This is a genomic window from Alcaligenes sp. WGS1538, from assembly GCF_043187505.1.
Taxonomy (GTDB): domain Bacteria; phylum Pseudomonadota; class Gammaproteobacteria; order Burkholderiales; family Burkholderiaceae_B; genus Alcaligenes.
The window spans coordinates 2,477,339-2,700,422 of the sequence record NZ_CP171109.1 but is presented as its reverse complement, the minus strand read 5'-3'; the positions used below and the strand labels follow the sequence as shown (position 1 = coordinate 2,700,422).

Here is a 223,084-nt window from a genome sequence, read left to right as displayed (position 1 = left end):
GCCCGTGCTGCCGGTCTCGTCCCTGCTGGCCGCCGCCGCGCGTGCGCCCGGGCAGGCCGACACCGTGTACGTGGTGGCCCAGGATGCGCGCATGCAAGAGCTCTATGCCGGCGTGTTCGCCTGGAGCGAGCAAGAGGGCTGGCAGGTGCTGCAAAGCCCCGTGCTGCTGGATGTCGCGCAGTTCGTGGACTGGATGGAGCGCCTGCATGGCTCCTGGACCGCGGGCATGCCGCAGGCGCGCATCCAGGTGCTGGGCGATGCGGTCCGTCAGTTCCCCGCCTTGGCTCTGCAGGTGCGCGCCAGGGGCTGGCAGGTCGGCGAGCCTTGGCGCGCCGGCGCCCGCAGCGTGGCGCAGCTTGCGCTGCAGGATCTGGACAAGGGCCTGGGCGTGGCGCCGGAACTGGCCATGCCGCTGTATGTGCGCGACAAGGTTGCCTACACCATCACTGAACGGGAACAAGGACAGGGCGGCAACCCGGCGGCCCAGGACCAGCCCGTGTCCATCGAGACCATGCGCGCCGGCCACCTGGACGCTGTGCTGGAGATCGAACGCGGCGTCCAGAGCCACCCCTGGACAAAGGGCAATTTCGCCGACAGCCTGGCGGGCGCCGGCTATCATGCGCGCGTCGCCCACCAGCAGGGCCGTGTGCAGGGCTTTGCCGTCTGGCTGGCCGCGCCGGATGTCATGCAGTTGCTGCTGATCGGCGTGGATCCCCAGTTTCAGCGCCGCGGACTGGGACGCCAATTGCTGGAAGACGGCCTGGCCTGGACCCGCAGTCAGGGGCTGGACAGGGTGGTGCTCGAAGTGCGCGCCTCCAATGCGCAGGCCATTGCCTTTTATCGCGGCCAGGGCTTCCAGATGGATGGCGTGCGCAAGAATTATTATCCGGCCGACCATGGCCAGCGCGAAGACGCCGTGCTGATGAGCCTGGTCCTGGCCGACAAGGAGGCGGCATGAGCGCGTTCGAGCCTTTGTCGCTGCTGCAGCGGGCCTGGCTGCTGGAACTGGGACTGGATCGCGCGTTCCTGGCGCGCCTGCCGCAGGCCGGCGAAGCTGCGCCCGCGCCGGTCCCGCAGCAGGATGGCGCCCAGCCCGCCCCTCAAGGAGTTGCCGACGCCCCTGAGCAGGCCGAATCCGCCGTTGCGACGGCCCGCGTGACTGATTCCGCCCGTGCTGCGCGCGACCAGGCCCTTGCCTTGCTGCGCAAGCCGGGCCGTCAGCCCGCCGCGGCGCCGGCGCCCGAGGAAGCGGCCGCCGTCCAGCCCGCCGTGCTGATCCAGCCTGAGCAGACCGCCGATCTGCAGGCCTTGCAGGAGCAGATCGAAGCCTGTCAGGAATGCGGCCTGTATACCGGGCGCTCCCTGGCGGTGTTCGGCGCAGGCGTCTCGCCGCAACCGGACTGGATGATCATCGGCGAGGCGCCGGGCACCAGCGACGATCGCAGCGGCCAGCCTTTCGACGGCAAGGCGGGCGTGCTGCTGCAGGCCATGCTGGCCAGCGCGCTGCCGCAGGCGTCGGTGTACCTGGCGCACCTGGTCAAGTGCCGGCCCCTGGGCAATCGGCCGCCCACCCAGGAAGAAATGGCGGCCTGCCGGGCCTTTCTCGACGCCCAGATACGGCTGGTTCAGCCGCGTCGTCTGCTGGCGGTGGGAAATCTGGCGGCGGCGGCGCTCAGCGGCCGCAATGAAGATCTGGAAACCCTGCGCGGCCAGGTCCTGTCTTATACGGATGCGCTGGGGCGCCAGCTGCCGCTGGCGGTGACCTATCATCCCGCCTCGCTGCTGCTTCGCCCGCAGCACAAGGCCAATGCCTGGCGCGATCTGTTGCTGCTGCGCCGGATGCAGTCCGGCGACTGATCACCAGGCTCCGATCAATGCGAGGCCAGCGCCTGGCCGTGGCCTTCCTGGCCTATGCTGGCCTCCAGCTGCGGCTGCGCGCGCAGGTTGGCGTTCTTCCACATGATGAAGACCGTCATCAGGCAGGCCACCAGCACGCCGAACAGCACGATGATGTAGTTGATGGGCAGGCCCAGCCAGAGCAGCAGACTGTAGAAGGCCAGCATGAACAGGATGTTGAGCTGTTCGTTGAAGTTCTGCACGGCGATGGAATGGCCGGCCGACAGCAGGACGTGGCCGCGATGCTGCAGCAGCGCGTTCATGGGCACCACGAAGAATCCCGACAGCCCGCCTATGCTCATCAGCAAGGTGTAGACCGCCCATTTTTCGTACACGAAGGGCATCAGCAGCACGATCAGCCCCATCAGCACGCCGACCGGCAGGACCTGCAGCGACTTCTTCAAGGGGACGCGGGCCGCGAAGATGGCGCCGAACACGGTGCCCAGCGCGGCCACCCCCATCAGGATGGAAGCCTGGTCCAGGCGGTAGCCCAGGTGCTGGGCCCCCCATTCGATCACGATGAACTGCAAGGTGGCGCCGGCGCCCCAGAAGAGCGTGGTGACGGCCAGCGAGATCTGGCCCAGCTTGTCCCGCCACAGGATATGGACATAGTTGCGGAATTCCTTGAGCAGCTTGACCGGATGCTTCTGTTGCGGCGGGTAGTGGATATTGGTGCGGGGAATCAGCAGATTGCACAGCGCCGCCATCAGATAGACCAGCGAGATCAGCAGGATGGCCACTTCGGCGCGCGTCTGGGCCAGGGGAGCGATGAGCGGGTGCTCGGCCAGCACGGCGGCGACATGAGGACTGATGAGCACGCCGCCCAGCACGGTCCCGACGATGATGGACAGCACGGTCAGCCCTTCGATCCAGCTATTGCCCTTGACCAGCAGTTCGGGCTTGAGCATCTCCGTGACGATGCCGTACTTGGCCGGCGAGTAGGCGGCGGCGCCCACGCCCACCAGCGTATAGGAGGCAAAGACCAGGATGAGCTGCTGCGAGTCGGTCATGCCGAAATACTGGTGGCAGAACATCATCAGGCAGCCGATCAGCTTGACGGCATTGGTGGCGAACATGACGCGGCCCTTGGGGAAGGAATCCGCGAAGGCGCCGACGAAAGCGGCCAGAACCACGTAGGACAGCGCGAACCACCATTTCATCATGGGAGCCATCCAGGCAGGCCCCTGAAGGTCGGCGATCAGGGCAATGGCGGCGATCAGCAGGGCGTTGTCGGCGACTGACGACAAGGCCTGCGCGGCCATGACCAGATAGAATCCTTTATTCAAAATGCGTCTCGAATGCGTGTGTCCCCTCTGGCCAGGCGATGGCGACGATTGCGAGACACGGACCAAAGTCAGGAAAGGGTTGTTTGAAGATTGAATTCCACAAGAGTTTACCGCCTGATTGCCCAGGCTGACCAATAATTGCCGCTCAATTGTTTTTTGCCCTTCCTGGCTGCGCAGAGCAGGCGCTGCGGTATCATACGTGGCGCGATGCCGGGTCGTGCCGCCCGAGGCTCGCGCCTGTTCGAACCGGACCATATCTAGCTGATTCCTACCTGTGCGCTTAACCCAGATCAAACTCGCCGGCTTCAAGTCGTTCGTGGACCCGACCTCCATTCCCACACCCAGTCAGCTGGTGGGCGTGGTCGGGCCCAACGGCTGCGGCAAATCCAACATCATCGATGCGGTGCGCTGGGTGCTGGGCGAAAGCAAGGCGTCCGAACTGCGCGGCGAATCCATGCAGGACGTGATCTTCAACGGCTCGGGCCAGCGCAAGCCGGCGGGCCGCGCGTCCGTGGAGCTGGTGTTCGACAACTCCGAGGGCCGCGCCTCCGGCCAATGGAGCACCTACGCCGAAATTTCCGTGCGCCGCGTGCTGACGCGCGATGGCGCCAGCAGCTATTTCATCAACAACCAGGCGGTGCGCCGCCGCGACATCCACGACATCTTCCTGGGGACGGGCCTGGGCGCGCGCGGCTACGCCATCATCGGCCAGGGCATGATCAATCGCCTGATCGAGGCCAAGCCGGAAGAGCTGCGCGTCTTCCTGGAGGAGGCCGCGGGTGTATCGCGCTACAAGGAACGCCGCCGCGAGACAGAAAACCGGCTGAAGGACACGCGCGAGAACCTGCTGCGCGTCGAGGACATCCAGCGCGAACTGGAGACCCAGCTCGAGAAGCTGCAGGCCCAGGCCGAGGTGGCCCGCCAGTACCGCGACCTGCAGCAGGAAGGCGAGCTGAAGCAGAATCTGCTGTGGCTGGTGAAGGAATCCAATGCCCAGAGCGACCAGAAGTCGCGCTTTCTGGCCATCGAGCAGGCCCAGACCAGGCTGGAGGAGGCCATCGCCGGCCTGCGCCATACGGAATCGTCGCTGGAATCCCAGCGCCAGGCCCATCTGCAGGCGGGCGACGCCCTGCACGCCGCGCAGGCCCAGCTTTACGAGGCCGGCTCGCAGGTATCCAGCCTGGAGGCGGAGATCCGTCACGTGCTGGACTCGCGCAATCGCATGCAGCAGCGTCGTGAACAACTGGAGCAGCAGCAGCGCGACTGGCAGGAGCAGCAGGAGCATTGCCAGGAAGAGCTGGCCGTCAGCGAGGAGCAGCGCGAAGAAGCGGCGGTCCGGGTCGAGGAGTTGCAGATGCTGGCCGAAGAGGCCCAGGGCAGCCTGCCCGACCTGGAGCTGCGCGTGCGTGAAGAAGCCCGACGGCGCGACGAGATGCGCATGGCCCTGGCGCGCGTGGAGCAGAATCTGGCGCTGGCGGCCCAGTCGCAGCGCGACGCCGACCGGCAGATACAGGGCCTGGACGTCAGACACGAGCGCCTGACCCAGGAGCTGCGCCTGCTCAACGCGCCCGATCCGGACAATCTGGAGCGCCTGCAGGGCGAATTGAACATGCTGCAGACGCAGCTCGCCCAGGCCCAGGAACACATGCAGCAGCTGGAAGGCCAGTTGCCGCGGCTGGAGGCGGAGCGCAAGCAGGCGCAGCAGCAGGCCTTGCAGGGCGGGCAGGAGCTGGCCCGCCTGGAAGCGCGGCTGCTGGCCTTGAGCCGGCTGCAGGAAGATGTGGCGCGCAAGGGCACGCTGGAACCCTGGCTGGCCAAGCACGGGCTGGATGGCATGAAGCGCCTCTGGCAGAGCCTGGATGTGGAGAAAGGCTGGGAGACGGCGCTGGAGTCGGTGCTGCGCGAGCGCATGACGGCGCTGGAGCTGCGTCGCCTGGACATGTCGGCCGCTTTCGCTTCCGACGCGCCGCCGGCGCGGCTGGCGTTCTACCAGTTGCCGACGGCGGCTCCTCAGCCAGCCAGCGGCTTTGAATTGCCCTTGCTGGTTTCGGTGCTGCGCCTGCATCAACCGGAGCTGCGCACCTTGATGGACGCCTGGCTGCGGGACGTCTATGCCTGCCAGGACCTGAAGCAGGCGCTCAGCCTGCGGGAGCGGTTATCCGATCAGGCGCTGATCGTGGTGCGCGACGGACACGTGGTGGATCGCCACAGCATCCGCTTCTACGCACCCGATTCCGAACAGGCGGGCATGCTGGCGCGCCAGCAGGAGATCGCTCACCTGGAGCGCGAACTCAAGGCCTCGCAATTGATCGTGGACGAGCTGACGGGCGCCAGCGCCCGGGCCGAGGCCGCCTTGCAGCAGGTCAGCGCCGGCCTGGCGCCGGCCCGCGCGCGCGTGGGGGAGCTGACGCGCCGCATGCATGATGTGCAGCTGGAGCATTCCCGTCTGGCTCAGCAGGCCCAGCAGTCGGAGGAGCGCGCCGGACGCATCCGCGAAGAATTGGACGAGCTGCGCCTGCAGCGCGAAGAACTGCAGGCTGGCCGGGAGGAGGCCGAGGCGCGCTTCGAGGCCCTGGACGAGGAACTGGCCGAGCATCAGACGCGCTTTGCCGACGCCCAGATGGCGGGCGAGACGCTGGCCGAGCAGGCCGAGCGCGCCCGCAACGCCCTGCGCGAGCGCGAACGCGCCGTGCAGGACGCCCAGTTCGCCGAGCGCGCCCTGGTGCAGCGCATGGCCGAACTGCAACGCAATCTGACGCTGGCCCAGGAACAGGCGCAGCGCGCCATCGGCGAGCTGCAGGGCCTGCAGGGCGAGTTGCTGGAGCTGGACGCCTCCGCCGCCCAGGCGGGCTTGCAGGAAGCCCTGGAGCTGCGCGCCGAGCGCGAGGAGAACGTGCGGCTGGCCAAGATCAACCTGGACACGCTGGCGGCGCAACTGCGCGAGAATGAACAGGCCAGGGTCGAGATCGAAAAGAACCTGCAGCCTCTGCGCGAGCAGGTGACCGAGCTGCAACTGCAGGAGCAGGCTTCGCGCCTGGCCGTCGAACAGTTCGCCGAGCAGCTGGATGCGCGCCAGGTGAATCGCGCCCAGTTGTGGGCCTTGTTACAGGAAAAGACACCCGAATGGCAGCGCGTGGGCTGGCTGCAGTCCGAAGTCCAGCGCATTTCCCGCCAGATCGAGGCATTGGGTCCGGTGAATCTGGCGGCGCTCGAAGAGCTGACCACGGCGCAGGAACGCAAGACTTACCTGGACGCCCAGCACAAGGATTTGAGCGACGCCATCGAGACGCTGGAAGACGCGATCCGCAAGATCGATCGCGAGACGCGTCAGTTGCTGATGGAAACGTTCAACATTGTTAATCAACATTTCGGCGAGCTTTTTCCGCGTCTGTTCGGCGGCGGAGAGGCTAAACTGACCATGGTGGGCGAGGAAGTGCTCGAGGCTGGCGTTCAGGTCATGGCGCAGCCGCCGGGCAAGCGCAACAGCACCATCCATCTGTTGTCGGGCGGCGAAAAGGCGCTGACGGCGACGGCGCTGGTGTTTGCCTTCTTCAAGCTGAATCCGGCGCCGTTCTGCCTGCTGGACGAGGTGGATGCGCCGCTGGACGACGCCAATACGGAACGTTATGCCAATCTGGTGGCCAGCATGAGCGATCAGACGCAGTTTTTGTTCATTTCCCACAATAAAATTGCCATGCAGATGGCCAAGCAGCTGGTTGGGGTCACCATGCAGGAACAGGGCGTCTCCCGTATCGTGGCGGTGGATGTGGACGCCGCCATGCAGATGGCCGATGCTTGAAGCTGATTTTTTAACCGTTACAGCGTTGATACGACGGAACTGACAATGAGTGATTTGCAAATCGCACTGATTTTATTGGGCATTTTGCTCATCTTGCTCGTGGTGGTGTTCAATTGGTGGCAGGACCGCCGCATACGCCAGCAGATGCAGAGCCAATTTCCGGACGGCGATACGGATCCCTTGATGAGCCAGCTGTCCGAGGCCGAGCGGCGCGAACCCAGCATGGGACGCGGCGAGCCGGCGAGCGCCGACGGCGAGCACGACGCTGCCGAGGTGGACTGCACGACCGAGGCGGTCATCGACATCAGCTTCAGCCAGCCCGTGCAGGCGCAGGCGCTGGCCCAGGCCCTGCAGGGCGTGCAGCGCGTGGGCGGCAAGCCCGTGCGCTATTTCGCCGAATGCGAGGGCGGCGGGCATCGCGCCCGGCTGCGCGCCGGCGAATCCTATTCCAGCATGCAGCTGGCCGTGCTGCTGGCCAACCGCAGCGGACCTCTGTCCGCCATAGAATGGTCGCAATTGTGGACGGCGGCCCAGTCCCTGGCGCAGCAGTTCGACGCCTCGGTCGAAGGCCCCGAACAGAATGACGTGCTGCGTCGCGCTGCCGCGCTGGACAATGCCTGCGCCGACCTGGACGCGCTGGTCGGCATTTCGGTGCGCCTGCCCGGGCCGCTGCCGGCTTCCAAGGTGATCCAGGCGGTCAGGGATGCCGGCTTCCTGCCCTATGGCCAGCAACTGGCCTGGCTGGCCGATTCGGGGCAGCCCCGTTTTACCGCCATGTTCGACAGCGCCAACCCGAACGACATCCAGTCCGCCAGCGTCGAGCGCATCGACCTGCTGCTCGACCTGCCCAACAGTCCCGCCGACGACCACGCCTTCAGTCGCATGGCCACGGTGGCGCGCGATCTGGCCGGCCGCCTGGATGGCGTGGTGCTGGACGACCAGGGCCGTCCGCTGCCCGAAAGCGCGGACCAGAACATCGATGAGCAATTGAGCAATTTATACCGTCGCCTGGACGAGGCGGGCTTTACCGCCGGCCAGGAACGGACTGGCAGGGTTTTTTCGTGACATTGAAACGAGTACAGGAACTGCATCAGGAATTGGCCCAGCACAACTGGGCCTATTACGTTCAGGATGCGCCCACGATTTCGGACGCGCAGTATGACGCGCTGATGAACGAGCTGCTGGCCCTGGAGGCCGAGCATCCGGAATGGATCACGCCGGATTCGCCCACCCAGCGGGTGGGGGCGGCGCCGCTGGCTGGTTTTGCGTCCGTGCAGCACGCCGTTCCCATGCTGTCCCTGGGCAATGCCTTCGAGGACGAGGACGTGCTGGCTTTCGACAAGCGCGTGGCCGACACCCTGGTGGAGGCGGGCCTGGCAGGGCTGGACCGGCGCGTGGACTACGTCGCCGAGTACAAGTTCGACGGCCTGGCCATCAGCCTGCGCTACGAGCAAGGCCGGCTGGTGCAGGCCGCCACGCGCGGCGACGGCGCGACCGGCGAGGACGTGACCAGCAATATCCGCACCATCAAGTCCATCCCCCTGCGCCTGCGCGGCGCCGCCGCCGACCTGCCGGCCGTGCTGGAAGTGCGCGGCGAGGTGCTCATGAACCGCGCCGACTTCGAGCGCCTGAACGAAAGCCAGGCGCGCCGCGGCGAGAAGGTCTTCGTTAACCCCCGCAATGCGGCGGCCGGCAGCCTGAGGCAGCTGGATCCGCGCATCACGGCGCAGCGCCCGCTGCGCTTTTTTGCCTATGGCTGGGGCGAAATCAGCGGCGTGCCCATGGTGACGGTGGGGCAGGGCGGCCTGTTCGAGGAGCCGCTGCCCGACGCATTGCCGCGCGACACGCAGGCCGGCATGATGGACTGGCTGGAAAGCCTGGGCCTGCCCGTCAGCCGCGACCGGCGCGTCGTGCAGGGCGCGCAGGGCCTGCTGGATTTCTACGCCCGGACGCAGGAGCGGCGAGTGAGCCTGCCCTTCGAGATCGACGGGGTGGTGTACAAGGTAAACGCGCTGACGGCGCAGCGCGTGCTGGGCTATGTGGCCCGCGCGCCGCGCTTTGCCGTGGCGCACAAGTTTCCGGCCCAGGAAGAGATGACGCGCGTCGAACGCATCGAGTTCCAGGTCGGACGCACCGGCGTGGTGACGCCGGTGGCGCGCCTGAAGCCGGTCTTCGTCGGCGGCGTCACGGTCACCAACGCCACCTTGCACAACGAAGACGAGGTCCGCCGCAAGGACGTGCGCGAAGGCGACATGGTGACGGTGCGCCGCGCCGGCGACGTCATCCCCGAAGTGGTGGCGGTCGTGCTGCAACATCGGCCCGAAGGCAGCCTGCCTTTCGTCATGGCCAGCGCCTGCCCGGCCTGCGGATCGGCTCTGGAGCGGTTGGAAGGCGAGGCGGCCTGGCGCTGCACCGGCGGATTGATCTGTCCCGCCCAGCGCAAGCAGACGCTGATCCATGCTGCCAGCCGCAAGGCGCTGGATATCGAAGGGCTGGGCGAGAAGCTGGTGGACCAGCTGGTGGATACGGGCCTGGTCAAGACGCTGGCGGATGTGTTCAAGCTCAGGGTGGAGAACCTGGTGCTGCTGGAACGCATGGGGCGCAAGTCGGCGGAGAACCTGGTCGAAGCTATCGACAAGGTGCGCCAGCCGCCTTTGAATCGTTTTGTGTATGCGCTGGGGATACGGCACGTGGGCGAGACCACGGCGCGCGATCTGGCGCAGCATTTCGGCTCTCTGCAGGCGTTGGAGCAGGCCGACGAGGATTCCCTGCTGCAGGTCAATGACGTGGGGCCCGTGGTCGCGGCCTCGGTACGGCACTTCTTCCAGGAGCCGCACAACCGGCAGGTGCTGGACGCCTTGCTGGCGGCCGGGGTGACGCCCCGGCAGGCCCAGGCGCGCGCCAACAGCGGCGCCTTGCCCCTGGCAGGCAAGACTTTCGTGATCACGGGCACCTTGCCCAGCATGAGCCGGGACGAGGCGACGCGCCGCGTGCTGGAGGCCGGCGGCAAGGTCAGCGGTTCAGTGTCCAGGAAGACCGCTTTCGTGCTGGCGGGCGCCGAGGCGGGCTCCAAGCTGACCAAGGCCCAGGAGCTGGGCGTGACCGTGCTGGACGAAGAGCAGTTCCTGGCGATGCTGGCTTAGCGGCGGTTTGGCGCGCTGATTCTTACAGACTGGTCATAGACCCCAAAGTAGTTTTTTCGCTAACCGTTGGGGATCAAATGGAGTATTTAGGAAGCCGCCGCTCAGGCCTGGCCCCAGAACCGCCTCGGCTGACGGCTTGCAGGCGCTATGCGCCTGTACCCTTGCCAGTCACGCGGGCCGGGCGCGGCCTGAACTCACGTGGTGGTTCGTTCCGAACCACAAGCGTCGCGCTCGAACAGCAGGCCGCTTGCCTCCCGGCTCGCGTGACTGTCGGCGGCAAGCCGTCTGACCCGCCTCATCGATTCTGGGGCCAGGCCTGAACGGCTCAAAATGGCACCTATTTGAATCACCTGCCTTGGAGCGTCACCGTCAAGACGCATTGTTTTGATGATGGGTGGGGATGTACCGCGAAGATGCGTACTGAGCCGCTCGAAGGTATTCGAGCGGCGGCTTCATTCGCGCTTCATTCATCCTCCGGTAAATCCGTCCGAAGAACAAAAAACCGGCGCCTTGATGAGGGGCGCCGGTTCGATCGTGCCTTTCTGGCCCGGCGTTTAAAACCGGGCCTGGACGCCTTATTTGATGTCGGCGTCTTTCAGGATCTTCTGCTGGTACTCGGCCAGCTTGCGCTGGCGCAGCATTTCTTCCAACTGAGGCTTGACGTCGTTCAGGGCGGGGAAGGTCACGGGACGGGCGTCTTCCACCTGGATGATGTGCCAGCCGAACTGGGACTGCACGGGAGCGGCGGCCAGTTCGCCTTTCTTCAGCTTTTCAACGGCCTGGGCGAACTCGGGCACGTAGGTGGAGCTGGGCGCCCAGCCCAGGTCGCCGCCTTGCTGGCCGCTGCCGGTGTCGATGGAGTTCTTCTTGGCGGCGTCGGCGAAGCTGATCTTCTTGGACTTGATCTGGGCCAGCAGATCCTTGGCGGCCTTTTCATCCTTGACCAGGATGTGGCGCACCTTGTATTCCTGCTTGCCTTCTTCCATGCCCTTGATGGTGTTGTATTCCTTGCTGATGTCGGCTTCGGAGACGGGGTTCTTCTTCAGGTAGTCGGCCATCAGGGCGCGCACCAGGATGCCCTGGCGAGCCAGTTCGATTTCCTGCTGGACGTCGGCTTTCTTGTCCAGGCCGGCTTTTTCAGCGGCTTGCACGACAGCCATGCGGTTGACCATCTCCTGCTTGACCTGCTCGCGCAGTTCGGGCGAATCCTTTGCGCCTTGCTCGACCAGCAGGGCGACGAACTGGTCCATGTCTTTCTGGGTGATGGCCTTGCCATTGACTGTGGCAACCGTCTGGGCGTAGGCAGGCGCGGCCAGGGCGCAAGTCAGGGCGAGGGCGGCAAAACGTTTCATGTGCATCCTTAAGCTATGGTTTTGGCTTGGATAGCCAGTGCGTGAATCGGGTAAGGCATGAGATCGTGGACGCGATCATACACAAGTCTGTGCCTTGCCAGTGTTGAAATTCCATCAAATTGTTTCGAGGCGATAATCACGCGGAAGTGGCTGGCGCCTCCTTGCGCTCCGGCGTGGCCGGCGTGCAGGTGGGATTCGTTGATGATGTCGAGCTCGGCCGGCTCCAGCGTCTGGAGACGCTCGCGCAGCACCTGTTCGAGAGAGTCGGTCATGATTGCGTCAGGATTTGGGTGGATTGGATTTGTCGGAATGGTCTTCCAGATAGCGGCCCAGCCAGAGGGACTGGGCGATCACGAAGACCAGCATCATGCCCAGCAGCCCGAAGGCCTTGAAGTTCACCCATTGGGATTCGGTGAAATGTCCGGAAAAGGCCACGTACAGGTTGACGACGCCCGCGGCCGCAAAGAACAGCGACCAGGCCAGGTTCAGCTTGTCCCAGACGCCTTCGGGCAGGACCAGCTGGCCGCCCATGAGCTTTTGCATCAGGTTGCGGCGCATCAGGTAGCGCGCGCCCAGCAGGATCGCGGCGAAGATCCAGTACAGCACGGTGGGCTTCCAGCGTATGAATACGTCGTTATGGAAGATCAGGGTTGCGCCGCCGAACACCACGATGACGGCCAGGTTGATCCAGTGCGAGGTCTCGATGGCCTTGCCGGTCAGCTTGAGCCAGACTATCTGCAGCACCGAGGCGAGCATGGCCACGCCGGTGGCCATGTAGATGTCGGAGAAGCGAAAGACCAGGAAGAACAGGACCAGCGGGAACAGGTCGAACAGGAGCTTCTTCATGCTTCGGGTTCGAACTTCAGCGACAGGGAGTTGATGCAGTAGCGCAGACCGGTGGGCGGCGGGCCGTCCGGAAAGACGTGGCCCAGGTGGGAGTCGCACACATTGCACAGGACTTCGGTGCGGGTCATGCCGTGGCTGAAGTCGGCCTCCTCGCGGACATTGTCCGGATTCAGGGGCTCGAAGTAGCTGGGCCAGCCGCAGCCGGCGTCGAACTTGGTGTCCGAGGCGAACAGCGGCGTGCCGCAACCCACGCAGCGGTAGATGCCTGGCGTGGTGGTGTTCCAGTAGCGGCCGGTGAAGGCGCGTTCCGTGCCTTTTTCCCGGGTCACGATGAATTCTTCAGGACTGAGCAGGGCGCGCCATTCGGCCTCGGTTTTCCGTACTTTTTCCACGAGAGCTGCCTTTTGAAAAACGGGATGGACGCCTGCATGAGCACGTTCCAGCAGGCGCAACACCACATGTTAAACGAGAATTAGAGCTAATTTGCGTTCCAAGGTTCCGCGATGCGCCACGGCGGACCGGTTGGCCCTATGATAGCGGCGGTGTCTTACCCCGCTCGATTTGACCGCGGCGCATTTAGTGCAGTATTCAAATTTTTAATATTTAAGGTAAACACCAATACCTTGTTTCAGCACGACTTGATACGGTTCCGGTATGTGCTGATGATTATCTGTATTACGATTTTCCGGCCGCCGAAACGGCCAACAACAATGAACAGATCTGGGAGATAAGAATGAACTGCTTTCCAACCGTGCGCTTGACCACGCTGGCGGCCGCCTTGGCGCTGTGCGCGCCGCTGGCCGTATCCGCTCAGGTGAAAGTGGGCGTGACCATTGCCGCGACCGGGCCGGCCGCCTCGCTGGGCATTCCCGAGCGCAACACCGTCAGCCTGCTGCCTACCGAGGTCGGCGGCCAGAAAGTCGAATACATCGTGCTGGATGATGCGACCGACACCACAGCGGCCGTGCGCAACATGCGCAAGCTGATCACCGACGACAAGGTGGACGTGGTCATCGGCACCTCGGTCACGCCCGGCTCGCTGGCCATGGTGGACGTGGCCGGCGAAACCAAGACGCCCATGATCAGCGTGGCGGCCAACGCCAAGATCGTCGAGCCCGTGGAAGGCGCCCGCACCTGGGTGTTCAAGACGCCCCAGAACGACCAGCTGATGGCGGGCGCTCTGGCCGACGCCATGGTCAAGCAGAACGTCAAGACCCTGGGCTTCATCGGCTATAACGACGCCTATGGCGACGGCTGGCTGAACGTCATGACCGAAGCCGCCAAGGCCAAGGGCATCAATGTGGTCGCCGCCGAGCGCTACGGCCGCAACGACACCAGCGTCACGGGCCAGACCCTGAAGCTGCTGGGCGCCAAGCCCGACGCCGTGCTGATCGCCGGCTCGGGCACGCCCGTGGCCCTGCCGCAGCGCGAGCTCAAGGGCCGCGGCTATGCCGGCATCATCTACCAGACGCACGGCGCCGCCAACAGCGACGTGCTGCGCGTCTGCGGCAAGGATTGCAACGACATGATCCTGCCGGCCGGCCCGCTGCTGGTGGCCGAGCAACTGCCCGACAGCAACCCCGTCAAGAAGACGGCCATGGACTACAAGACCAAGTACGAGGCCAAGTTCGGGGAAGGTTCCATCAACACCTTCGGCGGCCACATGTGGGACGCCGGCCTGCTGGTGGCCGAGGCCATTCCCGGCGCGCTGAAGACCGGCGCCAAGCCCGGCACGCCCGAGTTCCGCGCCGCGCTGCGCGATTCCATCGAGCAGATCAAGGATCTGCCGGCCTCCCAGGGCGTGTTCACCATGTCCGACAAGGATCATGCCGGCCTGGACCAGCGCGCCCGCGTCATCGTGAAGGTGGTGGACGGCAAATGGACTTATCAGCCTGACCTGTAATCTCCCACAGGCGAAAACCGGCTTCCCAGCCGGTTTTTTCTGAAGGCGGGACCCGGCGCGGGCCGGGCCCGTTCCCGCGACTGGTTTGCGTTACAGTAAGCCCCTTGCCCATTTTTTGTTGTACAGGATGTTGTCCGACATGGATACCACCATCGCTTTAATCTTATTGCAGGATGGCATATTGAATGGCGCCATCTATGCTCTGCTCGGACTCGCCCTGGTCCTCGTCTTTCTCGTCACCCGGGTCATCTTCATCCCGCAAGGCGAATTCGTCACCTTCGGCGCCTTGACCCTGGCCTTCGTGGTGAACGGCCGCATGCCCGGCACGGTCATCCTGCTGCTGATCGCCGGCGCGCTGGTGTTCCTGCTGGAGCTGCTGGCCGCCTTGCGCAGCCGCAGCGCCGCCGGCCTGCCGCGCAAGTTTTTCGTCAATATCCTGATTCCCGTGGCGGTGTACTTCGCCGCGCCCCATATCGTGGCCGCCGACCTGCCGCTGTGGATGGACGTGCTGTTCTCGCTGGCCGTGGTCATCCCGCTGGGGCCCATGGTCTACCGCCTGGCCTACCAGCCCATTGCCGAAGCCAGCGTGCTGGTGCTGCTGATCACGTCGGTGGCCGTGCATTTCGCGCTGACCGGCCTGGGCCTGGTCTTCTTCGGACCTGAAGGCTGGCGCACGCCGCCCTTCATGCAGGGCGAGGTGTCCCTGGGCGCGGTCAGCTGGTCCGCCCAGACCTTCTTCGTGATGGGCGCCTGCGTGGCCCTGATCCTGGGGTTGTGGGCCTTCTTCGGCAAGACGCTGTACGGCCGCGCCTTGCGCGCCACCGCCGTCAACCGGCGCGGCGCGCGCCTGGTGGGCATCAGCACCAATATGTCCGGTTCGCTGACCTTCACCCTGGCCGCCGCCATCGGCGCCTTCTCGGGCATGCTGATCGCGCCGGTCACCACCATTTACTACGACACCGGCTTCCTGATCGGCCTGAAGGGCTTCGTGGCCGCCATCTTCGGCGGGCTGGTCAGCTACCCGGTCGCTTTGCTGGGCGCGCTGTTCATCGGCGTGCTGGAGGCTTTCTCGTCCTTCTGGGCCAGCGCCTATAAAGAGGTCATCGTATTCACCATGGTCATTCCGGTTTTGTTGTGGCGCTCCTTTGGTAGCAAGCACGTGGACGACGAGGAGTAAACACACATGAAACGCTTGCTGACGATATTGTTCATCACCGTCCTGTTCGTGCTGCCGCAGCTGGGCGCCACGCCCGAGTTCTGGATCACCCAGCTGAACTACATCGGCCTGACCAGCCTGGTCGTGCTGGGCCTGGTCCTGCTGACCGGCGTGGGCGGGCTGACCTCCTTCGGCCAGGCCGCCTTCGTGGGCCTGGGCGCCTACACCACCGCCTACCTGACGGCCCGCCTGGGCTGGTCGCCCTGGCTCAACCTGCTGATCGGCCTGGGCCTGACCATGCTGGTGTCCTACATCCTGGGCGCCATCACGCTGCGCCTGTCCGGCCACTTCCTGCCGCTGTGCACGCTGGCCTGGGGCCTGGCGCTGTACTACCTGTTCGGCAACCTGCAGTTCCTGGGCCAGTACGACGGCATCTCGGGCATTGCGCCGCTGGACATCTTCGGGCTGTCGCTGGCCTCGGGCAGGGACATCTATTACCTGATCTGGGTCGTGGCGCTGCTGGCCATGTGGGGCACGCGCAACCTGCTCGATTCGCGCCCGGGGCGCGCCATCCGCGCGCTCAAGCACGGCAGCGGCATGGCCGAATCCTTCGGCGTGAACATGGCGGCCTACAAGGTCATCATCTTCGTCTACGCCGCCTTGCTGGCCTGCCTGTCGGGCTGGCTGTACGCGCACTATCAGCGCGCCGTTTCCCCCAGCCCCTTCGGCCTGAACTACGGCATCGAATACCTGTTCATGGCCGTGCTGGGCGGCGCCGGCAGCGTCTGGGGCGCGGTGCTGGGTTCGGCCCTGGTGCTGACCCTCAAGGACCAGCTGCAGAACTGGCTGCCCAAGCTGCTCAGCACCGACATCAACTTCGAACTGATCGTGTTCGGCATCCTGATGGTGCTGATCCTGCAATATGCCCGCGACGGCATCTGGCCCATCCTGCAAAAGGGCTGGGAGCGCGTGTTCGGCGTGCAGACGCGCCGCCAGGCGCCGCCGCCGCAGGCGCAGGCCCTGCCGCAGCGCGCCCGTCCGCAGGCCGGTTCGCTGGTGCTGCAGGTGGACAAGATCCGCAAGGAATTCGGCGGCCTGGTGGCGGTCAACGACATCAGCTTCACCCTCGACGCCGGCCAGATCATGGGCCTGATCGGGCCGAACGGCGCAGGCAAGAGCACGACCTTCAACCTGATTACCGGCGTGCTGTCGGCCACCAGCGGCCAGGTCAGCTTCCTGGGCCAGCGCATCGACAAGTTGCCGGCGCGCGAGATCTCCCGCCTGGGCGTGGGCCGCACCTTCCAGCACGTGCAGTTGCTGCCGACCATGACAGTGCTGGAGAACGTGGCGCTGGGCGCGCACCTGCGCCGCAAGGTCGGCGTGGTGCCTGCCGTGCTGCATGCCGAACGCCGCAGCGAAGCCGAGCTGCTGCACGAGGCGGCAATCCAGCTGCAGCGCGTGGGTCTGGGAGATTACCTGTATGAACAGGCCGGCAACCTGGCCCTGGGCCAGCAGCGCATCCTGGAGATCGCCCGCGCCCTGGCCTCCGACCCCGTCCTGCTGCTGCTGGACGAGCCCGCCGCCGGCCTGCGCTACAAGGAAAAGCAGGAGCTGGCCAAGGTGCTGGATCAGCTTCGCCGCGAAGGCATGAGCATCCTGCTGGTCGAGCACGACATGGACTTCGTCATGAACCTGACGGACAAGCTGGTGGTCATGGATTTCGGCACCAAGCTGGCCGAAGGCCTGCCCAAGGAGATCCAGGAGAATCCCGCGGTGCTGGAGGCCTATCTGGGCGGCATCGACGACGATCTGGAACTGGACGAACCCGCAACAACCTCGCACGCAGGAGCATCCGCATGAGTCAGGCAACACCCCAGGATGTGATCCTGAAAGTCACCAATCTGGCCGCGCAATACGGCAAGGTCAGCGCCGTCATGGGCGCCAGCCTGGATGTGCGCGCCGGCAGCATCGTCACCGTGATCGGCGCCAACGGCGCCGGCAAGTCCACCCTGCTCAACGCCATGATGGGCGCGCTGCCCAGCGTGGGCCGCAGCACCGGATCGGTCCAGTACCAGGGCGAGGAGATCAGTCACTGGGAGGTGGAGCGGCGCGTGGCCGGCGGCATTTCGCTGGTGCCCGAGCGGCGCGAGCTGTTCGGCAGCATGACGGTGGAGGACAACCTGCTTCTGGGCGGCTTCCGGCTGTACCGGGCCCGGCAGGCCGGCTGGCGCGATACGCTGGAGCAGGTGTATGCCTTGTTTCCGCGTCTGAAGGAGCGCCGCGGCCAGCTGGCCGGCACCCTGTCCGGGGGCGAGCGCCAGATGCTGGCGGTGGGGCGCGCCCTGATGGCGCAGCCCAAGGTGCTGATGCTGGACGAGCCCAGCCTGGGCCTGGCGCCGCGCATCGTGCGCGAGATCTTCATGATCATCGCCCGCTTGCGCAGTACCGGCGTGGCCATCTTGCTGGTGGAGCAGAATGCGCGCGCCGCCCTGCAGGTGGCCGACTACGGCTATGTGCTGGAGACGGGCGACGTGGTGCTGGAAGGCCCCGCGCGCGAGCTGGCCGACAATCCGCGGGTGATCGAAAGCTACCTGGGACTGGGCAAGCGAGAGGCCGAGGCGGCGTAGGCGCCGCGTCCTTGAACGCAAGACGGGCCGCCCCATGGGGCGGCCCGTTCTGCATTCGGGCGTCTTAGAAGCGGTAGCCCACGCCTATGGTGGCGACCACGGGGTCCAGCTTGGCCTTGCCGATGGACTGGCCGTTCAGCTTCACGTCGGGGCGGATGCTGATGTAGCGCACGTCGGCGTTCAGGAACCAGTTCTTGTCCAGCTTGTAGTCCACGCCGAGCTGGGCGGCGAAGCCCCAGGTGTTCTTCAGTTTCAGGTCCGCGCCTTCCAGGGCGCCTTGGGACTTGGTGTCGAAGAACATGGTATAGTTCAGGCCCACGCCCACATAGGGCTGGAAGTCGCTGTCCGGCAGGAAGTGGTACTGCAGGCTGAGGGTGGGAGGCAGGTGCTTGGTGCTGCCGATGCGTCCCAGGTTGCTGTCGATGTTGTGCTTGAAGGGGAAGGCGCCCAGCAGCTCCACGCCGATGTTGCGGGTGGCCATGTAGGTCAGCGAGAAGCTGGGGCGCACATTGTTGCCCACGTCCAGCTTGACGGCGCCGTCCGCGACCGTGCCGTTGTTGGACTTGGGGCTGACCAGGGTGACGCCGCCTTTGACCAGGAAGTCGCCCGCTTCATGGGCCTGGCCGGCCGGCGTGTAGAGGACGGCGGCCGCGCCGACGGCGAGCAGGGACAGGTGCAGGGCTGGAAACAGGTGGCGGGTTTTCATGGGAACTCCGTAGGGTTGATTCAGACCTACAGAATGCCCGAGCGCCGGGGCGCTCGATTTGACCCAGAGCAACATCTTGATACAGGCGCCCGCCGAGACTTGTTCCAGATCAAACAAGTCCGATAATGCGCGTCCGCGCTGGCGTCCGTCTCACGCCTCGCGGCGACGCAGCCGCCAGGCCAGCTCGCCCACGATGCCGCGCCGGAATGCCATCACGCACAGGATGAAGATCAGGCCGATGACGATGGTGACGGATTCGCCCAGGGTGCGGAATCCGTTCCAGCCCGTCCATTGGGCGAGCAGCGCGCCCCATTCGCCGACCTTGTTTTCCAGCACGACCACGATGATGGCGCCGATCACGGGGCCGGCCAGGGTGCCCAGTCCGCCGATCAGCGTCATCAGGATGACCAGGCCCGACATCTGCCAGGTGGCGTCGGTCAGCGTGGCCGACACGAACACCAGCGACTTGGTGGCGCCCGCCAGTCCCGACAGGGCGGCCGACAGCACGAAGGCCAGCAGCTTGAAGCGATCCACGTCGTAGCCCAGCGAGATGGCGCGCGGCTCGTTCTCGCGTATGGCCTTGAGGACCTGGCCGAAGGGCGAGTGCACGCAGCGCCAGATCAGCAGGAAGCCGAAGGTGAAGATGCCCAGCACCAGGTAGTACAGGTTCAGGTCACGGGACAGGTCCCAGCCCAGGATGCTGCCGCGCGGAATGCCCTGCAGGCCGTCCTCGCCGCCCGTGAAGGGCGCCTGCAGGAAGAAGAAGAACAGCATCTGCGCCAGCGCCAGGGTGATCATGGCGAAGTAGATGCCGCTGCGCCGGATGGACAGCGCGCCCATCACCAGGCCCAGCGCGCCGGCGCAGGCCGTGCCGAAGAGCAGCCCGGCCGCCGTGGGCCAGCCCCAGACCGCCAGCGACTGGCCGGTGGCGTAGGCCGCCCCGCCCAGGAAGGCGGCGTGCCCGAAGGACAGCAGCCCCGTGTAGCCCAGCAGCAGGTTGAAGGCGCAGGCGAACAGCGCATAGCACATGACCTTCATGATGAAGATGGGATAGGCGCCCATGGCCGGCAGCAGCGCGACGATCAGGAGCAGAACGATGAAGACAGGGATCTCTCGTTTCATTTGACTTTCCCGAACAGGCCCGCCGGACGCAGCAGCAGGACGATGACCATGATGATGAACACGACGGTATTGGAGGCTTCGGGCCAGAACACCTTGGTGAGGCCTTCGATGACGCCCAGGCCCAGGCCGGTCAGGATGGAGCCCAGGATGGAGCCCATGCCGCCGATGACCACCACGGCGAAGACCACGATGATCAGGTTGCTGCCCATCAGGGGGGAGACCTGCAGGATGGGGGCGGCCAGTACGCCGGCAAAGCCCGCCAGGCCCACGCCGAAGGCGTAGGTGAGGGTGATCATCAAGGGCACGTTGACGCCGAAGGCCTCGACCAGCTTGGGATTCTCGGTGGCGGCCCTCAGCAGGGCGCCCAGCCGGGTCTTCTCTATCATGAACCAGGTCGCCAGGCACACCACGACGGAGGCCGCCACGACCCAGGCGCGATAGATGGGCAGGAACATGAAGCCCAGGTTGTAGCCGCCCTGCAGCAGCTTGGGCGTGGGGTAGGGCTGGCCGGACACGCCGTAGATGCTGCGGAACACGCCTTCGAGCAACAGCGTCAGGCCGAAGGTCAGCAGCAGGCCGTAGAGGTGGTCCAGCCGGTAGAGGTGGCGCAGGAACAGGCGTTCCAGGATGATGCCGAACAGGGCCACGCCCAGCGGCGCGAGCGCCAGCATGACCCAGTAGTTCAGGCCCAGGTATTGCATGCCCATCCAGGCCAGGAATGCGCCCAGCATGTACAGGGCGCCGTGGGCGAAGTTGATGATGTTGAGCAGGCCGAAGATGATGGCCAGCCCCAGGGACAGCACGGCGTAGAAGGAACCGTTCACCAGGCCCAGCAGCAGCTGGCCCAGCAGAGCCTGCAGGGGAATACCGAAAATATCCGTCATAGTATGCGCGACCCGTGCATGTAGTCAGTCCTCAGGCATGGGCCGGCCGCGGCAGCGGCCGGCCGGCGGGTTCTTATTTCTTCACCAGCGAGCAGGTGGATTCTTGCAGCGAGGCATAGACCTTGTCTCCCGGCAAGGTCTCGACCAACTTGTAGTAGTCCCAGGGCTGCTTGGATTCGCCGGGCTTTTTCACCTGCATCAGGTACATGTCGTGCACCATGCGGCCGTCCTCGCGCACGACGCCGTGGTCGGTGAACATGTCCTTGATGGGGTTGGACTTCATCCATTTCATGAGGGTGTCGGCATCGTCCGTGCCGGTTTCCTTGACGCCCTTCAGGTAGAAGGCGGCGCTGGAGTAATCGCCCGCCTGCAGGAAGGACGGCATGCGGTTCTGCTCCTTGAAGAAGCGCTGCGCCCATTCCCGAGAAGCGTCGCTCTGGTCCCAGTACCAGGCGGTGGTCAGGTACAGGTTCTGGGTGGCTTCCAGCCCCAGGGCGTGCACGTCGTTGATGAATACCAGCAGCCCGGCCAGATGCATGGTGGCGGTGATGCCGAATTCATTGGCGGCCTTGACCGAGTTGATGAAGTCGCCGCCGGCATTGGCCAGGCCCAGGATCTTGGCCCCGGAGGACTGCGCCTGCAATAGGAAGGAGGAGAAGTCCGAGGCGCCCAGAGGCACGCGCACCTGGCCCTTGACCTCGCCGCCGGCTTTCTTCACGACCTCGGCCGTGTCGCGTTCCAGCGAGTGGCCGAAGGCGTAGTCCGCCGTCAGGAAATACCAGCTCTTGCCGCCGTCCTTGACCACGGCGGCGCCCGTGCCGCGCGCCAGGGCGATGGTGTCGTAGGCATAGTGCACGGTGTAGGGCGTGCACTGGGAATTGGTCAGGTTGGAGGAGCCTGCGCCCACCGCGATGAAGGGCTTCTTCTTTTCCGCCGCCACCGCGGCCATGGCCAGCGAGGTGGCCGAATTGGTGCCGCCGATCAGCACGTCCAGCTTCTGGCTGTCGAACCATTCGCGGGCCCGGGCGGACGCGATGTCGGCCTTGTTCTGGTGGTCGGCCACCAGCAGCTCGATCTTCTTGCCGTTGATCTCGCCGCCCGCATCGGCGATGGCCATGCGGATGGCGTCGCCGCCGGCCTTGCCGTCGATGTCGGAATAGACTCCCGACATGTCCGTGATGAACCCGATGCGGATCACGTCATCGGAGATGGCCGCAACTGCCGGTTGGGCCAGTAGTAGTCCGGCCGTCGTCAGGGCGGCGCTGATCGTTGCAAGCTTCATGGGCTGTCTCCTCGTGGTGTTGAGTGGCGTGTCTGGCCTTGCCGGCGGGAAAGGGTCAGACCCCGAGCAAGGTGTTGAGTGTCTCGTGCTTGTGGGCGAGCTCGCTGGCCGCGAAGCTCTCGACCACCTGGCCGTGCTCCATGACGTAGAAATGGTCGGCCAGGGGAGCGGCGAAGTGGAAATTCTGCTCCACCATGACGATGGTGTAGCCTTTGGCCTTCAGGGTGGCGATCATGCGGGCCAGCGCCTGCACGATGACGGGAGCCAGGCCTTCGGAGATTTCATCGAGCAGCAGCAGGTTGGCGCCGGTGCGCAGGATGCGGGCCACGGCCAGCATCTGCTGCTCGCCCCCGGACAGGCGCGTGCCCGGAGAGTGGCGGCGCTCCTCCAGGTTGGGGAACATTTCGTAGATCTCGGCCAGCGACATGCCACCTCCCGGCGTGGAGCCGATGGCCGGCGGCAGCAGCAGGTTCTCCTCGCAGGTCAGACCGGCGAATATGCCGCGCTCTTCGGGGCAATAGCCCACGCCCAGGTGGGCCACCCGATAGGTGGGCAGATGGATGGATTCGGCTCCCTGGATGCGGATGGAGCCGCGGCGCGTGTCCGTCAGGCCGAGGATGGCGCGCAGCGTGCTGGTGCGGCCGGCGCCGTTGCGCCCCAGCAGCGTGACGACCTCGCCCTGCGCCACGCTCAGGTTGACTCCGTGCAGGATGTGGGACTCCCCGTACCAGGCATGCAGATCCTCGATTTCCAGGGCGGCCTTGCTCATGGATGCGCTCCTTGCAGTTCGGTTGCGGTGGTCCCCATATAGGCCTGCATGACGGCCGGATTGCGGGACACGTCCTCGTAGGGGCCTTCGGCCAGGACGGCGCCGCGCGCCAGTACCGTGATGCGGTCGGCAATGGAGGAGACCACGTTCATATTGTGTTCGACCATCAGGATGCTGCGCCCGGCGCTGACCTTGCGGATCAGCTCGGTGATCCGCTCCACGTCCTCGTGGCCCATGCCCTGGGTAGGCTCGTCCAGCAGCATCAGTTCGGGCTCCATGGCCAGCGTGGTGGCGATCTCCAGGGCGCGCTTGCGCCCATAGGGGAGGTTGACGGTCAGGTCCTGGGCGAAGCCGGCCAGGTCCACCTGCTCCAGCAGATCCATGGCGCGCTCGTTCAGGCCGTCCAGGCAGCGCTCGTTGCGCCAGAATTGAAAAGAGGCGCCGGTGCGGCGCTGCAGGCCGATGCGCACGTTCTCCAGCACGGTCAGCTGCGGAAACACCGCCGAGATCTGGAAAGAGCGGATGATGCCGCGCCGGGCGATCTGCGCCGGCCTCTCCCGGGTGATCTCGGTATCGTTGAAGTAGATCCGGCCGGAGGTGGGGGCGATGAACTTGGTGAGCAGGTTGAAGCAGGTCGTCTTGCCTGCTCCATTGGGACCGATCAGCGCGTGTATGTCCCCGCGCCTCACCTGTAGATTGACCTTGTCGACAGCCACGAAACCCAGGAATTCCTTCACCAGGTTCTCGGTGCGCAGAATGTACTCTGTCATCGCCTGCCAGCCCTTGTGCGGAGTTAACGTCGAGTTTCAGTATGGAAGCCCGCATGGGCGAAAACCATGCGGGTTTGTCATAGGATAGGGAAACTCCGGTGGCGGACGGGAAGGCGGCTCCCCGAAGGAGCCGCCGGCGGGATCCGATCTACTTGGCGACCGTCTTGGGCTTGAACTCGCACAGGTCGGCAATGCCGCATTGGGGGCATCTGGGCGTGCGGGCGACGCAGATGTAGCGGCCGTGCAGGATGAGCCAGTGGTGGGCGTCCAGCAGGAATTCCTTGGGAATGACGCGCTCCAGCTTCTTTTCCACTTCCAGCACATTCTTGCCGGGAGCGATGCCGGTGCGGTTGGCCACGCGGAAGATGTGCGTGTCCACGGCGATGGTGGGCAGGCCGAAGGCGGTGTTCAGCACCACGTTGGCCGTCTTGCGGCCCACGCCGGGCAGAGCCTCCAGCGCGGCCCGGTCGCAGGGCACCTGGCCCTGGTGCCGCTCCAGCAGGATCTGGCAGGTCTTGATGACGTTGGCGGCCTTGGTCTTGTACAGGCCTATGGTCTTGATGGCCTCGCGCAACCCGTCCTCGCCCATGGCCAGGATGCCCTGGGGCGTGCCGTGCTCCGGGAAGAAGCGGCGCGTGGCCAGGTTGACCGATTTGTCGGTGGCCTGGGCGGACAGGATGACGGCGATCAGCAGCTGGAAGGTGCTGTCGTATTCCAGCTCCGTGGTGGGCTTGGGATTGGCGGCCTGGAAGCGGCTGAAGATTTCGTGGCGTTTGGCGGCGTTCATGGCGTGATTCAGTTGCCGGCCTGGCCCGCGCGGCGGGCGCGGGCGCGGGCCAGGGCGGCGGCAATGGAAGCCTGGCGCTTGTCGGCCTGGTCGGCGTCGTTGGCCAGCACGGGCTTGTTGGCCAGCGTGCGCGCCGCCAGCTCCGAGCTCTCGGCGTGGCGGGCCAGCAGGCGCAGGCGACGCTGTTCGGTATCGCGCCTGGCCTGCTCGGCCTGCGATGGCGTCCAGTCATCGGTGGGCACCATGGTGATGCAATCCACCGGACAGGGCGGCAGGCACAGTTCGCAGCCCGTGCAGCGATCGGCCAGCACGGTGTGCATGAGCTTGTTGGCGCCGACGATGGCATCGACCGGGCAGGCCTGGATGCACAGCGTGCAGCCTATGCAGTGTTCCTCGATGATGACGGCGCGGCTCGGGCCGGCGAATTCCCCGCATTCCGGGTCCAGGGGCGATTCCTCTCGCCCCAGCAGGGCGGCCAGGGCGCGCACGCCTTCCTGGCCGCCGGGCGGGCAGCGGTTGATGGCCTCGCCCTCCAGGGCGATGGCCTGGGCGTAGGGCAGACAGGCGTCGTAGCCGCAGCGCGTGCACTGGGTTTGAGGAAGCAGGGCGTCGATGCGCCGTATCAGTGAGTCGGACATGAATGCAAAAACGGGGCCGACCGGCCCCGTGGAGATGCGCGGTGGGCGAAATCAGGCGTGCTGACGGATGAAATCCTTGATTTTAGGACAGATCAGCGTGCGCCAGCGACTTCCCGAGAAAATCCCGTAGTGGCCGCAACGCGGCGCCGTGAACTGCTGCTTGAGTTCCGGGGCGATGCCCGAGCACAAGCCCTGGGCGGCATGAGTCTGCCCCAGGCCGGAGATGTCGTCCAGTTCGCCTTCGATGGTAAAGAGCGCCACGCCCTGGATGTCCTGCGGGCGCACCTGTTCGCCGCGCACATGCCATTGCCCCTTGGGCAGCTGCTGCTCCTGGAACACCACGCGTATGGTGTCCAGGTAGAACTCGGCGGGCATGTCCAGCACGGCGTTGTATTCATCGTAGAAGCGGCGGTGCGCTTCGGCGTCGTCCTCGTCGCCCTTGATCAGGTGCTGGTAGAAGTCGTAGTGAGAATGCATGTGCCGATCCGGATTCATGGCGATGAAGCCGGCGTGCTGCAGAAATCCGGGGTAGACGCGCCGGCCCGCGCCGGGGTACTTGGACGGGACCCGGTGGATCAGGTTGTTCTCGAACCAGGCATAGGGCTTGGTGGTGGCCAGGCGGTTGACCTGGGTGGGCGACTGGCGTGTGTCGATGGGGCCGCCCATCATGATCAGGCTGCGCGGCATCTTGGGATCCTTGCGGCTGGCCATGAGCGACACGGCGGCCAGCACCGGCACGGTGGGCTGGCACACGGACATCACGTGCACGTCGGGTCCCAGGGCGCGGATGAATTCCTGGATGTACAGCACGTAGTCGTCCAGATGGAAGGGGCCGGCCGACTGGGGCACCATGCGCGCGTCCACCCAGTCGGTGACGTAGATCGAGTGCTCCGGCAGCAGGGCGCGCACGGTTTCGCGCAGCAAGGTGGCGTGGTGGCCCGACAGGGGCGCCACCAGCAGGATCTTGGGGTCCTGGTCGGCTTCGGGAAAGTCGCGGCTGAAATGGATCAGGTTGCAGAAGGGCTTGGCAATCTGCACGCGCTCGGTGACCGCGACCGTGCGCCCCTGGATTTCCGTCTGGCTCAGTCCCCAGGCTGGCTTTTCGTAGTCCTTGCCCAGGCGATGCACGAGCTCGTACGCCGCCGCCAGTTGCCGGGACACGGGGGTGTAGGCCAGCGGGCTGTAGGGATGGGAGAACAGCTGCGAGCTGGTGCCCGAGAAGGCTGCCAGCGGCGCCAGGAAGGAGCGCTGGAGTTCGTGCAGATCGTAGAGCATAGGTGGTTGCGCCTTGGTGTTGCCTGATTCCTTATGCAAATAAATGCATAAGCTTATTTGCTACTTGAAACAATACGGCTTTTGCCGCCGCTTTTGACTTGGGATTATCCCGTTGCTGCGTTGCAGCAATGTTTCTTGTATCAAAAGTGCGGCGGCCGACGCAAGCGCGGCAGGGAAGAAAGGCAGCCGCGGCGCCGGCGCTCAGAGGGCGCGGGCGCGGATCAGCGTTCCAGATACTGTAGTTTGTTTTCCACACCGTTCCAGTTGTCGGCGTCTTCCAGCGGTTTCTTGGAGCGGTTGATGCTGGTGAACACCGGGGAAAGCTCGGCGTTCAGCTCGATGAACTGGACCTGGTCCTGTGGAACGTCTTCCTCGGCGAAAATGGCGTTGGCCGGGCATTCGGGAATACAGACGGCGCAATCGATGCACTCGTCCGGATCAATCACCAGAAAATTCGGGCCTTCACGAAAACAGTCCACGGGGCACACATCCACGCAATCGGTGAATTTGCACTTGATACAGTTTTCGGTGACGACATGGGTCATTTCAGTAAAGCTCCTGCGGGATCGGTAAGGCTGTCGGACCAAGGGGGCGGGCTGTGGGCGGGCGCGAGTGCCGGGCGGGCGCACAGGGCGGGGCGACAGAAACTGGATTCAATCCATCAATTTTAACGAATATTCGGGTTCCTGCTTATTGAGTTGGCGCAAGTCCGCCGCGCCGGCCCTCCCTTGCGCCAGGTGCGCGAGGCGGGGCGGGCGTGCTATGGTTGCGCAAACGAAACCGGTATGCCCGCGATGATCATCACTTCTCTTCTCGATACGGACCTTTATAAATTTTCCATGATGCAGGTCGTGCTGCATCATTTCCCGGCGGCGCAGGTGGAGTACCGCTACAAATGCCGGACCCCCAACATCAACCTGAGCCAGTATCTGGACGAGATCCGCGCAGAGATCCACAGCCTGTGCCAGCTGCGCTTCTCGGACGAGGAGTTGGCCTATCTTGGCTCACTGCGCTTCATCAAGAGCGACTTCGTCGACTTCCTGGGACTGTTCCATCTGCCCGAGCGCTGCATCAGCGTGGAGGCGGGCGCCGCGCCCGGCGAGATCGAGATCCTGGTCAAGGGTCCCTGGCTGCACACCATCCTGTTCGAGATACCGGTGCTGGCCATCGTGAACGAAGTGTATTTCCGCAACGAACGCCCCAATCCTCCCTGGGAGGAGGGGCGCGAGCGGCTGCAGTCCAAGATGCGCCTGGTGGTGGACGATCCGGCTTTGGCCGATTTCCGGGTGGCCGACTACGGCACGCGCCGCCGCTTCTCCAAGAAGTGGCACGAGGAGGTGGTCACCACCATGATCCAGCAGATGCAGCCGCATTTCGCCGGCACCAGCAATGTCTGGCTGGCCATGAAGCATGGCGTCACCCCCCTGGGCACCATGGGTCATGAATACCTGCAGGCCTGCCAGGCCCTGGGGCCGCGTCTGCGCGATTCGCAGATCTTCGCGCTGGAGGTCTGGGCCAAGGAATACCGGGGCGACCTGGGCATCGCCCTGTCGGACGTCTACGGCATGGATGCCTTCCTGCGCGACTTCGACATGTACTTCTGCAAACTGTTCGACGGCGCGCGGCACGATTCGGGCGACCCCTTCATCTGGGGGGAACGACTGCTGGCTCATTACATCGCCAACCGGACCGATCCGCGCACCAAGACGCTGGTGTTCTCCGATGGGCTGACCATCCCCAAGGCCATCGAGCTGGCGCAGCGTTTTGCCGGCCGCTGCAAGGTGTCGTTCGGCATAGGCACCAACCTGACCAATGACCTGGGTCATGAACCGTTGCAGATCGTCATGAAGATGGTTCGTTGCAACGGCCAGCCCGTGGCCAAGGTCTCGGACGCGCCGGAAAAGACCATGTGCGACGATCCGGCCTACCTGGCGTATCTGCGTCAGGTCTTCCAGCTGCCGCCGGCTTGATCATTACAGGCAGAGCAGGGCGGCCAGGTGGGCACCGGCTTGCCGCGCCTCCTGCCTCTGTTCCGCGCTCAGGTGCTTGGGGGCGAGAATGGCCTCGGGCGTCTGCGCCTGGAAGTTGAAGATGCGGCCGGGCCAGGCCGCCTCCAGTCGCCAGCCCGTGCAGATGCGCTCCAGCTGGGTCAGGGCTCCGCGGCCGTCGCTGCCGGCGCTGATCAGGGCGCCGTAGGGCCGGCCGTTGAGCTGGTCGAGCACCGCATAGTAGAGCCGGTCGAAGAATTCCTTCATGGCCCCGCTCAGGCTGCCCAGGTTCTCGGGCGCGCAGAACAGATAGGCCTGGGCCTGCAGCAGGTCTTCGGTGCCAGTCTGTTCACAGCCCAGCAGGCGGACCTGGATGCGTTCGCGCTCCTGCAGTTCCTCCAGGACCTGGCGCGCGCCTTCACCGGCCTGCTCGGCCAGCTGGCGGGAGGCGCCGGTGCGCGAATGCCAGACGATCAGCAGGCGGCGATGCTCGGGCGAAGGCATAAGGCTCATATGCTAATACTCGCGGTGATAGACTACGACTTATAGTATAGAGAGCCGCCGCCGGAACGGCCGCCATACCGAAGTAAACGACATGAATCAGACAGTATCCCCCCCTCTTGCCGAATCGGCCTTCAGCCCGCAGTGGCTGGCGCAGGCCGGCGCCGGGCTGGACGAACCGGGGCGCGAGCTCCTGCAGCGCGCGGCCGAGTGGGCCGAGCCGGCTCTGCGCGAGCTGCCGGGCAGCACGGGCGAGCCGCTGGACCAGCATTGCGCGCAAGTGGCGGTGATCCTGGCCGGCCTGGGGGCCGACGCCCAGACGCGCGCCAGCGCCTTGCTGGCCGTCATGCCTGCGCCGGATCGGGACGTCAAGCAGGATCCCGTCCAGAAAGCCTTCGGCTCCGAAGTCATGACCCTGGTGCGCGGTTCGCGCGCCCTGTACCGGCTGGGTTCGCTGACCGGCCAGGCCAAGGAGCAGCCGGGCGCCGGGGACCAGAAGGAGATGAAGCGCAAGATGCTGCTGGCCATGGCCGCCGACCTGCGCATCGTGCTGATGCGGCTGGCCTCGCGCCTGCAGTCGCTGCGCTGGTTCCGCCAGTCCAAGGCGCCGTGCCCCAGTGCCTTCGCGCGCGAAACCCTGGAACTGTACACGCCGCTGGCCAATCGGCTGGGCATCTGGCAGGTCAAGTGGGAAATGGAAGACCTGGCCTTCCGTTTCCTGAATCCGGACATCTACAAGGACATCGCCCGCCAACTGGACGACAAGCGCATCGAACGCGAGACCCTGATCGCTCAGGTGCGTGACCAACTGCTGGCGGCGCTCAAGCGCGAGCACATCGACGCCGAAGTGTCGGGTCGGCCCAAGCATATCTACAGCATCTGGAACAAGATGCGCAACAAGCACCTGGACTTCGGCCAGTTGTTCGACCTGCGCGCTTTGCGGGTCATCGTCGAGGACGAGCGCAGCTGCTACAACACGCTGGCCGTCGTGCATTCGCTGTGGACGCCGGTGCCGGCCGAGTTCGACGACTACATCTCGCGTCCCAAGCCCAATGGCTACCGGTCCCTGCATACCGTGGTGGCCGACGCGCAGGGCCGCACTTTCGAGATCCAGATTCGCACCCGCGAAATGCACCAGTATGCGGAATTCGGGATGGCCGCGCACTGGCGCTACAAGGAAGCCGGCCCGCAGGGCGGGCAGGTGGCCGCCGATGGCGAGGACGACCGCAAGATCGCCTGGATGCGCCAGCTGCTGGCCTGGGACCGGGACGCGGGCGCCTCCAATGCGGCGCCGGCCGAGCCCGCCGCCGCGGCGCAGGCGCCGGCCGCCCCGCGTCCTTTGAAGGCGCAGGAAGAGGACCATATCTATGTGCTGACTCCGCAGGCGCGCGTGATCGAGCTGCCGGTGGGGGCCACGCCGGTGGACTTCGCCTACTACCTGCACACGGACCTGGGCCATCGCTGCCGGGGTGCGCGAGTGGACGGGCAGATGGTGCCCTTGTCCACGCGACTGGCCACGGGCCAGACGGTGGAGATCGTGGCCGCCAAGTCGGGCGGACCGTCGCGCGACTGGCTCAACACCCAGCTGGGTTTCCTGGCCAGCCCCCGTTCGCGCTCCAAGGTGCGGGCCTGGTTCAATGCCATCGAACTGCAGCAGCGCATCTCCCAGGGGCAGGCCATGGTCGAGAAAGAGCTGCAGCGCCTGGGCCGCACGGCCGTGAACCTGGAACAGATGGCCCAGCAACTGGGCTTTGCCCGGGCCGACGATCTGTACGTGGCGGTGGCCAAGGACGAATTCAGCCTGCGCCAGGTGGATGCGCTGTTCCGCGGCGCCTCCCAGGAAGAAGAGCCCGTGCGGCGAGTGTTCGACGCCGCCAACGACAGTGTGGCCAAGACGGGCAAGAGCGGGGTCCTGGTAGTGGGGGTGGATTCGCTCATGACCCAGCTGGCCCGTTGCTGCCGGCCCGCGCCGCCGGACCTGATCGCCGGCTTCGTGACCCGGGGGCGGGGCGTGTCCATCCACCGAGCCGATTGCAAGTCCTATTACGAGCTGAGCCTGCGCCATCCCGAGCGGGCCATCAGCGTGGACTGGGGCAATACCGGCGATTCCCTGTATCCCGTGGACCTGGCCATCGACGCCCAGGAGCATCCGAACCTGCTGCGCGATCTCTCCGAAGTCTTCGCGCGGCTGCGTCTGAACGTCACCGGCATCAACACCCACAGCCGCCGTTCGCTGACCCAGATGGTGTTCACCATCGAAGTGCGCGACGGCGAGCAGATCCAGAAGGCCTTGACCGCCCTGAACGAGCTGCCGGGCGTGAGCGCCCGCCGTTATTCGTCTTGAACTGGTAAAATCGTGGAATCCGAACGTCGCGGGCGCTGTGCCCGCGATTGTTCTTGTCAACCAAGAGAGCTAGCTTTGAAAACCTATACCTTGCCCGACCCGGATGGACATTTTGGTCAGTTTGGTGGTTCGTTTGTGGCCGAGACTCTCGTTCATGCCCTGGACGAGCTGAAGGCCGCCTACGAACGGTATCGGAACGATCCTGACTTTCTGCGTGAGTTCAACTACGAGCTCAAGCACTTCGTCGGTCGTCCCAGCCCTGTGTACCATGCCCGTCGATGGTCGGAGCAACTGGGCGGCGCTCAGATCTGGTTCAAGCGCGAAGACCTCAACCATACCGGCGCGCACAAGATCAACAACTGCATAGGCCAGATCCTGCTGGCCCGGCGCATGGGCAAGCCGCGCATCATCGCCGAGACCGGCGCCGGCCAGCACGGCGTGGCCACGGCCACGGTGGCGGCCCGCTACGGCCTGGAATGCGTGGTGTACATGGGCAGCGAAGACGTGCGCCGCCAGGCGTCCAACGTCTATCGCATGAAGCTGCTGGGCGCCACCGTCGTGCCGGTGGAGTCCGGCTCGCGCACCCTGAAGGACGCGCTGAACGAAGCCATGCGCGACTGGGTCACCAACATCGAGAACACGTTCTACATCATCGGCACCGTGGCCGGCCCGCATCCCTATCCCATGCTGGTGCGCGATTTCCAGTCCGTCATCGGCCAGGAATGCCTGGAGCAGATGCCGGCCGAGGCCGGGCGCCAGCCCGACTACGTGGTCGCCTCGGTGGGCGGCGGCTCCAATGCCATGGGCATCTTCTACCCCTACATCGAGCAGGACGGCGTCGCGCTGGTGGGCGTGGAGGCGGCCGGTCGCGGCCTGGACACGCTGGAGCATTCCGCCTCCCTGAACAAAGGGCAGGTGGGCGTGCTGCACGGCAACCGCACCTATGTGCTGCAGGACGAGAACGGTAACGTGATGCCCACGCATTCGGTGTCTGCCGGCCTGGACTACCCGGGCGTGGGGCCCGAGCACGCCTGGCTCAAGGACAGCGGCCGCGCCCAATACGCCACGATCACGGACCAGGAGGCCCTGCAGGCTTTCCACGACTGCTGCCGCATCGAAGGCATCCTGCCGGCCCTGGAGTCCTCGCACGCGCTGGCGCACGCCGCCCGCATGGCGCCTTCGCTGGGCAAGGACAAGATCATCCTGGTCAGCTTGTCCGGTCGCGGCGACAAGGACATGCACACGGTCGCCGAATACGGCGGCCTGACACTGTAATCAATCGGGAAGCCATTATGTCGAGTAACGTACGCCTGAAAGCGGCGTTTGAGCGTTTGAACGGGCGCTGCGCCCTTGTTCCGTATGTCACGGCCGGCGACCCCTCCGTGCCGTCCACCGTCGCCCTGATGCATGCCCTGCGCCAGGCCGGCGCGGACGTGATCGAGCTGGGCGTGCCGTTCTCCGACCCGACCGCCGACGGTCCGGTCATCCAGCGGGCCGCCGAGCGCGCCATCAGTCGCGGCGTGGGCCTGCGCAAGGTGCTGGACATCGTGCGCCAGTTCCGTCAGCTGGACGATGAAACGCCTGTGGTGCTGATGGGCTACGCCAATCCCATCGAGTGCATCGGTCAGGCCGAGTTCGCCCGGCTGGCCGGGCAGTCCGGCGTGGACGGCGTGCTGACGGTGGATTATCCGCCGGAGGAATCCCAGGAATTCACCGCGCTGCTCACCGAACAGGGCGTGGACACCATCTTCCTGCTTTCGCCCACGTCCACGGACGAGCGCATCGCCAAGGTGGCCGCCCTGGCCCAGGGTTATGTGTACTACGTATCGCTCAAGGGCGTGACCGGCTCGGGGCAGATCGACGTGGCTGATGTCGAGCATCACCTGCAGCGCATCCGCAAGCATGTCAAGATTCCGGTGGGCGTGGGCTTTGGCATCCGCGACGCCCAGAGCGCCAAGGCCATCTCGCGCAATGCGGATGCCGTGGTGATCGGCTCCAAGCTGATCGAGACCATGGAAGAGGCTGTGCAGGCTCATGCAGGCAAGGACCAGAAGGACGTGGACGCCGCCGCCATCGCGGCCGCGGGCCAGTGGCTGGGACGGATACGCCAGGCGCTGGATAATTAGCCCAAAAGCGCTTTTAGCGTTTAGAATCATGTGCCTGTTCCGCGTGAACAGGCGCTTTTTTTCAGAATAAGAGGGCAGCGGCCACGGGCCGGCTGACCGAACACAGGATCTCACAATGAGCTGGATCGAGAAAATACTGCCGCCACGAATCAACCGCAATCCCGAGAGCAGCCGTCGCGTGCCCGAAGGCCTGTGGGTGAAATGCCCATCGTGCGAGTCAGTACTCTACAAGGAAGATCTGCAGGCCACGCTGAATGTCTGCCCCAAGTGCAGCCATCACATGCGCATCGGCGCGCGCGCGCGCATCAAGGCGCTGCTCGATGCCGAAGGCCAGGTGGAGATCGGTGCCAACACCCGCCCCATGGACCCCTTGAAGTTCCGCGACTCTCGCAAGTACACCGAGCGCGTCGCGGAAGCCACCAAGCAGACCGGCGAGACCGAAGCCATGGTCGTGGTCAGCGGCACGATCCTGTCGGTGCCCGCCGTGGTGGCCTGCTTTGAATTCGAATACATGGGCGGCTCCATGGGATCGGTGGTGGGCGAGCGTTTCACGCGCGGCGTGCAGGCGGCCATCGCCAATCGCAGTCCCTTCGTGTGCGTGGCTGCCTCGGGCGGCGCGCGCATGCAGGAGAGCCTGTTCTCGCTGATGCAGATGGCCAAGACCACGGCCATCCTGGCCGAACTGGCCGAAGCCGGCCTGCCTTTCGTCAGCATCTTGACCGATCCGACCATGGGCGGCGTGTCCGCCAGCTTCGCCTTCATGGGTGATGTGGTCATTGCCGAGCCTAATGCCCTGATCGGTTTCGCCGGCCCGCGCGTGATCGAGCAGACCGTGCGCGAAAAGCTGCCCGAAGGCTTCCAGCGCGCCGAGTTCCTGCTGGAGAAGGGCGCCATCGACATGGTGGTGGACCGTCGCGAGATGCAGCGCGAGCTGGCCGAACTGCTGGCCCTGCTGACCCGCCAGCCCGCCGAGGCCGTCTCGCGTCAGTCCTGACCCCGTGCCTGGCCCGCAAGGGCGTGAAAGAGCGCCGCCTGTGTATCAGGCGGCGTTTTTTATTCTTGCGATTTTTCGTGCGCCCATGAAAAAACGCCGCCCCGAAGGGCGGCGTTTCTGTCTGGCGCTTAGTGCGTTTCGACTTGCTGCAACGGTTCGCTGCTTTCAGCCTGCACCACGCGCTTGCGCGGACGGCCCATGCGCACCGGAGCGGGCTGGTAGTCATCCTGCACCGCGGAACGGGAGGTTTCTACCAGTTCGATGCCGGCGGCTTCCAATACGGCGTTCAGCTCGGCGGGCTGAGCTGCGCCGGCAGTGCCGTTCACCTGGGGCTGGGCGGCAGCGGGAGCCGCTTCCTGCACCGTTTCCACGGCTTGCTCGGTCACTTCCTTGGCAGGGGAGGTCTTGGGCGCTTCCTGAGGCGCTTCTTCCTGGACAGGCTGCTCGGCTTGAGCCGTGGCTTCTTCCTGCGCTGGTTCTTCAGCGGCCGGGGCGACGGCGGGCTCGGAGACGACCTGTTCGGCAGCTTCCTGAACGGGCTCTTCGGCGGCTTCCTGGGCGAGCGCTTCAGGCTGGGCCGCAACAGGTTCCTGGGACTGGACGGGTTCGGCGGGCTGTTCCTGGACCGGTTCGGCAGGCACTGCCTCGGCGGAAACGGGTTCAGCTTCCGAAGCAGGAGCGGCCTGCTCGGGCTCGGCGGCAGGAGCGGGCTCCTGTTCGACGGGCGACTCCACGGCGACAGGAGCGGCCGCCACTGCTGGTTCCTGGGCGGCGGGAGCCGTCTCGTCACCGGAAGCGGCGCCTGCCTGGTCCTGGTCTTCCAGGGCGGCGGGGTTGAAGCCGGGGGTTTCGTGGGCCACGTAGGCGATGGCAGCGCCTTCTTCGGTGCTGTCTTCGTTTTCAGTCGCGGCGGCGGCGTCCGGGCTGCGGCGGCCGCGACGGCTGCGACGGCGGCGGCGCTTGCGTTCGGGATCCAGCGCGCCGGCATCCGCGGCTTCTTCGCTTTCGGTTTCGGCGGCTTCGCTTTCCTCGACGGCTTCGGCGCGGGCGTCAGCGGCCTGGCTGGCGGCGGCGATGCCGGCCACCGTGGCTGCCGTGGCGGCAGCAGCGGCGACGGCTGGAGCCGACGTCTGTTCCTGCTGTTCCTCGACGGCGAGGTCCTTGTTCAGCTCGGGCGTGTCCACGCTGCCTTCTTCACGGCGCTGGCGGCCCCGGCCGCGGCGATTGCGCGTGCCGCGGCTGCTGCCGGCGCCGCTTTCCTCGGCGGCAGCCGTTGCGGCAGGCGCGGCTGGAGGGCTCTGGCGGGTTTCCAGGACGGCTTCGGAGGCGGCCGATGCGGAACGGCGGCGGCCGCGTCCGCTGGCGGCCGCGTCAGCGGCGGGCTTGTCTTCCGCGGCGGATTCGGGACGGTTGCCTTGGCGGCGACCGCGCGTGCGTTCGCCCTGGCTGCGGCTGCCGCTGGACTGGCCGTTGCGGCCCTGGCGGCGCGCGGGAGCGGCCTTGGCGGTTTCCGTCTTGGCGGTTTCGGCGGCCGGCTCGGCAGGGCTGCCGGTCAGCCAGCCGATCAGGCGCTTGAGCAGACCGGGCGAACCGGCGGCCGGCGCGGGAGCGGCGGCGGCAGGGGCGGGCTTGCTGATCGGGGCGGGCTGGGCCGGGGTGATGCCCTTGACCAGGGCTTCGGGGCGCGGCTTGACCTCGTGGCTGCGGTGCGGCACCAGGCTGTCCTGCTGTTCGGGCTGCTGCACCAGCTCGTAACTGCTGCGCAGTTCGTCCAGGCGGGGGTCGTCGTGGCGCAGGCGCTCGATGACGTGGTGCGGCGTTTCCAGATTCTTGTTGGGAATCAGGACCAGGGCGATGTTCAGGCGCGACTCGATCTTGGTGATGTCGCTGCGCTTTTCGTTCAGCAGGAAGGTGGCCACGTCCACGGGCACCTGCGCATGCAGGGCCGCCGTGCCTTCCTTCATGGCTTCTTCCTGCAGCAGGCGCAGCACGTGCAGGGCGCTGGACTCGGCATCGCGGATGACGCCGGTGCCGGTGCAGCGCGGGCAGGTGACGTGCGAGCCTTCGTTCAGGGCGGGACGCAGGCGCTGGCGGGACAGTTCCATCAGGCCGAAACGCGAGATCTTGCCCATCTGCACGCGGGCGCGGTCAAAGTGCAAGGCATCGCGCAGGCGCTGTTCCACGGCGCGCTGATTCTTGCTGTCTTCCATGTCGATGAAGTCGATGACGATCAGGCCGCCCAGGTCGCGCAGACGCAGCTGGCGGGCCACTTCGTCGGCGGCTTCCAGGTTGGTGCGCAGGGCGGTTTCCTCGATGTCGGCGCCGCGGGTGGAGCGGGCCGAGTTCACGTCGATGGCCACCAGCGCCTCGGTGTGGTCGATGACCACGGCGCCGCCCGAAGGCAGCTGCACGGTGCGCGAATAGGCGGTCTCGATCTGGTGCTCGATCTGGAAGCGCGAGAACAGGGGGATGTCGTCGCGGTACATCTTGACCCGATGCAGATTGTCCGGCATGACCACGCTCATGAAGGCGGCGGCCTGCTCGTGGATTTCATCGGTATCGATCAGGATCTCGCCGATCTCGGGCGAGAAGTAGTCGCGGATTGCGCGGATGACCAGGCTGGATTCCAGGTAGATCAGGATGGGTGCGGAATTGTCGCGGGCGGCGCCGTCGATGGCGGTCCACAGCTGCAGCAGGTAGTTCAGGTCCCATTGCAGTTCTTCGACGCTGCGGCCGATGCCGGCCGTGCGCGCGATGATGCTCATGCCCTGGGGAATGTCCAGCTGGTCCATGGCTTCGCGCAGTTCCTGGCGGTCCTCGCCTTCGACGCGACGCGAAACCCCGCCCCCGCGGGGATTGTTGGGCATCAGCACCAGGTAGCGGCCGGCGAGCGAGATGAAGGTGGTCAGGGCGGCGCCCTTGTTGCCGCGTTCTTCCTTCTCGACCTGGATGATCAGCTCCTGGCCTTCGGTCAGGGCGTCCTGGATGCGGGCGGTGCGTACGTCCACGCCTTCCTTGAAGTAGCTGCGGGCCACTTCCTTGAAGGGCAGAAAGCCGTGACGGTCTTCGCCGTAGCTGACGAAGCAGGCTTCCAGGCCGGGCTCGATGCGGGTGATGACCCCTTTGTAGATATTGCCTTTGCGCTGTTCGCGCCCGGCTGTTTCGATGTCGAGGTCAATGAGTTTCTGACCGTCGACAATGGCGACGCGTAATTCTTCTTGATGCGTCGCATTGAACAACATGCGTTTCATGAGTGAGGATCTCCGTTGTCATGGCGCACCGTTTATCGGCGCACGACCTCGGGTCACTCGGTGTGTAGCGCAATTGCTGCAGCAGTACGGGGCAGGCGGGCGTATACGGCCTGCCGGCTTATAGTCTGGGAGGCACGAATCGCACGGAAGTGCGAAGTTCAGTCAGCAGGGGGGTCAGGTTCACGTGTGTGGTTGACGGATACAAAGTTGCTGGGAACGGCAGTCGCGTTGATGACGCGCCTGGTGCAAAAGAGCGGGACAATCTGTGCAGGAATTCAGCGCCGCACGCGGGAGGGAAGCATCTACTGGAAAGCGGGCGTATCGCGACTCGACTTTCTATATTTCGGGCTCACCCCGGCGACCTTGTGACCCGGAAGCTGGAACTCAAGGATACAATTATAAGACCTTGTCCATCCAACGGAGACGCACCCTTTGCATCTCTACGCCGGACCTAGTCTCAGCTCCCTTGGGCTGAAGCGATTATATGCCCCTTTTTGTTATGTGCAAACCTCACGATTCACAAAGACCATCCCCCCAGGTGCGGATGATACGCATCGACGAAAGCCGGGCGGGTCAGCGCATCGACAACTTCCTGCTGCGTGAGTGCAAGGGGGTGCCCAAAAGCCACATCTACAAAGCCATCCGCGGCGGCGAGGTGCGGGTCAACAAGGGCCGCATCAGCAGCGACTACCGCCTGGAGGACGGCGATCTGGTGCGCGTGCCGCCGCTGCGCCTGCCCGAGCGCGACGAGCCTCGCCGGGCGCCGCCCGCGGTGTTTCCGGTGGTCTTCGAGGACGAGCACCTGATGGTCATCGACAAGCCGGCCGGCGTGGCCGTGCACGGCGGCAGCGGCGTATCCTTCGGCGTCATCGAGCAACTGCGCGCCGCGCGCCCGCAGGAACGTTTCCTGGAGCTGGCGCACCGCCTGGACCGCGAGACCTCCGGCCTGCTGATCATCGCCAAGCGCCGCGCCGCGCTGGTCGGACTGCACGACATGTTCCGCGAGATCCGGGCGCGCAAGTTCTACCTGGCCCTGGTGCAGGGCGACTGGGTGAACGATCGCCAGCACATCCGCTTTCCGCTGCTGCGCTGGCTGACCGCCAACGGCGAGCGTCGGGTGCGGGTGGACGAGGCAGGCAAGCCGGCCCACACCATCATCACCCTGCAGCGCCGTTTCGGCCGATTCAGCCTGCTGCAGGCTGAATTGAAAACCGGGCGCACGCACCAGATCCGGGTGCATCTGGCCCATTCGGGGTTCCCCATCATCGGCGACGAGAAGTACGGCGATGACGCCCTGCGCGAGCAATTCGCCCGCCAGGGCTTCAAGCGCATGTTCCTGCATTCGGGACGCCTGGAGTTCGATCACCCCGTCACCGGGCAGCCGCTGGCGCTGGAGGCGCCGCTGCCGCCGGAGTGCCGGGCCGTTCTCGACATGCTGGAGAAGCAAGCATGAAGCGCTATGCCGCCGTTGTATTCGACTGGGACGGGACCGTCATGGACTCGACCTACTCCATCGCCAGTTCCATCCAGCAGGCCTGCGCCGACCTGGAGCTGCCCGTGCCTTCCATCCAGCAGGCCAGCTGGGTGATCGGGCTGTCGCTGGAAAGCGCGTTGTACCGGGCGGTGCCGGACCTGAGCGCCGAACAGATGCCGCAGTTCCTGGAGCGTTACCGCTTTCATTTCCTGCAGCGTGATCCGCACATCAAGCTGTTCGACGGCATCCTGCCGTTCCTGGGCGAGCTGCGCGGCCGCCGGGTGGCGCTGGGCGTGGCCACGGGCAAGAGCCGCCAGGGGCTGGACCGGGTGCTGCAGCAGGCCAGCCTCGGCGCTTTCTTCGACGCGACCCGCTGCGCCGACGAAACCCGCGGCAAGCCCGATCCCGAGATGCTGCACCAGCTGCTGGACGAACTGATGCTGGAGCCCTCGCAGGTGCTGATGGTGGGCGATACGGTGCACGACATCCACATGGCCGCCAATGCGGGCATGGACAGCGTGGCCGTCACCTACGGGGCCCATGATCCGCACACGCTGGCCCAGGCCCGGCCCACCGTCATGGTGGACAGCGTGGCGCAGATGCGCGACTGGGTTCTGCCGCGCATCACGAACAGGTTCTAGGCCTTTGCAGGAACTTTGCGCCCGGCGGCCGGTCTCATGCTGGCAACCCGACAGGAGATTTTCATGTTCAAGTCGCGCTCCGTGCCTGTGCGTCCTTCGGAAATCACGGATGAATCCGTCTGGCGCTCCCGCCGCCGCCTGCTGCTGCAGGCGCCCGGCGCCCTGGCGCTGGCCGCGGCCCTGCCGGGCAGGGCGCATGCCCTGGCTGCGGGCGAACCCCTGAATTTTTCCCGCTCGACGCGCTGGGCCGTCCAGGAGGAGCCCACTCGCGAGTCGGACATCACCTCCTATAACAATTACTATGAATTCGGCACCGGCAAGGAAGACCCTTCCCGCTACGCCGGCGCCCTGAAGACAGAACCTTGGACGCTGGTCGTCGACGGTCTGGTGGGCAAGCCCCTGAAGCTGGACATGGATCAGATCCTCAGGCTGGCGCCCCTGGAGGAGCGCGTCTATCGTCTGCGTTGCGTGGAGGCCTGGTCCATGGTGGTGCCCTGGGTGGGCTATTCCCTGTCTGAGCTGATCAAGCGCGCCGAACCTCTGGGCGACGCCCGCTTCGTGCGCTTCGAGACGGTGCGCGACGAGGCCGCCATGCCCGGGCTGCGTTCCAGCATCCTGGACTGGCCCTACGCCGAGGGGCTGCGCCTGGACGAGGCCATGCATCCTCTGACCTTATTGGCCACCGGCCTGTATGGCAAGTCCCTTCCCAAGCAGAACGGCGCGCCCGTGCGCCTGATCGTGCCCTGGAAATACGGCTTCAAGTCCGCCAAGTCCCTGGTGCGCATCACCCTGACCGATTCCATGCCGGTGTCCAGCTGGATGCAGGTCGCCCCGCACGAGTACGGCTTCTATGCCAACGTGAATCCGGCCGTGCCCCATCCTCGCTGGAGCCAGGCGACCGAGCGCGTCATCGGCTCGGGTTTCTTCGCCGCCAAGAAGCCCACCCTGCCGTTCAACGGCTACGCCGAGGATGTGGCCGGCCTGTATGCAGGCATGGACCTGAAGCGGAACTATTGATGGCAACCTGGAAGGCTGCGCAAGTCGACCGGTTCAAGCCGCTGGTATTCCTGCTGGGCCTGTATCCCTTGTTGCGCTGGGTCTGGCTGGGCTTCATGGGCGGCCTGACCGCCAATCCCCCGGAATTCCTGACGCGCTCCAGCGGCCTGTGGGCCTGGGTGTTCCTGCTCCTGACCCTGGCGGTCACGCCGTCGCGGCGTCTGCTGGGGCAGCCGGGCCTGGTGCGAGTGCGACGCATGCTGGGCCTGTTCGCTTTCTTCTATACCGCGCTGCATACTGTCGCCTGGGCCTGGTGGGACCGTTCCGGCGACTGGCTCTCCATGTGGCACGACATCCTCCAGCGCCCCTTCATCACGCTCGGGGCCGTGGCGGCCGTGCTGATGCTGGTGCTGGCTGCAACGTCCACCCATGGATGGCAGCGCCGGCTGGGCCGCCGCTGGTCCAGCCTGCATCGCAGCGTCTATGCCGCGGCCATCTTGTCGGTGGTGCATTTCTATCTGGTCAGGGCGGGCAAGAACGATGTGCTGGACGTCTTCGTATATGGCGCGGTGTTCCTGGGGCTGATGCTGCTGCGCAAATGGCCGGGCGCAGCCCGCCAGTCAGCCTAGCTTAAGAAGCGCCTGGTCCAGCGCCTGCGGCGCATCGCAGCTTCGTGGATGCGGTCCTGGCCCGCCGGACAGGCGCCGGCGTTCAGTTCAGGCTTTTCAGTATGGCCAGGGTCTGCGCGTCCAGCACGCCGTCAAAGCGCGAGGGCCGGTAGTGCATCTGGAAGGCGGCGATCACATTCTGCGTGGCTTTGTCGAAGACGCCCGTCTCCGGCGTCTCGTAGCCCGCCTTGCGCAGCAGGGCCTGCACCTCGGGGGCCTGCGGCAAGGGCAGGGCGGCGTACTGCGCCTGCAATTGGCGCGCCTGCGCTTCGTTGTACCAGCGGCCTATGCCGGCCTGGGCCAGTTCCTTCCAGGGAAACAAGGGGCCTGGATCCTGCTTGCGCTGCGGAGCCAGGTCGCTGTGGCCGATGATGTTGCGCGGGGCGACGCCGTGGCGCTGCGCCAGGTCCTGCAGCAGGACGGTCAGCGTCTTGATCTGCTCCGGCGTGTATGGCATCCAGCGGCCGTCGTCCAGGCGTCCCAGATTGACGATCTCGATGCCTATGGATCCGGTGTTCAAGTCCGTGAAGCCGTACCAGGAACCCAGTCCGGCGTGCCAGGCGCGCCGGTTCTCGTCGACCAGGCGGTAGACGGTGGGACGGCGCTCGTCGGTGATCAGGTAATGGGCGCTGACGTCACGCTGGGTCAGCACTTTCAGCGACGTCATGTTGTTCAGGGCCGTGTAATGCACGACCAGATAGCGCACGCGGCTGTTCTGGCCTTTGGCGCTGTAGCTGTCATCGATCTTCAGGGGGCCGCTGCCGCCGCAGGCGGCCAGCAGGGCGGCCAGCGACAGAATGCCGGCCCGGGCGCCGCGTCGCAGCAGGGAGGAAGTCAGGGTCATGATCTTTCCTTGAACAGGTTCTCAGCGGCCGGCCAGGAACAGGAATATGCAGGGAATCTTGTCCAGGTCCGGCGCCCGGCGCTCGCGCCATTGCTCGATGGTGGCGGTGCGCACCCATTCCTGGGAGGTCGTCAGCCCGCGCGCCACGCACAGGCGCGTGCCGGGCTTGAGCGTTTGCAGGAGCGTGGCGAACATGGCCGCATTGCGATAGGGGGTTTCGATCAGGATCTGGGTCTGCTTCAGCGACTGCGAGACGCTTTCCCATTGCTTGAGCTGCTTGGCCCGGGCGGCGCCGTCCACCGGCGCGTAGCCGTGGAAGGCGAACTGCTGTCCGTCCAGTCCGCTGGCCATCAGGCTCAGCAGGATGGACGAGGGGCCTACGTGGGGCCGCACGGCAATGCCCATGTCGTGCGCCATGGCAACGACGGTTGCGCCGGGGTCGGCGACGGCGGGACAGCCCGCTTCCGACACCAGGCCGATGTCCTGGCCCGCCAGGGCCGGCTTGAGCCAGTCGCGCAGTTCGCCGGGCTTGTTGCCGCGCTTGTCCAGGGTGTGGATGGTGATTTCCTGCAAGGGGGCGGCGGTGCCCACCAGCTTCAGGAAGGCGCGCGCCGTCTTGGCGTTTTCGGCAATGAAGACGGTCAGCTCGCGCGTCAGGGCCTGGACGTCGGCGGGCAGCCAGCCGCTGATCGGGCTCTCGCCCAGTCCGACGGGAATCAGGTGCAGGGAGGCGGCTTGGGGCATGGGGCGGGATTTCCTAGTCTGGGTTGGTCAGCAGGCCGGGCTGCAGGGGATTGAGGCCGAAATGGCGCAGCATGGAGCACAGCTCGATCAGGGGCAGGCCGATGATGGCGGTGGGGTCATCCGAGCGCATGCTCTGCATGAGGGCGATGCCCAGGCTTTCGGCCTTGGCGCTGCCGGCCGTGTCGTAGGGCCGCTCCACCGCCAGGTAGTGTTCGATTTCCGCGTCGGTCAGGGTGCGGAAGCGACAGTTCGTTATGATATCGCTGCACAGGAACTCATGCCCGTCGGTCACGCACAGGGCGCTGTGGAAATCCACGCTGCGACCGCTCAAGGAGCGCAGCTGCCGCAGGGCGCCGGCATGATCGCCGGGCTTGCCGATGGCGTCAGCGCCCTGGGTGGCGACCTGGTCGGAGCCGATCACGATGGCGCCCGGGTTCAGGCTGCTGATCCGGGCGGCTTTTTCGTGCGCCAGCCGCAGGCTCAGGTCGGCGGGATGCTCGCCCGGCTGCGGGGTTTCGTCGATGTCCGGCGACTGACAGGTGAAAGGCAGGCCCAAACGCGCTAACATGTCGCGGCGATAGACCGAGCTTGATGCAAGGATGATACGCATGGTGTGTTCTTGCTGTGCTTAGGTTTGACTGTCTTGCTTCAAGCACGGTATTATCTAATGTTTTCTTCGTTATTGAAATGGTTGGGCAAGAGGGCTTTGCGGGCGGTCAATTGATTGCCTTGGCCGGGTCTTTTGCCCGCATGGCAAAACACATGGCGAAACAATACATAGATACCCAAGCTTTGAGCCGCGGTCCCCAGAATCTGGCAGGCCAGGCCCTTGTTGCGGATCTGTCTCGCCTGGTGTCGGATCTGCCCGCGCAAGGCGACCTGTCGGTGGCCTGGAGCGTGGCGGGCCGGGCTGATTCGGCGGGACGGCGCTTCGTGCACGTCCAGGCCAAGGGCGGCGTCATGCTGGAATGCCAGCGCTGCATGAAGCCCTTCGAATGGCCCATCGATATTTCCAACGAAGTGGAAGTTGTGGCAACAGAAGCCGAGCTTGAGCTGGATGACGACGACGTCGAAGGCCCGGATCGCATTTTTTGCGAAGGCCGTCTGGATGCCCTGGGTCTGGTCGAGGACGAATTGATCCTCAGCGTGCCGTACGTGCCGCGCCACGATGTCTGCCCCGGCAGCCAGGCGGCGGATGCGGAACCGGCTCCTGAAGACGAGCCGGCGCCCAAGCGGGAATCTCCGTTTGCCGTGCTGGGTTCGCTCAAGAAGCCTTGATTGTTTGTTGCTAATTCGTTAATTTTTCGGGCTGGCCCCATTCGGGGCGGCCCATCTACAGGAGTCATCATGGCTGTTCAGCAGAATAAAAAGAGCCCGTCCCGGCGCAACATGCGTCGTTCGCACGACGCACTTACCGGTCCTTCGACGGCCATCGAGCCCACGACCGGCGAACTGCACCTGCGCCACCACATCAGCCCCAACGGCATCTACCGTGGCCGCAAAGTGCTGAAAACAAAGAACGACGAGTAATCAGTCTCTTTGTCTCTGCAAGCAACATAGGTTGCATGCTTGATGTCTAACAAAAAAATACGTATTGCCATCGACTGCATGGGCGGCGATGTCGGTTTGCCGGTCACCGTCCCTGCGGCTCTGCTTTTTGCGAAGCGGTTCCCGGATGTGCACTGCTTATTGGTGGGCGATACCCAGGCCATCGAGCAAACACTGCGAGCGCAAGGCAATGTCGATACCTCCTGGTACGACATTCTTCACGCTTCCGAAGTCGTCACCATGGCCGATTCGGTCGAGGTGGCCCTGCGCCGCAAAAAAGATTCTTCCATGCGTGTGGCCGCCCAGGCCGTCAAGGACGGGGTGGCTGACGCGTGCGTCTCCGCCGGCAACACCGGCGCCTGGATGGCGATCACCCGCTATGTGCTCAAGACGCTGGACGGCATAGACCGGCCGGCCATCGCCACGTCCATTCCCAACCAGAAGGGCGGCGCCACCACCATGCTGGACCTGGGCGCCAATGTCGACTGCACGGCCGAACACCTGCTGCAGTTCGCCATCATGGGCACGGCGCTGGCCAGCATCGTCGATGGCCACGAGCGTCCCACCGTGGGCCTGCTCAACATCGGCGAAGAAGTCATCAAGGGCAATGAAGTCGTCAAGCGGGCGGCGGAACTGCTGCGCTCCAGCGGCCTGAACTTCTACGGCAACGTCGAAGGCGACGACATCTGCAAGGGCACTGTCAATGTGGTGGTCTGCGACGGCTTCGTCGGCAACGTGGTGCTCAAGTCCATCGAAGGCCTGGCCAAGATGGTGGGCGGCATGCTGCGCGAGGAGTTCACGCGCGACACCCTGAGCAAGGCGTCCGCCCTGGTCGCCCGGCCCGTCTTGAACCGTTTCCGCGACAGGGTGGATAATCGTCGTCACAATGGCGCGGCGCTGCTCGGATTACGCGGTATCGTCATCAAGAGCCATGGCTCGGCCGACGCCTACTCTTTCGGGTATGCTTTGCAGCGGGCTCGCGGCGCGGTGCTCAATGGCCTGCTCGACGGCACCAGCCAGGCGGTGGAGCGTATCAGGCAAAGCCTGAATTCGCTCGATGCCCAGCCCGGCGAACCGGATCCACTCCACACTTCAGAGCCCTCATCCCATTGAACCGGGCTCGACTGGGAAGAAAACTATGACGATATTTGCCAAAATTATCGGTACGGGCGGCTATCTGCCACCTCGGGTCGTGTCCAACGATGACCTGGCCGCCGAACTGGCGCAAAAGAGCATCGAGACCTCCGACGAGTGGATTGTCGAGCGTACCGGCATACGGCAGCGTCATCTGGCCGACCCCGGCGTGCGCACCAGCCAGCTGGCCACGCACGCCGCCCGCCAGGCCCTGGAGGACGCAGGCGTCCAGGCCCAGGACCTGGACCTGATCGTCGTAGCCACCTCCACGCCCGACTACGTCTTTCCCAGCACCGCCTGCCTGGTGCAGGCCGAATTGGGCAACAAGGGCGCCGCCGCCTACGACGTGCAGGCGGTCTGCAGCGGCTTCGTGTACGCCCTGACCACGGCCGAGGCCATGATCCGCGCCGGTCGTGCGCGCCACGCCCTGGTCATCGGCGCCGAGGTCTTCTCGGGCATCCTGGACTGGAACGACCGCCGCACCTGCGTGCTGTTCGGCGACGGCGCCGGCGCCGTGGTGCTCAAGGCCAGCGAGGAGCCCGGCATACTGGCCGCGCAGCTCAATGCCGACGGCAGCCAGATGGGCATCCTGTGCGCCGCGGGCAATGTGTCCCATGGCCAGGTCGTGGGCGATCCTTTCCTGCGCATGGACGGCCAGGCCGTCTTCAAGCTGGCCGTCACATCGCTGGCGGCCTCTGCGCACCAGGTCTGCGAACAGGCCGGCGTGCAGCTCTCCGACATCAACTGGCTGGTGCCCCACCAGGCCAATATCCGCATCATCAATTTCCTGGGCCGCAAGCTGGGCATCCCGTCCGAGAAAGTCATCGTCACCGTGGACCAGCACGCCAACACCTCCGCCGCCAGCGTGCCTCTTGCGTTGAACGCGGCGCGTCGCGACGGCCGCATCCGCGCGGGCGACCTGGCCCTGCTGCAGGGCGTGGGCGGCGGCTTCACCTGGGGCTCGGTGCTGGTTCGCTGCTAAGCCTGCCGCGCCGCGCGTCCGTCCACTTCCTTCGAGTCTCTCTACCATGAAAATTGCGTTTGTCTTTCCCGGGCAAGGTTCGCAGTCCGTCGGCATGCTGGATGCCTGGGCTGAGTCTGGCGTCGTGCGCCAGGTCATCGAGCAGGCCAGCGCCGCACTGGGTCAGGACCTGGCTGCGCTGATGGCGCAAGGGCCGGCCGAAGACCTGAACCTGACCACCAACACGCAGCCCGTCATGCTGGCCAGCGCCGTCGCCATGTACCGCGCCTGGATCGGGGCGGGCGGGCAGGCTCCCGATCTGATGGCCGGGCACAGCCTGGGCGAATATTCCGCCCTGACCGCCGCCGGCGCGCTGACGCTGGAGCAGGCCGTGCCGCTGGTGCGGGTGCGCGCGGACGCCATGCAGGCCGCCGTGCCCGTGGGGCTGGGGACCATGGCCGCGGTGCTGGGGCTGGACGACGAGCAGGTGCGCGAGGTCTGCGCCCGCGCCGCCCAGGGCCAGGTGGTCGAAGCCGTCAACTACAATGCGCCCGCCCAGGTCGTGATCGCCGGCCACGTCGAGGCCGTGGAGCGCGCCTGCACGCTGGCCAAGGAAGCCGGCGCCAAGCGCGCGCTGGTCCTGCCCGTGTCCGCGCCGTTCCACTCCAGTCTGCTGGAGCCGGCCGCCGCCGTGCTGCAACAGGCCCTGGCCGGCATCGACCTGCAGGCGCCGTCCGTGCCCGTCATCAACAACGTGGACGTGCAGTCGCCGGCCGATCCGGCCGGAATCAAGGACGCGCTGGTGCGCCAGGCCTGGCATCCGGTGCGCTGGGTCGAGACCATCCAGGCCATGAAGGCCCAGGGCGTCACGCACGTGGTCGAATGCGGCCCCGGCAAGGTGCTCAGCGGCCTGGTCAAGCGCATCGACCGCGACCTGGTCGCCCTGTCCATCACCGACCCCGCCTCGCTGCAGGCGACCCTGGAATCCCTGAAGGTAGCGTAAATGCAAGATTTCAATCTCAGCGGCAAGACCGCCCTGGTCACCGGCGCCTCGCGCGGCATCGGCCAGGCCATTGCAATAGAATTGATGGCGCGCGGCGCCAAGGTCATCGGCACGGCCACCTCCGAATCCGGCGCGCAGGCCATCAGCGCCGCGCTGGACCAGAACGGCAGCCGCGGCGTGGTGCTGAACGTGGACGACGCCCAGGCCTGCGAGGCCCTGATCCAGGAGCTGAGCAAGGAAGACGGCGGCCCGCACATCCTGGTCAACAATGCCGGCATCACCCGCGACAACCTGGCCATGCGCATGAAGGACGAGGACTGGGACGCGGTCATCCAGACCAACCTGAGCGCCGTGTTCCGCCTGGCCCGCGCCGTGGTGCGCCCCATGATGAAGGCCCACTGGGGCCGCATCATCAGCATCACTTCCGTGGTGGGCGAGAGCGGCAATCCGGGCCAGGCCAACTACGCCGCCGCCAAGGCCGGCGTGGCCGGCATGAGCCGCGCGCTGGCGCGCGAGCTGGGCAGCCGCAACATCACGGTCAACTGCGTGGCGCCCGGTTTCATCGACACCGACATGACGCGCTCATTGACGCCTGAACAGTCGGCCGCCATCCTGTCCCAAATTCCCTTGGGCCGTCTGGGTTCGGCCGAAGATATCGCCAACGCGGTCGCCTTTCTGGCCGGTCCGCAGGCGCAATACATTACTGGCAGCACCATTCATGTGAATGGCGGCATGCACATGTAAGGGCTTGGCATCGCGCCCGGCTGAGGTAAAATTGCGGGATTATTTGGGGCCTATTGCTTGAGCCGGCGTTGCACGGGTAACGCTGGGCCTCATACAAGAACGCCGTTTTTTGTCATAGCCTACATCTTTTAGCAGTTTGGATTGGCTATAATTCGCGGGAATTTTTCCCCAACTTGGAGAATCTGCATGGAAAGCATCGAACAGCGCGTCAAGAAGATCGTCGCTGAACAACTTGGCGTCAACGAAGCCGAGATCAAAAACGAATCTTCTTTTCTCGACGACCTCGGTGCCGACTCGCTCGACATGGTCGAGCTCGTGATGGCGCTCGAAGACGAATTCGAAACCGAAATCCCAGACGAAGAAGCTGAGAAGATCACGACGGTCCAGCAAGCTGTGGACTACATCAATTCTCACAGCAAGCAGTAAGTTCAATCCAGGGTGTGGGCCTGCGTTCCTGCATGCCCCCGCTCCAAGGCGGTTTCCAGAGAATGGCTCGCGCCCTGCAGCTTTGGCTGGCAAGACGCAGTCATTCCCCTCGAACCGCTTTTTTTGTGTTTAGGAGTCATCCGTGAAGCGACGTGTCGTGATTACCGGTCTGGGCATTGTTTCCCCGGTCGGCAACGATATCCCCACCGCGTGGGATAACATCGTCAATGGACGTTCGGGCATCGGGCGTATCACCCGTTTCGATCCGTCGGCCCTGAGTGCCCAGATTGCGGGTGAGGTCAAGGATTTCGATATCACGCAGTACATCTCGGCCAAAGAAGCCAAGCAAATGGATACCTTCATCCATTATGGCGTGGCGGCCGGCATGCAGGCCTGGAAGGATTCCGGCCTGGAAATCACCGAAGCCAACGCCGAGCGCGTGGGCGTCATCGTCGGGTCCGGCATCGGCGGCTTGCCCCGCATCGAAGAGACCCAGAAAGATTATCTCGAGCGGGGCCCGCGTCGCATCTCCCCGTTCTTCGTTCCCGGCTCCCTGGTCAACCTGATCTCGGGCCATCTGTCCATCAACCTGGGCCTGAAAGGTCCCAGCTACGCCGTGGTCTCGGCCTGCACGACGGGCCTGCACTCCATCGGCGACGCAGCCCGCCTGATCGAATACGGCGATGCCGACATCATGATCGCCGGCGGCGCCGAATCCACCGTCTCGCCGCTGGGCATCGGCGGCTTTGCGGCGATGCGCGCGCTGTCCACCCGCAACGACGATCCCCAGACCGCCTCGCGTCCCTGGGACGTGGACCGCGACGGCTTCGTGCTGGGCGAGGGCGCCGGCGTGCTGGTGCTGGAAGAATACGAGCACGCCAAGAAGCGCGGCGCCCGCATCTATGGCGAGTTCTCCGGCTACGGCATGAGCTCGGATGCGCACCACATCACCTCGCCCGACCGCGACGGTCCGCGCCGCGGCGTGCTCAATGCGCTGCGCAACGGCGGCATCAACCCCGACCAGGTCGACTACGTGAACGCGCACGGCACGTCCACGCCGCTGGGCGACGTCAACGAATCCGAGGCCCTGAAGCTGGCGTTCGGCGACCACGCCCGCAAGCTGGTCATCAATTCGACCAAATCCATGACCGGCCACCTGCTGGGCGCGGCCGGCGGCATCGAGGCCGTGTTCACCACGCTGGCGGTGTACCATCAGGTCTCGCCGCCCACCATCAACATCTTCAACCAGGATCCGGCCTGCGACCTGGACTACTGCGCCAACCAGGCGCGCGAGATGAAGATCGACGTGGCGCTGTCCAATTCCTTCGGCTTTGGCGGCACCAACGGCTCCATGGTGGTCAGCCGTCTTCGCTAATACGGCCCACCCCGCTCGTCACGCCCAGTCCTGGCGAACCGGCGCTCCCGCTCCGGTCCGCAGGCTGGGCGTCGTTGCTTCTGTACTTGCCGCGGCCGGCGCCGCCTGGGTGCTGCATTCCTGGCGGCAGCCCTGGCCGATCTGCCTGGCACTGGGCGTGCTGCTGGCGATATTTCTCGGCCTTCGCGCACGGCGCGCGCTGGGGGATACCGCTATCCTAAGCCATAGGGCGGGGCTATACTGGTTGCAGCGCAACGGAGCCGGGTTCGAGCCCGTGCAGCTCAGGCAGGTCTGGCGCTCGCCATGGTGGCTCACACTCCAGCTGGCCGCCGGCGGTCCGGACGCGCTGCGCAGCCAGGTCACGGTGTGGCGCTTCGGCCAGCCTCCGCAGGCCTGGCGGGCCTTGCGCCTGTGTGCGAACAGGCTGCCACAGCAGGTCCGTGTTCAGAATAAGGATACTCAATGAGTGAACGCGATACCGATGCCGAACTGATTGCACGTGTTCAGCGTGGGGACAAGCGCGCCTTTGACTTGCTGGTGCTGAAATACCAGCGCAAGATCATGCGTCTGCTCAGCCGCATGATACGCGACCCGTCCGAGATCGAGGACGTGGCGCAGGAAACCTTCATCAAAGCCTATCGGGCGCTCCCCCAGTTCCGGGGCGAAAGCGCCTTTTATACCTGGCTGTACCGCATTGCAATCAACACCGCGCGCAACTGGCAGGCTTCGGCCGGACGCCGGCCCAGCGCGCTGCAGGCAATCGAAAATGAAGAAGGTGAAACTTTTGATCAAATCGACAACCTAACTGACATAAGCACGCCTGAGTCCGTGATGGTCAGCCGCCAGATTGCCGAAACCGTAAATAGTGCGATCCAGGCCCTGCCCGAAGAATTGCGGACTGCCATCGTGCTGCGTGAAATCGAAGGCATGAGCTACGAAGACATCGCTCAGACCATGGATTGCCCGATAGGAACGGTGCGCTCGCGCATCTTCCGGGCCCGCGACGCCATTGCCGCGCAATTGCGTCCCATACTTGATGGTGAAGATAGTGAACGACGGTGGTAAGGATTGATGATGCAAGCCCTGAAATCCCATTCCGATGAAGAACAGCTGAACGCCTGGGAAGCCTCCGTATCCTCCTGGGTGGACGGCGAGGCCGAGATGCGTCCCGAAGAACTGGATTCGCCCTACGGGCGCCAGGTCTGGGATACGTATCACCTGATCGGCGATGTCATGCGCACCGAGGCGCTGGCCATCCGCACGTCGGACCGCTTCTATGCGCGCCTGTCCAAGGCGATCGATGAAGAACCCACCATTCTTGCTCCGCATGCGCTCAAGAAGTCGTTGGCGCAGCGCTATGCCGTGCCCGGCCTGGCGGCGCTGGCCGCGGTGGCGGCGGCGGTCTGGATGGGCCTGCCTTACCTGGGCGTGACCGATGCTCCGCAAGGCGGCTCCCTGGTCGCCAGCGCCCAGGATGAACAGCTCTGGAACGACTATGCCGACCTGCACCGCGACTTCGTCGGGGCCGGTCCGGTGCGCCATGTGTCCTTTGAAAGCGGAGCGCTGGGCCAATGACGCTTGTTCCCTTGCCGTCGCGTACGACGGCGGCCCGCATGCGCAAGGGCCTTGCCGCCTCGCTGCTGGCCTTGCTGGCGGCCCCGGCGCTGGCCCAGGAGCAGCGTCCCGTCCAGCCTCTGGACCTGCCCTGGCTGCAGCAGGTGCACAAAGCCGCCCGCGACCTGGACTATTCCGGAGTCATCATCTATACCCAGGGCGAATCCAGCCAGTCCATGAAGCTGGTGCACGTGGTCGACGGCACCGGCGAGCGCGAACGGCTGGAGATACTGGACGGGCTCCCGCGCGAATACCTGCGCCAGAACGACGTCACCCAGTGCCTGATGCCCGAAAAGAAGATGGTGGTCATCGAGCGCCGCCAGAATGAACGCTTCCCCAGCTTTCTGGTGGGCGATGTCAGCCAGCTGCCCCAGCATTACGATATGCGCCGCCTGCCCGAAGCCGAACGCGTGGCCGGCCGCCCCTGCGACGTGGTCGAGCTGGTGCCCAAGGACGAGCAGCGCTACGGCTATCGCCTGTGCGCCGATACCGATCACCGCCTGCTGCTCAAGATGCAGACGCTGGACGCTCGCCAGGCCATCGTGGACCAGATCGCCTTCGCCTCGGTGGCGTTCGGCGACCAGGTCGCGCTGCAGGACCTGCGCACCAGCTGGAATCCCAGCCAATGGGAAGTCGTCGAACCCGAAGTGCGCAAGCTCGATTCCAGCCAGCAGGGCTGGCAGTTCGCCATGCCGCCCGGATTCACGATGCGCTCGGAAATGCTCCGGCCCATGCGCGCCGGCCGGCAGGTCACGCATCTGGTCATGGCCGACGGCCTGGCGGCCATTTCCGTGTTCCTGGAACGCGTCGGCACGCCCGAAGCCGAAGAGAACAGCCTGGGCGCCTATCATCGCGGCTCCATGAACATGTTCCGCGCACGCATCAATGATCACGTCGTGACGACCACGGGCGAAGTTCCCATGCAGACCTTGCGCTCGCTGGCCGAAAGTACGCAGTTCGTTTCCCCATCCCGGACACATTGACTATCGTCCACCAGGAGTTTTTCAATGGAAAAATCGAGTCATAAAATGCGTTTCAATGTCCTGTCGGCCCTGACCGCCGCGGCGCTGCTGGCTGCAGCCGCGCCTTTGACGGCCGTCCATGCCCAGGCGCAGAGCGCGCCGGTCGCCCAGGCCAGCATCGCCGGGCTGCCCGACTTCACCGATGTCGTGGCCAAGACCGAGGACGGGGTGGTGAACATCCGCACCACCGAGGCCGTGCCGGTGCGATCGCCAGCCATGGGCCCGGGTTCGGATCCCTACGAAATGTTCCGCTGGTTCTTCGGCCCGGACTTCGTGCCGCCCGGCATGGCGCCGCAACGCCCGCGCGGCGGCAACCAGCCGCAGCCCCAGGAGCGCACCGTGCCGCGCGGCGTAGGCTCGGGCTTCATCATTTCCAATGACGGCTACATACTCACCAACAACCATGTGGTCGCCGACTCCAACGGCATCTTCGTCACGCTCAGCAACGGCAAGGAGTATCCGGCCAAGATCATCGGCACCGACGAGCGCACCGACGTGGCCCTGATCAAGATCGAGGCCAAGGATCTCAAGCCGATGACCATAGGCGATTCCGCCAAGCTCAAGAAAGGGCAGTGGGTGCTGGCCATCGGCTCGCCCTTCGGCCTGGAGTCCACCGTGACTTCCGGCATCGTCAGCGCCATCAATCGCGATACGGGCGACTACCTGCCCTTCATCCAGACGGACGTGGCGGTGAATCCCGGCAACTCGGGCGGTCCGCTGATCAACCTGAACGGCGAAGTCGTGGGGGTCAATTCCCAGATCATCTCGCGCAGCGGCGGCTTCATGGGTATTTCCCTGGCCATTCCGATCGACGAGGCCATGCAGGTCGTCGAGCAGCTCAAGGCGCACGGCAAAGTGACGCGCGGGCGCATCGGCGTGCAGATCACGCCGGTGGCCGATGACGTGGCCAAGGCGCTGGGCCTGCCTGACAGCAAGGGCGCGCTGATCAGCAGCGTGGAAGAGGGCGGTCCGGCCGCCAAGGCCGGCATCCGCTCCGGCGATGTGATCCTGAAGTTCAACGGCCGCAAGATCGACCAGGTGGCCGATCTGCAGCGCTTCGTGGGCGGCACCAAGCCGGGCGAGAGCTCCACCGTCGAGATCTGGCGCAAAGGCAAGCAGCAAACCGTCAAGATGGAAGTGGCGGAAATGCCTTCCTCGTCTTCGGCGCCGAACAATGCGCCCGAAAAAGCGCCGACCACCAGCGCCGACGCCTTCGGCCTGAAAGTGACCGCGGTACCCGAGGCCGACCTCAAGCGCCTGGGGCTGGACAGCGCCGTGCAGGTAACCGAAGCCGGCGCTCCCGCCAGCGAGGCGGGGCTGCAGCCCGGCGACCTGATCCTGCGCGTGAACGACAAAGACGTGGGAACTCCCGAACAATACGCTAAACTGGTGGCCTCATTGGACAAATCCAAAGCGGCCGCCTTGCTGGTATTGCGTTCGGGCCAATCTCAATGGGTTCTAATCACGCCATCGAAATAAATCCTGCAAAACGGCTAAAATAGCCGTCAGTCAGAAGGGGGCGTCCTGGACGCCCCTTTTTCGTGGCGTTTTTCTGGCATCGAGCCACAACTTATTGTTTATCTTTAACGGTCTATGGATCACATCCGTAATTTCTCCATCATTGCCCACATCGATCACGGCAAATCCACCCTGGCTGATCGCCTGATCCAACGTTGTGGAGGCCTGGCCGACCGCGAAATGTCGACCCAGGTTCTGGATTCGATGGACATCGAGAAAGAGCGGGGCATCACCATCAAGGCCCAGACGGCGGCCCTGCAGTACAAGGCCCGGAACGGCAAGATCTACAACCTCAACCTGATCGACACCCCCGGCCACGTGGACTTTTCCTACGAGGTCAGCCGTTCGCTGTCGGCCTGCGAAGGCGCGCTGCTGGTGGTCGACGCCTCCCAGGGCGTGGAAGCCCAGACCGTGGCCAACTGCTACACCGCCATCGAGCAGGGCGTGGAAGTCATTCCCGTGCTCAACAAGATGGACCTGCCCCAGGCCGATCCGGACGCCGCCCGCCAGGAAGTCGAGGATGTGATCGGCATCGACGCCAGCGACGCCATCGCCGCCAGCGCCAAGACCGGCTTGGGCATCGACGACATCCTGGAGACCATCGTGGCGCGCGTGCCCGCCCCCGTGGGCAGCCCGGACGAGCCCTTGCAGGCGCTCATCATCGACTCCTGGTTCGATAACTACGTAGGCGTGGTGATGCTGGTGCGCATCGTCAACGGCGTGCTGCGCCCCAAGGACAAGGTGCTGCTGATGGCCACGCGGGCCACGCACCTGGTCGAGCACATCGGCGTGTTCACGCCCAAGTCCGAAAATCGCCAGCAGCTCTCGGCCGGCGAAGTGGGCTTTGTCATCGCCGGCATCAAGGAGCTGGAGCACGCCAAGGTGGGCGACACCATCACCCTGGCCGGCAAGCCGGCACAGGCCGCCTTGCCCGGGTTCAAGGAAGTCAAGCCGCAGGTGTTCGCGGGCCTGTATCCCGTGGAAAGCAGCGAATACGATCAATTGCGCGACTCCCTGGAAAAGCTCAAGCTGAACGATGCCTCGCTGATGTTCGAGCCGGAAGTCTCCCAGGCCCTGGGCTTTGGCTTTCGCTGCGGCTTCCTGGGACTGCTGCACATGGAGATCGTGCAGGAGCGCCTGGAGCGCGAATTCGACATGGACATCATCACCACCGCGCCGTCGGTGGTGTACGAGGTCGAGAAGCGCGACGGCGAAGTGCTGATGATCGAGAGCCCGTCCCGCATGCCGGAGGTGGCCCACATCGAGGATGTGCGCGAGCCCATTGTTGTGGTTTCGCTGCTAATGCCCCAGGAATACGTGGGCCCGGTCATGACGCTGTGTACAGCCAAGCGCGGTTTGCAGTTAAATATGACCTATCACGGGCGTCAAGTTAACCTGACCTACGAAATGCCGCTGGCCGAGATCGTGCTCGACTTCTTCGATCGCCTCAAGTCGGTGTCCCGCGGCTACGCCTCCATGGATTACGAGTTCAAGGAGTACCGCTCCGCCGATGTGGTCAAGGTCGATGTCCTGATCAACGGCGATCGCGTCGATGCCTTGTCCATGATCGTGCACCGCAGCAACGCCCGCTACCGCGGCCGCGAGGTCGTGGCCAAGATGCGCACCCTGATCCCTCGTCAGATGTTCGATATCGCCATCCAGGCGGCCATCGGCGCCGAAGTCATTGCCCGCGAGAATGTCAAGGCGCTGCGCAAGAACGTGCTGGCCAAGTGCTACGGCGGCGACATCTCGCGCAAGAAGAAGCTGCTCGAAAAACAGAAGGCCGGCAAGAAGCGCATGAAGCAGGTGGGCAACGTCGAGATCCCGCAGGAAGCCTTCCTGGCCATCCTGCAGGTCGAGGACAAGTGATCCTGGCGCACCGGGCCGGTGCGAGCCCGGCCCCGCGCGCAGGGCTGGATTAACTTCTTTAAAGGAAACCGATGAGCTGGGATTTCGCTCTGATTTTGTTCGTGCTGCTGGTGGTGACCGGCGTGATCTGGTTTCTGGACCGTTTCTCCCTGCGCCCGCGCCGGCTGGCCCGCGCCCAGGCGGCCATGGACGCCGTGCCCGTCACGGCCGGCATGGACCCGGAGGACAACCAGCGCCTGCGCCAGGAAGCCTACGACCGTGAAAACCGCATGCCCTGGTGGATCGAGTACGGCGTCAGCTTCTTTCCCGTGATCCTGTTCGTGTTCGTGCTGCGCTCCTTCATTTTCGAGCCCTTCCGCATTCCCTCGGGCTCCATGCTGCCCACGCTCAAGAGCGGCGACCTGATCCTGGTCAACAAGTTCGAGTACGGCATCCGCCTGCCGGTCACCGGCACCAAGGTGATCCCCATGGGCCAGCCCGAACGCGGCGACGTCATCGTGTTCCGCTATCCCGTGGACACCGATGTGGACTACATCAAGCGGGTGGTGGGCCTGCCGGGCGATCGCGTGGACTACCGCGACAAGGTGCTGTCCATCAATGGCGAGCCCGTGACCCAGGTGCGCAATGGCGACTACTACGAGCCGGACCGCACGGTCTACATCGGCCGCTACCTGGAGGAACTGGGCAAGACCCAGCACAACATCCTGCTCAACAAGACATTGCCGCAAGGCCTGATGCCCATCGTGGCTTTTCCGCATCGCGATTCCTGCGAATACTTCGTCGACGGCGTGTCCTGCGTGGTTCCGGAGGGCAATTACTTCGTGATGGGGGATAATCGCGACAACAGCCTGGACAGCCGTTACTGGGGCTTCGTGCCCGACGAGAACGTGGTCGGGCGCGCTTTCTTCATCTGGATGAATTTCCGCGAACCGGGGCGCATCGGCCGCTTCCACTAATGAAACGTTTATCTTTGCTTGAGGCCGCCATCGGCCACTCTTTCAAGGACATCGCGCTGCTGGAGCAGGCGCTGACGCATCGCAGTCACAGCGCCCGCCACAACGAGCGCCTGGAGTTCCTGGGCGACTCGGTGCTGAACTTCACCGTGGCGGCCCTGCTGTACCGCCGCTTCGAGCGCATCGACGAGGGCGACCTGTCCCGTCTGCGCGCCAATCTGGTCAAGCAGGCCGCGCTGGCGCAGATCGCCAACGAGCTGGACCTGTCCGAATACCTGCGCCTGGGGGAAGGGGAGCTCAAGAGCGGCGGCTTTCGCCGCCCGTCCATCCTGGCCGACGCCGTGGAGGCCATCTTCGGCGCGGTGTTCCTGGACGCCGGCTTCGCCCAGGCCGAAGCCGTCATCACCCGGCTGTACGAACCCATGCTGGTGGATGTGGACCCCAAGACCCTGGGCAAGGATCCCAAGACCTTGCTGCAGGAACTGTTGCAGGGCCGCAAGCTGGACCTGCCGGTGTACACCGTGGTGGCCACTCATGGCGCGGCCCACGACCAGATGTTCGACATTGAATGCACCATCGCCAAGCTGAACATCCACGTCCAGGCCAGCGGCAGCAGCCGCCGGGCGGCCGAGCAGGCCGCCGCCACCCAGGCCATCGCCTTGCTGCAGGCCCAGCTGCCGGCCAAGACCACGCGCGCTTCGCGTCATCGCCGCCCGTCCCAATTGGCTCTGCCTGTGGCGGTGTCCCAGGAGAATTCATGACAGACCAAGCTTTTCGCTGCGGGTTCGTCGCCATCGTCGGACGCCCCAATGTGGGCAAGTCCACCCTGGCCAACGCCCTGATCGGCAGCAAGATCTCCATCGTCTCGCGCAAGGCCCAGACGACCCGGCACCGCATCAACAGCGTGCTGACGCGCGAGCACGACCAGATCGTCTTCGTGGACACGCCCGGCTTCCAGACCCGGCATGGCGGGGCCATGAACCGCATGATGAACCGCGTCGTCAACCAGGCGCTGGCCGACGTGGACGTGGTCGTGCACGTGGTCGAGGCCGGCAAATGGTCGGCCGCCGACGCCGAGCTGCTGCCCATGCTGCCCAAGGGCGGCAAGACCATCCTGGTGGTCAACAAGGTGGACGCCTTGAAGAGCAAGAACGAGCTGCTGCCCTTCATCGCCCGCCTTTCACAGGAATTCGAGTACGGCGCGGTCATCCCCGTGAGCGCCGCCAAGCGCGTGCAGCTGGACCAGCTCCTGGACGAGATCGCCCAGCGCCTGCCCGAAGGCGAAGCCATGTTCGATGCCGAGACCATCACCGACCGTTCGGTGCGCTTCATCACTTCGGAGCTGCTGCGCGAGAAGATCTTCCGCCTGGTGGGCGACGAACTGCCTTACGGCTGCACGGTCGTCATCGAGCAATGGGAAGAGAACGACCATGGCGCGCGCATTTCCGCCTGCGTGGTGGTGGAGCGCGAGAGCCATCGCCCCATCCTGCTTGGCGCCGGCGGCATGCACATGAAGCGCATCGCCACCGAAGCCCGTCAGGACATCGCCAAGCTGATCGACAAGCCCGTCTACCTGGATGTGTACATCAAGGTGCGCAAGGGCTGGTCCGATCGCGAAGCGGCCTTGCGCGAACTGGGGTATGAATAGTCGCCGGCAGCGTTTTCAGGACGAGCCCGGCTACATACTGCACACCAGCGCCTGGCGCGAAACGTCCCTGATCTGCCAGGCCTTCACGCGCAACCACGGCCTTGTGCCGCTGGTCGCCAAGGGGGCCAAGCGACCGCATTCCGTCCTGCGGCCCGCCTTGTCGGTCTTCCAGCCCCTGCTGCTCAGCTGGACGGGCCAGAACGAGGTCAAGACCCTGACCCGGGCCGACTGCGCCGGCATCCGGCCCCTGAAGGGCAGGGCGCTGATGTCGGCCTGGTACATGAACGAGCTCCTGATCCGCCTGCTGCCGCGCGAGGATCCGCATCCGGTGCTGTACGATGCCTACGAGGCCGCCCTGGCTCATCTGGCGCAGCAGCCCCGGCCGCCGGTCGCCGGCGCCTTGCGGCGGTTCGAATGGGTGCTGCTGACCGAGACCGGCTACGGCTTCGAGGACGACATGCCTGATTTCGACGATCCCCTGCGCGAACCCGAACTGCGCATCCGCCTGCGCGAGCGGCTCAACAGCCTGTTGGGCCGCCCCTTGCACACGCGTACCGTGCTCATGCAATTGCAACGCTACTGATATGGCCGCCGCTTCTCCTTCCGTGCTGGTGCTCGATACCTGCGTGCTGATCTCCAACGTGCTGCGCCGCCTGTTGCTGGCCATGGCCGACGCCGGCACATTCCAGCCGGTCTGGAGTCCGGTCATCGGCGATGAGTGGCGCCGCAACGCGGCGCGCCTGTGGAAGGTCATGCCCTTGTCCATCGAGGAGCAGTGGGAGCAGCTGCAGCAGGCCTACCCGCAGGCCGACCTGGGCGATACGACGCCGTTCAAGGACGGACTGCGCCATTCGGACGCCAAGGACTGGCACGTGATCGCCACGGCGCGCGCCGCCCAGCAGCGTCATCCAGGACAGCCAGTGGGCATACTGACGCGCAACATCAAGGATTTCAACCGCTCCGAACTGCGCCGCCTGAGTTTGACGCTCTGGGAGCCGGACCAGTTCCTGTCGCTGTGCATGGAACGGCAGCCCGAACTGATGCGGCGCCTGCTGGAAGGATTGCCGGGGCTGATGGTCACGCCCGAGGCCCAGGCCCTGGACACCGCGACCTTGCTCAAGCGCGATCGCCTGTTCCGCCTGGGCCAGCTGCATCTCCAGATGCCGCCGGCAGGAGCGCAGCCATGAAACAGGGCGTATTGCTGTCCGTTTTCGCCTCGTCGCTGTTTGCGCTGCTGTATTTTTATGCGACGGTGCTGCAGCCGCTCAGCGGCGAGCAGATATTCGCCTGGCGCATCGTGCTGGGCCTGCCGGCCCTGGCCTTGGTCATCACCCGGGCGCGCCGCTGGCGGGAAGTGCGCTGGGTGCTGCGCCATTGGCCGGGCAACTGGCGCTACTTCGCCTTGCTGGGCCTGGCCGCGGCCCTGGTTGGCGTGCAACTGTGGATCTTCGTCTGGGCGCCGCTGCACCAGATGGCGCTGGACGTGTCGCTGGGCTATTTTCTGCTGCCCCTGATGATGGTGCTGGTGGGCCGCCTGTTCTACAAGGATACCCTGACGCGGCTGCAGTGGCTGGCGGTGGCCCTGGCGGCGGTCGGCGTGCTGCACGAGCTCTGGCGCGTGGGCAGCGTATCGTGGGCCACGGCCGTGGTCGTGCTCGGCTACCCGCCGTATTTCATGCTGCGCCGCCATCTGCGCCTGGGTTCGCTCGCCTCCCTGTGGTTCGACCTGAGCTTCCTGTTCCCGCCCGCCTGCTGGCTTCTGTTCGTGCAGGATGCCGGCATGTGGGGGGAATTCATCCAGCATGCGCGCCTGTTCTGGCAGGTGCCGGTGCTGGGGCTGATCAGTTCCGTGGCGCTGGTCAGCTATCTGTCGGCCAGCCGCAAGCTTCCGCTGGCGCTGTTCGGCATCCTGGGCTATGTGGAGCCGATATTGCTGTTCTGGGTGGCTTTCCTGCTGCTGGGCGAGCCCATGAGTCCCGACCAGTGGTGGACCTACATCCCCATCTGGATTGCAGTGCTGCTGGTCGCGCTGGAGGGCGGAATCCGCTGGTGGCGCACCGAGCGCGCCGCGGCGCGCGGATAGGCCCATTCCCCGGAAAGCAGACGCCCGCGCTGATGCGGCTGACAACGCGGGCGCCTTCACGTCGTTTCGGCAAGACGGGGCGGAACGGCGACGGCTGGCGCGCCGTCCTTCAGACGTTCAGTGCTGGCCTGCACATTGGCATTTCTCCTCAGCCAGGGCGATATGGCCGCGGGCGCGGCGCTCAACGGCGCCGGTACGTGCTTCCCGATCCTGGAGGCCAGGGTCGGGCTGCTGCAATTCGTTCAGAATCGGGCAGTCGGACCGGTGGTCGCCCGCGCAGGAGTCGATCAGCGCCTTCAACGATTGCGCCATCTGCCGCATGTTTCCTATGCGCCGGTTCAACTCGGCGATGTGCTGCTCGGCCAGGCGCTTGACGTCCGCGCTCTGGCGCGACTGGTCGTTCCACAGGTTCAAGAGGTTGCTGATCTCGGCCACCGAGAATCCAAGGTCGCGGGCGCGGCGAATGAAGTGCAGCCGGTGGATGTCGGCAGGGCCGTAGGTACGGTAGCCTGAGTCGGCCCGGCCGGCGGGGGGGATCAGGCCGATTTCCTCGTAGTAACGGATCATCTTGGCAGAGATTCCGGAAGCCTTGGACGCATCGCCGATGTTCATGAACTTTCTCCTTTCTCAGTGCGCAGCGGTGGATGTCGATGGCGCTGGGCGCGCTCTGTGGCTGCTTGCCATGGCTGCAATTCGACATGGCACAGCTTGAGGCTTGCCATGATAGGAAGGTCAAGCCCTGTCCCTGGCCGGCGGAACCCGGCTTCTCGCTTTCAGCGCCGGGATGCCTGGCGCCCGGCGGCCATGAGCCGGACGGCAGGCGCGCCCGGCCTGCCTGTGCAGCGGTGCGTCGTGTGATTATGCGACGAAGCAATTTTCAGCAGAAGGAAGGCTTGACCTTCCCGTCGTTGTAACGCTCAGCCTTGCCTCAAATTCCTGCAGAGACGCTTCGGAAGGGCCGAAGCCCTGCAGCATGTAAAGGGGCATGTTCATGCGTCAAAAATTCAGAATCGCTGTGGCGGCGGGCATCATCGCGGCCCTCGGGGGGACGGCGTTCGCTGCCCGCGACGCCGTCAAGGACGAAGGCAAGGCCGCGGCGCCCCCAAGGGAAGCGCCCGCAGGCGCGCCGGCGGCGCCGCAGGTGCCCGTGGCCGAGGTCATCACGCGTTCCATCGCGCCCGCCATCGAATTCACGGGCTTTCTTGCCGCTCCCAGGACCGTCGAACTGCGTTCACGAGCGGGCGGGGCCGTCGAGGCGGTCAGCGTCCCCGAAGGCGGGCTCGTGCGCAAGGGGCAGTTGCTGTTCCAGATCGACCCGCGTCCGTTCCAGGTCGCGCTGGACACCGCCACGGCAAACTTGCGCCAGGCCGAGGTGCTGGCCAGCCAGGCCCAGGCTGATCTCGACCGTGCCGAGCGGCTGGTGGCCACCGGCGCGGTCTCGCGCAAAGCCTATGACGATGCCGTCTCCGCGCGCAGGGCGCGGCAGGCGCAGGTGCAGTCGGCCCAGGCGGCTGTTGCTGCGGCACGGCTCGACCTCTCCTATGCACGCATTACCGCGCCGATCTCCGGACGCGTGGACCGGGTGCTGGTGACCGAGGGGAATCTGGTCAGCGGCGGCGCGGCAGGCGCTGCCACGCTGCTGACCACGATCGTGTCGATCGATCCCTTGCACGTCTATTTCGACATCGACGAGGCCACCTATCTTGCCGCCGTGAGAGGGGCCCGGCCTGATGCCAAGGCAAACGCGCCAGCGATGCCCGTCGAGGTAGGCCTGGCCACCGACGAGGGCTTTCCCTACAAGGGAGTACTCGACTTCGTGGGCAACAGGATCGATCGCAGCACGGGCACGATACGCGCGCGCGCCGTCGTGCCGAACCCCGATGGCCAACTGGCGCCGGGGCTGTTCGCCCGCGTCAGACTGTCCACCGGCGCCGCGCGCCAGACCATCCTCATCGACGACCAGGCCGTGGGCGCCGACCAGGGACGCAGCTATGTGCTGGTCGTCGGTCCGGACAGCCAGGCCCAGTACCGGCCGATAGAACCCGGCCCGGTGGTGGATGGCTTGCGCGTCGTTCATGGCGGCTTGCAGGCCGGCGAGAAGATCATCATCAAGGGCCTGGTCCGTCCCGGCATGACCGTCGCGCCCCGCATCGTACCCATGCAGCAGGCGGCGCCGGCGCTTGCGGGGCCGAGCGGCGAGGCCGGCGCGCAGGAGGCCGGCCGATGAACTTTCCCCGCTTTTTCATCAATCGGCCGATCTTCGCCATCGTGCTGTCGGTGCTGATGCTGATCGCCGGCGCGGTGGCTTTCCTCCAGCTGCCGCTGAGCGAGTATCCTTCGGTCACCCCGCCCACGGTACAGGTCACGGCAAGCTATCCGGGCGCCAACCCCCAGGTGATCGCCGATACGGTTGCCTCTCCCCTGGAGCAGGCGGTCAACGGCGTGGAGGGGATGCTCTACATGAACTCCCAGATGGCGACCGACGGCCGCATGGTGCTCACGATTTCGTTCAAGCAGGGAACGGATCCCGATATGGCGCAAATCCAGGTGCAGAACCGCGTCTCGCGCGCCTTGCCCCGGCTGCCTCAGGAAGTCCAGCGCATCGGGGTGGTCACGCAGAAAACCTCGCCCGACGTGCTCATGGTCGTGCACCTGGTCTCGCCGGGCAAACGCTATGACCCCCTCTATCTTTCGAATTTCGCCATCCGGCAGGTTCGCGATGAGCTCGCGCGTCTGCCCGGCGTGGGCGATGTCCTGGTCTGGGGGGCGGGGGAATATTCCATGCGGGTCTGGCTCGACCCGGCCAGGGTCGCCGCACGCGGGCTGACCGCGAGCGAAGTGGTCGCCGCCATCCGCGAGCAGAACGTCCAGGTCGCCGCCGGGTCGGTGGGGCAGCAGCCGGACGCCTCGGCCGCCTTCCAGGTCACCGTCAATACCCTCGGCCGCCTGACGAGCGAGGAGCAGTTCGGCGACATCATCGTGAAGACGGGCGCCGAGGGGCAAGTGACACGCCTGCGGGACGTCGCTCGCGTCTCGATGGGCGCGGACTCCTACGCCCTGCGCAGTCTGCTCAATGGCGAACCGGCGCTGGCGATGCAGATCATCCAGAGCCCCGGCGCCAATGCGCTCGATGTGTCCAGCGCCGTGCACGCCACGATGAAGAAACTGCAGCAGGACTTTCCGCAGGATATCGAGTACCGGATCGCCTACGACCCCACGGTCTTCGTGCGTGCATCGCTCGAGTCCGTTGCCATGACCCTGCTGGAAGCCACCTTGCTGGTGGTCATCGTCGTCGTGCTTTTCCTGCAAACCTGGCGCGCCTCGATCATACCGCTGGTCGCCGTGCCGATTTCGCTGGTCGGCACCTTTGCGCTCATGCACCTGTTCGGCTTTTCCTTGAACACGTTGTCGCTGTTCGGCCTGGTGCTGTCGATCGGCATCGTGGTGGACGACGCCATCGTGGTGGTCGAGAACGTGGAGCGCCACATCGCCCTGGGCCAGTCGCCCAAGGATGCGGCGCGCAAGGCCATGGATGAAGTTACAGGCCCCATCCTGGCCATCACTTCGGTGCTGGCGGCGGTCTTCATCCCTTCGGCGTTCCTGTCGGGCCTGCAGGGCGAATTCTATCGCCAGTTCGCGCTGACCATCGCCATTTCCACCATCCTGTCGGCCATCAATTCGCTCACCTTGTCGCCGGCGCTCGCGGCCGTGCTGCTCAAGCCGCACCACGCAGGGGACAGGCCCGACCGTCTGACGCGCGTCATCGACAGCGTGTTCGGCGTATTCTTCCGCCGCTTCAACCGCTTCTTCGACAAGGCTTCGGACGGCTATGTGGGAACGGTGCGCCGCGCGGTGCGCGGCAGCGCCATCGTGCTGCTGCTCTATGCCGGCTTCCTGGCCCTGACCTGGCTGGGATTCCACAAGACACCGGCCGGCTTCGTGCCCGCGCAGGACAAGTACTACCTGGTGGGCATCGCCCAGCTTCCGAGCGGCGCGTCCCTTGACCGCACCGAGGCGGTCGTCAAGGAGATGTCCAGGATTGCGCTGGCCGAGCCCGGCGTCGAGAGCGTGGTGGCCTTCCCCGGCCTGTCGGTCAATGGCCCGGTGAATGTGCCGAACTCCGCCTTGATGTTCGCCATGCTCAAGCCCTTTGGCGAGCGCAAGGATCCGTCCTTGTCGGCCAATGCCATTGCAGGCAGGCTGATGGGCAAGTTCAGCCAGATCCCGGATGGCTTCGTCGGCATCTTTCCGCCGCCGCCCGTGCCGGGCCTGGGGGCGATGGGCGGCTTCAAGCTTCAGATCGAGGACAGGGCGGAGCTGGGCGTCCAGGCCCTGGCGCAGGCGCAAGGCCAGATCATGGCCAAGGCCATGCAGGCGCCGGAGCTGGCGAACATGCTGGCGAGCTTTCAAACCAATGCGCCTCAGCTGCAGGTGGACATTGACCGGGTGAAGGCCAAGTCCCAGGGCGTATCGCTGACCGAGGTGTTCGACACTTTGCAGGTGAATCTGGGCTCGCTTTACGTCAACGATTTCAACCGGTTCGGCCGCACCTACCGGGTCATGGCCCAGGCCGATGCGCCCTATCGCATGCAAGCGCAAGACATTGGCCTGCTCAAGGTGCGTAATGCGGCAGGGGAGATGATTCCGCTCTCCGCCCTGGCGACGATCACGCGCAGCACCGGCCCGGACCGGGTGATGCACTACAACGGCTTCCCCTCGGCGGACATCAGCGGCGGCCCGGCTCCCGGCTATTCCTCGGGCCAGGCCACCGACGCCATCGAGAGAATCGTCCGCGAAACGCTTCCGGCCGGCATGGTGTACGAGTGGACGGACCTGACCTTCCAGGAGAAGCAGGCCGGCAACTCGGCGCTGTTCATTTTTCCGCTGGCGGTGCTGCTCGCCTTCCTGATACTGGCGGCCCAGTACAACAGCTGGTCGCTGCCATTCGCGGTGCTGCTGATCGCGCCCATGGCGCTGCTGTCCGCAATCGCGGGAGTCTGGATCTCAGGAGGCGACAACAACATCTTCACGCAGATCGGCTTCGTGGTGCTGGTCGGCTTGGCGGCCAAGAACGCCATCCTGATCGTGGAGTTCGCTCGCGCCAAGGAAGACGAAGGCGCCGACCCGCTGAGCGCCGTGCTCGAGGCGGCGCGCCTGCGCCTGCGTCCTATCCTGATGACTTCGCTGGCCTTCATCGCCGGTGTCGTTCCGCTGGTGCTGGCCACCGGCGCCGGCGCAGAAATGCGGCATGCGATGGGCATTGCGGTGTTCGCCGGCATGCTGGGCGTGACGCTGTTCGGCTTGCTGCTGACGCCCGTGTTCTACATGGTGGTGCGCCGTCTGGCTCTGCGTCGCGCGGCCCGTGGCTCCGTCACGGGGATGAACAATCAGAGTGCATGACAGCCGGGAGGACATATCGACATGAAAACATCTTTTGCACTGACCCGAAGAACCAGGATGCCGGCGCTGCTTGCCGTGACGGCCGTACTGGCCGGATGCTCCCTGACGCCGACGTATCAGCGCCCGGCAGCGCCTGTCGATCCGGCCTATCCATCCGGCGCGGCCTATGCTCAGACAGCGTCCGGGAGCCCCGGCGAGGCGAGCGCCGCCGACATAGGCTGGCGTGATTTCTTTCGCGATCCGCTGTTGCAGCAGCTGATCGCCATTTCCCTGGCCAACAACCGCGATCTGCGCAAGGCGGCGCTGAACGTCGAAGCCGCCCGGGCGCAGTATCGTATAAGGCGTGCCGACCTGCTGCCCCATCTTGGAGCGGGTGCGGATGGCGCTGCCCGGCGAGTGCCGGCAGACCTCGGCCCGGCCGCAGACGCCACGATAGACCGCAGCTACCAGGTTTCGGGCATTGCGTCCTGGGAGATTGATCTGTGGGGGCGCATCCGCAGCCTGGGCGAACAGGCCCTGGCGTCCTATCTGGCGCTCGATGAAACTCGTACGGCGGCCCAGTTGAGCCTGGTCGCCGAAGTGGCGAAGACCTATCTGACATTGCGGGCCGACCAGGAACTGCTGGGCCTGACTCTAGAAACACTGAACGCTCAACAACGCTCTTTCGATCTGACCGCGCAGCTGGTCGAAGCCGGCGGCGCCAGCCAGATCGATCTGCGCCGCGCCGAGATGTCGCTGCGCAGCGCGCAGGCAAACCTGGCGATGTATGTCCGGCTGGCTGCGCATGATCGCAATGCCCTGGTGCTGCTCCTGGGGCAGCCATTGACTCCGGACCTGTCCCGCCTGCTGGATGAGGCCGTGACGCTGCCCGACGGCCTGGTGCCCGCGGACTTGCCGGCCGGCATGCCGTCCGATCTGCTGGTACGCCGGCCTGATGTACGGGCTGCCGAATATCAGCTGCGCGGCGCCAATGCCAGCATCGGCGCCGCACGGGCGGCCTTCCTGCCCGCGATCAGCTTGACGGGGGCGGCCGGCACGGCCAGCGCGAGCCTGGACGGCTTGTTCGAGGCAGGTTCGCGCACATGGAGCTTCATGCCTCGGATCACGCTGCCGATCTTCAGCGGTGGTGCGCTGAAAGCCAAGCTGGACGCGGCGACCGTGCGCAAACGCATCCAGATCGCTGCCTATGAAAAAGCCATCCAGACGGCCTTCAGGGAGGTGGCGGATGGTCTGGCCGGCAAGCGCACGCTGGATGATCAGATCCGGTACGGGCGGCAATTGGCGGCCGCCAGCCAGGAAGCCTATGAGCTGGCCCGGCAGCGCTTCACGGCAGGCGAGGATGACAATCTGAGCCTGCTGGATGCGCAACGCACGCTCTATGGCGCGCAGCAGACTCTGGTGCGCACGCGCCTGGCGCGCGCAAGCAACCTGATCGATCTCTACAAGGCCCTGGGCGGAGGCTGGTCGGAGCAGACGGTGCAGCCCGCCGTTGCTGCCATGCGGATCCCCAGCGGGCCTGAGCAAGAAGCGGAAAGGATCTCGCCCGGCGCAATACAGGCAGCCAGCCGCCCTTGATTGCGCCGCCGTGGCCAGGCCCGCTTCCAGCGATGGACCGGCCTGCCGTTGCCGCGCGCTATTGCTATTGGCCGCGCAGCAGGCTGGCCTGGGTCACGGATACGCCGGCCGGCACGTCGTCGGTGATCCACACATTGCCCCCTATGGTGCAGCCCTTGCCCAGGGTGACGCGGCCGAGAATCGTCGCCCCGGCGTAGATCACCACGTCGTCCTCCACGATGGGGTGGCGCGGCTGGCCTTTGAGCAGAAAGCCTTTTTCGTCCTTGCTGAAGCGCTTGGCGCCCAGGGTGACGGCCTGGTAGATACGCACGCGCTTGCCGATGATGGCCGTCTCGCCGATGACCACGCCCGTGCCGTGGTCGATGAAACAGGCCTGATCGATGCGCGCGCCCGGGTGGATGTCGATGCCGGTCTGCCCGTGGGCCAGCTCGGCGATGATGCGGGCGATCAGCGGCAGGTCCAGGATGTGCAGCGCATGGGCGATGCGATGGTGGATCATGGCCAGCACGCCAGGATAGCACAGCAGCACTTCGTCCACGTTCTGCGCGGCGGGGTCGCCCTGGTAGGCGGCCACCACGTCCAGGTCCAGGGTGCGGCGCATGTCGGGCAGGGAGTCGGCAAAAGACTGGATGGCGGCCTGGGCGTGCCGCTCGATGGCTTCGCGGTCCATGTTCAGCCGCAACGCCAGGGCGGAGCGGCGCAGTTCGATGCGCGCCTGCTCGAGCAAGGCGTTCAGGGCCTGGCCGAGGGTGTAGCCCACGTAGTGGTCTTCGTGTTCGCGGCGCAGGTCGGGGCTGCCCAGGCGCATGGGGAACAGTACGCCCTTGAGCTGCTCGGTCACGCGGGTCAGGGCCTGCACGGAGGGGAATTCCTGTCCGTCGGGCTCCTTCAGGCGCTGCTGCGCATGCCGCCAGTCCTCGCGCGCGCCGCGCAGATTGTCCACGATGTGTTGGGTTTCGAATACGGCCACCTGCTATCTCCGGATCGGAAGTTTCTTACAGGTTTTACTATACCCTTGAGCTTCACCTGACACATGAAAAACCAGCCTGCGGATCGGGGCGCATGGTTGCGACTGGTCGCGAGACGGCCGGCGGCAAAAAAGAGTTCGGCATCGACCTGGCAAATTGGCTCCCGGAATTCCTCGAAGAACCAAAAAAAAGCCCCCTGGGAAGGGGGCTGAAATATCGAGAAGAAGAAAAACTCAGTCGCGGTCGCCGCCGAGGATGCCCAGCAGCATCAGCAGGTTGCTGAAGATGTTGTACACGTCCAGGTAGATGGCCAGCGTGGCCGAGACGTAGTTGGTTTCGCCGCCGTTGATGACGCGCTGCAGGTCCACCAGCAGGAATGCCGAGAAGATGCCGATGGCCATCACGGAAATGGTCAGCATCAGGGCGGGCAGTTGCAGGAAGATGTTGGCCAGGGCGGCGACCAGGATGATGACTGCGCCGATGAACAGGAACTTCTGCAGGTGCGTGAAGTCGCGCTTGGTGGTGCTGGCCACGGTTGCCATGGTGGCGAACACGGCCGCGGTGCCGCCGAAGGCCAGCATGATCAGTTGCGCGCCATTGCCCATGCCCAGCACGAAGCCCAGCAGGCGCGACAGCATGACGCCCATGAAGAAGGTGAAGGCCATCAGCAGGGCCACGCCCAGCGAGCTGTTCTTGTTGCGTTCGATCAGGAACATCAGGCCGAAGGCGCCGACCAGGAATACGATGGCGCTCAGGCCGGGGCTGGCGCCCATGACCCGGTTGATGCCGGAGGACAGGCCCAGCAGGGCGCCCAGCACGGTGGGCACCATGGACAGGGCCAGCAGCCAGTACGTGTTGCGCAGGACGCGATTGCGAGCAATCAGCGACTGTGCGCCCAGGGAGCCGTTGTGCTCAGGCAGGCTGGATTGACGAAATTCGCTCATGGTGATTCCTTAGAATACAGGTGGGATCAAGGGCAAAGAATAACTGACAAATACCTGAATAATCAAGAGAGTTGTCGTCGGCTTCAGTGGCGATCCAGCTTGTGGGCGTGCAGATCGCATCCCTGGGCCTGATACAGGCGCCAGCGTTCGCGCGCCTGCAGCCGATCGGATTCGCGGTCGGAAACGATTTCCAGCACGCGCTGGAACTGCTCGAATCCGGGCGGGCACTGCGCGTCCAGGTTGAGCAGCCAGGCCTGTTCGGCCGGGGGCACGGGCGCGGCCGAGGTCAGTACCACGGGGGTGTCCGGCGCCAGGGGATCATCCACGCCGACGTGGGGCACGAAGGCGGTGGATTCGAAGCCCCACAGCAGGCGGTCGAAGCGGGCGAGCTGGCGGGGGTCCGACAGATAGACCACCACCTGCCGGCCCGCCTGGTAATGCTTGTGCACGACCTCGCAGGCCATGCGCAAGCGGTCCGGCGCGCCGAAGGCGAAATCGACGCGGCTCATGCCTAGCGGCCCTGATTCAGCAGGTACTGGACCAGCAGCGGGACGGGACGGCCGGTGGCGCCTTTTTCCTTGCCGCTGCGCCAGGCGGTGCCGGCGATGTCCAGGTGGGCCCAGCGGTACGCCTTGGTGAAGCGCGCCAGGAAGCAGGCGGCCGTGACCGAGCCGGCGGGCGGGCCGCCGATATTGGCCATGTCGGCGAAGTTCGAGCGCAACTGTTCCTGGTAGGCGTCCTCCAGCGGCATGCGCCAGGCGGTGTCGCCCGCCTGCCGGCCGGCCTGCAGGAGCTGGTCGGCCAGTTCGTCGTCGGGCGAGTACAGGCCGCTGTTGACGTGGCCCAGGGCGATCACGCACGCGCCGGTCAGGGTGGCCATGTCGATGACGGCGGCGGGCTTGAAACGCTCCACGTAGGTCAGGGCGTCGCACAGCACCAGGCGGCCTTCGGCGTCGGTATTCAGGATCTCGATGGTCTGGCCGGACATGCTGGTGACCACGTCGCCGGGCTTGTTGGCGCGGCCGCTGGGCATGTTCTCGCAACTGGCCACCACGCCGATGACTTCACGGTCCAGGTTCAGTTCGGCCACGGCGCGCAGGGTGCCCAGCACGCTGGCGGCCCCGCCCATGTCGTACTTCATCTCGTCCATGTTGAGGGCCGGCTTGATGGAGATGCCGCCGGAGTCGAAGGTCAGGCCTTTGCCGACCAGGACGATGGGGCCGTCCTCGCCCGCCGGCTTGGCGTTGGGAGTGTGGCGCAGCACGATGAAGGCGGGCGGTTCGTCCGAGCCGCGCGCCACCGACAGGAAGGAGCCCATTTTCAGGGCTTCGATCTGCTTGCGCTCCAGCACCTCGACCTTCAGCGACTTGAATTCCTTGGCCAGTTGCTTGGCGGTCTGGGCCAGGTAGGTGGGCGTGCAGATATTGCCGGGCAGATCGGCCAGCAGTCGGGCCAGATTGACGCCGTTGCCCACCGCGTGGCCTTGCTCCAGGCCGGCCTTGGCTTCGCCGGCCTGCGTGCGGGCGGTCCAGAGCTGAAATTTCTTGAGCTTGGGGGCGGGCTCGGGCTTGCTGAGCGTGGCGGTGTAGCGGTACAGGGCGCGGGTCACGGCCAGGGCGGCGTCCTGCGCGCGGCTGCGCAGCGTCGTCCCCTTGCAGTCCACGCTGGCCAGGGCGGAAACGGCTTCGGACAGTTCGGCCTGGGCGCAATAGTCGGCCAGGCTCGCCTGGGCGTCGGAGTGCGTGGCGGCTTTATACTCGTCCTGGGCGCCCAAGCCGATTAAAATGACCCGTTCGGCCTTGACCCCGGGCAGGTTGCGCAGCACCAGGCGGGTCTTGGGCTTGCCTTTGAACTCGGCCTTGACGGCGGCGCTCACGGCGCCGTTGCTGGCGCGGTCTATCAATTCCGCGGCGGGGCTCAGGACGCCTTCGGCAAAGACGCCCACGCCCAGCGCGGCGGTCTTTATCTGGTGTAAGGAAGTGGATGTCTGTGTGCTAAATTCCATTGAACTACCTCCGGGTCTCAGTACTGATTCGACTTCGATTATCCCGCAAATTCTCACATGTCTCTATTCAAACGTTCTGCGGTCTCCGAAATCCTAAGCCATGGCGGCGTGGTCCTGTCCACCTTGCTGATCGTCTGGCTGAGCGTGCTGCTGGTGCGCTTGCTGGGCGAGGCGGCCAACGGCACCATAGGGCCGGACGTGGTGCTGGGCCTGGCCGCGTTTTCCAGCATCACGGCGCTGCCCATCATTCTGGCGGTTTCGCTGTTCATCGCGGTGCTCACCACCGTCACCCGCAGCTTTCGCGAATCGGAGATGGTGGTGTGGTTCGCCAGCGGCCTGTCGCTCAAGGACTGGGTCGTCCCGGTCCTGCGCTGCGCCGTGCCGGTGGCCGTCCTGATCGCCTTGCTCACGCTGGAGGCCTCCCCCTGGGCGTATCGGCAGATCGCGGAGTACCGCCAGCGTTTCGAGCAGCGTTCGGACCTGAGCAAGGTCACGGCCGGCCAGTTCATCGAGTCGGACGACGGCGCGCGGGTGTTCTATGCGGATTCCCCCCAGCAGGAGGGCGACGAGCTGGGCAACGTCATCGCCCGCGTCATCGATCCGGAATGGCTCAGCGTGGTGACGGCCGAGAGCGCGCGCCTGCAGGACGAGCCCAATGGCGATCGCTTCCTGGTGCTGACCCGAGGGCATCGCTACGACCTGAAGCCCGGCCAGCCCGAATTGCGCATGGTGGATTTCGAGAAGTACGGCATACGCCTGGAGAGCCGCGACAGCGGCAATACCGCCGAAACCATACGGGCGCGCGCCGAGCAGCAGATCAAGGCGCGTCAGACCAGCCTGCTGTTCGGCGACGGCAACGATGAAGCCCTGTCGCAGATCATGTGGCGCTTCGCGCTGCCGCTGGCGGCCCTGAACCTGGCCCTGCTGGCCATTCCCCTGGGGGCGGTCAATCCTCGCATGGGCCGCTCGGGCAACATCCTGATGGCGGGACTGGTGGGCCTGCTCTACATGAATCTGATCAACCTGTCGCGCGGCTGGATCGGGCACGGCCAGCTCAGCTTCGAGCTGGGACTGTGGCTGGTACATGCGCTGTTCCTGGGCGTGATGGTCTTCATGATGTGGCGCAAGCTGCGCGTCAAGGCGCCCAAGCCGCCGGCCGCAACGGCCTGAAGAACAGCAAGGGGCCTCGGGCCCCTTTTTTTTTTGTTCCGGACGCGCGTCAGGTCCGGGGACGGCCGTTCAGGCCCCGTCCAGCAGGGCCTGGCGTTCCTGTACGGCCTGTTTCAGGAAATGCCACAGGCTGGTCAGGCTGGGGTTGTGGCGTTGTTCTTCATGGCAGAACATCCAGAAGCGGCGCCGCAGCTCCACCTGCCCGGGCAGCACGCAGCGCAGCCGCGGATCGGTCTGCGCCAGAAAGCAGGGCAGCACGGCCAGCCCCTGCCCCTGGAGGGCCGCCTGGTATTGTGCGATCACGCTGGTGCTGCGAAAGCGGACCGGCGCCGAATGCACGATCTCGTCCAGGTAACGCAGACTGTCGCTGAAGAGCAGGTCATCCACATAGGCGATGAAGCGGTGGCGGGGCAGGTCCTGTATGTCCGCGATGGGCGGGCGGGTGTTCAGGTAGTCGACATGGGCGTACAGGCGCAGGCTGTAGTCGGCCAGGCGGGTGCACCAGTAGGGGCCGCGCTGGGGGCGTTCCAGCGCGATGGCCAGGTCGGCGTCCCGGCGCGACAGGCTGATGGGGCGGGGCACGGGCAGCAGCTCCAGCGTCAGGTCCGGATAGCGGGCCTGGAACTGGCTGAGCAGGGGTGTCAGCACATAGCTTCCGAATGCTTCCGTGCAGCCCAGGCGCAGGGTGCCGGACAAAGGCCTGGCCTTGCCCGCGACGGCGTCGCGCGCGGCCAGAAGCCGGCTCTCCACGGGCTCCAGGCGCTGCTGCAGGTTCAGGCCTTCGCCGGTCAGGCTGTAACCGCTGACGGTGGACTTGTGGAACAGCCGCACGCCCAGCTCCTGCTCCAGGGCCTGGACGCGGCGCGCCACGGTGCTGTGCTGCACGCCCAGTCGCTGTGCGGCCAGGCTGATGCGCTGGCAGCGGGCGACTTCCAGGAAATAGCGCAGATTATCCCAGTCCATGGCCCTGTGCCCTCGGGAAAGCGGCCTTGTGCATGAATGCCCAGCTCCTGTGCGTTTTTCATCATGGTAAACGGCGTCCGGGCCTTCTACACTCGATGAGAACCCTATAGAAAGGCTGCGCCGCTCCGGCGGCAAGGGCCTGAGTTCTTCACAGGAGACAGGAGATGACCGAAGCCGTTCGCGTACCTTTGCTGATCGATGGCCAACGCGTGCAATCGAGCAGCGCGCATTGGGAGGATGTGCTCGATCCCGCCACCCAGGAGGTGGTGGCGCGCGTGCCCTTTGCGACGCAAGCCGAACTGGAGATGGCCGTGGCCAGCGCCGCCAAGGCGTTCGAGAGCTGGCGGCATTCCAGTCAGGGCGCGCGCATGCGCGTCATGTTGAATCTGCAGCGCCTGGTGCGCGAGCGCAGCGCCGAACTGGCGCAGGCCATCTCGCGCGAGCACGGCAAGACCCTGCCTGATGCGGAAGGGGAGGTCGGGCGAGGGCTGGAAGTGATCGAGCACGCCTGCTCCATCGTGTCGCTGCAACTGGGCGAATATGCCGAGAATGCGGCCAGCGGCATCGACGTCTATACCCTGATGCAGCCGCTGGGCGTGTGCGCGGGCGTGACGGCGTTCAACTTCCCGGTGATGCTGCCTTGCTTCATGTTTCCGCTGGCGGTGGCCTGCGGCAATACCTTCGTGCTCAAGCCGTCCGAGCAGGATCCGACCTCCAGCCTGATGCTGGCGGAGCTGGCGCTGGAAGCGGGCTTGCCGCCCGGCGTGCTGAACGTGGTCCATGGGGGCGCGGACATCGCCAACGCCCTGGTGACGCATCCGGACGTCAAGGCGGTGTCTTTCATCGGCTCCACGGCCGTGGGCACCGAAATCCATCGCCGCGCGACCGAGGCGGGCAAGCGCTGCCAGGCCATGATGGGCGCCAAGAATCATTGCATCGTCATGCCGGATGCCGACCGAGACGTTGCCTTGAACCAGTTGCTGGGGGCGGCGTTCGGGGCGGCCGGCCAGCGTTGCATGGCGATCTCCGTAGCCGTCATGGTGGGCGCCGCGGGCGAATGGATCGATGAGCTGGCGCGGCGGGCGGCCGCCTTGAAGGTCAACGTGGGCACGGATCGCCAGGCGGACCTGGGCCCGCTGGTATCGCCGCGTGCGCGCCAGCGCGTGGAGTCGCTCATCGAGGCGGGCGTGCAGGAGGGCGCCGCCCTGTTGCTGGACGGCCGGGGCGTGCGGGTGGCCGGCTACGAGAAAGGCAATTTCGTGGGGCCGACCATCTTTCGGGACGTGCAGCCGCAGATGCGCATCTATCAGGAAGAGATCTTCGGCCCGGTACTGTGCGTGGTGCGGGTGGAGACGCTGGAAGAGGCGGTGCAGTTCATCAACCGCAACCCCAATGGCAACGGCGTGTCCATCTTCACTCAGGACGGCGGCCATGCCCGCTACTTCCAGAACATGATCGACGTGGGGCAGGTCGGCATCAATATTCCCATTCCCGTGCCGGTCGCCTGGTTCAGCTTCACAGGCTCGCGCGCCTCCAAGCTGGGCGACCTGGGGCCCAACGGCAAGCAGGCGGTGCACTTCTGGACGCAGACCAAGACAGTGACGGCGCGCTGGCAGGCGCATGCCAATACGGTCAATACCACGATAACCATGAAGTAAATTGTGGGCGTAAGCTTATAACTTAATATAATAAGTAGAGCCTGTCTTATTACATATAATAGCCTCGTACATGGGGCTATTATATGAATCTACAGCAATTCCGATTTGTGCGTGAAACCATACGGCGCAACTTCAACTTGACTGAAGCGGCCCGTTCGCTCTATACGTCCCAGCCAGGCGTTTCCAAGGCCATCATCGAGTTCGAAGACGAGCTTGGCATCAAGATCTTCGAGCGCCACGGCAAGCGCATCAAGGGCCTGACCCGTCCAGGCGAAGCCGTGGCCGAGGTCATCGACCGCATCATGCGTGAAGTGGACAATCTCAAGCGCGTCAGCGACGACTTCGCCCGCCGCGACGAAGGCGCGCTGGTCATCGCGTGCACCCACGCCCAGGCACGCTATCTCCTGCCCAAGGTCATCCCCGAGTTCCGTCGGCGCTTTCCCAAGGTGCACATGTCCCTGGCCGAAGGCAATCCGCCCGCGCTGGCCCAGATGGTGCTGCACGAACAGGCGGATGTCGCCATCGCCACGGAAAGCCTGGCGTTGACGCCCGGGCTGGTGGCCCTGCCCGTATATTCCTGGGAGCACACCGTCGTGGTGCGTCCCGATCATCCCTTGGCCGACCTGCCGTCCAACAAGCAGTTGTCCATCGAGACCCTCTCGCAGTATCCCATCGTGACGTACGATCACGCCTTTTCAGGGCGGCGCTCCATCGACGAGGCTTTCGCGGCCGAAGGCATCACGCCGGACATCGTGCTGGAGGCCATCGACGCCGACGTGATCAAGACCTACGTGGACGTGGGCCTGGGCATAGGCATCATTGCCGGCGTGGCCTTCGACCCGCGCCGCGACAAAGGACTGGTGGGTCTGTCCGCCGGGCATCTGTTCGGCACTCACCATACCCGGGTGGCCGTCAAGGCGGGCTCCTTTCTGCGCGACTACATCTTCGTGCTGCTGGAGATGTTGGCGCCGGCCCTGACTCGCGATGTGGTTCAGAATGCGCTTGACGAAAGCCAGTCCCTGGCGCCCTGACCCTATCCTGATTTCCCGCCGGGAGGCCGTTCGCGCCTCCCGCGCCGCCTGCCTGCCGGGCGCCTTTTCTTCTTACTGTTTTCCCAACGTCCTCCCTCGATGTCGCCGCTCGTGAAGGCGGCCTGAGCAGTCTGCATCCGAAATTGAAACAGACTATCAGTGCAATTGACTGTGATAATAGGAATGATTATCATTAACTAACTTTCACACCCCGATGGAGTTCCCATGTCGCAATTCGTCAGTGCAGTCGTGGTCGGCGCAGACCGCCTAGGCAACATCCCCGATCTGCTCAAGATCCATAACATCGCCATCAAGCACCATATCAGCGGGCGCGATCCCGCCCATCAGAAGAAGACCTTGCAGCTGCCCTCGGGCACCGAATTGCTGATCCTGCTGACGGATTTCCTGGGACACAATGTCATGAAGACATTTCGTTCCGCCGCTCAGAAGTCGGGCGTGCAGGTCGTCGCCTGCCGCCGTTCGGTCTGCAGCATGAAGCAGGCCCTGGCGCAGTGCGGTTATTGCGAATCCTGCCCGCTGAACAAATCCAAGACCCATTAGCCCTAAGCTGGCCGCACGCCTGGCGACGCGGCATGGCGGGCAGGGAATCTTCAGGCGCTGAAAAAGACAGGGCCGTTGCATGTCGTGCAACGGCCTTTATCATGATGGCGACTCTGGCGTGGAAGGGCGGACGGTAAAACAAGACAGCGCCCCGAAGGGCGCTGTTCGACAAGGCTGCAAGCCAGGACGGGTTATCGGGCGCTGCGCAGGCGCGTGCCGGTGTCGGGCTGCGCGGCCGCCAGGCGGCGGGCGCCGTTGTAGCGTTTTTTCCAGTAGGCGGTCTGCATGCTTTCCACGCGTACCACGGCGCCGGTGCGCGGAGCGTGAACGAATTTGTCTTCACCCAGATAGATGCCCACGTGGGAAAAGCGCGAGCCGCGGGTGTTGAAGAAGACCAGGTCGCCCTTGCGCAGTTCGTTGCGGTTGACCGATACGCCTTCCTTGGCGATATCCTTGGACTGGCGGGGCAGCTTCAGGCCCAGGGACTTTTCCGCAGCGTAGGAAACCAGGCCGCTGCAGTCGAAACCCGTGCTGGGGGCGTCGCCGCCGAAGCGGTATTTGACACCCAGAAAAGAGAGGGCGGTGGAGGCCATGCCGGGGGAGTGGGACTTGCCTGTGTGGCTGGAGTCGCGCGTCTCGCCGCGGTTCTGGCGTCGTTCGCTGCTGTAGGCGATATTGATGTCGTTGCGGGCGCGGTTGGCCAGGTAGGCGCCCAGGGGATCGGATTCGGTCTGGAGATCGTAGTTGGCGAAATAATCGTCGTCGAGCTGGGCGAACTGATCCTGTTTGCTGCTTTGCTGCGTGCCGGTGGTGGCGCAGCCGGTCAGAGTCAGCGCGGCTGCAATCAACAGGTATTTGACGCTACGATAACCGGATTGCAGAAGCGCAGGCGGAGTGAGGTAATGTGGCGGCATGACCGAGGCTTTTTTAGGGACTTGGTGGGTAGCAGCACAACCTTGATGCCTATTTTTGCTGAATTTGGCAGCAATTGATGGGTATCAGGGCTGTAAGTATGGCTAAAAGCGCATACCTTGCCGGACGTTGCTGTACTTCGAATAGTTTGGCAGTGTACCGGATGAAAATCACACCGTAAAGCTTTGCAAAGCCCAAATTCGCCATTGATTCATACTGTTTCACAGTATGTATATAGGCCGAATGGCGAGGCGACACGGGGCTGTCATGCTGTTGGCGTCTGGTTTGCGAAAAATGCGCTGGTTTTAATGTTTTTTAATGAGCTTTAGAGGTGGATTGCATGGTGCGACGGCTGGGTGAACGCCTAGGGAAAGCCCTTAATGATAATGTCAGGCTGCGTGAGCTCTGGGCCTGGGCCATGTATGATTTTGCAAACTCCGGCTACACCACGGTCATATTGACCAGCGTGTACAGTGCATACTTCGTTGGCGTGGTGGCGGACGGACGCAGCTGGGCGACGCTGGCCTGGACGCTGGCGCTGTCGCTTTCTTATTTGAGCATCATGTTCACGATGCCGGCTCTGGGCGCGCGCGCGGATGCGCGCCGCGGCAAGCGCCGGCTGCTGTTCAGCAGCACCGTGGGCTGCGTGTCGTTCACCTTGCTGCTGTTCTGGGCCGGAAAGGGCGACATCCTCTGGGTATTGGTGTTCATTGCCTTGTCCAATTACTGCTATTGCATCGGCGAATCGGTGGTGGGCGCTTTCCTGCCCGAAATCGCCCGGCCGCAGGCGCTGGGGCGGGGGTCGGGCTGGGGCTGGGGATTTGGCTACTTCGGCGGCATGCTGGCCCTGGGGCTGTCCCTGGCCTTCCTGACCTGGGCGTCGGCGCGGGGCTGGCCGGCCGAGCGCTACGTGCCGGGAATCGTGGTCATCACGGCGGTGCTTTTCGCGCTGTCGGCCTTGCCGTCCTTTCTGCTGTTGCGCGAGCGCAGTGCGCCGTCGGGCGTCGAAGAGCCAGGCATGCTGAGCCGCCTGGCCGTCTCCTGGCGGGACGTCAACCGCCACTTTCCGGACTTTCGCACCTTGCTGTTGTGCGGCGCCGCCTACCAGGCCGGCATCGCCGTCGTCATCACCCTTTCGTCGGTGTACGCCACCGAAGCCATGGGCTTCACCATGGCCCAGATCATGCAGCTGATCTTCACGGTGAACATCGCCGCCGCGGTCGGGGCGCTGGCCTTCGGGCACGTGCAGGACCGGATCGGCCATCGTCGCGCGTTGGCGCTGACGCTGTGCGGCTGGCTGGTGATGGTGGGCATCGCCGTCAGCTCGCGTTCCCTGGCCAGCTTCTGGGCCGCCGCCGCCGTGGCCGGATTGTGCATAGGCAGCAGCCAGAGCGCGGGGCGGGCGATGGTGGGCCTGCTGGCGCCCAGGAGCCGCCTGGCCGAATTCTTCGCCTTGTGGACGTTTGCCGTCCAGTTGGCGGCGGTGTGCGGCCCCATCTCCTATGGCCTGGTGACCTGGCTGAGCGGAGGCAACCACAGGCTGGCGCTGGCCTGCACGGGGCTGTTCTTCCTGGCAGGTCTGCTGATATTGTCACGGATGGACTTCGAGCGCGGCGTGCAGGCGCGCGACGGGGCAGGGATGCCGCAGGCTGTCAGGCTTGAGTAAGTCTGGCGCGTTACGTTTACAAAAAATCAAGACGGCAGGCTTTGAAGCCGGTCGTCCACAACACCAAATCTGGAAGAAAGGAGCCAAAAAATGAGCGGTTCTACCTCTATTGAATCCGTGCTGTCGGAAAGCCGTGTGTTCCCGGTCTTCCCGGACCTGGAGCGCCATGCGCGCATCGCCGGCATGCAAGCCTACCAGGACCTGTGCATGCAGGCCGAGCAGGACTATCCGGGCTACTGGGCGGGCCTGGCCCGCGACCGCCTGGTCTGGACCAAGCCCTTCACGCAGGTGCTCGACGACAGCAAGCCGCCGTTCTACAAGTGGTTTCACGACGGCGAACTGAACGTGTCGGCCAACTGCCTGGACAAGCACCTGCGCACTCCCGTCGAGCACAAGACGGCCCTGATCTTCGAGGCCGACGACGGCGCGGTCACCAAAGTCACGTTCCGCGAACTGTACGAGCAGGTCTGCCAGTTCGCCAACGGCCTGAAGGCGCTGGGCTACAAGACCGGCGAGCGGGCCCTGATCTACATGCCCATGTCGGTCCAGGCCATCGTGGCCATGCAGGCCTGCGCGCGCCTGGGCATCACGCATTCCGTGGTGTTCGGCGGCTTTTCCGCCAAGAGCCTGCATGAGCGCGCCGTGGACGTGGGCGCCACGCTGGTCATCACGGCCGACGAGCAGCGCCGGGGCGGCCGCGCCATTCCCCTGAAGAACGCCGTGGACGAAGCCCTGGAGGGCGGCGGCTGCGAAGCCGTGCGACATGTCATCGTGTACAAGCGCACCGGCGGCACCGTGGTCTGGCACGAGGGCCGCGACCTGTGGTGGGACGACGTCGTCAAGGGGCAGGCCGCGGAATGCGCGCCCGTGCCCGTCAATGCCGAACATCCCTTGTTCGTTCTGTATACCTCCGGTTCCACCGGCAAGCCCAAGGGCGTGCAGCACTCCTCCGCCGGCTACCTGCTGGGCGCGCTGCTGAGCGTGCAGTGGACCTTCGACGCCCAGGACAGCGACGTGTTCTGGTGTACCGCGGACATAGGCTGGGTCACCGGCCACACCTTCATCACCTACGGCCCGCTGGCCGCCGGCCTGACGCAGGTCGTGTTCGAAGGCGTGCCCACGTATCCGGACGCCGGCCGCTTCTGGGACATGATCCAGCGCCATGGCGTCACCATTTTCTACACGGCACCCACCGCCATCCGTTCCCTGACCAAGGCGGCGGAGGCCAACGAAACCGTGCATCCCAGGCAATACAATCTGGACTCCCTGCGCATCATCGGCTCGGTGGGCGAACCCATCAACCCCGAAGCCTGGATGTGGTACTACAAAAACGTGGGTCGCGAGCGCTGCCCCATCGTGGACACCTGGTGGCAGACCGAGACCGGCGGCCATGTCATCACGCCGCTGCCGGGCGCCACGCCCCTGAAGCCGGGCTCCTGCGGCATGCCGTTCCCCGGCATGGACGTGGCCATCGTGGACGAGGTGGGCGAAGAGGCCGAGTGCGGCAACGGCGGCTTCCTGGTAATCCGCAAGCCTTGGCCCAACATGATCCGCACCATCTGGGGCGACCCCGACCGCTTCGTCAAAAGCTATTTCCCTCCCGAGCTCAAAGGCTATTACCTGGCCGGCGACGGGGCGCAGCGCGACGCCGACGGCTACTTCTGGGTCATGGGCCGCATCGACGACGTGCTGAACGTCTCGGGCCACCGCCTGGGCACCATGGAAGTGGAATCGGCCCTGGTGGCGCACGAGCTGGTGGCCGAGGCCGCCGTGGTCGGCAAGCCGGACTCGACCACGGGCGAGGCCATCGTGGCCTTCGTGGTGCTGAACGGCGACCTGCCCTCGGGCGAGCAGGCGGACAAGATCGCCGCCGAACTGCGCGCCTGGGTGGGCAAGGAGATCGGGCCTATCGCCAAGCCGCGTGAAATCCGCTTCGGCGAGAACCTGCCCAAGACCCGCTCGGGCAAGATCATGCGGCGCCTGCTGCGCTTCGTGGCCAACAACGAGCCCATCACGCAGGACGTGTCCACGCTGGAGAACCCCGCCATCCTGGACCAGCTCTCCGAAGCCCACTGAAAACGCCGCGTCTTCTTTTTTTGGTAGTTCCTGTTTGGCCCTGGTTCTTCATTCGAACCAGGGTTTTTTTATGGGGCGGCCATGGCGTCGGGCAAGTCCGGCCAGCCGGGTGTTCCTTCAACCGCCGCCGTTTTCTTGCCTGTCCCTTTGGCGTAGCATAGAGCCTGTTTCAATGAAGCGTCTACGCTGTAAAAAAAGGGGATGAGCTTGACCAAGGGGCAGACGCAGGACAAGGTGGCATTGGTCCTGATGGGTCTGGTGGTGCTGGCCTGGGGAATGAGCTGGGTGGTCATGAAGGCCATGACCACGCATATCGGGCCGGTGGATCTGATCGCGGTGCGCTATGCACTGGCCTTCGTATTCCTGTGGGGCTTCATGCGGCTGAAAGGGCTGCGCCTGCACGCCACGCCCTGGAAGCTGAGCCTGGGCGTGGCCGTGTTCCAGACGGTGGGCTTCCAGCTTCTCAGCCAGTTTTCGCTGCAGGCGGGCGGCGCCGGCAAGATGGTGGCCCTGGCCTACACCATGCCGTTCTGGATCGTGGTGTTTTCCTGGCCTTTGCTCAAGGAAAGACCTCAACGACGGCATATGCTGGGCATGGCCGCTGCGCTGAGCGGCCTGTTGTTGATCATAGCCCCGTGGCAAGGCATGGGGGGAGTGCTCGGTTCGCTGCTTGCCCTGCTCAGCGGCGTCAGCTGGGGCCTGGGCGCCGTATTTTCCAAGATGCTTTTCCAGCGCCATAGGGTGGAACTGCTCAATGCCACGGTGTGGCAGTGCTTCCTAGGCATGCTGATCGTGGCGCCGCTGGCCTGGCTGGTGCCCCAGCGCGAGCCGTCCATGGAATGGCCCATGGTGGCGGGCGTGCTGTTCCTGGGCGTCATCGCCACCGGCGTGGGCTGGCTGCTGTGGATGGCGGTGATGAGCCGCGTGAGCGCGGCCGTGGCCGGCATGTCCAGCCTGGGCGTGCCGGCCCTGACCGTGCTGCTGGCCTGGCTGATGCTGGGCGAGCTGCCCACGCGCCTGGAACTGGCGGGCACGGCCTTGATCCTGCTGGGGCTGCTGATCGTGAACTGGCCGGCGCGCCGATCGGCGTGACGGACCGGCCGCCCGCGGGCCGGCAAGCTGCGCAGACGGCCTGTTTTCTACATGCCGTTGTAGACGGGGCCTTCGCCGCCTTGAGGCGGCACCCAGACGATGTTCTGGGTGGGATCCTTGATATCGCAGGTCTTGCAGTGCACGCAGTTCTGCGCGTTGATCTGCAGCCTGTCGTCACCGGTTTCGGTCTTGACGAATTCATAGACCCCGGCAGGGCAGAAGCGCGCTTCCGGCCCGCCGTAGCGCGCCAGATTGACCGCCACCGGCACCTTGGGATCCTTCAGGGTCAGGTGGACGGGCTCGTCCTCCTCGTGGTTGGTGTTGGAGATGAACACCGAGCTGAGGCGGTCGAAGGTGATCTTGCCGTCCGGCTTGGGGTAATCGATGCGGGCGCATTCGGCGGCCGGCTGCAGACAGGCGTGATCGGGTTTGTGGTTGCGCAGCGTCCAGGGCATCTTGCCCTTGAGCAGGCCCTGTTCCACAAAGGTCATGACCGATGCGATGGAGCGGCCTTTCTTGAACCATTGCTTGAAATTGCGCGCCTTGTTCAGTTCTTCGTGCAGCCAGGATTGTTCGAAGCGCTGGGCGTACTGGGTCAGTTCGTCGTGCTGGCGGCGGGCCTGCAGGGCCTCGAACGCGGCCTCGGCGGCCAATGCGCCCGACTTGATGGCGGCATGGCTGCCCTTGATGCGCGAAGCATTCAGAAAGCCGGCTTCGCAGCCCACCAGGACGCCGCCCGGAAAGCTGAGCTTGGGCAGGGCTAGCAGGCCGCCGGCCGTGAGCGAGCGGGCGCCGTAGGCGATGCGCTTGCCGCCTTCGAAGGTGGGGCGGATGGCGGGGTGGGTCTTGTAGCGCTGGAATTCGTCGAAGGGCGACAGCCAGGGGTTGGCGTAGTCCAGACCGACCACCAGGCCGACCATGACCAGGTTGTTGTCCAGGTGGTAGAGGAAGGAGCCGCCGTAGGTGTCGGAGTCCAGGGGCCAGCCGGCAGTGTGCATCACCAGGCCGGGGCGGGCCTGGGAAGGGTCCACTTCCCACAGCTCCTTGATGCCGATGCCATAGCTTTGCGCATTGCGGCCTTCGTCCAGCTTGTAGCGCGCGATCAGCTCGCGGCCCAGGTGGCCGCGCGAGCCTTCCGCGAAAATGGTGTAGCGCGCCAGCAGTTCCATGCCGGGCTGGTAGTGGGACGTATGGGTGCCGTCGCGCGCCACCCCCATGTCGCCGGTGACCACGCCGCGCACGGCGCCCGAATCGTCGTAGAGCACGTGGGCGGCGGCAAAGCCGGGGAAGATCTCCACGCCCAGGGCTTCGGCCTGTTCGCCCAGCCACTGCACCACATTGCCCAGGCGCACGATGTAATTGCCGTGGTTCTTGAAGCAGTCGGGCAGCAGCCATTCCGGCGTGGAGCGGGCGCCTTTTTCGGTCAGGAACAGGAACTTGTCTTCGGTGACTGCCACGGAGATGGGTGCGCCCTTGGCTTTCCAGTCGGGGATCAGCTCGTCCAGGGCGCGCGTGTCCATGACGGCGCCGGACAGGATGTGGGCGCCCAGTTCGGCCCCTTTCTCGAGGACACAGACGCTCAGCTCCTGTTCAGTCTGCTGAGCCAGCTGCTTGAGGCGGATGGCCGTGGCCAGCCCTGCAGGCCCCGCTCCCACGATCACTACGTCGTATTCCATCGATTCGCGTTCTGACATTGCTGTCGATCTCCTGTAGGGGTAACCGTTCTGTTCTTGATTGTTCGGCGGTGAAATTCGTGCACAGTGCGTACGGTCGATTGTATTGCAGTCTGCCTGGCTTGTTTTAAGTTTAGACTCCTGCCGTGGGGCGCCGGATCGGGTCCGGCGCCCCGGCATGATTCAGCAAGGAGAACAAGAGATGCCGGAAACCGTACGCTCCGAGCCTGGTTTCGTCTTTGACATCCCGGTGCGCTGGGGCGATCTGGACGCCATGAACCACGTCAACAATACCGTGTACTTCCGCTATACCGAGGAGGCGCGCGTGCAGCTGATGCTGAAGCTGGGCATGCTGCCGCCTTCGACGCGCACGGGCGTGCTGGCGCACGCCAGCCTGGATTTCGTGCGCCCCGTCCTGTATCCGGCCACGGTCAGGGTGGTGCACCACCTGGTGCGCATGGGGCGCAGCAGCCTCGAGGTGGAAGTGAGCGTGCGCGATGCGGACCAGCCCGAGGTGGTCTATGCCCGCGGGCGCAACGTGCTGGTGTCCATCAATCCGGAAGGGCGCTCGCAGCCCTGGAGCGAAGAGGAGGTCGTCCGGATCCGCCAGGCCTTCGGCGCCTAGGCGGCTTGCCGTAAATGTAAAGCCTGACTTTCATCAAGTCGTAAAAGGCCCGATGGTATGTTCCAGGACATCTTTGCATTATTCTAAGAGTTGCTGTGCAGGATACTTTTTGAGTCATTGGAGAGTGAATTGAACAAGGTCTATCCAAGCGCCCGGGAGGCGTTGCAGGGAGTCGTCGCCGACGGGCAGACGATTGCAGTGGGCGGGTTCGGCCTGTGCGGGATCCCCGAGGCGCTGATCGCCGCCTTGCGGGACAGCGCGGTCAAGAACCTGACCTGCATCAGTAACAATGCCGGCGTGGACGGCTTCGGCCTGGGCCAGTTGCTGACCACCCGCCAGGTGCGCAAGATGATCTCGTCCTATGTGGGCGAGAACAAGGAGTTCGAGCGCCAATACCTGGCCGGCGAGCTGGAGCTGGAGTTCACCCCCCAGGGCACGCTGGCGGAAAAGCTGCGCGCCGGCGGCGCGGGCATTCCCGCCTTCTTCACGGCCACCGGCGTGGGCACCATCGTGGCCGACGGCAAGGAGATCCGCGAGTTCAACGGCCAGCAGTATGTGCTGGAACACTCCCTGGTGCCGGACGTCTCGCTGGTCAAGGCGCACATTGCCGACCGCAGCGGCAACCTGGTGTTCCGCAAGACGGCGCGCAACTTCAATCCCAACGTGGCCATGGCCGGCAAGATCACCATCGTCGAGGTCGAGGAGATCGTCGAGACCGGAACGCTGGACCCGGACCAGGTCCATCTGCCCGGCATCTACGTGCACCGCATCGTGCTCAATGCCAATCCCGAGAAGCGCATTGAACAGCGCACCGTTCGTCCTTCCTGATTAGCGAGGCAGATAAAAATGGCTTGGAACAGAGACCAAATGGCGGCGCGCGCCGCCCGGGAGCTGCAGGACGGCTTCTACGTGAACCTGGGCATAGGCTTGCCCACCCTGGTGGCCAACCACGTGCCCGAGGGCATCGAAGTCTGGCTGCAGTCCGAGAACGGCCTGCTGGGCATCGGCCCCTTTCCCACCGAAGAGCAGATCGACGCCGACCTGATCAACGCCGGCAAGCAGACCATCACGACCCTGCCGGGCTCGTCGATCTTCTCCTCGGCCGATTCGTTCGCCATGATACGCGGCGGCAAGATCAACATTGCCATCCTGGGCGCCATGCAGGTGTCCGAGAAGGGCGACCTGGCCAACTGGATGATTCCCGGCAAGATGGTCAAGGGCATGGGGGGCGCCATGGACCTGGTGGCCGGCGTCGGGCGCGTCGTGGTGCTGATGGAGCACGTGGCCCGCAAGAAGGACGGCACCGAGGATCTGAAGATCCTGCCGCAATGCACCTTGCCCCTGACGGGCGTGGGCGTGGTGGATCTCATCATCACCGATCTGGGCGTCATCGAAGTCACGGAAAATGGTTTAAAGTTGCTGGAGTTGGCACCTGAAGTCAGCGTCCAGGACATTCAGGCCAAGACGGGCGTCGAACTGGACGTCAGCGCCGTGGCCTGATTCCTCCTTCCACGACGCGAAAAAAGCTTCGGCCCGGGCCGAAGCTTTTTTTTTGAATGCCCGGTGCGTGAAAGACGTTTTACAAAGGAAGTCGGCATGGACCATACCTCTATCGCCGCGCGCCTGCAGGCGCTGCGCGAACAAATGACATTCCAGGCCCTGCAGGCCAGCATCTGGCCTACCTCCGATCCGCATCTGTCCGAATACCTGCCGGACCGCTGGCAGAGCAGGACGTGGCTCAGCGGCTTCAGCGGCTCGGCGGGCCTGCTGGTCGTGACGCGGGACTGGGCGGGCCTGTGGACCGACAGCCGCTACTGGGAGCAGGCCGCCAGGGAGCTGGAGGGCAGCGGCATCGTGCTGATGCGGGCCGGCGAACCCGATGTGCCCGAACCGGCGGCCTGGCTGGCCGGCCACCTCCCGGCGCAGTCGCGCGTGGCGCTGGACAGCCAGTCCATCTCCATGCAGGGCCTGGCCGCCTGGCAGGACGCGGCGCGCGAGCAGAATTTCGAATGGGTGCTGAACGCCGACCTGCTCGGCCCCATCTGGGCCGACCGTCCGGCCGCGCCTTGCGGCAAGGTCGTCGAGCACCTGCCGCCGCATGCCTGCCGCAGCCGCCAGGAAAACCTGGCGCGCACGCGCCAGTCCATGCAGGAGCAGGGCGCCCACTGGCACCTGATTAGCGCGCTGGACGATATTGCCTGGACGCTGAACCTGCGCGGCGAAGACGTGCCTTACAACCCGGTGTTCCTGTCCTATCTGCTGATCGGGCCCGATCAGGCGCATCTGTTCGTGGATGCCGGGAAACTCTCGCCGGGCGTGCGCGCAGCCCTGGGCGAGGCCGGCGTCGAGCTCCAGGACTATGCCTTCCTGCCGGAGTTCATGCGGGCTCTGCCGGCATCCCTGACCGTGCTGCTGGATCCGGCGCGCACCACGGCCTGGGCGGCGCAGCTGGCCGCGCATCTGACGGTGGTCGAGCACATCAATCCCGCCCATCTGTTCAAGTCCTGCAAGACAGACGCGGAACTGCAGCACGTGCGCGAGACGATGGAAAAGGACGGCGCCGCGCTGTGCGAGTTCTTCGCCTGGTTCGAGCAGCAGAGCGGCCTCACCGAGCTGGACGTGGACGAGCAGATCACCGCGGCGCGTGCGCGCCAGGAAGGGTTCGTCAGCCCCAGCTTCGGCACGATCGCCGCCTATCAGGCCAACGGGGCCATGCCGCATTACCATGCCACCGAACAATCTCATGCGCGCATCGAGGGCGATGGCCTGCTGCTGATCGACTCCGGCGGGCAGTACCTGGGAGGCACGACGGACATCACCCGCGTGGTGCCGGTGGGGCGGGTCTCGTCCGAGCAGATCCGCGATTTCACCCTGGTGCTCAAGGGCATGATCTCACTGTCCCGGCTGGTGTTTCCGGAAGGTGTCGCGGGCCAGCAGATCGATGTGCTGGCCCGCCAGCCGCTCTGGGAGCAGGGCCTGGACTTCGGACATGGCACAGGGCATGGCGTGGGTTACTTCATGAATGTGCACGAAGGACCGCAGTCCATTTCCTGGAGGGGGCGCATCGGCCCGCACTCGGGCATGAAGGCGGGCATGATCACCTCCAACGAACCGGGCCTGTACCGGCCGGGCCGGTGGGGGATACGCATCGAGAACCTGGTGGCGGCCGTGCCCGCCATGCGTACCGAATACGGACAGTTCCTGCGCTTCGAGACCCTGACCCTGTGCCCGATCGACACGCGTTGTATTGATGCATCATTGTTGACCCAGGCCGAACGCCTCTGGCTCAACGAATACCATGCGCAGGTGCGCGAGCGCCTGCTGCCCCGGGTGCAGGGAGCGGCGCGCAATTGGCTTGAACAAAGGACCCAGGCCATCTGAGCCGGACCGGCGCCGCTGTCAAGACGCCGTGCGCAAGAGGCATGCGCCGCTCGCGCGGCCTTCTTGCGAAGTCCCCAAGGACGGGCGCTTCCCGTTATAATCCAAATTTCCCGCTATCGCCTGACTTGCCGTCAGGCGCGTTTTTATAATGACCACCAAATACGTATTCGTGACGGGAGGCGTCGTGTCCTCCCTGGGCAAAGGTATTGCGGCCGCATCCCTGGCTGCCATTCTGGAGTCCCGAGGCTTGCGCGTGACCATGCTCAAGCTCGACCCCTACATCAACGTGGATCCGGGCACCATGAGCCCCTTCCAGCATGGTGAAGTGTTCGTTACCGAGGACGGCGCGGAAACCGACCTGGACCTGGGCCACTACGAGCGGTTCATCTCCGCCCGCATGCACAAGGTCAACAACTTCACCACCGGCCAGATCTACGAATCCGTGCTGCGCAAGGAGCGCCGCGGCGATTATCTGGGCAAGACCGTGCAGGTGATCCCGCACATCACCAACGAGATCCAGGACTTCGTCATGCGCGGCGCCAAGGCCGCCTATGACGGCGCGGCCGACGTGGCCATCGTGGAAATCGGCGGCACCGTGGGCGACATCGAATCCCTGCCGTTCCTGGAAGCCGCACGCCAGATGAGCCTGCGCCTGGGCCGCAACAACACCGCCTTCGTGCACCTGACGCTGGTGCCGTTCATCGCCTCGGCCGGCGAGCTCAAGACCAAGCCTACGCAGCATTCGGTCCAGAAGCTGCGCGAGATCGGCATACACCCGCACGCCCTGCTGTGCCGCGCCGACCGCGTCATCCCCGACGACGAGCGCGCCAAGATCTCGCTGTTCTCGAACGTGCCCATGGACGCCGTCATCTCCGTCTGGGACGCCGATTCCATCTACAAGATTCCGGCCATGCTGCATCAGCAGGGCCTGGACAGCCTGGTGTGCGATGCGCTGGCCCTCTCGCCGCCTCCCGCCGACCTGTCCATGTGGGACCGCCTGGTGGAAGCGCTGGAGAATCCCGAGCACGAAGTGCGCATCGGCATGGTGGGCAAGTACGTCGACCTGACCGAATCCTACAAGTCGCTCAGCGAAGCCCTGGTGCATGCCGGCATCCATACCCGTACGCGCATCAACATCGAGTACCTGGATTCCGAGGTCATCGAGAACGAAGGCACCGAGTGCCTGAAGGGCTTGGACGCCATCCTGGTTCCCGGAGGCTTCGGCAAGCGCGGCACCGAAGGCAAGATCCGCGCCATCCAGTACGCCCGTGAAAACGGCGTGCCCTTCCTGGGCATCTGCCTGGGCATGCAGCTGGCCGTGGTCGAGTACGCCCGCCACGTGGGCAATCTGGTGGGGGCGAACTCCACCGAGTTCGATCCCTCCGCCGTGCATCCCGTGGTGGCCCTGATCACCGAGTGGGCGGACCGCGAAGGCAAGATTGAACGCCGCGACGGCTCTTCCGACCTGGGAGGCACCATGCGCAAGGGCGCGCAGCGCTGCCCCGTCAAGCCCGGCACCCGCGCCGCCGCCATCTACGGCGCGGACGTCAACGAGCGCCACCGCCACCGCTTCGAGGTCAACACGCTGTACGTGCCGCGCCTGGAAGAAGTGGGCATGGTCATTAGCGCCCGCACGCCGACGGAAAACCTGCCCGAAATCATGGAGCTGCCCAACCACCCCTGGTTCATGGGCGTACAGTTCCACCCCGAGTTCACCTCCACGCCCCGCGATGGCCACCCGCTGTTCACCAGCTATATCAAGGCCGCTCTGGAGCACCAGAAGAAATCGGCCTGATTTCCCGGCATGAATGAAAAAGCCCGCATGCAGCGGGCTTTTTCCTTTTTTGGAAAGGAGATTCCTGCTCACGATATGATTGATTCTGTGTGTGCGCTCCGGACTTGAATCGGACCGAGATATCGGAACATCTGGCTGGGGACTGTCTCCACGCAGTGTCCACGTCCGCGGGAATGTGGGAAAATGCGGCAATACTGAAACGAGGTCAATTATGGATTTATGCGGCTATGAAGTGGGGCTGGATCGGCCCTTTTTCCTGATTGCCGGCCCTTGTGTGATCGAATCGCGCCAGATGGCCTTCGATACGGCGGGCCGACTGGCCGAGATCACGTCCGCGCTGGGCATCCCCTTCATCTACAAAAGCTCCTTCGACAAGGCCAACCGCAGTTCGGGCAAGTCCTACCGCGGGCCGGGCATGACGGAAGGACTGCAAATCCTGGCGGATGTGCGTTCGCATTACAAGGTGCCGGTGTTGACCGACGTGCACGACAAGGACCAGGTCGATGACGTCGCCGCCGTGGTCGATGTGCTGCAGACGCCGGCCTTTCTGTGCCGTCAGACCGATTTCATCCAGGCCTGCGCGGCCACGCTCAAGCCCGTGAACATCAAGAAAGGGCAATTCCTGGCCCCGCACGACATGGTGCAGGTCGTGGAAAAGGCGCGCGCGGCGGCGCTGGATGCCGGCGGCGACGGTTCCACCATCATGGTGTGCGAGCGCGGCGCTTCCTTCGGCTACAACAACCTGGTCTCGGACATGCGTTCCCTGGCCATCATGCGCGAGACCAATTGCCCCGTCGTGTTCGACGCCACCCATTCGGTGCAATTGCCCGGCGGGCAGGGCACTTCGTCGGGCGGACAGCGCGAGTTCGTGCCCGTGCTGGCGCGCGCCGCCGTGGCCGCGGGCGTGGCCGGCGTATTCATGGAAACCCACCCTGATCCGGACAAGGCCCTGTCCGACGGCCCCAACGCGGTGCCTCTGGCGCAGATGGCCGATCTGCTCCGGACCCTGCAACAGATTGATTCCATCGTGAAAAAAAGCGGTGCCCTGCAGCACGGCTATTGAGTTGTTTTTGGAGACACCATGTCCGCATTTCTGATTGCCAACGTTGAAGTGACCAATCCCGAGCAATACAAGCAATACCAGGAGTTTTCCACCATCGCCATGCAGACGCACAACGTGAAAGTGCGCGTGCGCGGCGGCAAGACCCTGGCGCTGGAAGGCAATGCGCCCCTGCGCACGGTCGTCATGGAGTTCGACACCCTGGAGCAGGCCCAGGCCTTCTATGATTCCCAGGAGTATCGCCGCGCCCGCCAGGCCCGCGACGGCGCCGCCAACATGACCATGTACGTGGTGGAAGGTCTTTGATCCTTCTGGGCAGGCGCCGTCCGGGCGCCTGAATGCAAAAGGGAGCGTGGCGCACGCTCCCTTTTTTCTTGGTCCGCGTACCGCACCGCGCTGCCTGAACTGGCGGGTCAGGCCCAGTCAGAAACGGGAGTCCTTCAAAGCGGGCAGTATCAGCTCCCGCACGAAGCTGGCGTCGGACAATTGCAGCAGGCTGCGCACCAGGGTGAGCACGTCGTGCACGGGGATGGTGCGGCCTTCGCCGCGCGCGGCGGCCTGTTCCAGCGGGACGTCCAGACCGTCGTCCGTATTCAGGTAGCCCAGTTGCAGGCAGGTGACGGCCAGCCCCTGATCGCGGTAGCCCTCGCGCAAGGCGTCGGCCAGGCCGTTCAGGGCGAACTTGGTGGCGCCGAACGCCGCCTCGGGCCGGCCGCTCTGACGCAGGCCAGACGTGGAGCCGGTCAGGATCAGGCGTGGCCGCGCACTTTTCAGCAGATGGGGCAGCAGGCGCCGCAGCGCCAGCAGCGCCCCGGTCAGGTTGACGTCCACCAGGTTCTTCAAGGCCGTGTCGGATTGGGCCAGGAAATCGTAGTCATCGCTGAAGGCCGTGTCTTCCCAGATGCCCAGGTTGTAGATCAGCACGTCGAGCACGGCGGGGCAGTCCGCGGCGATCCGCGCAGCGGCCTGCGGCTGGGAAAGATCAGCTGCAATCCAGTGCTGGGCAGCGCCCGAGGAGGAGTGCGAAGGCGGAGGCGCGCGCCGCGCGACGCCGATCAGCACGTCGCCTTCCTGGCCCAGTCCGTCCATGAAAGCGCGGCCCAGGCCCATGCTGGCTCCGATGATCATGATGTTCATTGTCTGTATTCCTGATTGGCGGTCGATGGCAGGGCGAACCTGGCGTCCTGCTTGCAGACGCCATTGTCGGATGCGCAACACGGTCAGGGGCCGCAATCACCTTTGTCTTGTCAGGTTTTTAGGGTTTTCGTAAAATTATTGATAAGTCAACAATTGTATGGTCAATGAAAAATGGCAAGCATTCCCGATCCGTCCCAGCTGGCCCAGGGGCGCATGTTATCCGTCACGCAATCCATCCTGGCGATGATGGGACTGTGTTTCGTCGTCATGCTGGTGGCCATCGATCAGACCGTGGTGGGCACGGCCATGCCCAATATCGTGGCCGAGCTCAATGGCTTCGAGCTTTATGCCTGGGTGGCCACGGCCTATCTGCTGACTTCGGTCATCACCGTGCCCATCTTCGGCCGGCTGGGCGACTTCTACGGCCGCCGGCGCTTTGTGGTGGTATCCATCGTGCTGTTCACCGTGGCCTCGGTCCTGTGCGGCATGGCCCAGAGCATGATGCAGCTTGTGCTGGCGCGCGCCCTGCAGGGGGTGGCCGGCGGCATGCTGGTGGGCACGGCCTTCGCCTGTATTCCCGACCTGTTTCCCGATCCGCGCGTACGCCTGCGCTGGCAGGTGATGATGAGCGCCGCCTTCGGGATCGCCAACGGCATAGGTCCGTTCCTGGGCGGTTTCCTGACCGAGCAATATGGCTGGCGCTCGGTCTTCTACGTGAATCTGCCCATAGGACTGCTCAGCCTGTATTTTGTCTATCGCTACCTGCCGCTGATCCGGCATTTCCGGCAGGGCAGCGTGCGCCTGGACTGGCAGGGCGCCATCCTGCTGATGCTGGGCCTGGGCTGCATCCAGCTGCTGGTCGAGCTGCTGCCCCAGCATGGCGCCAGCTCCTTCATGGTTCTGCTGGGGGTGGCCAGCCTGGCGGCCTTCGTCCTGCTGGTGCATTGGGAGCGCCGCGCGGCCGAGCCGCTGCTGCCGGCCGCCCTGTTCAGCAACCCGGCTCAGCTGGCCTTGTTCGTCCTGTCCGTGGGCCTGGGCTTCATCCTGTTTTCCCTGCTGTTCTATGGTCCGCTGCTGCTGCAGGGCGGTTTCGGCCTGCGTCCGCAGACCGCCGGCCTGCTCATCACGCCGCTGGTGGTGTTCATCACCGTGGGCAGCATCATCAATGGACGCGTGGTGACGCGGCTGTCACGGCCCAACATCATGCTGTACCTGGGCCTGGCGCTGCTGACCATCGCCTGCATCGGCATGGTCTTCATGGATAAAACCGTCCCGCATTGGCAGTTCGTGCTGTACGCGATCGCCGGCGGCACGGGAATCGGCTTTATCATGCCCAACCTGACGGTCTTCTCCCAGGAAATCGCCGAACGTTCCATGCTGGGCATTGCCACGGCCATGCTACAGTCCATGCGCATGGTCGGCGGCATGCTGGGCACGGCCATCGTGGGCACATTGGTCACCTACCAGTACGGCGAGGGCTTGAGCAGCCGGGTGGCCGGCTTGCCGGCCGATCTGGCCGCTTCGTTGAAGGATCCGCAACTGCTCATGAGCGCCGCTCAGCAGGCGCACTTCCTGGAGCAGGCCGGCCGTCAGGGCCAGGCCGGCGAGATTTGGCTGGGCGTGGCGCGCGACTCGCTGGCCCATGCCGTCAATATAGGAATGGCGGTCACGCTGCTGCTGATCGTCTGGTGTTTTTATTGGGTTCGCAAAGTGCCGCCGATCCGGTTCGCCCGTAAAGCGGAGTCCTCGCAATGAATGAATTTCCACAACTGCAGGCCGTTCAGCAACTGGGCCGCACCTATCGCAGCCTGATGGCCGCCTTCGACCAGCAACTGGGCATGCCCATGCCGCGCTGGCGCATTCTGATCTGCCTGTACCAGGACGGCTGCGTCTCGCAGAAGCAGCTGGTGCGCCATCTGCGCATCGATCCGGCCGCGGTCACGCGCCAGCTCAAGGGCATCGAATCGCTGGGATTGATCGAACGTTTCACCGACGAGCAGGACAACCGGCTGACCAATGTGCGCCTGAGCGCCGCGGGTCGCGAACTGGTCGAGGCCACACTGCCGCGCCGCCGCCGTCTGGTCGAGACCATGCTGCAGGACTTCTCCGATCAGGACCTGGAACAGCTCATCGCCTTGTTGACGACCTGGGAGCGATCCTTGTCGCGCGCGGTGGACGCGGACCCATCCTGAGACTTATCGGTACTTTTCGTATTTACTGATACAACGCGCAGTCTCGGACTTTCTTGTGATAATAAACAGGTCCAGGCCCCGCCGGAGCCATGCCGCCTGGCTTGCCAGCCAGGCTTTTTTGGCGGCTTTTGGGGCCAGACATGGCACGGCTGTGTCATGGGCAGGTACAATCCCAGTTCAGTGGAGGATGGCATGGCAGCCTCGTCCGGAGAGCTGACGGGACGGCGCAGATGTCATCCTGCATGCAGCGCGCCGGAGACCAGGCTGACCGCAAGGCCCGCCTTGGGCTGCAGGCCAGGCTACAGGATTGTTTAACTTATCTAGCTAAATGCTACTTCAGGCAGGACTGTCAAAATCATGAGTGCAATCGTAGATATTATCGGACGCGAGATTCTGGATTCCCGCGGTAATCCGACTGTTGAGTGTGATGTGTTGCTCGAGTCGGGCGCCATGGGCCGCGCGGCCGTTCCGTCCGGTGCATCGACCGGCGCCCGTGAAGCGCTGGAACTGCGCGATGGCGACAAGAGCCGTTACCTGGGCAAGGGCGTGCTGCGCGCCGTCGAGAACGTCAATACCGAAATTTCCGAAGCCTTGATGGGCCTGGACGCCCAGGAACAGACCTTCATCGACCGCACCCTGATCGAGCTGGACGGCACCGAAGACAAGAGCCGCCTGGGCGCGAACGCGCTGCTGGCCGCCAGCATGGCCGTGGCCCGCGCCGCCGCCGACGACTCCGGCCTGTCCCTGTACCGCTATTTCGGCGGCAGCGGCGCCATGGCCATGCCCGTGCCCATGATGAACGTCATCAACGGCGGCGCGCACGCCAACAATACCCTGGACCTGCAGGAATTCATGATCATGCCCGTGGGCGCCAAGAGCTTCCGCGAGTCGCTGCGCATGGGCGCCGAGGTATTCCATTCCCTGAAGTCCCTGATCCACGGCCAGGGCATGTCCACCGCCGTGGGCGACGAAGGCGGCTTCGCGCCCAATGTGGCCAATCACGAAGCGGCCATCGAACTGATTCTGCGCGCCATCGAGAACGCCGGCTACGAGCCCGGTTCGCAGATCGCCCTGGCCCTGGACTGCGCCGCTTCCGAGTTCTACCGCGACGGCAAGTACCACCTGGCCGGCGAAGGCGGCGTGTCCCTGAGCTCCCAGGACTTCGCCAACCTGCTGGCCAACTGGTGCGACAAATACCCTATCATTTCCATCGAGGACGGCATGGCCGAAGACGACTGGGATGGCTGGCGCATCCTGAGCCAGCAGCTGGGCGACAAGATCCAGCTGGTGGGCGACGACCTGTTCGTCACCAACACCAAGATCCTGAAGAAGGGCATCGAGATGGGCATCGCCAACTCGATCCTGATCAAGATCAACCAGATCGGCACCCTGACCGAAACCTTCGCCGCCATCGAAATGGCCAAGCGCGCCGGCTACACGGCCGTGATCTCGCACCGTTCGGGCGAAACCGAAGACTCCACCATTGCCGACATCGCCGTGGCCACCAACGCCATGCAGATCAAGACGGGTTCGCTGTCCCGCTCCGACCGCATGGCCAAGTACAACCAGTTGCTGCGTATCGAAGAAGAACTGGCTGAAGTCGCTACCTTCCCAGGTCGCGATGCGTTCTATAATCTGCGCTAATTCAGTTCAGACGGCCGGGTCGCAAGACCCGGCCCATACGCCGCCATGCGCCTTCTTGCCCTTTTGCTGTTCTGCCTGACCCTGGCCACTCATTACGCCCTGTGGTGGGGCAAGGGCGGCTGGCTGGATGTGCGACAGATGCAGACCAATCTGGCGGCCCAGAAGGAAACCAACGAGGCCCTGACCGCCCGCAACAACGCCTTGCTGGCTGAAGTCCAGGACTTGCGCTCCGGCACGCATGCCGTGGAAGAGCGCGCCCGCAGCGAGTTCGGCATGATGCGCGAAGGCGAGATCTTCGTGCAGATCGTCCCTCCAGGCGGTTCGGTCGCTCAGACCCGGCACCCTTGATCCACAGCGCGCAAGACGCCGCTGCATTTCTTTTTCTTCCCTTGGCCACATTTAACAGCCCATGCGGGCGGAGCTGCCGTGTGCGTGCGTCATGGAGTCTTGCGGCTTTGTATTCAGCCGCAGGACTCGGGCAGTGGGGGATCCGCGGGCGGCTGACTTGCTTCGCCCGACGTGGCGGGCGGCGACTGCGGCAGGCCGGGCGTCGAGGGTTCGCCGGGGCCCGGGAATGGCGGAAGAGGCGGCGCGGGCGAAGGAGGGCCATGCGGCCGTCCTGGGGCGGGTGAACCTGCTCCAGGCGCCGGCAGGTCCGCCGCATGGTCCGCTCCGTAGACGACGCGTCCGTCCGCCAGGTCATCCCATTGGACGGCATCGGACTGCATGGGATGCCGGATCTCCAGCCGCATCAAAAGCGCGCGCGGGCCGGCCGTGGTGTTCAGGCTGGCGGCCAGGATGGGCAGGAGCCGCAACAAGGACAGCGGGCCGGGCTGATGGGCGTAGCGCAGCTGCAGATGCAGGGTATTGGCCTGGAAGATGGTGGGGCGGCTGTCCGGCCGGCGCGCATGCTGCCGGGCCTGCCAGCCTTGACGGATGGCGGGCCTCATGGCGTGCTGGCGGGAAGGACGGCCGTGCAGGGCGAAGGCGGCGGCGGAAGGCGACAGGATGCGGATCTGCCAGCGATCCCTGCGTGGCGCTCTGGCTGCGGCCAGGCCTTGGGAGAAGCTGCTGGCGATGTGTTCCGGGCTGCCCTGGTGGATGCTGGCCTGGCGCGCGGCATGCAGCAGGGCATGATGCAGGCGCACGCGCAGGGAATAGAGCGTGAGCACGTCCAGAGCCAGCAGCGAAAGCAGGAGTACGGCCAGCAAGGCCGCTATCGCCGGTGCGCCGGCCAGGCCGGATTGAGACGGAAGAGGGGGGCGGAGAGCAGGCATGGTGCGTTCATCATGCCTGCTTGGCTGGAGCAGGGGCAGACGGACTTGTACTGGCGTACAAATCCGTGCGCAGGGCTTTTAATGCAGGGTGCTGTCGCCGGGCAGGCTGTCGCTGTTGTCCACGAAGAGCGAGGCGCAGTCGATGGCGTCGAATTCGTAGGGCTTGCCGCAGAAGTTGCACGAGACATGGATGGTGCTGCGTTCGGCCAGCAATTGTTCGACTTCCTGTCGACCCAGCATGCGCAGCATGTTGCTGACGCGCTGACGTGAACAAGGACAGTGCCAGCGCACGGACTGGGGGTCGAAGGCCAGCAGGTCTTCTTCCCAGAACAGGCGATGGATCAGCGTGTCGCAGTCCACCTGCAGCAGCTCCTGGGGCTGCACGGTGGACGCCAGCGCCAGGGCGCGTTCCCAGGTCTCCAGGCTTTGCACGATGCTTTGTCCGCCTTGGGCGGGCAGGCGCTGCAGCAGCAGGCCGGCACAGTGCTGGCCGTCCGCAGCCAGCCACAGGCGTGTATCGAGCTGTTCGGAGCCATGCATGTAGGTCTGCAGGACTTCGGCCACGGTATCGCCTTCCAGCGGCACCACGCCCTGGTAAGGGCGGAAATCCGAACTGCTCTGCCTGGGAGCGAGCACCACGGTGAAGCGGCCTTCGCCCTGCGTGTTCAGCAGGCTTTGCAAGGTGCCGCTGTGCGGAATGGGCTGGTTCTCGCGCAGGGAGACGGTGGCGCGTATGTCCATGTCCGATGTGCATTCCACCACCAGCAGGGCGATGGGACCGTCGCCCTGGATCTGCAGGATCAGGGAACCGTCGAACTTGAGGTTGCCGGCCAGCAGCACGGAAGCGGCCACCAGCTCGCCCAGCAGGTTGCGTATGCAGTCGGGGTAGTGCTGATGTTCGAGACCGGTCTGCCAGGCCTGCTCCAGGTGAACGACCTGGGCGCGGGTGCTCTGGTCGGCAAACAGGTATTTTTTGAGGATGTCAGTCATGACTTTGGTGAACTACTAAAAAAATGGTCTGCAGGCCGTTCCGTTCAGGCTGCGGGAACGGCGGCACGGGCCGGGCGGGCATCGATCAGGCGAGTCTTGGACAGGCGGTCGTGCAGGAATTGCTGGTCTTTGTCGAACCAGGTCCAGATGAAGTTCAGGAACGGCGTGAACACGATGAACAGGTCCGTGGACGCATAGCCTGTATAGGCCGATATCTGCTTGACCAGCAGTGCTCCCAGCAGCGGCAGGGGCCAGATCAGAATATAACGCAGCAGCAGCGTGCGCAAGGCGGGAATACGACCCTGCTCATCGACCAGACGGATGTGCCAGGTCTTCATGGGCAGGGTCTGGCCGAGCCGTCGCCAGCACAGCACGAAGTAGACGCCCAGTGCCAGGAACAGCACGACCTGGCGTCCGTGGCGCAGGTCCAGTCCGCTGCGGCTTTGCGTCAGGGTGTCGAACAGGTAGCTGGTCGTGAAGATGACGCCAAAAAGCAGGATGGATTCGTACATCATGCAGGCGAAGCGTCGCCAGCGTCCGGGCGTGGAGAAAGAGGGTGTCATGGTGCGAGCGAAGGCATACAAGACTGCATTATCGCGTATATCGGCAGCCAGCGGAACGATGCGCTTGCCATGCGCGCCCGGGAGGCAAAAAAAAGCCACCGCATCCGGTGGCTTGGGCTGCGCGGGCGGCTTGAGCCGTCCGGTTCTGGCGGATCAGGCGTTGATGCGACGCTGTTGGCCGAACAGACGCATGAAGAGGTTCTTGAGTGCCTTGAAAGGGCGCAGGCGATACTGCTCTTCCAGCGCCTGGGTAAGGAGCTGGCGTTCGATTTCGTCGGTCAGACGCAAGTCGTTGCGGTAGTTCATTTTGCCGTTCCGTTCATTGATAAGGGTTAACCCTGATTTTAGGGTTAACCCTTATATTTGGCAACTGAACCAGCAGGTTCCCGTGTACTTATGTCGTTCTATTACGACTCCATGCCGGCGTCGTCGTCCTGACGGTAGCTTGCCTGCACCATGTCGAAGCAGAACAGGCGGCAGTCCAGGGAGCCGTTGTACAGCGGGTAGCGGCGCTTGGGCTTGAGCCGCATGTGGCGCGGCAACTCCAGGTCGCTGCTGATCATGTTCACGCTCCAGCCGGCGAAGTTCTGCTTCAGGTTGCTGGACCAGTCACGCCAGAAATCGTCGTCCTGATGCTCCAGGCGTTCGCCGTAAGGCGGGTTGGTCACGATCCAGCCGGGTTCGGTGCAGGGCTGGATCTCCAGCGCATTGCCATGTTCGAAGCGGATGGTGTCCTGGGTCAGGTGCGAACGGTCCAGATTGGCGCGGGCCGCTTCCAGCACGGCGGGATTGATGTCATAGCCTATCAGCGGCGTGTCCAGGCTGGGTGCGATGCGTGAGCGGGCCTCGTCCTTGATGTCGCGCCACAGGCGGAAATCGTGGCAGCGCAGGCGTTCGAAGTGGAAAGGCCGCCAGATGCCGGGCGGCGCGCCCAGCGCCATCCAGGCCGCTTCGATCAGGATGGTGCCGCTGCCACAGAACGGGTCGAGCAGCGGCTTGGAGGGATCCCAGCCCGACAGGGCCAGCAGGCCGGCGGCCAGGTTCTCGCGCAAGGGAGCGTCGCCCTTGTCGTGGCGCCAGCCTCGCTTGAACAGGGATTCGCCGCTGGTGTCCAGGTAGAAAGTAGCGGTGGTCTCGTCCAGGAACAGGTGCACGCGGGCGTCGGGGCGTACGGTATCGATGGACGGGCGCGCGCCTTCCAGTTCGCGCAGGCGGTCGCAGATGCCGTCCTTGGCGCGCAGATTGCAGTATTGCAGGCTCTGCATGGGGCTGCGCACGGCCGAGGTGTCCACGCGCAGGGTCTGCTCGGGGCCGAACCAGCGTTCCCAGGGCGTCAGGCGGGCCAGGGCCAGGATATCGTCTTCGTTGCCGACTGGCGCGTGCGAGAGTTCCAGCAGGATGCGGGTGGCCAGACGCGAGGACAGGTTGGCGCGCATGACGCCGATCCAGTCGGCCACGAAATGGCAGCCGGCGCGGCCGGCCTGGACGTGATCGTAGCCCAGGGCCTGGAGCTCGGCCGCCAGGGCTTCTTCCAGACCCTGCGGGCAAGGAGCGAACAGGCGGTACTGTTCGGTCTGGGCGGCCTTGATCTGCACTCGCTCAGTCTGCTGGATGCTGGCGTCGTGCAGGCGTTGGCCCGGACGGGGCGCCTGCGGGCTGTCCACTTTCTTGATGGGCGAATCGTACTGTGGAAAGGCGTCGTCATCCCTGGCCGGACTGAACAGGCTGCTGCTGCGACTGGCCGATTCGCGGCGCTCGTCGGAGAACTCGCGCCGTTCGCCGGATGGGGGACGGCGGTCCTGGTCGCGGCTGAAGGCGGGACGCTCGCGGCGCTCGCCCGAGAACTCGCGCCGTTCACCGGATGGGGGGCGGCGGTCCTGGTCGCGGTTGAAGGCGGGGCGCTCACGGCGCTCGCCCGAGAACTCGCGCCGTTCACCGGATTGGGGGCGGCGGTCCTGGTCGCGGTTGAAGGCGGGGCGCTCACGGCGTTCGCCGGAGAATTCGCGCCGTTCACCGGATGGGGGACGGCGGTCCTGGTCGCGGTTGAAGGCGGGGCGCTCACGGCGCTCGCCGGAGAACTCGCGCCGCTCACCGGATGGGGGGCGGCGGTCCTGGTCGCGATTGAAAGCGGGGCGGTCGCGGCGCTCGCCCGAGAACTCGCGCCGCTCACCGGATGGGGGGCGGCGGTCCTGGTCGCGATTGAAAGCGGGGCGCTCGCGGCGCTCGCCCGAGAACTCGCGTCGTTCACCGGAGTATGGCCGACGCTCCTGGTCGCGGTTGAAAGCGGGGCGCTCGCGGCGCTCGCCCGAGAACTCGCGCCGTTCACCGGATTGGGGACGGCGGTCCTGATCGCGGTTGAAAGCGGGGCGCTCGCGGCGCTCGCCCGAGAACTCGCGCCGTTCACCGGATTGGGGACGGCGGTCCTGGTCGCGGCTGAAGGCGGGACGCTCACGGCGCTCGCCCGAGAACTCGCGCCGTTCACCGGATTGGGGACGGCGGTCCTGGTCGCGGTTGAAGGCGGGACGCTCGCGGCGCTCGCCGGAGAACTCGCGTCGTTCACCGGAGTATGGTCGACGTTCTTGATCGCGGTTGAAGGCGGGACGCTCACGGCGTTCGCCGGAGAATTCGCGCCGTTCACCGGATTGAGGACGGCGGTCCTGGTCGCGGTTGAAGGCGGGGCGCTCGCGGCGCTCGCCCGAGAACTCGCGCCGTTCGCCGGATTGGGGGCGGCGTTCCTGCTCGCGTTTGGGAGCGCCCTGCTGGCGTTCCTGCTGGCTGACGACGCGCGCGCGTGCGCCGGAGCGTGTGCGCGGTTCGGTGCTGGCGCTTTTCTTTTTGTTGCCTGGCACCAGGCTTAGTGTCTTGCGTTCGGGTTGGTCTGACATGAAGAGTGCATTAAAAGGGTTTTACAACCACCAGGATGAGGACCAGCAGCAGAACGATGACCGGAAATTCATTGAACCAGCGGAAGAAGATGTGCGAGCGGGTGTTCAGCCCCTGCTGGAACTGCCGCAGGAAGCGTCCGCATACGCCATGAAAGGCAAACAGCGTCAGGACCAGGGCCAGCTTGGCATGCATCCAGCCTTGTCCCTTGCCTATGCCGTAGTACAAAAACAGCCCCAGGCCCGTGAGCAGCGTCAGGATGGCCAGGGGCGCCATGAAGCGATACAGCCGCCGGGCCATGCCCAGCAGCGTCTCGCGGCTTGCAGCGTCGTGGTCCTGGGCCAGGTTGACGTAGATGCGGGGCAGGTAGAACAGGCCTGCGAACCAGGACGTGACGAACAGAATATGGAAAGCCTTGAGCCAGAGCATGGTCTAACCGCGCAACTGGCCGTCGCCGTGCAGGACCCATTTATAGGTCGTCAGTCCTTCCAGGCCGACGGGGCCGCGGGCGTGCAGGCGGTTGGTGGAGATGCCGATTTCCGCGCCCAGGCCGTATTCGAAGCCGTCGGCGAAACAGGTCGGCAGGTTCACCATGACGGAGCTGGAGTCCACCTCGCGCTGAAAGCGTTCGGCGTTGCTCAGGTTCTCCGTGACGATGGATTCCGTGTGCTCGGAGCTGTAGCGGGCGATATGATCCATGGCCTGCTCCATGGAGTCGACGATGCGCACTGCCAGGATGGGCGCGGCGAATTCGGTTTCCCAGTCGGATTCGGTGGCCGGTATCACGTTCGAGACCAGGGCGCGGGTCTGTTCGCAGCCGCGCAGCTCCACGCCCTTTTCCTGCAGCTGACGGGCGGCGCCGGGCAGGAAGGCGGGGGCGATATTGCGATGCACCAGCAGGGTTTCCATGGTGCCGCAGATGCCGTAGCGGTAGGTCTTGGCATTGAACACGATGCGCGCCGCCTTCTCCAGGTCGGCGAATTCGTCCACATAGACGTGGCAGTTGCCGTCCAGGTGCTTGATCAGGGGCACGGTGGCTTCGGCGCTCAGGCGCTGGATCAGGCTCTTGCCGCCGCGCGGCACAATGACGTCCACGAAATCATTCATGGTGACCAGCAGGCCCACGGCGTCGCGGTCGGTGGTGGGCACGACCTGAACGGCTTCCTTGGGCAGTCCGGCGCGCTCCAGGCCGTCGGCGATGATGCGCGCCAGCGCCTGGTTGGAATGGAAGGCCTCGCTGCCGCCGCGCAGAATGGTGGCGTTGCCCGACTTCAGGCACAGGGCGGCCGCGTCGATGGTGACGTTGGGCCGGGATTCGTAGATGATGCCGATCACGCCCAGGGGCACGCGCATCTGCGCCACGCGCATGCCGTTGGGGCGGGTGCGCGAGGCGCTGATCTGCCCGACCGGATCGTCCATGTCCGCGATCTGGCGCAGGCCCGTGGTCATGATGTGCAGGGCCTTGTCCGACAGGGCCAGGCGCTCGATCATGGCCGGCGCGATCTGACGCTCGCGCGCGGCCTGCAGGTCCAGCTCGTTGGCGGCCTGCAACTGGACCTTCTGCTCCATGAGGGCGTCGGCCATGTAGCGCAGGGCGTCGGCCTTGGCCTTGCCGCTGGCGGCGCGCATGCGGCGCGCAGCGGCCTGGGCGCGCACGCCCAGGTCGCGCATGAGGGTGGGCAGGTCGCCGGCCTGCTGGGCGGCGGAGGAATGGGTGATGTCGTTCATAGCCGTGAAACTCTCCGGTTCAAGAGAGCATTATCGCAACAAATAAAGGGTTTCGGGGCGTCGGGGAGTCAGGCGCGGGCCGGTCGTGTCGCCACGGCGATACGCAAGGTCAGGCGGCGCATTTCTTCCCAGGGATCGTTCTGGCGGCCGGCCGGGCGCAGGCCCTTGATGAGCCTGTCTATGTCGTGGGCGTGCAGCACGGCGGCCGGCCAGGCGGCGTCCGGGATGCGCTCCAGGGCCTGGCGCACGAGTTTTTCGCGCGGCCCGAAGATGCGGTGCTGACGGAACAGGGAAGCGATGTCCTGGCCCTGCTGGCGGGCGCGGGCCAGGCGAGCCAGCGTGCGCACTTCGTCTCCCACGGCCCACAGCACCAAAGGCAGGGCCTCGCCCTCGGCCTGCAGGCCGTCCAGCACGGTCAGGGCGCGGCGGCTCTGTCCGGCCAGCATGGCATCGCGCAGGTCGAACACGCTGTAGCGCGCGACGTTCAGCACGGCGTTTTCCAGCTCCTGCTGGCTGAGCGCGCCGGGCGGGTAGATCAGGGCGAGCTTCTGGATCTCCTGGAACGCAGCCAGCAGATTGCCTTCGACCTTGTCGGCCATCCATTCCAGGCTTTCGCGTTCCAGGCTCTGGTCCTGGCGCTTGAGGCGTTGCGCGATCCAGCCCGGCAGGGCGAGGCGGCCGACCGGCTGGATGTCCACCCAGCAGGCGGCCTGCTCCAGCGCCTGGCACCATTTGGCGCTGCGGGTGGCCTTGTCCAGGCGCGGCAGCTGGATCAGGACGGCGGTGCCGTCCATCTGGCCGTTGGCGACCAGCTGGCACAGGCGCTGCAGGGCGTCCGCGCCCGGCTTGCCCGGCTTGCCGCTGGGGATGTTCAGGTCCACCAGCTTGCGATCGCCGAACAGGGAGATGTTCTGGGCCGCGGCAAACAGCGGCGACCAGTCCGAACGGGCATCGAAGGTGAAGCTGCTGCGTTCGGTGAAGCCGTCCTGGCGGGCGCGGGCGCGCACGGCGTCGGCGGCCTCCACCAGCAGCAGGGGCTCGTCGCCGCACAACACATACAGGGGCTGGAAGGCCGCGGACGGCGTGCTCAGCTCGCGCAGCAGGGTGTCGTGGTCGGCTTTGCGGCCCATGGTCAGAAGCGCGCCTCGTTGCGGGGCAGGCGCTCGCTTTCCTCGAGAGAGGGCAGGTCGGGCTGGCTGGCGGCGTAGCGGAATGCGTTGGCGACGTCCGGCGAGCTGAGGCGGCGCACGATGCGGTTGATCAGCGATTGTTCCATGTCGCGGAAGATCATGGCGATTTCGCTGTCCTTGGCCTGCACGGCTTCGGCGTCGTACGGCACTTCGCGGATGGCGCTGAGCGTGGTGGGCGGCAGGATGACGCGGCCCTTGGCGTCGTTCAGCTGGAAGACGAAGTTCAGCTGCAGCTCGTATTCTTCCACCTGGCCCTTGGCGTTGATGGAGATCTCGCGCTGGCTGCGGCTGTGTTCCAGTTCCAGAAGAACGGCTTCGGCGTCCTGCTGGCGGTCCACGAAACGCGTGTTGGGCGAGCTGGCCGTCAGGTTGCGGCGCAGGTTGGCGCCGAAGGCGGTGTTGTCGGAGATGTTGGTGTAGAGCGTATCGAACGGCAGCGGCGCCACCCCTTTGAGGTGAAAGCCGCAGGCCGTCAGGAACAGGCTCAGCAGGATCAGCACGCCCGCCAGCCCCCACTGCCGTGGTTGGAACGCGGACAGGCGGGCGGACAGCGGAAGGCGGGCAGAGTGCATGGATTTATCCTACGACGTTCACGAGTTTGCCGGGCACCACGATGATGCGCTTGGCGGGGCGGCCTTCCAGGTGCTTGGCCACGGCCTCGTGGCCGGCGGCGGCCTGTTCGATGACGGCCTTGTCCGAGCCATGAGGCACCACGACCGAACCGCGCAGCTTGCCGTTGACCTGCAGCATCAGTTCGATCTCGTCGGCGATCAGCGCCTGTTCGTCCACCTGGGGCCAGGCGACGTCCAGCATGTCGCCCAGTGTATCGGCCCAGCCCAGCTCACGCCACAGTTGCCAGGTGATGTGCGGCACCACGGGATACAGCACGCGCAGCAGGATGGAGGTGGTTTCGGCCAGGGCGCGCTGGGCGGCCGGCGTGTCGGCCCACTTGGCCTGCTCCAGGGTGTTGAGCATCTTCATGCAGGACGACACCACGGTGTTGTACTGGATGCGCTGGTAGTCGTAGTCCGCCTGCTTGAGCAGCGAGTGGATCTCCAGGCGCACGCGCTTGGATTCGGCATCCAGGTCGGACCAGTCCCGGCCTTGCGCATTGCCGGCGCGCAGGGCGTCGGCGTGGTTGTGGCAGAAGGCCCAGAGACGGCGCAGGAAGCGGTTGGCGCCCTCCACGCCGGAATCGGACCATTCCAGGGTCTGCTCGGGCGGGCTGGCGAACATGACGAACAGGCGGGCCGTGTCGGCGCCCATCGAATCGATCAGGGACTGCGGGTCCACGCCGTTGTTCTTGGACTTGGACATGGTGCCGATGCCGCCGTACTGGATCTCCGAGCCGTCGCTCTTCAGGCGCGCGCCCACGATGGCGCCCTTGTCGTCGTAGACGTTCTCGACGTCTTCGGGCCAGAAGTATTCGATCCCGCCCTGGGGCGTGCGGCGCGAGTAGATGTGGTTGAGCACCATGCCCTGGCAGAGCAGGCGCGTGAAGGGCTCGTCCACCTTGACCAGGCCCATGTCGCGCATGACTTTGGTCCAGAAGCGGGCGTACAGCAGGTGCAGCACGGCGTGCTCGATGCCGCCGATGTACTGGTCCATGGGCATCCAGTAATCGGTGCGGCCGTCGACCATGGCGTCAAGGCTGTCCGGCGCGGTGTAGCGCAGGAAGTACCAGGACGAGTCCACGAAGGTGTCCATGGTGTCGGTTTCCCGGCGGGCGGGCTTGCCGCAGGAGGGGCAGTCGCACTTCAGGAAGGCTTCGTGCTTGTTCAGCGGGTTGCCGCTGCCGTCGGGGATCAGTTCTTCGGGCAGGACCACGGGCAGGTCCTTTTCGGGGACGGGGACCGGGCCGCAGTCTTCGCAATGGATGATGGGGATGGGCGTGCCCCAGTAGCGCTGGCGCGAGATGCCCCAGTCGCGCAGGCGGAAAGTGGTCTGTTTTTCGCCCAGGCCGGCGGCGGCCAGGTCGGCGGCGATGGCGTCCACGGCCTGTTCGTGGCTCAGGCCGTCGTATTTGCCCGATGCGATGGTCCGGCCCTGCTGCTTGTCGCCGTACCAGTCCTGCCATTGGGTGGCGTCGTAGTCCTTGCCCTCGACGGCAATGACCTGGCGTATGGGCAACTGGTACTTGAGGGCGAAGGCGAAGTCGCGCTCGTCGTGGGCGGGCACGCCCATCACGGCGCCGTCGCCGTAGCTCATGAGCACGTAGTTGCCGACCCAGACGGGCACGTCCGCACCGGTGAGGGGATGCTTGACCGTCAGGCCGGTGGGCAGGCCTTCTTTTTCGCGCGTGGCCAGGTCCGCTTCCGTGGTGCCGCCTTTCTTGCACTCTTCGATGAAGGCGGCCAGGGCGGCGTTGTCGCGCGCCGCATGACGCGCCAGCGGGTGTTCAGGGGCCACGGCGCAGAAGGTGACGCCCATGATGGTGTCGGCGCGCGTGGTGAAGACGTACAGGCGGCCGTCCTGGATGAGTTCGCCCTGTTCGTCGCGGATGTCGTGGGGGAAGGCGAAGCGCACGCCCTGGCTCTTGCCGATCCAGTTCTCCTGCATCAGGCGTACGCGCTCGGGCCAGCCGGGCAGGCCGTTCTTGACCGTGTCCAGCAGTTCTTCGGCATAGTCGGTGATGCGCAGGTAGTAGCCGGGGATCTCGCGCTTTTCCACCAGCGCGCCCGAGCGCCAGCCGCGGCCGTCGATGACCTGCTCGTTGGCCAGCACGGTCTGGTCCACGGGGTCCCAGTTGACGGTCTGGGTCTTGCGGTAGGCGATGCCTTTTTCCAGCATCTTCAGGAACAGCCACTGGTTCCACTTGTAGTAGCTGGGGTCGCAGGCGCACATTTCGCGCGACCAGTCGATGGCCAGCCCCATCGCCTGCATCTGTTTCTTCATGTAGGCGATGTTGTCGTAGGTCCACTTGGCCGGCGGCACCCGGGACTTGATGGCGGCGTTTTCGGCAGGCATGCCGAAGGCGTCCCAGCCCATGGGCATCAGAACGTTGTAACCGCGCATGCGCAATTGGCGCGCCATCATGTCGTTGATGGTGTAGTTGCGCACATGGCCCATGTGCAGCTTGCCGCTGGGGTAGGGCAGCATGGAGCACGCATAGAACTTGGGCTTGAGCGAGCCGTCGGGCGTGGTGGCGTTTTCGGTGGCACGATAAGCGTCGCGATCGGACCAGTTCTGCTGCGCGAGTTGTTCAACCTCGCGGGGGTTGTAACGTTCCTGCATGAGTGGCAATACCGTTTTAGACAAAATGGATGAAGTATCCGCCATTATACGGGGCAAACATCGATATGACCCCGACTGGGAAGGCGCCAGGCCCCGACTGTGCGGCCCTGGTGCGTCAAGGCGGTCCTGGCGCGCCGGCGGCATGGGCGAAAAAAAACCCTGCCGGGCAGGGTTTTTTGTCTGGAACCGGCCTGCCTTGCGGCGGGCGGACTGCTTAGCGCAGCTTGGTTTCCTTGTATTCGACGTGCTTGCGGGCAACGGGGTCGAATTTCTTGATCACCATTTTTTCAGGCGTGTTGCGCTTGTTTTTGGTGGTGGTGTAGAAGTGACCGGTGCCTGCGGACGATTCGAGTTTGATTTTCTCGCGTATACCTTTAGCCATGTTGAGCTCCTGGTGAGATGTTTATGAAGCGCGGCTTAGACGTTTTCGCCGCGGGAGCGCATTTCGGCCAGAACGGCATCGATGCCGTTCTTGTCGATGGTGCGGATGGCGTTGGCGGATACGCGCAGGCGCACCCAGCGGTTTTCGCTCTCGACCCAGAAACGACGGGACTGCAGGTTTGGCAGGAAGCGACGCTTGGTCTTATTGTTGGCGTGCGAAACATTGTTGCCCGACATTGGGCCTTTTCCGGTCACTTGGCATACGCGTGCCATGGTCATACCCCTTGATATCTAAATCGGCCTCCGCTCAAACGTAAAAAGCCGCGGGCGATTATAAAATTAGGATCGTGTTAACCCCGACATGGGGCCTAAAGCAGATTATTCTAATATGGAAAAAACGGTTAGATCAAGTTTTACCGTGCATTTGCGCGGGCGTTGCGGCCAAACAGCCACGATAGAACCGCGCAGGCGGCCAGCACCGCGGTCAGCGGCAGGGCGCTGACGTCGGCCCATGAACTGACGGCCAGACCGGCCAGGGCGCCGCACATCATCTGCATGGCGCCCATCAGCGCCGAGGCGGTGCCCAGGCGCCGCCCCTGGTCCGACAGCGCAAGCGCCGCCGAGTTCGGATTCACGAAGCCCTGGCAGGCCATGAAGCCCATCAGGGTGGCCATCAGCAGCGGCAGGGTCAGCAGGCCCAGGGCCGCCAGCACGGCGCCGGCCACCGTGATCAGCGCCTGCAGGTTCTGGGCGATGCGCAGCAGCGTCTGCGGCCTGTAGGTGTTCAGCAGGCGGGCGCTGACCTGGGAGAACACGATCAGCGAGGCCGCATTGGCTCCGAAGTAGAAACCGAAATGCCGGGGCTCCACATTGAACAACTCGATGAACACCCGGGGCGAGCCCGAAATGTAGGCGAACATGCCGGCCGAGCTCAAGCCTCCCGCCAGCGAGTAGAACATGAATTCCCGATGGCGCAGCAGGCCGGCGTAGTTGCGCGCGATGATGCCCGGCCGCAGGGGCACGGCCCGCTCGGCGGGCAGCGACTCCTTCATGGTGAACAGGGTGAACAGGCCCAGCAGCACGCCGCAGCCGGCCATGAAGTCGAAGATGCCGCGCCAGTCGCTGAAGATCAGGATCTGTCCGCCGATCAGGGGGGCCAGGATGGGCATGACGCCCATGATGAGCATCAGCAGGGACAGGGCCTTGGCGGCTTCGCGGGTCTCGAAGCGGTCGCGGATGACCGCGCGCGGGATGGCCATGCCGGCCGCCCCGCCGAAGGCCTGCACGATGCGCCAGAGCGTCAGGTGCTCGATGTCGTCGGCGATGGAGCAGAAGAACGAGGCCGTGGTGAAGATGAGCAGGCCCATCAGCAGGGGCGGCTTGCGCCCGAAGCGGTCGGCCATGGGGCCGTACACCAGCTGCGCCAGGCCCACGCCCAGCAGGTAGCCGGCCAGCGTGCGCTCCACCATCGCCGGCGTGGTCTGCAAGCCTTGCGCCATGGCCGGAAAGGCCGGCAGGTACATGTCGATGGCCAGGGGTCCGAGGGCGGTCAGCAGGCCCATCAGGATCAACCAGCGGGGAAAGGCGGGGGTGGAGTTGCTTGTCATCCGGCTTCTTGTTGCTGTGGGCGATGTCCATGCCGCCTGGCGGGACGCTGCACCCTGGGCGCCGCTTTCAATGATAAATTATTCGCACGGCAGAAGAGTCGAGTTTAGCACGCAGTACGGGCGGTCCGCGGAATTCTGTTTCAGGTCTAAAGTATCTGGACGGCTTCCGGCATGCGGGCCGCTCTTGCCGACCGCCACTTCGTTTCGGGCGCGGCCGGCAGGTTACGGGCGATGTGCTGAAAGAGGCGGCGCATCGCCATCTTTGTTTGTTTCACATACAGGGAGGCGGAGTTGAGTTCTATTTCATCAGCGGTAGAGGCCAAGCTGGCGCAACTGAGCGTGCCGGTGCGACTGACCTTGCCAGGCGGCGAGCAGGTGGGACCTGCGAATGCCCGCATGCACCTGACCATCAAGGACAACGCCACGCTGGCGCAGCTGGCCGCCGGGCAGTCGGGGCTGCTGGGGGAGGCCTACGTGGAAGGGCGGATGGATTTCGAGGGCTCCATGCGCGACCTGATGCATCTGGCGGCCGAGATCCTGCCCGGCTCTCCGGTGGACGCCGCGCAGGCCGGATGGCTGACTTCCATCATCAAGCACCTGACTTCCGTCTGGCGCCATTCGCTGGAGCGCGACGCCAAGCAGATCCAGTTCCATTACGATCTGTCGGATGATTTCTACGCCCTGTGGCTGGATCCGCGCCGAGTCTATTCCTGCGCCTATTACCGCGAGCCGGGCATGACGCTGGCACAGGCGCAGGAAGCCAAGCTGGACCACATCTGCCGCAAGCTGCGCCTGCAGCCGGGCGAGCGTTTCCTGGACGTGGGCGCCGGCTGGGGCGGCCTGCTGCTGTGGGCGGCTGAAAACTATGACGTGGACGTCACCGGCATCACCCTCTCGCGCAACCAGCATGCCTACGTCAATGGCCTGATCGAGCAGAAAGGTCTGGCCGGGCGGGCGCGCATGATGCTGCTGGACTATCGCGAGCTCGATGAACTCAAGCCGTATGACAAGCTGGCCTCCGTGGGCATGTTCGAGCATGTGGGCCGGGCACAGCTCAGCGCCTACTTCGACAAGCTGCGCCGCCTGGTCAAGCCGGGCGGCCTGATCCTGAACCATGGCATCACCGCCGGCGGGCTGGACAACAGCCAGTTGGGCGCGGGCATGGGGGATTTCATCGAAAAATACATCTTCCCCGGCGGAGAGCTGACCCATATCAGCCACGTGATGCGCCACCTTGCCGAAGGCGGCCTGGAAGGGCTGGACGTGGAGAATCTGCGTCCCCACTATGCCCGCACGCTCTGGGCCTGGAGCGATGCGCTGGAAGCGCAGCTGGACAAGGCGGCCGCCACCCTGGACTCCGAGCAGGGGCGCAAATCCCTGCGCGCTTACCGGATCTACCTGGCCGGCTGCGCCATGGGTTTCGAGCACGGCTGGATCGCTCTGCACCAGGTGCTGGCGCACCCGCAGGGAGGCGGACGCGCCGATGAGCTGGACTACCCGGCGGATCTGGCTTATCCATGGCGACGCGACTACATGTACCAGCGTTGAAGGAATTCGTCCCGCTGGAGAAAGGCAAGGCCGCGGCCTTGCCTTTTTCATGCGCGCTTCCTTGGGCTTGAGTCGGGGAAAAGGCGGCGGCCAAAAAAAGTTACAAAAAAAAATTCAAAAACCCGTGAAAACCGCGTGTGGCAAAGGCTTTGTTGCGTTTTTGCAGTTGACTTATCGCATGTTTATTGGAATTAAATGCGGTAAAAAATTGTTTTTGATGGCAAAGACTCGTAGAATGGCCTCCGTTCTTTGACGCATCAACCTGGTGAGGCCGGCTTCGACAGCCTGCCGTCACCGCAGAATTCACCGTGTCCGCACGGTGTCCCCCAGCCACTTTCCGGCCAGCCGGCCGGGAAAGGTGTCGGCCAGGATGACGGTTCCCGCAAGGATTCCCGCCCTGCCGCCTCCAGTGGCTTCACGAGTGCATTGCACTCGCTACGCAGGTATGTATTGGCGATTGTGAATCGTCTTCCGCACACCCCTTTAGCCTTGGCGCCGACTGATCATGCAGGACGCGTCCACAGTAACTCAAGGAGGAGCATCATGTCTTCATACTTCCCTCGCGCCGGTGCCGAGTCGCGCTCGCACCGATCCCCTCTTTTCCAACGTTCCCTTCTGGCCAGCGTAGTGCTGGGCCTGTCCGCCGCCTCCGGCCTGGCACAGGCGGCGGATGCGCCGGCCTGCGAGCTGGACCGCAGCGTGCGTTTCGGCGGCATGAACTGGGAATCCAATCTGGTCCTGACCGAGGTCGAGCGCTTCATCGCCGACAAGGGTTACGGCTGCAAGACCGAGGTCGTCTCGGTCGAGACGCTTCCGGCGCTGGCCGCCCTGGAGCGCGGCGACCTGGACGTGAACAGCGAGATCTGGCTGAACAGCACCTTCGAGCCCTGGCAGAAAGCCGAGGCCAGCGGCCGCGTCAAGCGCATCGGCGACATCTACATGGGCGGCGAGGCCTGGTTCATTCCGCGCTACACGGCCGAGCGCCTGCCCGAGCTGAAGTCGGCTCAGGACCTGCCCAAGTTCAAGGACGAGTTCAAGGATCCGGAAGAGCCCGGCAAGGGCCGCTTCTATGGCTGCCCGGCCGGCTGGGGATGCGAGGTGGTGAGCGGCAACCTGTTCAACGCCCTGAAGCTGGGCGACACCTTCACTTTGTTCTCGCCGGGCACCGGCGCCACGCAGAAAGCGGCGCTGACCTCCGCCTACCAGCGCAAGGAAAACATCGTCTTCTACTACTGGTACCCCACGCCCCTGGTCGGTTCCATGGACCTGGTCAAGCTGGAGCTGCCCGCCTATGACAAGGACAAGCACGCCTGCCTGACCGATCCGAACTGCGCGGACCCGCAAGCCACGGCCTACCCGGACAATCCGGTGTTCACGGCCGTGAACACCGACTTCTCCGAAAAAGCGCCCAAGCTGACGGCCTTCCTGGCCAAAGTCAGCGTGCCCCTGGAACTGATGAACCAGACCATGGCGCACATGGAAAAAACCGAAGGCGAGCCCGAGGACGTGGCCCAGTGGTTCCTGAAGGAGCACGGCGACGTCTGGACCCAGTGGGTGCCCGCCGACGTGGCGGAACGCGTAAAGACCGCTCTTTAGTACTCGTGCCTTTCGCGGGGCGCACCGGTCCGCGGGCAGTTCCCTTTGCCGGGAACGTCCGAGGGTCGAGCGCCCCTGGCCGGCTTGCCCCTTCGGGCGGGCCGGCGTCTTGGACAGGTTCGCGCCTGGCCGTCCGCACGAGTTCTACGGAGTGTTTTTTATGTTTCCAGACCTGATTGATCCGCGCGCCCTGCGCCTGCCCATCGACCAGTTCGTGGGCGAGCTGGTCGCCAATTATTCCAGCGTGCTGCGCGCCATGACGCAGCCCTTGCTGGACATGCTTGTCTTCATGGAAACCATGCTGCGCAGCAGCCCCTGGTGGGCGGTGGTGCTGGTGGTGTTCGGCCTGGCCTGGCTGGCCAGCCGGCGCGTGCTGTTTGCCGCCGCCATGGCCCTGATGCTGTTCGCCATCGGGCTGATAGGCCTGTGGGACGCCGCCATGCAGACGCTGGCCCTGATGGTCGTGGCCGTGTTCCTGTCGGTGCTGATCGGCATTCCCCTGGGCCTTTTGATGGCCAGCTTCAACTGGCTGCGACGCATCATGCTGCCGGTGCTGGACGTGATGCAGACCATGCCCAGCTTCGTCTATCTGATCCCCGTGGTGATGCTGTTCAATCTGGGCAAGATCGCCGCCCTGATCGCCACCGTGATCTACGCCATCGCGCCGGTGATCCGCCTGACGGACCTGGGCATACGCCTGGTGGACAGCGAAGTGCTGGAGGCCTCGCGCTCCTTCGGCTCGAACCGCTGGCAGCAGCTCTACGGCGTGCAGCTGCCGCTGGCCATGCCCAACATCATGGCCGGCATCAACCAGACGACCATGATGGCCCTGGCCATGGTGGTGATCGCCTCCATGATCGGGGTGCGCGGGTTGGGCTATGAGGTATTGCAGGGCATCAACCGCCTGCAGGTGGGCCGCGGCCTGATGGCCGGCCTGGGCATCGTGCTGCTGGCCATCCTGTTCGACCGGATCACCCAGGAGTTCGGCCGTCGTTTCCAGACCCGGGAGGCCGCATGAGCAAGATTGAAGTCCGCAATATCTACAAGATCTTCGGCCCCCATCCGGAGCGCTGGCTGGAGCGCGCCCGCCAGGGCGTGCGCAAGGACGAGCTGCTGGCCGAAAGCGGCCACACGCTGGGCCTGCGCGACATCAGCCTGTCCATCGAGCATGGCAGCATCTATGTGATCATGGGCTTGTCCGGTTCGGGAAAATCCACGCTGATCCGCCACTTCAATCGCCTGATCGAGCCGACCGCCGGCCAGATACTGGTGGACGATGTGGACGTGATGACCCTGGACGCGCGCGCCCTGGCCAGGTTCCGCCAGCAGAAGATCAGCATGGTGTTCCAGCGTTTTGGCCTGTTTCCGCATCGCACGGTGCTGGAGAACGCCGCCTACGGCCTGCAGGTGCAGGGCGTGGCGCGGGCCCAGCGCGAAGAAAAAGCCTTGTACTGGCTGGAGCAGGTGGGGCTGCAGGGGTTCGAGAAACAGTTTCCGCACCAGTTGTCCGGCGGCATGCAGCAGCGCGTGGGTCTGGCTCGCGCGCTGGCCACCGACGCCGACATCCTCCTGATGGATGAGGCTTTCTCGGCCCTGGATCCCCTGATCCGCCGCGAGATGCAAGATCAGCTGCTGGAGCTGCAGGCCCGCTTGAACAAGACCATCGTCTTCATCACCCATGATCTGGATGAAGCGCTGCGCCTGGGCAACCGGATCGCCATCCTCAAGGACGGCGAACTGATCCAGGAAGGCTCGCCCGAGGACATCCTGCTGTCGCCGGCGACCGACTACGTCCAGGCCTTCCTGCAGGACGTCAATCGCAGCAAGGTGCTCAACGCCACCCATGCGGTGCGCGAATCCAGCAAGACCCTCACCCTGACCATGCGCACGCGGGCCGCGCATGCCCTGGAGCGCATGAGCGAGCGCGGCGTGCGCTACGCGCCCGTGCTGGACGGCAAGCGGCTGGCGGGCGTGCTGATGCGCACCCGTGCCGAGGAGGCCGTGCGCGCGGGAGCGCGCGACGTCTCGGGCTATGTGGACGAGATGACGTCCGTGCCGGCGACCACCGGCCTGGACGAGGTCCTGGGACACATGCTGCGCAGCAACGAGCCCATGGCCGTCACGGGAGAGAACGACGAGTTCCTGGGACTGCTTTCACGCAGCAAGGTCGTGGATCTGGTGACGCCGCTGATGGACAATGCGGCCGCGCCGGATGCGCCTGCGCAAGAGGAGCCGTCCGTTCCCGCGGTCGGCGGAGCCAACGCAGCCTGAATGCAGGACGGCATCAAGCAACGGGGCGGAAACGCCCCGTTGCTTGTCGTGTCTTCAGCTTGGGCGAGCGCGCCGGGCGGGGTTGTGGATGCGCAGGATGCGGGCATACCACAGCAGGAGCAGGAAGGCGGAGGCGCCCAGGCCCAGGCTGGCCATCAGCCACAGGCTGGCGGCGCCGGTCGGCGCGCCCGGCGCCAGCCGCTGGAGGATGCCGTCCAGGGAGCCGGCCGCGGGGCCGAAGCCCAGCCACCAGCCTCCCCCCAGACCCAGTACGCTCAGGGCCAGGAACTGCAGCAGCATGGGCACGAAGGCCACTTTGTAGGCGCGCAGCAGATAGGAGATGACGCACTGGAAGGCGTCGCAGAAATGAAAGTACGGCAGCAGCTGCAGCAGGAGCAGGGCCAGCAGAGCGACCTCCGGATCGTCGGTGTAGGCGTGCGCCAGCGTGGGCCGCAGCAGCACGAGCAGGCTGACGATCACGAGCACGCCGGCCAGTACCAGGGCCAGGCCCAGCATGCCGATGTGGCGGGCGCGGTGGAACTGGCCGGCGCCGATGGCCTGGGCGCTGACCGAGGCCGAGGCCACGCCCACGGCCATGGGAACCATGAAGCAGACGGCGGCCAGGTTGGCCATGATCTGGTGTGCGCCGGACACGAACACGCCTTCGCGCGCCACCAGCAGCGCCATGAAGCTGAAGGCGCAGATCTCGATCAGGTAGGAGCCGCCCATGGGCAGGCCCAGGCGCAACAGCTCTTTTTGCGAGCGCCAGTCGGGCAGACCCAGGCGCAAGCGGAAAGGCTGGTAGAAGGGATCGGTGCGCAGCACCCACAGGCCGGCCAGCAGCATCAGCCAGGACACCAGGGCGGTGGACAGACCCGAGCCCACCGCGCCCATGGCGGGCAGGCCGGCCTTGCCGAAGATGAACAGCCAGTTGAACAGGGCCTTGAACAGCACGCTGAGCAGATTGATCGTCATCACGACCTTGGGCCGGGAGACGGCCGTGCCCAGGCAGTAGATGGTGCGGAACACCAGCGCGGCGGGCAGGGCCAGGATCAGGCTGCGCAAGTACCAGGTGACGCGCTCGTGCACCAGCGGGTCCAGGTCGCCCGACCAGCGCAGCCAGAGATCGGGCAGGGCCAGCCCCAGCGTGCCGATCAGGGTCAGCAGCAAGGCCAGCCAGACGCCCTGGCCCCACCAGCGGCCCACGTCGGTCAGCTTGCGGGCCCCGAAGCTTTGCGCAGTGATGGGAATCAGGGCGTGGATCACGCCCATCAGGCCGATGAACACCGATATATAGATGGACACGCCCAGGCCCATGGCCTGCAGGTCGATGGCGCTGCTGTGGCCCACCATGACGGTGTCCAGCACGCCGAAGACGATGCCCGCCCAGGAGCCGACCAGCACCGGCCAGGCCTGACGCAGGATCAGGCCGGCCTGGCTTTTCCAGTTGTGATGGAACAGGGTGGGCATGGTGGAGGCTGGGGCCTGTCGACCTCAAGGATTCTGGATGCGCAGCAGGCGGAAGGCTTCGTGACGGTCCGGTCCGCGCTTGCCCTGCCAGAGTTCGACGGCATTGGGCGGAATGGGCGCGTTGTTGTCGCGCAGATCGCGCAGCGAGAACTGCTCGAGCACCAGCGTGCAGCGGTTGTCGAAATTGATGCTGATGTCGTCGAAAACCAGGAAGGAGGCGCGCTGCCCCGAGCCCACGCCCCAGGAACGCAGGCATTCGCCGGGGCGGCGGTTCTCTTTCAGGGCCGCGGCCAGCTCGCCCGACACGTCGCGGTAGCTGCGCACATAGTCCAGCGAAGGCATCCACAGCGTGACCAGCAGCAGCCAGGTGGTGATCAGGCCCCCGGCCGAGAGCACCGTGCCGCGCAGCAGGCCGGGCGGATGCGTGGACAGGCGCCAGCGCACCAGGGCGATCCAGGCCAGGGTGCCCAGCGCGGCGATGATCATGACAGGCCAGGAAACGAAGGTGTCGTAGCCCTGGGTCTGGCGGGCGATGTTGCGCGCGATCTGGCTGGGCCAGCCGGTCTGCTGGGCGATCCAGCCCAGCCAGACCGTGGCGGCGGTCAGCGAAAAGCACATGATGGCGAACCAGTCCAGCGTGTTGACCACGCCTCGGCGCAGCGTGGGCAGCGAGAAGGCGGCCAGCACGGCGCAGGGCACCACCAGCAGGGCGTACTCGGGTTCGAAGGCGTCGCGCACCAGCAGCAGGCTCAGGGTGGGGATCAGGAAGCTGATGGCCGGCACGTAGATGTGCGGGGCGCGCAGCCAGCTGCGCCACTGCCACAGCGCCAGCAGGGACAGCGGCCAGGTGGGCCACAGGAACCAGGCCAGGTCGCGCAGGTTGTTGAGCTGCTCCTTCAGGCCGCTCCAGCCCCAGGCGGCCAGGTGCCACAGGCGCCATTGATCGGTCCAGTAGATGCTGACCCGCTTGGCCGGTATCCACCAGGCCATGATGATGGCCACGGTCAGGGCGATGGTCAGAGCCAGCCACTGAATGTGCGAGCGCAGCGGGCCGCGCGGCAGAAAACACAGCGCGGTGGCGACCATCACGGGCAGGGCGCCCAGCCAGCCGCGCGCCAGAAAGCAGGCGCCCAGCGACAGGCCCAGCAGGATCGCGCCCGAGGCGGGCCGGTCGAACATGCGCACCAGGCTGTAGAGCGCCAGGGCCTGCAGGGCGATCATGGCCGGCACTTCGGAGGTTTCGTGCATGCGCCAGATGATGCCCACGGTAGCCACCGTGAGCAGCAGGGCGGCGTCGGCGATCATGCGTCCGTAGTCGGCGGGCGAGGGTTCGCCGCCGAAGGGCAGGCGCAGCGGCTGGGCTTCGGGGCGCCGGGCCAGCAGGTAGGCGCAATGCCAGACCGAACCGGCCAGCATGCCGAACCACAGCAGGTTGGGCAGCCGCGAGGCGGCGATGGTGGCGTTCAGGTCGGAGGTGAACAGCTTGAGCAGCGGCGCGAACAGGGTGATGCACAGCACGCCCAGCCAGGTGGCCAGCGGGCCGTCCTGCGCGTGCGCCAGATTGCCGACCTGCGGCAACAGCAGCGCCTGGCCGCTGGAATCGCCCAGGGCGGTCATCATGGTGGCCAGCCCGATCACGTCATCGGCTTTCCAGGGATCGCGGAAGAACAGGCCGGCAAGAATGTAGATGGTGCCCACGACGATCAGCACCAGTCGGGGCAGCTTGACGGCCGCGGTGGCGGTGAGCCGGGCGGGTGTGGAGTTGGGTATGAGGCTGGAAGACACGTACGGATGAAACAGTCTGTGGATTCGCCCTATGTTAAATCAAAGGGCTGTGCTGTGGCCGTGAAAATACTCCCACGCCGCGCAGGCCGAGGATGGCCTGCTGTTCCCCGAGAGGGGCATCAGCGGTAAAAAAAGGCAGCCGGAGCTGCCTTTTCTTGCGCTGAACGCGGGTACTGGCAAAGAGGGCTTATTCGCCTTTCTTGACGGTACCGGCGGTGCGGGCGAAACGGGCGCGGAACTTCTCGACGCGGCCGGTTTCCACGATGCGCGTCTGGGCGCCCGTGTAGAAGGGGTGCGACTCGGACGTCACGTCACACTTGAACAGAGGATAGGTCTGGCCGTCTTTTTCGATGGTTTCGCGAGTCTGGACGGTGGAACGGGTGATAAAGGAATTGCCCGTTTGCAGGTCCAGAAACACCACGTCGCGGTATTCTGGGTGAATGCCTTCTTTCATGATGATTCCTGTTTTGACAAGTAAGGACCGCCAGCAGGCACTTGGCAAGCATGGGCGGAAAGCGCATGCAAGGGACAGGGCATTGTCTGCCGCTGTGTTGCTGGTGCCACCCGCTGTTTATTTGCCTTCCAGCGCCAAAAAGCTAATTGGGCTTTTGCCACGTATCCGGTAAAGCCTGAAATTCTAACATCGAGCCGGGGCTTTTCAAAGAAAAACCCGAGAAGCCCCGTGCAAGAGCGCAACAGACCGGTTCCTACAGGCTGGTGCGCAGGCTCCAGAGTTCGGGGAACAGCACCGTATCGAGCATCTTGCGCAGGTAGGACACGCCGGAGGTGCCGCCTGTGCCGCGCTTGAAGCCGATGATGCGTTCGACTGTCGTCACATGGCGAAAACGCCAGAGCCGGAAGGCGTCCTCCAGATCCGTCAGCTTCTCGGCCAGTTCGTACAGTTCCCAGTAGCGGGGTGCGTCGCGGTACACCTGCAGCCAGGCCTGTTCCACATCCGGGCTGGCCTTGTAGGGCTGGCGCCAGTCGCGCTCCAGGTAGTCGGCCGGCACCGGTACACCGTGCCGGTCCAGGCAGCGCAGCGCCTCGTCGTAGAGCGAGGGCGCTTCGTAGGCCTGGAGGACGCCGGCCAGGCGTTCGGGGTTGTGCTGGTGGGGCTTGAGCATGGCCGCGTTCTTGTTGCCCAGGGAGAATTCGATCTCGCGGTACTGGAAGCTCTGAAAGCCGCTGGACTGGCCCAGATAGGGGCGCAGGGCGGAGTATTCCGGCGGCGTCATGGTGCTGAGCACGTCCCAGGCATTGACCAGCGCGGCCATGATCTTGCTGACGCGGGCCAGCATCTTCTGCGTTTCCTGCAGCCTGTCCTCGCGCAGGCAGCCGATGGCGGCGCGCAGTTCGTGCAGCAGCAGCTTCATCCACAGCTCGCTGGTCTGGTGCTGGATGATGAACAGCAATTCGTTGTGTTCGGGCGAGAGCGGGTGCTGGGCGTTGAGCAGCTGGTCCAGGCAGAGGTAATCGCCATAGCTCATGTCGCGGGAAAAATCGAGCTTGGCATGTTCTTCAGCGACAATGCGTTCGCCGGGCGTGGGATCGGTATGGGTCATGATGTCAGGCTAGAGAACGAAGAATGGCGCGAACGGGGCTGGCGTCAGCCTCGACGAGCGCCAGGGGCAGGGCGATCAGTTCATAGTCGCCGGGGGCGATGTGGTCCAGCACCAGGTTCTCCAGCACGCGCATGTCGTGGCGGCGCAGGATCTGGTGGCTGTCCAGGGTCTTGCTGCTGGCCGGGTCGACGCTGGGGGTGTCTATGCCCACCAGCCGTACGCCGCGCTCGGCCAGCAATTGCAGGCTGGCCGGCGAGTAGGCCGCGAAATGGTCCGTCCAGGCCTGTTGCGGCGCCTGGGCGGTGGTGCTGACCAGGATGCGCGGCGGGCAGCCCTCCAGGTGCGGCAGCAGGTCGGCCGGTTCGATCAAGGCCTTGCCGTGGCGCGCATGAATGACGCGGCACGGGCCGATGAAGGGTTCCAGCGCCAGCGCGCCGGCGGCCGCGCCCTGCGGATCGTAGTGCAAGGGCGCGTCGGCGTGGGCGCCCACATGGGGCGAGAGCGTGATTTCGGATACGTTGACGGGGCAGGCGTCCGACAGTGTCCAGCGCCAGCTCTGGCGGTAGGGCGTGTCGCCCGGAAAGACGGGGGAGCGGCTGCTGACCGGCGGAGAAATGTCCCAGATGGTGCGCATGGCGGAATCGGAATTTGGTCGGTAATGCCCGCAGTGTAGATGATTTGGTACTGAAGCAGTGTGGGTTCAGAGGTCGCCTCGTTCGGCCATGGAGACGGCCTGCGTGGGCGTGACGATGATGTGGTCCAGCAGGCGGACCTCCACCAGGGCCAGGGCCTGGCGTATATGGCGCGTCAGGCGGATGTCGGCGTCGCTCGGATAGGCGGCGCCGGACGGATGGTTGTGCGCCAGGATGATGGCCGAGCTGTGGTGGCGCAATGCGGCGCGCACGATCTCGCGCGGATAGACCGAAGCTTGGTTGATGGTGCCGCGGCTGATTTCCTCGGCGCAGATCAGGCGCAACTGGTTGTCCAGGAACAGGGCCAGGCAGTGCTCCACCGGCAGGTGGCCGATGTGCGAGACGCAGTAGTCGCGCACCTTGTCGGCCTGGTCCAGCAGAGGCTGGCCGACCAGCGCCTCCAGGGCGCAGCGGCGCTGCAGTTCGCGGATGACCAGCAGCTCGGCGCATTTGGCCGGGCCTATGCCGTCGACCTGCCGCAGCGCGGAGGCCTCGGCCGATAATAATCCCGTGAGTCCGTTAAAATGGTCCAGCAGCGCCTGGCCGAGCTGCACGGCGTTGCGCTCGCGCGTGCCCGTGCGCAGCACGATGCCCAACAGTTCGGGAGTGGTCAGGCAGGCCGGGCCGTGCGCCAGCATGCGTTCTCGAGGTCCTTGGACGCGTAGTGTGGGTGTGGCCATAAGAAACGCTAAAATGCGGTAATTGAATGATTTTCCATGGTGATCGATCGTGAGTAACACTGCTAGTTCCGAGGCTGGAATTGTCCGTCCGGATTCCTACCTGACGCTGCATTACCGCATAGAGCTGGCCAGCGGCCCGGCGGCGGGTTCCGTTTTTGCCGATACGTATACGGGCCGGCCGGCCACTTTGCAGCTGGGCAACGGACAATGGGCGCCGGGCATGGAGGCGCGCCTGCTGGAGCATCGCGAAGGCGAGCGCTTCCAGGTCGACATTCCCGCCGGCGAGGCCTATGGCGAGCGCAACCCGGAGCTGCTGCAGCGCGTCACGCGCGGCATGCTGGCCGCCCATGCCGCCGAGGGCGTGCAATTCGAGCCGGGCGACATGGTGGAATTCGCCGCGCCGGACGGCAGCCGTTATTCGGGCGTGCTCAAGGAGATCGACGACGAGACCGCCCTGTTCGATTTCAATCATCCCCTGGCCGGCGTCGCGCTGCGCCTGGATGTCCATATTCTGGGAATTCTGTAATGAGCCAGTTTGCTGCCGCCCGGGACGCCGAAGTCGTCCTGGCCCAACCCCGGGGGTTCTGTGCCGGGGTCGATCGCGCCATCGATATCGTCGAGCGCGCCCTGGAACTGCATGGCGCGCCCATCTACGTGCGCCACGAGATCGTGCACAATCGCTATGTGGTGGAGGATCTGCGCGGCAAGGGCGCCATCTTCATCAAGGAGCTGGACGAGGCGCCCGCGGGTTCCATCGTCATCTTCTCGGCGCACGGCGTCTCGCGCCAGGTGCGCGCCGATGCCGAGCAGCGCGGCCTGAAGGTTTTCGACGCCACCTGCCCGCTGGTCACCAAGGTGCATATCGAAGTCTCGCGCATGCGCGCCGAAGGCCGCGAAATCATCATGATCGGCCATGTGGGCCACCCCGAGGTCGAAGGAACGCTGGGCCAGGCCGAGGGCGGCATGTACCTGGTGGAAACGCCCGAGGACGTCGCGCGCCTGCAGGTGGCCGATCCCGACAGGCTGGCCTTCGTCACCCAGACCACGCTGTCGGTGGATGACGCCCAGGTGGTGGCCGATGCGCTGCGCGCACGGTTTCCGAACATCGTCGAACCCAAGAAAAGCGATATCTGCTATGCCACGCAGAATCGCCAGGACGCGGTCAAGATCATGGCGCCGCAGTGCGACCTGGTCCTGGTGGTGGGCAGCACCAACAGCTCCAACTCCAACCGCCTGCGCGAGGTGGCCGAGCGCAAGGGCGCCGAAGCCTACCTCCTGGACAAGCCCGAGATGATCGATCCAGCCTGGCTGGTGGGCAAGAAGCGGGTGGGCGTGACCGCCGGCGCTTCGGCTCCCGAGGTGCTGGTCAATCAGGTCATCGAGCGCCTGCGCGAGCTGGGCGTGGGACGGGTGCGGGCCCTGGACGGCGTGGAAGAGAACATTGCCTTTCCGCTGCCGCGCGAGCTCTCGCGCAAGATCGAAAACCTGAACAAGTAAAGCCCACGCCGCCATTGGCGGGGACAGGAGACGCGATGATTCTGTACAGCTATTTTCGCAGCTCGGCTGCCTACCGGGTGCGCATCGGACTGAACCTGAAGGGGCTGGACTACGCCATCGAGCCGGTGCATCTGCTCAAGGACGGCGGCCAGCAGCACCAGCCGGATTATGCGCAGCTGAATCCGGCCGAGCTGGTGCCCACCCTGCTCGACGGCGGCCAGGCGATCACCCAGTCCCTGGCGATTCTGGAGTACCTGGAAGAACGCTATCCGCAGGCGCCGCTGCTGCCGCAGGACGCCATGCAGCGCGCCTGGGCCCGGTCCATGGCCCTGGCGGTGGCCTGCGACATCCATCCCTTGAACAATCTGCGCGTGCTGCAATATCTCAAGCGCGAACTGCAGGTCGAGGAAGAGGCCCGCAACAGCTGGTACAGGCACTGGGTGGCGGCTGGCCTGCAAGGCCTGGAGACGCTGGTGCGGCGGCACCGCGACGGGCGCCATTTCATTTTCGGCGACCAGCCCGGCATGGCCGAAGCCTGCCTGATTCCGCAGCTGTTCAATGCCCGCCGGCTGGAATGCGATCTGGCGCCGTACCCGACCCTGCTGGCAATCGAGGAAAAGTGCCTGGAGCTATCGGCTTTCCAGGAAGCGGCGCCCGAGCGCCAGGCGGACGCCGCCTAGCGCGCCTGTTTCAATCCCGCGAGGGGCGTGCCCTTCGCGCACCCGCCGCCATGGCGGGTTTTTCTTGCTCAGGGCAGGAAGTTTCTTTTAAGGAATGATGGACAATGAAGATCGGTTTTTGCGGTTTGGGCCTGATGGGCCAGCCCATGGTGCACCGCCTGCTGCAGGCCGGGCACGAGGTCCTGGTCTGGAACCGTTCGGCGGACAAGGCCGGCGGCGTGCTGCAGGCCGGGGCAGTCTGGTGCGACAGCCCGGCCGCCATGGCCCGAGAATGTGAAATCGTGCTGCTGTGCGTGTTCGACGCCCAGGCCGTCCATGACGTGGTGCTGGGCGAGCAGGGCCTGGCGGATGCACAGGGCGTCCTGCGCGTGGTGGTCGACCATTCCTCGATCCCGCCGCAAGCTACGCGCGACATGGCCGAGCAATTGCGCCGGCGTTGCAGCGCGCAATGGCTGGACGCGCCCGTCTCGGGCGGGGTGGGCGGTGCGGAGCAGGGTACGCTGGCCATCATGGCGGGCGGCCAGGCGGATGTGCTCGACGAAGTGCGCCCCGTGCTGGCCGCTTATTCCCAACGCGTCACCCTGATGGGCGGAAACGGGGCCGGACAGGTAACAAAATTATGCAATCAGACCATCGTGGCAACAACTTTGACGGCCATTGCGGAGGCTCTGAGCCTGGCCAATGACAATGGCGTGGACGCCTCTCTGATCAGCGAGGCGTTGGGCGGCGGGTGGGCCGATTCGGTCCTGCTGCAATTGTTCGTCCCGCGCATGACGCAGGGCACGGACCAGACCAAAGCCTCTATCGACACCATGTTGAAGGATCTGAACACGGTGGCCGACCTGGCCCGCGCCAGCCATACCACCATGCCGGTGGCGCATGCCGCCCAGCAGACCTACCGGGCGGGTCACCGCATGGGCATAGGGGGGCGGGACGTCGCCGAGATCGTCCAGGTGCTCGGTTACAATTCCAATAAATAAACCACGATGCCAAAATCCAGTTTCGGTATCATGTCGGCAAATTTAATTTAGGACTTCTGGTCCGACAAAAGGGAAGTAAATGAAGAAAAGCACAGGGGTTGTCGCACTGGTCGTGGCGCTGGCGGCTGTTTATGGTGGTTCCACTTGGTACATGGGTCAGAAGACCGAAGAGCTGGTGCGCCAGAAGGTGGCCGAGTTCAACACGGCGTCGGCCGAAAAGCTCGCGCAGTCCGGCATCGACGGCACCGTGACCATGAACGTGGTGGAGTACAAGCGCGGCGTGTTCTCGTCCGACGCCCGTTACACCGTCACACTGGCCTCGAACGACAAGCAGGACGAGCCGCTGGAACTGACCTTCGATGACAAGATCAGCCACGGTCCGCTGCCCTTGTCCGCCCTGAAGCTGGGCAACTTCACGCCCGTCGCCGCCCTGACGCACAGCACGCTGGTCAAGACCAAGGATACGGAAGGCTGGTTCAAGCTGACCGGCGACAAGACGCCGCTGTGGGCCGACAGCCTGGTCGGTTTTGACGGTGCCGTCGATTCCACCGCGCATTTCGAGGCCATCAAGCACCAGGGCGACACCGTCAAGGTCGAGTTCAGCGGCGGCCAACTGCGCGCCAAGGCCGGCGGCAAGAGCGACGACATCCTGGTCAGCGGCAATTTCCCCAATCTGCTGGTCGATGACATCGGTGAAGATCCGCTCAAGCTGCAGGCCGCCAATTTCGCGGTGGACTTCAAGCAGACCGGCGACATCAACGTGAACGGCACGCAGACCGGCAAGATCAGCGTGGACGACATCCAGTTCCAGACTCCCGAGAGCGAAGGCCTGAAGCTCAAGCAGATCCTGCTGGATACCGACGGCGTCACCAAGGATTCGGTCGGCAACGCGAAGGTGCGCTATGTGTTCACCGACATGGTATTCGAAGACAAGCTGAACCTGGGCTCGGTCGAACTGGCCATGAACATGGACAGCGTGTACATGCCCGCCATCACGGCGGTGAGCAAGCTGGTCTCGGATCCGGGCTTCCAGGACAGGATCGACAGCGAAGATCCGCAGACCGCCAAGCTGCTGCTGGAGCAGGTGCTGGTCGCCCTGGAGCGCAAGCCCGTGCTGAGCATCGAGCCGCTGCGCTGGTACAACGAGCAGGGCGAGACCAAGGCCACGCTGCGCGTGGACCTGCAAAAGCCCGCCGCCACCTTGCAGGAACTGGAAGACAGCCCGCAACTGTGGCTGCAGGCCATTCCGTCGGCCCAGCTGAACCTGCTGGTCTCCAAGCCCATGCTGCGCGGCGTGGCCAACCAGCTGGACAAAGCCGAAGGCGTCTCGCCCGAGGAAGGCACCACCGCCATGCTGGACATGATGCTCGAGGCCGCCGTCCAGCCTTACGTCGAGTCCAAGCTGCTCAAGCAGGACGACAACTCCATCTCCACGGAAGTCAAATACCTGGGCGCCGATCAAGGCTTTGACATCAACGGCCAACATTTCACCACCGACGACCTGATGGGTCTGGTGCTGATGAGCATGATGTAAATCAGCCCTGGCCTTGCCGATCAAGCCCGCCTATCATAGGTGGGCTTTTTTTCGCCGGGCCGCCGGAGCGCCGGGCCGCCCTAGGAAAAAAGCGCCCCTTCGGGGGCAGCGTGCGGGCGCAGCCCCAGTGGCGTCGGAGTTTTTTTTTGAAGGGACGAGCGCATGGCAAGTTTGTCGGATCAGTTGTCCAGGCTGGTGTACAGCACGGAACAGGGCAGGATGTGCCCCGGCTGCGGGCAGCCCCGGGCACAGTGCTGCTGTGAGCAGGAGTGCCGCCAGGAACGTCTGTCGCGGCCTCAGGGGCCGGTGCGCCTGACGCTGGAGACCAAAGGGCGCAAGGGAAAAGGAGTGACGGTGGTGGAGGGGCTCGTCATGAACGAGCCGGACTTGAAGGCGCTGGTGAAGGAACTGAAGAACGCTTGCGGGGCGGGCGGCACGCTCAAGGACGGCGTGCTGGAGATTCAGGGCGACCATCGCGCCGTGGTGCAGGCGCGCCTGGAGCAGCGGGGCCTGACGGTCAAGCGCGCCGGCAGGCCCTGAGACGAGCGGGATCAGAAACTGTAGCCCAGCCCCACGCCGCCGAACACGCTGCTCTTCTTTTCCACCAGCGGGCTGTCCTTGGCTTCTTCGCCCAGGGTGTGCACGCCCAGCACGCCCTGCAGGGACCAGCTCTGGCTCAGCTTGTGGGTGTATTGGCCGTACAGGGAGTAGGAACGCAGGCCGGCGTCGGGCCGGTAGGCGTGCAACTGGCCGTTGCTGGCGGCGGCCTCATGGCTTTTCACGCCGAAATAGGTGCGCATGGCCTTCTCGTTGGACCACTTGAACTCCGTGCCCAGGGAGAAGCTGCTGTCGTGGTCGTTCCAGAGGCGGTAGCTCAGGTCGATCACGGCGTTGGCGCCGTAGCCGCTCTTGAGGGCCTGATAGTAGCTGGCCTCCATCTTGGCGGGGCCCAGGCGCAGCGCCGTGAATACCCCCAGGTTGCCGTGGCGGCTGATGTCGTCCGTGCCGTACAGGCGATCGGCGTCGTCGGCCTTGCGCGAACGCGCCAGAGAAGCGTAGGTGCCTATGGTCCAGTTTTCAGTCAGATTGGTCTGCAGGCCCACGGCGGGCAGGCCGGCCTTGGGCGCCAGGAAGAAATGGCCGTTGCGGTGCGAGAGCAGGGGATAGGGACGGGCGCCGTAGCTGTCCGCGCCTTCGTACTTGGGCATGAAGCCCACGCCCACGCCTATCGTGGTCTGCTGGGCGACGGCTTGGCTGGCCCCCATGGCGAGCAAGGTCAGCAGCAGGCAGGGGCGAAAGACGGTACGGGAACGGGCAGACATGGGCACTCCTTGTGGAACGGATACAAAATACGCCCGCCGTTGTGGCGGGCGTAACTATCGTAACAAGGTTTGCCAGCCGGGGTGTCAAATCATGACCGAACGGTATGGTATGTTGTCCTTAGCCCACAAGGAATTCAGGACCGGATGTAGGTCCAGCCGTCCTGTTGGAGCTGCACCAGGGCGGTGACCGCGCCCTGGTCCAGGACGCGCAGGCGCTTGGGCGCGTTCAAGTCCAGGTTGCGCAAGGTGTTGGGGCACAGATAGGTATAGGCGTCGCACTCGTGGGCTTCGCCCTGGACGCAGGCCGTCACGGCCTGCGCATTGGCGATGATGCGCACCTGGGCGTCGGGCATGTCCTTGAGCAGGTTGCGGGCGTTGTTGCGGGCGCGCTGCAGCGCGTCGGGCGTGGGGGCGTGAAGCAGAACCTGGGTCGTCATGGCTCGGTCTCCTGGCAAACGGTCAGCGCGGGCCGAAAACGCGCTCGGCCGCCTCGGGAGAGGCGCCGGTCTGCATCTGCATATGGCCTTGTTCATCCCGCCAGACCATGGCGGGCGTGGCGCGCAGGTCCCAGCCTACCATCAGGTCCTCGTTGGCCGTCAACTGGGCGTCGATGTCGGCGGGAATGTCGGCCAGGCCCTTGACGCCCCCGCTGCGGTCCTTGAGCATGGCGGCGGAGTGCTCGTGCAGGGCGGCGGCCGGGTCCTTGGACGCCAGGATGGCGGCCGCCTTGGGGCCGCTGGTGGGCGTGAGTATGCCCACGAGGATGTGGCGCAACTGCACCCTGCCCGAATCCACCCAGGGGCGGGCCATCTGCCAGAGCTGCATGCAGTAGGGGCAGTTGGGGTCGGTGAAGACATACACGATGCGCTTGGCGTCATCCCTGCCGTCGGCAATCCAGCGCGACTTTTCCAGCTTGCCCTGCATGTCCTTGGCGATGGCCGGCTGTACCAGTGCGTCCAGGCCGGCAGGGCGCACTTCCTCTCCCTTGGCGTCGATCAGCGTCCCGACCAGCATATGCTGGCCGTCGGGCAGCACATAGATGGCCAGGGGGCGATTGCCGTTGTAGGCGCCCCAGGCCTTCAGGCCGCCGGGCGCATCGAACTGGCCCACCACCGAGAAACCTTGTTCTTCCAGCAACTGCAGGGCAGGGGGACGATCGGAGGCCTGAGCCGGGGAGGCTGCGCAAATCAGGCCCGCCAGGGCTGCGCGCAGGGACAGGGAGGAGGCTTGCTTCAAGGCGATTCGTGCGAAATGGGACGGCATGGTTTTATATATCCATTAAAAATATATAAATAAACAAACGGAATGAAGAGTGGGACTGCGCAGTCGGCGCGGAGTTCCCGATTCCTGTCATGCCGGCTGCCCGCATGACAGGCTGCGTCAGGCCGTCTGGACCGCCACCAGGTCGGCCAGCTGCAGCAGATGGTAGGTTTCGTGCACGGGCAGGCCCATGATGCCCGTGTAGCTGCCGCTGATATGCCGCACGAACATGCCGCCCAGGCCCTGTATGCCGTAGGCGCCGGCCTTGCCCATGGGTTCGCCGCTGGCGCAGTAGCGTTCGATCTCGCGTTCGCTGAGCGTCTTGAAGCTGACTTCGCTGATGCTGATGCTGTCGTATTCGTTGCCGCGCGCGCCCAGGCACAGCGCGGTCATGACCTTATGGGTGCGACCCGAGAGGGCGCGCAGGATGCGCCGGGCGTCATCCTGGTCGGCAGGCTTGCCGAAGATATCCTCGTCCAGGCAGACGGTGGTGTCGGCGGCCAGGATGGCGCGCTGCGGATCCAGGCCCGGTTGCGCTGCGCGCCATTGCAGGGCGCGCAGCAGCTTGTCGCGCGCGGTGCGCCGGACATAATCCAGGGCGCGTTCATCGGCCAGCCGCGGCTCGTCCTCGCCGGGCGGGCTGGGGACGGCCAGCACCTCGTGGGGCACTTGCATGCTGACCAGCAGATCGTGGCGTCGGGGACTGGCGGAGGCGAGATAGATCGGTACGAATTGCATGATGCTTGACTGGAAGTGGAGTTCTAGGCGCGGTGGTAGGGGTGGCCGGTCATCACGGACCAGGCGCGGTACAACTGTTCGGCCAGCAGGATGCGCACCAGCGGATGAGGCAGGGTCAGGGAGGACAGGCGCAGCATGCCGTGGCAGCTTTGCTTGAGGGCGGCGTCCAGGCCATCCGGCCCTCCGACCAGGATGGCGATGTCCCGCCCTTCGCCACGCCAGCGCTCCAGTTCCTGGGCGAGCTTGACCGTGGTCAGATCCTTGCCGCGCTCGTCCAGCGCAATGCGCAATGCCTGGGCCGGGATGGCGGCTTCGATGCGTTTGGCTTCGGCCTGCATCATCTGCGCCGGGGTCTTGCCGCCGCTGCGCGGCTCGGCCTTGATCTCGCGCAGTTCCAGGGCGCAATCGGCCGGCATGCGGCGTGCGTATTCCTGCCAGCCCTGTTCGACCCAGTCCGGCATGCGCTGGCCAACGGCGATGACAATCAGTTTCATGGCTTATGGTGCAGAAAAAAAAAGGCCGCCTGGCAAGTGCGGCCTGCGCGCCGCCGGGATCGGCGGGCTGGGCTTACTGTTCGTCGTCCGGGCCGTCGTAGAAGCCCGGCTGCGGGATCTGGCGCGATTGCGGCAGCAGTTCCACGTCCACCGGACGCTCGCCCCAGAGATCCTCCAGGTTGTAGTACTGGCGGATGGCGGGCTGCATGCAGTGCACGACGACGTCGCCCAGGTCGATCAGCACCCATTCGCCGGTGTCGTCGCCTTCGTGGGCCAGGATTTCGACCTTGTTCTCGCGAGCCTTGTCGATGACGCTGTTGGCCAGCGCGCGGGTCTGGCGGTTGGACGTGCCGCTGGCGATGACCACGCGGTCGAACAGCCCGGTCATGTGAGTGGTGCTGAAGACCTTGATGTCCTGGGCCTTGACGTCTTCGAGGGCATCAATGACGATGCGTTGGAGTTTTTCGATATTCATAAAAAGAACTATACAGGGCGTGCTTGTCAGTGGGAAAGATAGAGCCCGTTTTTGCGGATGTATTCGGCGACTTCCTCCGGGACCAGGCCGGCGATGTTGTCGCCGCGCCGCACTCGGTCGCGGATGTCCGTGGCCGACACGTCCATGGGCGTGAAGGCGATGCGATGCAGGCGCCGGCCCAGCTGTTCAAGGCGCGCCGCCAGCGGAGCCGGCGCCAGCGGAGCGGCGCCGGGGCGCTGGGCCACGGCCAGTTCGACGCGCTCGGCGATTTCTTCCCAGGCACGCCAGTTGCAGAAGTTGAGCAGCTGGTCGCTGCCCAGTATCCAGTAGTAACGCGGCCCGGCGGGCAGGGCGCGCAGGGTTTCGACCGTATAGGTCGGCCCGCCGCGGCGGATCTCTTCCGCGTTGACGCTGAGCTCCGGATAGGGGCGCACGGCCAGCGCGGTCATGGCGAGCCTGTCCTGTGCGCTGGCGCCCAGGGCGGGGCGCTGCCAGGGCTGGGCCGCGGGCAGCAACTGCACTTCGTCCAGCTCCAGCTGCCGGCGGGCCGCCAGGGCCAGGGCCAGGTGGGCCCGGTGGACGGGGTCGAAGCTGCCGCCCAGCAGGCCGATACGGGCTAGATCCATTCGCGCGGCACCAGGTACTGCGCCAGCGCGGCCTCCGGGGTCCCGTGCTCGGGCGACCAGTTGTAGCGCCACTTGGCCTGGGGCGGCATGGACAGCAGGATGGACTCCGTGCGCCCGCCCGATTGCAGGCCGAACAAGGTGCCGCGGTCAAAGACCAGGTTGAATTCGACGTAGCGGCCGCGCCGTATCGCCTGGAATTCGCGCTGGGCGTCGGTGTAGGGCCTATCCATGCGGGCGCGCACGATGGGGACGTAGGCCTGCGTGAAGCAATCGCCCACGGAGCGGGTCAGCGCGAAGCTGGCCTCGAAGCCGGGCTCGTTCAGATCGTCGTAGAAGATGCCGCCGATGCCGCGCGTTTCGTTGCGGTGCTTCAGGTAGAAATATTCGTCGCACCAGCGCTTGTAGCGGGGATAGTACTCCGAACCATGCGGCGCCAGCGCGTCGTGGCAGACCTGGTGGAAGTGGCGCGCATCTTCCTCGTGCAGGTAGTAGGGAGTCAGGTCCAGCCCGCCGCCGAACCAGAACACGTCTTTCTGGCCGTGTTCCTGCGCCTGCGCGACGAACATGCGCACGTTCATGTGCGTGGTCGGCACGTGGGGATTGCGCGGATGGATGACCAGCGACACGCCCATGGCCTCCCAGGGCCGGCCCGCCAGTTCAGGGCGATGGGCGCTGGCCGACGGCGGCAGGGCATGGCCCTTGACGTGGCTGAACAGCACGGCCGCGCGCTCGAACACGGGGCCGTTCTCCAGGAAGCGCGACAGTCCGCCGCCGCCTTCCTGGTGCTTCCATTCGTCCGCCTCGAAACGCGAGCCGTCCAGCTCCTGCAGCGTGTCCACGATGTGGCTTTGCAACTGGCGAAAATAGGCCTGGGCGGAATCAACGGGTAAAGACATGGAAAGACCTTGCTGCGGGGATCACGATTCGTTGGCGGGCAGGGCGCGCCAGCCGATGTCGGTGCGGAACTGCTTGCCGTCGAAATGCGTCTGGGAAATGGCCTGGTAGGCGGCCTCCTGGGCGCGGCGGATGGAATCCGACAGCGCGGTGACGCACAGCACGCGCCCGCCCGTGGTCACGATGGTCTCGCCATCCAGGCGCGTGCCGGCGTGGAAGGTCACGCAGGTATCGGTGTCGGGAGCGAACTGGATGATGGGATCGCCCGTGCGCGGGGTGTCGGGATAGTTGGCGGCGGCCATGACCACGCCGATGGCGGTGCGCCGGTCCCATTCGATGGTGGCTTCGTCCAGCTTGCCGGCCAGGGCCAGCTCGAAGGTCTCGGTCAGGTCGCTCTTGATGCGCATCATGATGGGCTGGGTTTCAGGGTCGCCCATGCGGCAGTTGAATTCCAGCACCTTGATGGGGCGGGTGGCGTCGGGGCCGTCGCCGATCATGACGCCGGCGTACAGAAAGCCCGTGTAGGGCAGTCCTTCCTTGGCCATGCCCTGCATGGTCGGCAGGATCACTTCGCGCATGATGCGGTTGTGCAGCGTGGGGCTGACGATGGGGGCGGGCGAGTAGGCGCCCATGCCGCCGGTGTTGGGGCCCTGGTCGCCGTCCTTCAGGCGCTTGTGGTCCTGGCTGGTGGCCATGGGCAGCACGTTCTTGCCGTCGCACATGACGATGAAGCTGGCTTCCTCGCCGGTCAGGCATTCCTCCACGACCACGCGCGCGCCGGCCGCCCCAAAGCGCCCGTCGCCCAGGATGTCGTCGATGGCGCCCAGGGCCTCTTCCAGGGTCGTGGCCACGATGACGCCCTTGCCGGCGGCCAGGCCGTCGGCCTTGACCACGATGGGGGCGCCCTGCTGGCGGATGTAGTCCTTGGCCGCCTCGGGATCGGTGAAGGTCTGGTAGGCCGCCGTGGGGATCTTGTGGCGGACCATGAAGGCCTTGGCGTAATCCTTGGAGCTTTCCAGCTGGGCGGCCGCCTGCGTGGGGCCGAAGATCTTCAGTCCGGCGCTGCGGAACGCGTCCACGATGCCGGCGGCCAGCGGAGCCTCGGGACCCACGACCGTAAAGGCGATTTTTTCCTGCTGCACGAAGGCGATCAATTCCTGGATATCGGTGATGTCCAGGTTCTTGATGCGTTCGGCGCGGGCCGTGCCGCCATTGCCCGGGGCGACGTAGACGATCTGCACCCGGGGGGACTGGGCCAGGCGCCAGGCCAGGGCGTGTTCACGGCCGCCGCTGCCGACAACAAGTAGCTTCATAGTGGTGAATTCGGGCAGGGCCCGCAAAGAGGAGTTTCAGGAACCAGTGTTATTCGGCTTCGTCCATGACGGCGGTGGTGTAGACCTCCTGGACGTCGTCCAGGCCTTCCAGCGCGTCCAGGAGCTTCTGCATCTTGGCGGCGTCATCGCCGCTGAGCTCGGTTTCGTTCAGGGCCTTCATGACGATGCCCTCGACTTCGGGCGCCAGGCCGGCGGCTTCGAAGGCGGCCTTGACCGCGGCGTATTCCGACGGCGGGCACAGCACTTCGATCAGGCCTTCCTCGTCGGTGAGCACGTCGTCGGCGCCGGCCTCCAGGGCGACTTCCATGACGGTGTCTTCCGAGGTGCCGGGGGCGAACAGGAACTGGCCGCAGTGGCGGAACTGGAACACCACCGAGCCGTCCAGGCCCAGGTTGCCGCCGTTCTTGGTGAAGGCGTGGCGCACGTCCGAGACGGTGCGCTGGCGGTTGTCGGTCATGCAGTCCACGATCACGGCCGCGCCGTTGATGCCGTAGCCTTCATAGCGGATTTCTTCGTAGTTGGCATCGTCCGCGCCGCCCGAGCCGCGCTGGATGGCGCGCATGATGTTGTCCTTGGGCATATTGGCGGCAGTAGCCTTGTCCCAGGCCAGGCGCAGGCGCGGGTTGGCGTCGGGGTCCGGTCCACCGGCGCGCGCGGCCACGGTGATTTCACGAATGATCTTCGTCCAGAGCTTGCCCCGCTTGGCGTCCTGGCGACCCTTGCGGTGCTGGATGTTCGCCCATTTACTATGTCCGGCCATAAAGTATTACCAATTCAGTAGTCTGCGTTCAAGAAAAGTGGGCCTATTTTAACCTGTCTGTGAAGCAAGAGCCTGTCCGCGCTTTTTTCGTGGCGCCCGGGCTCTTGCGAAAGCCGCTAGAATTCATTCATTTGGCATTCTATCCGGAAGGTGAAGAACGATCATGGCCGATCCCATCCTGCTTGCCCAGCACGGCGACACGCCCATCCATCTGCTGCCCGCCCTGGCCAACCGCCACGGCTGTATCACCGGCGCCACGGGCACCGGCAAGACGGTCACGCTGCAGGTGCTGGCCGAAGCCTTCTCGCGCCAGGGCACGCCGGTCTTCCTGGCCGATGCCAAGGGCGACCTGAGCGGCATCTCCCAGGCGGCCCAGCCCACCCCCAAACTGCAGGAACGCCTGCAGAAGCTGGGGCTGCCCGAGCCGGCCTGGGGCGCCAATCCCGTCACCTTCTGGGACATCTTCGGCGAGCAGGGCCATCCCGTGCGCGCCACGGTCTCGGACATGGGCCCGCTGCTGCTGGGGCGCATCCTGGAGCTGAACGACACCCAGGAAGGCGTGCTGAACATCGTCTTCCGGGTCGCGGACGATGAAGGCCAGCTGGTGCTGGACCTGAAGGACCTGCGCGCCATGCTGCAGAACGTGTCCGACCGCGCTGCGGAGCTGCGCGCGCAATACGGCAATGTGTCGGCCGCCAGCGTGGGCGCCATCCAGCGCGCGCTGCTGCGCCTGGAAACAGAAGGCGCGGACCGCTTCTTCGGCGAGCCGGCGCTCGATGTCATGGACTGGATACGCACCGACTCCTCGGGGCGCGGCATGATCAACGTGCTGGCCGCCGACAAGCTGATGCAATCGCCGCGCCTGTACGCGGTCTTCCTCTTGTGGATGCTGGCCGACCTGTACGAGCGCCTGCCGGAGGTGGGCGACCTGGACAAGCCGCGCCTGGTCTTCTTCTTCGACGAGGCCCACCTGCTGTTCACCGGCGCGCCCAAGGCGCTGCTGGAGAAAGTGGAGCAGGTGGTGCGCCTGATCCGTTCCAAGGGCGTGGGCATTTATTTCGTCACCCAGAACCCGCTGGACATTCCCGATACCGTGCTGGGGCAGTTGGGCAACCGCGTCCAGCACGCCTTGCGGGCCTTCACGCCCCGTGATCAGAAGGCGGTCAAGACGGCGGCCCAGACCATGCGTCCCAATCCGGGACTGGACATCGAGGCCGCCATCACGGAACTGGGGGTAGGCGAGGCCCTGGTGTCGCTGCTGGACGAAAAGGGCCGGCCCAATCCCACCGAGCGGGCCTGGCTGGTGGCGCCGGGCAGCCGCATCGGCCCGGCCACGGACGCCGAGCGCCAGGCCGTGCGCCAGGCCTCCTTGCTGGGCCTGAAGTACGACCAGGCCGTGGACCGCGAATCGGCCTATGAAGTGCTCGCCAGGCGGGTCGCCGACGCCCCGGCGGCGAGCCCGGCCGGCCAGCAGGGCGCGCCTGCCAAGCAGGACGACGGCCTGATGGGCGCCGTGAACGATTTCCTGTTCGGCACCACGGGCCCGCGCGGCGGCAAGAAAGACGGCCTGGTGCAGAGCATGGTCAAGACCGAGGCCAGGCGCGCGGCCACCAAGCTGTTGCGCGGCGTGCTGGGTTCCCTGCTGGGAGGCAAGCGCTGATGTCGGCCGGACAGCCTCACCTGATCGTCGCCACGCCCAGGGACAGCGAAACGCAGCGCTGGGCGCAGCATTTCCGCGACGCCTATCCGCAGTGGCGCGTCGATGAATTCGTCCCCGGCCGCACCGCCACCGGCGCCCATTACGCCGTGGTCTGGAAGCCCGATGCATGCCTGTTCAGCCAGGAGCCGGGGCTGCGCGCCGTGTTCAACCTGGGAGCGGGGGTGGACGCCATGGCCGCCTCCATCCCGGCGGGCATGCCTTTGTACCGGCTGGAGGACGCCGGCATGGCCGAGCAGATGGCCGAGTACGCCTTGTATGGCGTCCTGCAGGCCACGGGGCGTTTCCGTCCCTATGAAGAGCAGGCCAGGGAGGGGCGCTGGAAGGCCCACCGCCCCGTCGATCGGCGCCAATGGCCGGTGGCCGTGCTGGGCCTGGGCGTCATCGGGCGCAAGGTGGCCGATCTCATCGCCAGCCTGGGCTATCCGGTGCGCGGCTGGTCGCGCACCTTGCGCCAGGCCGGTTTTCCCTGCTACGCAGGCGAGCAGGGGCTGCAGGAATGCCTGGCGTCCAGCCGCATCCTGGTCAACGCCTTGCCGCTGACGCCGCAGACCCAAGGCCTGATCAATCGGGACACGCTGGCGCGCCTGCTGCCGGGCGCCTATCTGATCAATCTGGCGCGAGGCGCGCATGTCGTGGACGAGGACGTGCTCGAGGCCCTGGACAGCGGCCGGCTGGCCGGCGCGCTGCTGGACGCGTTCACGCAGGAACCCCTGCCGCAGGATCACCCTTTCTGGGGCCACCCCGGCGTCATGGTCACTCCCCACATCTCGGGCATCACTTTGCGCGAGCAGGCGCTGGAGCAGATCGGCTCCAGAATCGCCCTGCTGCACCAGGGCCGTGAAGCCGGCGGGCGAGTGAACGCCGCCCTGGGCTACTGAATCGCGGCAACAGAAGCGCCGGCCGTCCAGCCGGCGCTTTTCACAACAATTACATTGCAAAACCACAAGGAAGTTGAATGAGCACAGTACATCGCATTGCCGTGATCGCCGGAGACGGGATCGGCAAGGAAGTCATGCCCGAAGGACTGCGGGTCATGGAGGTGGCGGCCCGCCGCCACGGCATCCGCTTCGACTGGAAGGTGCTGGACTGGAGTTCCGGGTATTACCAGAAGCACGGCCGCATGATGCCCGAGGACTGGAAGGCCCAGCTGGCGGACGTGGAAGCCATCTATTTCGGCGCCATGGGCTGGCCCGAACTGGTTCCCGATCACGTGTCGCTGTGGGAGTCGCTGTTCAAGTTCCGGCGCGAATTCGACCAGTACATCAATCTGCGGCCGGTGCGCCTGATGCCGGGCGTGCGCTCGCCCCTGGCCGGCCGCGAGCCGGGCGATATCGATTTCTTCATCGTCCGCGAGAACACCGAAGGCGAATACTCCAACAGCGGCGGCATTCTGTTTGAAGGCACGGAGCGCGAAGTCGTGATCCAGGAAAGCGTATTCACCCGCACCGGCACGGATCGTGTGTTGAAATTCGCCTTCGAGCTGGCCCGCAAGCGCGGCAAGCACGTCACCAGCGCCACCAAGTCCAACGGCATTTCCATTTCCATGCCCTGGTGGGATGCGCGCCTGGCCGAGATGGGCAAGCAGTATCCGGACGTCAAATGGGACAAGTACCACATCGACATCCTGTGCGCGCATTTCGTGCAGCATCCGGACTGGTTCGACGTGGTGGTGGCCTCCAATCTGTTCGGCGACATCCTGTCGGACCTGGGCCCGGCCTGCACCGGCACCATCGGCATTGCTCCCTCGGCCAACCTGAATCCGGAACGCCGTTTCCCGTCGCTGTTCGAGCCCGTGCACGGCTCGGCGCCGGACATCTACGGCAAGGGCATCGCCAATCCGGTGGGCCAGATCTGGAGCGGGGCGCTCATGCTGGACTTCCTGGGCCATCCCCAGGCCGCTTCCGAGGTGGTGCGGGCCATCGAGCAGGTCCTGTCCCAGGGGCCACGCACGCCGGACCTGGGCGGGCAGGCCGGCACCCGCGAGGTGGGCGAGGCCGTCGCCCGCGTGCTTCAGGACATGGCCTGATCAGTCCGACGGTTTCGGCCTGGGCGGTCGCAGGCCCGCCCAGGTGATGGCGCCTATCATGATGGCGCCGCCCAGCAGGGCCCGCGCGCTGGGGTACTGCGCAAACAGCAGAGCCGCGAAGGCGATGGCGTAGACCGGCTCCAGCGCGATCACGATGCCTGCGCTGCGGGCGTTGAGCACGGTCAGCGCCGACACCAGCAGATAGTGCGACAGCGCCGTGCAGAACACGCCCAGCAGGGCGATCCAGAACCAGTCCAGCAAGGATGGCTGCCCCAGCAGGGGCAGCGCGAATGGCCAGCACATCAGCGCCACGAACAGATTTTCCCACCAGGCCACCTGCTGGGCCGACAGATGCTTGGCCGCGCGCCGGTTGATGATGGTGAACATGGCGAAGGTGAAACCCGAGGCCACCGCCCAGGCCAGGCCTATGGTGGACTGGTCCCGGAAATCGAAGGAAGGCGTCACCAGCAGCAGGCCGAAGGTGACCAGCGTCAGGATGATCCACTCCGACAGCGTGACGCGTTCGCGCAGCACGCCCCATTCGCACAAGGTGATGAAGGCGGGGAAGCTGGCGAAGCCCAGCGTGGCGATGGCCACGCCGCCCACTTTGACCGCCACGAAGAAGGTCGCCCAGTGGATGGCCAGCATGACGGCCGCCGACAGCAGGATGCCCAGGTCGCGCCGACCCATGCCCTGGCGCAGGCGCCGGCCCTGGGAGCGCACGCTGATGAACAGGGCCAGGACGGCGAAGCTGGCCCGGCCCGCCGTGATCAGCATGGCCCCCGTCTGGATCAGTTCGCCGAAAATGCCGGTCAGTCCGAAAAGGACGGCCGCCAGGTGGATGGCAGCCAGGGCGCGCCGCTGGGTCATGTGAAACAGTCCGACAAAAAGAGGATCAAAGTAGGCTATTCTGGTGTTTTGGACCAGGGAGCGGCACGGCCGGCGCCGATGCGGCGCGGGTGCACGGCGTCATTCTAACCAACTTGCCGCACGTCGCTATCATCGAAGGAGCGAAACAGTGAGTCAGACAGTCAAGGCGATACGTATCGAAAAGAACGGCGGACCTGAAGTCCTGCAATGGGTGCAGGTCGATCTGCCCGCCCCCCAGGACAAGGAAGTCACCATACGCCAGAAGGCGGTGGGCCTGAACTTCATCGATATCTATTTCCGCAACGGCCTGTACAGCCACCCCCTGCCGCACGGCCTGGGCTTCGAGGCGGCGGGCGTGGTGGAGGCCGTGGGAAGCGCCGTCACGCACCTGAAGGTGGGCGATCGCGTGGCCTATGGCCAGAGCCCGTTGGGCGCCTACGCGCAGGCGCGCAACGTGCCGGCCGACCGCGTGGTGCGCATCCCCGACGCGGTCTCGTTCGAGCAGGCCGCCGCGCTGATGCTCAAGGGCCTGACCTGCTGGTACCTGCTGCGCCAGACCTATCGCGTGCACGAAGGCCAGACCATTCTGTTCCATGCCGCCGCAGGCGGCGTGGGCCTGTACGCCTGCCAGTGGGCGCGCGCCCTGGGCGTCAAGCTGATCGGCACGGTCTCCAGTCCCGAGAAGGCGAAACTGGCCAAGGAGCACGGTGCCTGGGAGGTCATCGATTATTCCCGCGAAGACGTGGTGCAGCGCGTCCTGGAACTGACAGGCGGCCACAAGGTGCCGGTGGTCTATGACGGCGTGGGCAAGGACACCTGGGAGCGTTCTCTGGATTGCCTGCAGCCGCGCGGCCTGATGGTCAGCTTCGGCAACGCCTCCGGCCCGGTCACCGGCGTGAATCTGGGCATCCTGGCCTCCAAGGGTTCGCTCTATGTCACGCGTCCCGTGCTGGGCGCCTACGTGCCCACCCAGCAGGCCATGCAGGAAGCCGCCGATGAATTGTTCGACCTGGTGGTGCAAGGCAAGATCAAGGTGCTGATCGGCCAGCGCTTTCCCCTGGAACAGGTCGCCCAGGCTCACGAGGCCCTGGCCGCCCGCCGCACCACCGGCTCCACGGTGCTGACGCTGGAGTAGGGCGGATCGGGAATGAAAAAACGGCCGCCTGATCTGGCGGCCGTTGTTTTTTTGCGGAGTCAGCCCTGCAGGTGATACTGGCGGATGCGCTCGACTTCGTTGCGCGAGCCCAGGATGACGCCGATGCGCTGGTGCAGTTCGGACGGCTGCACGTCCAGGATGCGCTGGCTGCCGTCGATGGACAGGCCGCCGGCCTGCTCGACCAGGAAGCTCATGGGATTGGCTTCGTACATCAGGCGCAGCTTGCCCTTGCGGCCGGACTCGCGCGCATCGCGCGGATACATGAAGACGCCGCCTCGCGTCAGGATGCGGTGCACGTCGGCGACCATGGATGCAATCCAGCGCATGTTGTAGTTCTTGCCCAGCGGGCCTTCCGTACCGGCCAGGCAGTCGTCGATATAGCGCTTCACGGGCGCTTCCCAGTGGCGCATATTGGACATGTTGATGGCGAACTCGGCGGTGTCTTCGGGAATGGTGACGCGTTCGGTGGTCAGCACCCAGGAGCCCATTTCCTTGTCCAGCGTGAAGGCCGCCACGCCGTCGCCCACGGACAGCACCAGCATGGTCTGGGGGCCGTAGATGGCGTAGCCGGCAGCGACCTGGCGCACGCCGGGCTGCAGGAAGTCCTGTTCCTGGATGAGGCGTTCACGGGCTTCCTGCGGCACGCTCAGCACCGAGAAGATCGTGCCGATGGACACGTTGACGTCGATGTTGGAGGAGCCGTCCAGGGGATCGAACAGCAGCAGGTTCTCGCCCTTGGGGTAGTAGTCGGGGATGCGGTGCAGGGTGTCCATTTCCTCGGAGGCCATGGCCGCCAGGTTGCCGCCCCATTCGTTGGCTTCCAGCAGGATCTCGTTGGACAGCACGTCCAGCTTCTTCTGGACTTCGCCTTGCACGTTCTCGGTGCCCAGGCTGCCCAGCACGCCGCCCAGGGCGCCCTTGCTGACGGCGTGGCCGATGGCCTTGCAGGCGCGCGCCACGGTTTCCAGCAGCAGGCGCACGTCGGCGGTGACCGTCTGTTTCTGGCGCTGTTGCTCGACCAGGTACTGAGTAAGGTTTTTCTTCAAGAGAGACTCCGGGTGATCAAAGGGTTAAAGCCTTGTGCACGATTTCGCCCACGTTGCCCGACAGGCCGGGCTCGGCCTGGATGCGTTCGAGCGCCGCCTTCAGACCGTCGCGGGCCTCGGGTTCGAAACGGGCCCAGTTGTCGAAGACGCGGGCCAGGCGGGCGGAGATTTCGGGGTTGAGCTTGTCCAGCGCGATGACCTGTTCGGCCCAGAAGTCGTAGCCTTCGGGGCTGTGCACGCCTTGCAGATTGTTGATGCAGAACTGGAAGATCAGCGAACGGGCACGATTGGGGTTGCGCAGCGAGAAGGCCGGGTGCAGCATCAGGGCGCGCGCCTGCGCGACCCCCGTGCTGGGCGCCGTGGCCTGCAGGGTGAACCAGCGGTCCAGCACCAGCGGGTTGTGCTGCCAGCGCTGGAAGAAGTCCTCCAGTCCGTCCTGGCGGTCCTCGGCGCTGCCGTAGTTGACCAGCACGCTGAGCGCGCCCATGCGGTCGGTCATGTTGGTGGCCTTGTCGTACTGGTTGCGGGCCAGTTGCGCCCCGGCGCTCACGCCGGCCGCCATCAGGTAGGCCAGCGCCAGGTTGCGCAGCGAGCGTGCGCCCGCCTGCATGGCGTCGGGGCTGTAGTCGGGCTGATCCAGGTTCAGGTACTGGTAGAGCTCCTGCCAATAAGGCGTCAGGGCCAGCCCCAGTTCCTTTTGTACGTGCAGGCGCGCCTGCACGATGGCGCGCGGGGTCATGGGCTGGGTCTGTTCCAGCAGCTCGCGCTCGCTGGGCAGGGCCAGAATGCGAGCCTTGTAGGCCGGGCTCAGGGCCGCGTCCTGCAGCAGGGCGTGCCAGGTCTGGACCAGCGTGGCCGATTGGGCCGGAGAGGGCGCGCGGCCGGCGGCGCGCGCCAGGATCAGGCGGGTGGCCAGCAATTGGGCGGCTTCCCAGCGGGCGAAGGGGTCCGGGTCGTGGCGCGCCAGCAGGGCCAGTTCCGCGTCGGGGCGGTAATATTCGATGCGCACCGGCGCCGAGAAATTGCGCAGCAGCGAAAGCACCGGAGTCTGGGGCACCTGGGTGAAGGTCCAGCTTTGTTCCTGCTCGGTGAAGTCCAGCACCAGCGTGTGCTCGCTGCGTCCGTCCAGATGCAGGGTCAGGGGACGGCCTTCCTGGTCCAGCATGCCCAGCGCGAACGGGATGTGCAGCGCAGGCTTGACCGCGGACTTGGGCTCGATGCCGACAGGCGGGTTGCTCTGGCGCAGGGTCAGCGTGCAGGTCCGGGAGGCCGGGTCGTGCTGCAGGCTGACACTCACGCGCGGCGTGCCGGCCTGCTCGTACCAGCGGCGGAACTGCGTCAGGTCCCGCCCTGGATGGCGCTCGCGGTAGACGCTGTCCATGGCGTCCACGAAGTCGTCGCAGGTGACGGCCTGGCCGTCGTGGCGGCGGAAGTATTCGCGCATGCCGGCCTGGAAGCCGTCCTCGCCCAGCAAGGTATGCTGCATGCGGATGACCTCGGCGCCTTTTTCGTACACGGTGGCCGTGTAGAAATTGCTGATCTCCTGGTAGCTCTCGGGACGGATGGGGTGGGCCATGGGGCCCGCGTCCTCGGGAAACTGGGCGGCGCGCAGCACGCTGACGTCGTCGATGCGCTTGACGGCGCGGGCGCTGGCCGCCTGCGCGCCGTCCAGGCCGTGCGCCAGCATGTCGCCGGAGAATTCCTGGTCGCGGAACACGGTCAGCCCTTCCTTCAGGGACAACTGGAACCAGTCGCGGCAGGTGACGCGGTTGCCGGTCCAGTTATGGAAGTACTCGTGGCCGATGACCGCCTCCACGGCGCGGAACGACGCATCCGTGGTGCTTTGCGGGTCCGCGAGCACATAGGCGGCGTTGAAGATGTTCAGGCCCTTGTTTTCCATGGCGCCCATGTTGAAGTCGCGCGCGGCGACGATCATGAAGCGGTCCAGGTCCAGGTCCAGCCCGAAGCGCTGTTCATCCCAGCGTACGGAATTCTCCAGGCACTGGATGGCCCATTCGGTCTTGTCGCCGTCGCCGCGGTCGCAATAGACCTGGAGAAGGGCGGGGCTGCCGTCGGCCTTGGAGATCGTGCGCTCGCGCAGGTCGAAATCCCCGGCCACCAGGGCGAAAAGATAGGAAGGCTTGGGGAATGGATCCTGCCAGGTCGCCTGGCGCCGGCCGTCCTCCAGCTCCACGGTGTGGAGCAGATTGCCGTTGGACAACAGGGTGGGGTAGCGGGCCGGGTCGGCGCGCAGCACCACTTCGTAGCGCGCCATGACATCGGGGCGGTCCGGGAAGAAGGTGATGCGGCGAAAACCCTGGGCTTCGCATTGGGTGAACAGGTGCTGGCCCGATACGTACAGGCCCATCAGGGACGTATTGTCCTTGGGGCGGCAACGGCTTACCAGCGCCACCTCCACCTCCGGCTTGCCCGGGTGCAGCGTCAGGGTTTGATCGGTCAGTTGATAATCCTGTGGCGCCAGGGCAACGCCATCGAGGCTCACGCTGAGCAGTTCTATGTCATCGCCGTCCAGGATCAGGGGAAGCGCCTGGCCGTTCAGGCTGCTGGCGCGGAACTGGAGGCTGACCTCGGTCTGCTCGGCCGCCAGGTCGAATTCCAGCCGGACCTGTTCGATGCGGTACGGGTAGGGCTGGTAATCCTGGCGGGAGATCGTGGGTAGGGTATCTGTGCGCATGTCATCCTGGTCCGACAATCAAAAAAGATTTGTCTATTGTAATGTTGTTTGAAGAGCCGGGCGGGCGGGGCGGCGGTAAACTAAATAGCCGCCTCGCTGTCCAAGCAAGGGCGGACTTGCGCTCCGGGCAGGGCCGGCGAAATTTCAAGGGCAAATGTCATGACTATTCTTTCCACAGCATTTTCCATGCGCGCCGCCCGCCTGGCGGCGCTGGCGCTGGTGGCGCTGGCGACCGGCTGCGCCGCGCCGAGCTGGTCCGCCAAGCTGACGCGCTACCAGCAATGGCCTGCCCAGACCAATGGCGAAACGTATCGATTGATGTCCACCGATGCACAGCGCGGCAATCTGCAATACCAGTCTTTCGCCGATTCGGTGCGCGCCGCCATAGGCGTGACCGGATTGGTGGAGGCCCAGGCCGGGGCGCCGGCTCGCTTCGTGGTGGAAATCGATTACGGCAATCCGCAGGAACAGAGCTGGGTGCCGCAATATGCGGATAGTTTTTACGGCCCCATGGGCTGGGGCATGGGGCGCGGCTACTTTGCGCCCAATGACGGCTGGGCAGGGGGATTTTTTTATTCTCCGCCCGTGGTCAATGTCCCGGTCACTCTCTATCGCAATTACCTGAATGTGGTGATCAGGGATAATCGCCAGCAGCAGGCCGAAGTCTATCGCGCAACGGCGGTCAGCTATAGCCAATCCGACAATCTGGCCGTGCAGATGCCATTTTTGTCCCAGGCCATATTTGACGGCTTCCCGGGCAATAACGGCCAGGTTATCGATATCGAGTATCAACTCCCCAAACGCTGAGGAGAAAAAAGCGTCTGCTTTAGCGCGGCGTCTTGAATAAACGAAAAAGGGACAGCATATGGAAGCTGTCCCTTTTTCGAGTGAGGCGGCCCGACTTACTTGATCAGGAAGTCGTCGCGGCTTTGGCCCTGGGCTTCGGCGTCGATGATCCAGCGCGGAGGGCGGCCGCGGCCGGTCCAGGTGTCCTGGGTGCCGGGATGGCGGTACTTGGGAGGCAGGCTGGCCTTGGGTTCGTTGGAGCCGGCGGAGGCACCGCGCTTGGAGGTTTTTTCCAGCGCTTCAGCCACTTCTTCGAGGGTGATCTCGTTGTCCTGCATGGACTTCACGATGGAAGCAATGACAGGACGGCGTTGTTTGACCTTCAGGGACTTCATCTGCTTTTGCAACCGCAGAATCTCTTTTTCTATCTTCTGCTTGGCAGAGCTGTAAGTTTCGACGGACATATGGGATTCCTGTTTGGTGATTGTAATTATCTGATAAACGCTGCCTTTGCCAGCTCATGTTTATCATGCGAAAACAGTGTACTTTGATTTTTTGAAAAATATAAGGGCTCGATGTAAAAAAATTAAGCCGTAATTCACGGCCTCGATTGTTCTTTGTAATCGAACTGTCAGTTTGCGTAATTACTTTGGCGGGGTGATTATTTATCCTGATCGGGGGCTATCATATTTTTGAATGGGTTTATATAAAAACGGTATAGCTATATAGAGTATTAATGTCTCAATACGATACGCGTTGCATTCATAATCACAAAATGTCGTAGCCGGTGTTTCACCGCGATGCGCCTGCCAATCGAGGGCCTGGCCCGCGCGGGGCGCGGGCGCGATCATGAGCCATCGCGCGCAGCGGCGCATTCTGTTTTAATGCAGTGGTGGACACAGTCCGGACGACGTTCATCGCGCCGGCCCGGCGAAAATGATTCGACCCTTGCGCATGACTGCCGCAACGGGTTTGCCAGTAGGAATACATAATGAAGCTTGTTGATCCCGCCATCGATGCCTTGGCGTGCGCCCGCGGCCTGTTGCTGGAGCCCTGGGGCCTGAATGAAACCCATCTGTCCAGTGCGCTGGGCGAAATCCTGACCCATCAGGCGGACTATGCCGACCTGTATTTCCAGTACACCCGCAGCGAAGGCTGGAGCCTGGACGAGGGCATCGTCAAGAGCGGCAGCTTTTCCATCGAACAGGGCGTGGGCGTGCGCGCGCTCAGCGGCGAGAAGACCGCTTTCGCCTATTCCGATTCCATCAGCCAGGACGCGCTGCTGTCTTCGGCCCGCGTGGTGCGGTCCATCGCGCGCCAGGGCGGCAATGGCAAGAGCGGCGTGCTGGTGCCCTCCAGGCTGACGCGGCCCGCCCTGTATACCGGCGCCGATCCCATCAGCAGCCTGTCGGCGCCGGACAAGGTCGCCCTGCTGGGTCGGCTGGAGGCGCTGGCGCGCGCGGCCGATCCGCGCGTGATCCAGGTGATGGCCAGCCTGGGTGCCGAGTACGACGTGGTGCTGGTGGCCGGCAGCGACGGCCGCCTGGCTGCCGACGTGCGCCCGCTGGTGCATCTGTCCCTGTCCATCATCGTCGAGCAGAACGGGCGCCGCGAGCGCGGCTCGGCTTCGGGCGGCGGACGCGTGGACCTGTCCTATTTCTCGGACGAGCTGCTGCGCAGCTATGTGGACAAGGCCGTGCGCTCGGCCATGACCAATCTGGAAGCGCGCCCCGCGCCCGCGGGCCGGATGACCGTGGTGCTGGGCCCCGGCTGGCCGGGCGTGATGCTGCACGAAGCCGTGGGCCACGGCCTGGAGGGCGACTTCAACCGGCGCGGCAGCAGCCTGTTCTCGGGCCGCATCGGCGAGCGGGTGGCCTCCAAGGGCGTCACCGTGGTCGATGACGGCACGCTGGCCAATCGCCGCGGCTCGCTCAATATCGACGACGAAGGCAACCAGACCCAGCGCACCGTCCTGATCGAGGACGGCATCCTGAAGGGCTATCTGCAGGATACGCACAATGCGCGCCTGATGGGCGCCGCCGTCACCGGCAACGGCCGGCGCGAATCCTATTCCAGCCTGCCCATGCCGCGCATGACCAACACCTTCATGCTCGGCGGCGACAAGGACCCGCAGGAGATCATCGCCTCGGTCAAGAAAGGCTTGTATGCCGTGGACTTCGGCGGCGGCCAGGTGGACATCACCAGCGGCAAGTTCGTGTTCTCGGCTTCGGAAGCCTGGGTCATCGAGAACGGCAAGCTGATGTATCCCGTCAAGGGCGCCACCCTGATCGGCAACGGACCGGACGCCATGAACCAGGTCAGCATGATAGGCAACGACATGCAGCTCGACCCCGGCGTGGGCACCTGCGGCAAGGAAGGGCAGAGCGTGCCCGTGGGCGTGGGCATACCCACGGTCCGCATGGAGAACCTGACCGTCGGCGGGACCGCCTGAGGCCAGGGTGGCGCAGACCGGAAAAGAACCTGCCCTCGGGCAGGTTTTTTTTGTCCGTGCGCAGCCGCTGGCGCGCGGGCGCCTGAAATCGCCGTGCTAGCGCATGCGCCAATCTGTTTCCAGGTGTATCCTGCCGACCAAACTCGTTTGACTTACACCTTTACTGATCCTATGATTTCAACACGAATGAATCGTGCTGAATTATTTTGTTTGGCTAATTAAATGACTACTGATCAACAATACGACCTGCGCATCCTGCGGGCCCTGCGCCGTATTACCCGCTCGATCGCCCTGCATTCCCGTCAGCTGGCCGCCTACAGCAACATCACGGCGCCGCAGCTGATCTGCCTGCGCACGATCATCGAAAAAGGTCCGCTGACCGCCACCGCCATCAGCCGCGAGATGCATGTCAGCCCCAGCACGGTGGTCGGCATCCTGGACCGCCTGGAAGACAAGAAACTGGTGCTGCGCGAGCGCGGTCGCGAGGATCGTCGCATCGTATTCGTCAGCGCCACTCCCGAAGGCCTGGAACTGGCGCGAGACACGCCTTCGCCTCTGCAAAAGAAACTGGCCGATGCCTTGAAGGAGCTGCCCGAGCTGGAGCAGGCCACCATGACCCTGTCGCTGGAGCGCATCGTCCGCTTGATTGACTCAGACCCGGAATCGCCCATGGAGGCGGGGGATTCCGTGTCGCCGATACTGGAGGTCCCGGAGGGAGACGTGCCCCCTGAATCCGGGCTAGTGGTTTGACTGCATACGCCGAATCATCCCTCTCATCCACAGCGGCCTCGGCGGGGCCCGCCGCTCCGGGCGCAGGCCCGACGCTGCGGGCTCCCCAAGCACAGGATGCCGCCGCCATCCATCAGCTGATCGCAGAGTGCCCGCCTCTGGATCTCAATTCCGTCTATGTCTACCTGCTGCTTTGCGAGCATTTCCGCCGGACCTGCGTGGTCGCGGAGCGAGGCGGCCGGGTGGACGGCTTCATTTCCGCCTATTTCCTGCCCGAGCAGCCCGATGTGCTGTTCGTCTGGCAAGTCGCCGTACACGAACGCGCCCGCGGCCAGCGTCTTGCCCAGGCCATGCTGGGTCACCTGAAACAGCGTCTGGCCAGCGACCGGATCCGTTTCCTGGAGACCACGGTCAGCCCGGACAACCAGGCCTCGCGCGGCTTGTTCAAGGCCATGGCGCGGCGCTGGCAGGCGCCGTTGCAGGAGCAGGAATTCTTTCAATCAACGTTGTTCGGCCGGCAGGCCCACGACGCTGAACCTCTGTTACGAATCGGTCCCTTCGGCGCCGCCTGAAGGGGTCCCTACGCAACAGGACGTTCAAGCCTGCGCTGCGCGAGCAGCCGGCTCGAGGAGGGGCGTCCTACAACCAGGAGAGGAAACATGACTGACTTAAGAATATTCGACCGGATGGAGTCCGAAGTCAGAGGCTACGTCCGGTCCTTCCCGGTCATCTTCAACAAGGCGCGAGGCTCCTTGCTGGAAGATGAGAGCGGCCGGCAGTACATCGATTTTTTCAGTGGCGCCGGCACGCTCAATTATGGCCACAACAACCCCCACCTGAAAGAAAAGCTGATCGAGTACCTGAACACCGACGGCGTCGTGCACGGCCTGGACATGGCCACCAGCGCCAAGAAGTACTTCCTGGAGACGGTGGACCGGGTGCTGCTCAAGCCGCGCGGCTGGAACTACCGGCTGCAGTTCACCGGCCCCACGGGCACCAATGCCGTCGAGGCGGCGCTCAAGCTGGCGCGCCAGGTCAAGGGGCGGCAGAACATCATTTCCTTCACGCATGGTTTCCACGGCGTCAGCACGGGTTCCCTGGCGGCGACCGCCAATTCCAAGTTCCGTCGCGCGGCCGGCGTCGCGCTGGGCAACACCACCTTCATGCCCTATGACGGTTATCTCGGACCGGACGTCAACACCATGGCCTACCTCGAGCGCATGCTGGAAGATCCCAGCAGCGGCCTGGATCATCCAGCGGCTGTCATCGTGGAAACCGTGCAGGGTGAAGGAGGCGTGAACGTGGCCACGCAGCGCTGGCTGCGCGAACTGCAGCGCCTGTGCCGCGAACACGACATGCTGCTCATCGTGGACGACATCCAGGTCGGCTGCGGGCGTACGGGCCGCTTCTTCAGCTTCGAGCAGGCCGGCATCAGCCCCGACATCATCACGCTGTCCAAGTCGCTGTCGGGCTTCGGCCTGCCCATGTCGCTGGTGCTGCTGCGTCCCGAGCTGGACATCTGGAAGCCCGGTGCGCACAACGGCACCTTCCGCGGCAACAACCTGGCTTTCGTCACGGCGGCCCAGGCGCTGGAGACCTACTGGGCGGACGACGCCTTCGAGGCCGAAGTCCAGGCCAAGGAGCGCCAGGTGCGCGACTGGCTGGAGAATCTGGTGCACAGCTACCCCGACACGGGCTTGAGCGTGCGCGGACGCGGGCTGATCCAGGGCCTGGCCACGCCGGCAGGCGAGGGCCTGGCCAACAAGATCGCCGCCCAGGCTTTCGAACACGGACTGGTCGTCGAGACGTCCGGAGCCCACGACGAGGTGCTCAAGCTGCTGCCGGCCCTGACCATCAGCGGCGAGGAGCTCGCACAAGGGCTGAACATCATTGAACGCAGCGTGGCGCAATGCCTGTCGCGGCGCGGCGCCAAGGCACGTGTACTGAAAATGGGAGGAGCACGCTGATGCTGGTCAAGAACGTACAGGATGTGATTGGAACGAGCGACGAAGTTCGCACCGACAACTGGGTCAGCCGCCGCGTGCTGCTCAAGAAGGACGGCATGGGTTTTTCCTTCCATGAGACCGTCATCTTCCCGGGCACTGAAACGCATATCCACTACCAGAACCACCTGGAGGCGGTCTGGTGCGTGGAGGGCGATGGCGAGATCGAGACCATCGCCGACGGCAAGAAGTATGCCCTGGGCCCGGGCGTGGTCTACGCGCTGGACCAGCACGATGAACATTGGCTGCGCGGCGGCGAGAAGCCGCTGCGCGTGATCTGCGTCTTCAACCCGCCCCTGACCGGGCAGGAGGTGCACGATGCCGAGGGCGTCTACCCCTTGGTGTCGGACGCCACGTAAGCAAGTAGGAGGTCATCATGACAGTGACTATGACGGATCCGTATGCATCGCGCACCGAACGGGGCGCGGCCATCGTCAGCCGCCAGGAGCCCGTGGTGTATGACACGCCGGTGGGCAGTTGCCCGCTGGCCGCGGGCCAGTTGCAGGAATACGAGGAGAACGGCTTCCTGCTGCTGCCGGACCTGTTTTCCGCACAGGAGGTCCAGGCCCTGCTGGGCGAGGTCGAAGCCATGAGCGTCGACCCGGCCATCCTGGAGCGCGAGGAAGCGGTCGTGGAAAAGGGCAGCAAGGCCGTGCGCTCGATCTTCCGGGTCCACGAACTGAGCCCCTTGATCGCCCGCCTGGTGCGCGATCCGCGCGTGCTGGACGTGGCTCGCCAGATACTGGGCTCCGAGGTCTACGTGCACCAGTCGCGCGCCAACCTCAAGCCCGGCTTCAAGGGCAAGGAATTCTACTGGCATTCGGACTTCGAGACCTGGCACGTGGAAGACGGCATGCCGCAGATGCGGGCCCTGAGCTGCTCGGTGCTGCTGACGGACAACAATGCCTGCAACGGGCCGCTGATGCTGGTGCCCGGTTCGCACCGCCAGTTCGTCTCCTGCGAAGGGGTTACGCCCGACAAGCACTACAAGGAGTCCTTGCGCAAGCAGGAGTACGGCGTGCCCGATCCCATCAGCCTGCGCCTGCTGGTGGACAAGGGCGGCATCGAGGCCATCACGGCCAAGGCCGGCTCGGTGATCTTCTTTGACTGCAACACCATGCACGGTTCGGCCAGCAATATCTCGCCCTGGCCGCGCGCCAACGTGTTCACGGTATACAACAGCATGGAAAACTGCGTGCAGGATCCCAAGTACGGCCTGGATCCCCGGCCCGAACACGTCGCCACGCGCGGGCGCTTTCCCGTGCTGGAGCCGCTGCAAGGCCGCTTGCTGGACGGGCAAGGCTAGGCTGGACCGTTGAATGCGGCGCCCCTTGGGAGTTTTCTCCCAAGGGGCGTTTTCTATGTCAGCAACTGAACGGAAAGGTCAGCCGGGGCGACAGCGCCCGGCCTTGTGCATCGACCAGGCGGCAGGGGGGAGGGGGGCGTGGGCGGTGTCTTTCCGGATGTCAACTGGCGCCGACCGTGGCGATAGGCCGCGTAAGCGGCGACCGTGTCGCCCAGGGACACCGGCCCCATGGATTCGCAGGCGACCTGTCTGGCTGCGGACTGGCTTCGGAAGACATGGCGTGCGGAGCCATCCGGCTGCGCGAGGGCGCGCACATCCCGGCCCCTTGCCCGCAAGACGCTCACGAAGGCTTGATGAAGTTGCCCAGGAACTCCTGCGTGCGCGCTTGCTGCGGATGCGTGAACAGTTCCTCGGGCGGGCCGGACTCCACGATGACGCCTTTGTCGAAGAAGCAGACGCGGTCCGAAACTTCCTTGGCGAACTGCATCTCGTGCGTGACCAGGAGAATGGTCAGGTCATGTTCTTCGGCCAGTTTCTGGATGACGCCCAGCACTTCGCCGACCAGCTCGGGGTCCAGTGCGGACGTGGGCTCGTCGAACAGCATGATGTTGGGCCGCATGGCCAGCGCGCGGGCGATGCCCACGCGTTGCTGCTGGCCGCCGGAGAGCTGGCTGGGGAACTTGTCGGCGTGGTCGATCAATCCCACCAGCTCCAGGTACTCCTCGGCGCGTTCGCGGGCCTCCTGCCTGGACAGGCCCAGCACATGGGTGGGAGCCTCGGTCACATTGCGCATCACCGACATGTGGGGAAACAGATTGAACTGCTGGAACACCATGCCCATTTCCTTGCGCATCTCGCGCAGGTGGGCGTCGCCGGCGGGCACCAGGCCGCCGTTGACTTGTTCGTGCCACAGCGGCCGCCCGGCCACGGTGATGACGCCGTCGTCGATGTTCTCCAGCGTCATCAGGATGCGCAGCACCGTGGACTTGCCCGAGCCGGACGGGCCAATGATGGTGACCTTCTCGCCGCGCCGCACCTCGAAGTTCAGGGAGTCGAGCACGGTCACGTCGCCGAATTTCTTGGTGACCTGGTCGAACTGGATGATGGGGGATTCGTTCGGGGTATTCATCGTAGCGGGATTCCTTGTTTGGGCAGGCGGGTGTCCAGGGCGCGCACGCCGGCCGAGGCCAGCAGCGTCATGATCAGGTACAGGCCGCCCACCATGGACAGGGGGATGATGTAGTTGAACGTGCGATCGCCGATGATCTTGGCCACGTTCAGCATCTCCAGCACCGAGACGACCGACAGCACGGGCACGTCCTTCATGATGGAGACCAGGTAGTTGCCCATGGCCGGTATGATGCGCGGGATGGCCTGGGGCAGGATGATCACTGCGAAGGTGCGCAGCGGCGACAGGTCCAGGGCGCGGGCCGCCTCGGTCTGGCCATGGGTGACGGACTCCAGGCCGGCGCGATAGACCTCGGACAGATAGGCGCTGTACTGCACGCCCAGGGCCAGCGCTCCGGTCAGGAAGGCGGGCAGCACGATGCCGTAGTCCGGCAGCACGTAGTACAGAAAGAACAACTGCACCAGCAGGGGCGTGTCGCGCAGGAACTCGGTGAAGACGTAGGCCGGCCAGGAAATGAGGCGCAGGCGCACGCTCTTGAGTCCGGCCAGCGCCAGGCCCAGCGCGGCGGCCACCAGAAAACCCACGACAGTGGCCTGCACCGTCACCCACAGGCCCTTGAGCAGGATGGGCAGGATGGAGACGGCGAAGGCCCAGTTGCTGCTGGTGTCCCATTCAATGCCGAACAACATGATCAGCTCCTTCCGGCGCGCCACCGTCCGGTGGAGCGCTCGAGCAGTTTCATCAGGGCGGTCAGCACCAGCGCCATGCCGAAGTACATCAGCAGGAGCAGGGTGTAGATGGTGGTGCTGTCCTGGGTGAAGTTGCGTATCTGCTCGGCCCGGAACGCCAGGTCGCTCAGGCTGATCAGCGACACCAGGGCGGTGTCCTTCAGATTCTGCACGGCCAGGTTGCCGAAGCTGGGCATCATTTCGGGAACGGCCTGCGGCAGGCTGATGCGCCAGAGGGTCTGGCGTTCCGTGAAGTCCAGCGCCCTGGCGGCTTCCAGTTGCGAGTGCGGCACCGCCTGGATGGCGCCGCGCACGACTTCGGCCCCGTAGGCGCCGATGTTCAGGCTCAGGGCCAGCGTGCCGGCCACCACCGGGTGCAGGCGCAGGTCCAGGCCGACGGCCTCGCCCAGGATGGGCAGGGCGAAGTAGAGCCAGAACAGCTGCACCAGCAGGGAGGTGCCGCGAAAGACTTCGATGAAGGCGATGGACAGGGCGCGCAGGCCGATGTTGCGCGACAGCTTGCCGATGCCGAAGGCAAAGGACAAGAGGCCGCCCAGCACCGTGGAGTAGGCCGTCAGCTTGACGGTGACCCACGCGCCTTCCAGCAGGGGAGTGCTATAGCTTAACCAATCCATAGGGGAACCCAGAGAAGGCCGGGGAGCGCGCCGGCGGCGCGCCGCCCGTCCGGATGGCGGGAGAAAGAGAGTCGGCGGAGCCGGGCGGCTGCGCGCGGCGGTGAATGCTTAGCCCTTGCAGAGCTGCTCGGTGCTCTTCTCGAAGGAGTGCTTGGCATCTTCGTCGGTGAAGCCATAGTTAGCCAGGATGGCCTTCCATTCGTCGGTCTTCTTGAACTCGGCCAGTTCCTTGTTGACCGCGTCGCGCAGGTCCTGCGAATCCGAGGCGAAGGCGAAGCCGCCCCAGCTGCGCACCGGGTTGCCGTTGATGATGGGGTCCTTGAACTCCGCGGCCAGCTCGGTCTTGCCGCCGCTCTTGGAGGCCAGGTCGTTGACGGTCAGGCCGGTGGCGGCATAGGCGTCGGCGCGGCCCGTGGCCACGGTGGAGATGGCGTCCGCATTGTTGGAGATGGTGACCATGCGGCTGTCGGGCACGCCCAGCGCCTGCATCATCTCCAGCTGGTCGGCGCCGGCCATGATGGCGATCTTGTGCTCCGTCTTGGCAAAGTCCTCGTAGGAATGGATGTTCTTGGGATTGCCCTTGGCCACCAGCAAGCCTTCGCCGTAGGAGCTATTGGGTTCGGAGAACAGAATTTGCTGGCAGCGCTGCGGCAGGATCGCCATCTCGGCGGCCACCATGTCGAAGCGCTTGGCCTGCAGGCCGGGGATCAGCGAACCGAAATTGGCCGTCTCCCAGGTGATGTCCTTGATTCCCAGGCGTTCCATGACGGCTTTGGCCACATCGGGCCCGGCGCCCTTGGCCTGGCCGGACATATCCATATAGCCATAGGGGATCTCGTTGGCGACCGCGATGCGGATGGACCCGCGTTTTTGCACGTCGGCCAGCGAGACGGCATGTGCGCCGGCCATGATACCCAGGCAGCCGGCCAGGGTTCCGGCCAGAACAGAAAGCGGTTTGAACCTTGTTTTCATGAGCATTTCCTTTTCTGGTGCAAATCATTCTTCAAAAAAATGATTTGCATTACAAAAGATTTACCGAGAAATCATACTTCATAAAAACATTTGTACTCAAATTAATTTAATGGAAACTATCGCTCTCATGCTCTGCCTAGAAATCATCAATGAATCTGACGCGCGCCATGCGGCTCCGCTGCCGTGCCCAGGGCCGCTGTTTTTGCTATGCTTTGCTGCAGAGTCTGGCGTGGACGCTCCTGCGTCGCCCGGGCTCGGCAGCATCCAGATCGTTTCAGTGGTTAGCGCCGCTTGCAGGCGGCTGCACCGTTTTTTTTGCGGCGTGCGAATGCACGCCGCAAGCAACATGCCGACAAGGGTCGGATCCGTCCCCACCCGGGCCGGGCAGACCACGAGGCGCGAGCCGTTTAGAGCTGCGGCCGCGGCATCGGTTCGGCATGTCGTCCGGCTCCCGTGGAAACGGGCGCGGGCCGGCAGGCGGCAGCTCTACTAACGCTAAATCGTGGAGGCTCTATGAGCAGAGAAGAGGGCGGTTTCATCAAACGGCATCTGATCTGGGTGCTGATCGCTTTGTTGGGGGCGTTTGCCCTGGGGACCGTGGCCTTGCACAGGGGCGAGACCATCAACGCCCTGTGGATCGTGGTGGCGGCGGTCTGCGTCTACCTGATCGCCTACCGGTACTACAGCCGCTTCATCGCGCGCAAGGTGTTCGAGCTGGACGCCACGCGCCTGACGCCGGCCTGGCGCCACAACGACGGCCTGGACTACGTGCCCACCAACAAGCATGTCCTTTTCGGGCATCATTTCGCGGCGATCGCCGGGGCGGGGCCGCTGGTCGGGCCGGTGCTGGCGGCGCAGATGGGGTATCTGCCCGGCATGCTCTGGATCCTGGCCGGTGTGGTGTTCGCCGGCGCGGTCCAGGATTTCACCGTCCTGTTCATTTCCATGCGTCGCGACGGGCGTTCGCTGGGCGACCTGATCAAGGCCGAGCTGGGCAGCGTGCCCGGCGTCATCGCGCTGTTCGGCGCCTTCATGATCATGGTGATCATCCTGGCGGTGCTGGCCCTGATCGTGGTCAAGGCCCTGATCGGTTCGCCCTGGGGCACCTTCACGGTCGTGGCGACCATCCCGCTGGCCATCTTCATGGGCATCTACCTGCGCTACCTGCGGCCCGGCCGCATCGGCGAAGTGTCCGTCATCGGCCTGGTCTTTCTGCTGGGCGCCATCGTCTACGGCCAGGACGTGGCCGCCCATCCCACCTGGGGGCCGTTCTTCACGCTGGACGGCGTGGAGCTGACCTGGGCCCTGATCATCTACGGCTTCATCGCCGCCGTGCTGCCGGTGTGGCTGCTGCTGGCGCCGCGCGACTACCTGTCCACCTTCCTCAAGGTGGGCACCATCGTGGGCCTGGCGATCGGCATCCTGATCGTCGCCCCCCACATGAAGATGCCTTCCACCACGCAGTTCATCGACGGCACCGGGCCGGTCTGGTCGGGCAGCCTGTTCCCCTTCCTGTTCATCACCATCGCCTGCGGCGCGGTGTCGGGCTTTCACGCCCTGATCTCCTCGGGCACCACGCCCAAGATGATCGAGAACGAAACCCAGGCGCGCTACATCGGCTACGGCGGCATGCTGATGGAGTCCTTCGTGGCCATCATGGCCCTGGTGGCCGCCTGCGTCATCGAACCCGGCATCTATTACGCCATGAACAGCCCCGCGGCTATCATCGGCACCACGCCCGAGCAGGCGGCGCAGGTGGTCTCGAGCTGGGGCTTCGTGGTGACGCCCGCCGACCTGACCCAGATGGCCAGCAACGTGGGCGAGAGCAGCATCATCTCGCGCGCGGGCGGCGCCCCCACGCTGGCGGTGGGCATGGCCTACATCCTGCACAACGTCATCGGCGGTCCCGCCATGATGAGCTTCTGGTATCACTTCGCCATCCTGTTCGAGGCCTTGTTCATCCTGACGGCGGTGGACGCCGGCACGCGGGCAGGGCGTTTCATGCTGCAGGATCTGCTGGGCACCTTCGTGCCCAGCCTGCGCCAGACCGAGTCGCTGGTGGCCAATCTGATCGCCACGTCCCTGTGCGTGGCGGCCTGGGGCTACTTCCTGTATCAGGGCGTGGTCGATCCGCTGGGCGGCATCAATACGCTCTGGCCGCTGTTCGGCATTGCCAACCAGATGCTGGCCGCGGTGGCGCTGGTGCTGGGCACCGTGGTGCTCTTCAAGATGAAGAAAGACCGCTACGCCTGGGTCACCGTGCTGCCCACGCTCTGGCTGCTGATCTGCACCCTGACCGCGGGCCTGCAGAAGATGTTCCATCCCGATCCCAAGATCGGCTTCCTGGCCCATGCCAAGGTGTACCAGAAGGGCCTGGCCGAGCAGATGGTGATGGCGCCGGCCAAGTCGCTGGAACAGATGAGCCAGGTGATCTTCAACGATTACGTCAACGCCTCCTTGTGCGGCCTGTTCGTCTTTGTGGTGTTGAGCATGGTGTTCTTTGGCATACGCTGCGTGCTGCGGGCCCGCCGGGACGCCGTGCCGCACACGGCCGAAACCCCCTACGAGCCGCTGCCCCAGCAGGCGGCGGCGGGAGCCTGACATGAAAGGACTGTTCACCGGCGCCCTGTCGCGCAGCGCCCAGGCAGGGCGCGATACCGGACGCTATCTGGCCACGACGCTGCGGCTGATGGTGGGCGTGCCGGACTACGACGCTTATCTGGAGCATATGCGCCGCAATCATCCGGAGCAGACGCCCATGGATTACCCGACGTTCTTCCGGGAGCGTCAGCAGGCCCGCTACGGCGGGCGGGGGCGCATTGGCTGCTGCTGAAGATCGGCCCGGCTTGCAGCGTTCCTGCCTGCCGGGCGCCGCGCGGCACCCGTCCGATGGGCGGGTGTTGCCGCAAAAACAACAGGACAATCGCAATGAGATGGATTCTCCTTGATTTTCCTGAAAACTCGAAACAAAAGGGCCTTTAAAAAAACCAAAACGAAACATTCATTTCGTTATTGTGTATTTTATACAGTAAATTCGATATGAATATTCTGTCAGTCGCCATATTTTTATGACGTTCTTGCTGAAATCCTTGGCAGGCTCCGAAAAACTGTGTTAGGATTTTTCCCATGAAGCAAGCAACCCCATTCTTCTACTTTTACTTTTACGCTTTTCCAATGCCGCTGGTGGAGGAAAGGACGGGTTGCACCAAACGAAAGTAAGCCCAAAATCCTGAAAAAAGCCGCCAGCATCGTCCGGGCGGCTTTTTTTTCGCCTGCCCCCCGGCCCTGGCAAAACTACTGGAGTAACGTCGTGTCGCACAATACTGATGATTTACGGATCCGTGAGATCAAGGAACTCTCGCCCCCATCGCACGTCATGCGCGAGTTCCCTTGCACGTCCGAAGTATCGGCCACGGTCCACAACGCGCGCCGCAGCATCCACAAGGTCCTGCACGAGCAGGACGACCGCCTGGTCGTCATCGTCGGCCCGTGTTCCATCCACGATACCGAAGCCGCGCTGGACTACGCCCGCCGCCTGACGGTCGAGCGCAAGCGCTTTGCTTCCGAACTGGAAATCGTGATGCGCGTCTACTTCGAGAAGCCTCGCACCACCGTGGGCTGGAAGGGCTTGATCAATGATCCGCACCTGGATGGCAGCTTCAACATCAACCAGGGCCTGCGCACCGCGCGCGAGCTGCTGCTGGCGGTGAACCAGCTGGACCTGCCCGCCGGCTGCGAATTCCTGGACATGATCACGCCGCAGTACATCGCCGACCTGGTGTCCTGGGGCGCCATCGGCGCGCGCACCACGGAAAGCCAGGTGCACCGCGAGCTGTCGTCGGGGCTGTCCTGCCCGGTCGGCTTCAAGAACGGCACCGACGGCAACATCCGCATCGCGCTGGACGCCATCAAGGCGGCTTCCCAGCCGCACCATTTCCTGTCCGTGACCAAGGGCGGCCATTCGGCCATCGTGTCCACGGTGGGCAACAACGACTGCCATGTGATCCTGCGCGGCGGCAAGACGCCCAACTACGATGCCGAAAACGTGGAGGCGACCAGCCAGGCCATGGTCAAGGCCGGCATGATCCCGCGCGTGATGATCGACGCCAGCCATGCCAACAGCAACAAGGACTACCGTCGCCAGCCTGAAGTCCTGGCCGACGTGGCGGGCCAGATCGCCAAGGGCGATGCGCGCATCTTCGGCGTGATGATCGAAAGCCACCTGGTGGGCGGCCGCCAGGATCTGGTCAACGGCTGCGCCCTGACCTACGGCCAGAGCATTACCGACGGCTGCATAGGCTGGGACGACACCGTCGCCGTGCTGGAGCAGCTGGCCCAGGCGGTCAAGGACCGCCGCCAGGCGCGGGTGAAGCTTGAAGAGGCGGCGCTGAGCCACTCATAATAGCGTTTTGCTCGTTTCTAGGAATCGCCATGACCACACGTCTTTGCGCCGACCTCGCCGTGGGCGGCGAGGGCCAGCAAGGCCAGATTGATGCGGCGCTGAAAGCGCCCCAGGATTGTGGCGGAGAAGCTCCGGCCGCAGAGCCGGGGTTCTCCACTGCTCCTGGCCATGCCGACGCCGTGCGGCGTCCCATGCCGGAGGGCTTTTTGCAAGCCCTGCAGGCCCGGTTCAATGAACGCTGTTCGCTTGCGCACGCCGTGCGCGAGCACCATGGCAGGGACGAATCGCCGTTCCCGCCCATGCTGCCCGATGCCGTGGTCTTCGCCCGCACGACCGAAGAAGTCGCCTGGGTGGCGCGGCATTGCCATGAGCATCACGTCCCGCTGATTCCCTATGGGGTCGGCTCTTCCCTGGAAGGCCATCTGCTGGCCGTGCAGGGCGGGGTCAGCCTGGACCTGTCGGGCATGGACCAGATCGTGGCCATCAATCCCGAAGACTTCACCGCCACCGTGCAGGCCGGCGTCACGCGCCTGGCCCTGAACGAGCACCTGCGCGATACCGGCCTGTTCTTTCCCATCGACCCGGGCGCCGACGCCAGTCTGGGCGGCATGGCGGCCACGCGGGCTTCGGGCACCAACGCGGTGCGCTACGGCACCATGCGCGAGAACGTGCTGACCCTGAAGGTGGTCACTGCCGACGGCCGCATCATCGAGACGGCCAACCGCGCCAAGAAGTCCTCCGCAGGCTATGACCTGACGCGCCTGTTCATCGGCAGCGAGGGCACGCTGGGCATCATCACGGAAGTCACGGTGCGCCTGTACCCGCAGCCCGAGGCCATTTCCGCCGCCATCTGCAATTTCCCCGACCTGCGCTCGGCCGTCCAGAGCGTGATCGAGGTCATCCAGATGGGCATCGCCATCGCGCGCGTGGAGTTCATGGACGCGGCGGCCGTGCGCGCCACCAATGCCTACAGCAAGCTCGCGCTGAAAGAGACGCCGCTGCTGCTGTTCGAATTCCACGGCAGTCCCACCGGCGTGCAGGAGCAGGCCCAGGTGGTGCAGGAGATCACGCGCGAGAACGGCGGCATGGATTTCGAATGGGCCGACAAGCCCGAGGACCGGTCGCGGCTGTGGACGGCGCGCCACAACGCCTATTTCGCCGGGCTGCAGCTGCGCCCCGGCTGCCGGGCCAGCACCACGGACGTGTGCGTGCCCATCTCCGCCCTGGCCGACTGCGTGGCGCAGACCGCGGCCGACATGGACCAGGCCTCCTTCCCCTATACCATCGTGGGCCACGTGGGCGACGGCAACTTCCACGTCCTGATGCTGCTCGATCCTGACAGCCAGGAGGAATGGCAGGAGTCCGAAGCCCTGAACCGCCGCCTGGTGCAGCGCGCCATCGCCATGCAGGGCACGTGCACGGGCGAACACGGCGTGGGCCTGCACAAGATGGAATTCATGCTGGCCGAGCACGGCCAGGACTCCCTGGACTTGATGAGCAGCATCAAGCAGGCGCTGGATCCGCACAATATCCTGAATCCCGGCAAGATGATCCCGCCTCGTCCGCTGAACTGAGACGCGGGCCGAAGGGGCTTGCGTGTGGATTCGCTCCGGCAGGCGTACAATGCGTTCTTGCGGCCCGCCGGAGCGGGCCTTCCGCGTTACAGCGCGCCCGCCGCGGCGCGCCTCACCACCACCGCAATGACTACTTCCACCAAGAAAGGTCGCGTCGTGATCGGCATGTCCGGCGGCGTCGACTCCTCCGTGTCGGCCTGGCTGCTCAAGCAGCAGGGCTATGAGGTCGTCGGCCTGTTCATGAAGAACTGGGAAGACGACGACGATTCCGAATACTGCTCCTCGCGCCAGGACTGGCTGGACGCCGCCAGCGTGGCGGACGTGGTGGGCGTGGACATCGAGGCCGTGAATTTCGCCGCCGAGTACAAGGATCGGGTCTTTGCCGAGTTCCTGCGCGAATATTCCGCCGGCCGCACGCCCAATCCCGATGTGCTGTGCAATGCCGAGATCAAGTTCAAGGCCTTCCTGGACCATGCCATGACCCTGGGCGCGGACTGGATCGCCACCGGCCATTACGCGCGGGTGCGCGCGGTGCAGGTCGGCGGGCGCACGCAGTACCAGCTGCTCAAGGGCCTGGACGCCTCCAAGGATCAGAGCTACTTCCTGCATAGGCTGAACCAGGCCCAGCTTTCGCGCAGCCTGTTTCCCCTGGGCGAGATCAACAAGCAGGAAGTGCGCCGCATCGCGCAGGAGCTGCGATTGCCCAACGCAGCCAAGAAGGATTCCACCGGCATCTGCTTCATCGGCGAGCGGCCGTTCCGCGAGTTCCTGAACCGCTATCTGCCCACCCAGCCCGGGCCCATCAAGACGCCGGAAGGCGCCGTCGTGGGCCAGCACGTGGGCCTGTCCTTCTACACCTACGGGCAGCGCAAGGGCCTGGGCATAGGCGGGGTCAAGGGCAAGCAGCGCGACGACGGCACGGCCGACGCCTGGTATGCCGCCCGCAAGGACCTGAAGACCAACACGCTGTATGTGGTGCAGGGGCATGACCACCCCTGGCTGCTGCAGTCCGAACTGCGCGCGGCCGATGCCAGCTGGGTGGCCGGTCATCCTCCCGAACTGGAAACGCTGGGCGCCAAGACCCGCTATCGCCAGGCCGACGCCGCCTGCCGCCTGCTGCAGGCCCGGGGCGACACCTTCACGCTGGCGTTCGATCAGGCCCAGTGGGCCGTCACGCCGGGGCAGTCGGCCGTGCTGTATGACGGCGACGTCTGCCTGGGCGGCGGCATCATACAGTAGGAGCGAGCATGGATCCCATCCTGATCGCCAGCCTGCTGGCGCTGGGCGCGGGCGTGGGCGTGGCCGCCGGCCTGCTGGGCATAGGCGGAGGCATGATACTCGTGCCCTTCCTGACCTTTCTGCTGCCGCGCTTCGGCGTGCCCCAGGAACTGGCCGTGCACGCCTCCATCGCCACGGCCATGGCCACCATTCTGTTCACGTCGCTGTCCAGCGTGCGGGCGCACCACAAGCGCGGCGCGATACGCTGGGACGTGGTGCGGGCCATGGCGCCGGGGCTGATCCTGGGCGGCATGTTGTCGGGCGGCGCGGTGTTCGCCGTGATCAACGGCACGGCGCTGGCCATCGTCTTTGGCATCTTCGTGCTGTATTCGGCCTGCAAGATGGGCCGCAACACGCCCGTGCCGCAGGGCAGGGCGCTGCCCGGGCCGGGCGCCGTCGCCGCCATGGGGGCGCTGATCGGCTTCGTGTCCGGCCTGCTGGGCGCGGGCGGGGCTTTTCTGTCCGTACCCTTCATGCTGCGCGGCAATGTGCCGGTGCGCCAGGCCGTGGCCACCTCGGCCGCGCTGGGCTTCTTCATTTCCCTGGCCAACAGCGTGGGCTACATCTGGTCCGGGGAGGCGGTCAACGGCGGCCAGCCGGGCATGATAGGCTATATCTACTGGCCGGCCCTGCTGATCGTCTCGGCCATGAGCATCTGCACCGCGCCCGTGGGCGCGAGCCTGGCGCACAAGATCTCGCAGCTCGCCCTCAAGCGCATCTTCGCGGCCATGCTGACCATGCTGGCCATCTACATGATCGGACAGGCCATCGTTCACGCCTGAGCGTCTCCGGTGCTGGTCGTACGCCGGGAGACCGCCAGCGCGTCCAGTTCGTCTCCCGGATGCCTTCGAAGGCGCCGCCGCCTCCGGCCCATGCCGCCGCTTCCCGCAGTCATTCGAGCGCATGCGGGCCCTGTCCAGGCCCGACCCGCCGCGAAAGCGGCTGGCATAAAAAAAGCCCATTCTGCTGAATGGGCCCTGTCTTGCCGGTTGCTGCGGTCAAGTCACAGGGATGGTGCTGGCGAACGAGGGGCGGGTCTGGAGCTTTTCATCCAGCCGCTGCAGGTTGCCATATTGCGAGCGCCAGGCCAGGTCCGGAAAACGCAGGTCCAGGTAGCCCAGGGCACAGCCCACGGCGACGTCGGCCAGGCTGAAGGTCGTGCCCGTGCAGAAGGCTTGCTCGCCCAGACTGCTGTTCATGGATTGCAGCGCGGCGGCGATCTTGTCCTGCTGGCGTTCGATCCAGGGCTGATGGCGCAGCGCCTCGGGCCGTCGGTTTTCCACCACGATGGCCACGGCGGCGTCCAGCACGCCGTCGGCGATGGCTTCCCAGCATTTGACCGCGGCCCGGTCGCGTCCCGCCTGGGGTATCAGGCGGCCGACGGGCGAGAGGGTGTCCAGATATTCGACGATCACGCGGGAGTCGAACAGGCTGCTCTGGTCGTCCATGATCAGGCAGGGAACCTTGCCCAGCGGGTTGTACTTCATGATATTGCTGTCGTCGGCCCACACATCTTCCAGAATCAGCTCGTAGTCGAGCTTTTTTTCCGCCATGACGACACGCACCTTGCGCGCGTAAGGGCTTGTGAGGGAAGCAAGGAGTTTCATAGGAAGCTATCAAAAGTTACAGGCTAAAAAAGTATAGCAGGAACCCATGGGCGAACGCTTCGGCCACCCGGCGCAAGGGGCGAGGATGCGGTAATGGTTATAAATTGTGGTTTATTCGTCAAATAGACGGGCGAGGGCCGGATTCTTGTCCCGGTCCCGCGAGGCGTCGCGCGGGCGCAGGCCGGCAATGTTAGAATGCTGGCTGAATTTTTCCCCCTTTTTCCTGTAGAACGATGCAAATAGCCGATACTCTGAGCACTCTCAATGCCCTGTCCCCCCTGGACGGACGTTATGGCAGCCGCACGGGTTCCCTGCGTGGACTGTTGTCCGAAGCCGCTTTCATGTGGCATCGCGTGGAGGTCGAGGTGGCCTGGCTGATCGGCCTGTCCGACGCCGGCCTGCCGGAGCTGCCCGCGTTCTCGGCCGAGGCGCGCCAGAAGCTCAAGAGCCTGGTCGAACAGTTCTCCGAAGACGACGCGGCCCGCATCAAGGCCATCGAGCGCACCACCAACCACGACGTGAAGGCCGTGGAATACTGGCTCAAGGAAAAGGTTGCGGATCATGCCGAGCTGGCCAAGGCGGCCGAATTCATCCACTTCGCCTGCACGTCCGAGGACATCAACAACACCTCGCATGCGCTGATGCTGAGCCGTGCGCGCGAACAGGTCATCGTGCCGCAGCTGCAGGCCGTGTGCGACGCCATCAAGGCCCAGGCGCGCCTGCACGCCGCCCAGCCGCTGCTCTCGCGCACCCACGGCCAGCCGGCCAGCCCCAGCACCATGGGCAAGGAATTCGCCAACGTGGCCGCGCGCCTGCAGAACGCCATCGCCGCCATCGTCGCCGTCCAGCCCCTGGCCAAGCTCAATGGCGCCACCGGCAACTACAACGCCCATTTCTCGGCCTACCCCGAAATCGACTGGCCTGCCTTCAGCAAGAACGTGCTGGCCGGCCTGGGCCTGACCCAGAACGTCTACACCATCCAGATCGAGCCGCATGACTGGATGGCCGCACTGTTCGACGCCATCGCGCGCGCCAATACCATCCTGCTGGACTTCAATCGCGACGTCTGGGGCTACATCTCCCTGGGTTATTTCAAGCAGCGTCTGAAGGAAGGCGAGATCGGTTCGTCCACCATGCCGCACAAGGTCAACCCCATCGACTTCGAAAATTCCGAAGGCAACCTGGGCCTGGCCAATGCCGTGCTGCGCCACCTGTCCGAGAAGCTGCCCGTGTCGCGCTGGCAGCGCGACCTGACCGATTCCACCGTCTTGCGCAACCTGGGCGTGGCGCTGGGCTACAGCGTGGTGGCGTACGACGCCTGCCTGCGCGGCCTGGGCAAGCTGGAGCTGAACGCCGCCGCCGTGGACGCTGACATCGACGCCTGCTGGGAGATCCTGGCCGAGCCCGTCCAGACGGTGATGCGCCGCTACGGCTTGCCTCAGCCCTACGAGCAGCTCAAGGCTCTGACTCGCGGCAAAGGCATCACCGAAAGCGCATTGCGCGAATTCATCGGCGGCCTGGACCTGCCGGCCGATGCCAAGAATTACCTGCTCAACCTGACCCCGCGCAGTTATCTGGGCGTGGCGGTCGAGCTGGCCAACGCGATTTAAGAGCCGCCTCGTGCGCGTCGTGGGGAAGCGGCGCGCCAAGCGGCCCGGCATGACCTGCAAGCCCCGCAAGGGGCGTTTCAAGTATCACTAAACAGGAGTCCGTATGAAAAAGTTCGCTTTCCTGGCAGCCGCCGCGGCAGTGTGCGCCGCCATCGCCGCCCCGGCCACGGCGCAGTTCGCCAAGCCTGAACAGGCCATCAAGTACCGTCAGGCCGGCATGACGCTGATCGGTGCGCATTTCGGTCGCATGGCGCCCGTGGCCAAGAAAGAGGCGCCGTTCGACGCCGACGCGATCGCCAAGAACGTGGAAGTGCTGTCGGTGCTGGCTGCCTTGCCCTGGGCCGGCTTTGCCCCCGGCGCCGAAGGCGGCGATGCCAAGCCGGAAGTCTGGAGCGATGCCAAGGGCTTCAAGCAGGCCGAGGACGACTTCCTGTCGGCCATGGACAAGCTGAAGACGGCTTCCGCCTCGGGCGATTTCGATGCGTTCCGTGTGGCTTTCGGCAATGTGGGCAAGTCCTGCAAGTCCTGTCACGATTCCTATCGCAAGGAAAAATGATCGCCGGCGGCAGCCTGAAAAAAAGCCCTCTTTCGAGGGCTTTTTTACGTCCGGGCCGACGGCTGATGCAGGAGCCGGCAGACCGTCGGGACAGTGCGGATGGAGCGTCATGGCCGGCCTCAGCTCTGGTAGCCGGATTCGCCGTGCGTGCGGATGTCCAGGCCTTCGCGCTCGTGCTCGGGGCTGACGCGCAGCCCGCCGCATAGCCATTGCGCCAGCTTGAAGGCGATCAAGGCGGCCGCGCCCGACCAGGCCAGCGTCAACAGCACGCCTTCCAGCTGGATCCAGAGCTGCGTCCATACGCTGTTGCCTGCCGCCGTGCCCGGGCCGCCCCACGACGGCGCATTGAACAGGCCGGTGAGCAGGGCGCCCACGATGCCGCCCAGGCCGTGGATGCCGAAGACGTCCAGCGTATCGTCGGCGCGCAGCAGGCGTTTCAGGCCGTTGACGCCCCACAGGCAGGCCAGCGAGGTGATCAGGCCGATGGCCAGCGCGCCTGACGGAGCCACGAAACCGGCTGCGGGCGTGATGCCCACCAGTCCGGCGATGGCGCCCGAGCAGGCGCCCAGCAGGGAAGGGTGGCCCTTGATGAGCCATTCACCCAGCGTCCAGGCCACCACTCCGATGGCGGCGGCCAGCATGGTGTTGAAGAAGGCCAAGGCGGCGTTCTCGTTGGCGGACAGGGCGGAGCCCGCATTGAAGCCGAACCAGCCAACCCACAGCAGGGCCGCGCCGATGAAGGTCAGAGGCAGATTGTGCGGCGGCATGGCTTCGCGCCGATAGTTCAGGCGCGGACCGACCAGCCAGGCGCCCACCAGTCCGGCCATGCCGGCATTGATGTGCACCACGGTGCCGCCGGCGAAGTCCAGCGCGCCGCGCTGATTGAGCAACCCCCCGTTCTCGGCGTCGGCAAACCATACCATGTGGCAGATCGGCAGATAGGCCAGGGTGAACCAGATGACGGTGAACGCGAGAATGGAGGACAGGCGGGCGCGTTCGGCCAGACTGCCAACCACCAGTGCGCAGGTCAGTCCGGCGAAAGTGGCCTGGAAGGCGGCGAAGAGCAGCTCGGGCAACGTGCCCGACAGCGCGAACCGTTGGTCGCCGGGCGTGAACAGCCCGTTCAGAAAGGCTTTGTCCAGGCCGCCGATGAAGGGGTTGCCTGGCGTGAAGGCCAGCGAATAGCCGTAGATGAACCACAGCACCACGCCCAGCGAGAATACGAGCAGCGTCTGGGACAGCATGGACAGGGCGTTTTTGCGGCGCACCATGCCCGAGTAGAACAGGGCCAGGCCGGGGGCGGCCATCATCAGCACCAGGAGGGTGGATACCAGCATCCACGACAGGTCAGCGTTGTTCATGATGAGGTCTCCCGAAGTCACAATGCGTTTTCATCGCACTCGCCGGTGCGGATGCGGACCACATGGTCCAAGGACTGCACGAAGATCTTGCCGTCGCCGATGCGGCCCGTGCGGGCGCTGGTCTGGATGGCTTCCAGCACGGCTTCGAGCAGGGCATCCGGGATGGCCAGTTCGATACGTATCTTGGGCAGGAAGTCCACGGCGTATTCCGCGCCGCGATACAGTTCGGTATGCCCTTTCTGGCGGCCGAACCCTTTGACTTCGGTCAGCGTCATCCCCTGTATGCCAAGCTCGAAGAGCGCTTCCCGTATTTCGTCGACCTTGAACGGCTTGACGATGGCGGTAATGAGTTTCATAGGTGTTCCTGAAATGAACGCAGGTCCGCCCGCCGTCGTGGCGGAGCGGGAACACCGTGGGGATGGCGGCGGGTGGGGGAAGGCCTGCCGGGACTCGTGATCCTGGCGGCTGGCTTGAAGCCGGGCAAAACCGGCTTGAATTGATCCCTGGCTGCCGCGCCTGAAGGGCGGCAGCGCGAGCGCAAGATGTAGGCAAGCGGACCTGTGTTGTAGGTTGAAGAGCAACACAATTCCGGCAAGGCGAGTAAGCTAGCTTGGCACGTGACCCCGATCTTGCCTAGTCGGTGGGCAGTGAGGTGACGGCAGCGCTCTGTGACGCCTGTTTCCGCGGATCTCACCACCGCAGGAACAAAGACTATGGAAAAATAATATATGCTGCAGCGCAACAAGTGAGCGTCCGCCGCCACTTTTTTTTGAATAGTCTTAACTTTGCAACAAAAGTGAGGCGGGGCACGCAACAAGCAGGCAAAGAAAAAGGCCGCTTTCGCGGCCTGATTCTGCTATGCTTCGTAGGATTTCTGGTGGGTCGTGTGCGACTCGAACGCACGACCAATGGATTAAGAGTCCAGTGCTCTACCAACTGAGCTAACGACCCGTGTTTCCTGCGAAGAAAATAATTATAGATCGAATTCCTCGGCGGACAATACCAGTTTACATGTTCTTACACTTTAATCCTGCCCGATGGCCCGACAAAAAAGCGGCGGCCGCGGAGAATCCGGTAAGGCGCGGCCGCCCAAGGGAACTCAGTTCGCGATGGCCAGGGCCTGGCGGGCGCGGCGCTTCTTGGCCAGCGTTGAGTACAGCAGGCCCAGGATCAGCAGCGCGCTGGCCAGCATGAAACCCGCGCTGATGGGCCGCTCGATGAAGACCGCCATGTCCCCGCGCGACAGCAGCAGGGCGCGGCGGAAGTTTTCCTCCACCATGGGACCCAGCACGAAGCCCAGCAGCAGCGGCGCCGGTTCGAACTCCAGGCGCATGAACAGGTAGCCCACGATGCCGAAGAACAGCACCATGCCCACGTCGAACAGGTTGTTGTTGGTGCTGTAGACACCCACGCACACAAAGAACAGCGCGGCCGGGAACAAGTACTTGAAGGGCACGGTCAGCATGCGGATCCACATGCCGATCAGGGGCAGGTTGAGCAGCAGCAGGATCAGGTTGCCGACCCAGAAGCTGGCGATCAGGCCCCAGAACATGTCGGCATGCTCCAGCATCATCTGCGGGCCGGGCTGTATGCCGTGGATGATCAGGGCGCCCAGCATCAGGGCCATGACCGGATCGCCCGGGATGCCCAGGCTCAGCGTGGGGATGAAGCTGGTCTGCGTGGATGCGCTGGTGGCGGCCTCGGGGGAGGCGATGCCTTCGATGGCGCCGCGCCCGAAGCGCGAGGGTTCCTTGGCCATCTTCTTTTCCGTGGCGTAGGCAATGAAGGAGGCGATCGTGGGGCCGGTGCCGGGCAGGATGCCGAAAGCCGCGCCGATGGAGGTGCCGCGGACCAGCGCGCCGCGCGACTGGCGAAGGTCGCCTTTTTGCGGGCGCAGCGACTTGAGCGTGACCTTGCTGCTCACCACGCTGTTTTCCGGCGTGATCTGGTTGATGTTCTTCAGAAAGTCGGCCACGCCGAACAGCCCCATGGCCAGCGCCACGATCTGCAGGCCGTCGCTCAGCTCCATGATGTCGAAGGTAAAGCGCATGACGCCGCTGTTGACGTCGGTGCCTATCACGCCCATCAGCAGCCCCAGCACCACCATGGCCACGCCCTTGAGCGCCGAGCCTCGGGCCAGGGTGGCGCCGGCCAGCAGGCCCAGCGTCATCATGGCGAAGTATTCCGCCGGCCCGAAGAGAAAGGCCACGTCCACCAGGACGGGGGAGAACAGCATCATGGCCAGGATGCCGATGGTCGCGCCGAAGAAGGACGAGCACATCAGCATGAACAGGGCCGAGCCCGCCTTGCCGTTGCGCGCCATGGGATTGCCGTCCAGGCAGGCCACGGCGTGCGAGGCGGTGCCGGGCAGGTTCAGCATGATGGAGGTGATGCCGCCGCCGTATTGCGAGCCATAGTAGATGCCCGCCAGCATGATGAGCGCGGCCGTGGGCGTCATGGTGTAGGTCAGGGGCAGCAGGATGGAGATCGCGGCCAGCACGCCCATGCCGGGCAGCACGCCGATCAGGTTGCCCATGAACACGCCGAAGATGGCCCAGATCAGGTTGTCCCATTGCAGGGCCACCTGGAAGCCGTGAAGCAGATTCAGTACGGTGTCCATGGATCAGCCCCAGCGCAGCAGCGGGAACTGCAGATTCAGCCCCCAGTAGAAGATCAGCGAGCCGGCGACCGTCATGAAGGCGGCCAGCAGGCCGGCGGTCTTGATGGTGTGCTGGCGGTCGCCCATTGCCGAGATGAATACCAGGGCGAAAGTCGCCGGGGCCAGGCCGCCCCATTTGCCGAAGAACATGAAGGCCAGGATGCCGGCCGTGATGCAGGCCCAGCCGCGCCACTGAGGCGGGGCGACCGGTTCCTCCTCCTGGGTGCCGGCCGACCGGCCGGTCAGGGCGATGGCCAGCCCGAGCAGGGCCAGCAGGATGCCCAGCATCAATGGGAAATAGCCCGGTCCCATGCGCTGCAGGGTGCCGACGTTGTAGCCGAGCGAGGTGATGGCGGTCGCGGCCCCCAGCACCACCATGGTGCCGCCCGCGACCAGATTCTGTCTGCCGTGCAGTTTCATTATTGTCTCTCCCGTGGACGCACAATTGCGCGACTCCATGGTAGGGACACGGCAGGCCCCGGGGGATTACAAGTGCCTTACCAAACGGTAATGTGGCGGGCGATAGTACAGGCTTGAATCATTCAGCCCGCTGGCCGGCGGGCTGTCTCAACGCGGGTCGGCCAGGGTGAAGGTGTCGCAGCTGCGCAATTGGCCGCTGCGATAGCCTTCCTGGAACCAGGCCATGCGCTGCCTGGCGCTGCCATGCGTGAAGGAGTCGGGCACCACATAGCCCTGGGCCTGTTTCTGCAAGGTGTCGTCGCCCACGGCCTGCGCGGCGGCCATGGCTTCCTGGATGTCGCCCGGTTCCAGTATCTGGCGCTGCGCGTCGGCATGGTGCGCCCAGATGCCGGCGTAGCAGTCGGCCTGCAGTTCCAGGCGCACGGAAGCCTGGTTGGCGCGCGTCTGGGAACCGCTGCGGCGGGCCTGCTCCACGGCGCGCATGGCGCCCAGCTGGTTCTGGACGTGGTGGCCTACTTCGTGGGCGATGACGTAGGCGGGGGCGAAGTCCCCCTTGACGCCCATGCCGCGCTCCATTTCATCGAAAAAGCCCAGGTCTATGTAGAGCTTTTCGTCCCCGGGACAGTAGAAGGGGCCCATGGCCGACTGGCCGGTGCCGCAGGCGGTGGGGGTGGCGCCGCGATACAGCACCAGGACGGGGTCGCGGTACTGGCCGTTGGTCTGCTGGCGGAAGATGTCGCGCCAGACGTCTTCGGTTTCGCCCAGCACTTTGGCGATGTACTGGCCCTGCGCATCGTTGGCGGGCACGGACTGCGCCGGAGGCTGAGTGACGGGGCCTTCGGCCAGGTTCAGCACCATGTTCGGGTCTATGCCAAAGTACATGGCGATCAGTGCCAGCACGACGGTGCCCAGGCCTATCTTGCCGCGCCCGATGCGCGGGCCGGCCGAGCGGCGGTCCTCGACGTTCTGGCTGGAGCGGGATCGATCCAGGCGCATCACGTTCTCCTTGCTCTGAAAAGCGTCAATGTACTCCGAATCGGCGCTTGCCGGTGCGCTCGGCAGGCGGCCGCTGCGGCTCCATTGGCTGGACGTTTGCTGACCTGGAAATATAAGTGCTTGATGCCAAAATGGAAATCAGGTTTTTCCAGAGGCTGTTCCCATTTTTGTCCACCGGGATTGTGGATAAGCCGGCTGCGCTGCGGGCCGGTGTATGCTGTCCGGATTGAGCATGGCAGGCAGGAGGCGATGAATGCTGGCTGGTACTTTGTTGGCCTTGCGCGATCATGCGCGGGTGCGCGCCATCGGCGCGGTCGTGGCGCGGTACGGCATCGAGGACGTGATGCAGCGCCTGGGCTTGGCCGAACTGTGGCCGAGGACGTCGAGCAAGGCTCAGGCCGGCTTGCGCGAACAGGCGGCGCCCGTGCGCCTGCGCCGCGCCCTGGAGGAACTGGGACCCACCTTCATCAAGCTGGGCCAGATCCTGGCCACGCGCAACGACTTGCTGCCCCAGGAATGGACGCAGGAGCTGGAAAAGCTGCAAGGGCAGGCCGCGCCCGTGCCCTGGTCCGTCATGAAGCCCGAGCTGGAGCAGGCGCTGGGCCAGAGCCTGGAGCAGGCCTTCGCCTGGTTCGATACCGATGTGCTGGCCGCGGCGTCCATGGCTCAGGTCTACCGCGCCCGCCTGCACGATGGCGCGCAGGTCGTGGTCAAGGTGCAGCGTCCCGGCCTGAAGCCCTTGATACAAGCCGACCTGAGGCTGCTCTCGCAGATCGCGCGCCTGGTCCAGCAACAAGGCCTGCTGCCGGAGTACCGGCCGCACGATATCGTGCGCGCCCTGGCGCAGGCCATTGCCGACGAGCTGGATTTCACGCGCGAGGCGGCCAACGGCATGGCCGTGCGGGAGAACCTGCGCGAGTTCGATTACCTTGTCGTGCCGCGCGTGCACGAGGCCTGGACCAGCCCTGCCGTGATGGTGCAGGACTACGTGCAGGGCGCTTCGCCCGTCAATGCGGCGGCCCTGGATGCGATCGAGGCGGACCGGGAAATACTGGCCCGCCGGGGCGCCTTGGCTTTCCTGCACATGGTGCTGGAGGACGGCCTGTTCCACGCCGACCCCCATCCGGGCAATGTGCTGGCCCTGCCCGGCAATCGGGTGGCCTTCATCGACTTCGGGCTGGTGGGCCGGCTGACCGCGCGGCGGCGCCAGCAGCTGCTGATCCTGCTGCGGGCCATCGTTGACGGACAGGCTGAGGGGGTGGCCACGACTTTGCTGGACTGGTCGGGCGCCGATGATTTCGACTGGGCCCGTCTGGAGGAGAGCGCCCAGCGCTACGTCGCCAGACAAGGCAGCGGCCTGCTGTCGATATCGGCCGCGCTGCTGGACTTCATGGCGCTGGCGCGCGAGAACCGGCTGATGCTCCCTCCGGACCTGGCGCTGCTGTTCAAGGCCTTCATCACGGCCGACGGCGTACTCAAGCGCCTGGACCCGCAGTTCGACGTGATCGCCGTGGCCCAGCCCATGATCGCCGACCTGATGCGCCGGCACTATTCGCCGCGGCGCCTGTATGCGGACCTGCAGCGCAGCCTGCTGGAATCGCGCCAGATCGCCATGGACGCCCCTCAGTTGCTGCGCCTGCTGATGCACCGGGTGCGGCAGGGCAAGGTGCAGGCGCGCATCGAAATCCAAGGCATGCAGCGCCTGGGCGCTTCGCTGCAGAAGGCCGCCACGCGCCTGGCCATTGCCATCGTCACGGCGGCCTTCGTCCTTGTGTTGGGACCAGCCCTGCTGACGCGGGGGCCGGCCTGGCTGGGCTTGACGATATTCGGGTGGGCGGGGCTTCTGGCGGCGCTCGTGGGGCTGGTGCTGGTCCTGTGGGGATTCTGGCGCCGGCGGTAATATTGCATTTGCCTTGGGCGTCGTTTCGAACGAAGATGCGAGCTTTTCAAGCAAAGGAAGGAGAGTCATGCAGGGCAAGTGGCGCTGTTTGATCGTCGAGGACGATGCCGAGACCGCGCGTTACATTGCGGACGGGCTGGGACAGCAAGGGCATGCGACGGTGATCTGCCGCGACGGCGTGGAAGCGTTGACGCGCTCCATGGAGCAGGATTGGGACTTGATCATCCTGGACCGCATGCTGCCCAGCCAGGTCGACGGCCTATCCATCCTGTCCACGTTGCGCGGCCTGGGCAAGGAGACGCCGGTACTGGTGCTGAGCGCGCTCAACGCGCTGGACGAGCGGGTGCGCGGCCTGAAAGCCGGCGGGGACGACTACCTGACCAAGCCTTTCGCCTTCTCCGAGCTGTATGCGCGGCTGGAAGCGCTGGCGCGTCGCAGCCGGCGCAGCGACCAGCCTGTGTTGCAGATACTGGATCTGACGGCCGACCTGGCCTCGGGACGCGTGACCCGCGCCGGCCAAGCCGTCGCCTTGCAGCCCAGGGAATTCCGCTTGCTGGCCTATCTGATGCAGAACGAAGGCCAGGTCGTCACCCGCACCATGCTGCTGGAGGCGGTGTGGGATTACCGCTTCGATCCCCAGACCAATCTGATCGACGTGCAGATCAGCCGCCTGCGCCGCAAGCTCGATGCGGCCGGCGGCGCGCCCTTGATCCACACCTTGCGAGGCGTAGGCTACACCATGAGCGCCGCCGCTCCCGACCCCTTGGCGGACTTGCCGTGAGGGCCGGCCGTCTGCCGGCATGGTGGCGTTCGATCTCGTTTCGCCTGACACTGAACTACGGAGCCCTGGCCACGCTCACGACGCTGACTCTGCTGGCGTTCATCTATATACAGGTCATCAGCGTCCTGCATACCCAGTTCTTCCGCCATGTGTCCGTGACGGCGCAGCGCCTGCTGCTGGAGTATGAGGACGGAGGGCGGCCGGGACTGGTCCGCGCCCTGGAGCTGGCCTTGTCGGATCGCGTGGATTCGGAACGTGAGATCTATCTGCTGCTCGATGAAAACGGCCACAAGATCGTGGGCAATCTGGACGAGCTCGAACCGGCCTTGCTGCGGCGCACGGACATGTCCGAGGTGGCCGTGCACCGCGAAGGCGTGCTGACGCAGGGGCGGCTGCGCGTGCAGGGACTGGACGACGGTTCGGTCCTGGTGGTTGGGTACGATCTGCAGGAGCTCAACGAGATCAAGTCGCTGATCGGGCAGGCCAGCCTGGTGGCCGTGCTGGTGGCCGGCTTGCTGATTGCAGCGGGCACCTACATTTTCTACTCCGAACTGGGCTACCGGGTGGCCGGCATCCGCCGGATCACCCAGGAGATCCGGGCCGGACGCTTGCGCGAGCGGGTCCCGCTGCTGGGCCATACCGACGAGTTTTCCCAGTTGGCGCAGGACATCAATTCCATGTTGGACCAGATCGAGGATCTGATGCAGGGCGTGCGCCATGTATCGGACACCATCGCCCACAATCTGCGTACCCCCTTGACCCGCCTGCGCGGCCGCCTGCAGGCGGCGCAGCAGCCAGGCGCCGGCGTGGCGGAAATGCGTGCCGCCCAGCAGGCTGCGCTGGCCGAGATCGACCTGCTCAACCAGTTGTTCGGCAAGATGCTCCAGATCGCCGAGATCGAGGCCGGCATGCAGCGCCAGCGCTTCCTTTCCTGCGACTTGAGGGAGATTTGCCGGGATGTGCTGGATATGTACGATGCGCTGGCCGAAGAGTGCGGCGTGGCAGTCTCCTGCACGCCGGGGGCCACGCCCCGGCTGATAGGCGATGCCGATCTGCTGGCCAGCGCGGTGGCCAATCTGCTGGACAATGCCATCAAGTACGCGGACTCCAGGGTGTGGATCAGTACCGGCACTGACGGCCGCGGCTGGGTCCGGATGACTCTGCAGGACGACGGGCCGGGGGTGGCGCCCGAGAGCCTGCCCTTGCTCGGACGCCATTTCTTCCGCGCCGACGAGCGATATTCCGGGCACGGCCTGGGGCTGAGCAGCGTGCTGGCCACCATACGGCTGCATGGCGGCGAGATTCTCTGGGAAAATGCGCAGCCAGGGTTGCGCGTCCATGTGTTTTTTCCAGCCGCCTCGTCGCAGCCCTAGAAGGGGGGCTGCATCCAAATGCGCCCGGCGATCTGCAAGATGCCTGATCCCAGGCCGTCCGGCCTAGGACGGATAGTCGCCGTCCACTTTAAAAGACAGTCAGCAGGAATGCGGCTCAGCCAAAACAATCCCCGCGTTATCCCCAGGTTTGTGCACAGTTTCTGGGGATAAGTCGGGTCTACATGAAGTCGTCCATTCCGCCGGCGGGCGCCAATCCGGTCAGGGCGTAGACGCCCCATCCGATGAGGATGGCCAGCACAAGGGCGATCAGCCGCGTCTTCCAGGTATCGGTGCTGGCGGGCAGGATGGATTCGGCCGGAACCTGGGCGTCGCCGCTGATCATGGCGCTGGTCAATTTCTGACCACCCAGGACGCGGTACAGGAAGATGGCCAGCACGTGCATGGCGATGAGCGCCAGCATGATCCATTCATTGGCCTTGTGCAGGCCGGTCAGGGTCTTGGACCAGTCGCTGCTCAGGTAGGCCAGCGGCCCGGCCGTGAAGATGTCATCGTTGGCGAACAGGCCCGAGACGGCCTGGAAACCGAAGACGATCAGCATGGCCCAGACCGACCAGGCGCCGATGGGGTTGTGACCGGGGTAGACGGCGGGCCTCTCGCGCAGATAGTTCAGGCTGCGGGCCGGATTGGGCAGGAAGCGCGCAAAGCGCGAATAGTAGCCGCCGATCAGACCCCAGACAAGACGGAACGCCAGCAAGCCCAGAGCAAACAGGCCAAAGCGCACATGCCAGTCCATCCACAGGCCGCCTGCCTTGACCGTGACAAAGCTGCCGACGACGCTCAGCACCAGAAGCCAGTGAAACAAACGGGTGGGCAGGTCCCAGACGCGCAGGCGGCGGGAAGCATGAGCAGAGGTCATGATGGAATCCGGGGGTGAAATAGAACAATCGATTATAAGCCTTGTCCTATTGGTCAGCCCCGGCGGGGCGAAGTTCCGCTCAGCGCATGGCCTGGCGGCGCTTGCGCAGGCTGACTTTGCGTCCGTCGTAGCGGTATTCGTCGATTTTGTTGGGGTCTTCCCGGTTGGGTGTTTCCATGATCAGCGTCTGGCCCTGGTGGCGCACGCGTATCTGGGCGCTGCAGGAGCCGAAGGCCGGCGACAGCGTGTAGCCGCTGGCGGCCACGGTGATCCAGTGGTAGCTGATGGGACAACTGCCCAAGCCCGTGTCGACGGAGATCAGCGCCGTCTGGCCTTTTTGCTGTTTGAAGGCGTAGGGAATATTGATCATGCCCTTGAGTTCAGGAGCGATGACAGTGGCGCCCAGCAGCAACTGGGCTTCGTAGACGTATTCGCTCTGGCTGACCTGCAGCTTGCCATAGGGGGTTTCCAGACTGAGCTGGGACGGAGGCTGCGGCCAGGCCAGCGGGGCGGCGCCGCTCGAGGACAGGGGGTGGAGCAGAATGGCAAGCCCGGATGCCAGGCCGCATAAACAAGCTTTGGAAAGACGCATGGCGAATCAAGTCTGAAAGGAGCAGAACTGGGCTGAGTGAGTACCGCGCAGAATTTCCTCTGTTTGTAAATTCTATGACATTTTATGTTGTTTGTCAGTTATGTTGATATCGAGTGTAAGTTCAGTTACGTATGCCATTATTGCATAACACGATGCAATAATGGAGAATATGTGAGTGGAAATGGCGACGATATATCCACTTGGCCGAGGGCTTATGCATGTGGGTAAGAATGAGGCAGGGCTGTTTTGCGCTATGATTGACAGGTTGGCTCCCGCCGGGGGCAAGCCGCATTTTTTCGTTGCAGCCGAGACTCTTCATTTATGCAATCCACGCCGGATTCCTCACTGGCGCCTGAAGCGGGAACTCCAAGCCCCGCAAGCGAGGCTGGCCAGGCTCCACTGCTGGACTACATCAGCGCCAGCCAGCTTCCCACCCCATGGGCGGTCTTCAAGATCCACGTCTTCGTCGAGCGCAGCACCCAGAAGGAGCACGTGCTCCTGACCCTGGGCAATGTCGCGGGCGGCGAGCCCGTCCTGGCGCGCGTGCACTCCGAATGCCTGACGGGCGACGCTTTGTTCAGCCTGCGCTGCGATTGCGGCCCCCAGCTGCAACTGGCGCTGGAGCGCATCGCCAAGCAGGGGCGGGGAGCCCTGATGTATCTGCGCCAGGAAGGACGCGGGATAGGCCTGGTCAACAAGATCCGCGCCTATCAGCTCCAGGACCAGGGAGCCGATACGGTCGAAGCCAACGAACGGCTGGGCTTTCCCGCCGACATGCGCCGTTACGACATCTGCAAAAGCATGCTGGATCACGTGGGCATACGCCAGATCCGCCTCATGACCAACAATCCCCGCAAGGTCAAGACCTTGCAGGACATAGGCATTGACGTCGTGGAGCGCGTTCCGCACCAGATCGAAGGCAATCCCTATAACAAGAATTATCTGAACACCAAGCGCCTGCGCCTGGGACATTGGCTGGATACGGACCAGTAGCAGGGGCTTGCGCAGCGCCAGGCAGGCATTGCGCAAAGCGCATCATTGCATCTGGGACTGACCCGCATAAAAAAACCGCCAGCTCTACGGGGCTGGCGGTTTTTTTTGCGGGTGTTGCGCGCTGGTTCAGGCGGTGGCCTGCTCCAGCAGGGAAGCGACGCTGGCCTTGGCCTTGTCCAGGATGGCCTGGCGCTGCTCGGGGGCCTGGGCCATGCCTTCGGCGTAGATGAAGCGCAGGTCGGTCACGCCCATGAAGCCGAACATCACGCGCAGGTAGCTCTCCTGGTGCTCCAGGGCCTGGCCCTGCTCGGAACCGGAATAGACGCCGCCGCGGCTGACCACGATGTAGACCGTCTTGCCGCCGGCCAGGCCTTCGGGGCCGTTGGCGGTGTAGCGGAAGGTGCGGCCGGCCTGGGCGATGCGGTCCAGCCACGATTTGAGCTGGCTGGGAATGGTGAAGTTGTAGAAGGGGGCGCCGATCACCAGCGTGTCGGCGGCCAGGAACTGGCTGACCAGTTGTTCGGAGATCACGTTCTCGGCGCGCTGGCGATCGCTCAGGCTGGCGTCGTCCAGGCCAAGGCGCAGGCCCAGGGAGTCGGCCGAGAAGTAAGGGGGAGGATTGTCGGCTAGGTCCAGGTACTCGATTTGCACGTCGTCGTTCTGCTGGCGGATCTGTTCGACCACATACTGGGTCAGCATGCGTGATGCGGAAGCGGAGCCGGTGATACTGGAGTCAATGTGCAGCAATTTCATGATGTCGGGTGTCCAAGTGGTTCATTGAATGGTTGTTATTATGTTTGAACTCATTGCTGGTGATAAGCTGGCTATTTTGAGAAAGATTATTCCACTTTTGTTGGTAATGTTGCGGCGATGCATGACTTGAACGATATGGTGCTGTTCACCGAAGTGGTGCAGCGGGGAGGTTTCAGCGCGGCTGCGCGGCATCTTGGCATGCCGCCGTCGCGGCTGTCGCGGCGCATCAATCGCCTGGAGACGGAGCTGGGCGTGCGCCTGTTGCAGCGCACGACCCGCAGCCTGTCGCTGACGCCGGCGGGCGAAGTGTTCCTGCGTCATTGCCAGGCCATGCGCGACGAGGCGGAAGCCGCGCATGCGGCGGTCGCGCAAGTTCAGCAGGAGCCGCGCGGCCTGTTGCGGGTCAGTTGCCCGGTGACGCTGGCGCAGACCGTGCTGCACCAGGTGTTCGCGCAGTATCTGCTGCGCTACCCGCAGGTGGACCTGGAAGTGGAAGTCACCAATCGTGTGGTGGACCCGGTGGCCGACGGCATGGATGTGGCCCTGCGCGTGCGCAGCACGCTCAGCGACAGCGCCAGCTACATCGTCAAGCGCCTGGGCGAGAGCAGCTCCATCCTGGTGGCGCATCCAGCCTTGTTGGCCCGATTCGACCCCGTGCGCGGGCCGGCCGATCTGGCGCGCCTGCCCACCGTGGGGATGTCGGCCCGGCAGGGGCAGGCCGAATGGCAGCTTCACGGCCCCGGCGGCGCGTCCATGGCCGTGACGCACCGGCCGCGCTACGTGGCCACCGACCTGCTGACCTTGCAGCAAGGGGTGGAACTGGGGGTGGGCGTGGGGATCCTGCCCGACTATATGTGCTGCGAATCACTGCAGGCGGGGCGGCTTGTGCGGGTATTGCCGCAATGGGCGCCCCTGCCGGGCATCATCCATGCCGTGTTCGCGTCACGCCGGGGCATGGCTCCGGCGGTGCGCCGCTTCCTGGATTTCCTGGCCGAGCAGTTGCCCGTTCATCATCCTCGCATCTGATTGCGGCTATTGCGGCCTGGCCTGCGCATCGCAGGCCGCGCGCTCGGGCAGGATGGCCCAATGCAGGTCGATCACGGGGCTGCGCTCCGAGGACCAGCGCTGTTCGCGCAGGCCCTTGACGGACGCCTGTTCGTACAGGGCGGCCAGGGCGGGCTGGGGCGGTCCGCGCGTCTCCAGGCTATAGACGATCAGCGCCCCGCAGTCCAGGTCCCCGGGCAGGTTCAGCCAAGGGGACGAGGCCGGGTCGGCGTCGATGAAGACCTGTGTTTGCGGCCCCGCGTGCACGGCGATATTGCCGCCCAGCCAGGTGTCCGAGATCACCACGCGCAGGGGCTTGCCCGGCATGTGTTCGTTCCAGACCTGCTGCATCTGCGCGGAAACTTCAGGGCCGGGAAAGGTGGAGCGCGAGTCCCGCCCGGCATGCCAGGCCAGCGGTCCGCGCGCCAGCGCGTAGCCGGCGGCCATCAGGACCTGCAGCACGATCACGATGACGGCGAGACGCCGCAATTGGACGCGTTCGCGGCCGTGGATGACCCAAAGGGCGAAGAATCCGTACAGGACGAAGAAGGTCGTGGCCCAGGAGGCCACCAGCCGGGTACCCAGGACGGCGGAAACCAGCACGGTGCTCAAGAAGGGCGTCAGGCCGACCCACAGCAGGAACTGGCGGTCGGCCGAGTCCAGGGCGTTGGCATAGCGCCGGGCCTGGCGAACATCCGCGCCCGGATCATAGTTCACCCTGTGGCTGCTGCGCCGGTTCCAGATCTTCAAGGCGGCCAGGGCGACGATCATGGGGCTGAGGCGGGCCAGCTGGTCCAGCACGAAGCTCAGCAGTTCCTTGTAGGCCTGCCAGCGGGTGGAGGTCTCCAGCGAGCCGTCCATGTAGCGAAAGGGCGCGAAATCATGCGCGACCAGCCAGTACAGGTGGGGAGAGAGCACGGCCGCGTAGGCGACCAGCGCCAGGCCCAGCCCCTGCCAGGTCTGGCGGCGCGCGAAGGCCCCGCTGCGCAGCAGGTACAGGAAGAAGGCTGCGAACAGGATGACGACGCTGTATTTAGTCATGGTGGACAGGGCGGCCACGGCGCCCAGCCAGAACCAGCTGGAGAGCCGCTGGAGACGGGCGGCGCGGTAGAACAGCCAGATCGCGGCCGTCACGGACCACAATTGCGCCGTATTGTGATTGAAGATGGTGCCGCGCAATGAAAAATAGATGCTGACCGAGCTGATCAGCAGCACGATGAAGGCGCGCCGCTGGTTCAGGAATTCGCAGGCCAGCTTCCAGATGAACCACAGCCCCAGCGTCGACGCCGTCATGCCGGCGGCGAAGGTCAGCCATACCGGACGTCCGAAGACGCTGGTGAGCGCGGCCATGATCCAGGACGGGAAGGGAGGATGCTTCGGGTAGCCCAGCTCGAAACTGGCTGCCCAGACCAGTTCTTCCATGCCGTCCAGGTCGGGCGCCTTGTGGCTGAGTCCCGTCAGCACGGACCACAGCACGATCATGAACAAAAGATACAGGATTACCTGGCTGCCCAGGTTGCGGCGTATGGCAAGAGGGTGGGGTCGGGCGCGCATGCTCATCATCTGTGAAACACGAAAAGGCAAGTGTATCGCCTTTGCGTTGCGGCTGGCAGTATCGGCTCGACAGGGGCTGCAATCTGGGCTACTATCGCCTGCGTCATTGGGGAGTAGCCGCTCCGGTCCGCCGGAGGTCAGCGTCAACACACTTGGCCGACAAGGGGCCATGGCGCTGGCAGCAACCGCCTGGCAAGACCTTTGACCATGAACCTTCGCGTTTGGCCGGGGAGGTTTGTGGTCATTCGTCTGTTACCGGCCAGGAGTTTACATGGAAGCCCTCTTTGTCTCTACCGGCGTGGTCGCACTGGCCGAAATCGGCGACAAGACCCAATTGCTGGCCTTTATCCTGGCGGCGCGCTACAAGCGTCCCTGGCCCATCATCATCGCCATCCTGCTGGCCACGCTGGTCAACCACGGCCTGGCCGGCGCCATCGGCGTCTGGGTTCCTTCCCTGCTCGATCCCGAAGTCCTGCGCTGGGTGCTGGGCCTGTCTTTCCTGGCCATGGCCGTCTGGATCCTCATCCCCGACAAGATCGACGACGCCGAGGCTGCGCGCACCCGTTTCGGCGTGTTCGGCACGACTGTGGTCACGTTCTTCCTGGCGGAAATGGGTGACAAGACCCAGGTGGCCACGGTGGCGCTGGCGGCCAAGTACCACGAGTTCTGGTGGGTGGTGGTCGGCACCACGCTAGGCATGATGCTGGCCAACGTGCCTGCGGTGCTGTTCGGCGAGCGCATCGCCCAACGCCTGCCCACTCGACTGGTGCATCGCATCGCCGCCTGTATTTTCGCGGTGCTGGGCGTGCTGGCCTTGCTGGGCGGGATGGAACGCCTGGGCTTCTGATCCTTCAGGCGCTGGAGGCCTGATGGCGCAGCGCGCGCTGCCGGGCCGGGCGCCTGCGGACCGGGTCCAGGGGCGCCACGGGCGCCAGGGCCAGCGGCTCGCGATCGGGTCGGGCGCCGCTGGCGGCTTCGCCGTGATTGAGCACGTTGATGGCTTCCTGCAGGTGTTCGCCGTTGCGGCTCAGGCGCTGCGCTGTTTCGCTCAGGTCGTGCACCAGCGCGGCATTGTTGGTCGTGATCTGATCCACCTGGCCGAGCGCCTGCGTCAATTGACTCAGCCCGACGCTCTGTTCGCTGGTGGCGGCGGATATCTCGCCCATCAGCGCCGACACCTCCGATACCGATTTCAGGATTTCGTCCATGGTCTGCCCGGCATGCTCGGCGTGCGCCGCGCCCTCGGCGGTCAGGGCGCTGGTGTCCTGGATCAGCTGCTTGATCTCGTCGGCCGCGGCGGCGGCCTGCTGGGCCAGGGAGCGCACGGCCGAGGCCACCACCGCAAACCCCTTGCCGGCTTCTCCCGCGCGGGCGGACTCGATGGAGGCGTTGATGGACAGGATGTTGGTCTGGAAGGCGATGTTGTCGATCAGGGTCACGATGTTGCCGATGCGCCGCGAGCTTTCCAGGATGCGCTGCATGGAAGCGGTCACCTGCTGCACGGCTTCATTGCCGCGCGCCGCGATGTCGGCGCTGCGGCTGGCCAGGCCGTGGCTGGCCTTGGCGTTTTCCGCCGTCTGCAGTACGGTCTGGCCAAAAGAGCTCATGCTGGCCGTGGTCTGCTGCATGGAGGCCGCCTGTTCGTGCGTGCGCGCTTCCAGCAGCGCGCTGTTCTCGGACAGTTCCCGGGCCACGATCTGGCTGTCGCGACTGCTGTGGTCCACATCGGTGCTGATGCTCACCAGGCTTTTGCGCATCAGGTCCAGGCTCAGTCCCAGTTTTTCCAGTTTCTGCACGGCGGCGCTGCGGGTGTCCACGGTCAGATTGCCGGCGGCGATCTGTTGCGCCACATGCGTGGCGGTCCGGAAGGAGCCCAGCACCCGGCGCATCAGGACAGCCTGATAGCTCAGGATCAGCAGCGTGCCCGCGCCCAGCGCCGTGGCCAGGGCGGCCATGCTTTGCGCCGGCATTTCCGTGTTCAGGATCATCGCGATGACGCCGCCCGTCACGCCAATGTTCAGCAGCCCCTTGCGCAGGAAGGCGGCCAGCAGCGTCGGCCCCGCCAGGAACGTCAAGGCTGTCCAGGGACGCCGCCAGCTGCGGGCCACGATGCGGCCTTCGCGCACGGTGCGGCCCCGCGCCCGGCCTTCGCGCAGTTCCTGATAGAACTGCTCGGCCTCCTGAATCTGCCGCGCGTCGGCGCGTACCCGCACAGAGGCAAAGCCCGTCAGTTCACCGTTTTCCATGATGGGGCTGGCATTGGCCAGCACCCAGTAGAAGCCTCCGTCCTTGCGGCGATTCTTGACCACGCCCACCCACGAACGCCCATGCTTGAGGGTGTGCCACAGATCGGCGAACACGGCCGGGGGCATGTCGGGATGACGCACGATGTTGTGCGGCTGGCCTATCAGTTCTTCCCGGCTGAAGCCGCTGACATCCACAAAAGCCGGATTGGCGTAGACGATGCGGCCTTTCAAGTCGGTTTTGGAGATCAGATATTGATCATCCAGCAATTCAGTTTCAACTCCCGTCACGGGCAGATTCTTGCGCATAGCTTTTCCCCTATGTTTGCGGGTCCGCAACCAGCCCAAAACGACATTCAATGCCGTTCTTTACGTTTTTTCGGGAATCGTATCACTTTGATTTATTTTTGTGTTAAAAATTAAAAAAATGATAATAAAAAGCGAAACTGTTGAATTGAATAGGCGTGCAAGGACCGACGGCCAGGGAGGGTCGCCAAGATCGGGCACGCGGATGGAGGTCAAGTCGCCAGGTATTGGGCCTGGAATGCTTCGCTGAGCAATTGCAACAGCAACGCAATGGGAATGGGTTTGGCCAGGGCCGTGGAATTGGGCGGCAGGCCGCCGCGCGAATGGATGTCGGCGGCGCTGAGGGCTGAAATGACGTAGATGCGGGTCCGCTGCGTCTCGGGTGCGTCGGACAGGGCCTTGAGCATGGCGAAACCGTCGAGCTCGGGCAGGTTCAGGTCGACGAGCAGCACGTCGGGATGGAAGTTGCCGGCCGTGATCAGGCCTTTGAGCCCGTCTTGCTCGCAGCGCAGCTCTACGGGAAAAGGCAGGTTTTCCATCGCCATGCGGTATACCGCCACCAGGTCTTCGTCGTCCTCGACCACCAGCACGCGCAGGCAGGCTTCGCCCTCGCGCGGTCGAGATTGCGTGGCGCAGGCGGACGCGGCAAACGGGGCGGGCGACGCAGCGGCGGCCAGTTTGCGTTGTTGCAAAATCGCCTGCACGGACTGGTGATCGATACGGCGGTGCCCGCCTTGCGTTTTCCAGGCCTTGAGCGTGCCGGCTTCCACCCATAACTGCACGGTACGTACTGAAACCCCCAGCAAGTCAGCGGCCTGACGCGTGGAATAGACGGTGGAGCTCATGGGTTCTTGGGCAGGAGAGCGGCGAGAGACAGAAGCTTCACAGTGTAACGGGCTTCTGCTTGCATAGGATTGCATAGTTTCTAGACGGTATCATTTGCTACTTTGTTGACAATAATGGTAACGGTAAACGATTGTTTCAGGGTGCTGGGCGATCGGAAAACCATAAAAGCATGTTTCCTAAACCCCTAAATTTCAAGTTTCCGTATGCCGTTACGGAACTGCTCAAGAAGTTGCAAGGCCGCTGGAGAGTCGCCGCCGTGCTTATTTTAAGCTGGACAATATTGCTGTCCTGGGTCATGTGGGATGAAGGCGCGGATCAGGGAGGAGGCATGCGGTCGCAGCAGGCCGTGTCCGAAACCCTGGCCATGCATACCAAGCAGATTCTGGCCGAGGCGGATCGCCTCGTCTGGCGTCTGGTCGGGCAAGCCAGCATCCAAGATCATGATCATAGCTGGCTTGACTCGGTTCTGGAAGAAGCAAAATTGTCCAGTCTTATTTCCGGCATTGCCATATACGACCGTGACAAGCGCCTGCTCATGTCCGCCGGCCATCTCAATGTGAATCTGTCCTGCGCAGACCTCGAGGCGGCCCAACGCTCACCCTACGCGGTCCTGCCCGAACCGCCGCTGACGCTGGTCAGCACGGGCAGCGTGGACGGGCGGTCTGACGCCTATATTGTCAAATATCGCGTCAACTTGGGTTACTTTCATCAGATGCTGCACCTGGTCGTGGGCGATGAGTCCTGGCTGCTGCTTCTGATGGATGCGGACAGCCATCAGGTTCTCGATGCCTATCCGAACATGCCGGCGCGCTGGCGCGAGCAGGATGTGCAGCGCGCCTTGCGTCACCACTCCAAGCAGGAAGGGCGCTCGAGTTCCCTGGCCTATTTCACCGGACACACGCGTCATATGCTCAGTGTCTCCAGCATGGAACCTTGGCCCCTATTGCTGGTGTCCGAGCGCATGGCGCTGCATTCGGGGTTCCTGGACCACTGGAAACGGTGGGCTGCGCTGGCGGTCCTGGTGCTGGCATCGTTCCTGCTGCTGCGCTGGGATTGGCTGCGGCGGGATCGCCATGCGCTCCGGCAGCCGCGCGAGGCGGGGGGACAGGACCGGGAGGGCACTCGGGTGTTCGAGCGCATGTTCGAAACCTTGCCGGATGCCGTGATCATGTTCGATGCCCAAGCCAGGGTCGAGGGCGTCAATTCCGCCATGCGGCGCCTGCTCGGCTGCCTGGACGACCAGGCGCGTCCCCGCTGCATGGCTGATTTCGTGCGTCTGCTGCAGGCCCGTGGGCGCGGCGCCGCCGGGGGCGGCGGCTCCTCGGCGCTGACCTACGGGCTGAGCGGCGTGATCGGGCGCGTGCAGAGGGAGTTTCGCTGCATGCAGGTCCAGGCGGGCAGCGACCCGGCGCGGATGCTGGAGCTGCGCGCCTATGCGGCCGGCGAGCCGGACGATGCCACCCTGGTCGTGATACGGGACGTCACGCTGCAGGTGGAGCTGGACCGGATGCGGTCCGAATTCCTGTCGCTGGCTGCGCATGAGCTGCGCTCGCCGCTGGCCTCGGTGGCCGGCTACGTGGAGCTGCTGGAGCTGGGGCTGGTGGCTCCGGAGCGCCAGTCCAGGGTGTATGCCCAGGTGCGCGAGAAAGTGCGCGACATGACGGCGCTGCTGGAGAACCTGGCGCGCCTGAACCGCATCGAGCATGCCGGCGACTGGCGGCAGGACTGGCGCGAGCTGGACTTGCGGGCCTTGTTGCGCCTGAGCCTGCGCGCGTTCTACGAATCGCGTCAACGCATCCGGTTGGAGCTGCCGCCGCGGGCGCTGCGCGCCAGCGTCGATGCGATGCAGTTGCTGGTGGCGGTGCGCAACGCGCTGGAGAATGCCTTGAAGTATTCCGGCGAGCTTACGCCCGTGGTGCTGCGCCTGCGGCAGATCAGCAGCGGCTGGGCCTGCATCGAGGTCATCGACCAGGGTCCGGGGATCGCTCGTGCCTTCCACGACCAGGTCTTCGACAAGTTCTTTCGCGTGCCCGGCCAGAAAGTCCAGGGAACGGGCCTGGGCCTGGCCATACTGAAGTCCATCATCGCCAATCATGGCGGGCGGGTATATTTCCACCCCTGCGCCAGGCAGGGCGCACATTTGGTCATGGAGCTGACTTTGCTGTCTTCCGCTTCTTATATTCGCTGATCTTCCTTCATTTACGATCATCTTTTTATATTAAGGGAGGATATAAGGTACAATCCCTCGTTTATATGCGGAGCGGGGGCTTGCCGCCAGGGTGCGTCTCGCTTCGGGGTTTTTTTGTAGCTTACCTGTTGCAGGAGCTGCAGAGTCCTTTTCAAGGAGCGCGCAATCATGCAAGGCCTGCACCTGACCGCAGATCTCTACCAATGTGCCTGCAGCCCCAAGCTGCTCATCGATGCCAAGGAGCTGGCGGACTTCTGCCGCCAGCAGACGCTGGACGCGGGGCTGACCATCGTCGGCGAAGAATGGCAGGCATTTCCTGAATTCGAGGGCCAGCCCGGCGGCGTCACGGGCATGCTGCTGCTGGCCGAGTCGCATCTGGCCATCCATACCTGGCCGGAGCGCGACGGCGTCACGCTGGACGTCTACGTCTGCAATTTCATGCAGGACAATTCCGGCAAGGCCCAAGCCTTGATCGATGGCCTGGAGGCCGCCTTCAAGCCCGGGCAGTCGCAGCGCAACCGCATCTGGCGGGGCGATGCGGATGGTCCGGCGCAAGGCGGCGAACTGCTCACCGAGAACCTGAACGACGACGCCCTGTACGGCTTTCGCTTCGCCGAGCGGCTGCTGCAGCGCGACACGGCCTTCCAGCGGCTGGAATTGCTGCGCTCCGCCACCCTGGGCAAGACGCTGCGTCTGGACGGCTGCCTGATGACCTCCGAAGCGGACGAATTCTTCTATCACGAGGGTCTGATCCATCCGGCGGCGGTGGCGCATCCGGATCCGCGCCATGCCCTCATCGTGGGCGGCGGCGACGGCGGCGCCTTGGAAGAATTGCTCAAGCACAACAGCCTGGAGCGGGTCACGCTGGTGGACCTGGACGGCGAGGTCATCGAGGTGGCCCGCCAGCACCTGCAGTCCATCCACAAGGGCGCATTCGATGACCCGCGCGCGGACATCCGCGTAGGCGACGGCTCGGACTTCCTGGCCAGCACGCAGGATCGCTTCGACCTGATCTATCTGGACCTGACTGATCCGGAAACCCCGGCCGGGCCGTTGTACACGCCGGCGTTCTTCGAGTCCTGCCGGCAGGCGCTCAAGCCGGGCGGCGCCCTGGTCCTGCACCTGGGTTCGCCGTTCCATGAACCCGACCAGGTCGCTGCGCTGGGCGCCGATCTGGCCAAGGTGTTCGCGCAGGTGCATGGCTATGGCCTGCACATCCCCCTGTATGGTTCCTATTGGGGCCTGGCTATCGCCTCGGACGAACTGGATCCGCGGACGCTGTCCGGTGCGCAGGTGCAGAAGCGCCTGGCGCAACGCTTCACCTCCGACCAGCAGGATTCCCTGCAGTTCTACAATGCCGAGCTGCATGGCGCGCTGTTCGCCCTGCCCACCTTCTACCGTCGCCTGCTGCCTGCGCCGCAGTCCTGTCTGGAAGAGGTCTGCTGAACCGAGCCGCATCGCGGGCCGGCAAAAGAAAAGCCCCCCGGGCCCTGGCGGCGCGGGGGGCTTCTTGTTTCGCGGAATCAGTTGGGGGCGTTGCGGCGGGTGCGGAAGGACAGGATCCAGATGCCCACTGCCAGCTCCAGCGCGGCGATGATCCACAGGCCGCTCTGGAAGCTGCCTGTGGAGTCCTTCAGCGCGCCCAGCATGAAGGGCGCGCCGAAGCCGGCCAGGTTGGCCACCGAGTTGATGAAGGCCACGCCGATGGCGGCCGCCGAACCGGCCAGCACGGCATTGGGCAACTGCCAGTAGACCGGAATGCAGCCCATGGTGCCCGAGACGGCGACGGCCAGGCTGATGAAGGCCAGGACGGTGTTGTTGCCCAGGAACAGGCCCACTCCGGCCAGTCCGAGGGCGCCGATGATGACCGGGATGCCCGTGTGCAGACGCGCTTCGCGGCGGCGGTCGGCGCTGAAGCCCAAGGCCAGCTGGAAGATGGCGCCGAAGACATAGACCAGTCCGACCAGCAGGCCCACGTGCAGCGGGTCGGTGGGGCCCAGCGAGCGCACCAGCGTGGGCGCGAAGAAGGCCAGGGTGGAGTTGGCGGCCACGATGCCGAAGAACATCAGGGTCAGGGTCCACAGGTCGCGGTTGCCCAGGGCTTTCTTGAAGCTGTGCTCGCGCGGACCGGCGGCCTTGGCGTCCAGCAGCAGCTCCTCCTTGATCAGGTCTTTCTCGCGCTGGCTGAGCCAGCTCGCTTTCTCGGGGCTGTCCACGATGAACATGACCGCCAGGATGCCGGCGAAGATGGTGGGCAGGCCTTCCAGCAGGAACAACCACTGCCAGCCCGACCAGTCATTGACGCCGTGCAGGTTGGTCATGATCAGGCCGGCCAGCGGCGCGCCGACGACCGAGGCCACGGCCGAGGCCGAGATGAATACGGCGAACGCCTTGGCGCGGCGATGGGCGGGGAACCAGAAGGTCAGGAACAGGAGCACGCCGGGCTGGAAGCCCGCCTCGAAGGCGCCCAGCAGGAAACGCATCACATAGAAGTAGGCCGGCGTCTTGGTGAACATCATCAGCACGCAGATCAGGCCCCAGCCAAAGGCGATGCGCGCCAGGGTCTTGCGTGCGCCGATGCGCAGCAGCAGCCAGTTGCTGGGCACTTCGAAAAAGAAGTAGCCCAGAAAGAAGATGCCGGCGCCGATGCCGTACACGGTTTCGGAAAAGCCCAGCTCGGGCTGCATCTGCAGCTTGGCGAAGCCGATGTTCAGGCGGTCTATCCAGGCCAGCATCCACAGCAGGAAGATGAAGGGCAGGATGCGCCACATCACCTTCTTGTAGATCCGGTCCAGCTCCTGCTGGCTGGCCGGCGATGCCCGGTCCCCGCTCAGGGTCGTCGTTGTCATGCTTGCTTCTCCTCTTCGGTATGGTTGCAGCGTATTCAGTTGATGCGCAGGGGCAGCTTTTCGGCCATCAGTTCACAGGCGGCGACGATGGGGTTGACCACGGGCACGGCCAGCTTGTCCTGCAGGTCCTGCGCGCTTTGCGCCAGGGGGCCGCCGCCGATGATGACGGCGCGGGCGCCGTCCTGTTCGATGCAGGCGCGCACGCTGTCCTCCAGTTCCTGGTTCTGGCGCTCGGGCGATCGGGCCAGGTCCAGCGGCGGGGTGGGCGTCAGGCGCAGGCCGGAGAACTGGCTGCGCCACCCGTAGCGACGCACCTGTTCCAGAATGGATTGTTCCAGCCCAGGCGTGGTGGTCGCGATGCCGAAGGGCGAGCCGGCCCGGGCGGCCTGCAGCATGGAGGCCTGGCCGATGCCGATCACAGGCGGTTCCACCTGCTCGGCCAGTGCCGCCAGGCCCGGATCGCCGAAGGCGCCCACGATCACGCCGTCCGCGTGGCGAGCCTGTTCCAGCACCAGGGGATGTTCGGCGATGGAGGCGGCCTGCGCCAGTTCCTCCATCTCGGTCAGCATGCCGGGGCCTTGCGGGGCGGTCAGGCCCCGTACCAGGATGTCGCGCCGCTCCAGCCGGTCAAAGCAGGCCTGCGCGATGGCGACCATCATGTCCGTGGTCTGGCGGGAGGTGTTGGGATTGATGAGCAATACGGTATGAGACATAAAGGTATGCGCAATGGCCGGGGCGAGCCCGGCCGGTCAGATTGAAATCAGGTATCCAGGGGGCGGCCGAAGGTCTCGGGCGCCAGCTGCAGGACGGCGGCGAAGGTGACGTACATGCCCGCCATCAGGGTGAACATGCCGCCTACGCCGTAGACTTCCAGCACCCAGCCGCTCAGGGTCGGCACGAAGGCGCCGGCCAGCGTTCCCAGGGCCAGGATGAAGGCGGTGCCGAATGCCCGCACGCGGGTGGGATAGAGTTCAGGAGCGAAGATCCAGATCGTCGTGTTGAGCAGCAGCACGCAGAACTGGAAGGCGGCGCCGAACAGCAGCACCAGCGCGATGTTGTGGCTGAGGAAGCCGAAGGCCAGGCCCGAGGCGCAGGCCATCAGGGCGCCGACGGTGAACACGCGCTTGCGGGGCATGCGCGAACCCAGGTAGGAGGCGGTCAGCGCGCCCAGCAGGCTGCCGGACTGCATCAGGATGGTGAAGGTGTAGCTCTTGACCAGCGAATGGCCCTGTTCCACCAGCAAGGTGGGCATCAAGGTCAACACGGTCAGCTGAGCGCCGTAGGTCATGCACACGGCAATGCCGGTGACCAGCGTGCGCAGGGCGAGCGACCCCTGGAAGATCTCTCCCAGGCGTACGCGCTCGGCTTTCCGGGCCTGGGGGCCGCTTTGCAGGTAGGGGTAGGGATTGGCCACGTTGCGTCCCAGCTTACCCGAGGCCAGGATGTTGAGCACCTTGTTGGCTTCCTCGATGCGTCCCTGGGAGACCAGGAAGCGCGGCGTTTCAGGGATGTAGCGGCGGTAGAACAACACCATGAACGCCGGCATCACCAGCAGGCCGAACAGCCAGCGCCAGCTCTCGGGGCCGGGGAACAGGGTGAACACCAGCAGGCCGAAGGCGGGGGCGAGCATATTGCCCAGGCCGCCGCCGGCCACGTTGATGGTGCCCACGGCCGTGCCGCGAAAACGCGAGGAGCAGAACTCGGCCAGCATGGTGACCGCGATCGAGATCTCGCCGCCCAGCCCGAAACCCACGATGACGCGGCCCAGGCCCAGGACCCAGTAGCTGGGCGCCAGCGCGCAGATCAGCGCGCCCAGGGTGAACAGGCCCAGGTTGATGGTCAGCATGACGCGCCGGCCGTAGTGGTCGGCGATGTAGCCCGAGAGCAGGCGTCCCAGCGCCGCTGCGGCGAAGGTCAGCGTGTTCAGAAAGCCCACGTCGCGGGTGCTGATGCCCCAGTACTCCTGCAGCAGGGGGCCGACCAGGCCGACGGCGTTCTGCTCCAGCACATCGAACAAGACGCCCAGCAGGATCAGGGCCAGCACTTTGCGATGCGAGTTGGTGACTCCGATGGTCTCCAGCGAATGCTCCAGCTGGTGCTGGACTGTGACGCCGCCGGCCGAAGGGGCGGCCGCGTCGGGGCGCGCGGCGTCCCCGCGCAGGGCTTGGCTTGTGGTATGCATGATAGTCTCCTCGTTCAAGGACGCGCGTGGCGCGCCCGCCTCCATACAAAATTTTTTCAGTGATTATTGATATGAAAAAATTTTTGCAAAACTAGGGTAAACGAGAAAGATCTTTGCAGGACTCTCGATGGGAGTCGCCAGGCCATTGATAACTAAGGGAAACTTAAATAATCGCGGATATAACTATGTCCGCATGATGATTATTTGCTTTTCTGATAATGCTCACAGTTCCTGGAAGCAGTCATGGAAGGCTTCCACCATGCCCAGGTGCCGGCGTCCTGTCGGGCCCGCATTGTCCATGATCTGGCTCAGGATGAGGTGGCACAGGCCGATGACGGCCACGTGGTTGTCCAGAACGCCGGGCGATTGCACGTCGCAACGCACTGTCCAGCGACAGGGGCTCTTTTCGGGGCTGAGCTGATCGGTGATGTGCAGAACATTGGGGCAGTTATGCGCCAGTTGCTCGATCAGCAGACCCATGCCGCGCACACGGCGGCGCAAGGCGAACACCACGACCACGTCCTGCTCGCGTATGCCCGCCAGGTGCTCGCCCATGGTCTCCCCAGGGCCGGGGATCAACTGCGCGTCGGGCACGATCTGAAGGAGCTGCCAGCGAAAGTAGCTGGCCAGCGCGTGGCTGGACCGGAAGCCCAGCACCCATACCTTGCGGGCGCCTATGATGGCATGGGCGATCTCATCGAGCAGGGATTCGGGAATGCGGCGATACGTGGAGGCCAGATTGCTCTGGCTTTGCTGCAGGTGGGTGGCCAGCGAGCGGCCTGTCTCGGTCTCGGTGGCGGCCAGCAGCAGGGGGGAGCCGGCATTCTTCTCGGAACGTACCTGCTTGCGGGCGGCTTCGTAATTGGTGTAGCCCAGCCGGCGGATGAAGCGGGTGACCGTGGCGTTGGAAACATGCGCCAGGGACGCCAGTTCGGATGCCGTATAGCCGGCCAGATCGCCTGGAAAGTCCAGGGCGAATTCCGCCAGGCGTCGTTCAGAAGGAGAAAGATCGTTGAGAATCTCGCGTATGCGTCCAACAAACGATTTGGCGGCGGTATCGGGCATGGGCATTTCGGGTTCTGCTTGTGATGTATTCGGGATTTTATCCGTGGCTGACTCAACTGTATCAAAATTTCCGATTCGATACCGGCCGCGCCGAAACAGAACAAATTAAGCCAATACATTTCAGGCATAAGCTTTTGCGCGCGCCGGGCATGAGCAAATAGACATTGCTTCGTTCTTCGGCGTCAGGAGGATTGATATCTTTTCCTTACAAATTGATGAAAGGAGAAGTCATGTCATTGCTCAAACATTTTGCCGGCCTTTTGTCCGCCGGCGCGCTGGCCGCAGGCCTGATGGCCCCGCTGGCCGCCCAGGCAGCGGCCGCCGACGTGCTGGTCAGCACCGAATGGCTGGAAAAGAACCTGGACGATCCCAAGGTCCGCGTGATCGAGGTCAGCGTCAACCCCGGCCTGTACGAACGCGGGCACATCCGCGGCGCGGCCAATTTCCGCTGGCATACCGACCTGGTCGACACAGTGCGGCGTGACATCGTCGGCAAGGATCAGTTCCAGAACCTGTTGCGCCAGGCCGGCGTCAACCAGGACTCGGTCACGGTCCTGTACGGCGACAGCAATAACTGGTTTGCCGCCTGGGGCGCCTGGGTGTTCGACATCTACGGCGTGCCGAATGTGAAGCTGCTCGATGGCGGCCGCAAGAAATGGGAGGCCGAGGGCCGGGCCCTGAGTCCGGCCGTGCCTGAACGCAAGCCCGGCAACATCATCGTGCAGGCGGCCAATGAAGACCTGCGCGCCCGCCTGAGCGATGTGCTGGCCGTGGCCAAGAAGGAAAAAGACGCCGTGCTGGTGGACATCCGTTCGGCCGATGAATACAACGGCAAGATCTTTGCGCCCAACGGCGTGCCGGAGCTGGCCGTGCGCGCCGGCCATATTCCCGGCGCGGTCAACGTGACCTGGAGCAAGCTGGTGGCCGAGGACGGCACCTTCAAGTCCGTGGAGGAGCTCAAGAAGATCTACGCGGATGCGGGCGTGGATGGCAGCAAGCCCGTCATCACCTACTGCCGCATCGGCGAGCGCTCCAGCCACTCCTGGTTCGCCCTGAAGAAGCTGCTGGGCTTCGAGGTGCGCAACTATGACGGCTCCTGGACGGAATACGGCAACTCCGTGGGCGTGCCGATCGACAATCCGGCCGGCACGGTCTGGGGCCAGACCTGATACGGAGCGCATGAATGACGGCAGGCGCTTTCGAGCCTGCACGCGGCGGACGGCCAGCCCGGGTGCTGGCCGTTTTGCTCGTGCTGGCCTTGATCCTCTTCAGTTTCCACCTTTCCGGCATACCGGGCGAAGGCCGCGTCCTGGCTTTCGCCGTCCTGGCCGGCGGCCTGTTCGGGCTCGCGCTGCAGCGCTCGCGCTTCTGTTTCTTCTGCGTGACGCGCGACTTCCTGGACAGGCGCGACGCCCGCGGCTTGCTGGGCATCGTGGCGGCGCTGGCCGTCGGGATGCTGGGCTACCACGTCCTGTTCAGCGTCTTCCTGCCTGTGCCGGCGGCCGGCCGGCTGCCGCCGGGCGCCCATATCGGACCGGTCAGTCATGTGCTGGCGGTGGCCGCCTTCGTGTTCGGCCTGGGCATGGCGATTTCGGGCTCCTGCATCAGCGCGCATCTCTACCGCCTGGGCGAGGGCGCACTGGCTTCGCCATTTGCCCTGCTGGGCGCCATTCTGGGGTTCGGCCTGGGCTTTCTGTGCTGGAATGTTCTGTATCTGGATGCCATACAGGCCGCGCCGATCGCCTGGATTCCCGCCTGGACCGGAAGCTATGGCCTGTCCCTGCTGCTGCAGCTGGGTGCGCTGGGCGTGCTCGCTCTGCTTCTGTGGCGCCGACATGTCGCTCCGGCGGGGGCGCTGGCACGTTCTGCGAAAGCCCATCCCTTGCTGGGCCGCTGGCCGGTGTGGGCGGGCGGCCTGCTGATCGGCTTTCTGGGCGTCATGTCCTATTTTCGCTATGCGCCGCTGGGCGTCACCGCGGAACTGGGCAGCCTGGCGCGCACGGCGGGTTCTGGGCTGGGCTGGATTCCGAGCAGGCTGGAAGGCCTGGATGGTTTCGCCGGTTGCGCCACGGTGCTGAAAGAGACCTTGTTTTCGCCCAATGGCGTGTTCGTGATCGGCCTGGTGCTGGCCTCCTGGGCCAGCGCTCTGGCGGCAGGCGAGTTCAAGCCCGTGCGTCCGAGCGTGCGCGATGTGGCGCGCAACTTTGTCGGCGGCATATTGCTGGGCTGGGGCAGCATGCTGGCCCTGGGTTGCACGGTGGGCACGCTGCTGTCGGGCGTCATGGCCGGCGCGGCGTCCGGCTGGGTCTTCGCCGCGGCTTGCCTGGCCGGCATCTGGACGGGGTGGCGCGCCCGCCAGTGGGTGGGGCGGCGCCTGGGCTGAACGCCTTGTCAGCGCCCTTCCAGGACCTCGAAGTGCCGGCGCAGTTCGTTCAGGGCGTGGACCAGCGAGCCCTGGACGAACTGGGTGCTGACGGCCACCATCAGGTTGCAGGGCAGGTCGAAATCTTCCACCAGGGCGCCGTTACGGTCGCGCCAGAGCTGGCTGGCCGAATCCAGCACCAGCGGCCCGTAGTGCTCGCGAACGGTTTCCAGCACGGTGCCTTCGTATTGGCGGTAGGTGAATACCGGCAGGCCCTGCGCCACGGCATAGCCGATCTCGAACGCGGTGCCGGTGTCCATTTCCGCGCCGCGAAAGGGGATGATGTTGGCGACGACCGCGTCGGCTTCATTCAGCAGGCGGATGTTGAGGTGGTAGATGGACGCCGGATCATTCTTTTCCTGGTCCACGGGATGCAGGGGCTCGAAGCCGAATTCGCGGACCATCTGCTTGTGCAGGGCGGCCCGCTCCAGGGCGTCGCTGAAAAACACATCCGGGCCAGCCAGGTAAATCCGTTTCATGGGGCAGTCTCCCTTGTACGCCGCCTGCGGCGTCCGGGTCGTGAGGACCCGGCGCCTGCGGCACGGCCAGCTTCAGGCCATGGGATATTTTATCGGGCGGACCGGGACGGCGGAGCCTCTTTTTTGCGAGGGGGAGCTATGATCAGGCCCGGCCCGGCTCCAGGGTGGCGGCGGCGGTGAACAGCACGTCGGTGGAGGAGTTCAGGGCGGTTTCCACGGAATCCTGGACCACGCCGATCACGAAGCCCACGCCCACGACCTGCATGGCGACATCATTGGAGATGCCGAACATGCTGCAGGCCAGCGGAATGAGCAGCAGGGAGCCGCCGGCCACGCCCGAAGCGCCGCAGGCGGCGACCGTGGCCACCAGGCTCAGCAGCAGAGCGGTGGGCAGGTCGGGCGTGATCTCCAGCGTATGCACGGCGGCCAGGGTCAGCACGGTGATGGTGACGGCGGCGCCGGCCATGTTGATGGTGGCGCCCAGGGGGATGGAGACCGAGTAGGTGTCTTTGTGCAGGCCCAGGCGTTCGCACAGGGCCAGGTTGACCGGGATGTTGGCGGCCGAGCTGCGGGTGAAGAAGGCGGTGATGCCGCTTTCGCGCAGGCAGGTGAAGACCAGCGGGTAGGGGTTGCGGCGCAGTTTGGCAAAGACGATCAGCGGGTTGATGACCAGGGCCACCAGCAGCATGCAGCCTACCAGCACCATGAGCAGCAGGGCGTACTGGCGCAGGGCCTCGAAACCGGATTCGGCGATGGTGGCGGCGACCAGGCCGAAGATGCCCAGCGGCGCGAAGCGGATCACCAGCCGCACCAGCGAGGACACCGCGCCAGCCATGTCGGTGAGGAAGTCGCGCGTGCCTTGCGTGCCGTGCTTGAGCGCCACGCCCAGGGCGATAGCCCAGGCCAGGATGCCCATGTAATTGGCGTCCTGCAGCGCCTGCACGGGATTGACGACGATGCTGGCCAGCAGGCCCAGCAGCACCTCGGCAATGTCGCCGGGCGGATTCAGCGTGGAATTGGCCAGGTCCAGCTTCAGCGTGACCGGGAAGGCGAAGCTGGCGATCACGGCGATCAGCGCCGCCAGGAAGGTGCCCAGCAGATACAGCAGCAATACCGGGCCCATGCGAGTGCCGGACTGGGCTTTCTGGTTGGCGATGGAGGACATCACCAGCACGAAGACCAGGACGGGCGCCACCGACTTCAGGGCGGAGACGAAAAGCTGGCCCAGCAAGGAAATGGAGTGGGCGGCGCCAGGCGCGAAATGCCCCAGAAGAATGCCGGCGATCAGGCCGATCACGATCTGCGTGACCAGGCTGCCATGAAGAATGAACCCGAGCGGGCCCCTGGCTTGTGCTGCGGTTTGAGCCATGAGAAGGCGACTCCAAACAAGGTATGGTGTTGGCTGGAAGCAGAGCTGGCCGGGCGCGCCTTGTGGACGAGCCCGGCCAGCTCTGGGTAAACGTTTATTCTAGCACTTTGGTATGTACATTTATGGGCGCATATGGTACGCTTTCTAATCCACAGGGGTCGACATGGCTTCGACGTGGGTCAAGAAACAGAGCAGGGCGTGTCGAGCACCAGTACGCTCGTAAATCCACTGGAAAACTACAAACGCCAACGACGAGCGTTTCGCTCTCGCCGCTTAAGGCTGAGCCGCTGCACTAATTTGTCTTTGGGTTAGGTAGGGCAACCTACAGCAGCGTCACTTACAAAGAATCGAATCGGCCTGGGCCACGCAGTCCGGTTCTAAATCCTAGTGGCTCGCCAAGGAAAGGCCTGTCGGTTGGCACAGTCCAAGGTTAAACTCTAAAATCAATCGACTACACATGTAGAACTGCCTGCGGACGACTTGCGGACGGGGGTTCAATTCCCCCCGACTCCACCAAGATATCCTTAAAAACCAATGACTTAGCGGTCATTGGTTTTTTTTCTTTTTAGGGTTGTTTAAGGCTGTTTTGGCATGGTTTGGGCACGATTTGGGCACGATCATCAGACGGCCTTTTTGATCGATGGCCCAGCAGTTGCGCGGCTTGCAGGGTTGAAGGCCTGCTCGGCTTTGCTGCCAGCCCCCACATCGGCGTCTGGCATCCACCTGCCATAGATTCGGGCGATCATGGTCCAGTCGCTGTGTCCCATTTGCTTGGCCACCCACATTGGGTGTTCCCCGGCCGAGAGCATCATAGACGCGTAGGTGTGTCGCGTTTGGTAGGGGCGCCGGTATCGCACATCGGCTTTCTTAAGAATTGATACCCATACCTTGCGAAGCTGCTGGTCGCCCGTCCAGCGTTCTCCTGTTCGGTGGTGAACGAAAATGCACTCACCACGGGTCTCGCTGATTGAGCGCTGCGCCCGCAACGCCTCCAGCGCAGGCGTCAGTAGACGAACCACGCGTTTTCCCGCTCGTGTTTTCGTGGTCTCGGCCTCGCCCTTGGCCGCATGAGTCAATGCTTTGTAGATCGAGGCTGTCTTGCGCTTCAGATCCACATCCTCCCAGTCCAGGGCGATCAGCTCACTGGTGCGAAGCCCCGTCCATAATGCAAATTGCACTAGGTTTGCCGGCGCCGGCGGGCAGGCCGAAAGAATGGCGGCCTGTTCCTCGATGGTGAAAGGGTCGACCTCATCGTCCTCCTTTGGCGGTTGCTGGCGAGCATAGGTCCACCCGTAAAGGGGATTGGACTCGATCAGTTCGTCGTTCATCGCAAAGGTGAGAGCGGTGCGCAGGACGCTTTGGATGTTGGCCAGCCGCTTATTTCCCGCTGGCAGCGTATCCAGTTTTGCTCGGATGACGCGCCTGCTGAGCTCGGTGAGCGCCAGGTCCCCGAACCATGGAATCAGCACATTGTTGACGATTTTCTCGTAGCCCTCGAACGTAGACGCTTTGATGTGCTGCCGCTGGGTTTTTAGCCAGTTTTCCAGGTGCTGCTCGGTGGTGATGACCTGACCGGGGATGTCGGCGAACTGTCTTGCACGAGGGCTATCTGGGAATGTCGCCGCATAGTCAAACACGCCCGTTGAAATGGCATGCAGAATAGCGGCGCGGTGCTGCTCTGCTCGTTTCAGATTAGCGGGGGTGGGCTTGAGAGGGATTTTTTCCCTGCAGCGGACGCCCCGATACTGGAACGAGATCTGGATACTACTTTCAGATGCGGGGCTGACCCCACGCCGTTCTCTACCCATTTTTCATATCCCTCCATATTCATTAAGATGCGACCGTCTGGCGCTTTTACCCAGACTGACTTTTCAGGCCAGATTTGGTCCCTGATCTTCGACCGCACTGCGGCAGGCGTGTAGCCCGTGAGCTCGGCGAAGCGTGCAATTGTCACGTATCGCGTCATTTAGCCTCCAATAAAAAGCCCGGCGCAGGGCCGGGCAGATTCCAATATCTAGCGGTCACGGCGAGCATGGCCGTGATGGTGTCGGTCACTGAGACGGCTCCTTTTCTTTGTCTATGGCCTCTTGCAGCATCTTTCCCAGCCTGCCGGCCTGTTGCGCCAGCAACACTGCCTTGTCCTGATCGCTCAGCACGGGCATGCAAACAAACTCGATGCCTGCCCGAGTGAGCTCCTGCGCCACTTCCATGGCTCTTCGTAGGTCTATTGGACTGGCGCGGTTCATCGGCCTGTCTCCTTACAGGCTGCGTCAATCAGTGCCCGTGCAATCCGGATTTCTTGCGGCCACTCGAACGCGGGCTTTCCCCCTTCATCGTCTGCCCACTTGGCGCCGCAGTCATTGCAGATTTCCCAAATACCCCCGCCGCGATGCGTATCTTCGTGGATGCAGGTATTCCATTCAGCATAGGCAACCAGCGCCAGAAGCGCATTGAGCAGTGCCGCATCCACCTTGTCGGTGCCCCTGTCTTGGGCCGCATCGCAGTTCTCGCAATGCCCAGCAGCAGCGATGAAGCCGGCGCCGTAGCTGTTAGCGGGGTAGAGATCGCCGCAGCCGCAGTAAATCATGTTGGCGTCCTGCTGCGCCTGGGCCTTGAGCTTCCGGATATTCGCGTGAATGTTCCCAACATCTGGGTCGCCTTCCGCGTCTGGCGGGAACTCGCTGGCGTAGGCAATCCTAGCTGCGCGAAGCCCTGATACTTCCGATTCAAGCGCCTTTATTTTTTTCTGCTGCGCCTGGGCGGCAACGGGGGCGGTGTCATGGAAAACAAGTGCGCGACTTCGCGCACCATCAACAGGCGATTCGGCCAGGTAGTGGCCAAGATCAGGCTCATCTGGCCAGTCTATGAACCACGCCACTGGCTCCGCGTTCGCTGCCGGCTGACCGGCGTCGCACACCGCGCAGGGCGTATTCTCTGGTGACGGCTTTCCCTCACAAGCAACGCAGGCCTGCGCTTGGATGTTGATGCTGCTCATCAGCATTTCTCCTTTAGAAGGTGATATTCGAAATTGGGGGATTGGGCCGAGCCGGCAACGCGCTCGACGCGCCGGTCAAGGAACACCAGGTGACCGTCGGTTACTTAGTTTTGATCTGCCGGCGACTGCGTTGTGATGGCCATGTGTTTTGGTCTGTGGCGAAAAATGTCAGCGTTCCTACCTCTGGCTTTGCTGCCGGGGCTTAATCGTTTCGAAAAAGGTAATCATGCTAATAGACAGGCAAAACTCCTTTCTTTCCTGTTATATGACCAGGCGCCCGATAGATAGCTCGCAGGATCCACCGCTGAAGCGGACAGACCTGGGGCCTGGTGCCTTGGGGACCATAGGCAACGTGCGATTCGCCGCAATCCCGGGCGCCACGCCTCCTGTCAGCCGTGCCGGTGTGCCGTTGTCGGAACCGTACCTGTCATTTGCCGAGGGCGGGTCGGATTTGGAAGCTTACGTCGCCGGTGAGCCCACGGAAGTGCGGGCGCAGTGCGAGGTATTGGTCCAGGCCCGTGCAGAGGTCCGCGCCACCAGCCATCTCATCGGCAATTTGCTGGGCAGCCTGACGGTCTGGGTGAATGGGCCAGTGAGTGGGCCAGATCGATTCATCAATCCCAACCTCTGCTTCGCCATCGCCCAAACGCTGAAAGAGCTAAACATGCCGCCAGAGAGCGGTTTGTACTCGTTGAAGGGAGCGAAGTATTGCCTGGACACTTATATGGCTGAGTTAAGTGAAATCGATATATGTGCTTTGAGCACTGGGGTGCTGCGCAGCACGCCATACTGCAAAGCCGTTCTGAACATGATTTCGCCTCATGAGGATGATGCGTTGCGTATACAGGCGACCACTGTGCTGGCGGATATTGCAGAAGCCGTGGATCGGCGGGTGGTCCGTCGTGACGTGCATAAGCCTTTGTTGGCGGCTCTCGATCTGCTGAATGCCCCCCCAGTGGATGCGCGCACGCTGGCTGGGCACTTGGCAGTGGTTTCCAGCAATAAGGACAAGCTGAACTTTTATTTCGACAGATTGTCGGCGGACGAGTTGAAGAATCTGCGGTCCATAATGCCACCCGAGAGCTCGGATCACGCCCGAGAGATCCTGTCTCGGATGACCGTTCATTCGCCGGATGATGGCTTCCTCATGCAGAAAGCCCTCCCCGTGCTGGAGTGGGTCCGCGAGCCGTTTGAAGCAGCGTATTCCGATAAAGCTCACGAGATCATAGAGGAGGGATGGGAGTTAGTTGATCTGCTTGATGCCATGCATTGGGAAGATCAGTCCAAGGTGTGCACCCTCTTGCCTCATTTGAGCGTCGGGGTGACCAAGGCTTTAGCGTTCTTTGGAGAGCTGCCAAACTACACAATTATGGATTTGAAGGACTGGACCAGGGTAATCATGGACGACGTATTGCGTGATCATCAGAATAATCCGACTGGTCCGCTCAATTGGCATTCCCTGAGCAAGCTGGATGACGGCATGCGCAAAAATCTCGGCGACGCCGCCCAGGTATTATGGGCCTTTGGGTTGGAGCTGGACCCTGCGTTGCGTGCTTGGTAACTGGTGATTCTTCTTGAGACTGTAGTAGCCAGGACTGGGGGCGGCGTTCGACACCACCGGGATGAATGCGCGTGTGCCGTAGACCTGGGCGGCGCGCAGCGGGTTGATCTGTTTCTGAGGGAAGGGAGGGGTATGGCCGAGCCGGCAACGCGCTCAACGCGCGGGCAAAGGAACGCCAAATACTCGTTGGTTACCAAACCTTGAATTGACGGCGACTGCGTTGTGGCAGCCATGCGCTTTGATTCGCGGTGAAGCCCGTCAGCGTTCCTGATCCTGGTCTTGAGGCCAGGGCTTAATCACCTCGACGAAAATATTCATGAACCTAAGACCGTTTACCATCCCTGGCTGCCTTAGCCCGAGTCGATTCAGCCCTCTCAGCTCGATGGATAGCCCGCAGGATCCGCCGTTCACGCGGGGGGACCTGGGGTCTTGCCCTCTAGGGATCCACGGCAACCTGACTTACACGGTAAAGGAGGGCGGTACGGCTCGCGCCAGCCGCGCTGGCGTGGCTTGGTCGGAGATTCGTCGCGCTCTGGCCGACAAATGGACTGATCTGAAAACCGTCTTGAAATCTTACTTCGCCGGCGAGCCTGCGGAAGCGCGAGCGCAGCGCGAGGAGCTGGCCGAGGCTCGTGCCAACAGCCGTCGCATCGGCAATTTGCTGGGCAGTCTGACGGCCCGGGCGTTCCCCCAGCCTATCGATCCCAAGAAGCTCTCCGGCATTGCCCAAGCGCTAAAAGAGCTAAATCTACCGCCAGAGAGCGGTTTGTACTCGTTGAAGGGAGCGAGGAACTGCCTGGACACCTACATGGCTGAGTTAAATGAACTTGACATCGATGCTTTGTGTGATGGGGTGCTGAGCAACAATTCATCCTGCGAAGCCGTTCTGGACAGGATTTCGCTTCGTCCTGATGACCCGTTGCGTATACAGGCGTCTCGGGTGTTGGGAGATATTGCAGAAGCTGTGAATCAGCGAGTGTTTCGTTCTACCGTGCATGAGCCTTTATTACAGATTGTCGATCTGCTGTATGCCCGCCCAGTGGATGGGCAAAAGCTGTGTGAACAATTGAAGATGATTACCCGTGATCACATCGCACTGGAGCGTTATTTTGAGTTGTTGCCCGCGGACGAGCTCAAAAAGATGGCGCTCCGATTGCTCCCTGGGATGCCGAGTCAAGCCCTAACGGCCGTGTTCAGTCGTCGCTTGGATACGATGGACCCGGCTGATACCCAATGGAATGCGATCAATAGGGTGGAGAGAATCCGGATAGCGCTTTCTGCAGTGATTGATAAACGGGTTAAACCTTGTATAGATGCGGTGGATGTTGTTATGCTGACTTTAGCCTTCCCGGGTCAGGGGAGTCAGCGCAGCGTGTGCGAAGGCTTGCGTCATTTGAGCGTCGAGGTGAGGGATGCTTTTGCGACCTACGGCGCGCTGCCTGACCTCGTAGAGTGGCGTGTTCAGATATGTGTCAATCAAAGCATGGACCTGTTCCGAGATCGACAGAGTAATCCCGTTGGTCCGCTCAATTGGCATTCCCTGAGCAAGCTGGATAACCGCATGCAAAAAAATCTCCTTGCCGCCGCCGAGGTCTTGCACAGCTTTGGGTTGGAGCTGGACCCGGACCCTGCGTTGCGTGTTAGCTAATCGGTGATTTTCCTTGAGACTGTAGTAATCAGGCTTGGGGGCGGCGTTCGGTCCACCTGGGTGAATGCGCGTGTGCCGTAGATGGCGGCGGCGCGACATTCATCTCGGGATCGGTAAATGCGTCGGCTCAGCCGTTCGGTTTTCAGCGTGGAGAAGAAGCTCTCCATGGCGGCATTATCCCAGCGGTCCCCACGCTTGCTCATGCTGCACACGATCCCGGCGTCGGCCAGCAGCATCTGGAACTGCTCGCTGGTGTACTGGCTGCCCTGGTCGGAGTGATGCAGGAGGTTGCGCGGTCGGCCTCGCCGATGCAGCGCCATCATCAGGGCGTCGGTCACCAACTGCGATGTCATGCTGGCCTGCATGGACCAACCGACGATACGTCATGAGTACAAGTCCATGACGGCCGCCACGTAAAGCCAGCCCTGCGCAGTCCATACGTAGGTGAAGTCAGCTACCCGTTTCTGGTTGGGCGCGCGGCCCTTAAAGTCTCGATCCAGCACGTTTCCGGCGGTGGCATGAGCCGATCTTGGTCCCGTATCCGACGGATGGCGGCGGCGCCTGGTTCATGCCACGAGGTTTGCGCGACGCATCAGACGTGCCACTCGATGCCTGCCGCAGTGCTCTCCCCACGTGCGCAGATCCTGCCGTACCCGAGGGCTACCGTATGTCCGATCGCTGGCCTGGAAGCTCTCTCGAATACGGCCAGTCAATCGCTCGTTGGCCTGTTCCCGAGCGCTGGGCGAGCGGCCATGCCATTCGTAAAAGCCGCTGCGCGATACGCTCAGGGTTCGGTATAGCTCGCTGACCGACCAGACGGCCTGATGCCGGGCGATGAACGGATACTTCACGTCTGGTCCTTGGCAAAGTATCCGACCGCTTTTTTTAATATATCCCGTTCGGTCCTGACCTTGGCTAACTCCCGGCGCAATTGCTCGATCTCCTGTTGCTGGGTGCTCTTGAGCGGCTTGCCAGGCGCCGGATCCCATGTGCCGCCGCGCATCTGCCCGACCCAACGCCGTAGAACACTGGGGTCCAAACCCAGGTCCTGCGCCACGCGCGATACGTTGCTATCGGGCTGTTCTGCCAGACGCACCGCTTCGCGCTTGAGCTCGCCTTTGATGCATATTGGGGGAAGGCATCGGGAAGAGTTTCAGGCGGTACTGCTCAGGCTGTTGCAAGACCCCTCCTGATCGTGGGAATGGAACTTTTGTGCTGTAACTGGTACCCATTTGTACGGCTTTAATTGTAAAGGGAGAATGGGAATGGCCAGCTTCATATCATCTGATAAGTTCAGTAACTATTACAGCACCCACCAGTTAAGCGAATCACGCTTGGAACGCCTGAAAGATCCGGACAAGACCAAGGCGACGCATTTGGGCTTGTGGGATAAGTTCAAAGATCTGTTTTTGACGAATAAAAAGCAAGATGCATTGAATGCTTTGCATGATGCGATCCATGGAGATTCGGCGACGGGCAAGCTGGAGGCTTTTGAGACCTTGAAGTCGTGTGCCGGACACGCATACCAGGATCGGTTTACCAAGCAAGTTGATGATAATGGAATAATTTCGCTCCTCATTGATGAAGACCTTGTCACCACTTGCTCTGTCAAGGAGGCACTCTACATCAACGACGACGTGCCAATGCGTCCCATGACAACTGATGAAAAAGAGCTGTTTCTTAAAATACTGGATGTTGTCAAGGAAAAAGATCGGACCATGGTTGGTGCCGAAGATATATTCGTGAACCGCAAATTTGCTGTGCAAGAGGCGGTAATGGCCGATCTCTATGCTGTGTACAGGCCATCAGAAGATCCAGCGCGTTCAACTGTGGAGTGGAAAAGGGATGAAGTTACGCGGTCGATGGATGATCTGAAGTGGTTGAACGCAGGGACGTTCGATCCTTTTACGCAATTTAATAGGGTTGGCTATCAATATAATCCCATAATGGAAGCTGTCGAGTTTCGAATGGTTCATCCTTCTATTTCGTTTCTGATGGGAACTTATTCAAATATAGATGAGTTTGCCGAGACAACGGGCCAGGATAAGGAGCTGCTTATGCTTAGCGCCTCTCAATTTCTGAACGAGATGGCTGTGGACTATGATAATTATCAAGAAAAAAAACCAGCTATAGATAAAATTCTTAATGAGCTTTATGAATTACACGGCGACACGCTTTGCATAGGAAACGCGAGCAGTAGCCGAAACCGTTTGAGTCTACTCGCGGGAACTTAAGCCCTCGATTGACGACGCGTATACTGGCGTTTGCCGCCACAACGAAGGCGGCGGCATCAATCGATTGCACATGTAGACCTGCTTGCGGACGTGGCTTCAATTTCCCCCCCCCCCCCCCCCCCCCCCCCCCCCCCCCCCCCGACTCTACAAAGTTTCTCCAAAAGCCAAGGACTTGACGGTCCTTGGCGTTTTTATTCCGGGGCCTTCAATGCCATGGTCCGGATTTCATTTTCAAGCTCGGTAGGCAAATCAGCCGGCACTGTTAGAGCTACACCGTCCTTATCGATATATTTGGCGGCATAGGTGTAGAAACCGTGGCTTTTCGCGGGGAGAATTTCTCCCGTCCGCGACACGAACAGGTCGCCCTTGTCATCCTCCAAAATAGCGCATTCGATTTCGCGCCCGCGAATGAACTCTTCGGCAAGCAGTTTACGGTGGTAGCTGAATCCTTCTGTCAGAGCTGCCTCATAGTCTGCTTCGGCCGAGACTTTGCTGACTCCGACAGACGAGCCTTGGCGGGCTGGCTTGATGAAGATCGGGAGGCCGAGCACGCTTTTGAGGTGATCAAAGGATGGCACGAAATTCCTATTGATCGTAATTGATCGTGCTGCAGGCACACCGGCCTCATTGAAGAGCCGCTTGGCAATATCTTTATCAAGCGCGTTGGCCGAGCCGAGCAAGCCGCATCCCACAAACGGCATGCGGGCCACTTCGAACACCCCCTGCATTGTACCGTCTTCGCCATGAGGACCGTGCAAGACCTGTCAATCAGAGCTCAGGTTCGCTGGGCTATGCCCATACTGAGTAGAGGAATCGTGAAAATTGGGTTCGGGCATTACGCGCCTGTCTTGTTGCGCCGTTATGGCATAGGCACGGTCCAGGTGCGGATCGGCTGCCAAGGCGACGGCCCGGCCGTTGACCGCAATGGCCACGGAGTCTTCGGCAATGCGCCGAACTGCGTAGCGCTCCCCATTGATCTGGTCTAGTTCAGCCTTGTTGCGGGTGGTCTGAACCATGTCGCCCACTTGGATTTCTGCCGTGTGCGGGTAATAGACCCGCAACGTACTCATCGTTTTGGGAATGCCCTCAATAGGGGGAGCCCAACCAAGATCCGGACGCAGGATACTGGCGATTCAGCGTCAGTGCGAACTGCAAGTCCAATAGTTCCCAGCCCCGTTTCGCTGCGAGCGTCCACGTCAGCATGTGGGCGACCTTGGCGGCCCTAGCCATTTCAGTCGTGCAAGCTTTGTTGAGGAACACGCCCTGCGTTCCTCGCATGGGGTGTGGACCACCCCATTTATCGTCCCCGTCGTCGGAGTCGCCAGGGCGCAGATCTTGCGTCATTCCAGAAGCCTTGCTGTGGGGCTGCTTGGCCAATTGCACCGCTTCGCGTTTGAGCTTGTCCGTGATCACCTTGGAGGGGGGGCTTCGGGAAGATTTTCAGTCGATGCTGGTCAAGCCGTTGCAAGTCACCATTCTGACTGTGGGAGGGGAATTTCTGTATTGTAGCTGGCACTTATTCGTGTAGCTTTGATTGTAAAAAGGAAGGAAATGGCAAACTCCATATTGTCTACTAAGTTCAGTAGCTATTTCAGCACCCATCAGATAAGTGAATCGCGCCTGCAAAGTATGAAAGATCCGGATAAAAGCGAGGCGACGTATATGGGCTTGTGGGATAAGTTCAAAGACTTGTTTTTGACAGATAAAAAGCAGGATGCATTGAATGCCATGCATGATGCGATCCATGGAGATACGGCGACGGACAAGCTTGAGGCCTTTGATACGTTGAAGTCCTGCGCCGGACAAACATCCCAGGATCGATTTACCAAGCAAATCGACGACGATGAAAAAATTTCGCTGCTCATCGATAAAGACCTTGTCACTACTTGCTCTGTCAAGGAGGCACTCTACATCAACGACGACGTGTCAATGCGTCCCATGACAACTGATGAAAAAAAGCTGTTTCTTAAAACGTTGGATGTTGTCAAGGAGAAAGACCGGACGATTGTTGATGCTCAAAAAAATATGGTCGGCGTACGCAGAGATGCTGTAAGAAAGGAAATAAGGGACGATTTGAATGCTCTGTACAGACCTGCGGAAAAGCCACTGAGCTCAAATGTGGAGTGGAAAGGCGACGAAATCAATGGTTCATTGGACGGGCTGAAATGCTTGAATATGGGAAATGGCAAGCCTCATACATTATTTCATAAGGTTGGTTATCAATATAATCCCATAATGAAATCTGTCGAGTTTCGAATGGTTCATCCTACGATCTCGTATCTGCTGGGGCAATATGTAAATGCAGATGAGATGGCCGCGAAGTTCCATCAGGAAAAAGAAGATATCGTTTCTAAAAATTCTAGTTATTTGGATTTATTTAATGAGGATTATGAAACGTATCAAAGCAACAAGCCCTCTGTAGACAGTATGCTTGAAGAGGTTTATCAATTACACGGAGATACTCTTTGCATAACAGTCGGCGGCGAATGTCGAAATTACTTGTGATTGCAGTCTCCATCCATGGCAACTGGAACCCTCGGTTGACGACGCGTATGCTGACGCCTGCCGCCATAACGAAGGCGGCGGCATCGATCGACTGCACATGGAGACCTGTTTGAGGACGAGGGGTTAATCTGCCCTCGACTCTACCCAGTCTCTCCAAAAGCCAAGGACGTGGCGGTCCTTGGTTTTTTCATTCCGGGGCCTTTGGTCCGCCCCAGGCAGCCTTGCCAGGCGGCTACGTCGCCTCGGCGGTCTTCAAGGCCTGATTGGGCGCATCCGAAAATTCCGCTCGTTCCGTTCCATGCTTGATGCGGTAGTCCTTGAGGAATTTGGCCATGCGGCTGATGGCTTCGCGCAGGTCCGGTTCGTGGGGCAGGAATACCATGCGGAAGTGGTCGGGGTGGGGCCAATTGAATCCCGTGCCCTGCACCAGCATGACGCGCGTGGCTTCGAGCAGCTGCAGGAAGAACAGGCGGTCGTCCTTGATGGGGTATACCTCGGGGTCCAGCCGCGGGAACATGTACAGGGCGGCGTGCGGCATGACGCAGCTCACGCCTGGAATGGCGGTGATCAGTTCATAGGCCAGGTCGCGCTGGCGGCGCAGGCGGCCGCCTTCGCACACCAGATCCTTGATGCTCTGGTAGCCGCCCAAGGCGGTCTGTATGGCCCATTGGCCCGGCACGTTGGCGCAGAGCTTCATGTTGGCGAGCATGCTCAGGCCTTCGATGTAGTCGGCCGCGGCGCTCTTGTCGCCCGAAATGACCAGCCAGCCCGCGCGGTAGCCGCAGGCCCTGTAGCTCTTGGACAGCGAATTGAAGGTCAGCGTCAGCACATCGGTGGATAGGCTGGCCAGGGCGGTGTGCTTGAGGTCGTCGAACAGCACCTTGTCGTAGACTTCGTCGGCCAGCAGCACCAGGCCATGCTCGCGGGCGATATCGACCAGGGCCTGAAGCACTGAATCGGGATAGAGCACGCCGGTGGGATTGTTGGGATTGATCACGACGATGCCCTTGGTGCGCGGCGTGATCTTGGAACGGATGTCCTCCAGATCGGGGATCCAGCCGTTTGCTTCGTCGCACAGGTAGTGCACGGGGGTGCCGCCCGACAGGCTGGTGACCGCCGTCCAGAGCGGGTAGTCGGGCATGGGCAGCAGCAGTTCGTCGCCGTCATCAAGCAGCGCATTGGTCGCCATGGCGATCAGTTCCGAAGCGCCGTTGCCCAGGTAGATGTCTTCCAGCGTGACGCCCTCGATCCCTTGTTCCTGGGTGTAGTGCATGACGGCCTTGCGCGCAGCAAAAATGCCTTTGCTGTCCGAGTATCCGGCCGAGTTGGGCAGATTGCGGATCATGTCGAGCTGGATTTCCTCGGGGGCGTCGAAACCGAACACCGCCAGGTTGCCGATATTCAGCTTGATGAGTTTCTGACCCTCATCTTCCATTTGTTTGGCCCTATCCATGATGGGGCCGCGAATGTCGTACAGGACGTTCGCCAGCTTGCTCGATTTCTTGATGGTTTTCATGGTGCTTGTGAATCGGATTCCGTTTCCGCGACTGAGGATCATTGCCAGGGCAGGGCAGGATGCATGCGCCGCAGCATATTGCCTGGCCGGTACAGCCTATTGTCGCACCTTCCTGGCTCCAGGTTTCGTTCATTTCCATGCTATCAGGCCTCAGAGCTCGAGAGCGATTGCTGGTTGATTGCATCGCAACATTTGCGCAACAGCGGCGGGATTCGAATACGGGGAGCTGGCGTTTCAGCTATATGATTCGATATCTAACTATATGATGACAAGATATGCAATTGGAACGAAAATACATGGCCCTGCTGGAAGACGCCCGGCAGCGGGGCGGCGCGGATCTGGGGGGCATGCAGCTGTGTTTCCAGATTCTGTCGTTAGCTGCGGGTATAGACAGGGACTGCGCGGCCCTGCTGTCTGCGCAGGGGCTGACCGAAGGGCGTTTCGTGCTGCTCTTTCTGTTGGACGTGGCGCCTGACGGCCTGGCTCCCCATGTGCTGGCCGAACGGGCGGGCGTGACGCGCGCCACGGTCACCACCTTGCTGGATGGACTGCAGCGCGCGGGTCTGGCCGAGCGCAGGGCGGATGCGAAGGACCGGCGCGCCCTGACCGTGCATTTGACAAGCAAGGGCAGGGCCGTGGCGCGGGAGATGGTGGCCGCTCATGCGCAGTGGATAGGCGGCCTGTTCGGGCATCTGTCCGCGCAGGAACGCAGCCAATTGTCGGACTTGCTGAACAAGGCGGCGCAAGGACGCGCCCCGGCGGAACAGGAGCGCGCATCATGAAAGCTCGCAAAGGGTATGCCCGCGCGGCCGATATTCCGGCCGATATCCTGTCGGCCTTGTCGCGTGGCGAGATGGCCAGCGCGACCTTGTCCGAATCCTTGGCCATCGATCAGCGCATGCTGCTCGGCGCCGTGTTCCCGGAGTTGACCGAGGCTCAATGGGAAGAGCTCGATGCGCTCTGCCAACTGGGCATACTCAAGCGCATGATGGGCGTGGGCGCATGGCTGCTGCAGTTCGGGGGGCGGCAGGCTTGGGAACGTTGCCGTGATCATGGCTCCGATACGGTGCGGGGCTGGGCCTGCTTCATGGTGGGCGCCGAACCGGACTTGAGTCTGGCGCAACGGCTGGAGAAGATGGAGCCTCTGGCGAATGATGCGCATTTCGGCGTTCGCGAATGGGCCTGGATGGCGCTGCGGCCGCATCTGGCCGCCGACCTGGATCGGGCCGTCGAGCTGCTGGGCGCCTGGTCTCTCTCGCCGTCCGCTTATCTGCGCCGCTTTTCTTGCGAAGCCTTGCGTCCGCGCGGCGTCTGGTGCGCGCACATTGCCGTGCTCAAGCGCGAGCCTGGGCGCATGCTGCCCATATTGTCCGCCTTGCGCGCGGATGGCAGCGTCTACGTCCAGGATTCCGTGGCCAACTGGCTGAACGACGCCGCCAAGGACCAGGCGGACTGGGTGCGCAGCCTGTGCGCCCAATGGCAGGCGCAGGCTGCACAGGACGAGGCGACGCAGCGTATCTGTCGGCGTGCGCTCAGGAGCTTGACGCCCTAGCAGGAATGGCGGCTGATCAGGGGGCGCGGCGCAAGGTGATCAGCGTGATCTCCGAGGGCCTGCCGATGCGCAATGGCAAGCCGGCCCACAAGCCCGTGCCGTTGCTGACGTACAGCTGCATGTCGCCGACCTGGTAAACGCCGGATACAAAGCCTTCATTGGCCATTTGCACGATCTTGTGCAGACCGAGGATCTGGCCTCCGTGGGTATGGCCAGACAATTGCAGGTCGGCGCCGGCCGCAGCGTTCACGGCCGCGCCGGCAGGGCGGTGGCTCAGCAGGATGACGGGCGCGCCGGCGGGAATGCCGGCCATGGCTGCGCGCACGTCGGGACGCGGCTGTCCGCGCTGGACGGCGGTGGCGTCGGTGATTCCCGCCAGGGCGAAAGCAGCGTCGTCGCGTGTGATCAGCGCGTGCTCGTTGAGCAGCAGGCGCAAGCCCAGGGCCTTGAAATGCGCAATCCATTGAATGTAGTTGGCGTAGTACTCGTGGTTGCCAACGACCGCGAAGACGCCCTGCGGTGCCGCCAGATCCTGCAAAGGAGCGACGTCGGCCAAGCGGGCGGTGACACTGCCGTCTACCATGTCGCCCGTGATGACGATCAGGTCGGGCTCGAGCGCATTGGTCTTGTCCACCACGGCGCGGATCCAGCCCCCCTGCAGCAGACGGCTGGCGTGCAGGTCGGTCAACTGCGCCAGCCTGAAGCCGTCCAGTTCGGCCGGCAGGCCTTTCAGGTTCACTTCCAACGTCTTGACGTCTGGAACGCGCACTGCTTGCCAGACCCCCAGGGCGGACAAGGCCAGCGCGGCTGCGCCAACGGCGGCGCGTGCCGTTCGGGCGGCCAGCCAGCGTCGGCCGGCAGGGCGGTTCACGGCCCAGACCGCAAGGCTGGCCAGGTCCAGCAGCAAGAGCAGGCAGGCCGCCAGCAGAATGGCGCCGAATGCCCAGCCGAGCACCATGATGAGCTCGCCGGGAATCTCCGGCGAGGCTCGCGTGCCCCAGAAGCTGGCCACGATGCGATGGTGCAGCGATGCCGCCAGGACGAGGGCGGCCAGAACGCCTTTCAGCCAGGGCCGCAGAGGCAGAAGGAGCACGATGCGCCAGGATACGTACAGGGCGAGCAGGATGGCGACAGCTTGGAACACGGCGGGAATCCAGAAAGAGACCGGGAGGCGGCGAGGGGCAAGTATAAGGCCTGGCCGTCCGCTTTTTTTTGTTCCCGTCCGGTAACCGGATGATTCAGCACGGCAAAAGCAGGGGCTGGGCGGTCATAGTTGCTCACGACTTGAGACGCCCGTTCGCACTCGGGCCCGGAAAAAACCCTAGGCTTTTCTTGACGAACCCGCCTGTCAGGACGATTTTTCAGGCCGGTTTTTGCAAGCCTCGTTTTTTCAAGGAGCACACCGTCATGGACAAGGATCGCATCAAGGGCGTCGCCCATGAAGTCAAAGGCGCCATCAAGGAAACCGTAGGCAAAGTCACCGGCAACAAATCGGTGGAGCTGAAAGGCAAGGCGGAAAAAACCGCCGGCGCCCTGGAGCGCAAGGTGGGCGAGACCAAGGACGCCGTTCGCAAGGCGACCAAGTCCTGAACCCGGCCATTGACGATACTTTTTTCAAACCGAGAAGGAGAGTCAGATGAAATCCGTTTCCCTTGTACTCCAAAGCGTGTTTGCCGCATCCATCATGACCCTGGGCCTGGCGGCGGCGCCGGTCTCTGCCGCCCAGGATGACGCCGCCATCAGGGCGCAGTATGACCAGGCCATGAAGCGCTGCGACGCCCTCAAGGGCAATGAAAAGGACGTCTGCGAAAAAGAAGCCAAGGCTCAGCGCGAAAGCGCCAAGGCGGACGCCAAAGAGGCCAAGGAAAGCGCCGAGGCGCATCAGGAGGCGGTCGAGGACAAGCGTGACGCCCAGTACAAAGTGGCCAAGGAGAAATGCGATGCCATGTCGGGCGATGCCAAGGACGCCTGCTTGGCCGAGGCCAAGACCAAGTACGGCCAATAAGCCGCCCATAGCCGATCAGGCCCCGTTCCCAGGCGGGGCCTGTTTTTTTGTCTTGCAAAGGAGGACCGTATCGTGGCCAAGAAACAGCCGACAGCACCCGTCCAGACCCGTCACGGACAAGGAGGCGAGCCGCACCAGAGCGGCTACCAGGGCCTGACCACCAACCATGGCATGCCCATATCGGATAACCAGAATTCGCTGCGCGCGGGTGCGCGCGGCCCGACCTTGCTGGAAGATTTCGTCTTGCGCGAGAAGATCTTCCACTTCGATCATGAACGCATCCCTGAACGCATCGTGCACGCTCGCGGCACCGGCGCGCACGGGTTCTTCGAATGCCTGCATCCCATACCGGAGTTGACGCGCGCTTCCCTGTTCCAGAAGGCGGGCGCGCGCGTGCCGGTCTTTTGCCGTTTTTCCACGGTGGCCGGCTCCAAGGGGTCCAAGGATACGCCCCGCGACGTGCGCGGCTTTGCCGTCAAGTTCTACACGGACGAGGGCAACTGGGACTTGGTGGGCAACAATATGCCCGTGTTCTTCATCCAGGACGCCATCAAGTTTCCGGACCTGATCCATGCCGTCAAACCCGAGGCGGATCGCGGCTTTCCGCAGGCGGCCTCGGCGCACGATACCTTCTGGGATTTCGTCTCGCTGATGCCGGAATCCATGCATATGGTACTGTGGCTGATGTCCGACCGGGCCCTGCCGCGTTCGTTCCGCATGATGGAGGGCTTTGGCGTGCATACCTTCCAGCTGGTCAACGAACAGGGGCAGGCGCATTTCGTGAAGTTCCACTGGAAGCCCAAGCAGGGCATGCAGTCGACCCTGTGGGACGAAGCCGTCAAGATCTCCGGAGCCGACCCGGACTATCTGCGCCGCGACCTGTATGAGGCAATCCAGAGCGGCGCATTTCCGGAGTGGGAACTGGGCATACAGGTGTTCGACCAACAGTGGGCCAGCCAGCAGGATTACGATGTGCTGGATCCCACCAAGCTCATACCGGAAGAGACCCTGCCGGTGAAGATCATCGGCCGGCTGGTGCTGGACCGCTATCCGGACAACTTCTTCGCGGAAACCGAACAGGTCGCGTTCCTGCCGTCCAACGTCGTGCCCGGCATCGATTTTTCCGACGATCCCCTGCTGCAGGGGCGGCTGTTTTCCTACATGGACACGCAGAAGTCGCGCCTGGGCACCACCAACTTCCACCAGATTCCGGTGAACGCGCCGCGCTGTCCGTTCCACAACTTCCAGCGCGACGGCATGATGCAGACCCAGGTCTTCAAGGGCCGGGCCACGTATGAGCCCAACAGCCTGGGCGAAGTTGGCGAGCCGACAGGGCCGCGCGAGCAGGAGCATGGCTTTCGCACGGTGGGCAGCGCGCCGCAAGACGCGGCCAAGCTGCGGGTGCGCGCCGAATCCTTCGCGGACCATTACACCCAGGCGCGGCTGTTCTACCGCTCCCAGTCCGAGATCGAGCAGGAGCATCTGATCGCCGGCCTGGTGTTCGAACTGTCCAAGGTGCAGCTCAACCATGTGCGCCTGCGCGTGCTGTCCCATATGCGAGTGATCGACGAGGGCCTGGCCCAGCGGGCCGCCCAGGGCCTGGGGCTGGAGCTGCCCGAGCCGGCCGTGCCCGCCGTGCCGCCGCGCGACATGCCTCCGTCGGCCGCCTTGTCCATCCTGGCGCACAAGCCGCCTGCCGCCGGCCGCTGCCTGGGGATCCTGGTGACGGACGGAGCCGACGACGCCCTGGTCGGCCTGCTGCGCAAGACGGCGGAGCAGGCCGGGGTTGCGGTCAAGATCGTGGCCCCGCGCGTGGGCGGGGTGACACTGGCCTCCGGCAGGCGCCTGCCGGCCGACGAGAAGATAGACGGGGCGCCGTCGGTGCTGTTCGACGCCGTGGCCTTGCTCATGAACGAGAGCGAAGCCGGCAAGCTGTGCAATTGCAAGGCCGCGGTGGATTTCGTGTCGGATGCCTATGGACACCTGAAGGCCCTGGGCCATGACGGCGGGGCCAAGCCCCTGCTGGAGCGGGCCGGGGTGTCCACCGACAAGGGCGTGTTCGTCATCAAGACGGGCGGTGATCTGGTGGGCAAGGTGGCGACGCGCTTCTGGGAACGCCGTCACCAGATCAACGGCACGGCGTGACGGGCGGGGGCGGAACCGCCCCCGTTTCCGTGCGGGTCAGAAGCGCCAGCTCAGTCCGAGAACCGGTCCCGACAGACGGGTGTCGAAGACATGACCCGCGCGGCGGTAGTCCACGTCCAGAATCTTGTAGCCGGCGGCCACGCTGAAGCGTTCGGACAGATCGTAGTTCAAGGTCAGCGCAGCCTGGCGGCTGTGGCGCGAGCCGGCGCCGAACCCCCCCAGGCCGGCCTGGGCCTGCACGGAGAAGCGCTCGTCGAAGCGGTAGAATGCGCGCAGGCCGATCATGGGGTCCACCCAGTTGAAGCTTTCCCTGTAGGAAGTGGACAGCGGTCCGGCCTGCAGGCGGGCTCGCGTGCTCACGTCCCAGAAGGAGGCTCCGGCCAGCACATCCAGGCTTGCCTGCTCCAACTGCAGGATCCGATACCCGCCTTGCAGCGAGGCCATGAAGAGGCGGTTGTCCACCCTGCCTTCCAGGGCGCCCGGCAGGGGCAGGCCGTCAACGATCCTGCTTTCGCTGCTGTCCACATAGAGCAGGTCGCCCGACAATACATAGCGGGCGCGGCGCGCCCAGAGCTTGACGAATCCGCCCGCGTTCAGATCCCGCCAGACATCGCTGAAGGATTTCTCAATACCGATCGTGGGGCCGCGCTTGAAGGGAGAGACATCGCCTTTCAAGCCCGTCACCCAGAGATACGGAGTGAGCTGCAGTGCGTGCGCGGCTCCGGGCCCGGCTGTCCGATCCGACCCGGCCATGGCCGCCAGGGGCGCCAGACCCAGCAGCATCAGCCATGGACCGTGTTTGAGCATGCGGGAAAGAGTCATGGGGGCGTGCTCCATCTGCCGACGTTCGCAGACCGGCGTGAAAAAGTGGCGGCCGAGGATTCGAATGGGCCTTAATGTAGCACGGGAGCCGGCCATTTTCGGGTATCGCCATGCCGGCCGGGCTCTTTGATTACAATCGCGCATCATCAACAAAAAAGGGGGAATGATCATGATTCGTCTGTCCAAGACATTGCTGGTGGCGGCCATTGGCTTTTTTGCATTTCTGGTCGCCTTTGGCAACATCACGGATTACGGCACCAATTTCGCTTTCGTGCAGCACGTCTTCCTGATGGACACCATCTTTCCGGATGCCGCCATCAAGTATCGGGCCATCGATACGCCCTGGATCCATCATGCAGGCTATATCGGCATCATCGCGCTGGAAAGCCTGACGGCCATTCTGTGCCTGGCGGGCGCCTGGATCATGTTCAAGAACCGGCATGGCCTGGATTTCAATAAATCTAAGCGCGTGGCCGTGGCCGGACTCACTTTGGGATTTCTGACCTGGCAGGTGGCGTTCATGTCCGTGGGCGGTGAATGGTTCGGCATGTGGATGTCCAAGACGTGGAACGGCGTGCCGGATGCATTCCGTTTCTTCATCACCATTTTGCTGGTGCTGATTTACGTGGTGCAGCGCGACGAGTTCGACGACTGAGCCTGGATATATATTTGCGGCACACACGAAACCGCCTGTTCGAGCAGGCGGTTTTTTTATAGGCCGCGTTCCGGACCGGCGCCATGCCCATGGTCGTGTTGCTGTGCCTGGTGCCGGGGGTGAAGCTGCCCGTGTAGTCCGCGCTGGCGCGCGGGCGCCGACCTTCGGTATGCTGCATGTATTGTCCAACCACTTTACAGGAGGTCGATATGCATCTGTTCTATCTGTGCAGGGAAGAGGTTGACAGTCTGGCGCGTCTGGTGCGGCTGGCGATGGAGGCCGGGCCAAGGCGCGAAGTCGGTTTCACGCCGCAGGAATTGAACCTGCGCGCAGCGCTGGAGGCGCTGGAAGACCCCAAGCTCTCCGAACTGCTGGCCGGCGCGCGCATCGCCCCCGACCGTTACGAGGCGGGACTGGCGGACGAGGACTATCGGGAAAAGGTGCTGGAGCTGGAAACCCGGGACACGTCCTACCTGATCGACCAACTGATGGGCAGCTATACGCAATTGCCGCTTTTCTTCAAGCACCTGGAGTTCTGAAGCGGGACAGAAAAAACCGGCCCCTGAACGGGGCCGGCGTGCAGCTGGGACGCAAGACGATCAGAAGCCGACCGTCAGCTGGGCCCAGTAGCGGCGGCCGTCATACACGGCATCGAAGGTTTCATCCGTGACGCGCTTGTCCAGGATGTTGTAGATGCCGAAACCAACGCGGGTGTTCTTGTTGATCTTGTAGGACAGGCCTGCGTCCACAAAGGTGAAGGACGGCGTGCCGTCGCTCATGGACGTGCGGCTCAGGTAGTCGGAAGTGCGTCCGCGGTAATTGACCCGGCTCCACAGGCCCAACTGTTCGTTGACGTCCCAGTCCAGCGTGGCGTTGAACATGTGCTTGGGCATCTTGTTCAAGGGGCGGCCGGCGAATTCGCCGCTTTTCTGCTTGGAATAGGTGTAGGTGTAGTTGGCTGCCAGGCGCAGGTCGTCCGTGATCGACCAGGTGGTCGAGGCTTCCACGCCGCGCATCACGGCCTTGTCCACGTTCACGCGATCACTGATGAATTTGTAGCCCTGGTCGCCGGGGAACACGTGGCAGTTGGGCAGTCCGTCGGGATCCGTGCAGCGGCGAGTCTCGGAGATCTTGTCCTTGAAGTCGGTGTTGAAGAAGGTCAGACTGTTGACCAGGCCGTTGCGGTTGTCCCAGATCAGGCCCAGTTCCTGGCTCAGGCTCTTTTCCGGCTTCAGGTTGGGATTGCCCACGATCACGGCGGGCACGCCGCCGCCTCCGCCTGTGATCTGGCCCCAGTCGGCCACCGCCGAGCGCAGCGCCGGCGCCTTGAAGCCGGACGACACGCCGCCCTTGATGCTCAATTGCTCGGTGGCGTGCCAGACGCCATACAGGCGCGGGGTCCAGTGGTCGCCGTAATTCTCGTCATGGGTCATGCGCAGGCCGCCGGTCAGGGCGAAGTTGTCCGTCATGCTCCATTCATCTTCCGCAAACACGGACCATTGGTCGCGGCTCAGATTGTTGACGTCCGGCTTGTACTGGTTGCCCATGTCGCGCAGCTCTTCTCGCAGGAACTGAAAGCCCGAGGTCAGCATGTGGTTGCCCAGCGGCATGCTCCACTGCGTATTGAACTCCGTGTTCTTCAGGAACATGTTGCGGCCGGGATTGTCGATCTCTTCGCGCTGAACATAGGTGGAGGAAACTGCCTTGCCCCAGCGGCCGTTGTGGGTGAGCGAATAGACATTGCGGTCGTACTTGCTCTGGGACAGTTCATTGGGCGTGCACTTGCCGCGGCTGCAGCTCTCGGCGGCCATGCTCTTGCCGGGCGTGGACGTGCGCTCCTGCAGCGTGCGCGAGAATTCGGCCGTCAGGTCGTGATCGGCGTTGGGCGTCAGGGTCAGCTTGACCGTGCCCGAGGATGTGTTCTGCTTGTTGAAGCCGTTCAGGATCTCGTCCTCGTTGCGGCGCGACTCCTGACCGTAGATCTGCAGGCCCAGCAGGTCTTCCTTGATGGGGCCGGCCAGGTAGAAGTTGCCCTGGTAGATATTGCCGGACTTGGAGTCTTCCTGGAACGTGCCTTCGGTACGCAGAGAGCCTGTCCATTCCTTGTTGACTTTGCGGGTGATGATGTTGATCACCCCGCCCATGGCTTCGGAGCCATACAGGGAGGACATGGGGCCCCGGATGACTTCGATGCGCTCGATGGCCTGCATGGGAGGCAGCCACCCCTGCTCGATGCCGGCATTGTCGCTGTTGGGACGGGTTTCACGCGAGTTCTGCCGTTTGCCGTCCACCAGGATCAGGGTATAGGCGGATGACATGCCGCGTATGCTGATGTCGCTGCTGCTCGCCCCGCCGGTGATCACCACGCCGGGCACGTCCTTGAGCGCATCGGTCACGTCGCGATAAGCCTTTTTCTCCAGTTCTGCACGCGGAATGACGCTGATGGAAGCGGGCGCGTCCTCCACGGCCTGCTCGAATCCCGAAGCGGTGACCACGATATTGTCCAACTGCTTCACGTCCTGTTGGGCCAGGGCGCTGGAAAGAGGAAAGGCGGAGCCGGTCAGGATGGTCAGCACGCGTGCGGTAGGGAAGAGTTTGAATGAAGACGACATGGGCTGGATATCAAATTAAACAATAAAATAAATGATAACAATAATTATTCTTATTATTAAAATATTTCTTTTGTAAACTCCTGGCCATTCTTTTTTTTGTTCTGTGGACTCATTGCAACGCTCGAGCTCCAGCCTTGACGGCGCAGAAGAATTCTGCCTTTAAGCTCGCCGTCAGCCGTCGGAAAGGGAAGACGGGCAGGGATGCGCGGGGCGTGCGCACCCTGCGGTATGATGGCCGGGCGGCCGGTCCCGGAGGCCGGCCCCAGACCTGGCATCATGCCGGGCCTTTTACCTGGAGGCCGCGCGCAGATACCGCTTTCGGAGAAAAAAGCTATGTTGCAACAACGGTTTTGTCATGGGCTGCTGGCGTGCGCCCTGGGGCTGTCATTGTTTTCGCCTGCCTTGCAGGCGTGCACGCGGGCGGTGTATCTGGGAGAGAACGGCCAGATCATCACCACGCGCTCCATGGACTGGAAGACGGATGTCATGACCAATCTCTGGGTCTTTCCCAGGGGAGCGCAGCGTACGGGTCAGGCAGGACCGGACTCCATCGAGTGGACATCGAGGTATGGCAGCGTGATTGCATCCGGCTATGACATCTCCACGACGGACGGCGTGAATGAAAAGGGGCTCAATGCCAACCTGCTGTGGCTGGTGGAGTCCTCGTATCCCGTGCCTGCCAAGGGGGAGAAAACGCTCAGCATTTCCCTGTGGGCGCAGTATGTGCTGGACAATTTCGCAAGCGTGGCCGAGGCGGTCGCCGCCCTGGAGAAAGAGCCTTTCGTCATCGTGACGGACCAGGTGCCCGGCGAGCAGCGCCTGGCGACCTTGCATCTGTCCATGTCCGACTCATCAGGCGACAGCGCCATCGTCGAGTACATCGACGGCAAGCAGGTCATCCATCATGGGCGCCAGTATCAGGTCATGACCAATTCGCCGACCTTCGACCAGCAATTGGCCTTGAACGAATATTGGAAGCAGATCGGCGGCACTGTCATGCTGCCGGGTACGAACCGGGCGGCCGACCGCTTTGCGCGCGCTTCCTTCTACATCAATGCGGTGCCCCAGGCCGCCCCGCCCAACGAGGCCCTGGCCAGCGCTTTCAGCGTCATACGCAATGCGTCCGTGCCTTACGGCATCACGACCGAAAGCGAGCCCAATATTTCCTCCACGCGCTGGCGCACGGTCTTCGATCACAAGCGCGGCTTGTATTTCTTCGAACCCGCCCTGACGCCCAATACCTTCTGGGTGGATACGCGGCGGGTGGACTTTTCGGCCGAGACCGGCAAGGTGCTCAAGCTGGAACTGGGACCGAACCAGACCAACGTCTATTCGGGCGACGCCCTGGATCAGTTCAGGCCGGCTGAGCCGTTCCGGTTCCTGGGCATCTGACCGTGGGCCATTGCACCGGCCTTGCCGTCCATGGCAAGGCCGGAGCTTCGGGCGCATCCGCCTGTCGAAGGCTGGAGAAGGAGTGTTGCGTTTTTTCGATGTGAATTCCAGAGCGGTCCTGGCTGGATTATGCTTTGCCATGTAATGCGCGCTGACGGCGCGCCTTCACGCCAGTCGCGAGGCTGGGTCCTTCACAAGGAGGAATGCCATGAAATCCGTTTCATCACGTCCTTGGGCGGCAGGGCTGGCCGCCGCCGCCCTGGTGCTTCTTGCCGGATGCAGCAGCGGTCCCGCGGGCAAGGCGCTGCTGGGCACGCAGAAGAATGTGGATCTGGCGCGCTATGTGGGACTCTGGTACGAGCAGGCCCGCCTGCCCAACCGTTTTCAGGATCAGTGCGTGGGCGATGTGCAGGCCATGTACGAGCTGATGGAGCAGGGCCTGCGGGTGACCAACCGCTGCCGCACGGCCTCCGGACAGTTCGACGAGGCCAAGGCGTTCGGGCGCCTGGCTCCCGATGCCGAAGACCCAGCCCGCCTGCAGGTGCGTTTCGCACCCCAGTGGATGTCCTGGCTCCCCTGGGTCTGGGGGGACTACTGGATCCTGCGGGTGGACGGCGATTACGACTATGCTCTGGTCGGCACGCCGGACCGGGAATACCTGTGGGTGCTGAGCCGCAAGCCGCAGGCGGACGAGGCGCGCATCCAGTCCCTGCTGGATTATGCGGCGTCTCAGGGCTTCGATATCGCCAAGGTCCGGCGCACGCCGCAATCGCCGGGTTGACTGCGCGACGGGCAATTGTCATCTGAACGGTTTACAGTAGGGCCTTTCAGTAAAGCGTAATAACCATGCCTTATGTCGTGACGGATGCGTGCATCCAGTGCAAATACACCGATTGCGTGTCGGTGTGCCCCATGGACTGTTTCTTCGAAGGCCCGAATTTCCTGGTGATCCATCCGGACGAGTGCATAGATTGTTCGATCTGCGTGGCCGAATGCCCGGTGGGCGCCATCGTCAGCGAACAGGACTTGAAGCCGGAGCAGGCCGTCTATGCCGACCTTAACCGGGAGTTGAGCCAGGCTCCCGGCTGGGTGCGGATCACTCGACAGAAAGCGCCTTTGCCGGAGCACGAGTACTGGGCGGGACGCAGCGGCAAGCTCGGCCTGCTGCAGCGGCCCTAGATCGATGTGGCCCCATTCTGGTCAGCCGGGCCGGCGCTGGAAGCGCCAGACGGCCAGGGCGGCGGCCAGCAGCAGCGCCGTGCACGCGGCCAGCACGGCCACGTAGCCGCCATCGAAAGCGTTGCGGGCCAGTTCGCCCACCAGCAGCGCCTGGTCCCGGGGCAGGGATTCGGCCGCCAGCAGGGCTTCGTCCAGGCTGTCGCGCACGGTGGCCGGCAGGTCCGCAGCGGCCGGCAGCAGCAGGGTGGCGCTGTACACCGCGGAAAGCAGGCTGCCCATCAGGGTCACGCCCAGCGCGCCGCCCAGCTCATAGGACATTTCCTCCACGGACGCCGCCATCCCGGCGCGGGAGGCTGGCGCGCTTTGCATGATGGTGCTGGAGGCGGCCGTCATGGCCGCGCCTATGCCCAGCCCCAGGAGCGCCAGGCTGAAGGCTTGCAGGGCCTGGGGCGCATTGTGCCAGAGCAGGTAAGCGCCCATGCCCAGACCCGACAGCGTCAGGGAGCCGGTCAGCAGGCGCGCGCTGCCGATCCGGGGCAGCAGCTTGCCGGCCAGCGGTCCGGCCAGAAAGGCGGCCAGGGGCAGCGGGACGATGGCCAGGCCGGCTTCCAGCGGCGAGAAGCCCAGCACCAGTTGCAGGCGCTGGCTGAAAACCAGCTCCATGCCGATCAGGGCGGCGGAGGCGGTCAGGGCCGCCATGACCGAGGTCGTGAAGGCGGCATTGCGAAACAGCGAGAAATCGATCAGCGGATGCAGGCTGCGGCGCTGCTGGCGTGCGAACAGGGCCAGGAACAGCACGCCGGCGGCCAGAGCGGCGGCAGCCAGCGGCCAGGCGGGCGCCTGCTTGCCGGCTTCCTTGATGGCGAACGTGCAGGCCACCAGTCCCACCATGATGATCAGGGATCCTTTCAGGTCCCAGGGACGCGAGGTGTCGGGGCGCGAGCGCGGCACCAGCAGCAGTCCCAGAGGCAGGGCGAGCAGCACGATGGGCACATTGATCAGGAATACCGAACCCCACCAGAAATGCTCCAGGAGCAGCCCGCCGACCACCGGACCAAAGGCGGCGCCGCCCGAGGCGACCGCAGCCCAGATGCCGATGGCGACGGCGCGCTCGCGCTCGTCCGCAAAGGTGATGCGGATCAGCGACAGGGTGGCCGGCATCATCATGGCCGCGGCCACGCCCAGGAAGGCCCGGGCGGCGATGAGGGCCGCAGGGGTGGGGGAGTAGGCGGCGGCCAGCGAAGCCAGGCCGAACAGGGCCAGGCCGGACAGGAACAGGCGTTTGTGGCCGAGGCGGTCGCCCAAGGTGCCCATGCCCAGCAGCAGGCCGGACACGACCAGGGCGTAGATGTTGACGATCCACAGCTTTTGCGAGGCCGAGGCGTGTAGGTCGTGGGTCAGGCGGGGAAGGGCGGTATAGAGCACTGTCATGTCGATGACGA

207 protein-coding genes, 1 tRNA gene, 1 other RNA gene, 1 pseudogene and 1 riboswitch (2 of these 211 cut by a window edge) are annotated in these 223,084 nt (G+C 64.3%); of the genes and pseudogenes, 114 read left to right on the top strand and 96 right to left on the bottom strand.

Translation table 11 applies throughout. The features are described from left to right. Window positions 1-958, top strand: partial view of a tRNA (adenosine(37)-N6)-threonylcarbamoyltransferase complex dimerization subunit type 1 TsaB gene (gene tsaB / locus ACF3ND_RS12575; protein ID WP_394060934.1) — the 3' portion only. 278 nt of this gene lie to the left of the window's left edge; only the last 958 of its 1,236 coding nucleotides appear in the window; its start codon lies off the left edge, out of view; its stop codon occupies window positions 956-958. Next, complete coding sequence (locus ACF3ND_RS12570; RefSeq protein ID WP_394060932.1) at window positions 955-1,857, top strand: uracil-DNA glycosylase; 903 nt, start codon at window positions 955-957, stop codon at window positions 1,855-1,857. Before tsaB ends, ACF3ND_RS12570 begins: the two co-directional genes overlap by 4 nt. A 14-nt stretch (window positions 1,858-1,871) precedes the next feature. On the opposite strand, the gene lplT is transcribed toward ACF3ND_RS12570, so the two are convergent. Continuing rightward, a complete protein-coding gene (gene lplT, locus ACF3ND_RS12565) occupies window positions 1,872-3,182 on the bottom strand; it encodes a lysophospholipid transporter LplT (RefSeq protein WP_394060930.1) in 1,311 nt (436 codons plus the stop codon). Between the two features lie 274 nt (window positions 3,183-3,456). Between lplT and smc the strand changes: the two genes are divergently transcribed. The 3 genes from smc to ligA are packed head-to-tail and all read left to right on the top strand — an operon-like array spanning window position 3,457 to window position 10,124. Further along, on the top strand, window positions 3,457-6,981 hold the full coding sequence (smc, locus tag ACF3ND_RS12560) for a chromosome segregation protein SMC (protein ID WP_394060928.1): 3,525 nt from the start codon (window positions 3,457-3,459) through the stop codon (window positions 6,979-6,981). Between the two features lie 45 nt (window positions 6,982-7,026). Next, the gene (locus ACF3ND_RS12555; protein ID WP_394060926.1) at window positions 7,027-8,046 is read left to right on the top strand and encodes a cell division protein ZipA C-terminal FtsZ-binding domain-containing protein; all 1,020 of its coding nucleotides are present in this window, start codon (window positions 7,027-7,029) and stop codon (window positions 8,044-8,046) included. Next, the gene (gene ligA, locus ACF3ND_RS12550) at window positions 8,043-10,124 is read left to right on the top strand and encodes an NAD-dependent DNA ligase LigA (protein WP_394060924.1); all 2,082 of its coding nucleotides are present in this window, start codon (window positions 8,043-8,045) and stop codon (window positions 10,122-10,124) included. The genes ACF3ND_RS12555 and ligA overlap by 4 nt, the downstream gene beginning before the upstream one ends. A gap of 575 nt (window positions 10,125-10,699) precedes the next feature. Here ligA and ACF3ND_RS12545 read toward each other — a convergent pair. From ACF3ND_RS12545 to msrB, 4 genes are read right to left on the bottom strand one after another with little or no spacing between them, the layout of a single operon-like run. Beyond that, complete coding sequence (locus ACF3ND_RS12545; protein WP_394060922.1) at window positions 10,700-11,476, bottom strand: peptidylprolyl isomerase; 777 nt, start codon at window positions 11,474-11,476, stop codon at window positions 10,700-10,702. Between the two features lie 8 nt (window positions 11,477-11,484). Then, on the bottom strand, window positions 11,485-11,748 hold the full coding sequence (locus ACF3ND_RS12540) for a BolA family protein (protein ID WP_394060920.1): 264 nt from the start codon (window positions 11,746-11,748) through the stop codon (window positions 11,485-11,487). Between the two features lie 7 nt (window positions 11,749-11,755). Further along, entirely contained in the window at window positions 11,756-12,322 is a 567-nt protein-coding gene (locus tag ACF3ND_RS12535; RefSeq protein ID WP_394060918.1) for a septation protein A, read from the bottom strand. Next, window positions 12,319-12,714: a peptide-methionine (R)-S-oxide reductase MsrB gene (gene msrB, locus ACF3ND_RS12530; RefSeq protein WP_394060916.1), complete on the bottom strand. Its 396-nt coding sequence runs from the start codon at window positions 12,712-12,714 to the stop codon at window positions 12,319-12,321. Before msrB ends, ACF3ND_RS12535 begins: the two co-directional genes overlap by 4 nt. 341 nt (window positions 12,715-13,055) lie before the next feature. Between msrB and ACF3ND_RS12525 the strand changes: the two genes are divergently transcribed. From ACF3ND_RS12525 to ACF3ND_RS12510, 4 genes are all read left to right on the top strand, one after another. Beyond that, entirely contained in the window at window positions 13,056-14,225 is a 1,170-nt protein-coding gene (locus tag ACF3ND_RS12525) for an ABC transporter substrate-binding protein (RefSeq protein ID WP_394060914.1), read from the top strand. Between the two features lie 139 nt (window positions 14,226-14,364). Beyond that, window positions 14,365-15,402 carry a branched-chain amino acid ABC transporter permease gene (locus tag ACF3ND_RS12520; protein WP_394060912.1) on the top strand — a complete coding sequence of 346 codons (1,038 nt, stop codon included), beginning with the start codon at window positions 14,365-14,367 and terminating at the stop codon, window positions 15,400-15,402. A 6-nt stretch (window positions 15,403-15,408) separates the two neighbouring features. Beyond that, window positions 15,409-17,241, top strand: coding sequence for an ATP-binding cassette domain-containing protein (locus ACF3ND_RS12515; protein WP_394060910.1), 1,833 nt, complete (start codon window positions 15,409-15,411; stop codon window positions 17,239-17,241). Then, window positions 17,238-18,008, top strand: coding sequence for an ABC transporter ATP-binding protein (locus ACF3ND_RS12510; RefSeq protein ID WP_394060908.1), 771 nt, complete (start codon window positions 17,238-17,240; stop codon window positions 18,006-18,008). Before ACF3ND_RS12515 ends, ACF3ND_RS12510 begins: the two co-directional genes overlap by 4 nt. 64 nt (window positions 18,009-18,072) lie before the next feature. Here the strand turns inward: ACF3ND_RS12510 and ACF3ND_RS12505 are convergent, their stop codons facing one another. The 10 genes from ACF3ND_RS12505 to fdxA (ACF3ND_RS12460) all read right to left on the bottom strand — a co-directional run bounded on the left by ACF3ND_RS12505 (window position 18,073) and on the right by fdxA (ACF3ND_RS12460) (window position 26,786). After that, window positions 18,073-18,714, bottom strand: a complete 642-nt coding sequence (locus ACF3ND_RS12505) for an OmpW family protein (RefSeq protein ID WP_394060906.1) — start codon at window positions 18,712-18,714, stop codon at window positions 18,073-18,075. Window positions 18,715-18,864: 150 nt separating this feature from the next. Continuing rightward, window positions 18,865-19,836 carry a branched-chain amino acid ABC transporter permease gene (locus ACF3ND_RS12500; RefSeq protein ID WP_394060904.1) on the bottom strand — a complete coding sequence of 324 codons (972 nt, stop codon included), beginning with the start codon at window positions 19,834-19,836 and terminating at the stop codon, window positions 18,865-18,867. Next, window positions 19,833-20,720, bottom strand: a complete 888-nt coding sequence (locus tag ACF3ND_RS12495; RefSeq protein ID WP_394060902.1) for a branched-chain amino acid ABC transporter permease — start codon at window positions 20,718-20,720, stop codon at window positions 19,833-19,835. The genes ACF3ND_RS12500 and ACF3ND_RS12495 overlap by 4 nt, the downstream gene beginning before the upstream one ends. A gap of 73 nt (window positions 20,721-20,793) precedes the next feature. After that, window positions 20,794-22,002 carry an ABC transporter substrate-binding protein gene (locus ACF3ND_RS12490; protein WP_394060900.1) on the bottom strand — a complete coding sequence of 403 codons (1,209 nt, stop codon included), beginning with the start codon at window positions 22,000-22,002 and terminating at the stop codon, window positions 20,794-20,796. A 55-nt stretch (window positions 22,003-22,057) separates the two neighbouring features. Then, the gene (locus tag ACF3ND_RS12485) at window positions 22,058-22,771 is read right to left on the bottom strand and encodes an ABC transporter ATP-binding protein (RefSeq protein ID WP_394060898.1); all 714 of its coding nucleotides are present in this window, start codon (window positions 22,769-22,771) and stop codon (window positions 22,058-22,060) included. Next, window positions 22,768-23,541, bottom strand: coding sequence for an ABC transporter ATP-binding protein (locus ACF3ND_RS12480; protein WP_394060896.1), 774 nt, complete (start codon window positions 23,539-23,541; stop codon window positions 22,768-22,770). Before ACF3ND_RS12480 ends, ACF3ND_RS12485 begins: the two co-directional genes overlap by 4 nt. 148 nt (window positions 23,542-23,689) lie before the next feature. After that, window positions 23,690-24,328 carry an endonuclease III gene (gene nth / locus ACF3ND_RS12475; RefSeq protein ID WP_394060894.1) on the bottom strand — a complete coding sequence of 213 codons (639 nt, stop codon included), beginning with the start codon at window positions 24,326-24,328 and terminating at the stop codon, window positions 23,690-23,692. An 8-nt stretch (window positions 24,329-24,336) separates the two neighbouring features. Next, window positions 24,337-24,966 carry an RnfABCDGE type electron transport complex subunit B gene (locus ACF3ND_RS12470; protein WP_394060892.1) on the bottom strand — a complete coding sequence of 210 codons (630 nt, stop codon included), beginning with the start codon at window positions 24,964-24,966 and terminating at the stop codon, window positions 24,337-24,339. Between the two features lie 51 nt (window positions 24,967-25,017). After that, complete coding sequence (locus tag ACF3ND_RS12465; protein ID WP_394060890.1) at window positions 25,018-26,241, bottom strand: polyhydroxyalkanoate depolymerase; 1,224 nt, start codon at window positions 26,239-26,241, stop codon at window positions 25,018-25,020. Between the two features lie 221 nt (window positions 26,242-26,462). Continuing rightward, the gene (gene fdxA / locus ACF3ND_RS12460; protein ID WP_394060888.1) at window positions 26,463-26,786 is read right to left on the bottom strand and encodes a ferredoxin FdxA; all 324 of its coding nucleotides are present in this window, start codon (window positions 26,784-26,786) and stop codon (window positions 26,463-26,465) included. A 249-nt stretch (window positions 26,787-27,035) separates the two neighbouring features. Between fdxA (ACF3ND_RS12460) and pncB the strand changes: the two genes are divergently transcribed. Continuing rightward, a complete protein-coding gene (pncB, locus tag ACF3ND_RS12455; protein WP_394065837.1) occupies window positions 27,036-28,211 on the top strand; it encodes a nicotinate phosphoribosyltransferase in 1,176 nt (391 codons plus the stop codon). A 3-nt stretch (window positions 28,212-28,214) separates the two neighbouring features. On the opposite strand, the gene ACF3ND_RS12450 is transcribed toward pncB, so the two are convergent. After that, entirely contained in the window at window positions 28,215-28,733 is a 519-nt protein-coding gene (locus ACF3ND_RS12450) for a flavodoxin family protein (RefSeq protein ID WP_394065836.1), read from the bottom strand. A 91-nt stretch (window positions 28,734-28,824) separates the two neighbouring features. On the opposite strand from ACF3ND_RS12450, the gene ACF3ND_RS12445 reads away from it, so the two are divergent. The 4 genes from ACF3ND_RS12445 to accD all read left to right on the top strand — a co-directional run bounded on the left by ACF3ND_RS12445 (window position 28,825) and on the right by accD (window position 34,194). After that, the gene (locus tag ACF3ND_RS12445) at window positions 28,825-31,074 is read left to right on the top strand and encodes a RelA/SpoT family protein (RefSeq protein ID WP_394060886.1); all 2,250 of its coding nucleotides are present in this window, start codon (window positions 28,825-28,827) and stop codon (window positions 31,072-31,074) included. A gap of 75 nt (window positions 31,075-31,149) precedes the next feature. Further along, window positions 31,150-32,349, top strand: a complete 1,200-nt coding sequence (gene trpB, locus ACF3ND_RS12440; protein WP_394060884.1) for a tryptophan synthase subunit beta — start codon at window positions 31,150-31,152, stop codon at window positions 32,347-32,349. 17 nt (window positions 32,350-32,366) lie between these two features. Continuing rightward, on the top strand, window positions 32,367-33,200 hold the full coding sequence (trpA, locus tag ACF3ND_RS12435; protein WP_394060882.1) for a tryptophan synthase subunit alpha: 834 nt from the start codon (window positions 32,367-32,369) through the stop codon (window positions 33,198-33,200). A 115-nt stretch (window positions 33,201-33,315) separates the two neighbouring features. Beyond that, on the top strand, window positions 33,316-34,194 hold the full coding sequence (gene accD, locus ACF3ND_RS12430; protein ID WP_394060880.1) for an acetyl-CoA carboxylase, carboxyltransferase subunit beta: 879 nt from the start codon (window positions 33,316-33,318) through the stop codon (window positions 34,192-34,194). A gap of 128 nt (window positions 34,195-34,322) precedes the next feature. Here accD and ACF3ND_RS12425 read toward each other — a convergent pair whose 3' ends face one another. Further along, window positions 34,323-37,445 (bottom strand): ribonuclease E/G, encoded by a 3,123-nt coding sequence (locus ACF3ND_RS12425; RefSeq protein WP_394060878.1) that lies wholly within the window; start codon window positions 37,443-37,445, stop codon window positions 34,323-34,325. Between the two features lie 484 nt (window positions 37,446-37,929). On the opposite strand from ACF3ND_RS12425, the gene ACF3ND_RS12420 reads away from it, so the two are divergent. From ACF3ND_RS12420 to ACF3ND_RS12405, 4 genes are all read left to right on the top strand, one after another. Beyond that, window positions 37,930-38,898 carry an RluA family pseudouridine synthase gene (locus ACF3ND_RS12420; protein ID WP_394060877.1) on the top strand — a complete coding sequence of 323 codons (969 nt, stop codon included), beginning with the start codon at window positions 37,930-37,932 and terminating at the stop codon, window positions 38,896-38,898. After that, entirely contained in the window at window positions 38,895-39,560 is a 666-nt protein-coding gene (locus tag ACF3ND_RS12415; protein ID WP_394060875.1) for an HAD family hydrolase, read from the top strand. Before ACF3ND_RS12420 ends, ACF3ND_RS12415 begins: the two co-directional genes overlap by 4 nt. Window positions 39,561-39,623: 63 nt before the next feature. Further along, window positions 39,624-40,577, top strand: a complete 954-nt coding sequence (msrP, locus tag ACF3ND_RS12410) for a protein-methionine-sulfoxide reductase catalytic subunit MsrP (protein WP_394060873.1) — start codon at window positions 39,624-39,626, stop codon at window positions 40,575-40,577. Continuing rightward, window positions 40,577-41,185, top strand: coding sequence for a sulfite oxidase heme-binding subunit YedZ (locus ACF3ND_RS12405; protein WP_394060871.1), 609 nt, complete (start codon window positions 40,577-40,579; stop codon window positions 41,183-41,185). Before msrP ends, ACF3ND_RS12405 begins: the two co-directional genes overlap by 1 nt. Window positions 41,186-41,267: 82 nt before the next feature. Here ACF3ND_RS12405 and ACF3ND_RS12400 read toward each other — a convergent pair whose 3' ends face one another. The 3 genes from ACF3ND_RS12400 to ACF3ND_RS12390 are packed head-to-tail and all read right to left on the bottom strand — an operon-like array spanning window position 41,268 to window position 43,422. Next, entirely contained in the window at window positions 41,268-42,068 is an 801-nt protein-coding gene (locus tag ACF3ND_RS12400; RefSeq protein WP_394060869.1) for an N-acetylmuramoyl-L-alanine amidase, read from the bottom strand. 21 nt (window positions 42,069-42,089) lie between these two features. Next, entirely contained in the window at window positions 42,090-42,812 is a 723-nt protein-coding gene (locus ACF3ND_RS12395) for an SAM-dependent methyltransferase (RefSeq protein ID WP_394060867.1), read from the bottom strand. A 13-nt stretch (window positions 42,813-42,825) separates the two neighbouring features. After that, the gene (locus tag ACF3ND_RS12390; RefSeq protein ID WP_394060865.1) at window positions 42,826-43,422 is read right to left on the bottom strand and encodes a Maf family nucleotide pyrophosphatase; all 597 of its coding nucleotides are present in this window, start codon (window positions 43,420-43,422) and stop codon (window positions 42,826-42,828) included. 152 nt (window positions 43,423-43,574) lie between these two features. Here ACF3ND_RS12390 and ACF3ND_RS12385 point away from each other — a divergent pair, with 152 nt between their 5' ends. The 20 genes from ACF3ND_RS12385 to rarD all read left to right on the top strand — a co-directional run bounded on the left by ACF3ND_RS12385 (window position 43,575) and on the right by rarD (window position 60,710). After that, window positions 43,575-44,090: a YceD family protein gene (locus tag ACF3ND_RS12385; RefSeq protein ID WP_394060863.1), complete on the top strand. Its 516-nt coding sequence runs from the start codon at window positions 43,575-43,577 to the stop codon at window positions 44,088-44,090. A 69-nt stretch (window positions 44,091-44,159) separates the two neighbouring features. Beyond that, window positions 44,160-44,342: a 50S ribosomal protein L32 gene (gene rpmF / locus ACF3ND_RS12380; RefSeq protein ID WP_003800968.1), complete on the top strand. Its 183-nt coding sequence runs from the start codon at window positions 44,160-44,162 to the stop codon at window positions 44,340-44,342. 42 nt (window positions 44,343-44,384) lie between these two features. After that, window positions 44,385-45,473 (top strand): phosphate acyltransferase PlsX, encoded by a 1,089-nt coding sequence (gene plsX, locus ACF3ND_RS12375; protein ID WP_394060861.1) that lies wholly within the window; start codon window positions 44,385-44,387, stop codon window positions 45,471-45,473. Window positions 45,474-45,498: 25 nt separating this feature from the next. After that, window positions 45,499-46,476: a beta-ketoacyl-ACP synthase III gene (locus tag ACF3ND_RS12370; RefSeq protein ID WP_394060859.1), complete on the top strand. Its 978-nt coding sequence runs from the start codon at window positions 45,499-45,501 to the stop codon at window positions 46,474-46,476. Between the two features lie 46 nt (window positions 46,477-46,522). Further along, a complete protein-coding gene (gene fabD, locus ACF3ND_RS12365) occupies window positions 46,523-47,458 on the top strand; it encodes an ACP S-malonyltransferase (RefSeq protein WP_394060857.1) in 936 nt (311 codons plus the stop codon). Beyond that, on the top strand, window positions 47,459-48,202 hold the full coding sequence (gene fabG, locus ACF3ND_RS12360) for a 3-oxoacyl-ACP reductase FabG (protein ID WP_394060855.1): 744 nt from the start codon (window positions 47,459-47,461) through the stop codon (window positions 48,200-48,202). 186 nt (window positions 48,203-48,388) lie between these two features. Then, complete coding sequence (gene acpP, locus ACF3ND_RS12355) at window positions 48,389-48,628, top strand: acyl carrier protein (protein ID WP_003800961.1); 240 nt, start codon at window positions 48,389-48,391, stop codon at window positions 48,626-48,628. A gap of 142 nt (window positions 48,629-48,770) precedes the next feature. Then, on the top strand, window positions 48,771-50,003 hold the full coding sequence (gene fabF, locus ACF3ND_RS12350; protein ID WP_394060852.1) for a beta-ketoacyl-ACP synthase II: 1,233 nt from the start codon (window positions 48,771-48,773) through the stop codon (window positions 50,001-50,003). Between the two features lie 244 nt (window positions 50,004-50,247). Beyond that, a complete protein-coding gene (locus tag ACF3ND_RS12345) occupies window positions 50,248-50,469 on the top strand; it encodes a hypothetical protein (RefSeq protein ID WP_394060850.1) in 222 nt (73 codons plus the stop codon). Next, the gene (rpoE, locus tag ACF3ND_RS12340) at window positions 50,466-51,068 is read left to right on the top strand and encodes an RNA polymerase sigma factor RpoE (RefSeq protein ID WP_394060848.1); all 603 of its coding nucleotides are present in this window, start codon (window positions 50,466-50,468) and stop codon (window positions 51,066-51,068) included. Before ACF3ND_RS12345 ends, rpoE begins: the two co-directional genes overlap by 4 nt. Window positions 51,069-51,074: 6 nt before the next feature. Beyond that, window positions 51,075-51,578: a sigma-E factor negative regulatory protein gene (locus tag ACF3ND_RS12335; RefSeq protein ID WP_394060846.1), complete on the top strand. Its 504-nt coding sequence runs from the start codon at window positions 51,075-51,077 to the stop codon at window positions 51,576-51,578. Then, complete coding sequence (locus ACF3ND_RS12330) at window positions 51,575-52,600, top strand: MucB/RseB C-terminal domain-containing protein (RefSeq protein ID WP_394060844.1); 1,026 nt, start codon at window positions 51,575-51,577, stop codon at window positions 52,598-52,600. The genes ACF3ND_RS12335 and ACF3ND_RS12330 overlap by 4 nt, the downstream gene beginning before the upstream one ends. 24 nt (window positions 52,601-52,624) lie before the next feature. Further along, window positions 52,625-54,118: a DegQ family serine endoprotease gene (locus ACF3ND_RS12325; RefSeq protein ID WP_394060842.1), complete on the top strand. Its 1,494-nt coding sequence runs from the start codon at window positions 52,625-52,627 to the stop codon at window positions 54,116-54,118. Between the two features lie 114 nt (window positions 54,119-54,232). Then, window positions 54,233-56,026: a translation elongation factor 4 gene (gene lepA / locus ACF3ND_RS12320; protein ID WP_394060840.1), complete on the top strand. Its 1,794-nt coding sequence runs from the start codon at window positions 54,233-54,235 to the stop codon at window positions 56,024-56,026. Window positions 56,027-56,097: 71 nt separating this feature from the next. Continuing rightward, window positions 56,098-56,982 carry a signal peptidase I gene (gene lepB, locus ACF3ND_RS12315; protein WP_394060838.1) on the top strand — a complete coding sequence of 295 codons (885 nt, stop codon included), beginning with the start codon at window positions 56,098-56,100 and terminating at the stop codon, window positions 56,980-56,982. Further along, a complete protein-coding gene (gene rnc, locus ACF3ND_RS12310; protein ID WP_394060836.1) occupies window positions 56,982-57,740 on the top strand; it encodes a ribonuclease III in 759 nt (252 codons plus the stop codon). The genes lepB and rnc overlap by 1 nt, the downstream gene beginning before the upstream one ends. Continuing rightward, the gene (gene era / locus ACF3ND_RS12305) at window positions 57,737-58,627 is read left to right on the top strand and encodes a GTPase Era (RefSeq protein ID WP_394060834.1); all 891 of its coding nucleotides are present in this window, start codon (window positions 57,737-57,739) and stop codon (window positions 58,625-58,627) included. Before rnc ends, era begins: the two co-directional genes overlap by 4 nt. Next, entirely contained in the window at window positions 58,620-59,210 is a 591-nt protein-coding gene (gene recO / locus ACF3ND_RS12300; protein WP_394060832.1) for a DNA repair protein RecO, read from the top strand. The genes era and recO overlap by 8 nt, the downstream gene beginning before the upstream one ends. Window position 59,211: 1 nt before the next feature. Beyond that, window positions 59,212-59,814 (top strand): PIN domain-containing protein, encoded by a 603-nt coding sequence (locus ACF3ND_RS12295; RefSeq protein ID WP_394060830.1) that lies wholly within the window; start codon window positions 59,212-59,214, stop codon window positions 59,812-59,814. After that, window positions 59,811-60,710 carry an EamA family transporter RarD gene (gene rarD, locus ACF3ND_RS12290; RefSeq protein WP_394060828.1) on the top strand — a complete coding sequence of 300 codons (900 nt, stop codon included), beginning with the start codon at window positions 59,811-59,813 and terminating at the stop codon, window positions 60,708-60,710. The genes ACF3ND_RS12295 and rarD overlap by 4 nt, the downstream gene beginning before the upstream one ends. Before the next feature lie 117 nt (window positions 60,711-60,827). On the opposite strand, the gene cueR is transcribed toward rarD, so the two are convergent. Beyond that, window positions 60,828-61,322 carry a Cu(I)-responsive transcriptional regulator gene (gene cueR / locus ACF3ND_RS12285; protein ID WP_394060826.1) on the bottom strand — a complete coding sequence of 165 codons (495 nt, stop codon included), beginning with the start codon at window positions 61,320-61,322 and terminating at the stop codon, window positions 60,828-60,830. Window positions 61,323-61,701: 379 nt separating this feature from the next. Here cueR and ACF3ND_RS12280 point away from each other — a divergent pair, with 379 nt between their 5' ends. Genes ACF3ND_RS12280 through ACF3ND_RS12270 form a run of 3 tightly spaced genes read left to right on the top strand, consistent with a single transcriptional unit; the run spans window position 61,702 to window position 67,685 of the window. After that, complete coding sequence (locus ACF3ND_RS12280) at window positions 61,702-62,937, top strand: efflux RND transporter periplasmic adaptor subunit (RefSeq protein WP_394065835.1); 1,236 nt, start codon at window positions 61,702-61,704, stop codon at window positions 62,935-62,937. Then, a complete protein-coding gene (locus ACF3ND_RS12275) occupies window positions 62,934-66,110 on the top strand; it encodes an efflux RND transporter permease subunit (RefSeq protein ID WP_394060824.1) in 3,177 nt (1,058 codons plus the stop codon). Before ACF3ND_RS12280 ends, ACF3ND_RS12275 begins: the two co-directional genes overlap by 4 nt. A gap of 21 nt (window positions 66,111-66,131) precedes the next feature. Then, a complete protein-coding gene (locus ACF3ND_RS12270; protein ID WP_394060822.1) occupies window positions 66,132-67,685 on the top strand; it encodes an efflux transporter outer membrane subunit in 1,554 nt (517 codons plus the stop codon). 64 nt (window positions 67,686-67,749) lie between these two features. On the opposite strand, the gene epsC is transcribed toward ACF3ND_RS12270, so the two are convergent. The 4 genes from epsC to ACF3ND_RS12250 form a co-directional block, all read right to left on the bottom strand. Beyond that, window positions 67,750-68,655 carry a serine O-acetyltransferase EpsC gene (gene epsC / locus ACF3ND_RS12265; RefSeq protein ID WP_394060820.1) on the bottom strand — a complete coding sequence of 302 codons (906 nt, stop codon included), beginning with the start codon at window positions 68,653-68,655 and terminating at the stop codon, window positions 67,750-67,752. A gap of 231 nt (window positions 68,656-68,886) precedes the next feature. Then, entirely contained in the window at window positions 68,887-69,597 is a 711-nt protein-coding gene (locus tag ACF3ND_RS12260) for a Bax inhibitor-1/YccA family protein (RefSeq protein ID WP_394060819.1), read from the bottom strand. Window positions 69,598-69,680: 83 nt separating this feature from the next. Continuing rightward, window positions 69,681-70,106, bottom strand: coding sequence for a DNA polymerase III subunit chi (locus tag ACF3ND_RS12255; protein WP_394060817.1), 426 nt, complete (start codon window positions 70,104-70,106; stop codon window positions 69,681-69,683). A gap of 2 nt (window positions 70,107-70,108) precedes the next feature. Then, window positions 70,109-71,602 carry a leucyl aminopeptidase gene (locus tag ACF3ND_RS12250; protein WP_394060815.1) on the bottom strand — a complete coding sequence of 498 codons (1,494 nt, stop codon included), beginning with the start codon at window positions 71,600-71,602 and terminating at the stop codon, window positions 70,109-70,111. A gap of 57 nt (window positions 71,603-71,659) precedes the next feature. On the opposite strand from ACF3ND_RS12250, the gene lptF reads away from it, so the two are divergent. Then, window positions 71,660-72,772 carry an LPS export ABC transporter permease LptF gene (gene lptF, locus ACF3ND_RS12245; protein ID WP_394060813.1) on the top strand — a complete coding sequence of 371 codons (1,113 nt, stop codon included), beginning with the start codon at window positions 71,660-71,662 and terminating at the stop codon, window positions 72,770-72,772. Window positions 72,773-72,841: 69 nt separating this feature from the next. On the opposite strand, the gene ACF3ND_RS12240 is transcribed toward lptF, so the two are convergent. Next, entirely contained in the window at window positions 72,842-73,735 is an 894-nt protein-coding gene (locus ACF3ND_RS12240) for a LysR family transcriptional regulator (RefSeq protein WP_394060811.1), read from the bottom strand. A 164-nt stretch (window positions 73,736-73,899) separates the two neighbouring features. On the opposite strand from ACF3ND_RS12240, the gene ACF3ND_RS12235 reads away from it, so the two are divergent. The 3 genes from ACF3ND_RS12235 (at window position 73,900) to ACF3ND_RS12225 (ending at window position 76,985) form a co-directional block, all read left to right on the top strand. Then, on the top strand, window positions 73,900-75,393 hold the full coding sequence (locus tag ACF3ND_RS12235) for a CoA-acylating methylmalonate-semialdehyde dehydrogenase (protein WP_394060809.1): 1,494 nt from the start codon (window positions 73,900-73,902) through the stop codon (window positions 75,391-75,393). 83 nt (window positions 75,394-75,476) lie between these two features. Next, on the top strand, window positions 75,477-76,424 hold the full coding sequence (locus tag ACF3ND_RS12230) for a CysB family HTH-type transcriptional regulator (protein WP_394060808.1): 948 nt from the start codon (window positions 75,477-75,479) through the stop codon (window positions 76,422-76,424). A gap of 225 nt (window positions 76,425-76,649) precedes the next feature. After that, on the top strand, window positions 76,650-76,985 hold the full coding sequence (locus tag ACF3ND_RS12225) for a DUF2325 domain-containing protein (protein WP_394060806.1): 336 nt from the start codon (window positions 76,650-76,652) through the stop codon (window positions 76,983-76,985). A gap of 191 nt (window positions 76,986-77,176) precedes the next feature. On the opposite strand, the gene ACF3ND_RS12220 is transcribed toward ACF3ND_RS12225, so the two are convergent. Beyond that, window positions 77,177-77,866, bottom strand: a complete 690-nt coding sequence (locus tag ACF3ND_RS12220) for a C40 family peptidase (RefSeq protein WP_394065834.1) — start codon at window positions 77,864-77,866, stop codon at window positions 77,177-77,179. Between the two features lie 371 nt (window positions 77,867-78,237). On the opposite strand from ACF3ND_RS12220, the gene ACF3ND_RS12215 reads away from it, so the two are divergent. From ACF3ND_RS12215 to ACF3ND_RS12205, 3 genes are all read left to right on the top strand, one after another. Next, window positions 78,238-79,563 (top strand): MFS transporter, encoded by a 1,326-nt coding sequence (locus ACF3ND_RS12215; protein ID WP_394060804.1) that lies wholly within the window; start codon window positions 78,238-78,240, stop codon window positions 79,561-79,563. Window positions 79,564-79,653: 90 nt separating this feature from the next. Continuing rightward, entirely contained in the window at window positions 79,654-81,639 is a 1,986-nt protein-coding gene (acs, locus tag ACF3ND_RS12210; RefSeq protein WP_394060802.1) for an acetate--CoA ligase, read from the top strand. A 201-nt stretch (window positions 81,640-81,840) separates the two neighbouring features. Further along, a complete protein-coding gene (locus ACF3ND_RS12205; protein ID WP_394060800.1) occupies window positions 81,841-82,731 on the top strand; it encodes a DMT family transporter in 891 nt (296 codons plus the stop codon). A 47-nt stretch (window positions 82,732-82,778) separates the two neighbouring features. On the opposite strand, the gene ACF3ND_RS12200 is transcribed toward ACF3ND_RS12205, so the two are convergent. Further along, window positions 82,779-84,425, bottom strand: coding sequence for an electron transfer flavoprotein-ubiquinone oxidoreductase (locus tag ACF3ND_RS12200; protein WP_394060798.1), 1,647 nt, complete (start codon window positions 84,423-84,425; stop codon window positions 82,779-82,781). Between the two features lie 181 nt (window positions 84,426-84,606). Here ACF3ND_RS12200 and ACF3ND_RS12195 point away from each other — a divergent pair, with 181 nt between their 5' ends. From ACF3ND_RS12195 to ACF3ND_RS12165, 7 genes are all read left to right on the top strand, one after another. Next, a complete protein-coding gene (locus ACF3ND_RS12195) occupies window positions 84,607-85,029 on the top strand; it encodes an acyl-CoA thioesterase (protein WP_394060796.1) in 423 nt (140 codons plus the stop codon). Window positions 85,030-85,158: 129 nt separating this feature from the next. Beyond that, window positions 85,159-85,857, top strand: coding sequence for a CoA transferase subunit A (locus ACF3ND_RS12190; RefSeq protein ID WP_394060794.1), 699 nt, complete (start codon window positions 85,159-85,161; stop codon window positions 85,855-85,857). Between the two features lie 18 nt (window positions 85,858-85,875). Then, complete coding sequence (locus tag ACF3ND_RS12185; RefSeq protein ID WP_394060792.1) at window positions 85,876-86,529, top strand: CoA transferase subunit B; 654 nt, start codon at window positions 85,876-85,878, stop codon at window positions 86,527-86,529. 96 nt (window positions 86,530-86,625) lie between these two features. Next, window positions 86,626-88,410: an aminopeptidase P family protein gene (locus tag ACF3ND_RS12180; protein ID WP_394060790.1), complete on the top strand. Its 1,785-nt coding sequence runs from the start codon at window positions 86,626-86,628 to the stop codon at window positions 88,408-88,410. Between the two features lie 148 nt (window positions 88,411-88,558). Continuing rightward, entirely contained in the window at window positions 88,559-90,205 is a 1,647-nt protein-coding gene (locus ACF3ND_RS12175) for a CTP synthase (RefSeq protein WP_394060788.1), read from the top strand. 211 nt (window positions 90,206-90,416) lie between these two features. Then, window positions 90,417-91,268: a 3-deoxy-8-phosphooctulonate synthase gene (gene kdsA, locus ACF3ND_RS12170; protein ID WP_394060786.1), complete on the top strand. Its 852-nt coding sequence runs from the start codon at window positions 90,417-90,419 to the stop codon at window positions 91,266-91,268. Window positions 91,269-91,286: 18 nt separating this feature from the next. Continuing rightward, window positions 91,287-91,571, top strand: a complete 285-nt coding sequence (locus tag ACF3ND_RS12165) for a DUF1330 domain-containing protein (protein WP_394060784.1) — start codon at window positions 91,287-91,289, stop codon at window positions 91,569-91,571. A 117-nt stretch (window positions 91,572-91,688) separates the two neighbouring features. Here ACF3ND_RS12165 and ACF3ND_RS12160 read toward each other — a convergent pair whose 3' ends face one another. Beyond that, window positions 91,689-92,402 (bottom strand): SDR family NAD(P)-dependent oxidoreductase, encoded by a 714-nt coding sequence (locus tag ACF3ND_RS12160; protein WP_394060782.1) that lies wholly within the window; start codon window positions 92,400-92,402, stop codon window positions 91,689-91,691. Between the two features lie 171 nt (window positions 92,403-92,573). Here ACF3ND_RS12160 and ACF3ND_RS12155 point away from each other — a divergent pair, with 171 nt between their 5' ends. From ACF3ND_RS12155 to ftsB, 4 genes are all read left to right on the top strand, one after another. Next, window positions 92,574-94,157 (top strand): MFS transporter, encoded by a 1,584-nt coding sequence (locus ACF3ND_RS12155; protein ID WP_394060780.1) that lies wholly within the window; start codon window positions 92,574-92,576, stop codon window positions 94,155-94,157. Beyond that, a complete protein-coding gene (locus ACF3ND_RS12150; RefSeq protein ID WP_394060778.1) occupies window positions 94,154-94,594 on the top strand; it encodes a MarR family winged helix-turn-helix transcriptional regulator in 441 nt (146 codons plus the stop codon). Before ACF3ND_RS12155 ends, ACF3ND_RS12150 begins: the two co-directional genes overlap by 4 nt. A gap of 357 nt (window positions 94,595-94,951) precedes the next feature. Then, a complete protein-coding gene (gene eno / locus ACF3ND_RS12145; RefSeq protein ID WP_394060776.1) occupies window positions 94,952-96,238 on the top strand; it encodes a phosphopyruvate hydratase in 1,287 nt (428 codons plus the stop codon). 45 nt (window positions 96,239-96,283) lie between these two features. Next, a complete protein-coding gene (gene ftsB, locus ACF3ND_RS12140; RefSeq protein WP_394060774.1) occupies window positions 96,284-96,586 on the top strand; it encodes a cell division protein FtsB in 303 nt (100 codons plus the stop codon). 113 nt (window positions 96,587-96,699) lie between these two features. Here the strand turns inward: ftsB and ACF3ND_RS12135 are convergent, their stop codons facing one another. From ACF3ND_RS12135 to ACF3ND_RS12075, 13 genes are all read right to left on the bottom strand, one after another. Then, window positions 96,700-97,515 carry a hypothetical protein gene (locus ACF3ND_RS12135; protein WP_394060772.1) on the bottom strand — a complete coding sequence of 272 codons (816 nt, stop codon included), beginning with the start codon at window positions 97,513-97,515 and terminating at the stop codon, window positions 96,700-96,702. 78 nt (window positions 97,516-97,593) lie between these two features. After that, window positions 97,594-98,505: an Hsp33 family molecular chaperone HslO gene (locus tag ACF3ND_RS12130; RefSeq protein WP_394060770.1), complete on the bottom strand. Its 912-nt coding sequence runs from the start codon at window positions 98,503-98,505 to the stop codon at window positions 97,594-97,596. Window positions 98,506-98,549: 44 nt separating this feature from the next. Beyond that, window positions 98,550-99,068, bottom strand: coding sequence for an RDD family protein (locus ACF3ND_RS12125; protein ID WP_394060768.1), 519 nt, complete (start codon window positions 99,066-99,068; stop codon window positions 98,550-98,552). A gap of 153 nt (window positions 99,069-99,221) precedes the next feature. Next, entirely contained in the window at window positions 99,222-99,374 is a 153-nt protein-coding gene (locus tag ACF3ND_RS12120; protein ID WP_394060766.1) for a hypothetical protein, read from the bottom strand. 101 nt (window positions 99,375-99,475) lie between these two features. Further along, a complete protein-coding gene (locus ACF3ND_RS12115) occupies window positions 99,476-100,792 on the bottom strand; it encodes a class I SAM-dependent RNA methyltransferase (RefSeq protein WP_394065833.1) in 1,317 nt (438 codons plus the stop codon). A gap of 1,171 nt (window positions 100,793-101,963) precedes the next feature. Then, on the bottom strand, window positions 101,964-102,380 hold the full coding sequence (locus tag ACF3ND_RS12110; RefSeq protein ID WP_394060764.1) for a CopD family protein: 417 nt from the start codon (window positions 102,378-102,380) through the stop codon (window positions 101,964-101,966). Window positions 102,381-102,383: 3 nt separating this feature from the next. Continuing rightward, window positions 102,384-103,679 (bottom strand): glutamate-5-semialdehyde dehydrogenase, encoded by a 1,296-nt coding sequence (locus tag ACF3ND_RS12105; protein ID WP_394060762.1) that lies wholly within the window; start codon window positions 103,677-103,679, stop codon window positions 102,384-102,386. Between the two features lie 68 nt (window positions 103,680-103,747). Continuing rightward, window positions 103,748-104,809, bottom strand: a complete 1,062-nt coding sequence (holA, locus tag ACF3ND_RS12100) for a DNA polymerase III subunit delta (protein ID WP_394060760.1) — start codon at window positions 104,807-104,809, stop codon at window positions 103,748-103,750. 2 nt (window positions 104,810-104,811) lie between these two features. After that, window positions 104,812-105,441: an LPS assembly lipoprotein LptE gene (gene lptE / locus ACF3ND_RS12095; protein ID WP_394060758.1), complete on the bottom strand. Its 630-nt coding sequence runs from the start codon at window positions 105,439-105,441 to the stop codon at window positions 104,812-104,814. 4 nt (window positions 105,442-105,445) lie between these two features. Beyond that, complete coding sequence (leuS, locus tag ACF3ND_RS12090; protein WP_394060756.1) at window positions 105,446-108,103, bottom strand: leucine--tRNA ligase; 2,658 nt, start codon at window positions 108,101-108,103, stop codon at window positions 105,446-105,448. A 214-nt stretch (window positions 108,104-108,317) separates the two neighbouring features. Next, the gene (gene rpmG / locus ACF3ND_RS12085) at window positions 108,318-108,485 is read right to left on the bottom strand and encodes a 50S ribosomal protein L33 (protein ID WP_341669215.1); all 168 of its coding nucleotides are present in this window, start codon (window positions 108,483-108,485) and stop codon (window positions 108,318-108,320) included. A gap of 35 nt (window positions 108,486-108,520) precedes the next feature. After that, on the bottom strand, window positions 108,521-108,757 hold the full coding sequence (rpmB, locus tag ACF3ND_RS12080) for a 50S ribosomal protein L28 (RefSeq protein ID WP_394065832.1): 237 nt from the start codon (window positions 108,755-108,757) through the stop codon (window positions 108,521-108,523). Between the two features lie 140 nt (window positions 108,758-108,897). After that, window positions 108,898-110,046, bottom strand: a complete 1,149-nt coding sequence (locus ACF3ND_RS12075) for a Bcr/CflA family multidrug efflux MFS transporter (protein WP_394065831.1) — start codon at window positions 110,044-110,046, stop codon at window positions 108,898-108,900. Between the two features lie 345 nt (window positions 110,047-110,391). On the opposite strand from ACF3ND_RS12075, the gene ACF3ND_RS12070 reads away from it, so the two are divergent. From ACF3ND_RS12070 to ACF3ND_RS12050, 5 genes are all read left to right on the top strand, one after another. Next, window positions 110,392-111,639 carry a class I SAM-dependent methyltransferase gene (locus ACF3ND_RS12070; protein WP_394065830.1) on the top strand — a complete coding sequence of 416 codons (1,248 nt, stop codon included), beginning with the start codon at window positions 110,392-110,394 and terminating at the stop codon, window positions 111,637-111,639. Next, window positions 111,575-111,892, top strand: a complete 318-nt coding sequence (locus tag ACF3ND_RS12065; RefSeq protein ID WP_394065876.1) for a hypothetical protein — start codon at window positions 111,575-111,577, stop codon at window positions 111,890-111,892. The genes ACF3ND_RS12070 and ACF3ND_RS12065 overlap by 65 nt, the downstream gene beginning before the upstream one ends. A gap of 290 nt (window positions 111,893-112,182) precedes the next feature. Then, window positions 112,183-113,235 (top strand): ABC transporter substrate-binding protein, encoded by a 1,053-nt coding sequence (locus ACF3ND_RS12060; RefSeq protein WP_394060753.1) that lies wholly within the window; start codon window positions 112,183-112,185, stop codon window positions 113,233-113,235. 160 nt (window positions 113,236-113,395) lie between these two features. Next, on the top strand, window positions 113,396-114,253 hold the full coding sequence (locus ACF3ND_RS12055; RefSeq protein ID WP_394060751.1) for an ABC transporter permease: 858 nt from the start codon (window positions 113,396-113,398) through the stop codon (window positions 114,251-114,253). Further along, window positions 114,250-115,506 (top strand): glycine betaine/L-proline ABC transporter ATP-binding protein, encoded by a 1,257-nt coding sequence (locus tag ACF3ND_RS12050; RefSeq protein ID WP_394060749.1) that lies wholly within the window; start codon window positions 114,250-114,252, stop codon window positions 115,504-115,506. Before ACF3ND_RS12055 ends, ACF3ND_RS12050 begins: the two co-directional genes overlap by 4 nt. A gap of 54 nt (window positions 115,507-115,560) precedes the next feature. Here ACF3ND_RS12050 and ACF3ND_RS12045 read toward each other — a convergent pair whose 3' ends face one another. The 6 genes from ACF3ND_RS12045 to radC all read right to left on the bottom strand — a co-directional run bounded on the left by ACF3ND_RS12045 (window position 115,561) and on the right by radC (window position 121,695). After that, on the bottom strand, window positions 115,561-116,976 hold the full coding sequence (locus ACF3ND_RS12045; protein WP_394060747.1) for an MATE family efflux transporter: 1,416 nt from the start codon (window positions 116,974-116,976) through the stop codon (window positions 115,561-115,563). Window positions 116,977-117,000: 24 nt separating this feature from the next. Further along, on the bottom strand, window positions 117,001-118,761 hold the full coding sequence (locus tag ACF3ND_RS12040; protein ID WP_394060745.1) for an ArnT family glycosyltransferase: 1,761 nt from the start codon (window positions 118,759-118,761) through the stop codon (window positions 117,001-117,003). A gap of 187 nt (window positions 118,762-118,948) precedes the next feature. Further along, window positions 118,949-119,215: a type B 50S ribosomal protein L31 gene (locus ACF3ND_RS12035; RefSeq protein WP_394060744.1), complete on the bottom strand. Its 267-nt coding sequence runs from the start codon at window positions 119,213-119,215 to the stop codon at window positions 118,949-118,951. A 253-nt stretch (window positions 119,216-119,468) separates the two neighbouring features. After that, window positions 119,469-120,323: a tryptophan 2,3-dioxygenase gene (gene kynA, locus ACF3ND_RS12030; protein WP_394060742.1), complete on the bottom strand. Its 855-nt coding sequence runs from the start codon at window positions 120,321-120,323 to the stop codon at window positions 119,469-119,471. A 4-nt stretch (window positions 120,324-120,327) separates the two neighbouring features. Beyond that, entirely contained in the window at window positions 120,328-120,957 is a 630-nt protein-coding gene (gene kynB, locus ACF3ND_RS12025) for an arylformamidase (protein ID WP_394060740.1), read from the bottom strand. 66 nt (window positions 120,958-121,023) lie between these two features. Beyond that, complete coding sequence (gene radC / locus ACF3ND_RS12020) at window positions 121,024-121,695, bottom strand: DNA repair protein RadC (RefSeq protein ID WP_394060738.1); 672 nt, start codon at window positions 121,693-121,695, stop codon at window positions 121,024-121,026. A gap of 49 nt (window positions 121,696-121,744) precedes the next feature. On the opposite strand from radC, the gene ACF3ND_RS12015 reads away from it, so the two are divergent. The 6 genes from ACF3ND_RS12015 to ACF3ND_RS11990 all read left to right on the top strand — a co-directional run bounded on the left by ACF3ND_RS12015 (window position 121,745) and on the right by ACF3ND_RS11990 (window position 126,926). Then, window positions 121,745-122,221: a peptidylprolyl isomerase gene (locus ACF3ND_RS12015; protein ID WP_394060737.1), complete on the top strand. Its 477-nt coding sequence runs from the start codon at window positions 121,745-121,747 to the stop codon at window positions 122,219-122,221. Continuing rightward, window positions 122,221-123,192 (top strand): 4-hydroxy-3-methylbut-2-enyl diphosphate reductase, encoded by a 972-nt coding sequence (ispH, locus tag ACF3ND_RS12010; RefSeq protein ID WP_394060735.1) that lies wholly within the window; start codon window positions 122,221-122,223, stop codon window positions 123,190-123,192. Before ACF3ND_RS12015 ends, ispH begins: the two co-directional genes overlap by 1 nt. 35 nt (window positions 123,193-123,227) lie before the next feature. Beyond that, window positions 123,228-123,872, top strand: a complete 645-nt coding sequence (gene maiA / locus ACF3ND_RS12005) for a maleylacetoacetate isomerase (protein ID WP_394060733.1) — start codon at window positions 123,228-123,230, stop codon at window positions 123,870-123,872. A 104-nt stretch (window positions 123,873-123,976) separates the two neighbouring features. After that, window positions 123,977-124,852: an NAD(P)-dependent oxidoreductase gene (locus tag ACF3ND_RS12000; protein ID WP_394060731.1), complete on the top strand. Its 876-nt coding sequence runs from the start codon at window positions 123,977-123,979 to the stop codon at window positions 124,850-124,852. 79 nt (window positions 124,853-124,931) lie between these two features. Beyond that, a complete protein-coding gene (locus ACF3ND_RS11995) occupies window positions 124,932-126,386 on the top strand; it encodes a YdgA family protein (protein WP_394060729.1) in 1,455 nt (484 codons plus the stop codon). Between the two features lie 162 nt (window positions 126,387-126,548). Continuing rightward, entirely contained in the window at window positions 126,549-126,926 is a 378-nt protein-coding gene (locus ACF3ND_RS11990; RefSeq protein WP_394060727.1) for a translation initiation factor, read from the top strand. An 11-nt stretch (window positions 126,927-126,937) separates the two neighbouring features. Here ACF3ND_RS11990 and ACF3ND_RS11985 read toward each other — a convergent pair whose 3' ends face one another. From ACF3ND_RS11985 to ACF3ND_RS11940, 10 genes are all read right to left on the bottom strand, one after another. Further along, on the bottom strand, window positions 126,938-127,708 hold the full coding sequence (locus tag ACF3ND_RS11985; RefSeq protein ID WP_394060725.1) for a MipA/OmpV family protein: 771 nt from the start codon (window positions 127,706-127,708) through the stop codon (window positions 126,938-126,940). A gap of 134 nt (window positions 127,709-127,842) precedes the next feature. Next, the gene (locus ACF3ND_RS11980; protein ID WP_394060723.1) at window positions 127,843-128,145 is read right to left on the bottom strand and encodes a hypothetical protein; all 303 of its coding nucleotides are present in this window, start codon (window positions 128,143-128,145) and stop codon (window positions 127,843-127,845) included. Window positions 128,146-128,167: 22 nt separating this feature from the next. Continuing rightward, window positions 128,168-128,944, bottom strand: coding sequence for a thiol:disulfide interchange protein DsbG (gene dsbG / locus ACF3ND_RS11975; protein ID WP_394060721.1), 777 nt, complete (start codon window positions 128,942-128,944; stop codon window positions 128,168-128,170). Window positions 128,945-129,088: 144 nt separating this feature from the next. Then, the gene (locus ACF3ND_RS11970; protein ID WP_394060719.1) at window positions 129,089-129,706 is read right to left on the bottom strand and encodes a Maf family protein; all 618 of its coding nucleotides are present in this window, start codon (window positions 129,704-129,706) and stop codon (window positions 129,089-129,091) included. Window positions 129,707-129,729: 23 nt separating this feature from the next. Next, the gene (rlmH, locus tag ACF3ND_RS11965) at window positions 129,730-130,200 is read right to left on the bottom strand and encodes a 23S rRNA (pseudouridine(1915)-N(3))-methyltransferase RlmH (RefSeq protein ID WP_394060717.1); all 471 of its coding nucleotides are present in this window, start codon (window positions 130,198-130,200) and stop codon (window positions 129,730-129,732) included. Between the two features lie 73 nt (window positions 130,201-130,273). Continuing rightward, on the bottom strand, window positions 130,274-130,675 hold the full coding sequence (gene rsfS, locus ACF3ND_RS11960) for a ribosome silencing factor (RefSeq protein ID WP_394060715.1): 402 nt from the start codon (window positions 130,673-130,675) through the stop codon (window positions 130,274-130,276). 26 nt (window positions 130,676-130,701) lie between these two features. Further along, window positions 130,702-131,301: a nicotinate-nucleotide adenylyltransferase gene (gene nadD / locus ACF3ND_RS11955; protein ID WP_394060713.1), complete on the bottom strand. Its 600-nt coding sequence runs from the start codon at window positions 131,299-131,301 to the stop codon at window positions 130,702-130,704. After that, window positions 131,292-132,197: an oxygen-dependent coproporphyrinogen oxidase gene (gene hemF / locus ACF3ND_RS11950; RefSeq protein ID WP_394060711.1), complete on the bottom strand. Its 906-nt coding sequence runs from the start codon at window positions 132,195-132,197 to the stop codon at window positions 131,292-131,294. Before hemF ends, nadD begins: the two co-directional genes overlap by 10 nt. A gap of 21 nt (window positions 132,198-132,218) precedes the next feature. Beyond that, window positions 132,219-133,508, bottom strand: a complete 1,290-nt coding sequence (purD, locus tag ACF3ND_RS11945) for a phosphoribosylamine--glycine ligase (protein ID WP_394060709.1) — start codon at window positions 133,506-133,508, stop codon at window positions 132,219-132,221. Between the two features lie 49 nt (window positions 133,509-133,557). After that, the gene (locus ACF3ND_RS11940; protein ID WP_394060707.1) at window positions 133,558-134,289 is read right to left on the bottom strand and encodes a YebC/PmpR family DNA-binding transcriptional regulator; all 732 of its coding nucleotides are present in this window, start codon (window positions 134,287-134,289) and stop codon (window positions 133,558-133,560) included. Between the two features lie 163 nt (window positions 134,290-134,452). Here ACF3ND_RS11940 and ACF3ND_RS11935 point away from each other — a divergent pair, with 163 nt between their 5' ends. The 3 genes from ACF3ND_RS11935 to ACF3ND_RS11925 all read left to right on the top strand — a co-directional run bounded on the left by ACF3ND_RS11935 (window position 134,453) and on the right by ACF3ND_RS11925 (window position 138,035). Continuing rightward, window positions 134,453-135,949, top strand: coding sequence for a helicase HerA-like C-terminal domain-containing protein (locus ACF3ND_RS11935; RefSeq protein ID WP_394060705.1), 1,497 nt, complete (start codon window positions 134,453-134,455; stop codon window positions 135,947-135,949). Next, window positions 135,949-136,887: a 2-hydroxyacid dehydrogenase gene (locus ACF3ND_RS11930; RefSeq protein WP_394060703.1), complete on the top strand. Its 939-nt coding sequence runs from the start codon at window positions 135,949-135,951 to the stop codon at window positions 136,885-136,887. The genes ACF3ND_RS11935 and ACF3ND_RS11930 overlap by 1 nt, the downstream gene beginning before the upstream one ends. A 77-nt stretch (window positions 136,888-136,964) precedes the next feature. Continuing rightward, window positions 136,965-138,035: a tartrate dehydrogenase gene (locus ACF3ND_RS11925; protein ID WP_394060701.1), complete on the top strand. Its 1,071-nt coding sequence runs from the start codon at window positions 136,965-136,967 to the stop codon at window positions 138,033-138,035. Here ACF3ND_RS11925 and ACF3ND_RS11920 read toward each other — a convergent pair whose 3' ends face one another. Continuing rightward, window positions 138,036-138,905 carry a DMT family transporter gene (locus tag ACF3ND_RS11920; protein WP_394060699.1) on the bottom strand — a complete coding sequence of 290 codons (870 nt, stop codon included), beginning with the start codon at window positions 138,903-138,905 and terminating at the stop codon, window positions 138,036-138,038. A 148-nt stretch (window positions 138,906-139,053) separates the two neighbouring features. On the opposite strand from ACF3ND_RS11920, the gene ACF3ND_RS11915 reads away from it, so the two are divergent. Then, complete coding sequence (locus ACF3ND_RS11915; protein ID WP_394060697.1) at window positions 139,054-140,040, top strand: quinone oxidoreductase family protein; 987 nt, start codon at window positions 139,054-139,056, stop codon at window positions 140,038-140,040. Window positions 140,041-140,099: 59 nt separating this feature from the next. Here ACF3ND_RS11915 and ACF3ND_RS11910 read toward each other — a convergent pair whose 3' ends face one another. Both ACF3ND_RS11910 and pepN read right to left on the bottom strand, forming a co-directional pair. After that, entirely contained in the window at window positions 140,100-141,107 is a 1,008-nt protein-coding gene (locus ACF3ND_RS11910; RefSeq protein WP_394060695.1) for a class 1 fructose-bisphosphatase, read from the bottom strand. A 16-nt stretch (window positions 141,108-141,123) separates the two neighbouring features. Then, the gene (gene pepN, locus ACF3ND_RS11905; RefSeq protein ID WP_394060693.1) at window positions 141,124-143,802 is read right to left on the bottom strand and encodes an aminopeptidase N; all 2,679 of its coding nucleotides are present in this window, start codon (window positions 143,800-143,802) and stop codon (window positions 141,124-141,126) included. Between the two features lie 159 nt (window positions 143,803-143,961). On the opposite strand from pepN, the gene ACF3ND_RS11900 reads away from it, so the two are divergent. Beyond that, window positions 143,962-144,609 (top strand): DUF4136 domain-containing protein, encoded by a 648-nt coding sequence (locus ACF3ND_RS11900; RefSeq protein WP_394060691.1) that lies wholly within the window; start codon window positions 143,962-143,964, stop codon window positions 144,607-144,609. 95 nt (window positions 144,610-144,704) lie between these two features. On the opposite strand, the gene ACF3ND_RS11895 is transcribed toward ACF3ND_RS11900, so the two are convergent. Next, window positions 144,705-145,052 carry an H-NS family nucleoid-associated regulatory protein gene (locus ACF3ND_RS11895; protein ID WP_394060689.1) on the bottom strand — a complete coding sequence of 116 codons (348 nt, stop codon included), beginning with the start codon at window positions 145,050-145,052 and terminating at the stop codon, window positions 144,705-144,707. A gap of 527 nt (window positions 145,053-145,579) precedes the next feature. On the opposite strand from ACF3ND_RS11895, the gene tldD reads away from it, so the two are divergent. The 6 genes from tldD (at window position 145,580) to thpD (ending at window position 151,078) form a co-directional block, all read left to right on the top strand. Continuing rightward, complete coding sequence (gene tldD / locus ACF3ND_RS11890; RefSeq protein ID WP_394060687.1) at window positions 145,580-147,040, top strand: metalloprotease TldD; 1,461 nt, start codon at window positions 145,580-145,582, stop codon at window positions 147,038-147,040. Window positions 147,041-147,262: 222 nt separating this feature from the next. Next, complete coding sequence (locus ACF3ND_RS11885; RefSeq protein ID WP_394060685.1) at window positions 147,263-147,790, top strand: MarR family winged helix-turn-helix transcriptional regulator; 528 nt, start codon at window positions 147,263-147,265, stop codon at window positions 147,788-147,790. Further along, window positions 147,787-148,341: a diaminobutyrate acetyltransferase gene (gene ectA / locus ACF3ND_RS11880; RefSeq protein ID WP_394060683.1), complete on the top strand. Its 555-nt coding sequence runs from the start codon at window positions 147,787-147,789 to the stop codon at window positions 148,339-148,341. Before ACF3ND_RS11885 ends, ectA begins: the two co-directional genes overlap by 4 nt. Window positions 148,342-148,428: 87 nt before the next feature. After that, the gene (gene ectB / locus ACF3ND_RS11875; protein ID WP_394060681.1) at window positions 148,429-149,736 is read left to right on the top strand and encodes a diaminobutyrate--2-oxoglutarate transaminase; all 1,308 of its coding nucleotides are present in this window, start codon (window positions 148,429-148,431) and stop codon (window positions 149,734-149,736) included. Beyond that, complete coding sequence (locus ACF3ND_RS11870; protein ID WP_394060679.1) at window positions 149,736-150,131, top strand: ectoine synthase; 396 nt, start codon at window positions 149,736-149,738, stop codon at window positions 150,129-150,131. Before ectB ends, ACF3ND_RS11870 begins: the two co-directional genes overlap by 1 nt. Before the next feature lie 17 nt (window positions 150,132-150,148). Next, window positions 150,149-151,078: an ectoine hydroxylase gene (gene thpD / locus ACF3ND_RS11865; RefSeq protein ID WP_394060677.1), complete on the top strand. Its 930-nt coding sequence runs from the start codon at window positions 150,149-150,151 to the stop codon at window positions 151,076-151,078. Window positions 151,079-151,418: 340 nt separating this feature from the next. On the opposite strand, the gene ehuA is transcribed toward thpD, so the two are convergent. The 4 genes from ehuA to ehuB all read right to left on the bottom strand — a co-directional run bounded on the left by ehuA (window position 151,419) and on the right by ehuB (window position 154,542). Beyond that, the gene (gene ehuA / locus ACF3ND_RS11860) at window positions 151,419-152,207 is read right to left on the bottom strand and encodes an ectoine/hydroxyectoine ABC transporter ATP-binding protein EhuA (protein ID WP_394060675.1); all 789 of its coding nucleotides are present in this window, start codon (window positions 152,205-152,207) and stop codon (window positions 151,419-151,421) included. Then, window positions 152,204-152,896: an ectoine/hydroxyectoine ABC transporter permease subunit EhuD gene (ehuD, locus tag ACF3ND_RS11855; protein ID WP_394060673.1), complete on the bottom strand. Its 693-nt coding sequence runs from the start codon at window positions 152,894-152,896 to the stop codon at window positions 152,204-152,206. The genes ehuA and ehuD overlap by 4 nt, the downstream gene beginning before the upstream one ends. A gap of 2 nt (window positions 152,897-152,898) precedes the next feature. Next, on the bottom strand, window positions 152,899-153,570 hold the full coding sequence (gene ehuC, locus ACF3ND_RS11850; RefSeq protein WP_394060671.1) for an ectoine/hydroxyectoine ABC transporter permease subunit EhuC: 672 nt from the start codon (window positions 153,568-153,570) through the stop codon (window positions 152,899-152,901). Window positions 153,571-153,678: 108 nt separating this feature from the next. Next, window positions 153,679-154,542, bottom strand: a complete 864-nt coding sequence (ehuB, locus tag ACF3ND_RS11845) for an ectoine/hydroxyectoine ABC transporter substrate-binding protein EhuB (protein WP_394060669.1) — start codon at window positions 154,540-154,542, stop codon at window positions 153,679-153,681. A gap of 513 nt (window positions 154,543-155,055) precedes the next feature. Here ehuB and ACF3ND_RS11840 point away from each other — a divergent pair. The 6 genes from ACF3ND_RS11840 to ACF3ND_RS11815 all read left to right on the top strand — a co-directional run bounded on the left by ACF3ND_RS11840 (window position 155,056) and on the right by ACF3ND_RS11815 (window position 162,578). Then, window positions 155,056-157,143, top strand: a complete 2,088-nt coding sequence (locus tag ACF3ND_RS11840; RefSeq protein ID WP_394060667.1) for a carbon starvation CstA family protein — start codon at window positions 155,056-155,058, stop codon at window positions 157,141-157,143. Window position 157,144: 1 nt separating this feature from the next. Further along, a complete protein-coding gene (locus ACF3ND_RS11835) occupies window positions 157,145-157,375 on the top strand; it encodes a YbdD/YjiX family protein (RefSeq protein ID WP_394060665.1) in 231 nt (76 codons plus the stop codon). 477 nt (window positions 157,376-157,852) lie between these two features. After that, on the top strand, window positions 157,853-158,944 hold the full coding sequence (gene aroG, locus ACF3ND_RS11830; RefSeq protein WP_394060663.1) for a 3-deoxy-7-phosphoheptulonate synthase AroG: 1,092 nt from the start codon (window positions 157,853-157,855) through the stop codon (window positions 158,942-158,944). 191 nt (window positions 158,945-159,135) lie between these two features. Beyond that, window positions 159,136-160,518 carry an FAD-binding oxidoreductase gene (locus ACF3ND_RS11825; RefSeq protein ID WP_394065829.1) on the top strand — a complete coding sequence of 461 codons (1,383 nt, stop codon included), beginning with the start codon at window positions 159,136-159,138 and terminating at the stop codon, window positions 160,516-160,518. Between the two features lie 126 nt (window positions 160,519-160,644). Continuing rightward, window positions 160,645-161,757 (top strand): tRNA 2-thiouridine(34) synthase MnmA, encoded by a 1,113-nt coding sequence (gene mnmA / locus ACF3ND_RS11820; RefSeq protein ID WP_394060661.1) that lies wholly within the window; start codon window positions 160,645-160,647, stop codon window positions 161,755-161,757. 8 nt (window positions 161,758-161,765) lie between these two features. Then, a complete protein-coding gene (locus ACF3ND_RS11815) occupies window positions 161,766-162,578 on the top strand; it encodes a sulfite exporter TauE/SafE family protein (protein ID WP_394060659.1) in 813 nt (270 codons plus the stop codon). Between the two features lie 216 nt (window positions 162,579-162,794). Here ACF3ND_RS11815 and ACF3ND_RS11810 read toward each other — a convergent pair whose 3' ends face one another. Beyond that, window positions 162,795-163,403 carry a glutathione S-transferase family protein gene (locus ACF3ND_RS11810; RefSeq protein WP_394060657.1) on the bottom strand — a complete coding sequence of 203 codons (609 nt, stop codon included), beginning with the start codon at window positions 163,401-163,403 and terminating at the stop codon, window positions 162,795-162,797. Window positions 163,404-163,636: 233 nt separating this feature from the next. Here ACF3ND_RS11810 and purB point away from each other — a divergent pair, with 233 nt between their 5' ends. Both purB and ACF3ND_RS11800 read left to right on the top strand, forming a co-directional pair. Further along, window positions 163,637-165,013, top strand: coding sequence for an adenylosuccinate lyase (gene purB, locus ACF3ND_RS11805; RefSeq protein ID WP_394060655.1), 1,377 nt, complete (start codon window positions 163,637-163,639; stop codon window positions 165,011-165,013). A 103-nt stretch (window positions 165,014-165,116) separates the two neighbouring features. Next, entirely contained in the window at window positions 165,117-165,569 is a 453-nt protein-coding gene (locus ACF3ND_RS11800) for a c-type cytochrome (RefSeq protein ID WP_394060654.1), read from the top strand. Between the two features lie 119 nt (window positions 165,570-165,688). Here the strand turns inward: ACF3ND_RS11800 and ACF3ND_RS11795 are convergent, their stop codons facing one another. The 6 genes from ACF3ND_RS11795 to ACF3ND_RS11770 all read right to left on the bottom strand — a co-directional run bounded on the left by ACF3ND_RS11795 (window position 165,689) and on the right by ACF3ND_RS11770 (window position 171,005). Continuing rightward, window positions 165,689-166,930 carry an ammonium transporter gene (locus ACF3ND_RS11795; RefSeq protein WP_394060652.1) on the bottom strand — a complete coding sequence of 414 codons (1,242 nt, stop codon included), beginning with the start codon at window positions 166,928-166,930 and terminating at the stop codon, window positions 165,689-165,691. 17 nt (window positions 166,931-166,947) lie between these two features. Then, the gene (locus ACF3ND_RS11790) at window positions 166,948-167,286 is read right to left on the bottom strand and encodes a P-II family nitrogen regulator (RefSeq protein ID WP_394060651.1); all 339 of its coding nucleotides are present in this window, start codon (window positions 167,284-167,286) and stop codon (window positions 166,948-166,950) included. 519 nt (window positions 167,287-167,805) lie between these two features. Further along, window positions 167,806-167,881: transfer RNA gene (locus tag ACF3ND_RS11785), tRNA-Lys, on the bottom strand. A 148-nt stretch (window positions 167,882-168,029) separates the two neighbouring features. Next, window positions 168,030-169,550: a tripartite tricarboxylate transporter permease gene (locus ACF3ND_RS11780; RefSeq protein ID WP_394060649.1), complete on the bottom strand. Its 1,521-nt coding sequence runs from the start codon at window positions 169,548-169,550 to the stop codon at window positions 168,030-168,032. Window positions 169,551-169,553: 3 nt separating this feature from the next. Continuing rightward, on the bottom strand, window positions 169,554-170,009 hold the full coding sequence (locus tag ACF3ND_RS11775; protein ID WP_394060647.1) for a tripartite tricarboxylate transporter TctB family protein: 456 nt from the start codon (window positions 170,007-170,009) through the stop codon (window positions 169,554-169,556). Between the two features lie 147 nt (window positions 170,010-170,156). Beyond that, the gene (locus tag ACF3ND_RS11770; RefSeq protein ID WP_394060645.1) at window positions 170,157-171,005 is read right to left on the bottom strand and encodes a neutral zinc metallopeptidase; all 849 of its coding nucleotides are present in this window, start codon (window positions 171,003-171,005) and stop codon (window positions 170,157-170,159) included. A 253-nt stretch (window positions 171,006-171,258) separates the two neighbouring features. Between ACF3ND_RS11770 and ACF3ND_RS11765 the strand changes: the two genes are divergently transcribed. From ACF3ND_RS11765 to ACF3ND_RS11755, 3 genes are all read left to right on the top strand, one after another. Further along, window positions 171,259-172,905 carry an ABC1 kinase family protein gene (locus tag ACF3ND_RS11765; RefSeq protein WP_394060643.1) on the top strand — a complete coding sequence of 549 codons (1,647 nt, stop codon included), beginning with the start codon at window positions 171,259-171,261 and terminating at the stop codon, window positions 172,903-172,905. A gap of 67 nt (window positions 172,906-172,972) precedes the next feature. Further along, window positions 172,973-173,686: a response regulator transcription factor gene (locus ACF3ND_RS11760; RefSeq protein ID WP_394060641.1), complete on the top strand. Its 714-nt coding sequence runs from the start codon at window positions 172,973-172,975 to the stop codon at window positions 173,684-173,686. Beyond that, window positions 173,683-175,059 carry a sensor histidine kinase gene (locus ACF3ND_RS11755; RefSeq protein ID WP_394060639.1) on the top strand — a complete coding sequence of 459 codons (1,377 nt, stop codon included), beginning with the start codon at window positions 173,683-173,685 and terminating at the stop codon, window positions 175,057-175,059. Before ACF3ND_RS11760 ends, ACF3ND_RS11755 begins: the two co-directional genes overlap by 4 nt. A 178-nt stretch (window positions 175,060-175,237) precedes the next feature. On the opposite strand, the gene ACF3ND_RS11750 is transcribed toward ACF3ND_RS11755, so the two are convergent. Together ACF3ND_RS11750 and ACF3ND_RS11745 are read right to left on the bottom strand one after the other, a co-directional pair. Continuing rightward, entirely contained in the window at window positions 175,238-175,936 is a 699-nt protein-coding gene (locus ACF3ND_RS11750) for a cytochrome b/b6 domain-containing protein (protein ID WP_394060637.1), read from the bottom strand. A gap of 79 nt (window positions 175,937-176,015) precedes the next feature. Beyond that, complete coding sequence (locus tag ACF3ND_RS11745; protein WP_394060635.1) at window positions 176,016-176,528, bottom strand: hypothetical protein; 513 nt, start codon at window positions 176,526-176,528, stop codon at window positions 176,016-176,018. Window positions 176,529-176,849: 321 nt separating this feature from the next. Here ACF3ND_RS11745 and ribA point away from each other — a divergent pair, with 321 nt between their 5' ends. Then, the gene (gene ribA, locus ACF3ND_RS11740) at window positions 176,850-177,521 is read left to right on the top strand and encodes a GTP cyclohydrolase II (protein ID WP_394060633.1); all 672 of its coding nucleotides are present in this window, start codon (window positions 176,850-176,852) and stop codon (window positions 177,519-177,521) included. Window positions 177,522-177,647: 126 nt separating this feature from the next. On the opposite strand, the gene ACF3ND_RS11735 is transcribed toward ribA, so the two are convergent. Beyond that, complete coding sequence (locus tag ACF3ND_RS11735; protein WP_394060631.1) at window positions 177,648-178,274, bottom strand: FMN-dependent NADH-azoreductase; 627 nt, start codon at window positions 178,272-178,274, stop codon at window positions 177,648-177,650. 117 nt (window positions 178,275-178,391) lie between these two features. Here ACF3ND_RS11735 and ACF3ND_RS11730 point away from each other — a divergent pair, with 117 nt between their 5' ends. After that, on the top strand, window positions 178,392-179,300 hold the full coding sequence (locus tag ACF3ND_RS11730; RefSeq protein WP_394060629.1) for a LysR family transcriptional regulator: 909 nt from the start codon (window positions 178,392-178,394) through the stop codon (window positions 179,298-179,300). A gap of 6 nt (window positions 179,301-179,306) precedes the next feature. On the opposite strand, the gene ACF3ND_RS11725 is transcribed toward ACF3ND_RS11730, so the two are convergent. Continuing rightward, complete coding sequence (locus tag ACF3ND_RS11725; RefSeq protein ID WP_394060627.1) at window positions 179,307-180,872, bottom strand: glycosyltransferase family 39 protein; 1,566 nt, start codon at window positions 180,870-180,872, stop codon at window positions 179,307-179,309. Between the two features lie 96 nt (window positions 180,873-180,968). Next, window positions 180,969-181,140: riboswitch (yybP-ykoY riboswitch) on the top strand. A 3-nt stretch (window positions 181,141-181,143) separates the two neighbouring features. Between ACF3ND_RS11725 and ACF3ND_RS11720 the strand changes: the two genes are divergently transcribed. Then, window positions 181,144-181,719 carry a TMEM165/GDT1 family protein gene (locus ACF3ND_RS11720; protein ID WP_394060625.1) on the top strand — a complete coding sequence of 192 codons (576 nt, stop codon included), beginning with the start codon at window positions 181,144-181,146 and terminating at the stop codon, window positions 181,717-181,719. A gap of 4 nt (window positions 181,720-181,723) precedes the next feature. Here ACF3ND_RS11720 and ACF3ND_RS11715 read toward each other — a convergent pair whose 3' ends face one another. Together ACF3ND_RS11715 and ACF3ND_RS11710 are read right to left on the bottom strand one after the other, a co-directional pair. Continuing rightward, on the bottom strand, window positions 181,724-183,424 hold the full coding sequence (locus ACF3ND_RS11715; protein ID WP_394060623.1) for a methyl-accepting chemotaxis protein: 1,701 nt from the start codon (window positions 183,422-183,424) through the stop codon (window positions 181,724-181,726). Window positions 183,425-183,633: 209 nt separating this feature from the next. Further along, on the bottom strand, window positions 183,634-184,266 hold the full coding sequence (locus ACF3ND_RS11710) for a helix-turn-helix domain-containing protein (protein WP_394060621.1): 633 nt from the start codon (window positions 184,264-184,266) through the stop codon (window positions 183,634-183,636). A 329-nt stretch (window positions 184,267-184,595) separates the two neighbouring features. Here ACF3ND_RS11710 and ACF3ND_RS11705 point away from each other — a divergent pair, with 329 nt between their 5' ends. Next, window positions 184,596-186,455, top strand: a complete 1,860-nt coding sequence (locus ACF3ND_RS11705) for an ATP-binding protein (protein WP_394060619.1) — start codon at window positions 184,596-184,598, stop codon at window positions 186,453-186,455. Window positions 186,456-186,623: 168 nt separating this feature from the next. After that, window positions 186,624-187,901 (top strand): polyamine aminopropyltransferase, encoded by a 1,278-nt coding sequence (gene speE / locus ACF3ND_RS11700; protein ID WP_394060617.1) that lies wholly within the window; start codon window positions 186,624-186,626, stop codon window positions 187,899-187,901. 77 nt (window positions 187,902-187,978) lie between these two features. Here the strand turns inward: speE and ACF3ND_RS11695 are convergent, their stop codons facing one another. From ACF3ND_RS11695 to ACF3ND_RS11680, 4 genes are all read right to left on the bottom strand, one after another. Continuing rightward, a complete protein-coding gene (locus ACF3ND_RS11695; RefSeq protein WP_394060616.1) occupies window positions 187,979-189,304 on the bottom strand; it encodes an MFS transporter in 1,326 nt (441 codons plus the stop codon). Between the two features lie 35 nt (window positions 189,305-189,339). Beyond that, complete coding sequence (locus ACF3ND_RS11690) at window positions 189,340-190,017, bottom strand: aspartate/glutamate racemase family protein (protein WP_394060614.1); 678 nt, start codon at window positions 190,015-190,017, stop codon at window positions 189,340-189,342. A gap of 47 nt (window positions 190,018-190,064) precedes the next feature. Continuing rightward, window positions 190,065-191,486 carry an MFS transporter gene (locus ACF3ND_RS11685; RefSeq protein ID WP_394060612.1) on the bottom strand — a complete coding sequence of 474 codons (1,422 nt, stop codon included), beginning with the start codon at window positions 191,484-191,486 and terminating at the stop codon, window positions 190,065-190,067. Between the two features lie 222 nt (window positions 191,487-191,708). Next, window positions 191,709-192,551, bottom strand: a complete 843-nt coding sequence (locus ACF3ND_RS11680) for a MurR/RpiR family transcriptional regulator (protein WP_394060610.1) — start codon at window positions 192,549-192,551, stop codon at window positions 191,709-191,711. Between the two features lie 230 nt (window positions 192,552-192,781). Between ACF3ND_RS11680 and ACF3ND_RS11675 the strand changes: the two genes are divergently transcribed. Further along, the gene (locus tag ACF3ND_RS11675) at window positions 192,782-193,720 is read left to right on the top strand and encodes a sulfurtransferase (RefSeq protein WP_394060608.1); all 939 of its coding nucleotides are present in this window, start codon (window positions 192,782-192,784) and stop codon (window positions 193,718-193,720) included. A 14-nt stretch (window positions 193,721-193,734) separates the two neighbouring features. Then, window positions 193,735-194,934: a YeeE/YedE family protein gene (locus tag ACF3ND_RS11670; RefSeq protein WP_394060606.1), complete on the top strand. Its 1,200-nt coding sequence runs from the start codon at window positions 193,735-193,737 to the stop codon at window positions 194,932-194,934. Between the two features lie 8 nt (window positions 194,935-194,942). Here the strand turns inward: ACF3ND_RS11670 and ACF3ND_RS11665 are convergent, their stop codons facing one another. Together ACF3ND_RS11665 and sstT are read right to left on the bottom strand one after the other, a co-directional pair. Continuing rightward, a complete protein-coding gene (locus ACF3ND_RS11665) occupies window positions 194,943-195,452 on the bottom strand; it encodes a nucleoside 2-deoxyribosyltransferase (RefSeq protein WP_394060604.1) in 510 nt (169 codons plus the stop codon). 142 nt (window positions 195,453-195,594) lie between these two features. After that, entirely contained in the window at window positions 195,595-196,821 is a 1,227-nt protein-coding gene (gene sstT, locus ACF3ND_RS11660; RefSeq protein WP_394060603.1) for a serine/threonine transporter SstT, read from the bottom strand. 154 nt (window positions 196,822-196,975) lie between these two features. Here sstT and ssrA point away from each other — a divergent pair. Then, window positions 196,976-197,337: a transfer-messenger RNA gene (gene ssrA / locus ACF3ND_RS11655) on the top strand. 104 nt (window positions 197,338-197,441) lie between these two features. On the opposite strand, the gene ACF3ND_RS11650 is transcribed toward ssrA, so the two are convergent. The 3 genes from ACF3ND_RS11650 to ACF3ND_RS11640 all read right to left on the bottom strand — a co-directional run bounded on the left by ACF3ND_RS11650 (window position 197,442) and on the right by ACF3ND_RS11640 (window position 199,816). Next, the gene (locus tag ACF3ND_RS11650; protein WP_394060601.1) at window positions 197,442-198,629 is read right to left on the bottom strand and encodes a tyrosine-type recombinase/integrase; all 1,188 of its coding nucleotides are present in this window, start codon (window positions 198,627-198,629) and stop codon (window positions 197,442-197,444) included. A gap of 243 nt (window positions 198,630-198,872) precedes the next feature. Further along, window positions 198,873-199,067: a DUF1382 family protein gene (locus tag ACF3ND_RS11645; protein ID WP_394060599.1), complete on the bottom strand. Its 195-nt coding sequence runs from the start codon at window positions 199,065-199,067 to the stop codon at window positions 198,873-198,875. Then, window positions 199,064-199,816 carry a hypothetical protein gene (locus tag ACF3ND_RS11640; RefSeq protein WP_394060597.1) on the bottom strand — a complete coding sequence of 251 codons (753 nt, stop codon included), beginning with the start codon at window positions 199,814-199,816 and terminating at the stop codon, window positions 199,064-199,066. Before ACF3ND_RS11640 ends, ACF3ND_RS11645 begins: the two co-directional genes overlap by 4 nt. Before the next feature lie 352 nt (window positions 199,817-200,168). On the opposite strand from ACF3ND_RS11640, the gene ACF3ND_RS11635 reads away from it, so the two are divergent. Beyond that, complete coding sequence (locus tag ACF3ND_RS11635; RefSeq protein ID WP_394060595.1) at window positions 200,169-201,377, top strand: hypothetical protein; 1,209 nt, start codon at window positions 200,169-200,171, stop codon at window positions 201,375-201,377. Between the two features lie 505 nt (window positions 201,378-201,882). Further along, window positions 201,883-203,025 (top strand): hypothetical protein, encoded by a 1,143-nt coding sequence (locus ACF3ND_RS11630; protein WP_394060593.1) that lies wholly within the window; start codon window positions 201,883-201,885, stop codon window positions 203,023-203,025. Here the strand turns inward: ACF3ND_RS11630 and ACF3ND_RS11625 are convergent. Continuing rightward, a pseudogene (locus tag ACF3ND_RS11625) lies at window positions 203,022-204,154 on the bottom strand (IS3 family transposase). The gene ACF3ND_RS11630 and the pseudogene ACF3ND_RS11625 sit on opposite strands and share 4 nt — an antisense overlap. Window positions 204,155-204,290: 136 nt before the next feature. Between ACF3ND_RS11625 and ACF3ND_RS11620 the strand changes: the two are divergent. Beyond that, window positions 204,291-205,259, top strand: a complete 969-nt coding sequence (locus ACF3ND_RS11620) for a hypothetical protein (RefSeq protein ID WP_394060591.1) — start codon at window positions 204,291-204,293, stop codon at window positions 205,257-205,259. A gap of 191 nt (window positions 205,260-205,450) precedes the next feature. Here the strand turns inward: ACF3ND_RS11620 and ACF3ND_RS11615 are convergent, their stop codons facing one another. Both ACF3ND_RS11615 and ACF3ND_RS11610 read right to left on the bottom strand, forming a co-directional pair. Then, entirely contained in the window at window positions 205,451-206,017 is a 567-nt protein-coding gene (locus ACF3ND_RS11615; RefSeq protein WP_394060590.1) for a hypothetical protein, read from the bottom strand. Between the two features lie 6 nt (window positions 206,018-206,023). After that, entirely contained in the window at window positions 206,024-206,275 is a 252-nt protein-coding gene (locus ACF3ND_RS11610; protein WP_394060588.1) for a hypothetical protein, read from the bottom strand. 535 nt (window positions 206,276-206,810) lie between these two features. On the opposite strand from ACF3ND_RS11610, the gene ACF3ND_RS11605 reads away from it, so the two are divergent. Further along, window positions 206,811-207,764, top strand: a complete 954-nt coding sequence (locus ACF3ND_RS11605; RefSeq protein ID WP_394060586.1) for a hypothetical protein — start codon at window positions 206,811-206,813, stop codon at window positions 207,762-207,764. A gap of 232 nt (window positions 207,765-207,996) precedes the next feature. On the opposite strand, the gene ACF3ND_RS11600 is transcribed toward ACF3ND_RS11605, so the two are convergent. Continuing rightward, window positions 207,997-209,280, bottom strand: coding sequence for a pyridoxal phosphate-dependent aminotransferase (locus tag ACF3ND_RS11600; RefSeq protein WP_394060584.1), 1,284 nt, complete (start codon window positions 209,278-209,280; stop codon window positions 207,997-207,999). A gap of 275 nt (window positions 209,281-209,555) precedes the next feature. Between ACF3ND_RS11600 and ACF3ND_RS11595 the strand changes: the two genes are divergently transcribed. Both ACF3ND_RS11595 and ACF3ND_RS11590 read left to right on the top strand, forming a co-directional pair. Next, window positions 209,556-210,062 (top strand): MarR family winged helix-turn-helix transcriptional regulator, encoded by a 507-nt coding sequence (locus ACF3ND_RS11595; RefSeq protein WP_394060582.1) that lies wholly within the window; start codon window positions 209,556-209,558, stop codon window positions 210,060-210,062. After that, a complete protein-coding gene (locus ACF3ND_RS11590; RefSeq protein WP_394060580.1) occupies window positions 210,059-210,832 on the top strand; it encodes a DNA alkylation repair protein in 774 nt (257 codons plus the stop codon). The genes ACF3ND_RS11595 and ACF3ND_RS11590 overlap by 4 nt, the downstream gene beginning before the upstream one ends. A gap of 16 nt (window positions 210,833-210,848) precedes the next feature. On the opposite strand, the gene ACF3ND_RS11585 is transcribed toward ACF3ND_RS11590, so the two are convergent. After that, window positions 210,849-211,976 (bottom strand): metallophosphoesterase, encoded by a 1,128-nt coding sequence (locus ACF3ND_RS11585; protein WP_394060578.1) that lies wholly within the window; start codon window positions 211,974-211,976, stop codon window positions 210,849-210,851. A gap of 263 nt (window positions 211,977-212,239) precedes the next feature. Here ACF3ND_RS11585 and ACF3ND_RS11580 point away from each other — a divergent pair, with 263 nt between their 5' ends. The 3 genes from ACF3ND_RS11580 (at window position 212,240) to ACF3ND_RS11570 (ending at window position 214,982) form a co-directional block, all read left to right on the top strand. Next, complete coding sequence (locus ACF3ND_RS11580) at window positions 212,240-212,422, top strand: CsbD family protein (protein ID WP_394060576.1); 183 nt, start codon at window positions 212,240-212,242, stop codon at window positions 212,420-212,422. Window positions 212,423-212,468: 46 nt separating this feature from the next. Further along, a complete protein-coding gene (locus ACF3ND_RS11575) occupies window positions 212,469-212,837 on the top strand; it encodes a hypothetical protein (protein WP_394060574.1) in 369 nt (122 codons plus the stop codon). Window positions 212,838-212,909: 72 nt separating this feature from the next. Next, a complete protein-coding gene (locus ACF3ND_RS11570; RefSeq protein WP_394060572.1) occupies window positions 212,910-214,982 on the top strand; it encodes a catalase in 2,073 nt (690 codons plus the stop codon). A gap of 36 nt (window positions 214,983-215,018) precedes the next feature. Here ACF3ND_RS11570 and ACF3ND_RS11565 read toward each other — a convergent pair whose 3' ends face one another. Beyond that, on the bottom strand, window positions 215,019-215,804 hold the full coding sequence (locus tag ACF3ND_RS11565) for an outer membrane protein (RefSeq protein ID WP_394060570.1): 786 nt from the start codon (window positions 215,802-215,804) through the stop codon (window positions 215,019-215,021). A 166-nt stretch (window positions 215,805-215,970) separates the two neighbouring features. On the opposite strand from ACF3ND_RS11565, the gene ACF3ND_RS11560 reads away from it, so the two are divergent. Next, window positions 215,971-216,459 carry a DUF2165 family protein gene (locus tag ACF3ND_RS11560; RefSeq protein WP_394065828.1) on the top strand — a complete coding sequence of 163 codons (489 nt, stop codon included), beginning with the start codon at window positions 215,971-215,973 and terminating at the stop codon, window positions 216,457-216,459. 209 nt (window positions 216,460-216,668) lie between these two features. Further along, window positions 216,669-216,998 carry a hypothetical protein gene (locus ACF3ND_RS11555; RefSeq protein ID WP_394060568.1) on the top strand — a complete coding sequence of 110 codons (330 nt, stop codon included), beginning with the start codon at window positions 216,669-216,671 and terminating at the stop codon, window positions 216,996-216,998. Window positions 216,999-217,058: 60 nt separating this feature from the next. Here the strand turns inward: ACF3ND_RS11555 and ACF3ND_RS11550 are convergent, their stop codons facing one another. Beyond that, window positions 217,059-219,071 carry a ligand-gated channel protein gene (locus ACF3ND_RS11550; RefSeq protein ID WP_394060566.1) on the bottom strand — a complete coding sequence of 671 codons (2,013 nt, stop codon included), beginning with the start codon at window positions 219,069-219,071 and terminating at the stop codon, window positions 217,059-217,061. Window positions 219,072-219,404: 333 nt separating this feature from the next. Between ACF3ND_RS11550 and ACF3ND_RS11545 the strand changes: the two genes are divergently transcribed. The 3 genes from ACF3ND_RS11545 (at window position 219,405) to fdxA (ACF3ND_RS11535) (ending at window position 221,642) form a co-directional block, all read left to right on the top strand. Next, window positions 219,405-220,463, top strand: coding sequence for a linear amide C-N hydrolase (locus tag ACF3ND_RS11545; RefSeq protein WP_394060565.1), 1,059 nt, complete (start codon window positions 219,405-219,407; stop codon window positions 220,461-220,463). A gap of 208 nt (window positions 220,464-220,671) precedes the next feature. Then, window positions 220,672-221,244, top strand: a complete 573-nt coding sequence (locus ACF3ND_RS11540; protein WP_394060563.1) for a lipocalin family protein — start codon at window positions 220,672-220,674, stop codon at window positions 221,242-221,244. Between the two features lie 65 nt (window positions 221,245-221,309). Then, complete coding sequence (gene fdxA, locus ACF3ND_RS11535) at window positions 221,310-221,642, top strand: ferredoxin FdxA (protein WP_394060561.1); 333 nt, start codon at window positions 221,310-221,312, stop codon at window positions 221,640-221,642. A gap of 21 nt (window positions 221,643-221,663) precedes the next feature. On the opposite strand, the gene ACF3ND_RS11530 is transcribed toward fdxA (ACF3ND_RS11535), so the two are convergent. Beyond that, window positions 221,664-223,084 carry the 3' portion of an MFS transporter gene (locus ACF3ND_RS11530; RefSeq protein WP_394060559.1) on the bottom strand. Its footprint extends 97 nt past the window's final position, so the window shows 1,421 of its 1,518 coding nt (coding positions 98-1,518); the start codon falls outside the window, past its right edge — the gene reads right to left on this strand; it ends in the stop codon at window positions 221,664-221,666.

What these genes read in the sequence shown, in the direction of transcription:
- rsfS (WP_394060715.1), bottom strand. Translation starts at nt 130,675, where the DNA reads ATGAATATCGAAAAACTCCAACGCATCGTCATTGATGCCCTCGAAGAC.
- ACF3ND_RS12200 (WP_394060798.1), bottom strand. Translation starts at nt 84,425, where the DNA reads ATGTCAGAACGCGAATCGATGGAATACGACGTAGTGATCGTGGGAGCG.
- ACF3ND_RS11640 (WP_394060597.1), bottom strand. Translation starts at nt 199,816, where the DNA reads ATGAGCAGCATCAACATCCAAGCGCAGGCCTGCGTTGCTTGTGAGGGA.
- ACF3ND_RS12260 (WP_394060819.1), bottom strand. Translation starts at nt 69,597, where the DNA reads ATGAGCGAATTTCGTCAATCCAGCCTGCCTGAGCACAACGGCTCCCTG.
- ACF3ND_RS12275 (WP_394060824.1), top strand. Translation starts at nt 62,934, where the DNA reads ATGAACTTTCCCCGCTTTTTCATCAATCGGCCGATCTTCGCCATCGTG.
- kynA (WP_394060742.1), bottom strand. Translation starts at nt 120,323, where the DNA reads ATGACCCATACCGATCCCACGCCCGGCGAACGCATTGTCGCTGAAGAA.
- ACF3ND_RS12270 (WP_394060822.1), top strand. Translation starts at nt 66,132, where the DNA reads ATGAAAACATCTTTTGCACTGACCCGAAGAACCAGGATGCCGGCGCTG.
- ACF3ND_RS11745 (WP_394060635.1), bottom strand. Translation starts at nt 176,528, where the DNA reads ATGCGTCTTTCCAAAGCTTGTTTATGCGGCCTGGCATCCGGGCTTGCC.
- ACF3ND_RS11705 (WP_394060619.1), top strand. Translation starts at nt 184,596, where the DNA reads ATGCGGTCGCAGCAGGCCGTGTCCGAAACCCTGGCCATGCATACCAAG.
- ACF3ND_RS11940 (WP_394060707.1), bottom strand. Translation starts at nt 134,289, where the DNA reads ATGGCCGGACATAGTAAATGGGCGAACATCCAGCACCGCAAGGGTCGC.
- kdsA (WP_394060786.1), top strand. Translation starts at nt 90,417, where the DNA reads ATGGATTTATGCGGCTATGAAGTGGGGCTGGATCGGCCCTTTTTCCTG.
- ACF3ND_RS11930 (WP_394060703.1), top strand. Translation starts at nt 135,949, where the DNA reads ATGTCGGCCGGACAGCCTCACCTGATCGTCGCCACGCCCAGGGACAGC.
- ACF3ND_RS11800 (WP_394060654.1), top strand. Translation starts at nt 165,117, where the DNA reads ATGAAAAAGTTCGCTTTCCTGGCAGCCGCCGCGGCAGTGTGCGCCGCC.
- ACF3ND_RS11765 (WP_394060643.1), top strand. Translation starts at nt 171,259, where the DNA reads ATGCTGGCTGGTACTTTGTTGGCCTTGCGCGATCATGCGCGGGTGCGC.
- ACF3ND_RS11575 (WP_394060574.1), top strand. Translation starts at nt 212,469, where the DNA reads ATGAAATCCGTTTCCCTTGTACTCCAAAGCGTGTTTGCCGCATCCATC.
- ACF3ND_RS12240 (WP_394060811.1), bottom strand. Translation starts at nt 73,735, where the DNA reads ATGGACTGGGATAATCTGCGCTATTTCCTGGAAGTCGCCCGCTGCCAG.
- ACF3ND_RS11550 (WP_394060566.1), bottom strand. Translation starts at nt 219,071, where the DNA reads ATGTCGTCTTCATTCAAACTCTTCCCTACCGCACGCGTGCTGACCATC.
- ACF3ND_RS12280 (WP_394065835.1), top strand. Translation starts at nt 61,702, where the DNA reads ATGCGTCAAAAATTCAGAATCGCTGTGGCGGCGGGCATCATCGCGGCC.
- ACF3ND_RS12125 (WP_394060768.1), bottom strand. Translation starts at nt 99,068, where the DNA reads ATGACACCCTCTTTCTCCACGCCCGGACGCTGGCGACGCTTCGCCTGC.
- ACF3ND_RS11680 (WP_394060610.1), bottom strand. Translation starts at nt 192,551, where the DNA reads ATGCCCGATACCGCCGCCAAATCGTTTGTTGGACGCATACGCGAGATT.
- lptE (WP_394060758.1), bottom strand. Translation starts at nt 105,441, where the DNA reads ATGCACTCTGCCCGCCTTCCGCTGTCCGCCCGCCTGTCCGCGTTCCAA.
- ACF3ND_RS11685 (WP_394060612.1), bottom strand. Translation starts at nt 191,486, where the DNA reads ATGCATACCACAAGCCAAGCCCTGCGCGGGGACGCCGCGCGCCCCGAC.
- fdxA (WP_394060561.1), top strand. Translation starts at nt 221,310, where the DNA reads ATGCCTTATGTCGTGACGGATGCGTGCATCCAGTGCAAATACACCGAT.
- ACF3ND_RS12135 (WP_394060772.1), bottom strand. Translation starts at nt 97,515, where the DNA reads ATGCCTGCTCTCCGCCCCCCTCTTCCGTCTCAATCCGGCCTGGCCGGC.
- ACF3ND_RS11690 (WP_394060614.1), bottom strand. Translation starts at nt 190,017, where the DNA reads ATGTCTCATACCGTATTGCTCATCAATCCCAACACCTCCCGCCAGACC.
- lepB (WP_394060838.1), top strand. Translation starts at nt 56,098, where the DNA reads ATGAGCTGGGATTTCGCTCTGATTTTGTTCGTGCTGCTGGTGGTGACC.
- ACF3ND_RS11750 (WP_394060637.1), bottom strand. Translation starts at nt 175,936, where the DNA reads ATGACCTCTGCTCATGCTTCCCGCCGCCTGCGCGTCTGGGACCTGCCC.
- rpmB (WP_394065832.1), bottom strand. Translation starts at nt 108,757, where the DNA reads ATGGCACGCGTATGCCAAGTGACCGGAAAAGGCCCAATGTCGGGCAAC.
- rarD (WP_394060828.1), top strand. Translation starts at nt 59,811, where the DNA reads ATGAAACAGGGCGTATTGCTGTCCGTTTTCGCCTCGTCGCTGTTTGCG.
- ehuC (WP_394060671.1), bottom strand. Translation starts at nt 153,570, where the DNA reads ATGGATTGGTTAAGCTATAGCACTCCCCTGCTGGAAGGCGCGTGGGTC.
- ACF3ND_RS12505 (WP_394060906.1), bottom strand. Translation starts at nt 18,714, where the DNA reads ATGAAAACCCGCCACCTGTTTCCAGCCCTGCACCTGTCCCTGCTCGCC.
- accD (WP_394060880.1), top strand. Translation starts at nt 33,316, where the DNA reads ATGAGCTGGATCGAGAAAATACTGCCGCCACGAATCAACCGCAATCCC.
- ACF3ND_RS11840 (WP_394060667.1), top strand. Translation starts at nt 155,056, where the DNA reads ATGAGCAGAGAAGAGGGCGGTTTCATCAAACGGCATCTGATCTGGGTG.
- rpmG (WP_341669215.1), bottom strand. Translation starts at nt 108,485, where the DNA reads ATGGCTAAAGGTATACGCGAGAAAATCAAACTCGAATCGTCCGCAGGC.
- lptF (WP_394060813.1), top strand. Translation starts at nt 71,660, where the DNA reads ATGTCTCTATTCAAACGTTCTGCGGTCTCCGAAATCCTAAGCCATGGC.
- mnmA (WP_394060661.1), top strand. Translation starts at nt 160,645, where the DNA reads ATGACTACTTCCACCAAGAAAGGTCGCGTCGTGATCGGCATGTCCGGC.
- rnc (WP_394060836.1), top strand. Translation starts at nt 56,982, where the DNA reads ATGAAACGTTTATCTTTGCTTGAGGCCGCCATCGGCCACTCTTTCAAG.
- ACF3ND_RS12215 (WP_394060804.1), top strand. Translation starts at nt 78,238, where the DNA reads ATGGTGCGACGGCTGGGTGAACGCCTAGGGAAAGCCCTTAATGATAAT.
- ACF3ND_RS11900 (WP_394060691.1), top strand. Translation starts at nt 143,962, where the DNA reads ATGACTATTCTTTCCACAGCATTTTCCATGCGCGCCGCCCGCCTGGCG.
- ACF3ND_RS12520 (WP_394060912.1), top strand. Translation starts at nt 14,365, where the DNA reads ATGGATACCACCATCGCTTTAATCTTATTGCAGGATGGCATATTGAAT.
- ACF3ND_RS12160 (WP_394060782.1), bottom strand. Translation starts at nt 92,402, where the DNA reads ATGAACATCATGATCATCGGAGCCAGCATGGGCCTGGGCCGCGCTTTC.
- ACF3ND_RS12175 (WP_394060788.1), top strand. Translation starts at nt 88,559, where the DNA reads ATGACCACCAAATACGTATTCGTGACGGGAGGCGTCGTGTCCTCCCTG.
- ACF3ND_RS11870 (WP_394060679.1), top strand. Translation starts at nt 149,736, where the DNA reads ATGCTGGTCAAGAACGTACAGGATGTGATTGGAACGAGCGACGAAGTT.
- eno (WP_394060776.1), top strand. Translation starts at nt 94,952, where the DNA reads ATGAGTGCAATCGTAGATATTATCGGACGCGAGATTCTGGATTCCCGC.
- ACF3ND_RS12165 (WP_394060784.1), top strand. Translation starts at nt 91,287, where the DNA reads ATGTCCGCATTTCTGATTGCCAACGTTGAAGTGACCAATCCCGAGCAA.
- ACF3ND_RS12500 (WP_394060904.1), bottom strand. Translation starts at nt 19,836, where the DNA reads ATGAAACGAGAGATCCCTGTCTTCATCGTTCTGCTCCTGATCGTCGCG.
- ACF3ND_RS12195 (WP_394060796.1), top strand. Translation starts at nt 84,607, where the DNA reads ATGCCGGAAACCGTACGCTCCGAGCCTGGTTTCGTCTTTGACATCCCG.
- tldD (WP_394060687.1), top strand. Translation starts at nt 145,580, where the DNA reads ATGAAGCTTGTTGATCCCGCCATCGATGCCTTGGCGTGCGCCCGCGGC.
- ACF3ND_RS11895 (WP_394060689.1), bottom strand. Translation starts at nt 145,052, where the DNA reads ATGTCCGTCGAAACTTACAGCTCTGCCAAGCAGAAGATAGAAAAAGAG.
- recO (WP_394060832.1), top strand. Translation starts at nt 58,620, where the DNA reads ATGAATAGTCGCCGGCAGCGTTTTCAGGACGAGCCCGGCTACATACTG.
- ACF3ND_RS12400 (WP_394060869.1), bottom strand. Translation starts at nt 42,068, where the DNA reads ATGACCCTGACTTCCTCCCTGCTGCGACGCGGCGCCCGGGCCGGCATT.
- ACF3ND_RS11780 (WP_394060649.1), bottom strand. Translation starts at nt 169,550, where the DNA reads ATGGACACCGTACTGAATCTGCTTCACGGCTTCCAGGTGGCCCTGCAA.
- rpmF (WP_003800968.1), top strand. Translation starts at nt 44,160, where the DNA reads ATGGCTGTTCAGCAGAATAAAAAGAGCCCGTCCCGGCGCAACATGCGT.
- ACF3ND_RS11545 (WP_394060565.1), top strand. Translation starts at nt 219,405, where the DNA reads ATGTTGCAACAACGGTTTTGTCATGGGCTGCTGGCGTGCGCCCTGGGG.
- ACF3ND_RS11565 (WP_394060570.1), bottom strand. Translation starts at nt 215,804, where the DNA reads ATGACTCTTTCCCGCATGCTCAAACACGGTCCATGGCTGATGCTGCTG.
- purB (WP_394060655.1), top strand. Translation starts at nt 163,637, where the DNA reads ATGCAAATAGCCGATACTCTGAGCACTCTCAATGCCCTGTCCCCCCTG.
- ACF3ND_RS12495 (WP_394060902.1), bottom strand. Translation starts at nt 20,720, where the DNA reads ATGACGGATATTTTCGGTATTCCCCTGCAGGCTCTGCTGGGCCAGCTG.
- leuS (WP_394060756.1), bottom strand. Translation starts at nt 108,103, where the DNA reads ATGCAGGAACGTTACAACCCCCGCGAGGTTGAACAACTCGCGCAGCAG.
- ACF3ND_RS12150 (WP_394060778.1), top strand. Translation starts at nt 94,154, where the DNA reads ATGAATGAATTTCCACAACTGCAGGCCGTTCAGCAACTGGGCCGCACC.
- ACF3ND_RS12065 (WP_394065876.1), top strand. Translation starts at nt 111,575, where the DNA reads ATGAGCTGGACTACCCGGCGGATCTGGCTTATCCATGGCGACGCGACT.
- ACF3ND_RS11675 (WP_394060608.1), top strand. Translation starts at nt 192,782, where the DNA reads ATGTCATTGCTCAAACATTTTGCCGGCCTTTTGTCCGCCGGCGCGCTG.
- ACF3ND_RS12255 (WP_394060817.1), bottom strand. Translation starts at nt 70,106, where the DNA reads ATGAGCCGCGTCGATTTCGCCTTCGGCGCGCCGGACCGCTTGCGCATG.
- radC (WP_394060738.1), bottom strand. Translation starts at nt 121,695, where the DNA reads ATGGCCACACCCACACTACGCGTCCAAGGACCTCGAGAACGCATGCTG.
- ACF3ND_RS12490 (WP_394060900.1), bottom strand. Translation starts at nt 22,002, where the DNA reads ATGAAGCTTGCAACGATCAGCGCCGCCCTGACGACGGCCGGACTACTA.
- ACF3ND_RS12545 (WP_394060922.1), bottom strand. Translation starts at nt 11,476, where the DNA reads ATGAAACGTTTTGCCGCCCTCGCCCTGACTTGCGCCCTGGCCGCGCCT.
- ectB (WP_394060681.1), top strand. Translation starts at nt 148,429, where the DNA reads ATGACTGACTTAAGAATATTCGACCGGATGGAGTCCGAAGTCAGAGGC.
- sstT (WP_394060603.1), bottom strand. Translation starts at nt 196,821, where the DNA reads ATGGCTCAAACCGCAGCACAAGCCAGGGGCCCGCTCGGGTTCATTCTT.
- ACF3ND_RS11540 (WP_394060563.1), top strand. Translation starts at nt 220,672, where the DNA reads ATGAAATCCGTTTCATCACGTCCTTGGGCGGCAGGGCTGGCCGCCGCC.
- ACF3ND_RS12035 (WP_394060744.1), bottom strand. Translation starts at nt 119,215, where the DNA reads ATGAAAGAAGGCATTCACCCAGAATACCGCGACGTGGTGTTTCTGGAC.
- ACF3ND_RS12570 (WP_394060932.1), top strand. Translation starts at nt 955, where the DNA reads ATGAGCGCGTTCGAGCCTTTGTCGCTGCTGCAGCGGGCCTGGCTGCTG.
- ACF3ND_RS11775 (WP_394060647.1), bottom strand. Translation starts at nt 170,009, where the DNA reads ATGAAACTGCACGGCAGACAGAATCTGGTCGCGGGCGGCACCATGGTG.
- ACF3ND_RS12180 (WP_394060790.1), top strand. Translation starts at nt 86,626, where the DNA reads ATGGACCATACCTCTATCGCCGCGCGCCTGCAGGCGCTGCGCGAACAA.
- trpA (WP_394060882.1), top strand. Translation starts at nt 32,367, where the DNA reads ATGTCGAGTAACGTACGCCTGAAAGCGGCGTTTGAGCGTTTGAACGGG.
- ACF3ND_RS12235 (WP_394060809.1), top strand. Translation starts at nt 73,900, where the DNA reads ATGACCGAAGCCGTTCGCGTACCTTTGCTGATCGATGGCCAACGCGTG.
- ACF3ND_RS12295 (WP_394060830.1), top strand. Translation starts at nt 59,212, where the DNA reads ATGGCCGCCGCTTCTCCTTCCGTGCTGGTGCTCGATACCTGCGTGCTG.
- era (WP_394060834.1), top strand. Translation starts at nt 57,737, where the DNA reads ATGACAGACCAAGCTTTTCGCTGCGGGTTCGTCGCCATCGTCGGACGC.
- cueR (WP_394060826.1), bottom strand. Translation starts at nt 61,322, where the DNA reads ATGAACATCGGCGATGCGTCCAAGGCTTCCGGAATCTCTGCCAAGATG.
- ACF3ND_RS11695 (WP_394060616.1), bottom strand. Translation starts at nt 189,304, where the DNA reads ATGACAACGACGACCCTGAGCGGGGACCGGGCATCGCCGGCCAGCCAG.
- ACF3ND_RS12445 (WP_394060886.1), top strand. Translation starts at nt 28,825, where the DNA reads ATGAATCAGACAGTATCCCCCCCTCTTGCCGAATCGGCCTTCAGCCCG.
- ACF3ND_RS11795 (WP_394060652.1), bottom strand. Translation starts at nt 166,930, where the DNA reads ATGAACAACGCTGACCTGTCGTGGATGCTGGTATCCACCCTCCTGGTG.
- ACF3ND_RS12120 (WP_394060766.1), bottom strand. Translation starts at nt 99,374, where the DNA reads ATGAACTACCGCAACGACTTGCGTCTGACCGACGAAATCGAACGCCAG.
- ACF3ND_RS12330 (WP_394060844.1), top strand. Translation starts at nt 51,575, where the DNA reads ATGACGCTTGTTCCCTTGCCGTCGCGTACGACGGCGGCCCGCATGCGC.
- fabD (WP_394060857.1), top strand. Translation starts at nt 46,523, where the DNA reads ATGAAAATTGCGTTTGTCTTTCCCGGGCAAGGTTCGCAGTCCGTCGGC.
- ACF3ND_RS12415 (WP_394060875.1), top strand. Translation starts at nt 38,895, where the DNA reads ATGAAGCGCTATGCCGCCGTTGTATTCGACTGGGACGGGACCGTCATG.
- ACF3ND_RS11670 (WP_394060606.1), top strand. Translation starts at nt 193,735, where the DNA reads ATGACGGCAGGCGCTTTCGAGCCTGCACGCGGCGGACGGCCAGCCCGG.
- ACF3ND_RS12395 (WP_394060867.1), bottom strand. Translation starts at nt 42,812, where the DNA reads ATGCCCCAAGCCGCCTCCCTGCACCTGATTCCCGTCGGACTGGGCGAG.
- ACF3ND_RS12420 (WP_394060877.1), top strand. Translation starts at nt 37,930, where the DNA reads ATGCCCCTTTTTGTTATGTGCAAACCTCACGATTCACAAAGACCATCC.
- ACF3ND_RS12370 (WP_394060859.1), top strand. Translation starts at nt 45,499, where the DNA reads ATGACGATATTTGCCAAAATTATCGGTACGGGCGGCTATCTGCCACCT.
- ACF3ND_RS11650 (WP_394060601.1), bottom strand. Translation starts at nt 198,629, where the DNA reads ATGGGTAGAGAACGGCGTGGGGTCAGCCCCGCATCTGAAAGTAGTATC.
- ACF3ND_RS11725 (WP_394060627.1), bottom strand. Translation starts at nt 180,872, where the DNA reads ATGCGCGCCCGACCCCACCCTCTTGCCATACGCCGCAACCTGGGCAGC.
- ACF3ND_RS12510 (WP_394060908.1), top strand. Translation starts at nt 17,238, where the DNA reads ATGAGTCAGGCAACACCCCAGGATGTGATCCTGAAAGTCACCAATCTG.
- ACF3ND_RS12540 (WP_394060920.1), bottom strand. Translation starts at nt 11,748, where the DNA reads ATGACCGACTCTCTCGAACAGGTGCTGCGCGAGCGTCTCCAGACGCTG.
- kynB (WP_394060740.1), bottom strand. Translation starts at nt 120,957, where the DNA reads ATGCGCACCATCTGGGACATTTCTCCGCCGGTCAGCAGCCGCTCCCCC.
- thpD (WP_394060677.1), top strand. Translation starts at nt 150,149, where the DNA reads ATGACAGTGACTATGACGGATCCGTATGCATCGCGCACCGAACGGGGC.
- ACF3ND_RS11730 (WP_394060629.1), top strand. Translation starts at nt 178,392, where the DNA reads ATGCATGACTTGAACGATATGGTGCTGTTCACCGAAGTGGTGCAGCGG.
- speE (WP_394060617.1), top strand. Translation starts at nt 186,624, where the DNA reads ATGCAAGGCCTGCACCTGACCGCAGATCTCTACCAATGTGCCTGCAGC.
- fdxA (WP_394060888.1), bottom strand. Translation starts at nt 26,786, where the DNA reads ATGACCCATGTCGTCACCGAAAACTGTATCAAGTGCAAATTCACCGAT.
- ACF3ND_RS12060 (WP_394060753.1), top strand. Translation starts at nt 112,183, where the DNA reads ATGTCTTCATACTTCCCTCGCGCCGGTGCCGAGTCGCGCTCGCACCGA.
- ACF3ND_RS12535 (WP_394060918.1), bottom strand. Translation starts at nt 12,322, where the DNA reads ATGAAGAAGCTCCTGTTCGACCTGTTCCCGCTGGTCCTGTTCTTCCTG.
- ACF3ND_RS11580 (WP_394060576.1), top strand. Translation starts at nt 212,240, where the DNA reads ATGGACAAGGATCGCATCAAGGGCGTCGCCCATGAAGTCAAAGGCGCC.
- ACF3ND_RS11720 (WP_394060625.1), top strand. Translation starts at nt 181,144, where the DNA reads ATGGAAGCCCTCTTTGTCTCTACCGGCGTGGTCGCACTGGCCGAAATC.
- holA (WP_394060760.1), bottom strand. Translation starts at nt 104,809, where the DNA reads ATGGGCCGCAAAGCCGACCACGACACCCTGCTGCGCGAGCTGAGCACG.
- maiA (WP_394060733.1), top strand. Translation starts at nt 123,228, where the DNA reads ATGATTCTGTACAGCTATTTTCGCAGCTCGGCTGCCTACCGGGTGCGC.
- ACF3ND_RS11980 (WP_394060723.1), bottom strand. Translation starts at nt 128,145, where the DNA reads ATGACGACCCAGGTTCTGCTTCACGCCCCCACGCCCGACGCGCTGCAG.
- ACF3ND_RS12230 (WP_394060808.1), top strand. Translation starts at nt 75,477, where the DNA reads ATGAATCTACAGCAATTCCGATTTGTGCGTGAAACCATACGGCGCAAC.
- ACF3ND_RS12555 (WP_394060926.1), top strand. Translation starts at nt 7,027, where the DNA reads ATGAGTGATTTGCAAATCGCACTGATTTTATTGGGCATTTTGCTCATC.
- ACF3ND_RS11815 (WP_394060659.1), top strand. Translation starts at nt 161,766, where the DNA reads ATGGATCCCATCCTGATCGCCAGCCTGCTGGCGCTGGGCGCGGGCGTG.
- ACF3ND_RS11970 (WP_394060719.1), bottom strand. Translation starts at nt 129,706, where the DNA reads ATGCAATTCGTACCGATCTATCTCGCCTCCGCCAGTCCCCGACGCCAC.
- ACF3ND_RS11605 (WP_394060586.1), top strand. Translation starts at nt 206,811, where the DNA reads ATGGCAAACTCCATATTGTCTACTAAGTTCAGTAGCTATTTCAGCACC.
- ACF3ND_RS12450 (WP_394065836.1), bottom strand. Translation starts at nt 28,733, where the DNA reads ATGCCTTCGCCCGAGCATCGCCGCCTGCTGATCGTCTGGCATTCGCGC.
- lepA (WP_394060840.1), top strand. Translation starts at nt 54,233, where the DNA reads ATGGATCACATCCGTAATTTCTCCATCATTGCCCACATCGATCACGGC.
- ACF3ND_RS12155 (WP_394060780.1), top strand. Translation starts at nt 92,574, where the DNA reads ATGGCAAGCATTCCCGATCCGTCCCAGCTGGCCCAGGGGCGCATGTTA.
- ACF3ND_RS12105 (WP_394060762.1), bottom strand. Translation starts at nt 103,679, where the DNA reads ATGAACGACATCACCCATTCCTCCGCCGCCCAGCAGGCCGGCGACCTG.
- ehuD (WP_394060673.1), bottom strand. Translation starts at nt 152,896, where the DNA reads ATGTTGTTCGGCATTGAATGGGACACCAGCAGCAACTGGGCCTTCGCC.
- ACF3ND_RS11990 (WP_394060727.1), top strand. Translation starts at nt 126,549, where the DNA reads ATGGCAAGTTTGTCGGATCAGTTGTCCAGGCTGGTGTACAGCACGGAA.
- ACF3ND_RS12325 (WP_394060842.1), top strand. Translation starts at nt 52,625, where the DNA reads ATGGAAAAATCGAGTCATAAAATGCGTTTCAATGTCCTGTCGGCCCTG.
- rpoE (WP_394060848.1), top strand. Translation starts at nt 50,466, where the DNA reads ATGAGTGAACGCGATACCGATGCCGAACTGATTGCACGTGTTCAGCGT.
- pncB (WP_394065837.1), top strand. Translation starts at nt 27,036, where the DNA reads ATGATCATCACTTCTCTTCTCGATACGGACCTTTATAAATTTTCCATG.
- fabG (WP_394060855.1), top strand. Translation starts at nt 47,459, where the DNA reads ATGCAAGATTTCAATCTCAGCGGCAAGACCGCCCTGGTCACCGGCGCC.
- pepN (WP_394060693.1), bottom strand. Translation starts at nt 143,802, where the DNA reads ATGCGCACAGATACCCTACCCACGATCTCCCGCCAGGATTACCAGCCC.
- ACF3ND_RS12225 (WP_394060806.1), top strand. Translation starts at nt 76,650, where the DNA reads ATGTCGCAATTCGTCAGTGCAGTCGTGGTCGGCGCAGACCGCCTAGGC.
- ACF3ND_RS11645 (WP_394060599.1), bottom strand. Translation starts at nt 199,067, where the DNA reads ATGAACCGCGCCAGTCCAATAGACCTACGAAGAGCCATGGAAGTGGCG.
- ftsB (WP_394060774.1), top strand. Translation starts at nt 96,284, where the DNA reads ATGCGCCTTCTTGCCCTTTTGCTGTTCTGCCTGACCCTGGCCACTCAT.
- nadD (WP_394060713.1), bottom strand. Translation starts at nt 131,301, where the DNA reads ATGGATCTAGCCCGTATCGGCCTGCTGGGCGGCAGCTTCGACCCCGTC.
- ACF3ND_RS12075 (WP_394065831.1), bottom strand. Translation starts at nt 110,046, where the DNA reads ATGGGCCTGCTGACCGCCCTCGGACCCCTGGCCATCGACATGTACCTG.
- ACF3ND_RS11715 (WP_394060623.1), bottom strand. Translation starts at nt 183,424, where the DNA reads ATGCGCAAGAATCTGCCCGTGACGGGAGTTGAAACTGAATTGCTGGAT.
- ACF3ND_RS11810 (WP_394060657.1), bottom strand. Translation starts at nt 163,403, where the DNA reads ATGAAACTCCTTGCTTCCCTCACAAGCCCTTACGCGCGCAAGGTGCGT.
- ACF3ND_RS11935 (WP_394060705.1), top strand. Translation starts at nt 134,453, where the DNA reads ATGGCCGATCCCATCCTGCTTGCCCAGCACGGCGACACGCCCATCCAT.
- ACF3ND_RS11770 (WP_394060645.1), bottom strand. Translation starts at nt 171,005, where the DNA reads ATGCGCCTGGATCGATCCCGCTCCAGCCAGAACGTCGAGGACCGCCGC.
- ACF3ND_RS12465 (WP_394060890.1), bottom strand. Translation starts at nt 26,241, where the DNA reads ATGCTCTACGATCTGCACGAACTCCAGCGCTCCTTCCTGGCGCCGCTG.
- ACF3ND_RS11590 (WP_394060580.1), top strand. Translation starts at nt 210,059, where the DNA reads ATGAAAGCTCGCAAAGGGTATGCCCGCGCGGCCGATATTCCGGCCGAT.
- ACF3ND_RS11600 (WP_394060584.1), bottom strand. Translation starts at nt 209,280, where the DNA reads ATGAAAACCATCAAGAAATCGAGCAAGCTGGCGAACGTCCTGTACGAC.
- ACF3ND_RS12185 (WP_394060792.1), top strand. Translation starts at nt 85,876, where the DNA reads ATGGCTTGGAACAGAGACCAAATGGCGGCGCGCGCCGCCCGGGAGCTG.
- ACF3ND_RS12205 (WP_394060800.1), top strand. Translation starts at nt 81,841, where the DNA reads ATGAGCTTGACCAAGGGGCAGACGCAGGACAAGGTGGCATTGGTCCTG.
- ACF3ND_RS12045 (WP_394060747.1), bottom strand. Translation starts at nt 116,976, where the DNA reads ATGCCCACCCTGTTCCATCACAACTGGAAAAGCCAGGCCGGCCTGATC.
- ACF3ND_RS11735 (WP_394060631.1), bottom strand. Translation starts at nt 178,274, where the DNA reads ATGAAATTGCTGCACATTGACTCCAGTATCACCGGCTCCGCTTCCGCA.
- ACF3ND_RS12480 (WP_394060896.1), bottom strand. Translation starts at nt 23,541, where the DNA reads ATGACAGAGTACATTCTGCGCACCGAGAACCTGGTGAAGGAATTCCTG.
- acpP (WP_003800961.1), top strand. Translation starts at nt 48,389, where the DNA reads ATGGAAAGCATCGAACAGCGCGTCAAGAAGATCGTCGCTGAACAACTT.
- ACF3ND_RS11825 (WP_394065829.1), top strand. Translation starts at nt 159,136, where the DNA reads ATGCCGGAGGGCTTTTTGCAAGCCCTGCAGGCCCGGTTCAATGAACGC.
- purD (WP_394060709.1), bottom strand. Translation starts at nt 133,508, where the DNA reads ATGAAGCTACTTGTTGTCGGCAGCGGCGGCCGTGAACACGCCCTGGCC.
- ACF3ND_RS12130 (WP_394060770.1), bottom strand. Translation starts at nt 98,505, where the DNA reads ATGACTGACATCCTCAAAAAATACCTGTTTGCCGACCAGAGCACCCGC.
- ACF3ND_RS11995 (WP_394060729.1), top strand. Translation starts at nt 124,932, where the DNA reads ATGAAGAAAAGCACAGGGGTTGTCGCACTGGTCGTGGCGCTGGCGGCT.
- ACF3ND_RS12425 (WP_394060878.1), bottom strand. Translation starts at nt 37,445, where the DNA reads ATGAAACGCATGTTGTTCAATGCGACGCATCAAGAAGAATTACGCGTC.
- ACF3ND_RS12110 (WP_394060764.1), bottom strand. Translation starts at nt 102,380, where the DNA reads ATGCTCTGGCTCAAGGCTTTCCATATTCTGTTCGTCACGTCCTGGTTC.
- ACF3ND_RS11760 (WP_394060641.1), top strand. Translation starts at nt 172,973, where the DNA reads ATGCAGGGCAAGTGGCGCTGTTTGATCGTCGAGGACGATGCCGAGACC.
- ACF3ND_RS11620 (WP_394060591.1), top strand. Translation starts at nt 204,291, where the DNA reads ATGGCCAGCTTCATATCATCTGATAAGTTCAGTAACTATTACAGCACC.
- ACF3ND_RS12055 (WP_394060751.1), top strand. Translation starts at nt 113,396, where the DNA reads ATGTTTCCAGACCTGATTGATCCGCGCGCCCTGCGCCTGCCCATCGAC.
- ACF3ND_RS12390 (WP_394060865.1), bottom strand. Translation starts at nt 43,422, where the DNA reads ATGCGTATCATCCTTGCATCAAGCTCGGTCTATCGCCGCGACATGTTA.
- ACF3ND_RS11835 (WP_394060665.1), top strand. Translation starts at nt 157,145, where the DNA reads ATGAAAGGACTGTTCACCGGCGCCCTGTCGCGCAGCGCCCAGGCAGGG.
- rlmH (WP_394060717.1), bottom strand. Translation starts at nt 130,200, where the DNA reads ATGAAACTGATTGTCATCGCCGTTGGCCAGCGCATGCCGGACTGGGTC.
- ACF3ND_RS12335 (WP_394060846.1), top strand. Translation starts at nt 51,075, where the DNA reads ATGATGCAAGCCCTGAAATCCCATTCCGATGAAGAACAGCTGAACGCC.
- ACF3ND_RS11885 (WP_394060685.1), top strand. Translation starts at nt 147,263, where the DNA reads ATGACTACTGATCAACAATACGACCTGCGCATCCTGCGGGCCCTGCGC.
- nth (WP_394060894.1), bottom strand. Translation starts at nt 24,328, where the DNA reads ATGAACGCCGCCAAACGCCACGAAATCTTCAGCCGCTTCCAGGCCGCC.
- ACF3ND_RS11665 (WP_394060604.1), bottom strand. Translation starts at nt 195,452, where the DNA reads ATGAAACGGATTTACCTGGCTGGCCCGGATGTGTTTTTCAGCGACGCC.
- ACF3ND_RS12250 (WP_394060815.1), bottom strand. Translation starts at nt 71,602, where the DNA reads ATGGAATTTAGCACACAGACATCCACTTCCTTACACCAGATAAAGACC.
- ribA (WP_394060633.1), top strand. Translation starts at nt 176,850, where the DNA reads ATGCAATCCACGCCGGATTCCTCACTGGCGCCTGAAGCGGGAACTCCA.
- ACF3ND_RS11790 (WP_394060651.1), bottom strand. Translation starts at nt 167,286, where the DNA reads ATGAAACTCATTACCGCCATCGTCAAGCCGTTCAAGGTCGACGAAATA.
- ACF3ND_RS12470 (WP_394060892.1), bottom strand. Translation starts at nt 24,966, where the DNA reads ATGTCCGACTCACTGATACGGCGCATCGACGCCCTGCTTCCTCAAACC.
- ACF3ND_RS12485 (WP_394060898.1), bottom strand. Translation starts at nt 22,771, where the DNA reads ATGAGCAAGGCCGCCCTGGAAATCGAGGATCTGCATGCCTGGTACGGG.
- ACF3ND_RS12385 (WP_394060863.1), top strand. Translation starts at nt 43,575, where the DNA reads ATGGCGAAACAATACATAGATACCCAAGCTTTGAGCCGCGGTCCCCAG.
- msrP (WP_394060873.1), top strand. Translation starts at nt 39,624, where the DNA reads ATGTTCAAGTCGCGCTCCGTGCCTGTGCGTCCTTCGGAAATCACGGAT.
- ACF3ND_RS12050 (WP_394060749.1), top strand. Translation starts at nt 114,250, where the DNA reads ATGAGCAAGATTGAAGTCCGCAATATCTACAAGATCTTCGGCCCCCAT.
- acs (WP_394060802.1), top strand. Translation starts at nt 79,654, where the DNA reads ATGAGCGGTTCTACCTCTATTGAATCCGTGCTGTCGGAAAGCCGTGTG.
- ehuB (WP_394060669.1), bottom strand. Translation starts at nt 154,542, where the DNA reads ATGAAAACAAGGTTCAAACCGCTTTCTGTTCTGGCCGGAACCCTGGCC.
- ACF3ND_RS11710 (WP_394060621.1), bottom strand. Translation starts at nt 184,266, where the DNA reads ATGAGCTCCACCGTCTATTCCACGCGTCAGGCCGCTGACTTGCTGGGG.
- ACF3ND_RS11610 (WP_394060588.1), bottom strand. Translation starts at nt 206,275, where the DNA reads ATGGTTCAGACCACCCGCAACAAGGCTGAACTAGACCAGATCAATGGG.
- ACF3ND_RS12525 (WP_394060914.1), top strand. Translation starts at nt 13,056, where the DNA reads ATGAACTGCTTTCCAACCGTGCGCTTGACCACGCTGGCGGCCGCCTTG.
- ACF3ND_RS11985 (WP_394060725.1), bottom strand. Translation starts at nt 127,708, where the DNA reads ATGTCTGCCCGTTCCCGTACCGTCTTTCGCCCCTGCCTGCTGCTGACC.
- ehuA (WP_394060675.1), bottom strand. Translation starts at nt 152,207, where the DNA reads ATGAATACCCCGAACGAATCCCCCATCATCCAGTTCGACCAGGTCACC.
- ispH (WP_394060735.1), top strand. Translation starts at nt 122,221, where the DNA reads ATGAGCCAGTTTGCTGCCGCCCGGGACGCCGAAGTCGTCCTGGCCCAA.
- ACF3ND_RS12000 (WP_394060731.1), top strand. Translation starts at nt 123,977, where the DNA reads ATGAAGATCGGTTTTTGCGGTTTGGGCCTGATGGGCCAGCCCATGGTG.
- ACF3ND_RS11555 (WP_394060568.1), top strand. Translation starts at nt 216,669, where the DNA reads ATGCATCTGTTCTATCTGTGCAGGGAAGAGGTTGACAGTCTGGCGCGT.
- plsX (WP_394060861.1), top strand. Translation starts at nt 44,385, where the DNA reads ATGTCTAACAAAAAAATACGTATTGCCATCGACTGCATGGGCGGCGAT.
- ACF3ND_RS12405 (WP_394060871.1), top strand. Translation starts at nt 40,577, where the DNA reads ATGGCAACCTGGAAGGCTGCGCAAGTCGACCGGTTCAAGCCGCTGGTA.
- ACF3ND_RS12515 (WP_394060910.1), top strand. Translation starts at nt 15,409, where the DNA reads ATGAAACGCTTGCTGACGATATTGTTCATCACCGTCCTGTTCGTGCTG.
- ACF3ND_RS11925 (WP_394060701.1), top strand. Translation starts at nt 136,965, where the DNA reads ATGAGCACAGTACATCGCATTGCCGTGATCGCCGGAGACGGGATCGGC.
- ACF3ND_RS11920 (WP_394060699.1), bottom strand. Translation starts at nt 138,905, where the DNA reads ATGACCCAGCGGCGCGCCCTGGCTGCCATCCACCTGGCGGCCGTCCTT.
- hemF (WP_394060711.1), bottom strand. Translation starts at nt 132,197, where the DNA reads ATGTCTTTACCCGTTGATTCCGCCCAGGCCTATTTTCGCCAGTTGCAA.
- ACF3ND_RS11595 (WP_394060582.1), top strand. Translation starts at nt 209,556, where the DNA reads ATGCAATTGGAACGAAAATACATGGCCCTGCTGGAAGACGCCCGGCAG.